The organism is Acidobacteriota bacterium (assembly GCA_016716715.1).
Taxonomy (GTDB): Bacteria; Acidobacteriota; Thermoanaerobaculia; order UBA5066; family UBA5066; genus Fen-183.
Window position 1 is genome coordinate 55,677 of record JADJVE010000005.1, and the last position, 230,686, is coordinate 286,362.

The 230,686-nt window shown below is 71.3% G+C and carries 201 protein-coding genes and 3 pseudogenes (1 of these 204 running past the window's edge); 130 read left to right on the forward strand and 74 right to left on the reverse strand.

Translation table 11 applies throughout. The features are described 5' to 3' along the window. Window positions 1-41: 41 nt before the first annotated feature. Together IPL89_09480 and IPL89_09485 are read left to right on the forward strand one after the other, a co-directional pair. Window positions 42-500, forward strand: a complete 459-nt coding sequence (locus IPL89_09480) for a PaaI family thioesterase (GenBank protein ID MBK9063409.1) — start codon at window positions 42-44, stop codon at window positions 498-500. Beyond that, a complete protein-coding gene (locus IPL89_09485) occupies window positions 497-1,861 on the forward strand; it encodes a hypothetical protein (GenBank protein ID MBK9063410.1) in 1,365 nt (454 codons plus the stop codon). Before IPL89_09480 ends, IPL89_09485 begins: the two co-directional genes overlap by 4 nt. Here the strand turns inward: IPL89_09485 and IPL89_09490 are convergent. Genes IPL89_09490 through IPL89_09500 form a run of 3 tightly spaced genes read right to left on the reverse strand, consistent with a single transcriptional unit; the run spans window position 1,797 to window position 6,751 of the window. Next, window positions 1,797-4,082, reverse strand: coding sequence for a hypothetical protein (locus IPL89_09490; GenBank protein ID MBK9063411.1), 2,286 nt, complete (start codon window positions 4,080-4,082; stop codon window positions 1,797-1,799). The two genes, IPL89_09485 and IPL89_09490, sit on opposite strands and share 65 nt — an antisense overlap. Then, entirely contained in the window at window positions 4,079-4,789 is a 711-nt protein-coding gene (locus IPL89_09495) for a glycosyltransferase family 2 protein (protein ID MBK9063412.1), read from the reverse strand. The genes IPL89_09490 and IPL89_09495 overlap by 4 nt, the downstream gene beginning before the upstream one ends. A 42-nt stretch (window positions 4,790-4,831) precedes the next feature. Next, window positions 4,832-6,751, reverse strand: a complete 1,920-nt coding sequence (locus IPL89_09500) for a hypothetical protein (protein MBK9063413.1) — start codon at window positions 6,749-6,751, stop codon at window positions 4,832-4,834. A gap of 58 nt (window positions 6,752-6,809) precedes the next feature. On the opposite strand from IPL89_09500, the gene IPL89_09505 reads away from it, so the two are divergent. The 11 genes from IPL89_09505 to IPL89_09555 all read left to right on the forward strand — a co-directional run bounded on the left by IPL89_09505 (window position 6,810) and on the right by IPL89_09555 (window position 20,234). Next, window positions 6,810-8,546, forward strand: a complete 1,737-nt coding sequence (locus IPL89_09505) for a glycosyltransferase family 39 protein (GenBank protein ID MBK9063414.1) — start codon at window positions 6,810-6,812, stop codon at window positions 8,544-8,546. Further along, complete coding sequence (locus IPL89_09510; GenBank protein ID MBK9063415.1) at window positions 8,543-9,946, forward strand: glycosyltransferase; 1,404 nt, start codon at window positions 8,543-8,545, stop codon at window positions 9,944-9,946. The genes IPL89_09505 and IPL89_09510 overlap by 4 nt, the downstream gene beginning before the upstream one ends. A gap of 5 nt (window positions 9,947-9,951) precedes the next feature. Further along, window positions 9,952-11,187: a hypothetical protein gene (locus IPL89_09515; protein MBK9063416.1), complete on the forward strand. Its 1,236-nt coding sequence runs from the start codon at window positions 9,952-9,954 to the stop codon at window positions 11,185-11,187. Beyond that, window positions 11,141-12,190 carry a hypothetical protein gene (locus IPL89_09520; GenBank protein MBK9063417.1) on the forward strand — a complete coding sequence of 350 codons (1,050 nt, stop codon included), beginning with the start codon at window positions 11,141-11,143 and terminating at the stop codon, window positions 12,188-12,190. The genes IPL89_09515 and IPL89_09520 overlap by 47 nt, the downstream gene beginning before the upstream one ends. After that, a complete protein-coding gene (locus IPL89_09525; GenBank protein ID MBK9063418.1) occupies window positions 12,187-14,304 on the forward strand; it encodes a hypothetical protein in 2,118 nt (705 codons plus the stop codon). The genes IPL89_09520 and IPL89_09525 overlap by 4 nt, the downstream gene beginning before the upstream one ends. Window positions 14,305-14,348: 44 nt before the next feature. After that, on the forward strand, window positions 14,349-15,734 hold the full coding sequence (locus IPL89_09530) for a M20/M25/M40 family metallo-hydrolase (GenBank protein ID MBK9063419.1): 1,386 nt from the start codon (window positions 14,349-14,351) through the stop codon (window positions 15,732-15,734). 98 nt (window positions 15,735-15,832) lie between these two features. After that, a complete protein-coding gene (locus tag IPL89_09535) occupies window positions 15,833-16,111 on the forward strand; it encodes a hypothetical protein (GenBank protein MBK9063420.1) in 279 nt (92 codons plus the stop codon). 49 nt (window positions 16,112-16,160) lie between these two features. After that, a complete protein-coding gene (locus IPL89_09540) occupies window positions 16,161-16,706 on the forward strand; it encodes a hypothetical protein (GenBank protein ID MBK9063421.1) in 546 nt (181 codons plus the stop codon). Window positions 16,707-16,715: 9 nt separating this feature from the next. Next, window positions 16,716-18,989 carry a penicillin acylase family protein gene (locus IPL89_09545; GenBank protein MBK9063422.1) on the forward strand — a complete coding sequence of 758 codons (2,274 nt, stop codon included), beginning with the start codon at window positions 16,716-16,718 and terminating at the stop codon, window positions 18,987-18,989. Beyond that, window positions 18,986-19,819, forward strand: coding sequence for a M23 family metallopeptidase (locus IPL89_09550; protein ID MBK9063423.1), 834 nt, complete (start codon window positions 18,986-18,988; stop codon window positions 19,817-19,819). The genes IPL89_09545 and IPL89_09550 overlap by 4 nt, the downstream gene beginning before the upstream one ends. Before the next feature lie 4 nt (window positions 19,820-19,823). Beyond that, the gene (locus IPL89_09555) at window positions 19,824-20,234 is read left to right on the forward strand and encodes an OsmC family protein (protein MBK9063424.1); all 411 of its coding nucleotides are present in this window, start codon (window positions 19,824-19,826) and stop codon (window positions 20,232-20,234) included. Window positions 20,235-20,243: 9 nt separating this feature from the next. Here the strand turns inward: IPL89_09555 and IPL89_09560 are convergent, their stop codons facing one another. Genes IPL89_09560 through speA form a run of 4 tightly spaced genes read right to left on the reverse strand, consistent with a single transcriptional unit; the run spans window position 20,244 to window position 24,629 of the window. Continuing rightward, the gene (locus tag IPL89_09560) at window positions 20,244-21,218 is read right to left on the reverse strand and encodes a DedA family protein/thiosulfate sulfurtransferase GlpE (GenBank protein MBK9063425.1); all 975 of its coding nucleotides are present in this window, start codon (window positions 21,216-21,218) and stop codon (window positions 20,244-20,246) included. Window positions 21,219-21,225: 7 nt separating this feature from the next. Further along, a complete protein-coding gene (locus IPL89_09565; GenBank protein MBK9063426.1) occupies window positions 21,226-21,789 on the reverse strand; it encodes a YqgE/AlgH family protein in 564 nt (187 codons plus the stop codon). A 14-nt stretch (window positions 21,790-21,803) separates the two neighbouring features. Beyond that, window positions 21,804-22,682, reverse strand: coding sequence for a class A beta-lactamase (bla, locus tag IPL89_09570; protein ID MBK9063427.1), 879 nt, complete (start codon window positions 22,680-22,682; stop codon window positions 21,804-21,806). Next, on the reverse strand, window positions 22,683-24,629 hold the full coding sequence (gene speA, locus IPL89_09575) for a biosynthetic arginine decarboxylase (protein ID MBK9063428.1): 1,947 nt from the start codon (window positions 24,627-24,629) through the stop codon (window positions 22,683-22,685). A gap of 59 nt (window positions 24,630-24,688) precedes the next feature. Between speA and IPL89_09580 the strand changes: the two genes are divergently transcribed. Genes IPL89_09580 through IPL89_09620 form a run of 9 tightly spaced genes read left to right on the forward strand, consistent with a single transcriptional unit; the run spans window position 24,689 to window position 34,367 of the window. Beyond that, window positions 24,689-26,071, forward strand: coding sequence for a GTP-binding protein (locus IPL89_09580; GenBank protein ID MBK9063429.1), 1,383 nt, complete (start codon window positions 24,689-24,691; stop codon window positions 26,069-26,071). Further along, window positions 26,068-27,123, forward strand: a complete 1,056-nt coding sequence (locus IPL89_09585; GenBank protein ID MBK9063430.1) for a saccharopine dehydrogenase NADP-binding domain-containing protein — start codon at window positions 26,068-26,070, stop codon at window positions 27,121-27,123. Before IPL89_09580 ends, IPL89_09585 begins: the two co-directional genes overlap by 4 nt. After that, window positions 27,120-28,271, forward strand: coding sequence for an ABC transporter permease (locus IPL89_09590; GenBank protein MBK9063431.1), 1,152 nt, complete (start codon window positions 27,120-27,122; stop codon window positions 28,269-28,271). Before IPL89_09585 ends, IPL89_09590 begins: the two co-directional genes overlap by 4 nt. A gap of 22 nt (window positions 28,272-28,293) precedes the next feature. Next, window positions 28,294-29,811: a mechanosensitive ion channel gene (locus IPL89_09595; protein ID MBK9063432.1), complete on the forward strand. Its 1,518-nt coding sequence runs from the start codon at window positions 28,294-28,296 to the stop codon at window positions 29,809-29,811. A 13-nt stretch (window positions 29,812-29,824) separates the two neighbouring features. Next, on the forward strand, window positions 29,825-30,772 hold the full coding sequence (pip, locus tag IPL89_09600) for a prolyl aminopeptidase (protein MBK9063433.1): 948 nt from the start codon (window positions 29,825-29,827) through the stop codon (window positions 30,770-30,772). Between the two features lies 1 nt (window position 30,773). After that, a complete protein-coding gene (locus IPL89_09605) occupies window positions 30,774-31,160 on the forward strand; it encodes a RidA family protein (protein MBK9063434.1) in 387 nt (128 codons plus the stop codon). A 32-nt stretch (window positions 31,161-31,192) separates the two neighbouring features. Then, a complete protein-coding gene (gene psd / locus IPL89_09610) occupies window positions 31,193-32,056 on the forward strand; it encodes a phosphatidylserine decarboxylase (GenBank protein MBK9063435.1) in 864 nt (287 codons plus the stop codon). Then, window positions 32,053-33,552 carry an ABC transporter permease subunit gene (locus IPL89_09615; protein MBK9063436.1) on the forward strand — a complete coding sequence of 500 codons (1,500 nt, stop codon included), beginning with the start codon at window positions 32,053-32,055 and terminating at the stop codon, window positions 33,550-33,552. The genes psd and IPL89_09615 overlap by 4 nt, the downstream gene beginning before the upstream one ends. An 8-nt stretch (window positions 33,553-33,560) precedes the next feature. Continuing rightward, window positions 33,561-34,367, forward strand: a complete 807-nt coding sequence (locus IPL89_09620; GenBank protein ID MBK9063437.1) for an ATP-binding cassette domain-containing protein — start codon at window positions 33,561-33,563, stop codon at window positions 34,365-34,367. Between the two features lie 3 nt (window positions 34,368-34,370). Here the strand turns inward: IPL89_09620 and IPL89_09625 are convergent, their stop codons facing one another. Continuing rightward, window positions 34,371-34,931, reverse strand: coding sequence for a porin family protein (locus tag IPL89_09625; GenBank protein MBK9063438.1), 561 nt, complete (start codon window positions 34,929-34,931; stop codon window positions 34,371-34,373). An 84-nt stretch (window positions 34,932-35,015) separates the two neighbouring features. Here IPL89_09625 and IPL89_09630 point away from each other — a divergent pair, with 84 nt between their 5' ends. Genes IPL89_09630 through IPL89_09640 form a run of 3 tightly spaced genes read left to right on the forward strand, consistent with a single transcriptional unit; the run spans window position 35,016 to window position 38,537 of the window. Continuing rightward, a complete protein-coding gene (locus IPL89_09630; GenBank protein ID MBK9063439.1) occupies window positions 35,016-36,011 on the forward strand; it encodes an N-acetylmuramoyl-L-alanine amidase in 996 nt (331 codons plus the stop codon). Window position 36,012: 1 nt separating this feature from the next. Next, window positions 36,013-37,032: a rod shape-determining protein gene (locus IPL89_09635; protein MBK9063440.1), complete on the forward strand. Its 1,020-nt coding sequence runs from the start codon at window positions 36,013-36,015 to the stop codon at window positions 37,030-37,032. After that, window positions 37,029-38,537 (forward strand): SPOR domain-containing protein, encoded by a 1,509-nt coding sequence (locus IPL89_09640; protein MBK9063441.1) that lies wholly within the window; start codon window positions 37,029-37,031, stop codon window positions 38,535-38,537. The genes IPL89_09635 and IPL89_09640 overlap by 4 nt, the downstream gene beginning before the upstream one ends. Window positions 38,538-38,541: 4 nt before the next feature. Here the strand turns inward: IPL89_09640 and IPL89_09645 are convergent, their stop codons facing one another. From IPL89_09645 to IPL89_09670, 6 genes are all read right to left on the reverse strand, one after another. Beyond that, window positions 38,542-39,423, reverse strand: a complete 882-nt coding sequence (locus IPL89_09645) for a 2-oxoacid:ferredoxin oxidoreductase subunit beta (GenBank protein ID MBK9063442.1) — start codon at window positions 39,421-39,423, stop codon at window positions 38,542-38,544. Further along, window positions 39,420-41,186, reverse strand: coding sequence for a 2-oxoacid:acceptor oxidoreductase subunit alpha (locus IPL89_09650; protein ID MBK9063443.1), 1,767 nt, complete (start codon window positions 41,184-41,186; stop codon window positions 39,420-39,422). The genes IPL89_09645 and IPL89_09650 overlap by 4 nt, the downstream gene beginning before the upstream one ends. A gap of 72 nt (window positions 41,187-41,258) precedes the next feature. Next, window positions 41,259-41,888 (reverse strand): VIT1/CCC1 transporter family protein, encoded by a 630-nt coding sequence (locus IPL89_09655; protein ID MBK9063444.1) that lies wholly within the window; start codon window positions 41,886-41,888, stop codon window positions 41,259-41,261. A gap of 140 nt (window positions 41,889-42,028) precedes the next feature. After that, complete coding sequence (locus tag IPL89_09660; GenBank protein MBK9063445.1) at window positions 42,029-42,439, reverse strand: SDR family NAD(P)-dependent oxidoreductase; 411 nt, start codon at window positions 42,437-42,439, stop codon at window positions 42,029-42,031. Next, window positions 42,403-42,738, reverse strand: a complete 336-nt coding sequence (locus IPL89_09665; protein ID MBK9063446.1) for an SDR family NAD(P)-dependent oxidoreductase — start codon at window positions 42,736-42,738, stop codon at window positions 42,403-42,405. Before IPL89_09665 ends, IPL89_09660 begins: the two co-directional genes overlap by 37 nt. Window positions 42,739-42,780: 42 nt before the next feature. After that, entirely contained in the window at window positions 42,781-44,040 is a 1,260-nt protein-coding gene (locus IPL89_09670) for a dipeptidase (GenBank protein MBK9063447.1), read from the reverse strand. 45 nt (window positions 44,041-44,085) lie between these two features. Here IPL89_09670 and IPL89_09675 point away from each other — a divergent pair, with 45 nt between their 5' ends. The 6 genes from IPL89_09675 (at window position 44,086) to IPL89_09700 (ending at window position 50,042) form a co-directional block, all read left to right on the forward strand. Beyond that, entirely contained in the window at window positions 44,086-45,399 is a 1,314-nt protein-coding gene (locus IPL89_09675) for an MFS transporter (protein MBK9063448.1), read from the forward strand. Between the two features lie 573 nt (window positions 45,400-45,972). After that, the gene (locus IPL89_09680) at window positions 45,973-47,172 is read left to right on the forward strand and encodes a diguanylate cyclase (protein ID MBK9063449.1); all 1,200 of its coding nucleotides are present in this window, start codon (window positions 45,973-45,975) and stop codon (window positions 47,170-47,172) included. Window positions 47,173-47,197: 25 nt separating this feature from the next. Next, window positions 47,198-47,977 (forward strand): hypothetical protein, encoded by a 780-nt coding sequence (locus IPL89_09685; GenBank protein MBK9063450.1) that lies wholly within the window; start codon window positions 47,198-47,200, stop codon window positions 47,975-47,977. Continuing rightward, a complete protein-coding gene (locus IPL89_09690; GenBank protein ID MBK9063451.1) occupies window positions 47,977-48,555 on the forward strand; it encodes a hypothetical protein in 579 nt (192 codons plus the stop codon). The genes IPL89_09685 and IPL89_09690 overlap by 1 nt, the downstream gene beginning before the upstream one ends. A gap of 65 nt (window positions 48,556-48,620) precedes the next feature. After that, complete coding sequence (locus IPL89_09695; protein MBK9063452.1) at window positions 48,621-49,343, forward strand: energy transducer TonB; 723 nt, start codon at window positions 48,621-48,623, stop codon at window positions 49,341-49,343. Between the two features lie 12 nt (window positions 49,344-49,355). Then, complete coding sequence (locus IPL89_09700; GenBank protein ID MBK9063453.1) at window positions 49,356-50,042, forward strand: RluA family pseudouridine synthase; 687 nt, start codon at window positions 49,356-49,358, stop codon at window positions 50,040-50,042. Window positions 50,043-50,095: 53 nt separating this feature from the next. On the opposite strand, the gene IPL89_09705 is transcribed toward IPL89_09700, so the two are convergent. The 3 genes from IPL89_09705 to IPL89_09715 all read right to left on the reverse strand — a co-directional run bounded on the left by IPL89_09705 (window position 50,096) and on the right by IPL89_09715 (window position 54,936). Beyond that, entirely contained in the window at window positions 50,096-53,050 is a 2,955-nt protein-coding gene (locus tag IPL89_09705; GenBank protein MBK9063454.1) for a TonB-dependent receptor, read from the reverse strand. A gap of 114 nt (window positions 53,051-53,164) precedes the next feature. Then, window positions 53,165-54,343 (reverse strand): serine/threonine protein kinase, encoded by a 1,179-nt coding sequence (locus IPL89_09710; protein MBK9063455.1) that lies wholly within the window; start codon window positions 54,341-54,343, stop codon window positions 53,165-53,167. Between the two features lie 26 nt (window positions 54,344-54,369). Then, window positions 54,370-54,936 carry a GNAT family N-acetyltransferase gene (locus IPL89_09715; GenBank protein MBK9063456.1) on the reverse strand — a complete coding sequence of 189 codons (567 nt, stop codon included), beginning with the start codon at window positions 54,934-54,936 and terminating at the stop codon, window positions 54,370-54,372. A 67-nt stretch (window positions 54,937-55,003) separates the two neighbouring features. Here IPL89_09715 and IPL89_09720 point away from each other — a divergent pair, with 67 nt between their 5' ends. Continuing rightward, a complete protein-coding gene (locus IPL89_09720; GenBank protein ID MBK9063457.1) occupies window positions 55,004-55,402 on the forward strand; it encodes a P-II family nitrogen regulator in 399 nt (132 codons plus the stop codon). Further along, a complete protein-coding gene (locus IPL89_09725; GenBank protein ID MBK9063458.1) occupies window positions 55,399-56,694 on the forward strand; it encodes an ammonium transporter in 1,296 nt (431 codons plus the stop codon). Before IPL89_09720 ends, IPL89_09725 begins: the two co-directional genes overlap by 4 nt. On the opposite strand, the gene malQ is transcribed toward IPL89_09725, so the two are convergent. Both malQ and IPL89_09735 read right to left on the reverse strand, forming a co-directional pair. Next, the gene (gene malQ, locus IPL89_09730; GenBank protein ID MBK9063459.1) at window positions 56,691-58,196 is read right to left on the reverse strand and encodes a 4-alpha-glucanotransferase; all 1,506 of its coding nucleotides are present in this window, start codon (window positions 58,194-58,196) and stop codon (window positions 56,691-56,693) included. The genes IPL89_09725 and malQ overlap by 4 nt on opposite strands. Continuing rightward, window positions 58,196-59,728, reverse strand: coding sequence for a carboxylate-amine ligase (locus IPL89_09735; GenBank protein MBK9063460.1), 1,533 nt, complete (start codon window positions 59,726-59,728; stop codon window positions 58,196-58,198). The genes malQ and IPL89_09735 overlap by 1 nt, the downstream gene beginning before the upstream one ends. Before the next feature lie 87 nt (window positions 59,729-59,815). On the opposite strand from IPL89_09735, the gene IPL89_09740 reads away from it, so the two are divergent. The 5 genes from IPL89_09740 (at window position 59,816) to IPL89_09760 (ending at window position 66,302) form a co-directional block, all read left to right on the forward strand. Continuing rightward, complete coding sequence (locus IPL89_09740; protein ID MBK9063461.1) at window positions 59,816-60,313, forward strand: type II secretion system protein GspG; 498 nt, start codon at window positions 59,816-59,818, stop codon at window positions 60,311-60,313. A gap of 170 nt (window positions 60,314-60,483) precedes the next feature. Beyond that, the gene (locus IPL89_09745) at window positions 60,484-60,981 is read left to right on the forward strand and encodes a prepilin-type N-terminal cleavage/methylation domain-containing protein (protein MBK9063462.1); all 498 of its coding nucleotides are present in this window, start codon (window positions 60,484-60,486) and stop codon (window positions 60,979-60,981) included. A gap of 82 nt (window positions 60,982-61,063) precedes the next feature. Beyond that, a complete protein-coding gene (locus IPL89_09750; protein ID MBK9063463.1) occupies window positions 61,064-63,358 on the forward strand; it encodes a YfhO family protein in 2,295 nt (764 codons plus the stop codon). After that, a complete protein-coding gene (locus tag IPL89_09755; GenBank protein MBK9063464.1) occupies window positions 63,355-64,533 on the forward strand; it encodes a prepilin peptidase in 1,179 nt (392 codons plus the stop codon). Before IPL89_09750 ends, IPL89_09755 begins: the two co-directional genes overlap by 4 nt. Then, window positions 64,530-66,302, forward strand: coding sequence for a PAS domain-containing protein (locus IPL89_09760; GenBank protein MBK9063465.1), 1,773 nt, complete (start codon window positions 64,530-64,532; stop codon window positions 66,300-66,302). The genes IPL89_09755 and IPL89_09760 overlap by 4 nt, the downstream gene beginning before the upstream one ends. Before the next feature lie 4 nt (window positions 66,303-66,306). Here IPL89_09760 and IPL89_09765 read toward each other — a convergent pair whose 3' ends face one another. Both IPL89_09765 and IPL89_09770 read right to left on the reverse strand, forming a co-directional pair. Beyond that, the gene (locus IPL89_09765; protein MBK9063466.1) at window positions 66,307-67,434 is read right to left on the reverse strand and encodes a type IV pilus twitching motility protein PilT; all 1,128 of its coding nucleotides are present in this window, start codon (window positions 67,432-67,434) and stop codon (window positions 66,307-66,309) included. Next, on the reverse strand, window positions 67,431-69,953 hold the full coding sequence (locus IPL89_09770) for a PilT/PilU family type 4a pilus ATPase (protein MBK9063467.1): 2,523 nt from the start codon (window positions 69,951-69,953) through the stop codon (window positions 67,431-67,433). The genes IPL89_09765 and IPL89_09770 overlap by 4 nt, the downstream gene beginning before the upstream one ends. A 233-nt stretch (window positions 69,954-70,186) precedes the next feature. Between IPL89_09770 and IPL89_09775 the strand changes: the two genes are divergently transcribed. The 4 genes from IPL89_09775 to IPL89_09790 are packed head-to-tail and all read left to right on the forward strand — an operon-like array spanning window position 70,187 to window position 73,463. Next, a complete protein-coding gene (locus IPL89_09775; protein MBK9063468.1) occupies window positions 70,187-70,951 on the forward strand; it encodes a prepilin-type N-terminal cleavage/methylation domain-containing protein in 765 nt (254 codons plus the stop codon). 1 nt (window position 70,952) lies between these two features. Further along, window positions 70,953-71,504 (forward strand): prepilin-type N-terminal cleavage/methylation domain-containing protein, encoded by a 552-nt coding sequence (locus tag IPL89_09780; protein MBK9063469.1) that lies wholly within the window; start codon window positions 70,953-70,955, stop codon window positions 71,502-71,504. Continuing rightward, the gene (locus IPL89_09785; protein MBK9063470.1) at window positions 71,485-72,816 is read left to right on the forward strand and encodes a prepilin-type N-terminal cleavage/methylation domain-containing protein; all 1,332 of its coding nucleotides are present in this window, start codon (window positions 71,485-71,487) and stop codon (window positions 72,814-72,816) included. The genes IPL89_09780 and IPL89_09785 overlap by 20 nt, the downstream gene beginning before the upstream one ends. Before the next feature lie 2 nt (window positions 72,817-72,818). Further along, window positions 72,819-73,463, forward strand: coding sequence for a hypothetical protein (locus IPL89_09790; GenBank protein ID MBK9063471.1), 645 nt, complete (start codon window positions 72,819-72,821; stop codon window positions 73,461-73,463). A gap of 130 nt (window positions 73,464-73,593) precedes the next feature. Here IPL89_09790 and IPL89_09795 read toward each other — a convergent pair whose 3' ends face one another. Genes IPL89_09795 through IPL89_09805 form a run of 3 tightly spaced genes read right to left on the reverse strand, consistent with a single transcriptional unit; the run spans window position 73,594 to window position 74,745 of the window. Further along, window positions 73,594-74,217: a hypothetical protein gene (locus tag IPL89_09795; protein MBK9063472.1), complete on the reverse strand. Its 624-nt coding sequence runs from the start codon at window positions 74,215-74,217 to the stop codon at window positions 73,594-73,596. After that, on the reverse strand, window positions 74,218-74,439 hold the full coding sequence (locus IPL89_09800) for a hypothetical protein (protein ID MBK9063473.1): 222 nt from the start codon (window positions 74,437-74,439) through the stop codon (window positions 74,218-74,220). Then, a complete protein-coding gene (locus IPL89_09805; protein ID MBK9063474.1) occupies window positions 74,440-74,745 on the reverse strand; it encodes a hypothetical protein in 306 nt (101 codons plus the stop codon). It abuts the gene before it with no gap. On the opposite strand from IPL89_09805, the gene IPL89_09810 reads away from it, so the two are divergent. The 4 genes from IPL89_09810 to IPL89_09825 are packed head-to-tail and all read left to right on the forward strand — an operon-like array spanning window position 74,723 to window position 82,316. Beyond that, window positions 74,723-78,721: a hypothetical protein gene (locus IPL89_09810; GenBank protein ID MBK9063475.1), complete on the forward strand. Its 3,999-nt coding sequence runs from the start codon at window positions 74,723-74,725 to the stop codon at window positions 78,719-78,721. The two genes, IPL89_09805 and IPL89_09810, sit on opposite strands and share 23 nt — an antisense overlap. A 33-nt stretch (window positions 78,722-78,754) precedes the next feature. Next, window positions 78,755-79,978 carry a prepilin-type N-terminal cleavage/methylation domain-containing protein gene (locus tag IPL89_09815; protein ID MBK9063476.1) on the forward strand — a complete coding sequence of 408 codons (1,224 nt, stop codon included), beginning with the start codon at window positions 78,755-78,757 and terminating at the stop codon, window positions 79,976-79,978. Window positions 79,979-80,029: 51 nt separating this feature from the next. Continuing rightward, window positions 80,030-80,932: a hypothetical protein gene (locus IPL89_09820; protein MBK9063477.1), complete on the forward strand. Its 903-nt coding sequence runs from the start codon at window positions 80,030-80,032 to the stop codon at window positions 80,930-80,932. Window positions 80,933-80,954: 22 nt separating this feature from the next. Beyond that, window positions 80,955-82,316: a sigma-54-dependent Fis family transcriptional regulator gene (locus IPL89_09825; GenBank protein MBK9063478.1), complete on the forward strand. Its 1,362-nt coding sequence runs from the start codon at window positions 80,955-80,957 to the stop codon at window positions 82,314-82,316. On the opposite strand, the gene selA is transcribed toward IPL89_09825, so the two are convergent. Next, complete coding sequence (gene selA, locus IPL89_09830) at window positions 82,313-83,674, reverse strand: L-seryl-tRNA(Sec) selenium transferase (GenBank protein ID MBK9063479.1); 1,362 nt, start codon at window positions 83,672-83,674, stop codon at window positions 82,313-82,315. The genes IPL89_09825 and selA overlap by 4 nt on opposite strands. A 28-nt stretch (window positions 83,675-83,702) precedes the next feature. Here selA and IPL89_09835 point away from each other — a divergent pair, with 28 nt between their 5' ends. Then, complete coding sequence (locus tag IPL89_09835; protein MBK9063480.1) at window positions 83,703-84,314, forward strand: hypothetical protein; 612 nt, start codon at window positions 83,703-83,705, stop codon at window positions 84,312-84,314. Continuing rightward, on the forward strand, window positions 84,311-85,291 hold the full coding sequence (locus IPL89_09840; protein MBK9063481.1) for a tetratricopeptide repeat protein: 981 nt from the start codon (window positions 84,311-84,313) through the stop codon (window positions 85,289-85,291). Before IPL89_09835 ends, IPL89_09840 begins: the two co-directional genes overlap by 4 nt. A 3-nt stretch (window positions 85,292-85,294) precedes the next feature. Here the strand turns inward: IPL89_09840 and IPL89_09845 are convergent, their stop codons facing one another. Next, a complete protein-coding gene (locus IPL89_09845; GenBank protein MBK9063482.1) occupies window positions 85,295-86,635 on the reverse strand; it encodes a TldD/PmbA family protein in 1,341 nt (446 codons plus the stop codon). After that, window positions 86,632-87,987 carry a TldD/PmbA family protein gene (locus IPL89_09850; GenBank protein MBK9063483.1) on the reverse strand — a complete coding sequence of 452 codons (1,356 nt, stop codon included), beginning with the start codon at window positions 87,985-87,987 and terminating at the stop codon, window positions 86,632-86,634. The genes IPL89_09845 and IPL89_09850 overlap by 4 nt, the downstream gene beginning before the upstream one ends. Before the next feature lie 71 nt (window positions 87,988-88,058). Between IPL89_09850 and IPL89_09855 the strand changes: the two genes are divergently transcribed. The 7 genes and pseudogenes from IPL89_09855 to IPL89_09885 all read left to right on the forward strand — a co-directional run bounded on the left by IPL89_09855 (window position 88,059) and on the right by IPL89_09885 (window position 95,759). Then, complete coding sequence (locus IPL89_09855) at window positions 88,059-89,432, forward strand: hypothetical protein (protein MBK9063484.1); 1,374 nt, start codon at window positions 88,059-88,061, stop codon at window positions 89,430-89,432. A gap of 40 nt (window positions 89,433-89,472) precedes the next feature. Then, the gene (locus tag IPL89_09860; protein ID MBK9063485.1) at window positions 89,473-89,751 is read left to right on the forward strand and encodes a DUF507 family protein; all 279 of its coding nucleotides are present in this window, start codon (window positions 89,473-89,475) and stop codon (window positions 89,749-89,751) included. Between the two features lie 10 nt (window positions 89,752-89,761). Next, complete coding sequence (locus IPL89_09865) at window positions 89,762-91,324, forward strand: acyl-CoA carboxylase subunit beta (GenBank protein ID MBK9063486.1); 1,563 nt, start codon at window positions 89,762-89,764, stop codon at window positions 91,322-91,324. Continuing rightward, a pseudogene (locus IPL89_09870) lies at window positions 91,321-92,771 on the forward strand (ATP-grasp domain-containing protein). Before IPL89_09865 ends, IPL89_09870 begins: the two are co-directional and overlap by 4 nt. 243 nt (window positions 92,772-93,014) lie before the next feature. After that, window positions 93,015-93,338 (forward strand): acetyl-CoA carboxylase biotin carboxyl carrier protein subunit, encoded by a 324-nt coding sequence (locus tag IPL89_09875; protein ID MBK9063487.1) that lies wholly within the window; start codon window positions 93,015-93,017, stop codon window positions 93,336-93,338. A 17-nt stretch (window positions 93,339-93,355) separates the two neighbouring features. Further along, on the forward strand, window positions 93,356-94,537 hold the full coding sequence (locus IPL89_09880) for a DsbA family protein (GenBank protein ID MBK9063488.1): 1,182 nt from the start codon (window positions 93,356-93,358) through the stop codon (window positions 94,535-94,537). Window positions 94,538-94,580: 43 nt separating this feature from the next. Continuing rightward, entirely contained in the window at window positions 94,581-95,759 is a 1,179-nt protein-coding gene (locus IPL89_09885) for a DsbA family protein (GenBank protein ID MBK9063489.1), read from the forward strand. On the opposite strand, the gene IPL89_09890 is transcribed toward IPL89_09885, so the two are convergent. The 3 genes from IPL89_09890 to ruvX are packed head-to-tail and all read right to left on the reverse strand — an operon-like array spanning window position 95,756 to window position 99,234. Further along, window positions 95,756-97,687, reverse strand: a complete 1,932-nt coding sequence (locus IPL89_09890) for a TonB family protein (GenBank protein ID MBK9063490.1) — start codon at window positions 97,685-97,687, stop codon at window positions 95,756-95,758. The genes IPL89_09885 and IPL89_09890 overlap by 4 nt on opposite strands. A 43-nt stretch (window positions 97,688-97,730) precedes the next feature. After that, entirely contained in the window at window positions 97,731-98,801 is a 1,071-nt protein-coding gene (gene mltG / locus IPL89_09895) for an endolytic transglycosylase MltG (protein ID MBK9063491.1), read from the reverse strand. A 10-nt stretch (window positions 98,802-98,811) separates the two neighbouring features. After that, window positions 98,812-99,234 carry a Holliday junction resolvase RuvX gene (gene ruvX / locus IPL89_09900; GenBank protein ID MBK9063492.1) on the reverse strand — a complete coding sequence of 141 codons (423 nt, stop codon included), beginning with the start codon at window positions 99,232-99,234 and terminating at the stop codon, window positions 98,812-98,814. 93 nt (window positions 99,235-99,327) lie between these two features. On the opposite strand from ruvX, the gene IPL89_09905 reads away from it, so the two are divergent. From IPL89_09905 to IPL89_09945, 9 genes are all read left to right on the forward strand, one after another. Next, the gene (locus tag IPL89_09905) at window positions 99,328-100,509 is read left to right on the forward strand and encodes a thiolase family protein (GenBank protein ID MBK9063493.1); all 1,182 of its coding nucleotides are present in this window, start codon (window positions 99,328-99,330) and stop codon (window positions 100,507-100,509) included. Between the two features lie 30 nt (window positions 100,510-100,539). Continuing rightward, window positions 100,540-101,238, forward strand: coding sequence for a CoA transferase subunit A (locus IPL89_09910; protein ID MBK9063494.1), 699 nt, complete (start codon window positions 100,540-100,542; stop codon window positions 101,236-101,238). Continuing rightward, window positions 101,238-101,900 (forward strand): CoA transferase subunit B, encoded by a 663-nt coding sequence (locus IPL89_09915; protein MBK9063495.1) that lies wholly within the window; start codon window positions 101,238-101,240, stop codon window positions 101,898-101,900. Before IPL89_09910 ends, IPL89_09915 begins: the two co-directional genes overlap by 1 nt. A gap of 26 nt (window positions 101,901-101,926) precedes the next feature. Continuing rightward, window positions 101,927-104,158: an LPS-assembly protein LptD gene (locus tag IPL89_09920; GenBank protein ID MBK9063496.1), complete on the forward strand. Its 2,232-nt coding sequence runs from the start codon at window positions 101,927-101,929 to the stop codon at window positions 104,156-104,158. Window positions 104,159-104,226: 68 nt separating this feature from the next. Beyond that, window positions 104,227-105,558, forward strand: coding sequence for a hypothetical protein (locus IPL89_09925; GenBank protein ID MBK9063497.1), 1,332 nt, complete (start codon window positions 104,227-104,229; stop codon window positions 105,556-105,558). 39 nt (window positions 105,559-105,597) lie between these two features. Further along, window positions 105,598-106,455: a dTDP-4-dehydrorhamnose reductase gene (gene rfbD / locus IPL89_09930; GenBank protein ID MBK9063498.1), complete on the forward strand. Its 858-nt coding sequence runs from the start codon at window positions 105,598-105,600 to the stop codon at window positions 106,453-106,455. Further along, on the forward strand, window positions 106,452-107,795 hold the full coding sequence (locus IPL89_09935; protein MBK9063499.1) for a DUF92 domain-containing protein: 1,344 nt from the start codon (window positions 106,452-106,454) through the stop codon (window positions 107,793-107,795). Before rfbD ends, IPL89_09935 begins: the two co-directional genes overlap by 4 nt. Then, complete coding sequence (locus IPL89_09940) at window positions 107,792-108,775, forward strand: UbiA family prenyltransferase (GenBank protein MBK9063500.1); 984 nt, start codon at window positions 107,792-107,794, stop codon at window positions 108,773-108,775. Before IPL89_09935 ends, IPL89_09940 begins: the two co-directional genes overlap by 4 nt. Window positions 108,776-108,795: 20 nt before the next feature. Next, window positions 108,796-109,335: a hypothetical protein gene (locus IPL89_09945; protein ID MBK9063501.1), complete on the forward strand. Its 540-nt coding sequence runs from the start codon at window positions 108,796-108,798 to the stop codon at window positions 109,333-109,335. Window positions 109,336-110,998: 1,663 nt separating this feature from the next. On the opposite strand, the gene IPL89_09950 is transcribed toward IPL89_09945, so the two are convergent. Then, window positions 110,999-111,571, reverse strand: coding sequence for a hypothetical protein (locus IPL89_09950; protein ID MBK9063502.1), 573 nt, complete (start codon window positions 111,569-111,571; stop codon window positions 110,999-111,001). A 146-nt stretch (window positions 111,572-111,717) separates the two neighbouring features. Between IPL89_09950 and IPL89_09955 the strand changes: the two genes are divergently transcribed. From IPL89_09955 to IPL89_09985, 7 genes are all read left to right on the forward strand, one after another. Then, window positions 111,718-112,167: a 4Fe-4S binding protein gene (locus tag IPL89_09955; GenBank protein MBK9063503.1), complete on the forward strand. Its 450-nt coding sequence runs from the start codon at window positions 111,718-111,720 to the stop codon at window positions 112,165-112,167. A 199-nt stretch (window positions 112,168-112,366) separates the two neighbouring features. Further along, window positions 112,367-113,083 (forward strand): HEAT repeat domain-containing protein, encoded by a 717-nt coding sequence (locus IPL89_09960; GenBank protein ID MBK9063504.1) that lies wholly within the window; start codon window positions 112,367-112,369, stop codon window positions 113,081-113,083. A 51-nt stretch (window positions 113,084-113,134) separates the two neighbouring features. Continuing rightward, a complete protein-coding gene (locus tag IPL89_09965) occupies window positions 113,135-113,686 on the forward strand; it encodes a ubiquinol-cytochrome c reductase iron-sulfur subunit (protein MBK9063505.1) in 552 nt (183 codons plus the stop codon). A 74-nt stretch (window positions 113,687-113,760) separates the two neighbouring features. Next, window positions 113,761-114,555 carry a cytochrome b N-terminal domain-containing protein gene (locus tag IPL89_09970; GenBank protein ID MBK9063506.1) on the forward strand — a complete coding sequence of 265 codons (795 nt, stop codon included), beginning with the start codon at window positions 113,761-113,763 and terminating at the stop codon, window positions 114,553-114,555. 262 nt (window positions 114,556-114,817) lie between these two features. Continuing rightward, a complete protein-coding gene (locus tag IPL89_09975; GenBank protein MBK9063507.1) occupies window positions 114,818-115,636 on the forward strand; it encodes a cytochrome C in 819 nt (272 codons plus the stop codon). A 1-nt stretch (window position 115,637) separates the two neighbouring features. After that, on the forward strand, window positions 115,638-118,718 hold the full coding sequence (locus IPL89_09980) for a c-type cytochrome (GenBank protein ID MBK9063508.1): 3,081 nt from the start codon (window positions 115,638-115,640) through the stop codon (window positions 118,716-118,718). A 13-nt stretch (window positions 118,719-118,731) separates the two neighbouring features. Then, a complete protein-coding gene (locus IPL89_09985) occupies window positions 118,732-119,496 on the forward strand; it encodes a carboxypeptidase regulatory-like domain-containing protein (GenBank protein ID MBK9063509.1) in 765 nt (254 codons plus the stop codon). Here IPL89_09985 and IPL89_09990 read toward each other — a convergent pair. Genes IPL89_09990 through IPL89_10000 form a run of 3 tightly spaced genes read right to left on the reverse strand, consistent with a single transcriptional unit; the run spans window position 119,493 to window position 120,972 of the window. After that, window positions 119,493-120,080: a TlpA family protein disulfide reductase gene (locus tag IPL89_09990; GenBank protein MBK9063510.1), complete on the reverse strand. Its 588-nt coding sequence runs from the start codon at window positions 120,078-120,080 to the stop codon at window positions 119,493-119,495. The two genes, IPL89_09985 and IPL89_09990, sit on opposite strands and share 4 nt — an antisense overlap. Then, complete coding sequence (locus IPL89_09995; GenBank protein MBK9063511.1) at window positions 120,077-120,484, reverse strand: DUF2400 family protein; 408 nt, start codon at window positions 120,482-120,484, stop codon at window positions 120,077-120,079. Before IPL89_09995 ends, IPL89_09990 begins: the two co-directional genes overlap by 4 nt. After that, entirely contained in the window at window positions 120,481-120,972 is a 492-nt protein-coding gene (locus IPL89_10000; protein ID MBK9063512.1) for a DUF2400 family protein, read from the reverse strand. The genes IPL89_09995 and IPL89_10000 overlap by 4 nt, the downstream gene beginning before the upstream one ends. A gap of 27 nt (window positions 120,973-120,999) precedes the next feature. Here IPL89_10000 and hflX point away from each other — a divergent pair, with 27 nt between their 5' ends. From hflX to IPL89_10050, 10 genes and pseudogenes are all read left to right on the forward strand, one after another. Then, window positions 121,000-122,157 carry a GTPase HflX gene (gene hflX / locus IPL89_10005; protein MBK9063513.1) on the forward strand — a complete coding sequence of 386 codons (1,158 nt, stop codon included), beginning with the start codon at window positions 121,000-121,002 and terminating at the stop codon, window positions 122,155-122,157. Between the two features lie 27 nt (window positions 122,158-122,184). Continuing rightward, window positions 122,185-123,327 (forward strand): transaldolase, encoded by a 1,143-nt coding sequence (gene tal, locus IPL89_10010; protein ID MBK9063514.1) that lies wholly within the window; start codon window positions 122,185-122,187, stop codon window positions 123,325-123,327. Between the two features lie 84 nt (window positions 123,328-123,411). After that, entirely contained in the window at window positions 123,412-125,268 is a 1,857-nt protein-coding gene (locus IPL89_10015; protein MBK9063515.1) for a transketolase, read from the forward strand. A gap of 7 nt (window positions 125,269-125,275) precedes the next feature. Further along, window positions 125,276-126,778, forward strand: a complete 1,503-nt coding sequence (zwf, locus tag IPL89_10020) for a glucose-6-phosphate dehydrogenase (GenBank protein ID MBK9063516.1) — start codon at window positions 125,276-125,278, stop codon at window positions 126,776-126,778. Next, window positions 126,667-127,143: pseudogene (locus IPL89_10025) on the forward strand (6-phosphogluconolactonase). Before zwf ends, IPL89_10025 begins: the two are co-directional and overlap by 112 nt. Window positions 127,144-127,213: 70 nt before the next feature. Next, complete coding sequence (locus tag IPL89_10030; protein ID MBK9063517.1) at window positions 127,214-127,537, forward strand: 6-phosphogluconolactonase; 324 nt, start codon at window positions 127,214-127,216, stop codon at window positions 127,535-127,537. Between the two features lie 47 nt (window positions 127,538-127,584). Next, complete coding sequence (gene fbp / locus IPL89_10035; GenBank protein MBK9063518.1) at window positions 127,585-128,613, forward strand: class 1 fructose-bisphosphatase; 1,029 nt, start codon at window positions 127,585-127,587, stop codon at window positions 128,611-128,613. Beyond that, complete coding sequence (locus IPL89_10040) at window positions 128,610-129,164, forward strand: FKBP-type peptidyl-prolyl cis-trans isomerase (protein MBK9063519.1); 555 nt, start codon at window positions 128,610-128,612, stop codon at window positions 129,162-129,164. The genes fbp and IPL89_10040 overlap by 4 nt, the downstream gene beginning before the upstream one ends. A 76-nt stretch (window positions 129,165-129,240) precedes the next feature. Next, window positions 129,241-130,575, forward strand: coding sequence for a GTPase (locus tag IPL89_10045; GenBank protein ID MBK9063520.1), 1,335 nt, complete (start codon window positions 129,241-129,243; stop codon window positions 130,573-130,575). A 10-nt stretch (window positions 130,576-130,585) separates the two neighbouring features. Continuing rightward, window positions 130,586-131,020: a 6-carboxytetrahydropterin synthase gene (locus IPL89_10050; protein MBK9063521.1), complete on the forward strand. Its 435-nt coding sequence runs from the start codon at window positions 130,586-130,588 to the stop codon at window positions 131,018-131,020. Between the two features lie 63 nt (window positions 131,021-131,083). Here the strand turns inward: IPL89_10050 and IPL89_10055 are convergent, their stop codons facing one another. Continuing rightward, window positions 131,084-131,917: a histidinol-phosphatase HisJ family protein gene (locus tag IPL89_10055; protein ID MBK9063522.1), complete on the reverse strand. Its 834-nt coding sequence runs from the start codon at window positions 131,915-131,917 to the stop codon at window positions 131,084-131,086. Between the two features lie 39 nt (window positions 131,918-131,956). On the opposite strand from IPL89_10055, the gene IPL89_10060 reads away from it, so the two are divergent. Both IPL89_10060 and IPL89_10065 read left to right on the forward strand, forming a co-directional pair. After that, window positions 131,957-132,550, forward strand: a complete 594-nt coding sequence (locus IPL89_10060) for a cob(I)yrinic acid a,c-diamide adenosyltransferase (GenBank protein ID MBK9063523.1) — start codon at window positions 131,957-131,959, stop codon at window positions 132,548-132,550. After that, on the forward strand, window positions 132,547-134,100 hold the full coding sequence (locus IPL89_10065) for a hypothetical protein (GenBank protein MBK9063524.1): 1,554 nt from the start codon (window positions 132,547-132,549) through the stop codon (window positions 134,098-134,100). Before IPL89_10060 ends, IPL89_10065 begins: the two co-directional genes overlap by 4 nt. Window positions 134,101-134,124: 24 nt before the next feature. Here IPL89_10065 and trxB read toward each other — a convergent pair whose 3' ends face one another. Both trxB and IPL89_10075 read right to left on the reverse strand, forming a co-directional pair. Next, entirely contained in the window at window positions 134,125-135,072 is a 948-nt protein-coding gene (gene trxB, locus IPL89_10070) for a thioredoxin-disulfide reductase (protein MBK9063525.1), read from the reverse strand. Window positions 135,073-135,094: 22 nt separating this feature from the next. Then, window positions 135,095-135,685 carry a peroxiredoxin gene (locus IPL89_10075; GenBank protein MBK9063526.1) on the reverse strand — a complete coding sequence of 197 codons (591 nt, stop codon included), beginning with the start codon at window positions 135,683-135,685 and terminating at the stop codon, window positions 135,095-135,097. A gap of 156 nt (window positions 135,686-135,841) precedes the next feature. Here IPL89_10075 and IPL89_10080 point away from each other — a divergent pair, with 156 nt between their 5' ends. From IPL89_10080 to IPL89_10175, 20 genes and pseudogenes are all read left to right on the forward strand, one after another. After that, window positions 135,842-136,261: a rubrerythrin gene (locus IPL89_10080; GenBank protein MBK9063527.1), complete on the forward strand. Its 420-nt coding sequence runs from the start codon at window positions 135,842-135,844 to the stop codon at window positions 136,259-136,261. Between the two features lie 208 nt (window positions 136,262-136,469). After that, window positions 136,470-137,750: a 4Fe-4S dicluster domain-containing protein gene (locus tag IPL89_10085; GenBank protein MBK9063528.1), complete on the forward strand. Its 1,281-nt coding sequence runs from the start codon at window positions 136,470-136,472 to the stop codon at window positions 137,748-137,750. Beyond that, window positions 137,747-138,349: a DUF3501 family protein gene (locus IPL89_10090; protein MBK9063529.1), complete on the forward strand. Its 603-nt coding sequence runs from the start codon at window positions 137,747-137,749 to the stop codon at window positions 138,347-138,349. Before IPL89_10085 ends, IPL89_10090 begins: the two co-directional genes overlap by 4 nt. A 10-nt stretch (window positions 138,350-138,359) precedes the next feature. Continuing rightward, window positions 138,360-138,851, forward strand: a complete 492-nt coding sequence (gene sixA / locus IPL89_10095; GenBank protein ID MBK9063530.1) for a phosphohistidine phosphatase SixA — start codon at window positions 138,360-138,362, stop codon at window positions 138,849-138,851. A 79-nt stretch (window positions 138,852-138,930) separates the two neighbouring features. Further along, window positions 138,931-139,531: pseudogene (locus IPL89_10100) on the forward strand (LemA family protein). A gap of 42 nt (window positions 139,532-139,573) precedes the next feature. Next, window positions 139,574-140,410: a TPM domain-containing protein gene (locus IPL89_10105; protein ID MBK9063531.1), complete on the forward strand. Its 837-nt coding sequence runs from the start codon at window positions 139,574-139,576 to the stop codon at window positions 140,408-140,410. Further along, entirely contained in the window at window positions 140,410-140,856 is a 447-nt protein-coding gene (locus IPL89_10110) for a TPM domain-containing protein (protein ID MBK9063532.1), read from the forward strand. The genes IPL89_10105 and IPL89_10110 overlap by 1 nt, the downstream gene beginning before the upstream one ends. A 5-nt stretch (window positions 140,857-140,861) precedes the next feature. Further along, a complete protein-coding gene (locus tag IPL89_10115; GenBank protein ID MBK9063533.1) occupies window positions 140,862-142,673 on the forward strand; it encodes a M2 family metallopeptidase in 1,812 nt (603 codons plus the stop codon). A 103-nt stretch (window positions 142,674-142,776) separates the two neighbouring features. Next, window positions 142,777-143,097, forward strand: a complete 321-nt coding sequence (gene rplU / locus IPL89_10120; protein ID MBK9063534.1) for a 50S ribosomal protein L21 — start codon at window positions 142,777-142,779, stop codon at window positions 143,095-143,097. Between the two features lie 13 nt (window positions 143,098-143,110). Beyond that, window positions 143,111-143,380 (forward strand): 50S ribosomal protein L27, encoded by a 270-nt coding sequence (gene rpmA / locus IPL89_10125; protein ID MBK9063535.1) that lies wholly within the window; start codon window positions 143,111-143,113, stop codon window positions 143,378-143,380. 4 nt (window positions 143,381-143,384) lie between these two features. After that, window positions 143,385-144,440 (forward strand): GTPase ObgE, encoded by a 1,056-nt coding sequence (obgE, locus tag IPL89_10130; protein ID MBK9063536.1) that lies wholly within the window; start codon window positions 143,385-143,387, stop codon window positions 144,438-144,440. Next, window positions 144,437-145,087 carry a nicotinate (nicotinamide) nucleotide adenylyltransferase gene (nadD, locus tag IPL89_10135; GenBank protein MBK9063537.1) on the forward strand — a complete coding sequence of 217 codons (651 nt, stop codon included), beginning with the start codon at window positions 144,437-144,439 and terminating at the stop codon, window positions 145,085-145,087. The genes obgE and nadD overlap by 4 nt, the downstream gene beginning before the upstream one ends. Before the next feature lie 38 nt (window positions 145,088-145,125). After that, on the forward strand, window positions 145,126-145,545 hold the full coding sequence (gene rsfS, locus IPL89_10140) for a ribosome silencing factor (GenBank protein ID MBK9063538.1): 420 nt from the start codon (window positions 145,126-145,128) through the stop codon (window positions 145,543-145,545). A 5-nt stretch (window positions 145,546-145,550) separates the two neighbouring features. Beyond that, the gene (locus tag IPL89_10145) at window positions 145,551-146,495 is read left to right on the forward strand and encodes a sigma-54-dependent Fis family transcriptional regulator (protein ID MBK9063539.1); all 945 of its coding nucleotides are present in this window, start codon (window positions 145,551-145,553) and stop codon (window positions 146,493-146,495) included. 6 nt (window positions 146,496-146,501) lie between these two features. Then, on the forward strand, window positions 146,502-146,972 hold the full coding sequence (locus IPL89_10150) for a 23S rRNA (pseudouridine(1915)-N(3))-methyltransferase RlmH (GenBank protein ID MBK9063540.1): 471 nt from the start codon (window positions 146,502-146,504) through the stop codon (window positions 146,970-146,972). Between the two features lie 17 nt (window positions 146,973-146,989). Beyond that, window positions 146,990-147,379 carry a TraR/DksA family transcriptional regulator gene (locus tag IPL89_10155; protein MBK9063541.1) on the forward strand — a complete coding sequence of 130 codons (390 nt, stop codon included), beginning with the start codon at window positions 146,990-146,992 and terminating at the stop codon, window positions 147,377-147,379. 18 nt (window positions 147,380-147,397) lie between these two features. Next, complete coding sequence (locus IPL89_10160) at window positions 147,398-148,834, forward strand: hypothetical protein (protein MBK9063542.1); 1,437 nt, start codon at window positions 147,398-147,400, stop codon at window positions 148,832-148,834. Then, entirely contained in the window at window positions 148,831-152,229 is a 3,399-nt protein-coding gene (locus tag IPL89_10165; protein ID MBK9063543.1) for a CPBP family intramembrane metalloprotease, read from the forward strand. Before IPL89_10160 ends, IPL89_10165 begins: the two co-directional genes overlap by 4 nt. An 86-nt stretch (window positions 152,230-152,315) precedes the next feature. Continuing rightward, entirely contained in the window at window positions 152,316-155,003 is a 2,688-nt protein-coding gene (locus IPL89_10170; GenBank protein MBK9063544.1) for a S9 family peptidase, read from the forward strand. Between the two features lie 70 nt (window positions 155,004-155,073). Then, window positions 155,074-155,319 (forward strand): hypothetical protein, encoded by a 246-nt coding sequence (locus IPL89_10175; protein ID MBK9063545.1) that lies wholly within the window; start codon window positions 155,074-155,076, stop codon window positions 155,317-155,319. Between the two features lie 260 nt (window positions 155,320-155,579). On the opposite strand, the gene IPL89_10180 is transcribed toward IPL89_10175, so the two are convergent. Continuing rightward, complete coding sequence (locus IPL89_10180) at window positions 155,580-156,446, reverse strand: hypothetical protein (protein MBK9063546.1); 867 nt, start codon at window positions 156,444-156,446, stop codon at window positions 155,580-155,582. Next, window positions 156,446-159,553, reverse strand: a complete 3,108-nt coding sequence (locus IPL89_10185; GenBank protein MBK9063547.1) for a DEAD/DEAH box helicase — start codon at window positions 159,551-159,553, stop codon at window positions 156,446-156,448. Before IPL89_10185 ends, IPL89_10180 begins: the two co-directional genes overlap by 1 nt. Between IPL89_10185 and IPL89_10190 the strand changes: the two genes are divergently transcribed. Beyond that, window positions 159,541-160,062, forward strand: a complete 522-nt coding sequence (locus IPL89_10190; GenBank protein MBK9063548.1) for a hypothetical protein — start codon at window positions 159,541-159,543, stop codon at window positions 160,060-160,062. The two genes, IPL89_10185 and IPL89_10190, sit on opposite strands and share 13 nt — an antisense overlap. On the opposite strand, the gene IPL89_10195 is transcribed toward IPL89_10190, so the two are convergent. From IPL89_10195 to rsmI, 3 genes are read right to left on the reverse strand one after another with little or no spacing between them, the layout of a single operon-like run. Beyond that, window positions 160,052-160,963 carry a hypothetical protein gene (locus IPL89_10195; protein MBK9063549.1) on the reverse strand — a complete coding sequence of 304 codons (912 nt, stop codon included), beginning with the start codon at window positions 160,961-160,963 and terminating at the stop codon, window positions 160,052-160,054. The genes IPL89_10190 and IPL89_10195 overlap by 11 nt on opposite strands. After that, complete coding sequence (locus IPL89_10200; GenBank protein ID MBK9063550.1) at window positions 160,947-161,561, reverse strand: glycosyltransferase family 39 protein; 615 nt, start codon at window positions 161,559-161,561, stop codon at window positions 160,947-160,949. Before IPL89_10200 ends, IPL89_10195 begins: the two co-directional genes overlap by 17 nt. Beyond that, complete coding sequence (gene rsmI, locus IPL89_10205; GenBank protein ID MBK9063551.1) at window positions 161,558-162,235, reverse strand: 16S rRNA (cytidine(1402)-2'-O)-methyltransferase; 678 nt, start codon at window positions 162,233-162,235, stop codon at window positions 161,558-161,560. Before rsmI ends, IPL89_10200 begins: the two co-directional genes overlap by 4 nt. A gap of 50 nt (window positions 162,236-162,285) precedes the next feature. Here rsmI and IPL89_10210 point away from each other — a divergent pair, with 50 nt between their 5' ends. Beyond that, window positions 162,286-162,954: a hypothetical protein gene (locus IPL89_10210; protein ID MBK9063552.1), complete on the forward strand. Its 669-nt coding sequence runs from the start codon at window positions 162,286-162,288 to the stop codon at window positions 162,952-162,954. On the opposite strand, the gene IPL89_10215 is transcribed toward IPL89_10210, so the two are convergent. Genes IPL89_10215 through prmC form a run of 5 tightly spaced genes read right to left on the reverse strand, consistent with a single transcriptional unit; the run spans window position 162,938 to window position 168,899 of the window. After that, window positions 162,938-165,301 carry a lytic transglycosylase domain-containing protein gene (locus tag IPL89_10215; protein ID MBK9063553.1) on the reverse strand — a complete coding sequence of 788 codons (2,364 nt, stop codon included), beginning with the start codon at window positions 165,299-165,301 and terminating at the stop codon, window positions 162,938-162,940. The two genes, IPL89_10210 and IPL89_10215, sit on opposite strands and share 17 nt — an antisense overlap. Next, a complete protein-coding gene (locus tag IPL89_10220; protein MBK9063554.1) occupies window positions 165,298-165,654 on the reverse strand; it encodes a histidine triad nucleotide-binding protein in 357 nt (118 codons plus the stop codon). The genes IPL89_10215 and IPL89_10220 overlap by 4 nt, the downstream gene beginning before the upstream one ends. 7 nt (window positions 165,655-165,661) lie before the next feature. Beyond that, window positions 165,662-166,948, reverse strand: a complete 1,287-nt coding sequence (murA, locus tag IPL89_10225; GenBank protein ID MBK9063555.1) for a UDP-N-acetylglucosamine 1-carboxyvinyltransferase — start codon at window positions 166,946-166,948, stop codon at window positions 165,662-165,664. Between the two features lie 11 nt (window positions 166,949-166,959). Continuing rightward, entirely contained in the window at window positions 166,960-168,039 is a 1,080-nt protein-coding gene (locus IPL89_10230) for a hypothetical protein (GenBank protein MBK9063556.1), read from the reverse strand. Beyond that, window positions 168,036-168,899: a peptide chain release factor N(5)-glutamine methyltransferase gene (gene prmC / locus IPL89_10235; GenBank protein ID MBK9063557.1), complete on the reverse strand. Its 864-nt coding sequence runs from the start codon at window positions 168,897-168,899 to the stop codon at window positions 168,036-168,038. Before prmC ends, IPL89_10230 begins: the two co-directional genes overlap by 4 nt. A 25-nt stretch (window positions 168,900-168,924) precedes the next feature. Here prmC and IPL89_10240 point away from each other — a divergent pair, with 25 nt between their 5' ends. Further along, a complete protein-coding gene (locus IPL89_10240) occupies window positions 168,925-170,460 on the forward strand; it encodes a response regulator (GenBank protein MBK9063558.1) in 1,536 nt (511 codons plus the stop codon). A 3-nt stretch (window positions 170,461-170,463) separates the two neighbouring features. Here the strand turns inward: IPL89_10240 and IPL89_10245 are convergent, their stop codons facing one another. Genes IPL89_10245 through IPL89_10275 form a run of 7 tightly spaced genes read right to left on the reverse strand, consistent with a single transcriptional unit; the run spans window position 170,464 to window position 176,469 of the window. Then, window positions 170,464-171,639 carry a hypothetical protein gene (locus IPL89_10245; GenBank protein ID MBK9063559.1) on the reverse strand — a complete coding sequence of 392 codons (1,176 nt, stop codon included), beginning with the start codon at window positions 171,637-171,639 and terminating at the stop codon, window positions 170,464-170,466. A gap of 29 nt (window positions 171,640-171,668) precedes the next feature. Further along, the gene (locus IPL89_10250; GenBank protein ID MBK9063560.1) at window positions 171,669-172,088 is read right to left on the reverse strand and encodes a DUF420 domain-containing protein; all 420 of its coding nucleotides are present in this window, start codon (window positions 172,086-172,088) and stop codon (window positions 171,669-171,671) included. Then, window positions 172,085-172,855 (reverse strand): ABC transporter permease, encoded by a 771-nt coding sequence (locus IPL89_10255; GenBank protein ID MBK9063561.1) that lies wholly within the window; start codon window positions 172,853-172,855, stop codon window positions 172,085-172,087. The genes IPL89_10250 and IPL89_10255 overlap by 4 nt, the downstream gene beginning before the upstream one ends. Further along, window positions 172,852-173,823, reverse strand: a complete 972-nt coding sequence (locus IPL89_10260) for an ATP-binding cassette domain-containing protein (protein ID MBK9063562.1) — start codon at window positions 173,821-173,823, stop codon at window positions 172,852-172,854. The genes IPL89_10255 and IPL89_10260 overlap by 4 nt, the downstream gene beginning before the upstream one ends. A 10-nt stretch (window positions 173,824-173,833) precedes the next feature. Further along, entirely contained in the window at window positions 173,834-174,712 is an 879-nt protein-coding gene (cyoE, locus tag IPL89_10265; GenBank protein ID MBK9063563.1) for a protoheme IX farnesyltransferase, read from the reverse strand. Between the two features lies 1 nt (window position 174,713). Further along, entirely contained in the window at window positions 174,714-175,634 is a 921-nt protein-coding gene (locus tag IPL89_10270; protein ID MBK9063564.1) for a COX15/CtaA family protein, read from the reverse strand. Further along, the gene (locus tag IPL89_10275; GenBank protein MBK9063565.1) at window positions 175,627-176,469 is read right to left on the reverse strand and encodes a carboxypeptidase regulatory-like domain-containing protein; all 843 of its coding nucleotides are present in this window, start codon (window positions 176,467-176,469) and stop codon (window positions 175,627-175,629) included. Before IPL89_10275 ends, IPL89_10270 begins: the two co-directional genes overlap by 8 nt. 54 nt (window positions 176,470-176,523) lie before the next feature. Between IPL89_10275 and menC the strand changes: the two genes are divergently transcribed. Genes menC through IPL89_10295 form a run of 4 tightly spaced genes read left to right on the forward strand, consistent with a single transcriptional unit; the run spans window position 176,524 to window position 179,889 of the window. Continuing rightward, window positions 176,524-177,630 (forward strand): o-succinylbenzoate synthase, encoded by a 1,107-nt coding sequence (gene menC / locus IPL89_10280; GenBank protein MBK9063566.1) that lies wholly within the window; start codon window positions 176,524-176,526, stop codon window positions 177,628-177,630. Continuing rightward, window positions 177,627-178,769 (forward strand): M20 family metallopeptidase, encoded by a 1,143-nt coding sequence (locus IPL89_10285; GenBank protein ID MBK9063567.1) that lies wholly within the window; start codon window positions 177,627-177,629, stop codon window positions 178,767-178,769. The genes menC and IPL89_10285 overlap by 4 nt, the downstream gene beginning before the upstream one ends. After that, window positions 178,766-179,554 (forward strand): GNAT family N-acetyltransferase, encoded by a 789-nt coding sequence (locus IPL89_10290; protein ID MBK9063568.1) that lies wholly within the window; start codon window positions 178,766-178,768, stop codon window positions 179,552-179,554. The genes IPL89_10285 and IPL89_10290 overlap by 4 nt, the downstream gene beginning before the upstream one ends. A gap of 26 nt (window positions 179,555-179,580) precedes the next feature. Further along, complete coding sequence (locus IPL89_10295; protein ID MBK9063569.1) at window positions 179,581-179,889, forward strand: hypothetical protein; 309 nt, start codon at window positions 179,581-179,583, stop codon at window positions 179,887-179,889. Window positions 179,890-179,979: 90 nt separating this feature from the next. Here the strand turns inward: IPL89_10295 and prfA are convergent, their stop codons facing one another. Beyond that, the gene (gene prfA / locus IPL89_10300) at window positions 179,980-181,062 is read right to left on the reverse strand and encodes a peptide chain release factor 1 (protein ID MBK9063570.1); all 1,083 of its coding nucleotides are present in this window, start codon (window positions 181,060-181,062) and stop codon (window positions 179,980-179,982) included. Window positions 181,063-181,106: 44 nt separating this feature from the next. Beyond that, window positions 181,107-181,349: a 50S ribosomal protein L31 gene (gene rpmE / locus IPL89_10305; protein ID MBK9063571.1), complete on the reverse strand. Its 243-nt coding sequence runs from the start codon at window positions 181,347-181,349 to the stop codon at window positions 181,107-181,109. A 113-nt stretch (window positions 181,350-181,462) separates the two neighbouring features. Between rpmE and IPL89_10310 the strand changes: the two genes are divergently transcribed. Then, entirely contained in the window at window positions 181,463-183,115 is a 1,653-nt protein-coding gene (locus tag IPL89_10310) for a SpoIIE family protein phosphatase (GenBank protein MBK9063572.1), read from the forward strand. Here the strand turns inward: IPL89_10310 and IPL89_10315 are convergent. The 6 genes from IPL89_10315 to IPL89_10340 all read right to left on the reverse strand — a co-directional run bounded on the left by IPL89_10315 (window position 183,102) and on the right by IPL89_10340 (window position 191,007). Further along, the gene (locus tag IPL89_10315; protein MBK9063573.1) at window positions 183,102-184,499 is read right to left on the reverse strand and encodes a sigma-54-dependent Fis family transcriptional regulator; all 1,398 of its coding nucleotides are present in this window, start codon (window positions 184,497-184,499) and stop codon (window positions 183,102-183,104) included. The two genes, IPL89_10310 and IPL89_10315, sit on opposite strands and share 14 nt — an antisense overlap. Window positions 184,500-184,502: 3 nt before the next feature. After that, window positions 184,503-184,880 (reverse strand): HAMP domain-containing histidine kinase, encoded by a 378-nt coding sequence (locus IPL89_10320; GenBank protein ID MBK9063574.1) that lies wholly within the window; start codon window positions 184,878-184,880, stop codon window positions 184,503-184,505. Next, entirely contained in the window at window positions 184,877-187,195 is a 2,319-nt protein-coding gene (locus tag IPL89_10325; protein MBK9063575.1) for a PAS domain-containing protein, read from the reverse strand. The genes IPL89_10320 and IPL89_10325 overlap by 4 nt, the downstream gene beginning before the upstream one ends. Window positions 187,196-187,390: 195 nt before the next feature. Continuing rightward, window positions 187,391-189,283: a carboxypeptidase regulatory-like domain-containing protein gene (locus tag IPL89_10330; protein MBK9063576.1), complete on the reverse strand. Its 1,893-nt coding sequence runs from the start codon at window positions 189,281-189,283 to the stop codon at window positions 187,391-187,393. Window positions 189,284-189,349: 66 nt separating this feature from the next. Beyond that, window positions 189,350-190,261: a proline dehydrogenase family protein gene (locus IPL89_10335; protein MBK9063577.1), complete on the reverse strand. Its 912-nt coding sequence runs from the start codon at window positions 190,259-190,261 to the stop codon at window positions 189,350-189,352. Continuing rightward, entirely contained in the window at window positions 190,258-191,007 is a 750-nt protein-coding gene (locus IPL89_10340) for a ComF family protein (protein ID MBK9063578.1), read from the reverse strand. The genes IPL89_10335 and IPL89_10340 overlap by 4 nt, the downstream gene beginning before the upstream one ends. Before the next feature lie 87 nt (window positions 191,008-191,094). Between IPL89_10340 and IPL89_10345 the strand changes: the two genes are divergently transcribed. Further along, window positions 191,095-191,694 (forward strand): outer membrane beta-barrel protein, encoded by a 600-nt coding sequence (locus IPL89_10345; GenBank protein MBK9063579.1) that lies wholly within the window; start codon window positions 191,095-191,097, stop codon window positions 191,692-191,694. Window positions 191,695-192,071: 377 nt separating this feature from the next. Here the strand turns inward: IPL89_10345 and IPL89_10350 are convergent, their stop codons facing one another. Further along, entirely contained in the window at window positions 192,072-192,530 is a 459-nt protein-coding gene (locus IPL89_10350) for an Lrp/AsnC family transcriptional regulator (GenBank protein ID MBK9063580.1), read from the reverse strand. A gap of 80 nt (window positions 192,531-192,610) precedes the next feature. Then, window positions 192,611-193,888 (reverse strand): glucose-1-phosphate adenylyltransferase, encoded by a 1,278-nt coding sequence (gene glgC, locus IPL89_10355; GenBank protein MBK9063581.1) that lies wholly within the window; start codon window positions 193,886-193,888, stop codon window positions 192,611-192,613. Window positions 193,889-193,932: 44 nt separating this feature from the next. Between glgC and IPL89_10360 the strand changes: the two genes are divergently transcribed. Then, window positions 193,933-194,961, forward strand: coding sequence for a J domain-containing protein (locus tag IPL89_10360; protein ID MBK9063582.1), 1,029 nt, complete (start codon window positions 193,933-193,935; stop codon window positions 194,959-194,961). Between the two features lie 3 nt (window positions 194,962-194,964). Here IPL89_10360 and IPL89_10365 read toward each other — a convergent pair whose 3' ends face one another. From IPL89_10365 to IPL89_10375, 3 genes are read right to left on the reverse strand one after another with little or no spacing between them, the layout of a single operon-like run. Beyond that, window positions 194,965-196,083 (reverse strand): hypothetical protein, encoded by a 1,119-nt coding sequence (locus tag IPL89_10365; GenBank protein ID MBK9063583.1) that lies wholly within the window; start codon window positions 196,081-196,083, stop codon window positions 194,965-194,967. Window positions 196,084-196,085: 2 nt separating this feature from the next. Then, entirely contained in the window at window positions 196,086-197,000 is a 915-nt protein-coding gene (locus tag IPL89_10370; protein ID MBK9063584.1) for a hypothetical protein, read from the reverse strand. Continuing rightward, window positions 196,993-197,430 carry a helix-turn-helix transcriptional regulator gene (locus tag IPL89_10375; GenBank protein MBK9063585.1) on the reverse strand — a complete coding sequence of 146 codons (438 nt, stop codon included), beginning with the start codon at window positions 197,428-197,430 and terminating at the stop codon, window positions 196,993-196,995. Before IPL89_10375 ends, IPL89_10370 begins: the two co-directional genes overlap by 8 nt. Window positions 197,431-197,469: 39 nt before the next feature. Between IPL89_10375 and IPL89_10380 the strand changes: the two genes are divergently transcribed. From IPL89_10380 to IPL89_10410, 7 genes are all read left to right on the forward strand, one after another. After that, window positions 197,470-198,237 (forward strand): ABC transporter permease, encoded by a 768-nt coding sequence (locus tag IPL89_10380; GenBank protein ID MBK9063586.1) that lies wholly within the window; start codon window positions 197,470-197,472, stop codon window positions 198,235-198,237. Between the two features lie 64 nt (window positions 198,238-198,301). Next, a complete protein-coding gene (locus IPL89_10385; GenBank protein MBK9063587.1) occupies window positions 198,302-199,999 on the forward strand; it encodes a VCBS repeat-containing protein in 1,698 nt (565 codons plus the stop codon). Window positions 200,000-200,277: 278 nt separating this feature from the next. After that, window positions 200,278-201,879 (forward strand): hypothetical protein, encoded by a 1,602-nt coding sequence (locus tag IPL89_10390; protein MBK9063588.1) that lies wholly within the window; start codon window positions 200,278-200,280, stop codon window positions 201,877-201,879. A 238-nt stretch (window positions 201,880-202,117) separates the two neighbouring features. After that, window positions 202,118-204,550, forward strand: a complete 2,433-nt coding sequence (locus tag IPL89_10395; GenBank protein MBK9063589.1) for a hypothetical protein — start codon at window positions 202,118-202,120, stop codon at window positions 204,548-204,550. Next, the gene (locus tag IPL89_10400; protein MBK9063590.1) at window positions 204,547-207,156 is read left to right on the forward strand and encodes a PKD domain-containing protein; all 2,610 of its coding nucleotides are present in this window, start codon (window positions 204,547-204,549) and stop codon (window positions 207,154-207,156) included. Before IPL89_10395 ends, IPL89_10400 begins: the two co-directional genes overlap by 4 nt. Before the next feature lie 103 nt (window positions 207,157-207,259). Next, a complete protein-coding gene (locus IPL89_10405; GenBank protein MBK9063591.1) occupies window positions 207,260-208,438 on the forward strand; it encodes an ABC transporter ATP-binding protein in 1,179 nt (392 codons plus the stop codon). After that, window positions 208,435-209,442, forward strand: a complete 1,008-nt coding sequence (locus tag IPL89_10410) for a glycosyltransferase family 4 protein (GenBank protein ID MBK9063592.1) — start codon at window positions 208,435-208,437, stop codon at window positions 209,440-209,442. The genes IPL89_10405 and IPL89_10410 overlap by 4 nt, the downstream gene beginning before the upstream one ends. On the opposite strand, the gene IPL89_10415 is transcribed toward IPL89_10410, so the two are convergent. Further along, window positions 209,427-210,386, reverse strand: coding sequence for a GNAT family N-acetyltransferase (locus IPL89_10415; protein MBK9063593.1), 960 nt, complete (start codon window positions 210,384-210,386; stop codon window positions 209,427-209,429). The two genes, IPL89_10410 and IPL89_10415, sit on opposite strands and share 16 nt — an antisense overlap. Before the next feature lie 17 nt (window positions 210,387-210,403). Here IPL89_10415 and IPL89_10420 point away from each other — a divergent pair, with 17 nt between their 5' ends. Further along, window positions 210,404-211,456, forward strand: a complete 1,053-nt coding sequence (locus IPL89_10420; GenBank protein MBK9063594.1) for a glycosyltransferase family 2 protein — start codon at window positions 210,404-210,406, stop codon at window positions 211,454-211,456. On the opposite strand, the gene IPL89_10425 is transcribed toward IPL89_10420, so the two are convergent. Both IPL89_10425 and IPL89_10430 read right to left on the reverse strand, forming a co-directional pair. Beyond that, window positions 211,453-212,610 carry a glycosyltransferase gene (locus tag IPL89_10425; protein ID MBK9063595.1) on the reverse strand — a complete coding sequence of 386 codons (1,158 nt, stop codon included), beginning with the start codon at window positions 212,608-212,610 and terminating at the stop codon, window positions 211,453-211,455. The two genes, IPL89_10420 and IPL89_10425, sit on opposite strands and share 4 nt — an antisense overlap. Then, a complete protein-coding gene (locus IPL89_10430) occupies window positions 212,607-213,698 on the reverse strand; it encodes a glycosyltransferase (protein ID MBK9063596.1) in 1,092 nt (363 codons plus the stop codon). The genes IPL89_10425 and IPL89_10430 overlap by 4 nt, the downstream gene beginning before the upstream one ends. 22 nt (window positions 213,699-213,720) lie before the next feature. Between IPL89_10430 and IPL89_10435 the strand changes: the two genes are divergently transcribed. The 8 genes from IPL89_10435 (at window position 213,721) to IPL89_10470 (ending at window position 225,577) form a co-directional block, all read left to right on the forward strand. Then, on the forward strand, window positions 213,721-214,545 hold the full coding sequence (locus IPL89_10435; protein MBK9063597.1) for a PIG-L family deacetylase: 825 nt from the start codon (window positions 213,721-213,723) through the stop codon (window positions 214,543-214,545). 135 nt (window positions 214,546-214,680) lie between these two features. Continuing rightward, window positions 214,681-216,015, forward strand: a complete 1,335-nt coding sequence (locus IPL89_10440; protein MBK9063598.1) for a PEGA domain-containing protein — start codon at window positions 214,681-214,683, stop codon at window positions 216,013-216,015. 70 nt (window positions 216,016-216,085) lie between these two features. Further along, on the forward strand, window positions 216,086-216,745 hold the full coding sequence (locus tag IPL89_10445; GenBank protein ID MBK9063599.1) for a hypothetical protein: 660 nt from the start codon (window positions 216,086-216,088) through the stop codon (window positions 216,743-216,745). Window positions 216,746-216,820: 75 nt separating this feature from the next. Further along, window positions 216,821-219,988 (forward strand): exo-alpha-sialidase, encoded by a 3,168-nt coding sequence (locus IPL89_10450; GenBank protein ID MBK9063600.1) that lies wholly within the window; start codon window positions 216,821-216,823, stop codon window positions 219,986-219,988. 11 nt (window positions 219,989-219,999) lie between these two features. Then, on the forward strand, window positions 220,000-220,989 hold the full coding sequence (locus IPL89_10455; protein MBK9063601.1) for a hypothetical protein: 990 nt from the start codon (window positions 220,000-220,002) through the stop codon (window positions 220,987-220,989). Window positions 220,990-221,001: 12 nt separating this feature from the next. Continuing rightward, window positions 221,002-222,534, forward strand: a complete 1,533-nt coding sequence (locus IPL89_10460) for a glycosyltransferase family 39 protein (protein ID MBK9063602.1) — start codon at window positions 221,002-221,004, stop codon at window positions 222,532-222,534. Window positions 222,535-222,552: 18 nt separating this feature from the next. After that, window positions 222,553-224,547, forward strand: coding sequence for a glycosyltransferase family 4 protein (locus tag IPL89_10465; protein MBK9063603.1), 1,995 nt, complete (start codon window positions 222,553-222,555; stop codon window positions 224,545-224,547). Continuing rightward, on the forward strand, window positions 224,534-225,577 hold the full coding sequence (locus IPL89_10470) for a glycosyltransferase family 4 protein (GenBank protein MBK9063604.1): 1,044 nt from the start codon (window positions 224,534-224,536) through the stop codon (window positions 225,575-225,577). Before IPL89_10465 ends, IPL89_10470 begins: the two co-directional genes overlap by 14 nt. A gap of 9 nt (window positions 225,578-225,586) precedes the next feature. Here IPL89_10470 and IPL89_10475 read toward each other — a convergent pair whose 3' ends face one another. From IPL89_10475 to IPL89_10490, 4 genes are read right to left on the reverse strand one after another with little or no spacing between them, the layout of a single operon-like run. Beyond that, window positions 225,587-226,249: a methyltransferase domain-containing protein gene (locus tag IPL89_10475; protein ID MBK9063605.1), complete on the reverse strand. Its 663-nt coding sequence runs from the start codon at window positions 226,247-226,249 to the stop codon at window positions 225,587-225,589. A 4-nt stretch (window positions 226,250-226,253) separates the two neighbouring features. Further along, a complete protein-coding gene (locus IPL89_10480; protein ID MBK9063606.1) occupies window positions 226,254-228,014 on the reverse strand; it encodes a hypothetical protein in 1,761 nt (586 codons plus the stop codon). Next, window positions 228,011-228,955, reverse strand: coding sequence for a hypothetical protein (locus IPL89_10485; protein MBK9063607.1), 945 nt, complete (start codon window positions 228,953-228,955; stop codon window positions 228,011-228,013). Before IPL89_10485 ends, IPL89_10480 begins: the two co-directional genes overlap by 4 nt. Then, entirely contained in the window at window positions 228,952-229,608 is a 657-nt protein-coding gene (locus tag IPL89_10490) for a dTMP kinase (protein MBK9063608.1), read from the reverse strand. Before IPL89_10490 ends, IPL89_10485 begins: the two co-directional genes overlap by 4 nt. Before the next feature lie 81 nt (window positions 229,609-229,689). Between IPL89_10490 and IPL89_10495 the strand changes: the two genes are divergently transcribed. Next, window positions 229,690-230,686: the start of a SpoIIE family protein phosphatase gene (locus tag IPL89_10495; protein MBK9063609.1), read on the forward strand. Its footprint extends 1,610 nt past the window's final position; the window shows 997 of its 2,607 coding nt (coding positions 1-997); its start codon is at window positions 229,690-229,692; its stop codon lies off the right edge, out of view.

Genomic DNA, 230,686 nt, shown 5'->3' on the forward strand with positions numbered 1-230,686 from the left:
GGGCGGGCGACGCCGGTCGCGACTGGGGCATCATCCGCCGCATGAAGAGCCTCCAGGAGACCTACGGCCAGAACACGGTCTGCTTCGGCTGTGGCCCCTCGAACCCGAAGGGCCTCCAGATCCGGAGCTTCGCCGAGGGCGACGAGGTCGTCGCGACGTGGCAGGCCGAGCCGCACCACCTCGCGTTCGAGGGCGTCGTGAACGGCGGGATCCTCGGCGCGCTCCTCGACTGCCACAGCAACTGGACGGCCGCGTGGCACCTCATGCAGAAGGCCGGGGACGGGGTGCTGCCCTCGACGGTCACCGCGGACTTCCACGTCGTGCTCAAGCGACCGACGCCGATCAAGGAGCCCCTCCACCTGAAGGCGCGCGTCGTCGAATCGACGGCGGACCGCGCCGTCGTCGAGGCGACGATCGAGGCGGGCGGCAAGGTCACGGCGACGTGCCGCGGCACGTTCGTCGCGGTGAAGGAAGGGCACCCGGCGTTCCACCGCTGGTGACCGGCGCCGACGCGTCCGCCGCGCCCCCGTCGCGCGCGTTCGTCGCGCTCTTCTTCCTTCTCGTCCTCGCCGCGCTCCTCTTCTCGGACAAGGGCCAGATCGCGGGCGACGGCGGCGTCCGCTGGCGGGCGCTCGTCGCCCTCGCCGACGACGGGCATCTCACGCCCGACCGCTACACGCTCGAGATGCCGATCCTCGCGACGCCGCTCTGGGCGGCGGGCGTGGCGGCGGCCCGTGCCGCGGGCGAGACGGGCCCGGCCCGGCTCGAGACGATCGGCCGCGTCGTCCAGCGGTTCAACAAGCTCGTCGCGTTCGCGATCGCCGTCTGGCTTTTCCGGCGCCTGAGACGCCTCGGCCTCGGCGAGAGAGGCGCTGCAGGAGGCGTTCTGTGCCTTCTCTTTGCGAGTCTCCTGATCCCTCATTCGAAGGATTTCTACTCCGAGGGTTTGTGGACGTTTCTCTCGTGCGTGGCGCTCGGCCTCCTCGCGGATGGGGCGGAGCGGACGCGTCGTGGCGACGCCGTCCTCCTCGTCTCGACGGCGCTCGCGATTCCGCTGAATCCGCTCCTTCTTCCTGTGATCTTCGTGACATCCGCCATGCTGTTTTTCTCAGAAGGTGATGAGGGGCGATCCGCTGCGCGCCGGGGTGCGGTTCTCGCTTCGGCCGGCGCCGCCCTGGGTCTTGGTCTCGCGATTTCTGAGAACCTCTTCCGCCGCGGTGCGCTCCTCGATTTCGGTTATGCGGGAGAAGGTTTCACGGCACCCTTTTTCGAAGGATTCTTCGGCCAGCTCTTTTCCCCGGCGCGCGGCGCCGTCTTCTACCTTCCGATGTTCTTCGTCGGCTTCGTCCTCGCCGTGCGCGGCGCGACGCCGGAGGTGCGGCGCTTCGCGCGCGCCGGGACCGCATTCGGCGTTCTCCTCGTCCTCGCGTACTCGAAGTGGTTCGCATGGCACGGGATGACGTACTGGGGGCCCCGCTTCCTCCTGCCGCTCTCGATTCTCGGAGCCGCGTTCTTCGCGCTCGCGTGGACGGAGTTCTCCCGGCCGACGGCGCGGGCGATCCTCGTCGTCCTCCTCGCGCTCTCGTACGTGGCGTACAAGGCCGGCGTCGGCGTCGGCGTCACCCCGCTGCGCGCGTGCCTTCTGCCGGACGCGGCGCAACTCTCGTGCTACTGGGACTGGGCGCGAATGCCGCTCTCCTCGTGGCTGTCACCGCGGGACCTCGCGTCGATGCTGTCCCATCGCTCGACGGCGGTGGAGGCCGGGACGCTCGTCCTCTTCGCCGTCCTCGTGGTCCTCACGGGGCGAGGTCGATCACGACGCGCGATTTCCCCGCCGGAACCGGCACCCCGATCAGGTTGAGGTCGGCGGCGTAGACGGTCGCGGGCTTTCCGTTTACGGTCGCCGTGACGCGCGGCGTGAAGCTCCGGTCGACGCGCAGGATCGCCGCACGCGCTCCCGAGGTCTCGACGACGAGCCGGTCCGCGCCGTTCTCGATGACCGTCACGTCGGCCGAGGCGTCGCGCACCGCCGACGCGACGGACGCGGCGTCCTTCGCGTGCACGACGACGTCCGTCGCCGGGTCGAACCCGGCGTCCTCGAACGCGGAGACGGTCGCGCTGATGGAGTCCGCGACGACGACCCGTCCCGCGCGCCGAAGACCGGGCAGCGGATCCGTCACGCGCCAGAGCGTGACGGGGACTCCCGCGGAGCCTTCCACGTAGACCGGCGCGAGGCCGGGCGTCTCCGCCGGGACGTCGGCCGCGATCACGGCGTGGACGCCGGCGGCGCGCAGCCACTTCAGGCGGCGGTCCCACGGCGCCTGCTTCACGACGTCGGACGCATAGCGGTTCAGGATCGTGTAGCTGCCGTCGGGGTCGGGGTCCCAGGCGTAGACGAGGCCGTGGGGCGCGCCCGACAGCGCCCAGCCCTGACGCGCCTGCGCGAGCGCGAGGTCGAGGATTCCTCCGGTCTCGACGCGGCCCTGTGCTCCGCGCCGGACGGCGTCGAAGTCTTTCCCGGCGCGCTCGAAGACGCGGCCCCCGAGCACGGCCGCGCGGGCGACGAGCGGCGACGGCTCCATGAAGATCGACGACGGGACGCGGGGGATCGCCGCGGGCGCGTACGCCAGCAGCGAGACCGCCGCCGAGGCGAGGAGCAGCCCCTGGCCGCGGGCATCGCGCGCCCCGCGCGCAAGGAGGAGCCCGAGGACGGCGAGACCGGCGCCGGCGAGCGCCGCCTCGGAGGGAATCCGCTGGAGGACGGGAGCGAGGACGACGCCGGGGGGCGACGCCCACGCGGGATCCCAGAGGCGCACGAGAACGGCGAAGACCGTCCGCGGCGAAAGGCGCGCGACGATCGCGAGGACGCCGAAGAGCACGGCGAGCCCGAGGAGCGTTCGAGAGGCGCGCCGCCGGAAGCGCGGCACCGCGTCCTCGACGAGGAGGCGGTCGACCCCGAACGCGGCCAGGGCGGCGAGCGCCATCGTGAAGGGCAGGAGCGCTTTCACCGGGTAGCGCAGGACGTGGAGGGCCGGCAGCGCCTCGTAGGCGGCGCGGGCTCCGGGCAGCCACGGTGTGAACGAGGCGAGGAGCGCCACCGCCGCGGTCCCGATCCAGAAGCGCGCCTCGGAGCGGCGCGCGGAGAGGACGAAGACGAGCGCGAGCGCGAGCGGGACGACGCCGAAGGAGAGCGACGCGTGGTAGGGCGGGTTTCCCTGCGTGACGGCGAAGCCCCAGAAGCCGCCCGAAACGACGCGCGAGGGGTCGCCGAAGAGCTGGGGGAACGGCGTCTCGAGGAGGCGCAGCGGGTGGAACCCGACGGCCGCGAACTCCGACCACGAGAAGCCGCGGACGCGCCGCGACGCGAAGACGGACGCCTTCCAGACCTCGAGGAGCCACGGCGACACGAGGAGGGCCGCCACGAGGCCGCCGCCGAGCAGAGCGCCCGTGCCGCGCAGGCGCGCCGGCCCCGGTCCGCGCACTGCGTACGCGAGGGCGAGGAGCAGCGCGAGCGCCGCGAGGGCGGGCTCGCCTCCGAGAACGAGGAGAGAGGCCGCGAAGGCGACGACGAGCCCGGCGCGCGCCGTGGCGCGGGAGGTCTCGGCGGCCCGGGCGCGCGCGACGGCGAAGAGGAGCCACGGCGCCCACGCGAGCGTCGTTGCGGCATTCAGGAACGCGGCGGAGGAGAGGACGAAGCCCGAAAGGCCCCACGCGAGGGCTCCGACGAGCGCCGCCTCCTGCGAGCGCACTTCCGTGCGCAGGAAGAGATACGCGCCGAGGAGCCCGAGGCCGAGGTGGAGGAGGAGCTGGACGCCGAGCCACCGCGGTGCGGCCGGGAACGGGTACGCGAGGACGAGGTTCGGGTTTCCGCGGTACGCCTGCCCGAAGGACGCCGCCGGGTTGAGCTTCGCGGGGCCGAGCGCGGAGGCAAGGGCGCGGGAGGGACGCTGCGTCGTGCCGATGTCGCGGTACGCGGGCGTGGACGCGCCCGTCAGGAGGTCGCGGTGCGTCAGGAGCGCGGCGGCCGCGAGGAGGAGCGCCGCCGCGTGCGCGGGCCCCGGCGCGAAGCGCCGACCGCTCACGTGAAGAGGGGGTCTTTCCGCCAGCCCCACTTGTTCATCTTGAATCGCGCCATGACCCAGAGGATCGACAGGCCGTAGATGCACGAGCGCCGGAAGCTGATCTGCGACGCGTCGTCGAAGTAGCGCGTCACGATCGGGACCTCGCGGATGCGCATCCCCTTCCAGATCCCCGCCGCGATGATCTCCGTGTCGAACACGAAGTCGTCGGAGAACGCGGAGAGGTTCACGGTCTCGAGGTACTTCCGGGAATAGGCGCGCAGCCCGGAGTGGTACTCGGTGAGGTAGAGGTAGAACGTCGCGTTCTCGATCGCCGTCAGGAAGATGTTCGCGAGGTACTTCCACTTCGGCATGCCGCCCTCGAGGGGCCGCCCGCCGAGCATCCGGCTCCCGAACATCGCGTCCTCGAGCCCCTCGGCGATCGGGCGCACGAGCTCGGGCAGGACGGACGCGTCGTACTGGTGGTCGGGGTGGACCATCACGCAGATGTCCGCCCCGCGCGCGAGCGCCGTGGCGTAGCAGGTCTTCTGGTTCCCGCCGTAGCCCGTGTTCCGGTCGTGGACGACGACGTGGACGCCGGGAATCGCGCGCGCGACCTCGACGGTGCGGTCCGTCGAACCGTCGTCCACGAGGATGACGTCGTCAACCCACTCCTTCGGGATCTCGTGAAAAGTCGAGTGCAGCGTCTTCTCCGCGTTGTAGGCGGGCATCACGACCGCGACGCGCTTGCCGAAGACGGGCACTCCGGGATTCTAGGGGGAGTCGACGCGGAAAACCCGGAAGCGGGGCTGGAAACTGCCGTCCGGCCGGAGCGAGCCCGTGCGCGAGTCGAGGACGCGGACGAGGAAGGGGACGGGCCGCTCGGAGGCGGACTCGTGCACGCGCCGCCCGAACATCGACGACGTCGGCCCGGGAGCGCGCCCCGCCGCGGCGGCGTAGGACGGCAGGAGGCGCGACACGTCGGCCGTGACGAGGTAGCGGCACTTCGCGCCCCGGAGAATCGCGAGCGCCTCGGCGTCGTCGGTCGCCGTGAAGAGCCGGCACTGGCGCCGCCAGCCGTAGACGAAGGGGTCGGCGGCGGACGGGCGTCCGGCGAGCGCCGTCACGAAGTGGCCCGCCGACCACGGCGGCATGACGCCGGGGATCGAGCCCGGCGCGGGCGGCGGCAGCGCGGCGGGGTCGGCCGGCGGCGGGTCGAGCGCGCGAAGCCGCGCGAAGAGCTCGAGGACGTCGTCGCCGGGGGCGCTCGCGTAGGCCTGCGCGCGGGCGAGATACGGAGCGCCCGGGAAGACGACGAGCGCTGAGGCGAGGGCGATCGGGGCGAAGAGGCGCGCGCGGCCGTGCAACCGTCGAGGCGCAAGACGCGCGACTGCCTCGGCGAGAGCCAGCGCCGCGAAGATCGACAGGTAATAGACGTTGCGCTGCTGGAAGAGCGCCATCACGAAGACGGCGGCGGCGAAGAGCGCGACGAGCGCGCGCGCGGCGGCCCGCGGGCGCGAAGGAAGGACGGGGCGCCGCGCCGCGGGCCGGAGCCACACGAGGACGGCGAGCGGGACGAGGAGGAAACCCGGGGAGAGCTCGCGCACGGCGCGCTCGAACGTGGACCAGGTGCTCACGAGCGGCTGGCATTCGGCGACGAGGCGCAGGAACTCGGGCGGGTAGGAGAGGAAGCCGCCGTCGGCGAAGTCGTCCGCGCGCGCGCCCGCTCCTTCCTTGAACACGTACGTCCCTCCGCGGAACACGGCCTCGAGGACGCGCTGGGCGTTCGGCAGCGCGACGGCGAGAGCCGCGGCCGCGCCGAGGCCCCAGATCAGCCGGCGCCGCGCCGAGGGGGCGCGCCATGCGGAGAGCGCGAGGAGCGGGACGGCGGCTCCGGCGAGGAGCGCGGGCTGGAACCAGCCGAAGGAGACGAAGGCGAACGGGACGGGCTCCCGCGGAAGGGTGAGCGCGGCCCCTCCGGCGACGAGGACGGCGGCCGCGAGAGCGGCGGCGCCGGCGCCCTCTCCGAGCGCGACGGCCGCCCACGCGAGGCCGAGGCCCGCGACGAAGACGGCGCCCTGCCACGTGAGGACCGCCAGCGCGATCGCGGCGCCGAAGACGGCCGCGCGCGCGACGCGCGCGCCGGGCGGCGCGGCGGCGGCCCACGCGCCCGCCGCGAGAACGAGCAGGAGGTTGAGCGCCTCGGCGACGTGGTGGTCGAAGTGGCCGAAGCCGCCCCACAGGACGGCGGCCGGGATCGCGACGTACGCGGCGGCGGCGATCCGGGCGCGGCGGCGGCCGAACACCCGCCGCGCGAGGAAGAAGAGGGGAACGACGTGCAGGGCGCCGAGAACGGCGGGAAGGGTGGCCGCGACCCGTGTCACCTGCTCCGTCGTCGCGGTGGCGCCGTAGAGGGCTCGCGAGATCCCTCCGGCGAGGAGATCGAACGCGGGCGGCCAGATGAAGACGCCGCCGTCGGGGTGGTTCAGGTACGGGTCGCGGAACGGGACGCGCGGGAAGTTGCGCGCGACCGAGACCGTGCGCCGGAGATGGCCGTAGCAGTCGGGAGAGAGGAGGCGCCACCCGTGCGCCGTGGCGTCGGGGAACGGCGCGAGCCGGAAGGAAAGGGCGGCGAGGAAGACGAGAGCCACGAAGAACCCGTCCCGGCCGCGGCCACGCGCGCGCGTCTGCACGGCGCGAGCGTAACAGCCAGTCCGAGTTCCTTCCGCGCCGGCCCCCTACAATCCCGGGATGCATTCCCCCGGGCCGCTCCGGTTCTGGCTCGGCGCCGCCGCGCTCGGCGTTCTCGGCGTGCTGCTCGTCGCCGACCACGCGCGAAACGACAGCCCGACGATGGACGAGCCGTTCCACACGCTTGCGGCCGCCGAGTACGCGATCGCCGGGACGTACAACGCGAACCTCGAGCATCCACCGCTCGTGAAGCTCCTGTCGGGTTTCGCGGTGCGCGCGGCGGGCGCGCGCCCGCCGCGCATGGACGAGCCCTTCTCGATGCGCACCGCCGAGCAGCCGCGCCCGTTCGCGTTCAGCTCGACGCTGACGCCGGAACGCCTCTTCGGCGCCGCGCGCGCGCCCGTGGCCGCGCTCTTCTTCGTGCTCGTCCTCGTCGTGGGCGGCGCCGTGCGCCGCTGGGGCGGGAGCGTCGCCGGGCTTCTCGCCGCGGCGCTCGTCGCGCTGGAGCCGAACCTCGTCGCGCACGCGGGAGTCGTCCACACCGATCTCGCGGCGGCGCTCGGGTTCTTCGCGACGCTCTCCCTGTGCCTCCTCGCGCTCGAGAAGCGCTCCCTCGCGCTCTGGGCCGGAGCGGGCGCGGCGCTCGGTGCCAGCCTCGCGGCGAAGTTCTCCTGTGTCCTTCTCGTGCCGATGGTCGCGGTCCTCGCGCTCGTCGGCCTCTTCCGGGAGCGGCGCGCGGCCGCGCGCGAGGGACGGCGTGCGTCCGCCCTCCCCGCGGTCGGCCTCCTCCTCGCGGGCGCCGTGTCGGCCGCCGTCCTCTTCGGGTGCTATGCCGTGGCGATGCGGAACATGTCCGCGCGCGACGCCGAGGGAGCCGTCCGCATCTTCCTCGCCTCGCGGGAGGCGCCGCCGGCCACGGTGGAGCGCGTCGTGGCGATCTCCTCGATCTCGAAGCAGGCGGGCCACTACGCGGCCGGCCTCGCGGGAATCGCGATCCAGAACAGGACCGGCGGCGGTGTGAACTTCCTCTGCGGAAGGCTCTCCGTCGACGGCTTCTGGAACTATTTCTTCGTTGCCTTTGCGGTGAAGTCGGCCCTCGGCTTCCTCGGGGTCCTCGGTGCGGCCGTCGTCCTCGCGGCGGTGAAGCGCGACCGCCTCACGCTCATCTTCTGGGCGCTCGTCCTGCCGGTCGCCTACCTCTTCCTGACGGGCATGGCGACGTCGTACAACATCGGGATCCGCCACATGCTCCCGGTGTATCCGCTCCTCGCAGCGGCGGCGGTCCTCGCCGTCTTCCGCGCGCTGCCCCCCCGCGCCGCGGCCGCGGTGCTCACGGCCGGCGTCGCGATCCAGGCCGCCGAGATTCTCGCGGTCCACCCGCACGAGCTCTCGTTCTTCAACGCGGCCGCGGGCGGCCCGGCGCACGGGGCCGCGTGGCTGAACGACTCGAACCTCGACTGGGGGCAGGACCTCGCGCGCGTCGCGGCGCGGCTTAAGGCGCGCGGGGAGGACGCGGGGACGACGATCGCCTACTTCGGCGGGGCGGATCCCGCGTACTACCTCCCGAAGGCGCGACCGTTCGAGGGCCCCCTCGACCCGCTCGCGCCCGGCCGGTACGCCGTGTCGGAGTTCATCCGGTGCTGCGGGCCGGAGGCCATGGCCTTCCACGGCGACGCCTCCGGCGCGGCCGGCTTCGAGCGTCTCCGCCGCGCGCTGAAGGAGCGCGGCACGCCGCTCGCGCGCGAAGGGATGGGATACTCCGTCATCCTCTGGGAGCTGAAGGAAAAGAGCCCGTGAAACTCTCGATCGTGATGCCGGCCTACAACGAAAAGAAGACGATCCGCGAGATCGTCGCGCGGGTCCAGGCCGTGGACCTCGGCGCCCTCGAGCGCGAGATCGTGATCGTCGACGACGGTTCGAAGGACGGGACGCGCGACATCCTGCGCGAAATGGACGGCACGGGCGGCGTGAAGGTCGTCCTGCAGCCGCACAACATGGGGAAGGGCGCGGCCGTGTGGGCGGGCATGAAGGCCTCCACCGGCGACATCGTGATCATCCAGGACGCGGACCTCGAGTACGACCCGCGCGAGTACCCCGTCGTCCTCGGCCCGATCCTCAAGGGCGAAGCCGACATCGTCTACGGCTCGCGCTTCCTCGGCCATCCGGGCGGGCACCGCGTCCTCTACTTCTGGCACACGGTCGGGAACCGCGTTCTGACCTTGATGTCCAACGCGTTCACGAACCTCAACCTCACGGACATGGAGACCTGCTACAAGGCCATGCGCCGCGAGATCGTGGACCGGCTGGACCTCCGGTCCCAGCGCTTCGGGATCGAGCCCGAGATCACCTGCAAGGTCTCCCGCATGCGCGCGCGCATCTTCGAAGTGCCGATCTCGTACCACGGCCGCACGTACGAGGAAGGCAAGAAGATCGGCATCAAGGACGGGTTTCAGGCCGTCTGGACCATCCTCAAGTACTTCCGGTGGGAGGCGCCCGAGGGCGACGTCGGCGCGATCACGCTCCGCCGCATGGAAGGGCTCTCCGTCTACAACAAGTGGCTGCACGACCGCTTCGACGCGTGGCTCGGAAGCCGCGTGCTCGAGGTCGGCTCCGGCGTCGGGAACCAGACCCGGTTCTTCGCGGACAAGGAACGCGTCGTCGCCTCCGACATCGAACCGCACTACGTCGGCGAGCTGAAGGCGAAGTTCGAGGGCCGCGCGAACGTCCGCGTCGCGTCGTTTCGCTTCCCGCTCACGGACGGGGACGTCCGCGACCTCGCCTCCGAGCGCATCGACACGATCGTCTGCCTGAACGTCCTCGAGCACATCGAGGACGACGCGGCGACGCTGCGCGACTTCGCACGCGTCCTGCCCTCCGGCGGGCACCTCGCGCTCCTCGTCCCCTCGCTCCCGGCGCTCTACGGCACGCTCGACGAGGCGCTGCGGCACTACCGCCGGTACGAGAAGGCCGGCCTCCAGAGGCTCGTGGCCGAGGCCGGGTTCGCCGTCGAGAAGATCCGCTACCTGAACCGGCCGGGCGTCTTCGGCTGGTGGCTGAACTCGCGCGTCCTCCGCCGGCGGGTCCTTCCGCGCCAGCAGCTCGGCGTGTTCCGCTGGCTCATGCCGCTCCTCAGGGCCGAGGAGGACGCGGAGCCGTCCTTCGGGATGTCGCTCCTCGTCCTCGCCCGGAAGCCCTGACGCCCATGGCGGCGGGACCGGCCAGAGCCTCCCGGCTGCCGAGCGCCGCGGCCCTCGCCGTCGTTCTCGCCGCGTTCGCCGTCCGCTTTCACGACTTTCTCCTCGGCGGAACGCTCTACCGCCGGGACGCAGGCTTCTTCTTCGTGCCGTGGCGCAGCGTCGTCGAGCGGCTCCTCCGCGCGGGCGAATGGCCGGTCTGGAACGACTGGATGTCCGGCGGGCGGCCTCTCGCGGCGGACCCGAACGCAGCCGCCTTCTGGCCGCTCTCGCCGCTGGTCGCGCTCCTCGGGCCGACGGGCCTCTCGCTGGCGAACTCGGCGCTCGTTCTCGTCCTGTTCTTCTGGGCGCTGCGCCGGCTCGGCCTGTCGGCGCCGGGCTCCGCGGCGGGAGCGCTCGTGCTTCTCTTCTCCGGGGTCTTCCAGTCGCTGCCCGGCTTCTTCGGGATGGCCGCGGCCGCCGCGCCGCTGCCCCTCGCGTTCGCCCAGCTGCCGCGCCTCGCCGGAGGCGATTCCGGAGCGCGCCGCCGCGCCCTCGCCTTCTGCGCTCTCGCGTTCGGTCTCTCGGCGCTCGGCGGCGAGCCCGCCGCGACCCTGATCGGCGCGGCCGCCTTCGGATCCCTCGCGCTGGCAGCGTCCGCCCGCAGGCGGGCGGTCCCCGCGGCCGCCGGCGCCCTCGCGCTCGGCCTCGCGCTGGCGGCGGTGCAGGTCCTCCCCGCGGCGGCCGAGGTCGCGCGCTCGGCGCGGGCGTCCGAAATGCGGCCGGAGCACGGCGCGCTCTTCTGGTCCGTGCGTCCTGCGCGAGTCCTGACGCTTCTCGAACCGCGCCTGACGGGCGACGCGGCAGAGGGCCCCCATTGGGGCGCGGCGACATTCGACGCTTCCGGGCCGTACTTCGACGACCTGGCGCTCGGCGTCCTGCCGCTTCTCTTCGCGGCGGCCGCGTGGCGTGACCGGCGCGGCCGCGCGGCGCTGCTCGTCGCGGGCGGCGCGGCGGTCCTGTCGTTCGGGCGATTTCTTCCGGGCTACGGCGCAATCGCGTCCGCGCTTCTCGTCCGTGCGCTACCCGGAGAAGTGGTGGCTCCTCGCGACGTTCGCGCTGGCGGCGGCGGCGGCGGTCGGGGTGGACGCGGTCTTCTCCGGGGATGCGGAGGTTCGGGAGAGGGCGAGAAAGGCTTTGCTTCGGACCGCTCTGGTGATGGCTCTCGTATGCGGCGCGCTCTGCGCTTTGGCGTTCGGCGCTGAAGAGCTTCTTAGAAAGGTGTTGTGGGGTCTCGGCCTCGGCGCCGGCGACGCGTCTGGCGCGGCGGTGGCTGGCGTGCTCCGGACTCCACTGCTCGCGGGAACCGCGACGCTGGTCGTGTGCGCCGGCGGCTTCTTTCTCCTCTCCTCCTCCCTCTCCGCCCCCCTCTTCACCTTCAAAGAAAATCTTCTTTTCCCGATTCTCCTCGCGAGCCTTCTCGGCATCCTCTTCCTCGGCGACGCGGCGCGCCGCGTCGCCGGGACGTGCCCCGCGGGGCCGGCGGATCTCTATCGCAAGGAGACGCCCGAGGTCGCGCTCGTGCGCGCGCAGGCGGGCGGCGGCCGTTTCTACGACGACGGCGCGGACGACCGCGCGACCGTCGTTCGGCGCACGCTGGAGGCAGGCGGGCTCGACCTCCTGCGGCCCGCGACCGGGACGGTGTTCGGGATCCGGTACCTCGGCGACAACGACGTGGACCGCCTGACCGCGGCTCCGGCCGTCCGCTGGACCGCCGCTCTCGCAAGGTTGCCGTGGGGCGAGGAGAAGTCCCGCATCCTCCGCTCCGCCGGAGTCTCCGTCGTCCGGACGGCGTCGCCCGGCCCGGATCCCGCCGCGACGGAGGAGATCGGCCGCGCGGGATCGGACCGTCTCGTCCGGATCGCCGGCGCGCGGCCGGAATTCGCGCTGCTGCCCGAGGGCGAGGCGGGCTCGGTGCTCGTCATCGAGCGGCGGCCCTCGCGCGTCGTCCTCCGCGCCGACGTGACGCTTCCGTCCGCGACGCTCTGGATCGGCCGGACGTTCGACCCCAACTGGCGCGCGCGCGCGGACGGCCGGGAGCTCGCGCTGAACGCGGCGGACGGATGGCGCATGGAAGCGAAGCTCGCGAAGGGCGTCCACGACGTGACGCTCAGCTATGCAAACCCGCTCTTCGGCATTGGAGCCGCCGTCTCGCTCGCCGGTCTCGCCGCCGCGGTCGCGCTCGTGAGGGCGGGGAGGCCCGCGTGAAATTGCGACGCGCTGCGCTTCTCCTCGGGGCAATCCTTCTCGCGTGGGTGCCGTACCGCGCGTTCTTCGGGAGCGACGTGCCCGTCGGCCGCGACCTGCTCTTCTTCTTCTATCCGCTCAAGGCGCACCTCGCCGAGGGGTTGTCGCGCGGAGAGCTCCCGTGGGTGGACCGCTTCCGGTGGGGCGGCGCGCCGCTGCTCGGGGGCCCGTCGGCGGCGCCCTTCGACCCCGCGAACCTTCTTTTTCTCGCGCTGCCCCTCGGCACGGCAATGAAGGCGTGGATGCTCCTCCACCTCGCGGCGCTCGTCGCGGGTTTCGCCGCATTCGCGCGACGGCTGGGTCTCGCGTCGGCGCCGGCGGCGCTCGCCGGCCTCGTATTCGCTCTCGCGGGGACGACCGTCTCCGTCGTGCCGTTCCCGCCGACGCTGTCGGCGCTCTCGGTCCTTCCGTGGTTCGCGGCGTTCGTTCTCGACACCGTGCGCGCTCCGTCGGCCCGGAACGCCGCGAAGACCGGCGCGGCAGCCGCACTGCTCGCCGTTGCGTCGGCTCCCGAGTTCCTCCTCTACGGGGCCGCCGTCGCGGCGATGCTCGTCGCGGCGGCCCCGCCCGAGCCGTCGCCCCCTGAGCCCTTACGTGGCGTCGCGACCCCGCGGCGCGGCCGCGCTCTCGCGGCGCTGGCGGCCGCGGCGGTCCTCGCGGCCGGCCTTTCGGCCGTCGCGCTCGTGCCGGCCGCCGCCACGGCCGCGCGCAGCATTCGCGGCCCCGGTGGCGGCATGTCCGAGGGCGCCGCGGCGATCGAGCCGCTCGAGCCGGCGCGCCTGAGGGAGTTCCTCGCCGACGGGCTCGTGGCGGACTGGACGCGCGTTTCCACCGCTCGCGGCGCCACCCACTACCCGTACCTCCCGTCGCTGACGCCCGGGCGCGTCGCGTGGCTCCTCGTCCTTCTCGGGCTCGCGCGGCGGGGTCCCCTGCGCGTCGCTTCGACCGTGCTCGTAGCCGCCGGCGTTCTCCTCGCCATGGCGGGGGCGACGCCGGTGTTCCACCTCGCGGTGAAGGCGCTGCCGTTCTTCGCGTCGCTCCGCTTTCCCGAGCGCCATGCGACGCTCGCGGGCTTCGGGCTCGCGACGCTTGCGGCGCTCGGGCTTGCGCGGCTCGACGCGACGCTTTCCCCGCGGGCGCGCCGCATCGTCCTGCCGCTTCTCGCGCTCGCGGTGCTCGTCGACCGCGAGCCGATGGCCCGCGGGCTCTCGCCCGTGGAGAACGAATCCGTCCTGTCGCGGCCCCCCGCGCTTCTCGAGCGCCTTACGCCTCCCGCCGGCGACGCGCCGCCGCCGCGCATCTTTCACCGGGATCTCTACGCCCCCGTTCCGGTCTACGACACGCAGGACCTCGCGGCCTCGGGCCGCACGGCGCGGGCGTCGCTGCTCCCCGGATACGCCTCGCTCTTCGGCGCCGGCTACGTTTTCGAGAAGGACTACGACCTGTCGCTGTCGGTCGAGGTCTTCGAGTGGATGCGCCTCCTCGGCCGCGCGGTCCCGACGCCGGATCCCCTCCCGCTCCGGATCGTTCGCTCTGCGGGCGCCTCCGCGGTCCTCGCGAGCGAGCGCGGGGCGGACGGGCGTTACCGGCCGCGTCTGCTGCGGATCGCGGACCCGCTGCCGCCGTTCCGGTTCGCGTCGCGCGTCGTGGCCTCGAACGACGCCCCTGCCGTGTTCAGGCGGTTTCTCGAAGACGGCGCCGACGCCGCAACGGCGTACGTCGACGCCGCGCTGCCGGGGTTTCCGGACGCGCCCGGCGCGGGCCGCATCCTCGGGCTCCGGGACAGGCCCTCGGGCCTCTCGGTGGACGTCGAGGTCGACGGTCCGGGCGAGGCGTTCCTGATGCTCTGGCGCCTGCGAGAGGCGGTCGAGGACGCGACGCTCGACGGGCGCCGGGCCGCCGTCGTTCCGATGGCGTTCGGCTTCGCGGGAGCCCGGATTCCCCCCGGCCGGCACGTGCTCGCGTTGCGGCCGGAGACGCGCTGGGTGAAGATAGGGGCGTTGGTCACCGCGGCGACGGCCGCCGCCCTGGCGCTCGCCTGGGCTCTTCGCCGCCTCGGCCCCGCCGCCGCATGAGTCCGCTTTCGCGCAATACCCGGCGCCGTCTGGCGCTTTACGGCGTGGGCGCCGCCGTGGCCGCGGCCGTCTGGCTGCTGCCGCGCGTCCTCCTGTGGAGCCAGCGGGGTGCTCCGGTCCGGCGCCTCGACCTCGAGGCGGCCGCCGCGATGGAGAGGCCCGAGGTGAAGCTGCTCGTCGAGATCCTGCGCCTCGACAGCTCGAACCCTCCCGGGATCACGCGGCCCGTGGTCGACGTCTTCGCGCGGGAGCTCGGCTGTGCGGGGATCCCGTACGTCCTGACGGGCGGTGACCCCCTGCGCCCGATTCTCGTGGCCCGTCTCTCGGGCCGGCGCCGCGGGGAGGCGCTGGCTCTCCTCGCGCACGCCGACGTCGTCCTGGCCGGCGACCCCGCCGTGTGGGTGAAGCCGCCGTTCGCCGGGGAGCGCGGGGACAAGGAGTACGCCTCGAACCTCATCGGGCGCGGCGTCCTCGACATGAAGGGGCAGGCGGTCGCGAACCTCCTCGCGCTCACGGCGCTTGCGCGGTCCGGCATCACACCCGCGCGCGACGTCGTGTTCGTACTGGAGTCCGGGGAGGAGTCCTACGACCAGATGCTCGGGTTCGGGTGGCTGCTCGCGAATCGCCCCGACCTCGTCGCGGGCGTCACGGACGTCTTCAACGAGGGCGGCGTCAACGAGGTGAACAAGACCGAGATCGAGAGGTTCGGCGTCGAGGTCATGCAGAAGGCGATCCTCTCCGTGGACGTCCTTGCGGCCGAAAAGGGTCCGCTCGAGGACCTCGCGGCCGTCGTGAAAGCGCGGGACGAAGCCGAGCCGCTGAAAGTGGTCGCGGCGGTCCGGGAATTCCTGCGGTTCGTCGCGCCCTCCCGCTCGGACGTCTGGGGCCGCCGGATGCTCGACGACCCCTCGAAGATCGGACCCGGGACCGAGTTCTGGAAGGTCGTGCCCGAGGTCTACCGCTCGCTCCTGAAGGACATGGCGTACACGGGCCGCATCGCAGAACGGCCCGAAGGGGGCTTCTCGATGCGCCTCGTGCGCACGCTGCTCCCGGGCTCGTCCGTCGCGGCCGCCGAGGCGGAGCTGGACGGCTGGCTCCTCGCGCGGCGCCTCACGAAGCGCATCGTCCTCAGGACCGACGACTGCTTCGCGACTCCGGCCGAAGGTCCGGCCTGGCGCGCCGTGACGGAGGTGTTCGCGTTGGATCCGGTCCGGGTGCCGGTCGGGCCCTACGTCCTGTCCGGCCAGTACACGTCGAGCTCGTTCCTCAGGGCCCGCGGGCTGCGCGCCTTCGGCGTCTCGCCCTTCGCCGTGGGCTACTTCGACGCCAGTTCGATCCACCACGACAACGAGCGGATCGTGGTCCCGTTCTATCTCGATGGGCTCGAGCGGATGAAGCGCATCCTGTTCGAGTTCGCGACCGCGCCCTGAGAGCCCGGCTGCTACACTTTGGGGCCGGAGGGGCCGTGGGACGCGTCGACTTCTACTACCACCGGGTCGGTTGAACGAGCTGCGGACGCACCCGTGCGGTGCTCGAGAAGTCGAAGGCGGACGTCGGCGAGGAGCGCCCGTCCCGTTCCCGCCCGCTCACGGACGCGGACGCGAAGGCCCTGCTCAAGGAAGTCGACGAGGTGACGCTCGCGAGGGGCAAAACGGCACGGACCCTCCCGGCACGCAAGGTCTCTCTCGACGACCTCAGGGGGCCCACGGGCAATTTTCGCGCGCCGATGCTGCGCGTCGGCCGCCGCCTCCTCGTCGGATGGCACGAGGAATCGCTCCGGGAGCTTCTGGCACGGTCCTCGCGTTGATGGTTCCCCCGCGCCGAACCGGCGGCGGGAGATGGGTTCAGGAGAACGGATGAAAAGGACTCTCGTCACGTGTGCGGCCCTGCTCGCGGCTCTGCCGGCGGCGGCCCAGGTTCAGGTCCAGACGCAGCAGACGGGCCCCGGCCCGGGCATCGCGGCCCCGCAGCAGCCGTCCCCCATCCCGTGCCCGGGCATGGGCGGACTCGAGGTCGGCCAGACGAGGACGTTCGCGTTCGAGCGGATGGCGAAGCTCGAGCCTGGAAAGGCGAAGGTCACGCGCGACGCGAAGGTCGTCCACAAGCCGGAGGGGCGGCCGTGGGTCATCACGGCCACGTTCGACTCCGACGCCGCGGACGCGAAGATCTTCGGCCTCTATTACTACGTCGACCCGCCCTCCGGCATCGGCGATGCCCTGCGCGAGCGCTACGGCAAGGGAACGGCGATTCCGTCGGCCGCGGACCAGACGTACTGGGATATCGGCTCGTGCGGCGTGCGCCTGAAATACCGCACGCGCATGAACGAGAAGCAGCGGCCGGTCGAGGAGCTCTGGGTCGACCCGATCCCGGCGAAGGGAGCTCCGGCGAAGAAGAAGGGCTGACGCGCGCGCATGAAGCGCGCCCTCCTCGCCGCGGCGGCCGCGATCGCCGCAGCGGCGTTGCTCGCGGTCGGCACCCTTCTCTTTCTCATTCGAAGAAATCTTCCGGAGCTTTCTTCCGGCAGGATTCCCGGCCTCTCGTCGCGCGTGTCGGTCGCCTTCGACGACCGCGGCGTCGCGACCGTCACGGCCGCGACCGTCCGGGACGCGCTACGCGCGCAGGGCTGGCTCACGGCCCGCGAGCGATTCTTCCAGCTCGAGCTGCAGCGGCGCCTCGCGCGCGGTGAGCTGGCGGAGATCTTCGGGGCGGCGCTCCTCCCGTCGGACCGCGCGCACCGTACGCTCGGCTTTGCCCGCGTCGCCGCGGCGGCCGTTTCGCTCCTGCCGGAAGGGGAGCGCGCCGACCTCGAAGCGCTGGCGGAGGGGATCAACGCATTCCTCGACGCGCGGCCCGGCCGGCTCGGGCTCGAGTTCGCACTCCTCCGGGTTTCGCCCCGCCGTTTCACGCCCGCCGACGCGCTCGTGGTGCACCTTCTCATGTGCGAGGACCTGTCGACGTCGTGGCGGCGCGACCTCGCACTCGAGAAGCTCGCGCGCGTCGACCCCGCCGTCCGCCGCTTCGTGTCCGACACGGCGTCGGCGGACGACGTCCTTCTCCTCCCCGACGCGGCACCCTTCCTTCCGCCGCCTCTCCCGGAGCTCGGCGGCGTGCCGCTCGCCGCGCTGGGCCTCGGGGCCCTCCGGGAAGACGAGCCGCGCGGATCGAACTCCTGGGCCGTTTCCGGGGCCCTTTCGAAGAGCGGCAAGCCCCTCTTCGCGAACGACCCTCACCTCGGGCTGACGCTTCCGGGAATCTGGCTCCCCATGCGTTTCGTCATCGCGGGCCGCCTCGTCGAGGGCGTCACGCTCCCCGGCCTGCCGGGCGTGATCCTCGGCCGGAACGCGCGCGTCTCGTGGGGCATGACGACGCTCCGGACGGACGTGCAGGACCTCTACCGCGAGACGATCGTGGGAAAGAAGGTGAAGCGGGGCGACGCGTGGGCGGACGTGATGGAGCGGACGGAGACGATCGCCGTTCGGAACGGAAAGCCCGAGACGTTCGTCGTCCGCGAGACGTCCCACGGCCCGCTCGTCCAGGGCCGCATGGCGCTGAAGTGGCCCGCGCTCGACCCGTCGCTCATGCGCGTCCCGGAGAGCGCCGTCATGACGGCGACGGACCACGAGTCTCTCTCTCGCTCGCTCGACGCGTTCCCGTATCCCGCCCACAACGTCGTATGGGCGGATGCGGCGGGCTCGATCGGCTGGCGCGCCACGGGCCTCGTCCCGATCCGGCGCGCCGGCACGGACGGCAGCGTCCCATACGACGGGGCCGACCCCGAGAACGACTGGAAGGGCTACGTCCCCCCCGCGGAGATGCCGCGCGTCGTCGATCCGCGCGAGGGCTTCGTCGTGACCGCGAACCAGCGCGACATCGGGACGCGCTTCTCTCGCCCGGTCACGACGGACTGGCCGTCGACGGAACGCGCGCGCCGCATCGCGGACCTCCTCGGCGAGGCCGCGCGCGGGAAGAGGCCGCTCGACCGCGCCGCGATGGAGGCCCTTCAGCTCGACGACGTCTCGCCCGTTCTGAAGACGACGATGGCCGCCCTCGCGCCGGACCTGCCCGAGCCGTGGAGCGCGCGCTTCGCGAGCTGGGACGGCCGCGCGGACGCGGGCTCGACGCTGTTCCTCGTCGCGCGGTCCGTACGCCGGAAATTCGCCGAGCGCGTTCTCGCCGCGTGGCGCGTTCCGCTCGAGGTCGGATTCCCCGACGTGCGGCTCCTCGAGCTCGCGCGTGCGGACGATGCGGCGTTCCGGCGGGCGCGCCTTGGTCCAAAGCGCACGCTCGTGAAAGCCGCCTTCGAGGCCGCGCGCGCCGACCTCTCCGCGCGCTTCGGCAGGGACGAGGCGCGCTGGACGTGGGGCGCGTCGAACCGGCTCGCCGTGAAGCACCCGCTCGGGCGGCTGCCCGGCCTCGGCTGGCTCTTCGACCCGCCGTCGTTCCCCCAGTCGGGCGCGGGCGGCACGCCGCGCGTCGCGACGCCGACGTACGGCCAGTCCATGCGGTTCGTCGTGGACTGGGGCGCCCCGGAGGAGGCGACGCTCGTGATCCCCTTCGGCGTTTCGGGCCACCTCGGGTCCGCGCACCGGACCGATCAGCTGACCGCGTGGCGTGGGGGCGACCCCACGGGCGCGCACACGCGCTTCGCCCGCCCGCCCGCGACGACGCTGGAGATCACGCCGTGACCGGCATCGGAGCCCTTCTCGCGGCCGTGCTGTCCGTCGCCGCGGCGCCGCAAGCGATCCCGCAGGGAGGCGTCGCGGAGGTCCGGGTCGCGAGCGACGCGCCCCTCGCGGGCCTCGCTCTCGTGGACGGCGACCGGCGCATCCCGCTCGAGCGCGACGCATCCGGCCGGGCCTTTCGCGGGCTCTTCGGCGTGGACCTCGACGCGAAGCCGGGCGGGCGCGAGCTCGTCTTCGAGTCGGGGGACGGCAGTGCGCGGACCGCGGTCAAGACGCGCGTCCTCAAGGGCTCGTTCCGCGTCCAGAAGCTCTCGGTCGACCCGAAGTTCGTCGAGGTCCCGCCGGAGGAGAAGGAGCGCGTCAAGGCGGACGCGGAGCGCGTGAACGCGGCCTACCGCAGCGCGGAGGCGGCGCGGCGGTGGACGACCTTCGGCCGCCCGGTCGCCTTCGAAGGGACGAACTTCGGTTCCCGCCGCGTCTACAACGGCCGGACGACGGGCGTCCACGCGGGCCTCGACATGGGCGCTCCGAAGGGCACGCCCGTGGCCGCGACCGCCGACGGTCGCGTCGCGCTCGCCGGCGATCTCTACTTCTCGGGCGGCACGGTCCTCCTCGACCACGGCGGAGGGCTCTTCACGATGGTCATCCACCTCTCGCGGGTCGACGTGAAAGAGGGCGACGTCGTTTCGAAGGGAGCGATCGTCGGCCTCGTGGGCGCGACGGGACGCGTGACGGGGCCGCACCTCCACTGGGCGGCACGGCTCAACGGCGCCCGCGTGAATCCCGAGTTCCTCCTCGGGCTGCGGGGTTGGCCGGCGCCGGGTCTACACTGACGGGATGAGCGTCCTCATCACGGGAAAGCTCGTGTCCCCGACCGCGACCGAGCTCGACCACGACCCCTCCCACGCGCGCGTCCCCACTCAGGCCCCGAAGGACAACGGCGGCGACGGCAGCAGCTTTTCGCCCACCGACCTTTGCGCGGCTTCGCTCGCGGCCTGCGCGGCGACGACGCTGAGCCTCTTCGCCACCCGCTCCGGGATCCCGCTCACGGGCGTGTCGTTCTCCGTCGAGAAGCACATGACGCCGGAGCCTCCGCGGCGGATCGCAAGACTCGTCCTCACGCTCACGATCGACTCGCCGTGCGGCGACGAGGACTACGGGAAGCTCGTCAACGCGGCAAAGACGTGCCCGGTGCGGCGCTCGCTTCACCCGGACGTCGTCGTCGACGAGACGTACGCCCGCGCCTGAGCGGCGCGGTCACGCGACGGGCCGGAACGTCCCCGTCGGGCTGAGCGGGATCAAATCGCCCTCGATCTCGAAACCGGCCTCGGCCCACGCGTCCAGACCACCCTCGAGAGGGCGGACGAGCCGGAGCCCGCGATCCATGAAGAGGCGTGCCACACGGGCCGCCGAGGCTTCGTTGGGTCACGTGCAGTAGAGGATGATCTCCCGATCCGCGGGCAGGAGCGCGACGTGCGCGTCGAGGTCCTCGAGGTCGATCGTGAGCGCCCCTGGGATCCGGCGCGGGTCGCGCAGGCGCGCGTTCTTCGAACGCACGTCCACGACGACGGGCGCTTCGCCCGCGTCCATGAGCGACCTGAGGTCCGCGACGCGGATGCGCGCCATCCTGAGAAAGCGGTAGAACCGGCGCCGCTGATGCCACTTGAAGAGGATGTAGAGGCCGAGCCCGCCCGCCATGACGACGAACGCCCAGCCCCCGAGACTCGCGAGGAACGAGAGCACGCGGTCGACCGCGCCGTGGAACACGGCGCCGAGGAGGAGCGCGGAGCCCGCCCAGAGGAGCGTCCCGCCCGACGTGAAGAGGAGGAAGCGCGGGTATCGGGTGCCCGACGCGCCCGCGAGGGGCGGCGCCACGGTCGAGTAGCCCGGCACGAACTTCGCGAAGAGGAGGGATGCGAGACCGTACTTCTCGAAGATTCCCTCGGTCTGGCGCACGCAGGTGTCCGGCGAGAGCGAGACGCGGCAGAGCGTCTTGAGGAGCTTCTGCCCGTAGCGGCGGCCGAGCAGAAACCAGAGCGAGTCCGCCGCGACCGTCGCGACGAACGCCGCGAGGAGAAGCCTCACGAAGGAAAGCTTGCCGTCGGCGGCGAGCGCGCCCGCGACGACGAGCGTCGGGACGGCCGGAATGGGCAGGCCGAGCTGCTCGAGGAGAACGTTCCCGAAAACGAGACTCGTTCCGTGCTTCAGGACGAGGGCGAAGAGCTCTTTCACGCCGCCCTCAGCTCACGCCTGTCGACGACGAGGAGACCGAGCCCGGGTCCACGCCGAGGCGCGCGAGCGCGCGCTCCCAGAGCGTCTCGACTCCTCGGGCAAAGGCGAGGTCGGGTTCCCACGGGAGGACGAGCCACGCGCCCTCCTCCATCTCGCCCTCGAGCTGTTCGGCGTCCCAGCCGGCGTAGCCGAGGACGAGGAGGCCCCGCGGAGGCCCGTCGCCCGGCGCCTTGTCGAAGAGCTTCGGGAGGATCTCCGCGGACGCCGAGACCCAGAGGCCGGGCGCCATCTCGTTGCAGTCCACGCCGTCGACCTGTTCGCGGAAGAGCGCGACGAGGCCGTTCGTGAGGACCGGGCCGCCGATGTGGAGCGGCGTGGCGGGGTGGAGGGTCGTGTCGAGCGGCGGGGGCAGCAGCGTCACCGCGGGCTGGCCGAGAAGACGATTGACGACCCAGCCGAGAGCCCCGTCCTTCGTGTGGTGTCCCATGAGGACGACCGTCTTCGAAAAGTTCGGGTCCTGAAGGCCGGGCCCGGCCAGCAGCAGGTACGGCGCCGTCAGGGTCTCGACCACGGGGGGAATTTACCCTAACGCGGAGGCGTGCCGGCCGCCCAGGCCGCCTTCGCGATCGAGGCGATCGCCTTCTCGCGTGCCTCGGCGCCGGTTCCGCCGCGCGTGAAGACGGCGAGGACGGCATGCGAGCCGTCGGGCAGCGTCAGGATTCCGACGTCGTTCGACGAGAGCCGCATCGTCCCGGTCTTGTCGAAGACCTCCGCGCCCTTCGGGAGGCCTGCCCGGAAGCGCCGGCCGCTCGTCGCGCACCGCCGCATCGAGTCGAGGATCCGGTCGGTGGAAGCCTTCGAGAGGAGCTCGCCCTTGAAGAGGCGGGCGAGGAGGCCGGCCATGGCGTCCGGCGTCGTTCCGTTCTGCGCGCCCCGCTCGATCGCGTCGAGGTCCTTCTGCATCGCCGCGCCGAGCCCCTTCTCGTCCAGGGAGACGCGGATGCCGGAGACCCCCTTGGAGACGAGCGTCTGTTCGACGGCGGCGGGGCCGCCCAGGAGGCGGATCAGGAGGTCCGCGGCCGTGTTGTCGCTGTCGACGAGCATCACGTCCACCATGCGCGCGACGGACACGCGCATTCCGGGCGTCCAGTGATCGTCGATCGGGCCGACCCTCTGGCGGTCCGACTCCTTCACCTCGACCTCCTGGTCGAGGCTCAGCTTGCCCCTCTCGACCGAGTCGAGGACGGCGATGGCGACGGGCAGCTTGAAGACGCTCGCCATCTGGAACGTCTCGGTCCCGCGCCAGGAGGCCGCGCGGCCGCTCTCGAGGTGCAGGACCGACACGCCCGCGACGAGGCCGCCCGTCTCGACCGCGCGCGCGGCGGCGACGATGGGATCGGGGGGCGCGGAATCGGGGGCGGGGGACGCGAGGGCAAGGAGGACGAGAGGGAGAACGAGAAGCAACTATTCCTCCAGGTAGGTGTAGTGCGTGAGGCTGTGCTCGAAGTCCTTCGCGATGGCCTTGGCCTCGGGCTCCTTGACCTTCTTGCGCTCCGTGGCCCGGCGCAGCTGGCGCCAGATGCCGTCGAGGAGCTCGTCCTTGTCGTAGTTCATGTACGAGAGCACGCGCTCGCACGACTCGCCCGGCAGCACGTCCTGGATGCGCGTGCGGCCGTCGTCGTCCACGCTCGCGAGCACCTCGTGAACCTCGCCGAAGAGGTTGTGGAGGTCGCCGAGCACGTCCTGGTAGGCCCCCACGAGGCAGAACCCGATGTAGTACGGCGTTCCCTTGTGGAAGGCGTGGAGCGGGAGCGCTTCCTTGATGTCCCTCAGGTCGATGAACTTCTCGATCTTGCCGTCCGAGTCGCACGTGATGTCCGCGAGCGTGCCGTGCTCGGACGGCTTCTCGCGCAGGCGGTGGATCGGCAGGATGGGGAACAGCTGGTCGATCGCCCACACGTCCGGCAGGGACTGGAAGACCGAGAAGTTCATGACGTACTTGTCGGCGAGCATGACCTCCAGCTGCTCGAACTCCTCCGGGACGTCCTTGAGCGTGTGGAGGAACCGGCGGATCCGCTCGCAGATGTTCCAGTAGAGGATCTCGCCCTTGCTGCGGTCCTCGAGGGACACGTAGCCGAGGTTGAAGAGCGTGAAGAGCTCTTCCTTGAACTGGAGCGCGTCGTGGTAGCTCTCGCGGACGTTCTTGGCCGTGATGCTCTGCCAGATGTCGTAGAGCTCGCGCACGACGTGGTTCTCGTCACCGTCGAGCTTGACCGAGCGGCCCTGCTCGATGCGGTCGGCCACGTCGAGAACGTTGGTGACGAGGACCGAGTGGTACGCCGTGAGCGCGCGGCCCGACTCCGTGACGAGCGTCGGGACGGGGACCTTCTCCTCGTCGCAGATCGACTTGATCGTGTAGACGATGTCGTTCGCGTACTCCTGGACCGTGTAGTTCATCGAGGAGTCGAACGCGGTCTTGCTGCCGTCGTAGTCGACGCCGAGGCCGCCGCCGAGGTTCAGGTACTGGATCTCGACGCCCGTGGCGTGGAGTTTCGCGTAGACGCGCCCCGCCTCCTTGATCGCCTGCTTGATCTTGCGGATGTCCGTGATCTGCGAGCCGATGTGAAAGTGGAGCATGACGAGCGAGTCGAGCATCTTTCGGTGCTTGAGGATCTCGACCGCCTCGAGCATCTCGGTCGTCGTGAGGCCGAACTTCGCGGCCTCGCCGCCCGACTTCGCCCACTTGCCCGAGCCGCGCGCGTAGAGCTTGCTGCGCATGCCGATGAGTGGCTTGACGCCGCGCTTCTTGGCGACGTCGAGGATCTTCTCGAGCTCGGAGACCTTCTCGAGGATGAGGACGACCGTCTTGCCCATCCGGATGCCGTTCAGGGCGAGGCGGATGAACGCGTCGTCCTTGTAGCCGTTCGTCGTGATGAGGCAGTCCGAGCCGAGGTCCTGGGAGAGCGCCGCGATGAGCTCGGGCTTGCTCCCGGCCTCGAGGCCGTAACCGTACTTGCGGCCGGACTGGATGATCTCGCGGACGACGACCTTCTTCTGGTTCACCTTGATCGGGAACACGCCGCGAAAGACGCCGTCGTAGTCGTATTCCTTGATCGCGTGGAGGAAGGCCTCGTTCAGCTCCTTGACCGCCTGGTCGAGGATCTGCGGGAAGCGGATCACGACGGGCGTCGAGATGCCGCGCAGGGCGACGTCGTCCACGACGCCCTTGAGGTCGACGAAGCGGTGGTTCTCCTTCGTCGGGTGGACGAGGAGGTTGCCGTCGTCGGAGACCGAGAAGAAGCCTTTCCCCCAGTTCTCGATGCCGTAGAGCTTCTCGGCGTCGGCGAACCGTTCGGGAGCGCGGGCGCGCGCGGGCTTCTTCGAGGCGCGCGCGAGTGCGGTGGGTGTCATCGGCGCGAATCTTAAGGGAGGCCGAGCGGGGCGGCGCGAAATTCTCTAGGATCAAGGCCGTGAAAATCCCCGTCCACGTCCTCTCGGGCTTCCTCGGCGTCGGCAAGACCACGGCCGTGAAGGACCTCCTCGCGCGCCGCGCCGACCGCGAGCGGATCGCCGTGGTCGTGAACGAGTTCGGGACGCTCGGGGTGGACGGCGCGCTCCTGTCGGACTGCGCGAGCTGCATCCTGAAGGAGGTGCCGGGCGGCTGCGTCTGCTGCACGGCGATGGCGGACCTCGAAGCCTCTCTCGAGGAGGTTTGCGACATCGTCGCCCCGACGAGGTTCGTCCTCGAGCCGACGGGCCTCGCGAGGCCGTCCGAGCTCGTGGACCTCCTGCGCGGCCCGCGCTGGGCGCAGCGCTTCGACGTGAGGCCGGTCATCACGCTCCTCGACCCGCAGCAGGATCTGCCGAAGGCGTACGCCGAAAGCGAGCTCTTCCGGGACCAGGTCGATACCGGCGACGTTCTCGTCGTCAATCGATGCGATCTGGCTTCGGAGGAAGAGATTCTTCGAGTGGAAGAGTGGGCCCAAGCGCTGGCGCCGCCGAAGCTCCGGATCGTCCGGGCGGCGCGCGGGGTGCTCCCGGACGAAATCTGGGATCTCGAGCGGCAGACCCCCGCAGCGGCTCCGGCGCTCCTCGAGGCTAGCTCCTCGCACGCCCACGCTCACGGAGATTTCCTGGAAGGGTATGTGGGCCAAGGCGTGGCGGAACCGCCGGAGCGGATTTTCGACGCGGAACGCCTGCTTGCGGCATTCGAAGAGCTCCGCTCCGGGCGGCTGACTCGCGGCGGCGTCGCCCGCGCCAAGGGGCTCTTCCACACGACCGTGGGCTGGCGCCTCCACGAAATCGCGGGCGGCCGCCTCTCGACCGCGCCGACGTCCTGGCGGCGCGACAGCCGGGTGGACGTCATTTTGAAAGATCCGAAGGAGAGAGATTTCTTAGAGTGGGAAGAGGCACTCGGCGGAGCGCTCGTGCCGGCGGATGCCCCGCTCCTGACGCTCGAAGACGGGAGGGGCGCGACGCGCGCCTTCGATCCAAGAGGCTTCGAGGCCCTCTCGCATTCACTTTCTAAGAAGATCCTCTCTTCGTCTTCTCCTGCTCCTAGCGTGGCTTTTCGCCTTGGCGACGTGCTGGCCCATGCGGGACTTGCCCGCGAGGCCGACTGGATGTGGCTCGTGATGGACTCGGGCCTCTTCGGCGTCGGCGGCCCGCGGCACATCCTCGAGAACGGGATCGTCTTTCCGGGCGACGACGGATTCCGTTTCGTGCTGCCGGACGAGGCCGCGCGCGGCGCCGAGGACGAGGTCGACGCCTGCCGCGACCTCGCGAACGTCTGCGGCGTGAAACTCGCCGATTCGCCGGGAGCCTCGCAAGCGCCGGCCGGGGAGGTCTCGTGACGGCGAAGAGCGGCCTGATCGTCTACGGCGCGAACGGTTACACGGGAAAGCTCATCGTGGACGTCGCGCTTCGCGAGGGCCTGAGGCCGGTCGTCGCGGGCCGGCGCCGGGAGGCTGTCGAACCGCTCGCCGCGGCCTGGGGACTGAACAGCCTCTGTTTTTCTCTCGACGACCCGGCGTCCGCCGCGCACCTCCTGAAGCCGTACGGCGCGATGATCCTCGCGGCCGGCCCGTTCTCGAAGACGAGCGCGCCCGCGCTCGAGGCCTGCCTCCAGGCGCGGACGGCGTACCTCGACATCACGGGCGAGGTCGACGTCTTCGAGGCGGTGTTCGCCCGCGACGCCGACGCGAAGAGGGCCGGCGTCGCGGTCCTCCCGGGGACGGGATTCGACGTCGTGCCGTCGGACTGCCTTGCGAAGGCGCTCTCGGAAGCGCTGCCGGGGGCCGAGACGCTCACGCTCGCGTTCCGGGGATTCAAGACGAGCGCCGGGACGATGAAGACGATGCTCGAAGGCATCCCGAAGGGCGGCCTCGTCCGCGAGGGCGGGAAACTCGTCACCGTCCCCGCCGCGTGGAAGACGCTGGAGATTCCGCTGGGCGACAAGACGCGCCTCGCGATGACGATCCCGTGGGGCGACCTCTCGACGGCCTTCCGTTCGACCGGAATCCCGAACATCGAGGTCTACATGGCGGTGCCGCCGTCGGCCGTCGCGGGCGCGAGGCGGATGCGCCGGTTCACGAAACTCCTCGGCCTCTCCTTCGTGCAGTCCTTCCTGAAGGCGCGCGTGGAGAAGACGGTGAAGGGTCCGACGGCCGAGGAGCGCGGCCGCGAGCGGTCGTATCTCTGGGGCCGCGTCACGAGGGGCGGGAGCGTCGTCACGGGGAAGCTCGAGACGCTCGAGGGCTACGCGCTGACCGCCGAGACCGCCGTCGCGATCGCGAAGAGAGTCCTCGCCGGAGACGTCGCACCCGGCGTCCACACGCCGTCGCAGGCGTTCGGCTCGCGCTTCATCGAGACGATCCGCGGGTCGAAGCTCGTCGTTCCCGCATGATCCCCGTCCGCCTCGCCGCCCGCCATGTCACGAGCCGCCCGCTCCGGAGCGCGCTGACGGTGGCCGCGATCGGCCTGTCCACGGGGCTCGTCGGATTCCTTTACCTCGTGAACGGCGCGCTCAAGAACGACTGGTCCGAGAACATGGGGTTTCGCGCGATGGTCATGGCGAAGACGTCCATGTTCGAGAAGCTGCCGTTGGCGTATCTCGCGAAGCTCGAGGACGTGCCCGGCGTCCAGCGCGTCTGTCCGTTCGACTTCCTGATGACGCAGTGGAAGGACGACAGGCCCGAGAACATGGTTCCGTTCCAGGCCGCGCCGGCCGACGCGTTCGTCGAGGTCTACCGCGAGGCGAAGATCCCGCCCGACCAGGTCGCCGCGTGGAAGGCCGATCCGACGGGGTGCGTGATCGGCCCCATCCTCGCGAAGCAGCACGGCTGGAGGGTCGGCGACAAGGTCGTTCTCAAGGCTCCCGTCTCGGGCGGCGTCGTCGAGACGACCGTGCGCGCGGTCATGACGTACAAGCTCGACAACGGGCTCTACGTCCACCGGAAGTACTTCGAGAACATCACGGGCGATACGGGGCAGGTCGGGATGTTCTGGATCCTCGCGAAGTCGCGCCCGGACGTCGCGAAGGTGACGGCCGAGATCGAGCGCCGGTTCGACAACGCGCCCGTTCCGATTCGCGCGATGAGCGAGAAGCAGTGGCAGCTCATGTTCATGGACATGCTCGGGAACGTGCAGGCGCTCCTCGGCGGGATCGGCCTCGCGACGGCGTTCACGCTCTTCCTCATCACGAGCAACACGCTCGCGATGTCCGCGCGCGAGAGGCGGGGCGAGGCGGCGTTGCTGCGGATCCTGGGGTTCCCCCGCAAGACCGTTCTTCAGCTCCTCGTCCTGGAGGGCGCGCTCTTCGGCGCCGTGGGCGGGATCCTCGGACTCGGCTTCATGCGGCTCTTCTCCTTCCTGATCGAGAAGGCCCTCGTCGACACGCAGTGGGCTCCGATCGGCGCGATGCTCGCGCCCGACGCGACGATGATCCTGGCCGTGACGGGACTGTCGCTGGCGGTCGCCATCGGGGCGTCGCTCGTCCCGGCGATCAACCTCTCGGGCCGGCCCGTCGTGAGCCTCGCGCGCGAGGGAGAGTAGGCCCGGGCATAATCGCGGTCTCTTGTCGTCCGAAGCCTTCCTGACCCACTCGGTTCTGCAGGACGCCCTCGTCTTTGCGGCGGCGGCTGCCGTGACGGCGCTCCTCGACCGGCGCGAGCGGAGGCGCGTCGTGCGCGTCGTCCTGCTCGGCGCGCTCGGTTTCGCGATCCATTTCGCGGCCCACCTCGCGGCCGATTCGGGCATGCGGGGAGCCGCCGCGCTCGACCTCGCGGGCCGCGCGATCGCCGCGATCGCGGCCGTCGCGCTCTTCGGGACGCTGCTTTTCGACGTCCTTCTCCCCCTCGTGAACATGCGCCCGCCGCGCATCCTGCGCGACCTCGCGATCGCCGCGGGCTCGATCGCGGCGACGCTCGCCGTCCTCTCGTCGGGAAAGGTCGAGGTCGTCGGAATCGTCGCGACGTCGGCGGTTCTCACGGCCGTCATCGGCTGGGCGCTCCAGGACACGCTTGCGAACGTCATGGGCGGCCTCGCGCTCCAGCTGGACGGCTCCGTGAAGGCGGGCGACTGGGTCACGTTCGGCGAGACGACGGGCCTCGTCCGCGACGTCGGCTGGCGCCAGACGACGCTCGAGACGCGCAACCGCGACTTCCTCGTGGTTCCGAACTCGCTGTTCATGAAGACCGCCGTGACCCTGCGCGGAAAAGGCGTCCCGGGCGACGCACCGCGCGAACGGCGCTGGATCCGCTTCGGCGTGGAGTCGGGCGTCGCGCCATCGGAGGTCGTCGCCTGCGCTCAGGAAGCCCTCTGGCGTGACCCCGTCGCCGGCGTCGACGCGGCGCCGGAGCCGGACTGCGTCTTCCTCGAGTTCGGGGACAGCGCCTCGCACTTCGCAGTCCGTTACTGGCTCACGGACATGTTCCTCGCGGACGCGACGGATTCGGCCGTGCGGACGCGGCTCTGGTTCGCGCTGCGCCGGGCCGGGCTTCCGATCGCGTTCCCGGTCCGCCAGGTGACTCTCACGTCCGGCGACGCGGAGGCCCGCACGCGCTCTTCGGAGTCCGCGCGCGCTGCGGGACGGGCCGCGCTCGAGCGCGTCTCGATCTTCGCGCCGCTCACGCCGGAGGAGCGGGACCGCCTCGCGCAGGGGATGTCCCTTCTGCCGTTCGGCGAGGGAGAAGCGATCGTACGGCAGGGCGCCGCGGGCCATCACCTCTACGTCCTCACGAAGGGCCGCGCGGAAGTGCGCGTCTCGGTCTCCGGATCCGTCGAGCGCGCCGTCGCGACGCTGGAGGCGCCGGAGTTCTTCGGCGAGATGGGACTCCTCACCGGCGAGCCGCGGAAGGCGACCGTCGTCGCTCTCGCGGATTCCGAGGCGTGGCGGGTCGAGAAGGCCGGGTTCAAGGAGATTCTCGAGAGGCGGCCCGCGGTCGCCGATGCGATCGCCGCGCTCGTGTCCGAGCGCGAGGCGGAGCTCGCGGCCGTGCGCGAGGGGCTCTCCGAGGAAGCGAGACGCTCGCGGGCGGAGCGTTCGCAGCCGCTCACGCTCGCGAGGATCCGCGAGTTTTTCGGGATCGGCTAGGTAAACTCCCTCCATGCCGCCGCTCTTCCCCGAGATCGAGCCGTACCGGACGTTCCGGCTGCCGGTTTCGGAGCTCCACACGCTGCACGTCGAGGAGTCGGGCAATCCGGACGGCGAGCCCGTCATCTTCTTTCACGGCGGGCCGGGGGCCGGCCTCTCGCCGATGCACCGGCGCTTCTTCGACCCGAAGTTCTGGCGCGTCGTCCTCTTCGACCAGCGCGGCTGCGGCAAGTCGACGCCGCTCGGCGAGCTCAGGGAAAACACGACGTGGGACCTCGTCGCGGACGCCGAGAGAATCCGGACGCATCTCGGGATCGCGAAGTGGCTCGTGTTTGGGGGCTCGTGGGGCTCGACGCTGGGTCTGGCGTACGCCGAGACGCACCCCGAGCGCGCGACCGGCCTCGTCCTGCGCGGGATCTTCCTCGGCCGGAAGCTCGAGATCGACTGGACGTACGTCGACGGCCTGAGGCGCATGGAGCCGGACGGCTGGGACGCCTTCGTGGCGCCGCTGACGCCGCGCGAGCGCGGCTCGGTCGTGCGCGCCTACCACCGCAGGCTGACGTCCGACGACGCCACAGTGAGGCGCGAGGCTGCGCTCGCGTGGAACAAATTCGAGAACCACGCCTCGAAGCTCGTCCCCGTGGAGGAGCCCGTCGCCGAGGAGGACGTCCCGAACGAAATCGCGCTCGCGCGCATCGAGGCCCACTACTTCCTGAACGGGTCGTTCCTGAAGTCGGACGACCAGCTCCTGCATGGCGCCGAGCGCCTCCGCCGGATTCCGGGCGTCATCGTCCAGGGGAAATACGACCTCGTGTGCCCGCTGCAGTCCGCGTGGGACCTGCACCTCGCGTGGCCGGAGGCGCAGTACGTCGTCGTCCCGGACGCGGGCCACTCCGCGGACGAGCCGGGGATCATCTCCGCGCTCGTCGCGGCCACGGAAGACTTCAAGACGAAGGTCTGACGTGGAGGCCGTCTTCACGAAGAACGCGCCGGCGCCCGCGGGGCACTACTCCCAGGGCGTCGTCCACGCCGGACTCGTGTACGTCGCGGGGCAGCTCGGGAAGGACCCGGCGCGGCCGGATGCGGGTCCGGGAACGCTCGAAGAACAGACCGAGCGCGCGCTCCGCAACGTCGAGGCTGTCCTCGCCGCGGCGGGGAGCGACCTCTCCCACCTCCTCCAGGTGACGGTCTACGTCTCGGACGCGTCGTTCTGGGGCCGCGTGAACGAGGTCTACGCGCGCGTGATGGGAGACGCGCGGCCAGCGCGGGCCATCGTGCCCGTGAACGAGTTCCGCGGCGGCTGGCAGGTCGAGATCGCGGCGATCGCGGCCGTCCGGTTGGCGGGTTGAGCCGCGCCTCCCGTCTGGTACGGTTGGGGGACATGGCTGGCCGTCCGCCGCTCTCCCTCTCGCTTCTCGGGCTCTATCCGAAGAAGGCTGGCTCCGCCGCGGTGGGCGCGCTCGCCCGTCTCACGCTGCCGAGGGCTCTGCGGCGGCCGCTCCTCGGGCGCTTCGCGGCGGCGTACGGAGCCAACCTCGACGAGGCCGACCGCCCGCTCGAGGAATACGCGAGCTTCCTCGACTTCTTCACCCGGAGGCTGAAGCCCGGCCTGCGCCCGCAGGCCGCGGCCGTTCCGGGCGGAATCAACTCGCCCGTGGACGGGGCGCTCATCGCGTCCGGCCGCGTGACGGAGGGGACGCTCCTGCAGGCCAAGGGCCTGCCGTACCGCCTGGACGAGCTTCTCGACGGCGACCCGCTCGCCGCGGAGCTGGCTGGCGCGCATTACCTCACGCTCTACCTCGCGCCGAAGGACTACCACCGCATCCACGTCCCGCTCGCGGGCGCGTGCGTCTCCGTCGGGCGCGTCGAGGGCGAGCTGTGGCCCGTCAACGACGCGTCGACGAACTTCACGCCGCGCCTCTACGTGCGGAACCGCCGCGCGTACTGGATCGCCGGCGGCTCGGGGCCGGACGAAGGTCTCGTCGTGGCCGCGGTCCTCGTCGCGGCGACGCACGTCGGCGGCGTCGTGATCGACCCGCGCTGGCTCTCGGAAAGTGCCCTCCCGCGGCGCGGGAGGCTGGACGTTCCAGCCCTGCCGTGCGCGCCCGGCGACGACCTCGGGACGTTCGAGCTGGGCTCGACCGTCGTTCTCCTCGTGGGCGGCCCGAAGGCGGACGCGTGGAAGGCGACGCGCGGCTTCGGCCCCGTGAAGGTGGGGGAGCGTCTCGGGGGCTTCGCGGCGTGACGCGCGGGGCGCTCGCTTACGCGACCGGCGCCGCGATTCTTCTCCTCGCCGGCGCCTCGCGCGCCGCGGAAACGGGCCCGCCCGCTCTGCGCTGGGGCGGCGACGCGGAAGGCGGCGCGCCCTTCGTCGAGGCCGATCCCGCCGATCCCTCGAAGCTGCGCGGCTTCGACGTCGAGATCGCGAACCTCGTCGCGCGGAAGCTCGGCCGGACGCCCGCGTTCGTCCAGGTCGCGTTCCAGTCGCTCGATCAGTCGGCCGCGCGAGGCGACTTCGACCTCGGCCTCTCGGGCATCGAGGACACCCCGTCGCGCCGCGCGGCGCTCGCGGTGACGGTCCCGTACTACGAGTTCCGGGAGGTCCTGACCGTGCGCGTGGCCGACTCCGGGCAGTTCCACCGCCTCGCGGACCTCCGCGGGCGGCGCGTCGGGACGCTCGCGGGCACGATCGCGTGGGACGCGCTCGCCGCCGCGGCGAAGACGGACGGGGTCGTCCCCGTCTCGTACGACGACGACGTCCACCCGTACGAGGACCTCGCGAAGGGCAGGCTCGACGCCGTCCTCCTCGACCACGTCCTCGCGGCACGCTCCGTGCGCCGCGTCGCGGGCCTCGCCACTCAGCCCGAGACGATCGCGACGGGAAGGTACGTCGCGATTCTCGGGAAGGAGAACGCGGCCCTCCGCGACCGCATCGACGCGATCCTGCTGGACGCGATGCGCGACGGAACGCTGAAGCGGATCTTCGAGGAGTGGAAGGTCTGGGACGAGGACCAGGCGGCGTTCGAAGAGAAGATAGAGACGGAGATTTCGCCCCCTCCCTCTTCACCTTCTAAGAAAATCTTCTCTTCCTCTTCTCTTTCTCTCGTCGTCTCCTATCTCCCTTCTCTCCTGAAAGCCTCGCTCGTCACGATCACGCTTTCGTGTCTCGCCATGGCGCTCGCGGTCGTGCTCGGCGTCTGCATCGCCAGCGGGCGCGTGTACGGGAACGCGGCGGTGCGCGCCGTGCTGACCGTTTACGTCGAGGTCACGCGCGGGACGCCCGTCCTGCTGCAGCTCTTCGTCCTCTACTACGGCCTCTCGTCCGTCGTGCGGCTGCCGGCGTTCGTCGCGGCGCTCCTCGGCCTCGGCCTGAACTACGCCGCCTACGAGAGCGAGATCTACCGCGGCGCGCTCGAGGCGGTGCCGAAAGGCCAGCTCGAGGCCGCGCGGACGCTCGGCCTGACGGAGGGGCAGGTGCTGAGGCTCGTCCGCGGGCCGCAGGCGTTCCGCCTCGCGCTCGCGCCCATGACGAACGACTTCGTGGCGCTCCTGAAGGACTCGTCGCTCGTCTCCGTCGTCACGGTCGTCGAGCTCACGAAGCAGACGGCGATCTTCGCGACGAACATCGCGAGCTGGGCGGTGCCCGGAGCGCTGTGCGCGGCGCTGTATCTGGCGATGTCGCTTCCGCTCGCGCGTCTCGCGCGGCGCCTCGAGGGGCGCTGGAGGGCGGCGTCCACGTGAGGGCGTTTCTGGAAATCGACGGACTGTGCCTCGCCCGGGGCGCGACGAGCGTGCTGAAGGGCGTGACGCTTTCGGTTGCGAGGGGCGAGCTCGTCGCCCTGATGGGGCTTTCCGGCGGCGGCAAGACGACCGTGCTGCGCGCGGTGGTCGGCCTCGAGGGGTTCGACGCCGGGACGATCGACGTGGACCGCGTCGCGCTCTCCCCGGGACCGCCGCCGTCCGGCGGGACGCTCCAGGCCCTGCGCGCGCGCGTCGGGATGGTGTTTCAGTACCACGGCCTCTTCGAGCACCTCTCCGTGCTCGAAAACGTGACGCTCGCGCCGCTCCACGTCGCGAGAGTCTCGCGCGAGGCCGCCGAGGCCCGGGCGCTCGCGCTCCTCGCAAGCCTCGGCGTGGACCGCCTTGCGAAGGCCCTGCCGCGCGAGCTCTCGGGCGGCGAAGCCCAGCGCGTCGCGATCGCCCGCACGCTCGCCATGGAGCCGCCGCTCCTCCTCATGGACGAGCCGACGGCGTCGCTCGACCCGGCTCGCCGCAACGAGCTCGGGCGCTCGCTGCAGCGCCTCGTGAAGGAGGACGGCCGGACGCTCGTCGTCGCGACGCACGACGACGACTTCGTACGCGACTTCGCGACCCGTGTCGTGATCCTCGCGGACGGGGTCGTCGTCGAGGAAGGCCCGCCCGCGAAGGTCCTCACGGACCCGCAGCATCCCGCGACGCGCTTCCTGCTGCAGGCGAAGGACCGCGGCCCGGCGCCCGGCGGTCCTCCGCGCGCGCGCGCGCCGCGAGTCCCGCGGGGAAGGGCGCCGGCGCCCTGAACGCTAGAAGAGGATTCCCGCGGTCGCCGCGACGAACTTGAACTTGCCGGCCGAGTTGTCGAGCGTGACCTCGTGGTAGCGGCCCTCGCCGAAGATCGAGAGCTTGCCCACGACGAACGCGACGCCGGCGCCGGCGTTCCACCCGAAGTCGGTCTGTGAGATCGACGACGAGACGCCCCCGCTCTCGGCCTTGAACTTCATGTTGTAGAAGCCGCCTCCGCCGAGGGCGTACACCTTGACGAGGACGATCCGGATGCCGACGACGAGGTTCGCGTTTCCGTCGAAGACCTCCGCGGAGCGCGTGAAGGCGCCGGAGGTCTTGGCGGAGAAGTTGCGGTAGTCGCCGTCGACGCGGATTCCGAGGGGCAGCGCCGGGAGCTCGTAGTTCAGCACGATGCCGCCGTTGTAGCCGGTGTCGTACGCGTCGGACCAGTCGCTCGTCGGGAACGAGGCGCCTCCCGTGAGGCCGAACTGGAACCCGCCGGTGCCCTGGGCGGCGGCGGGAGCGGCGGAAAACAGGATGACGGCGAGGATGCAGACGCCGAAAGGAATGAGTCTCTTCACATTTTCTCCTTGAGTGAATTCCCGTCCTGATCCTAACCCCGGGCCGGCCCTAAGTCCCCGAGTGTTAACCTTTTCACGGAAATCATGGCGTCATCCGGGCGGCTCAAGCAGACTCTCGTCAGGGACGCGATCCGCGAGAACGTGGACGTGATCGAGGGGCGTCTTCCAAAGGGTCTCAGGCGCTCGGACCGGATCCGCCGCGCGATCTTCCGCGCGTCGGTCTTCGTCATCGTCCCGCTCGCGCTCTTCCTCTCGATCAACGCGCTCACGACGGGGAAGGGCGAGCGCACGGACGTCGTCTTCGTCTCGACGCCGGCGGCCGTGCCCGCGCCCGCCGCCGCCGTCCTGCACGCCCCGAAGGGCCTCGAGCCGTCGCTGTTCCGACTCTCCGTGCGCTCCGTGGTTCTCGACCCGGGGCACGGCGGGACCGACCCTGGCGCGACGGGCGCCGGCGGCGTGCGCGAGAAGGACGTCACGCTCGACGTCGCGACCCGCGTCAGGGCGCTTCTCGAGGAAGGCCACCTCGCCGTTTCGATGACGCGTGACGGCGACACGACGCTGTCCCTCAAGGACCGCGTCCTTCTCGCGAACGCGAAGAGGCCCGACGTCTTCGTCTCGATCCACGTGAACTCCCTCCCGGCGGTTCGCGACAAGCGCGTGGTCGAGACGTACGTCCTCGGGACGACGACCGACGCGCGCGTGCAGGCGCTCGCGGGCGACGAGAACCGCGAGTCGGGCTACACGCTCGCGGACTACCGGCGTCTCCTCGAGGGCGTCCTCCAGGACGCGCGCTCCGGCGAGTCGAAGCGGCTCGCCGCGTCCGTGCAGGGCGGCCTCGTGACGGGCCTGAAGCGGGCCGTCCCGCGCCTCGAGGACCACGGCGTGAAGGAAGCGCCGTTCGTGGTCCTGATCGCGACGGAGATGCCCGGCATTCTCGCGGAGGTCTCCACGGTCTCCAACGACGACGAAGCGCGGCGCCTCAAAGACTCCGCGTACCGCCAGACGATCGCGCGCGCGCTTGCGGACGGAATCCTCGCGTACGCGGAATCCCGCAATCATCCTCCCTCGAAACGGAGTTGACATGACCTCGAAGAAAGACGTCCTCCACGTCGGCATCGACCTCGGGACCTCGCGCAGCGCGATCGCGGCGTCGAACGGCACGAAGCACGTGGTGGAGAGCTACGTGGGCTGGCCGCTCGACATGGTCGCGCGGAAGATCGTGAAGAAGACGATCCTGTTCGGCGCCGAGGCGCTGGAGGCGCGGTCGATGCTCGACCTGCACCGGCCGCTCGAGCGCGGCCTCATCAAGCAGGGCTCCGCGAAGGACGAGGAGGCGGTGCACGAGCTCTTGAAGCACCTGATCGCGCTCGCCGGCCGCCAGGAGGGACAGCGCGTGGAGGCCGTGGTCGGGGTGCCCGCCGAGGCGCTGCGCGTCTCCCGCCAGCACCTGCGCGGCGCCGTGAAGGGCATCGCGGACGCGCTCCTGATCGTGTCCGAGCCGTTCGCGGTCGCCTACGGGATGGACGCGCTCCTGCACACGATGGTGATCGACATCGGCGCGGGCACGACCGACTTCTGCGTCATGAACGGCCGTTATCCGACCGAGGAAGACCAGAGAACGCTCACGCACGCGGGCGACTCCATCGACGACCAGCTCATGAAGCTCGTGAAGACGAAGGCGCCGGAAGGCCGCTTCTCCATCCACATGATCCGGGAGTGGAAGGAGAAGTTCAGCTTCGTGGGCGACCCGAAGCAGCCCGTCGTCGCCCGGTTCCCCGTGAAGGGCAAGCCCGCCGACGTCGACATCACCGCCGAGATGAAGAAGGCCTGCGAGAGCATCGTCGGGCCCATCGCCGAGACGATGCTCGACCTCCTCTCGAAGGTGGAGCCCGAGTACCAGGAAAAGGTCCAGCGGAACATCGTCCTCGCGGGCGGCGGCTCGCAGATTCCGGGCCTCGCGGCCGCGCTCGAGAAGGTGCTCCTCGACGTGGGCGGCGGGCGCGTCAAGGCCGTGGAGGACCCGGTTTTCGCGGGCGCGAACGGCGGCCTCGCGATCGCGATCGACGCCCCCGAAGGAGAGTGGGAGCCTCTCGGCGCATGAGCGGCGACGGCGGGTTCGGCCGCGACTCCGGGACGACGAAACGGCGCATGCTGCCCGCCGTGACCGACGTCGTCCGCGAACTGGCCCGCAGCGTCTCCGCGGACCCGGCCGTCCTGTTCAAGGCGGCCCGCTCGGTCGTCGCGGACGAGCTCGCGAAGGTGAAGCAGGGCTTCGAATCGGCGCCGCTCGACGTCCTCGTGCGGCGTGCGCGCCGCCAGCTCGAGCAGGAAGGCGTCGTGGCTCCGGCCGCCGAGGAGCCGGAAGAGCCGAAGTCGGTCTCGATTCCGGCGCCGCCGCTGAGGCCGAAGAGGCCCGCCGGCGCCGCGGGCGACGGCCCGTTCCAGAGCGCTGGAGCGGCCGACCTCGAGTGGGAAAAGGACTTCAACATCCAGTCCGACGACGCGCCGTTCCGCTCCGCGATCCTCCCGCTGCCGCCGCGCTCGCGCGCGCCGGTGGGGATCGCGCCGCCGGAGAAGACCGCCGTCCCTGCGTCTCCGTCTGCGCCTGCTCCCCCTTCGTTTTCGCGCCTGCCCGCGCCCGACCGCGTGGTTGCGCCGGAGGGGCTTGCCGTCGAGCGCAGCAGCGCCGAAGCGCGTCCGAAGCCCGTCGTGGACGACCTTCCGCTCTTCTCGTCGCCGACGCTCGAGCTGTCCTCGCCTCTCGCACCGGCGCCGCCTCCGCCTCGCGTCGAGGAGCCCGACTTCACGCGGCCCGACCCCTGGGCCCCGGCGCAGGACGAACCTGCGTTCGAGCCGTCGAACGAGCGCTTCGAGGCCCCCGCGCCGCGTTTCGAGACTCCGGCGCCGCCGATCGAGATCCCGGCGCCGCGGATGGAGCCGCCCGTGAGATCGATGTCGGAGATGCCGCGGCTCACGGACCTCGTCGGGGACGCGACCGAACCCGTCGAGCCCATGATGGAGGAGTTCGCGTTCAAGGCAGCCGAATCCGCCGCGCCGCCGAAGAAGAGCGGCCGGACGGGCTGGATCGTCGCGATCGCCGTCGTCCTTGCCGTCGCGGCCGGCCTCATATGGGCCGTCCGGACGTTCCTGTCCGGGGACGTCGTGAAAAGAGTGGAGGCGCCCGCCCCCGCGCCGAAGAAGGTCGAGGCTCCCGCCCCGGCTCCCGCGCCGGTTGCGGCTCCCGCGCCCGTTGCCGTGTCCGTGCCTGCGCCTGCGCCGAAGGCGGCGCCCGCGGCCGCTCCCGCGGCGAAGGGAAAGGCGGCGCCGCTCGTCACGCCCGACTGGGCCGGCAAGAGCGTCGTCTACGTCGTCCACTTCTCGTCGCACAAGGACCGTCCGTCGGCCGAGAAGGAGGCGAAGCGCCTTGCGAGCGAGCTCGGGAAGCCGGGCCGCGCCGTCGAGGTCGACCTCGGGAACAAGGGCGTCTGGTTCCGCGTCGTGATCGGCGAGTTCGCGAACGTCGACGAGGCGCGCGCGTACCGCGCCGACCTCGAGGCGAAGAAGACGCCGAATCTCGGCTTCGTTTACGAGATGCGCGGGCGCTGACGGCTCAGAACGACGGCAGGAACGTCTTGACGATCTCGGGAACGGTGACCAGCGGAGCGCCCGCCCGCGCCGTCACCTTGATCGTGTCGAGCCGGTCGTTGAGCGAGGGGCTCTTCACGTCGTAGAGGACCCCGGTCGAGAGAACGTCCGTCTCGCGCGTGAACTTGAATGCCTCGAACCGCGACGTGACGTCGTGTCCGGCCGGAAGCGGCCGCGCCTTGGCCTTGAGCGATTTGAACTGGTCGTCGCCGCGCCACGTGACGCAGGGCGACATGACGTTGAGGAACGCGAAGCCGCGATGCCGCAGCGCCTTGACGATGAGCTCCACGGTGCCCTTGAGGTCGCCGGAGAACGCCCGGCCGACCCACGTGGCGCCGAACGAAATCGCGAGCTCGCACGGGTCCACGGCGGGCTCGGGGTTTCCGTAGTGGGTCGTCTTCGTCTTGTCGCCGGTGGGGGTCGTCGGCGCGACCTGGCCCTTCGTGAGGCCGTAGATCTCGTTGTCCATGAGGATGTAGGTCACGTCGAGGTTGCGGCGGGCCGAGTGCATGAAGTGGTTCCCGCCGATGGCGAGGCCGTCGCCGTCGCCGCCGACCGCGATGACCTTCACGTCGGGCCGCGACACCGCGACGCCGGTCGCGAGCGGGAGCGCGCGGCCGTGGACGGTGTTGAAGCCGTACGTCTCGACGTAGCCGGGGAGGCGCGAGGAGCAGCCGATGCCGGACACGACGGCCGTGAGCTCCGGCGTGAGCTGGAGCTCGGCCATCGCGCGGTAGAGCGCGGTGAGGACGCCGAAGTCGCCGCAGCCGGGGCACCAGACGGGCTTGAGGTCGGTCTTGTAGTCGCCGGGGACGAAGACGGGTAGGGCGGGCGGTGCGGCGCTCATGCGGCCCCCTTCTGCTGGCTTCCTGATGCGAAGAACCTGCGGATCTGGTCGTCGACCTCGGAGATCGTGAGGTTCTTGCCGCCCGACCGCTTGAAGATGATCGTGTTGTCCGGGAGCGTCGTGAACGTCCGCAGGTACTTGTAGAACTGCGCGGCGTAGGAGATCTCGATCACGAGAAGCTGCCGGACGCTCGCGCGGAACTCCTCGAACGCCTTCACCGGGAAGGGGAAGATCATCTGCGGAATGAATGCGGCGACCTTCTCGCCCCGCTCCTCGGCCATGAGAACCGCTTCCTTGACGGCGCCCTTGGACGAGCCCCAGCAGACGATTCCGAGGTCGGCCTTCGCAGGGCCGTAGCGGCGCGCGCGCTGGTACCTGTCGCGGATGGGCTTGAGCTTGCGATAGCGCTTCGCGTTCATCGTCTCGTGGACGTGGGCCATCGAGGCCGGGCGGCCGAACTCGTCGTGCTCGAGGCCGTTCGTCTGGTAGATGCCGCCCTTCAGACCCGGGACGCTCATCGGGGAATAGCCGTCGGGCGTGTCGCGGTAGCGCTTGTATTCGACGAGCTCCTCGGCGGTCGGAACGGCGCGGTCGACGACGTCGTGGACGAGGCGCGTCGGGTCGAGCGTCTCGCGGCGCTGGCCGATCGACTGGTCCGTCAGGACGATGACCGGGACCTGGAACTCCTCGGCGATGTTGAAGGCCTCGACCGTCGTGTGGAAGCAGTCCTCGACGTCGGAGGCCGCGATCACGACGCGCGGCGCGTCGCCGTGGCCGGCGAACACGGCCTGCCAGAGGTCGGACTGCTCGCTCTTGGTCGGGAGGCCGGTGGAGGGACCGCCGCGCTGGACGTCCACGACCACGCACGGGACCTCGGCCATGGAGGCGAGGCCGAGCATCTCGGTCATGAGCGACAGGCCGGGCCCCGAGGTCGCCGTCATGGACTTCACGCCGGCGAAGGAGGCGCCGACGACGGCGCCGATCGCGGCGAGCTCGTCCTCCGTCTGGACGACGGAGCCGCCCATCTTCGGGAGCCATTCCTCGGCGAACTGGAGGATCTCGGTCGAGGGCGTGATCGGGTAACCGGCGAAGAACCGGCAGCCGGCGTGCAGGGCGCCGAGCGCGGACGCTTCGTTGCCCGACATGAGGAGCTTGGCGGGGCCGGGCGTGAACGTCAGGCCGCGCTCCGGCATCGGGGGAAGCGTGCCGCCGTGGACGAGGCCGGCCTCGTAGGCCTTGAGGGCGAGCTCGCCGACGGCCGCCTTCTTGCGCCCGAAGCGCTTCACGACGGCGCGGCGGATCGTCTCCTCGGCGAGGCCGAAGAGCGCGGTCAGGACGCCGAGCCCGACGACGTTCTTCGATCCCTTGGCGCCCGCGTCGCCCGCGAGCTTCGAGAACGGCACGGCCAGCCAGTGACCGTCCGCTCCGATGCCGAGGTCCTCCCGGGTTCGCGCCACGGGGTCCGCCTCGTCGAAGAGGACGACCGCGTTCGGCGCGGGCTGGACCTCTCCCTTGAAGCGGCCGAAGTCGGCCCAGGAGAAGACGACGAGGACGTCCACGGCGTCCCCCTGTTCGTAGATCGCGCTCGGGCTCAGCCGCACCACGCACGAGGATTCGCCCCCCCGGATCTGGGGTCCGTAGGCCTCGGTCTTGATGACGTTCAGTCCGTTGCGCGCGCCGGCCTGGGACAGGATGTCGCCCATGGTGACGATCCCGTCGCCGCCGGCCCCGACCATCGCGATGGTGAGATCACGTCTCGACATGGCGCACAGGGTGTCTCCTGCGGCTTCCGCCGTCCATGGTGCAAACGGATCATGGGCGAACGAGAAAGCGTCTCAGCCCGAAATGAGACGCGCGAGCGAATAGGCGGCGCCGGACGCGAGCGCCCCGACGAGGACCGTCCGGAGGGCCTCGGCGGCGACCGGGCGGCCCGTGAGACGCCCCTTGAAAGCTCCGAAGATGCCGAGGGCAATCAGCGTGACGACGACGGATGCGAGGAGGGCCGTCGTGATGGGAATGTGAAAGAGGTAAGGACCCAGCGGGATCGCGCCGCCCGCGACGTACGAGCCGCCGATCGTGACGGCCGAGACGCGCGCCCGCTTCGGGTCGGGCTCGGAGAGGTGCAGCTCCTCGCGCATCATGAAGTCCACCCAGCGGTCCCGATCGGCGCAGACGGCCTCCGTCGCGGACTCGAGGACGTTCCCTTCGAGGCCCCAGCCTTTGAAGACCTTGCGGACCTCGTCCTTTTCCTCCGCGGGGACCTCGACGACCTCCTCGTGCTCCCGGCGAAGCTCGGAGCGCCACGTGTCGGCCTCGCTCTTGGCCGCGAGGTAGCCGCCGAGGCCCATCGCGATGGCCCCGGCCGCGAGCTCCGCGACGCCCGCGACGAGGACGACGCGCGAGTTCGCGACGGCGCCCGAGAGGCCCGCGGCGAGCGCGAACGGAACCGTGAGGCCGTCGGACATGCCGAGGACCACGTCGCGGACCGTCTCGGAGCCTTCGAAGTGCGACTCGACGTGATGGTGCCTCGGAAGGCCCCGCGAGGTTCCCTTGGCGTGCGGCGGCGCTTGCGGCGTGTGCGGCCGCGGCTTTTCCTTCTGCGCGCTCACGGGTTCGTCTGCCAGATCTCGAGTCCCTTCACGAGGGCCCGGTCATCCAGCTTCACGAGCGCCACGATCCCGGCCGCCACGTCCTCGGGCTGGATCGCTTTCTTTTCGTCGAATGCCATCCCGGCCTTCCGGACGAGGTCCGTCGCGACCGTGGACGGGTAGACGACGGACACGCGCACGTCCGACGTGCGCGCCTCGTACATCATGGCCTCCGAGAGTCCCGCGAGGCCGAACTTCGACGCGCAGTACGCGCCGCCGCCCGCGAAGCCGCGCCGCCCGGCCGTCGAAGCGACGTTCACGATGTGCCCGCGGCGGCGCGTCTTCATTCCGGGCAGCACGGCGCGCGACATCAGGAACGGCCCGCGCAGGTTCACGGCGAGCACGCGGTCGAAGACGGCCGCATCCATTTCTCGACGGGCGCTGCCGTGAAGATCCCGGCGTTGTTCACGAGGACGTCGACGGGGCCGAGCTGCTGCTCGGCGGCCGCGACGACGCGCGAGACGACGCCTTCGTCGGAAACGTCCCCCGGCAGGACGGCCGACGAGGCGCCGAGATCCTTGAGCTCCTTCTGGACTTCGGAGAGGGTTTTCTTCGTGCGGCCGACCAGCGCCACTTTCGCGCCCTCGAAGGCGAAGGCCAGTGCGACGGCCCGGCCGATCCCGCGCCCGGCGCCCGTGACGAGGACGACCTTGCCCTTCAGGTCCATGGCTGTCTCCCGGGACGGGATTCTAGGCCTCCGGGCCGCGGGTCACTTTCCGGGTGGTCCGTCGAGAGACTCGAGCGTCGCCGTGGACGGCGGACGCGAGGCCTGCAGCTTCCTCGCGACGGCCTCGGCCTGCCGGAGCGCGCGGAGCACGTTTCCGCCCGCGAGCTTGACGAGGTCCGCGTCGCTCCATCCGCGGCGGATCAGCTCGGCGAAGAGGTTCGGGTACGTGGAGACGTCCTCGAGGCCGACGGGCCAGCTGTCGTTGCCGTCGTAGTCGGCGCCGAGCCCGACGTGGTCGACGCCCGCGACTTTCCGGACGTGCTCGACGTGGTCGGCGACCTCTCCCACCGTCGCCTTCGGGACCTTCAGGGGCGCGAAGATCTCCTTCCAGAGGGCATCGCGATCCTTCTCGCTCGCGAGCGTCTTCGCGCGGGCGTTGAACTCCTGAAACGCCGGCATGAGGATCTTCGCGGCCTCGGGCGAGACGAAGCCCGTGACGAACGCGATCATCACGACGCCGCCGTTCTTCGGAAGGAGCCGGATGACGTCGTCGGGCACGTTGCGCGGGACGTCGCAGATCGCGCGCGCGGAGGAGTGCGAGAAGATCACCGGCGCTTCGGAGACGCGCAGCGCCGCGCGCATCGTCTCGGGCGCGACGTGCGAGAGGTCCACGAGCATCCCGAGGCGGTTCATCTCGCGGACGACCTCTTCGCCGAACTTCGTGAGGCCGCCGTGGCGGGCGGGCGCATCGGTCGCGCTGTCGGCCCAGAGCAGCGACGTGTTGTGCGTGAGCGTCATGTACCGCGCGCCGAGCGCGTAGTACGCCCGCAGGGCGCCGAGCGAGTTCTCGAGGGCGTGGCCGCCCTCCATCCCGATGAACGATGCGATCTTCCCGGCCTTGAAGGCTTTCTCGGCGTCGTCGGCCGTGAGCGCGAGCGCGAACGTGTCGGGGTAACGCTCGACGATGCGCCGGGCGAGCTCGATCTGCTCGAGCTGCATGCGCGCCCAGCCCTCCTTCGCCTCTCCCGGGACGTAGACGGACCAGAACTGCCCGCCGACGCGCCCGGCCCTGAGGCGCGGGATGTCGGTCTGGCCGGACGTCTTCGTCCTGAGGTCGTACGCGGCGACGTCTCCCGGCGCCGCCTTCGCCTCGCGGATCGCCCACGGCAGGTCGTTGTGGCCGTCGATCAGGATGTGGCGCGAGAGGAGGTCCTTCGCGTGCGCGAGGGCCGTATCATCCGCCGCCGCAGCGGGAAGGGCGACGGCAAGGGCGGCGGCGGCAAGGTTGAGACGAAATCGCATGGCGGCGACGATAGCGCGTTCGCGGCTGCTACGCTGGCCGGCGCGATGACCGACGCGACGCTACGCTCCGATCCGGCGCCCCGCTTCGACCCCGCGCGCCGCCGGGCCGTGACGTTTGCGCTCGTTCTCGTGACGTCGCTCTCGTCGTTCGAGTCGACCGTCGTCACGACCGCGATGCCCACGATCATCGGCGACCTCCACGGCCTGCCGCTCTACTCGTGGGTGTTCTCGGTGTACCTCTTCGGCTCGACGATCACGATGCCGATCTACGGGAGGCTCGCGGACGTCCATGGCCGGCGCCGGATGATGCTGCTCGCGATCGCGCTCTTCGCGGGGAGCTCCCTTCTCGCCGCGCTCGCGCGAACGATGCCGCAGCTCATCGCCGCGCGCGGGCTGCAGGGCCTTGGCGCCGGCGGCCTCATCCCGCTGGCGCTGACGGTCTCTGGCGACCTCTACTCGATGGAGGAGCGCGCGCGGATCCAGGGCCTCTTCAGCTCGATCTGGGGCGTGTCGAGCCTCGTCGGCCCGCTCGCGGGCGCGTTCCTGACCGTGACGGCCGGCTGGCGCTCGATCTTCCTGCTGAACCTGCCGCTGGGCCTCCTCGCCGCGTGGATCGTCGCGACGCGGATGATCGAGACTCCGGGTGCGCCGCGCGCGGTCGCCGGCGCGCCGGGGCTCGTTGCGCTCCTCAAGCGCCGCGCCACGGCGTGGCCCTACGTCTCGGCCGTGCTCATGGGGATCGCCCTGTACGGGGTCTCGACGTACGTGCCGCTCTTCGTGCAGGGCGCGCGAGGCGGCAGCGCGAGCTCCGCCGGCGCGGTCATCACGCCGCTCATCCTCTTCTGGGCCGTTTCGGCGACGGCGGGCGGCCGGCTCATTCTCAGGATCGGGTTCCGGCAGTCGGCCGTCGTCGGCGCGGGGCTCCTCGTCCTCGGCTTCGCGGGGCTCCTCGCGGCGGCGGCGCTCGACGCCTCGACACCGTGGATCAGCGCCGCGTGCGCCGTCATCGGCTGCGGCCTCGGGCCGACCGCGCTCTCGCAGCTTCTCGCCGTCCAGGAGGACGCGCCCGCGGAGCAGCGCGGCGTCGCGACGAGCCTCGTGCCGTTCTTCCGTACCGTCGGCGGCTCGCTCGGGGTGGCCGCGATGGGCGCCGTCCTCGCGGCCGGTCTCTCGGCGCGTCTCGGGCCCGCGCTGGAGTCCGCGAGCCGGGCGCTCTCCGGCGAGATCCCCGCGCCGCCGGGCTTTCGGATCGCCCTGGAGCGCTCGCTGCTTCCGGTCTTCGCAGCGCTGCTCGCGGCGGCCGTTCTCGCGGCCTTTGCCGCCGCGCGGTTCCCGGCGGGCCGGCACCGCAGCCGCTGAGACGCCGTCGCGAATTGATCGCGGGCGGGTTCCTGGGAGATGATCCGCCGCTCTCATGACACGTCATGACGCACGGGGCTGGTTCGCCGTCCTGGCGTGCCTCGCGGCCCTCCCGGCCGCCGGCGTGGAGCCCCTGCGCGTCGCGTCGCTCCGCGCGAACCTTTCCCCTGTCGCCGAGTTCGCCCCTGGCGACGCGGCAGGCGGCGCCGCCGCGGCCGAGGCCCTCGACTTCCACCCGATCGCCGTGCCCGCGACGTGGCAGAAGGCGGGCTTCGCCGAGCACGGGTTCGGCTGGTACCGGTTCCGGTTCACGCTCGCGGCGGACATCGCCGACAAACCGCTCGCGTTCCTCTGTTCGCAGATCCGGGACGCGGACGAGGTGTTCCTCGACGGTGTGCGCGTGGGCGGAACGGGCGGGTTCCCGCCCGCGTACGACAAGGGCACGCTGGTGAGGCGCGTGTACGAGCTCCCTGCGGGCCTCACGACCCGCGCGGGCGTCCACACGCTCCTCGTGAGGGTCTACAACGCCGGGCCGCGGGACGGGGGATCACGGGCGCGCCGTACCTCGACGGCGTGTCGGCGGCGGTCCAGACGCGCATCAACCACGAGACGCCGCTCGCGCTGGTCGCGGCCGCGATCTTCGCCCTCGGGCTCTTCGCGCTCTTCGTGTTTCTGCGCGACCGCCTGCAGGTGGAGTTCCTGATCTTCTTTCTCTTCACGATGGGCGTCGCGCTCTATCTCGGCACGTGGCTCTCCGTGTGGCCTCTCCTCGGGATTCCCCTCTCGCCGGTGTTCCGGCTGAACCTCGCGCTCTCCTTCTCGATCCCGCCGCTCCTCGGGCTCTTCTTCTACCGGTTCTATCTCGCGCGTCCTCCGCGCTGGCTGCGGGCGGTGTTCGTCGTGGAGGGCGCGTGCGCCGCGCTGTGCCTCGCGTGGCCTCGCGTCGACGATCTCTACCGGCTCCTCGCGGTGAGCTACGCCGCGGTGGCGATCATCGGCGGCCACGTCGCGGCGCTTCTCATTTCGAAGTGGCGCCGGGGCGTCTCCTACGCCCGCCCTGTCGTCGCCGGATTTCTCCTCGTCTTCCTCGCGACGCTCCACGACGTCGCGCAGGACCTGTCCATGGTCCCGGAAGCCGACCACCTCCAGCTCATCGGTCCCGCGTTTCTTCTCTTCTCGGCGATCTTCCTGTCCGTCGTCGCGGATCGCATGGTGCGCCTGAGAGTCGCGGCTGCGACGGACCCCCTGACGGGCCTGCCGAACCGGACGGGCCTCTTCGAGCGAATCGCGCTCGAGCTCGCGCGCTCCAAGCGCACGGGGCGGCCGGTCGCCGTCGCCGTTCTCGACCTCGACCGCTTCAAGGACTTCAACGACGCCCACGGGCACCTCGCGGGAGACCGGCTCCTCATCGCGTCGGGCGAGGCGCTCACGGCCTCCCTCCGGACGACGGACCTCGCCGCGCGCTTCGGCGGCGAGGAGTTCGTCGTCCTCCTCCCCGAGATCGGGCGCGACGAGGCGGCCGCCTGCGCCGAGCGCATCCGGCTCGCCGTCTCGAAGGCGCGCGTGCCGGGGGTCGCCGGGCACGTCACGGCGTCGATCGGGCTGGCCGTGCACGACCCGCAGGACGGCGCGCCGCCGGGCGCGGCCGTTCTCCTGCGCGAGGCCGACGCGGCCCTCTACCGCGCCAAGGCGCTCGGCCGCGACCGCGTGTGCATCGCCGAGGGGCCGGTCGCGGGCGAACGACTGAAGGGCATCAGCGGCGATTCGGGGTGACAATGGGCGGCTGAAGGAGCCGACCATGCGCAACGTCCTCCGTTACGTCCTCGTCGTCGCCGCCCTGGCCGCGCTCGCGGCACCCGTCCGCGCCCAGCAGACCGCGGGCCAGACCGTCGTCGTGCCCTCGCTGCCCGGGATGCCGAACCAGGAAATGAAGATCGCGTCGGAGCCGCTCGCGAACTCCGAGATGGTCGGCCCGGAGCTTCCATTCACGGGCCAGGTCATCCAGTGGGAGGAAGGCCGCTCGATCACGATGAAGTTCGAGGACGGGCTCACGCGCGTGGTCCCCGTGGTCTCGAACATCATCTTCCCGCCGGACCTCCGGCCGGGCGGCATGCTGACGGTGTTCGTCCGGCAGACGGCCGACGGGCGCTACCGCGTGACCGGACTCACCACCGCGATGCAGCCGCCGAAGCCGCCGCCTCTGCCGGCGCCGACCGCCGCACCCGAGCCCGCTCCCGCGGCGCCGACGGCGCCGCCCGTTGCGATGCCCGAGCCGCCGGCCCCGGGCCCGAAGGGCAAGACGGTGGTCGGCGCGACGTACATCACGCTGCGCGGGACGTTCAAGTCGATCGACAAGGGCACCGTCACGCTCGTCGAAGCGAACGGGACCGAGCGCACCGTGAAGCTCTCCGAGAAGGCCGCGGTCGCCGGGGGGCTCAAGGAGGGCGACAAGATCGTCGTGCGCGTCCCGCTCCAGAAGCCGTTCGACGGAAAGACGGCCGACCGCGTCGAGCGCCCGAAGCCGCCGAAGACGCCGCCGCCGTCGAAGTTCAGCAAGGTCCAGACCCCGGCGAACTGATGGGCCGGCGGGTCGCCCTTTTCGCGTTCGGCCTCGCCTGCGCCGCGTGCCTCTCGGCCGAGGCCCAGCCCACCGCGGTCCCGACGGCCGCAGGCGCGGGCGCCGTCGCGCCGTCGGACCAGACGGCCGTGAAGCCCGCGCTCCCGGACGAGCGCGCAAACCGCACCGTCGAGCTCGGGACCGCACCGCCGACTCCGGCGCCTCTGCCCGCGCCGGTTCCCGCGCCGGCTCCCGCGCCTCCGCCGGCCGTCGAGGAGCCCGGCCGCTCCGAGCCGGTCACGGGCGAAGCGCCCGCGGCGGCCGGCAGCGTGCACAGGAAGCCCGGCGTCGCGCCGCGCCCCGTGAGCGTCGCGAAGGCGCCGTCGTACACGGTCGTCGCCCTGGACGGGAAGAGCCTCACGCTCCGGCGGGCGGAAGGCACCACCGTCACGTTTCCGCTCGCGAGGAAGGCGGACGTGCCGAAGGGCCTCGCGCCCGGGCAGTCCGTGACGATCAAGACCCGCACCGAGAACGGGAAAAAGGTCGTCTCGCGCGTCCGCGAAGCGAGCGACGCGCCGGTCCTCACGAACGTGAACTGAGCGCGCCGCGCGCAGCGGGAACTTCCACGCCTCCGCCCGGGTCGTATCGGGGCGAGGAGGCCGCCATGTTCGAGCCCGCACCCGCGCCCCGCCGAAGGCCCATGTTCGCCGTCTCCGCCACGGCGCACGCCGCGCTCGCGGCAGTCCTCGTCGTGCCGCCGCTCTTCGCGACGCCGGAGCCGCCGGAACTGGACGGGATCGTGAAGATCGACTGGGTCCCCGTTCTCACGATCGACGCCCCGGCTCGCATTTCGGTGGATTCTCTTAGAAGGGTAAGAGAGGGCGGTCTAGGGGCGCGCACCGCGAGCGCGAGCGGCGCCGCCGCGCGCCCCCCGGTTTCCCAGCCAACGGGCATCGGGTCGGTGCTGCCGGATCCGACGAGCGAGCCCGAAGGCCAATTCACCTTCGAAGGAACCGACGAGCAAAGCGAGTCGGGCATCGGCGTTCCGGGTGAAACGGGCAAGCCCGGATCGGGGGGGCCGGGCGGCGGGATTCTCGATGCGACGGCTCCCGGGGTCTCGCCGCCTGTCGCGATCGAGACGATCGCGCCCCCGTACCCCGAGCTCGCGCGGCGCGCGCGCATCGAAGGGGTGGTCGTCCTCGACGCCGTCATCGGGGCGGACGGCGCGGTGCGCGAAGTGCGCGTGGCGCAGGGCGTGAGCCCGCTCCTCGATCCGGCGGCCGTCGAGGCGGTTCGGCGCTGGCGCTATCGTCCGGCTTCCGTCGGGGCGCGGCCCGTGGCCGTTCTCTTGAAGGTCGTCCTCACTTTCTCGCTCCGGAACCTGTGACATAACGCCCGCGTGATCCTGTTCGAGAACGCCGACGTCCTCGTGCTGGACAAGCCGGCGGGCGTCTCGATGGCGACGTCTTCGCGCCCGGGCTCGGCGGAGGAGGCCGTGCGGCGGCTCCTCGCGGCGTGCGGCGTGCCGGCGGACGAACCGCTGCCGCTCCTCGTCCACCGTCTCGACGTCGGGACGAGCGGCGTCGTCCTGCTCGCGAAGAACGACGCGGCTCACCGGGCGCTCTCCCGCGCTCTCCAGCAGAAGACCGCGCAGAAGTCGTACCGCGCGCTCGTATGGGGCCACCCCGTGCCGGCCCGAGGACGCATCGACCTTCCGCTCGCGCGGGACCCGAAGGACGGGCGGAAGATGCGCGTCGAAAAGGACGGCAAGCCGTCCGCGACGCGCTACGAGACCCTCAGGAGATACGCGGGTCTCTCGGATCTGCGCCTCTTCCCCGAGACGGGGCGGACCCACCAGATCCGCGTCCACCTTTCTGCGAAGGGCCATCCGATCGCGGGGGACGACTTCTACGGCGGCGCGACGCGCTGGCGGGGGATCAGGGACGCGGCGCGGCGCGGGGCGCTCCAGCGTGTGTCGCATCCGCTGCTCCACGCCGAACGGATCGTCGTGGAGGAAATGGGAATCGACGTTGTCTCGCCGCTTCCGGGAGATTTCGAAGAGATCAGGAATTGCTTAGAAGGGTGAGAAAGCGATGCGCCCCCGCACCCTTCTAAGCAGAAATCCACGGTTGCGTCAGATCAGAAGATCACCTTTGCGGCGAGCTGGATGATCCGCGGCCCGAAAGAGGCCGTCGGCGTGCCGTACGCCGCGACCGGCGCGAGCGTCTGTCCGGCGTTCACGCGCCAGTAGGTCTGCGTGACGCCCGTGACGTTCGAGCGGTTCAGGATGTTGAAGGCCTCGGCGATGAGCTGGAGGTTGACCGGCCCGATCGGGATGTCCTTCGTGATGCGCGGGTCCCACGTCATGAACATCGGGTAGCGCTCCGTGTTGCGCGAGTAGCCCGGCGCGATGTCGTTGCGGTTGTTGCCGTCGGCGTTGAGGTCCGTGTTCGGCGTGACCGTCCGGTTGTACGGCTGCCCGGTCGCGACCGTGAAGATGCCCGAGAGCGACCATCCGCCGAGGACGGCCTGCTTCCAGCCTCCGGCGTCCCGGAAGTACGGCATGCTCCAGTAGGCCGAGATCACGAGGCGGTGCGGCTGGTCGGTGTCTCCCACGGCGCGGTCCACGTTGAAGTTGCGCGGGTCCGAGACCTGCTTGGCGTCGTCGCCGCCGTTCGGGACGACCGACGTCGCGTCCGGCTTCGTGTCGATGACCTTGCTGAACGTGTACGCGATCCGCGCCTGCCAGTTCTTCGAGAAGCGCTTGTTGACCTCGACCGTGAGGCCGTTGTACTCGGACTCGGCCGAGCTCTGGAACTGGATGACGCGGTTGAAATTCGAGAACGGCCGGTCCGCGGTGTTGTATTTCACGAGCGTGTACGTGTTCCCGCTCGCGTCCGTGTACGTCGTCGTGCCGGCGGAGCCGACGTTGACGTCCGTCGAGCGCTGGAGGTGCTGGCCGTTCGCGTAGAGGTACGAGACGGCGACGGCGACGTCGTTCGACACGGCGTGCTCGACGCCGACCGAGGCCTGGTGGACGAGCGGGCTCTCGAAGTTCGGGTCGAAGGCGAAGATCGTGGGCTTCGGCGGGTTCACTCCCGACGGGACGGACGGGAAGATGTTCGGGTACGTCGGCATCTGGAGGCCCGTGAACGTGAGCGTCTGGACGTTGATGCCGTTGTTCGACATCGCCGTGCCGATCATGATGGAAGGCGTCCGGCCGTAGAACATGCCGTAGCCGCCGCGCACGACGGTCTTGTCCTGGCCCTTCGGCGTCCACGCGAAGCCCGCGCGGACCGCGAAGTTGTTGCCGTCTTCGGGGATGTTGCTCGTGTCGAGACCGGCGGCGAGGAGCTGCGCGTCCGGGTTCCGCACGCTCGCGCTCGCGATGCCCTGCTTGTCGTACCGGACGCCGAGGTTCAGCGTCAGGTTCGGCATGAGGCGCCACTCGTCCTGGGCGAAGAACGCGATCTCCGAGAGGTCGGGGTACGTGTACGGGCCGGACGTCCCCGCGCCCGCGAAGGCCTGGACGTACTGCGTGGGCAGGCCCCGGTTGTAGTTCGCGACGGAGTTGAACGAGTAGCTGCCCGAGAAGTTGCCCGGGAACCAGTTCGTGATGAGGTCCCGGCTCCAGTCGAAGCCCGCCTTGAACGTGTGGTTCCCGGAGATGAACGTCGCGGCGTCGGCGGCCTGGTAGCGCGTGATCGTCGTCTCGCGCGGGCTGAAGTTGTTGCGCCCGATCGTGAACGAGAACGCGCCGTCCGTGATGAGGGCCTCCGGGTCCGCGCTGTTGGCGAGGCCGGGCTCGGAGTCCTTCGCGTACTGGCCGCGCAGCTCGTTGAAGAGCGACGACCCGAACGTGTTCGTGACGGACGCCGTGACCGTGTCCGTGTTCACGAGCGAGTCGCCCGAGTGCTGGACGGACTGCGTCGTGCCGCCGTTCTCGTTGTTGACGCCCGTGAAGCGCTGGCGGTTGTAGCGCATCGAGACCTGCGCGGTCGGCGCCACGTTCCAGTCGGCCTTCAGGAGGAAGACGTCCTGGTTCTGCCCGCGGTCGTACGGGCTGGCGAGGGGCTGGAGTTTCGCGAGGCCGGCCGCCGTGTTCGGGTCGGAGAGGTTCAGGCCGGACGTGTTCAGGATGACGGGCTGGCCGTTCGTGTTGCGCTGGCCGTCGTAGTTTGCGAAGAAGAAGAGCTGGTCCTTGACGATCGGGCCGCCGAGGCTCGCGCCGAACTGGTTGTAGTGGTAGTTGCTGATCGGGCGGCCGTTGATCACGTTGATGTAGTCGTTCGCGTTCATCCCCTTGTCACGGTAGAACTCGAACGCCGTCCCGTGGAACTCGTTCGTGCCGGACTTCGTGACGACGTTGATGACGGCGCCGCCCGCGCGGCCGTATTCGGCCGTGTAGGCGTTGCGGTTCACCTGGAACTCCTTCACGGCGTCCTGGCTGAACTGGTAGGGCGCGCGGCCCGACCCCGTGCGGCCGAGGGCCTGGCCGAAGAACGTGTTGTCGTTGTTCGCGCCGTCGATCACGAGGCTGTTCAGCGTGCCGCGCTGGCCGGCGAAGCTGATGTCGCCGAGGCGCGTGTCCTTCGAGACGCCCGGCGTCGTGAGGACGAAGTCGATGAAGTTGCGGCCGTTCGTCGGGAGGTTCTGGATGTAGGCCTCGTTGACGGCGGAGGCCTGCTCGCTCTTCGTGATCTCGACGATCGGGGTCTCCGCGGTCACCGCGATCGTCGACTTCACACCCGCGATCGCCATTGCGAGCTTCAGGCTCGTGTCCGCGCCGACGCTGACTTCGGCGCGGCCGGTGTTCGAGGGCGTGAAGCCCTGCAGGGCCGCCGAGACGTCGTAGAGGCCCACGGGCATGAGCGGAAATACGAAGGCGCCGCTCGCGTTCGACGTCGCGTTGCGCACGGCGCCCGTCCTCGCGTTCCTCGCGGTCACGGCCGCTCCGGGCAGGGGCGCTCCGGCCGTGTCGAGGACGGTGCCGGAGATGCTGCCGGTGGAACTCTGCGCGAGCGCGGGGCCGGCGGCCACGCACAGGGCGATCGCGACCACGAAGGCAAGTGAGACTCGGTACGCACGAACCATCTGAATCTCCTCCATCAAAAGTGGATTCATAAAGCTCTCCGTCGGGACCGGACGGGTAGCCCGTGTAAAGACGGCGTGAAGACTATTACAGAACCCGCGAGCCGGGTCCGGGACTCAGCGCGGGCCTGCTGCTCCCGCGGGAGCCAGGCGCGCGCACCCGCGCGCCGCGACGAGAGCCGCGCCCCCGGCCGCGAGGAGGAGCACCGCGGCGGCGAGCAGGAGGAGCGGCCCGCGGCGGACCGAGCGCGCCGGCTTCAGGCTCGCCGTTCTCTTCGGGCGCGTCATCGGCGCGGTGGATTCGGTCAGGGCCGCGCCGGGGCTCGTCGGAACCACGGCGGGCGGAACCGGAGGCCGGATCGCCGGGGGCGGCAGGGCCGCGGGGACCTCGCGCGTCACGGCGCCGCGGGCGGGCCGCGCCGCGAGCTCGCGCCGCGCCATGAGGAGGTCGAGGATCATCTGCCCGGCGCTCCCGTACCGCTCGGACGCATCCTTCTTGAGCGCGCGCGCGACGATCTGTTTGACGACGTCGGGCACGTTGTCCGGCTCGGGCCACGGGTCGGCTTCCTTCGTCATCATTTTGGCGACCATCTGCGTCACGCTCGCGCCCGAGAACGGATGCACGCCGGCGAGCATCTGGTAGAAGACGATCCCGAACGAGAAGAGGTCCGAGCGCTCGTCGAGCTCTCCGCCGAGCGCCTGCTCGGGGGAGAGGTAGTCGAGCGTTCCGACGATCATCCCCTCGCCCGTGTGCCGCGTCGCCTTGGACGCGTCGCGCGCGCCCTCGAGGAGGATCTTGCTGAGGCCGAAGTCGAGGAGCTTGGCGCGGCCGTCGGGCGCGAGCATGACGTTCGCCGGCGTGATGTCCCGGTGGAGGATGCGATTCTGGTGCGCGGCCTTGAGACCCTCGAGGACCTGGATCGCGATGTCGACGCACTCGCCCACGCCGAGCCTGCGGACGTCCATGATCTCGTCGAGGCCCTTGCCTTCGAGGTACTCGAGGACGAGGTAGAGCGCTCCGGGCGGAAAGCCCGCGTCCCGCTCGTCCGCGAGCGCGAGGTCGTGCAGCGTGATGACGTTCGGGTGGTTGAGGGCCGCGACGGCCCGTGCTTCGTTCATGAAACGCCCGCGCATCTTCGCGTCCTGCTGGAGAGCCGCGGGCAGGACCTTGATCGCAACGCGGCGGCCGAGCGCGGGGTCGGTGGCGAGGAAAACTTCCCCCATCCCGCCCTTGCCGAGCAGGCGGACGATCTCGTACCGGCCGATGCTGCTGGGGAGAACGTCCGCTGCAGCCACTCGAAGGGCAAGTATAGGCGGGGGTGTCAGGCGGGTGGCGCGGATCCCAGGGTGAGCGACACCTTCAGGGCCTGAGACTCGCGCCGGGACGTCTGCTCGAGCCCCGACCGCTCGAAGACGCGCAGCATCTTCTCGTTGCTCGGCAGGACTTCCGCGTCGAAGATCTCGATCCCGTGGACGCGAGCGAGGGCCGCGAGCCGCCGGAAGAGAAGCGAACCGAGCCCCTTTCCCTGCTGGGCGTCCGCGACCGTGAAGGCGACCTCGGCGCGCGTCGGGGCGGAGAGGTCGCGCTCCCAGCGCGCGACGCCGACGAGGACGCCGTCGATCTCGGCGACGAGCGCGTAGCGGTTCACGTAGTCGACGCGCGCGAGGTACTCGGCCTTCGAGCGGTCCTTGTCGGGCACGGCGAAGAACCGGAAATAGAGGCTCTCGGGGGAGAGGCGGTCGTAGAGCTCGAGGAGGTGCGGGCCCTCGTCCTGCCGGATCGGCCGCAGGTGGACGCGCGTGCCGTCCTTCAGCACCTCATCCGAAGCGTCCGCCTCGGGGTACGGGGCGACTGCCCCGGGCGGGAACTCCCGGACCGAACGAACCAAGCGGACCTCCGAGGACCTTCCATGATGGTACAGAATCACGTTTCAAGTCCAAGGGTGGGGGGGCGCCATGAAGCTCATCACGACCATCATCCGGCCGGAGAAGCTCGCGGACGTCAAGGCCGCGCTCTTCCGGGCGGGTGTCACGGGCATCTCGCTCTCGCGCGTGCAGGGGCACGGCGGCGAGCACGACACGGTCGAGCAGTACCGCGGGACGACGCTCGTCTTCGAGTTCGTCGAGAAGGTGCGGATCGACATCGCGGTCTCCGAGCCGTTCGTCGAGCCCGCGATCGAGGCGATCGTCGCGGCGGCGCGCACGGGCGAGGTCGGCGACGGGAAGATCTTCGTCCAGCCGCTCGAGCGCGTGATCCGGATCCGCACGGGCGAGCAGGACGTCCAGGCCCTCACGCCGATCTCGGCCGAGGAAGTGAAGGCGAAGGCGCTGAAGGCCGGCAGGGAGGACGTGTGAACGCTCCGGCGATCAGCGCCGGCGACACCGCGTGGGTCCTCGCCGCCGCCGCGCTCGTCTTCGTCATGAACCCCGGGCTCGCGTTCTTCTACGCCGGGCTCGTCCGGCGCAAGAACACCCTCAATACGCTCATGATGACGTACGTCGCGATGGGCGTCGGCGCCGTCGTCTGGATGGTCGCAGGCTACTCGCTCGCCTTCGCGCCCGGCTCACCGTTCCTCGGCGGCCTCAAGTGGCTTGGCCTCTCGGGAGTCGGCGGCGCGCCCGAGCCCGCCTACGCGGCGACGATTCCGGCGCTCGCGTTCTTCGCGTTCCAGGGGATGTTCGCGACGATCACGCCCGCGCTCGTGTCGGGCGCGATCGTCGAGCGGATGAGCTTCCGCGCCTACGTCATCTTCCTGGCGCTCTGGAGCCTCGTCGTCTACGCCCCCGTCGCGCACTGGGTCTGGGGGACGGGCGGGTTCCTCCGGGCGTGGGGCGCCCTCGACTTCGCAGGCGGCACGGTCGTCCACGTGACGGCGGGGACGGCGGCGCTCGTCGCCGCGAAGATGCTCGGGCCCCGCCAGGACTTCAAGCGGATCGCCCTCATCCCGCACAACGTCCCCTACGTCCTCCTCGGCGCCGGCCTCCTGTGGTTCGGGTGGTTCGGCTTCAACGCGGGGTCGGCGCTCGCGGCCAACGGCACCGCGTCGCTCGCCTTCGTGACGACGAACGCGGGAGCCGCCGCCGCCGTGCTCACCTGGCTCGCTCTCGAGCGCGCGATCGGCGGGCACGCGACGGCCGTCGGCGCCGCGACCGGCGCCGTCGTCGGCCTCGTCGGGATCACGCCGGGCGCCGGCTTCGTCTCGCCGCTCTCGGCCCTCGCGATCGGCGCCCTGACGGCGTGTGCGAGCTTCGCGGCGCTGCGCCTGCGCGGGCGCACGTCACTCGACGACACGCTCGACGTCTTCGCCTGCCACGGCATCGGCGGGATCACGGGCTCGCTCCTGACGGGCGTCTTTGCGTCGAAGGCCGCGAACCCCGACGGCGGCAACGGCCTCCTCTTCGGGAACGCCGCCCTCTTCGGAATCCAGGCCGCAACGGTCGGCGTCGTCTTCGCCTATACGCTTCTCATGACGGCCCTCGTCCTCGTCGTCATCAGGGCCGTGACGCCGCTGCGTGTCGAGCTGCACGCCGAGCTGGACGGGCTGGACCGGCGCGTCCACGGCGAAGAGGCCTATCGCGGCGGCAGCGCGGCGGGCGGCCTCGGCGAGAGCGTGATCCTGCACCCGTCCGAGCGCGTGAAAACCTAGGGCGCGATCGCGACGCGGCCTGTCAGCTCCGCGAGGCGGAGGAGGCGGGCCGCGACCCCGGGCCGGAACGCGTCCTTCGGGGCGCGCCACGCCCAGTTGCCGTCCGCGCGCCCCGGCACGTTCATGCGCGCCTCCGAGCCGAGCGCAAGCACGTCCTGGAGCGGGACGACCGCGCGATCCGCGACGGACGCGTACGCGGCGCGGACGAGGACGCCCGCGGGGTCCTTTCCGTCCACGCCGAAGTAGTCGCGGAAGCGCTCCTGCGCATCAGGGGGCAGGGAGGCGTACCACGAGAGAGAGGCGTCGTTGTCGTGGGTGCCCGAGTACACGACCGCGTTCGGGAGGTGATGGTGGGGGAGGTGCTCGCTGTCCATCTCGCTGAACGCGAACTGGAGGACCTTCATCCCCGGAAAGCCGAGCGTCGCGAGGAGACTCCGCACGTCGTCCGTGATCTCGCCGAGATCCTCGGCGACGATCGGGACGTCTCCGAGCGCGTGCCGGATCGCGAGGAAGAGCATGAGGCCGGGCCCCGTGGCCCAGCGGCCCTCGCGGGCGGACTCTGCCCTCGCCGGGATCTCCCAGTAGCCCGCGAAACCTCGGAAGTGGTCGAGCCTGACGAGGTCCGCGAGGCGGAGGTTCGCGCGGACGCGCTCGATCCACCAGTCGAAGGACTCTTCGGCGAGGACGTCCCACCGGTAGAGCGGGTGGCCCCAGAGCTGCCCGTCCTCGGTGAAGTCGTCGGGCGGGACGCCGGCGACGGTCTCGGGCCGGCCATTCGCGTCCACCGCGAAGAGCCGCCGCTGGGACCAGACGTCGGCGCTGTCGAGCGCGGCGTAGATCGGGAGGTCGCCGAGGATCGAGATCCCGCGCGCGTTGGCGCCCCGCTTGACCCTTTCCCACTGCCGGAAGAAGAGGAACTGCGCGAAGACATGGAACGCGATCTCGTCCGCGTGCTCCTTCCGGGATTCCTCGAGCGCGCCTTCCTCGCGCGCCACGAGCGCCGCCGGCCACTCCGTCCACCCCGCGTCGCCGTGCGCGCCGCGGAGCGCCGCGAAGAGGGCCCAGTCGGCGAGCCACGAGGCGTGCGCGGGCGAAGCCGCGAAACGGGCGACCGCGTCCGTCACGCTCGCGCCCATCGACTTCGCGTGGGCGAAGCAGGCGCGCAGGACGCGCTCCTTGAACGCGTGCACCGCCGCGAAGTCCACGCGGTCCTCCGGGAACGAGGGTGCGCCCTCGAGCGCCGAGGCGGGGAGGAGCCCTTCCTCGAGGAGCCAGTCGGGCGAGACGAGCAGCGGGTTGCCGGCGAAGGCGGAGAGGCCCGCGTACGGGGAGTCGTGCGCACCGGGCGGGCCGAGCGGGAGGACCTGCCAGATCCGGAGGCCCGCGGAGGCGGCCCAGTCGAGGAACGCGTCGGCCCCGGGTCCGAGGTCGCCGATCCCGAAACGGGACGGCAGCGACGTCGGGTGCAGCAGGATCCCGGCTTCGCGCGTGGGCTTCGACATCAGCGGCCGATCGCGGTCTCGCGGTCGAGGATGCGGAGCGTCTTGTCGTAAAGCGCCTCGACCTCGTCGCGGCTGTTCCCGATCGCCGTCATCCCGAGCTTGCCGTACTGCGACAGGGCGCCGATGAGGTGGAAGAGCACGCCCGACTCGGAATTGTGGCTGTAGTGGAGCGCGTTGATCGTGACGATCTCGATGAGGTCCTCCGGCAGGAGTCCGCGGTACGCCTCGGACTGGAGGTTGTCCGTCGCGCGGTAGAACTTCGGCGAGCCGCGCGGCGAGAGGAAGAGGCCCGACTCCGGGTCGAGGCGCCCGCCCGTGAGGAACTGAAGCGCGAGGTACGGGTGCGTCGTGCCGCCCATCCGGAGGTTGATCTCGAGCGCCGAGAGGCGCCACGGCTCGTCCTCGCGGTCCTTCACGGCGAGAAAGTCGACCGCGAACCGGCTCACGACGCCGTGCGCCGCGAGCACGGCGCCGATCTTCAGGGCGGCCTGCGTGATCTCCCGCCGGTAGCCGTCCGCGGCGGGGAAGAGGCAGCCGAGGAAGACCTGGCCGCTCGGCCCGCCGAGGACCTGATCGTGAGTGGAGATCGGGAGGACGTCGCCGTGCGGCCCCGTGCGGACCTGGACGGAGGGAGACTCCTTGAAAGCACCTTCGAGGAATTCCTCCGCGATGCCGCCCATGCGCCGGAATTTCGCGTGGAAGTCGTCCCACGTCTCCCACCCCACCGAGAACTCGAGCCTCGGGAGCCCCGCGCGGACGGCAGCGGCGTCGGTCGTCCCCTCCGGGTAACGGAAGATCGCGTTGCCTTCGCCGGAGAAGCTGTCGTTGAGCTTCACGACCGCCTTCCGGAGAGCGGGATTGCGTCGCTTGAGGTCGACGAGAGCCGTCTCGAGGTCCGCGTCGCCCTGCAGGTCCTCGTGGCCCTCCGGGCACGCGATACCGGCCTCGCGGAAGACCTTCCGGCTGCCGGACTTCGTGCCGAAGTGGCTGAGCGCCGGGTCGACGCCGTTCAGCGGGATGCCGAGGAGCACGGCGAGCCGCCGCTCGAGCGGGGTCGAGTTGAAGACCGTGAGGTAGGCCCGCGAACGGTCGGGAATGCCCGCGCGGATGCGCTCGATGAGCCGCGGACGCTCGAGAATCTTCTCGGTGAGCGACCGGGGCGAGGCGTCGTGCGCGCAAAGCAGCGTGAGCCGGCTCCGGGCGTGGCTCGCGGGGATGCCGACGAGGAGCTGGAAGTAGTACTCGAGAACGAGCGGGTGAACGGGCTGGGACGTGACGAACACCACCCGGGCGCGGGGGTTGCGCAGGCGGATCAGGAGGAAGAGGAGGCGCTCCTCGTAGAAACTCGCCCCGTCCAGCTTCGTCAGCTCGGCCTGGTCGAGCGTCAGCGACGGCACCACGACCGACGTGTGGGGCTCCTCGTCGCGGCCCGCGATCGAGTCCCAGACCTCGAGGAGGCGCGGCTTCAGCGTTTCGAACTCGGCGAGCTCGCGTTCCAGGGACAGCTCGGACGAAAACGGCGGCCTCGGGATCACCTGCGGTGGATTCTAGGGCTCGGGCCGCAACCGAGGCACGGATCTTGTTTAAGGGTGGGGGAGACCGAGAGAAAAGAGGCGCGATTGAGGACACGGCGGACCGGCGCGCGGGGCTTCACGCTGATCGAGCTCCTGATCGTCGTCGCGATCATCGGGATCATCGTCGCGATCTCCATCGTCAACATGATCAACGCGATCCAGCGCGGAAAGCAGAAGCGCTCGATGGCGGACATCAAGAGCGTCTCGACGGCTCTCGAGGCCTACATGACGGACTTCAACTACTACCCGGCCGCCGCGGGCTATTCGCTGCCCACGGGCCTTTCCCTTCCCACGGCCACGCTCGGGACGGCGGCCGGAGTCCTCGCCCCCACGTACATCCGGGTGACGCCGCTCTCCGACGGCTGGAACTCCTGGTACCTCTACGGCGCGAGCGCCTCGCGCGGCGATTACCTGGTCCGCTCGGGCGGCGCCGACGGCGTCCCGCAGACGTCTCCCGCCTATGGCCCGACCTCGGATTTCAACGCCGACATCATCCTGGTGGACGGCGCCTTCGTGCAGTTCCCGGAGGGCGCCCAGCGCTGACTTGCGAGGCGGCGCGGGTGACAATCGCTGTACGGTTCGTCTCGCGCCCCCGACAAAAATTCGTCGCGGGGAGGTCCTCCCGGGCCGCGGCCTGCTTCAACTATTGAAAATGCGAGAGATTGGGGCACGGCACGGCTCTTGAAAGAGGGGCGGGCGGAGGTTGATCCAAAATGAAAAGGAACCAGAAGGGTTTCACGCTTATCGAGCTTCTGATCGTCGTCGCGATCATCGGCATCATCGTCGCGATCGCCATTCCGAACCTGCTCAACGCCATTCAGCGCGCCAAGCAGAAGAGGACGATGGGTGACATGCGCTCGGCCGGCACGGCCGCCGAGGCGTACGCCGTCGACTTCAACCACTACCCGGCGGCCGCGGGCTACTCGCTCCCGACCGGCATCACGTTCGGGTCGATGACGTTCAACACGGGCGGCGTCGGGACGAGCTTCAGCGGGCAGGTCACGCCCACGTACATCCGCGTTCTCCCGATGACGGACGGCTGGCAGTCGTACTTCTTCTACGCCACCACCGGCCAGCTCTACGGGATCGCGTCGGGCGGCAAGAACGGCGCAACCGAGTCCGCCATCGGCGGCGAGACGACGGACTTCAACAACGACATCATCTTCGTGAACGGTCAGTTCGTTCAGTACCCCGCGGGCGCGCAGCGGTAAGTCCTCCCGCTTCGGCCTGAAGAGCCCCCTCACGGGGGCTCTTTCCTTTTGGAGCGGTTTGCACGCGCCTAGAATCCCTGCAGTGAAGCGGGGCGAGGCGATGGGACGGACGGCGCTGCTCGGCGGCGCGCTCGGGCTCGCCTTCGCCGCCGCCCTCCTCGGCCCCGGCGCCCTCGCCGGACTCGTCCCGGCGCGCGGCGACCTCGCGGATTTCTTCTGGCCCATGAAGGCCTACACCGCCGCGCGGTGGGCGGCCGGGAGCCTTCCGCTCTGGAATCCGCTCTCGGGTTGCGGCGAGCCGTGGCTCGCGCAGCTGCAGACGGGCGTTCTCTACCCGGGCGACCTCCCGTTTCTCCTCGGCGGCGCCGCGGGACCCCTCCTCGCCATCACCCTGCACCTCGCCGTCGCGGCGTCCGGGATGGCGGCCTGGCTCTCGGACCTCCGCACGTCCCGCGCGGGCGCCCTTGCGGGCGCGGCGGTCTTCGCCGGGGGCGGCGCGTTCCTGTCGCTCGCGCCGGTCTACAACAACTTCTGCACGGCGGCCTTTCTGCCGTGGCTCTTTCTCGGGGCGCGACGGGCCGTGCGCGGCGCGTCGCCCGCGCCCTTTGCGCTCGCGGTGGCGCTCGCCTTCCTCGGCGGCGAGCCCGCCCTCGCGGCCGCGGGAGCCTGCGCCGCCGCTCTGGTCGCAGTCGTGACGCGCGGCGAAGACGGGGCGCGGCCGGCGCCGCCTGCGCGGGCGGCTCTTCGCGCGGGAGGCGGCCTCGTCCTCGGGCTCGCTCTCGCGGCGGCCGCGCTCGGGCCGTTTCTCGTCCTCGTGACGTCGACGGGGCGGATCGCGGGCGCGACGCGGGCCGAGGCGCTCGCGCGCCCGGTCGGCCGCGCGGATCTCGCCGACCTCGCCGTGCCCCCGGCGCCCGAAGCGACGCGCCGCGCCTCACCGGGCCGCGGCGGCTATCTCGCGACGCTCGCGCTCGGCCCCCTGCCGTTCGTCCTCGCGGCGGCGGCGGGCGCGGGCTTCGCGGCGCGCCCGCGTCTTCTCCTCGCGCTCCTCGCGCTCGCGGCGTTCGGCGTCGTCCTCGCGCTCGGCGCGCGCGGAGGCCTCGTGCCGCTCCTGTGGGACGGCGGGTGGGCCCGGGGCGTGCGCTTTCCGGCGCGCTGGTTCGTGTTCGCGCACGTCGCGCTCGCGGCGGCGGCGGGCGCCGGCCTCGACGGCTGGCGCGACGGGCACCTCGCGGGGTGGCCGAGGCGCGACGGGGTCGAGGCCGAGCCGCCCGCGAAAACGCCGCTCCTCCTCTCGGCGGCGCTCGCGCTCGGCGCGCTCGGCGTTCTCGCCGCGTTCGCCGCCGCCGAACGGCGCGTCCCGTCGCCCGCCGCCTGGGCGTCTTTCGCGGCGGCGGCGGCGGGTCTCGCCCTCCTGTGGCGGGCCCGCGAGCCGGGGGCTCCCTCCCGCGCCCACGGCGGCGCGCTGCTCGTCCTCTGCGTCGCCCTTCCGCTCCCGCTCGGCACGCGGGACGTCTTCGCGGGCGTGCCGGCGGCCGACCTTGCGGGCGTGCCGGGCATCGTCGCGGACCTCGCGCCCGGAACGGCGGGCCGCGTCTTCCCGGTCGTGTCGGACGGCGCGCTCCTCCGGACGTGGCTCGGACCGGCGTGGTCGGCCGACACCGCCCGCCGCTCCCACGCGGCTCTCGCGGGCTACGGGTCGCTCCCGCTCGGCCTCGCCTCGGCGGCGTCGCCGTCGCCGATCTCCAATCCGTGGCGAACGCGGCTTCTCGGCGCCGCGCTGTCCGGCGGCGACGCGAGTGCGCTCCTCGGTCTCGCCGACGTGCGGCGCGTCGTGACGCCGTTTCCGGCGGCGATGCCGGGAGCGCGCCTCGACCGGCGCGCCGGGGACGTCCTCCGATACGCGCTCGAGCGCCCGCTCGGCCGCGTGTTCTTCGCGCGCGAGGCGGTCGTGCTCGACGACGATTCCGCCTTCCGCGCGCTCTCGGAGCGCTCGTTCGACCCGGAGGCGCGCGCGCTTCTCGCGCCGGGCGCCGGGGCCGTCCCTCCGCCGCGCGTCGCCCGCAGCTACGCGGTGGCGAAGGTGAAGACGGACGAGCCCGAGGCGCTCGTCGTCGAGACCGCGACGTCGGAAGCCGCGACGCTCGTCGTCACGCGCTCCTGGGACGCGGGTTGGGAGGCGCGGCTCGACGGCGCGAGGGTCCCGCTCCGCCGCTGCGATCTCGCGCTCATGGCGGCCCTGGTCCCGGCCGGCGAGCACACCCTCACGCTCGCGTACCGGCCGGCGGCCTTCCGCGCGGGCGCCGCCGTCTCCGGTGCTTCGCTCCTCGTCCTCCTCGGCCTCGCTCTCGCGGGCCGGAAGGAGGACGGCGCGTGACGGGGGTCCCGGACGCGGCCCTCGTCGTCCTCTTCGGCGCCGTCGGCGCCGTCGCGGGCTCCTTCGCGAACGTCTGCATCCACCGCCTCCCGCGCGGCGAGTCCGTCGTCCACCCGCCGTCGCGGTGCCCGAAGTGCGGGACGCGCGTCGCGTGGCACGACAACGTCCCCGTCCTTTCGTGGCTCGTTCTCGGGGGCCGGTGCCGCGCCTGCCGCGCGCCGATTTCGCGGCGCTACCCGCTCGTGGAGGCGGCCGGCGCGGCGATCTTCGCCGGCGCGGCTCTCCTCTGGGGACCGACGCCGGTGGCGGCCGGCGGCGCGCTCCTCGGACTGGCGTGCCTGATCCTCGCCCTGACGGACCTCGAGACGCGGACGCTCCCGGACGAGATCACGCTCGGGGCCCTCGGGCTCGGTCTCCTCGTCGCGGTCGTGCGCGACCGCGCCGCCGCGGCGCCCGGCGAGCCGTTCCTCTCCGCGCACGGCCACCTCGTGGAGGCCGCGCTCGGCGCCGCGGCGGGCGCCGCGTTCCTCGAGCTCGTCCGGCGCGCGTATGCCGCCGTGCGCGGCGGGGACGGGATGGGCGGCGGGGACGTCAAGATGCTCGCGATGGCGGGGGCATTCACCGGCCCGGCGGGGGTCTTCCTGACGCTGTTCTTCGCGTCGCTGTCCGGGACGGCGATCGCGGGAGGCGCGGCGCTCGTGCGCCGCGCGCGCTGGGCGCTGGCCTTCGGCGCCGCGAAGGGCGACCCGTCCGCCGCGTCCGCGTTCGCGCGCTCCGGCGGCCTCCTCGTGGGCGACGACGGGCGGCTCGTCGCCGCGGGCAAGCGCTGGCGCGAGATCCCGGGCGCGGCGTCCGTCGGAGAGCCCGTCTCGGCCGACCGGCGCACGGCAAGCCGTCTCCTCGCGTTCGTCCGCCGCGCGCGGGTCCGCGCCCGGGGCGGCGAAGGCTCGGCCTCGGGCCGGCTGCCCGTGGACGACGGCGCCGATTTCTTCCGCGTCCTCGCGGGGCGCGCCGCGCCGACGCCGGCGGGCCTCCTCGTCCTCCTCGCGCGCGTGGACGTTCCGTTCGGCGTCTTCCTCGCGGCGGGCGCGGTCCTCGCGTTCGCGTTCGGCCGGCCCGCTCTGGAGGCGCTCTTCGGCCCGCTCTCGCCACTTCCCTCGAGGCTCCTGCCGTGACGAGCCGTTCGTTCGAGCGCGAGGTGCGCAACGTGATCGTCGGCGGTCTCGTGACGCTGCTGTTTCTCGCGGGCACGGCGGCCGTCGTTCTCCGGAACACGACCGCGTGGGGGGTCGCGGAGAACGAGCGGCGCCTCGTGCGCGAGACCCGCTCGGCCGCCGGAACGCTCGCGGCGGGAGGGAGCCCCGTGCGGTCGCTCGGCGACGACGCCGGAGCGGGGCGCGCGCTGCGCGAGGGCGGCGCGCGGAGCGCCGCTCTCTACGACGCGCGCGGCGCGCGGCTCATCGACGCCCCGTACCTGCCGGGCGCGGGCGAGTCGCCCGTGCGCCTCTCCGCCGAGGATCTCGCGGCCACCGAGCCGCTCGTGCGCGACGCGGGAGAGGGCCCGGTCGTCCTCGCGCCGCTCCCGGGCGACGGGCGCGTCCTGCGCGTCGCCTGGAACGACCCCGACGTGGCGGCCGTGCGCCGCAACGCGCGGATCGTCCTCGTCGCCGTTCCGGCCGCCGCGGCCGTCCTCGTCGTCCTCGTCGTCCCGTTTCTCAGACGGCTCATGGCGCCGATCGACGCGATTGCGGAGACGGCGCGAGGCGCCGGCGACCTCGTCCCGGAAGCCGTCCCCCGCGCCGCGCGCGACGAGGCCGAGGGCGCCGCGCAGACCTTCGCGCGCACGCTCGACGCCCTCCGCAACCGCACGGTCGAGCTGGAGCAGCTGCGGCGCTCCGAGCAGCTCCGCGCCGACGCGCTGGCCGTGACGGCCGAGACTCTCGTGCGCTCGCACCCGGGAGGCCTCCTCGTCGTGGACGCCGCGGGACGGCTCGCGGAGGCGAACGGCCCCGCCCGCGCGGTGCTCGGCCTCGGGGACGCCGACGTCGGGCGCCCGGCCGCCGAGGTTCTGGCGGACGTCCCGGTTCTCGCGTCCGCCGCCGAGCGGGCCCGGGCGGGCGCGCCGACGCTCTCCACGGAGTTCGCGCTCGGGGACGACACCGGCGGGCGCTTCCTCGAGGTCATCGCGGTCCCGATCCTCGATGCGGGACAAGACGTCCTCGGCGCGCTTCTCTTCGTCGAAGACCGCACCGAGACTCGCAGGCTCGAGCGCGAGGTGTCGTCGCGGCGCGAGCTCGCGGCGCTCGGCGAGATGTCCGCGGGCATCGCGCACGAGTTCCGCAACGCCACGGGAACGATCCTCGGCTGGGCGCGCCTCGCGGCGCGGACGGACGACGCTGCGGCCCGTGCGCGGCACCTCGAGGCGATCCAGGCCGAGGCCGAGCACGTCGCGCGCGTGACGGGAGACTTCCTCTTCTTCGCGAAGCCCGAGCGGCTCGAGACGGCGCCCTGCGACCTCGGCGCGCTCGCGCGGGAGATCGCCGCCGAGCAGAAGGTGATCACGCCGGCCGTGGACGTCTCCGTCGCGGGGACGTTCGCGCCCGCCCAGGCCGACGCGGCGCTCGTCAAGCGCGCCCTCGTGAACCTCGTCAAGAACGCGTGCGAGGCGGCCCTCGACCGGCCCGGCGGCGGCCGCGTCGTCCTGTCGGGGGACGCGGCGGCGGGAACGGTCCGCGTCGCCGTCGAGGACGACGGGCCCGGCGTTCCGGACGAGTCGGCCGCGAAGCTCTTCGTCCCGTTCTACTCGACGAAGGAGGCGGGCACCGGACTCGGACTCGCGCTCGTCGCGAAGATTGCGGCGCTCCACCGCGGCGGCATCTCGGTCGAGAGGTCCGCCGCCCTCGGCGGCGCGCGCTTCGTGCTCTCGCTTCCCGCGGCGCGCTGAGGCGTCAGCCGGCGGCCGGCGCCACGGGCGCAGGCTTGGCGGCGGCCTTCGTGCGCTTGTCGAGGAGGCCCCGGAACTGGTCCTTGTCGAGAGCCTTCTCGAAGGCCTCTTCCGACTCCACGGTCCCCGCGACGACGAGGTCGGCGAGGCTCTGGTCCATCCCGATCATCCCCGCGTTGCGGCCCGTCTGGATGAGCGTGTTGATCATCGCGGTCTTGCCCTCGCGGATGTTGTTCGAGAGCGCGGACGACCCGCGGAGCACCTCGAACGCCGCGGCGCGGCCGCCGCCCTTCTTCTTGAGGAGCACCTGCGCGACGACGCCCTTCAGGACCTCGGCGAGGACCGTGCGCACCTGCTCCTGCTCCTCGGCCGGGAAGCTGTCGATGAGGCGGTCGACCGCTTTCGCGGCGGAGTTCGTGTGGAGCGTCCCGAAGACGAGGAGGCCGGTCTCGGCCGCCTGCAGCGCCATCGACATCGTCTCGAGGTCGCGCAGCTCGCCGACGAGGACGACGTCGGGGTCCTCGCGCAGCGCCGCCTTGAGGGCGCCCGAGAACGTCGGCGTGTCGAAGCCGAGCTCGCGGTGCGAGATGACGGACTTCGCGGGCCGGTGGATGAACTCCACGGGGTCCTCGATCGTGATGATGTGGGCGGCGCGCGTCCGGTTGATCCAGTCGAGGAGCGCCGCGAGCGTCGTGGACTTGCCCGAGCCCGTCGGGCCCGTCACGAGGACGAGGCCGCGCGTGATGCGCGCCACGTTCGCGACGAGCGCCGGGAGGCCGAGCTCCTCGATCGCGAGGACGCGCGGCGGAATCATGCGCAGGACGGCCCCCGAGCCGTGCTCCTGCCGGAAGAGGTTCACGCGGAATCGCGCGATCTCGCCCATCGCGTACGCGAAGTCCGTGTCGCCGGTCGCGCGCCACTCGCGCAGCGGCTTCTCGGGGGCGATCGGCACGAGCAGGCTCTCGAACTCCTCCTCGGTGAGCGTGCGCCACTTGAGGCGCTCGAGGTCGCCGTCCACGCGGACCATGGGCGGCGAGCCGACGGCGAGGTGGAGGTCCGACGCCTTCTTGTCGACCATGATCCGGAGGAGCTTGTCGACGCGGTTGACGCCGGCGTGGGTCGAGGAGTTCATTCGAGCGCCTGCCTTTCCTCGGCGAGAAGCTTCTCGAACGGCTCCTTCTTGACGGCCTTCTCCATCGCGAGCTCCGGGTCCACCTTGCCCTCCTCGCAGAGCTTCATGAGGGACTGGTCCATCGTGCACATGCCGACGAGCTGGCCCGTCTGGAGCGCCGACGGGATCTGGTGGGTCTTGCCCTCGCGGATGAGCGCGGCGACGGCGGGCGTCGTGCGCAGGATCTCGAACGCGGCCACGCGCCCGGCGAAGCCGCGCCGCGGCAGGAGCGCCTGCGAGATCACGGCCTTCAGCGAGTCCGCGAGCATGACGCGGATCTGGCCCTGCTGCCCCGGGGGGAACGAGCTGATCACGCGGTCGACGGTCGAGGGCGCGTTCGTCGTGTGGAGGGTCCCGAGCACGAGGTGGCCCGTCTCGGAGGCCGTGATTGCGAGCGAGATCGTCTCGAGGTCGCGCATCTCTCCCACCAGGATGACGTCGGGGTCCTCGCGCAGGGCGGCCTTGAGGGCGCGTGCGAAGGAGGCCGTCTGGTGCGGCACCTGCCGCTGGTTCACGAGCGCTTCCTTGTTCAGGTGCACGAACTCGACGGGGTCCTCCACGGTGATGATGTGGCACGGCCGCGTCTCGTTGATCCGGTCGATGAGGGCCGCGAGCGTCGTGGACTTGCCGCACCCCGACGGGCCCGTCACGAGCACGAGCCCCTGCGTGAGCTTCAGGATGTCCGCCACGGTCGGGCCCGGAAGGCCGATCTCCTCGATCGTCGGAATCGTCTTCGGGACGACGCGGAAGCACGCGTCGAACCCCCCGCGCTGCGAGAAGAAATTCGCGCGGAAGCGGCCGAGGCCGGGGAGCTTCAGGCAGACGTCGATCTGCCGCTCCTTCTCGAGGCGCTTCCAGTCGTCCTCCGGCAGGACCTCGCGGATCAGCTGCGAGGCGCGGGCGCGCGTCATGACCGGGGCGTCGACCGGCTCGAGGACGCCCTGCTGGCGGCGATGCGGGACGAAGCCGGTCGCGAGATGGAGGTCCGAGGCGCCGCGCTTGACGGTGTCCGCGAGGTACTCGACGAGGCGCGCCGAGTCGTTCCCGGCGAGCTCGACCGTCTGGACCTCGGCCTCGACCTCGGGCAGGGCGTCCCGCGCTTCGGTTCCCTTGAGGATGCCGACCGTCCGGCGGGCCTTCTCGCGCACCTTGCCGTCGAGGGCGGGCATCTGGGCCACGCGCGCGCAGATCCCCGCGATCTGGGTCTGCATCTTTTCGTCCGACGCGAGCTTCGCCATCGCGTCGAGGATCTCCATCTGGACGTCGGGCTGCGTGACGGCGGCCTTGAACGCGTCGAGGAGCGGCTGCGCGGCGCGCGGGTCGCTGAGGTCGCCGAGCGCGGAGACGGCCGGAATCACGAGCTCCGGATCGCGCAGGGCCGCGAGGACGCGCGTGAGGACGGCGTCGTCGCCCCTGCCGAGGCGGCCGAGCGTTTCGAGGGCGCGGGTCTTGACCCAGATGTCCTTGTCGTCGAGAAGGGAGATCCAGACCGGCAGCGCCTTGGCGTCGGCGAGGGCGAGCGTCATCTCCGAGGCCGCCTTCGCGAAGGCGGGGTCGGGGTCGCGCGTGAGCACGAGGAGCGCGTTCACGAAGCCCGGCAGCCCGTCGCGCGCCGTCTCGACGGCCCGGTCGCGCACCCAGACGTACGAGCCGCGGAAGTGCTCGAGGATCCGCCGCGCGAGGAGGTCCGGCGCGTAGGGGAGGAGGAGGCCGACCGTGCCGTTCCTCACGAGCGCGTTGCCGTCGGCGAGCAGCGGGACGATCTCGGGCGTGTGGTCCTGCTTCGCCGCCGCGAGGAGCTTCTTGAGCGCCCCGAACGACGCCTCCATGACCCGCCCGCCGCCCGTGCGCGCCATCTGCAGGACGTCCGGGAAGTAGCTCTCGTTCGGGTTCTTCTCGAGGACCGCGAGCGCGGAGTAGCGGATCTCCTCGTTCTCGTCCTGCAGGAGCGGCACCGCGAGGCTGGCCGCGACGTCCGCGCTTCCCTCGAAGCTCATCTCGCTGACGGCCTTCAGGGCGCGCGCGCGGACCGCGGGGTTCGAAGCGGTCAGGACGCGCCGCGCGATGTCGAACGCGACCTGCGCCGGCAGCTCCTTCGCGAGCTCGAGCGCCGCGAGGCGCGCGAAATCGTCGCCTCGGGACGCGACCTCCTGGAGGAAGGGCCCGAGCTGGGGGCCCGCGAGCTCCTTCAGGAAACGCATCACGGCCCGGCGCACGGCCTCCGAGCGCGTCTTCAGGTGCGGGACCAGCGCCTCGAGGCCCGCGCGGTCGTGGCGGCGTTTCAGGATCGCGAGGCCGGCCGCGCGGATCTCGGGCACGGAGTCGACGGCCGTCCACGCGACCCAGTCGACGTCGGGCTTCGGGAGGGCCTGGAACTTCTCGAGCAGCTCCTTCTTCTGGTCCTCGCTCGTCCACTTGTGCTCGCGCAGCTGCACGACGAACGCCGGTTCCGACCGAAGCCCGCGCAGCTTCTCTAGCACGTCGTCCCGGGCTCCATCGTGCCGCTATCGTAGCCGACCGCCGCCGGCCGCCGCCGATCGCCGGCGCCGCCCCGCCCCTCCGGCCCCACCGGTGTTACGAAAAGTGTCACCTGACTGGACGCCGCCGATGCCCCCGGCGCGGACGGCCCGTCGAAAAGGGCCTTGTGCGACAATGAGTTGCGATATTTTGTCAGGTCCCGGCACGAACCTCGCGTAGAAGGGAGCGGGAAACCATGATGATGAGCCTTCCGGACCCCGGCAGCCGCCCCGCGAACGGCCCCTCCGCGTCCCGCGGAAGGCGTGGCTTCTCGCTCGTCGAGCTCCTCGTCGTGATCGCCATCCTCGCGATCGTCTTCATCATCGGGGGGGGCGGGATCGCCCGCGCGTGGAAGGCGCAGAGATTCCAGAGCGCCTCGACGGACATCAAGGTTCTGATGCAGCGCGGCCTGCCCGAGATGCAGCGCCGCAACATGGTCACGTTCGTCCGGGTCGGACCGCTCGTGAACACCGCGGCCGTGCGCTACCTCCCGATCCTGCTGATCGGCGACGCGAACGGCAACGGGGCGATGGACGCCGCCGCGAACCCGCCGACGGTCGCGTCCCCGGACCTCCTGCTCGACGAGTACGACATCGTCGTGACCGGTAAATCCGGCATCAAAGGCTCCACGGGCGTCTCGCAGGATTTCTGCCTGTCCACCGAGGACATCACGAAGATCCAGTCGGTCCGGTGGTCGAGCAATTCCACCGACTGGACGGTCGGCCGCGCGGTCATGTGCGACTTCCAGGGACGCGCGATCGACGTCACGACGGGCCGCCAGCTCGCGGGCGAGGCGACGCTCGTCCTCACGCACGTGGACGTCGTGAACCGGTCCTACAAGCCGGCGACGCGCTACCTTCTGAGCATCAACCCCGTCTGGAGCGTGCGCGTCCGCAAACAGACGACGGTCGACGACCCGACGGACCCCACGGCCGTCTGGGTGGACCGGCAGGGAGGATGAGATGAGGCGACGCACCCGCGGGTCGAGTTTCATCGAGGTCCTGCTCGCGATGACGATCATGGCGCTCGTCCTCGTCGGGATCCTCCAGATGTTCTCCGTCTCGCTCATCATCAACAAGGGTTCGGCCGCGCGCACCCAGATGCTCTTCAAGTGCCAGCAGGTCGTCGAGAACGTCCGGCTCTTCTACTACCTCACGCGGCAGGGCTCCACGACGCCGCCGGCCATCACGGAGAGCGGGCACGCGAGCGGCACGGCGATGTCGACGCCCGGAGCGCTTCCGGACGTGCTCGGCGACGTCTCGAAGTCGTTCCTGCCCTACAACCAGGCCGAATCGGCGGCGTCCTGGGGCTACTGGGGGCCGGCCGGCGCGAACATCATGGAGCAGGAAAACGGCCCCTACAAGATCGCGTACACGGTCGCGCGCGACAACGTGCAGAACCTCTGGGTCATCACCGTCTCCGCGACGCCGACGGACGTCGCGACGGCGACGCGGTACTTCGGCATCGACCTCAAGAGCGGCAAGAGAGTGGACTATGTGGCGCAGTTCCCGTAATCGCCGCGGCTTTACGCTCAAGCGCCGCGGCTTCACCCTCATCGAGGCGATGGTGTCGCTGCTGCTGCTCGTCATCGTCCTGACGGTCGCGATGACGATGCTCTTCCAGATGCGCGCGTTCGCGGAACGCCAGCAGTTCTTCATGCTGCCGCGGCAGGCCGCGCGGCGCGCCACGGACTACCTTTCGTACTACGTCGCGAGCGCGTCGGACGCCGACCTCGCCCAGCGGAGCCCGAACGCCCTGATCATGTATTACAACCTGAACGGCAACACCCTCCAGGCGTCGTACGACAACCTCACCGGGGCCGAGACGGGCAACTCGGTCACGACGGCGAACGTCACGACGCAGTTCGGGGACATCGGAACGGACGTCATCACGCTCGTCTCGCCCATCAACCCGGCGAAGTACCGCGTCTCCGCGCCCTTCCCCGGGTTCGCCGCCGGCGCCAAGAACATCCGCGTCAACTTCCGCGGGGGCTGCGGAGGGCCCGCCGGGACCGACGACGTGACGAACATGGCCCAGTTCAAGGCGGCCACGGGCTTCGACGGCGCGAACAGCGCCCTCCTCATGTTCGAGGACGCGAACGGGGAATGGTCCTATTTCCAGATTCCCGCCGCCGGCTACATCTCTTCGAACTGCGCCGACGTGACGACCTACAGGAACATCCACGTCCAGGCGGTCATCCAGTCCGCCACGCTGCCCGCCCCGCCGAACGGCGGCACGGCGTTTACGGACCCCGTCGCCCTCGTCACGGGCCTCCAGTTCATCTCGTTCCGCGTGCGGACCGACCCGGTCGACAACCTTCCGAAGCTCCAGCAGAAGATCGGCCTCTTCGACCGGAACACGGACAACCCGGGGACGGCGTTCGTGAACGTGATGGAGAACGTCGAGGACCTGCAGATCGCGTACGTCTACGCGAACGGCGAAATCTGGAACAACACGGCCGCGCGAACGATCAGCCAGGCGAACGCGGGCGCCGAGTGCAACGGCGCGGCCTGCGACAACCACGTCCCCACGCAGGCCGGGCCGGGCGCCGTCTCGATGGAGCCGCTCGACGTCACGGGCGTCATCGGCCTCAGGTTCTCGATCACGGCCCGCTCGCCGCGGATCTCGATCGGGGCCCGGCAGCTGACGAACGTGAACGTCACCGACGTGCTCACGACGACGACGAGCCAGCACTTCCGGCCCGCGTCCGAGAACCACCCGGTCACGATGGACCCGTTTGCCCCCCTGCGGCCGCTCTACGACCTCTTCGACCACTATCGCGCGACGTCCACGATGCTTCTCCGCAACCGGACGCTTGGGAGCTGACGATGAAAGAACGTGGCAGCGCGCTCGTCTCCGTGATTCTGGTTCTCCTCGTCCTCACGATCGTGGGGGTCGGGATCGCGTACTTCACGTCGATGGAGGACCGGCTCTCCGGCAACACGCGCATCACGAAAGCCGGCTTCTACGCCGCCGACGCCGGGCTGCGCCGGGCCGAGGTGGTCCTCTCCGGCCTCTCCGCCCTCTCCGGAACGTGCGCGCCCGTGTCGCTGAACAACGTCCTTCAGACCGGCTCGACGCCCACCCTGACGGTGCCGGGCGGCGGCTACACCGCCATCCCGCTCGACCTCACGGGAATTTCGACGGCCGCGTGCCTCACACCCCTCGGCATCGCGCAGCAGAAGTTCTACGACGTCCCCGTCCCCGTCGTCGGCGCTACGCCCGTCGTCGACCGCGCGACGTACTCCCTCTACGTCCGCAACAACGTGGACGACGCGTCCGGTGACGCCACGGTGGACAACGACGGGCTCATCAACGTCGTGTCCGTCGGGACCGTCACGCTCACGGCCGGCACGACGCTGACGCGGATCCTCGAGGAGCAGCTCCTCCTCACGACGGGCGGCGCCTTCGGAAGCAGCCAGAAGAACCTGAACGCGGGCGGGACCGGCACCGCCCAGAAGAAGAGCATCTGATGCGACGAGCGCCGTTCCGCATACCCGACCGTCTCCGGCGCGCCTGCGCGTTCCTGCTCCTCGCCGTCATGGCGTTCGGCGGGGCCGGCTCGGCGCCCGCGGCCGCGACCGAGGGCTTCGACCCCCTCCGTCAGATCACGGCGCAGCTCCTCCGCGCGAACCTCCTCATCCTCCAGGACATCAGCGGCTCCATGAAGCTCGACGTGTACGGAAACCTCCTCACGGAAGGCGAGGATTCCGTCGGCCGCCTCGTCTGGAACGTCACCTGTCTCGACAACAGCCCGGGCGCGACGCCGACGCCGACGGCCACCCCGACGTCCACGAGCACGCCCACGTCGACGACGACGTTCACGTTCACGTCGACCGCGACCCCCACGTACACGTACACCCCGACCGACACGTCGACGTCCACGCCCACGAACACGCCGACCGCCACGTCGACCTCGACGTCCACGCCGACCTCGACGTCCACGCCGACGTCCACGCCGACGAACACCTCGACGCCGACGCCGACGTCGACGCCCACGCCCACGAACACCCCGACGTCCACCCAGACGCCGACGTGGACCCCGACGAACACGTTTACCTCCACGAACACGGCGACGTCCACGCCGACGAACACGCCGACGTCCACGAAGACTCCGACGTGGACGGGGACGATGACGCCGTCCATCACGCCGACGAACACGAGCACGCCGTCGACCACGCCGACGTCCACGAAGACGCCGACGGGCACGAAGACGCCGACGAACACCTACACGTACACGGGCACGAAGACGCCCACGAAGACGCCGACGCGCACGTACACGTACACGGGCACGAAGACGCCGACGCCGACCAAGACGCCCACGAAAACGCCGACGGGGACGCCGACGCCGACATTCACGCGCACGTACACGTACACGTACACGCTGACGTACACGCCCACGATCACGCCGACCAAGACGCCCACGCCCACGAACACGCCGACGTACACCTACACGCCCACGGTGACGCCGACGAACACGAACACGCCCACGTCGACGAAGACGTTCACGGGGACGCCGACGAACACGCCGACGATCACACCCACGTCGACGAACACGCCGACGAACACGCCAACCTCGACGATCACGCCCACGTCGACGCCCACGAACACGTTCACGTCGACGGCGACGCCGACGTTTACGCCGACCAAGACGCCCACGCCGACGAACACGCCGACGTTCACCATCACGTTCACTCTCACGGTGACGCCGACGTCCACGTCCACGCCCACGGTGACGCCGACGTCCACGTCCACGCCCACGAAGACGCCGACGGGCACGAACACGCCCACGAACACGCCCACGGCGACGCCGACGTCCACGAACACGCCGACGTCGACGCCCAGCTCGACCCCGACCATCACGCCGACGGTCACGCAGACGTACACCTACACGTCGACGGCGACGGGGACGCCGACGGAAACGCCGACCACGACGCCGACTCCGACGGTCACGCCGACGTTCACGAAGACGAAGTCGTTCCTCGACCTGCCGCGCGACCCGCTCGTGAGGCCGGGGGAGCGATTCGAAGAGCGCATCGCCTCGGCGCGTCCGGCGCCCGCGCCGGCCCCGAAGTGGGGGCTCCCGCAGCCGGTCGCGGTCGTCGCCATGGCCGGCGGCGGCGCTGCCCGGTTCGGACTCGCCGCGCTCCTCGCGCCGGCGACGCCCACGCCGACGCCGTTCCCCTCCGGGCAGGCCGGCTGCCACCGCTGGAAGTACGCGCTGCACTGGGACCGCCCGTCGCGCCTCGCGACGCTGAAGAACGCGCTCGGCAACTCCGTCACGATCCAGAAGAACTTCAAGGCGCCGGGAACGGGCACCCAGGACGACTGGCCGGACCCGATCGCCCACAGCGTCGACTGGACCGGGGCGCCGAACGCGGGCGCGTGGGACTACACGAACCCGCCCGCGGCCGCGGCCACGAGCTTCCCGTACGATCACGACTGCGACGACTTCGTCAATGGCGGTCCCGCGTGCGCAGCGCCGAAGGCGGGCGATCCGGACGGCGAGCACCCCGGGATCTGGTACACGGCCGGGCCGCCCGACGGCGCCGGCGAGATCGTCGACTGGTCGTGGACGCTCAACTACGGCTACGGCAAGGCGCCCGGCCTCGACATCATCTACGGCCTCGACCCGGGGCCGCCGCTCCCGGTCTACGACCTCACGGCCGAGGCGGTGACCGGCAACTCGATCCCCGGGATCACGGGCACGCCGCTGGCGTTCCCGGACATCTGGACGACACGGGGCGGCCTGCCGATCACCGTTCAGGCCTCGGCCGGAGTCGGGGGCGCGAACCAGCCGACCTGGCAGACGCTCCTGCCGTCGGACGTGGTCGGCAAGACGCGGAACCAGGTCAACTGGGGTCTCATGACGTTCTCCGACGTGTCGGTGGACCCGCTCCAGTCGAAGTGGTGCGCCGACTCGGCCAACTACGACGTGAAGGTCCCGATCGTCTCCAACGACCTGGGCGACGTCACGGCGATCGAGGAATTCCTGCGCCTCAAGTACTACTCGAGCGGTTCACACCCGGGCCTGTCGGCCGCAGGCGGCACGCCGACGAAGGGCGCGATCGAGCGCGCGGGAACGTCGCTCCGGACGTCCTGGGACGCCGACCCGAAGCAGCGTTGCGCGCGCCCATGGGGCGTCATCCTCTGCACGGACGGGCTCTCGAACACCTGCAACACCGGCGGCACGCCCGACGCGGAGTGGGTTGCGGCTGCCGGGAACACGCCGTGCGAGAACGACGTGCCCAGCACGGACTTCCTGAACTACCCGCCCGGCGCGGCCGAAGCCGTTTACAAAACGGTCATGTCGGCGGGCGGCGGCGCCGCGGTCATCCGGCCGCGCACGTACGCGATCGGCATCGCGCCCGAGGTCGGCCGCTGCGAGCTGAACCGCGTCGCGTATCGCGGGCGCTCGGACGCCAGCGCGCCGAAGAAGGACGCCGGCTTCCTGCTCTACGACCCGGCGGAGCTCCCGTCGCCGAAGGGCGACGCCGACCTGCCGTACACCAACCCGGAGGAGTTCGGGCCCGGGGGCCCGAATCACTTCCGCGCGGACCAGTCTCCGGCGAAGGCGGGCGACTACGCGTTCTTCGCGCTCGACACGAAGTCGATCGTGAACGCCTTCCTCACGATCGTCGCGTCGACCGCGACGGGCGACTACTCCACGAGCGCCCCGGTTTCCGGCGCGGCCGTGGCGGCGGGCTCGATCGTCCTGCTGCCTTCGACGGAGTACCCGTCCTGGCGCGGCCACCTCCGCGCGCTCGACACGACCAAGGTGCCCGCGTCGGTGGGCTACGAGAAATGGGACGCGGGCGACGTGCTCCTGAACCCGGCGAAGCCGTGGCATCCGACGGTCGCGACGCGCGCCATCTACACGTGGGACCCCGCGACGGGGACCCTGATCCCCGTCGACACGACGCCCGCGAACGTGGCGGCGATGGCGGCGCTCGCCGGGGACCCGGCCTTCACGGCGAACGTCGTGGACTTCATCCGCGGCAACGACGGCACCCTCACGAACAAGAAGCGGGCCTGGATGCTCGGGCCGGCGATCAACTCGACGCCCGCGGTCGTGGGCCCGCCCTACCTCTACAAGCAGGCCGGCAACGTCGCCGACCACAAGCCGTTCGAGGCGACGTACGTGTCGCGGCGCGCGATGTCCTGGGTCGGCGCGGACGACGGGATGCTCCACGCGTTCGACTTCGACGACGGCACCGAGATCCTCGCGCTCCTGCCGCCGAACCTTCTCGCGAACCAGATCACGCTCTACAACAACGTCCCGTCGGGCGAGTCCGACACGGGCCAGCAGATCGAGCTCGCCCAGCACATCTGGGGCGTGGCGAACTCGTTCCGGTTCGCGGACGTCTGGTTCGCTTCGGGCTACAAGACCGTCGGCATCCTCACCGAGGGCCCCGCGGGAGACGTGGTCGCGGCGATCGACGTCACGCATCCGTACCCCGGGCGCGCCGCCGCCGGGCCGGACCCCGCCATCCCGGCCGACCCGAACTACGACGCCACGAAGCCCGTCGAGATCCTCTGGACGAAGAACGCCTCGGACTTCGTGGGGCTGCACGGCAGCTGGAGCCTGGCCGCGATCGCGCCGGACTCTTTCTCGACGAACCGGATGTTCTTCGGCGCGGGCATCAACCCCGCGAGCCTCTACAACGCGCAGGCGAACGCGACGCTCTTCATCGTCGACCCGACGGACGGCACGCTGAACCAGACGAAGACGATTCCGCTGACCGGCGTGCCGAGCCCGCTCGTGGGCCAGCAGACTTTCGCGGACTCGGTTTTCTTCCAGACGAAGGTGTCGGGCTACCTGCCCGACAACGTCGCGAACCTCTCGGTCCAGGCCGACACGGACGGCCGCGCGTGGTTCACGTACGGCGACTTCGCCGCCGGCACGGCGACGTCCAAGATCGGCATCGACCTCAACTCCGCCTCCGGAACGACGACGGTCAGGAACGCGGCCGGTCAAATCGTCTCGGCCGTCTCCGGTCCGGCTACGCCCCAGCCGATCTACTACTCGCCTTCCGCGACGGGCCAGGGCACGACGGGCTGCCAGATCTACGCGCTCGCGAGCGGCAGCCTCTACGAGACGAGCCCGGCGGTCTCCGGCTGGAACGTCAACCGCAGCGGCGCTCCGCTCGCCCCGTTCCCGGCCGGGCTGCCGTCGTTCACCCCGTACCTCTACATCGGCGTGAACCCGGTGAAGATCACCAACGCCGCCTTCGCGGCGGTGCCGATCGGGAAGGATCCCCTGCACCAGTACGTCGTCAAGCAGCTCATCGGCGGCGAGGTGCCCGAGGCGATCGACCTGCCGCCGGGCGACCCGGCGCTCACGGGGACGCCGCCGTTCACGAAGCTCGGGATCCACACGCAGGTCACGTCCTCGCCGATCATGATCGTGGACCAGACGGGCAAGGGCGAGGAACAGGCCCTGTTCCTGCTTTACGACCCCGACAACGGCTGCAACGGCATCTCGTACGTCGTGATCCTCACGTTCAAGATCCCGGCGAACTGCGACAAGCCGGCGGTCGCCCAGATTCAGGTCTTCGGCGCCGGTCCGGGCGCGGCGAGCGGCTTCACGCTCACGTCGGACAAGCTCTTCGCGTCCAAGTCCGGCGTCGGCCGCGGCCAGACGGCCGGCCTGCAGCAGGTCAACGTGCCCGTGAACACGCTGGCCGGCGCGCCCGCCTTCATGCCGATCTGGTGGAGAGACGTGAAGTAAGGGTTCGGCGCCGGTCCCGCTAAGATCCCGCGCATGGACGCGGGACCGGCTCGCCGGCGCTCTGCCGGCTTCTCACTCGCGGAGCTGCTCGTGACGCTCGCCGTCCTCGGGCTCGCGGTCTGGCTGGTCCTCCGCCTCGTGGACCGGCGCACGCGCGTCGCGGCGCCCGAGGGACCCGGCTCCCGGACGGCCGGCGTCGGCGAGGTGTCGCTCCGGGCGATCGTCAACGACGTTCGCGCCGCCGGCACCGGCGGCCTCTCGGCCGGCGATGCGTTCCGCCCGGTCGAGGACAACACGACGTCCGCCGGCCGGTACCTCTACCGGACCGGGTCCGGAGACACGGTCATCGTGCGAAACGGAACGGACCAGCTCGGATTGCGCGGCGTGATCCGGTCGCCCCTCGTGGCGCTCGGCGCCCGGGACGAGGTTTCGGGGGAGCTTCTCTCGGACGGCGTGCGCGCGCGGCCGGACGCCGCGGCCGTGCGTCTTCCGGCCGGAAAGGCCGCCGGCGCGGTCCGCGCGCGTCTCTCCGAAGCGGCCCCTCCGCGCAAGGCGTTCTTCCTGCTCCGCGACGCCGCGGGCCGCTGGGCCGTCGCCCGCGTCGTCTCCGCGGCCGAGGGCTCGCCGGGTTCGGCGCTCGACGTCGTCCTCGACTTCACCGACGGCGACGCCCGCGCGCTCAACCACGGGGGAGATCCGGGCGCCGCCGCGCGTCTCGGCGACGTGTCCGGCGGCGGCGTCTTCGACGACCTCGTCTGGTTCGTGGCTCAGGGCGAGGAAGGCCGGCCGCCGGACTTCGTGATGACGAACGACCCGCCGTCCCTCGCGTTTCCGCACCCGTATCTCGCCGCGGCGACGGGCGTCGGGGGCGACCGCTGGGACGTGCGGCGCGCGGGGGAGGACGTCGAGGATCTGCAGGTCGCGTGGGGCTTCGCCGGCCCCGCGGGCACGGCCTGGCGCGGCGACGTCGCGGGCTCTCCGGCGCCGCTCTCCGGCGAGCTCTCGGACGCCGCGGGACGGGCCCGGATCAAGGCGCTCAAGGTCGCGCTCTCCGTGAAGTCGGCTCACCGCATCGTCCGGAGCGCGGGCGCTCCGGCCCCGGAATTCTCCCGCCTCTTCAACGCGGCCCCCTTCGGGAAGATCCCGGGCGCCGCCCCGGTCGGCTGGGACGCGGTCCCGGAGCGGCGCGTGAGCTTCGACCGCGAGACACGGGAGGCCGTCGTCGCGCCGCCCGCGCTTCTCGAAGAGGGCCCGTGACGGGCGCACGGGTGTAAAATCGCGGATGCGGTTCGTACAAAGGGAGGGTCCATGCGACGGCTTCTGATCGCCATGGCGGTCTTCGCGGTCTGGGCGGGTGTGGCCGCGGCCGACGAGATCTGGCTCAAGGACGGCCGCTCGATCACGACGAAGAAACCAGTCGTGACGAAGGGCGCGAATGCTCTCATCACGACGGCCGACGGCGTCCTCGTCTCGGTCCCCCTTTCGGAGATCGACCAGGCGAAGACCGCGGAGGCGAAGGCGCGCGCCGCGGCGCCCGCCCCGGCGCCCACGCCGAACCTCATGAAGCCCATGACGCCGGCCGAGGCCGCCCGCCAGAAAAGCACGCGCAAGGCCGTCGTCACGCTGACGGACGACTCGGTGGCGCACGGGCTCGGAGACGAGGGGGGCGAGCAGAAGGCGACCGACGGCGAGGGAAGGGTCGAGATGGCGAACACGACCGCGACGCGCGGCAAGGACGGCTACGCGTTCACGGGCACGGTGATCAACAGCGGCTCCGGTCCGGTGACGGGCGTTTCCGTGACGATCGAGTCGGTCGGCAAGGACGGCAAGACGTTCTCGTCGACGTTCGCGACAGTCGCCAAGGACGCGCTCGGCCCGGGCGAGAAGTCGACGTTCACGGCGAGCGCGCCGCTCGAGGGCGAGGCCGCCTCGTTCCGCTACATGCCGCGCTGGCAGGTTCCGATCCCCGAGAAGACGGAGGACGAGAAGGCGAAGGCCCGGGCCGCCGGAGCGGGCGCGAAGAGCGACGCCGCGGCCGAGGGCGAGCCGACGCCGGCTCCGACGCCGCCGCCCGCGCCCACGCTCGTGCCGATCCCGCGCCCGGACGTCGCGCCGCCTTCGGCGAGCGGACCCGTGGGGAACCCGGCCAGCGGAACGTTCCTGCCGCCGCCCGACGGTCCGCGGACGACGGCCAAGCCGCCGTCCACCTGAGCGCGCGGCCGGGCCGGCCGTGATGAGCGCGGAGATCCTGCTCGTCGAGGACCGCGAGTCGCTGCGCGCGATGCTCGCCGAGACCCTCACGAACGAGGGCTACTCGGTGGAGGCCGTCGCGACCGGCGAGGAGGCCGTCCGCCGGCTCGGCGAGGGCCGCCGCTACGGCCTCGTCCTGACGGACCTGAAGATGCCCGGAGCCGACGGCATCGCCGTCCTCAAGGCCGCCGTCGCGGGGGACCCGTCCGTCCCGGTCGTCGTCCTCACGGGCTTCGGGACGGTCGAGACCGCGGTCACGGCGATGAAGAGCGGCGCGGCCGACTTCCTGAGTAAGCCCGTCGACCCGGACCTCCTGCTTCTCCTCGTCGAGCGCCACGTGCGGGCGCGCCGGTCGGCGGTCGCGCGCGTCCTGCTCGCCGAGGAGGCCGGGCTCGCGGGCATGCCGCAGATCGTCGGGTCCTCGCGCGCGCTCGCCGAGGCGCTCGAGCGCGTGCGGCACGCCGCGCCGTCCGACGTCACCGTCCTCCTCACGGGGGAGTCGGGCACGGGCAAGGAGCTCTTTGCCCGCGCGCTCCACGCGCTCTCGCCGCGCGCGCCCGGGCCGTTCGTCGCCGTGAACGTCGCCGCGCTGCCGGAGAGCCTCGTCGAAAACGAGCTCTTCGGGCACGAGCGCGGCGCCTACACGGGAGCGACGGAGCGCCGGGCCGGGCGCTTCGAGCTCGCGGACGGCGGGACGCTCTTTCTCGACGAGATCGGGGAGCTCCCGCCCGCCGCCCAGACGAAGCTCCTGCGGGTCGTGGAGGAGCGCACGTTCCTGCGCGTCGGCGGGACGGTCCCCATCACCGTGGACGTGCGGCTCGTCGCCGCGACGAACCGCGACCTCGCCCAGCGCGTGAAGAGCGGCGCCTTCCGCGAAGACCTGTTCTACCGCCTCGACGTCTTCCCCGTGCATCTCCCGCCGCTGCGCACGCGGCCCGAGGACATCCCGGCGCTCGTGAAGACCTTCGGGGCGGCGGCCGCGCGGCAGGTGAAGAAGCGCGACCTCGCGTTCTCCCCGGGCGCCCTCGAGAGGCTCGCGGCGCACGACTGGCCCGGCAACGTGCGGGAGCTGCGCAACGTGATCGAGCGCGCCGTGCTGCTCGCGCCGGGCGAGGTCGTGCGGCCCGCCGACATCGTCGTGGGCCTGCCGGGCGAGAGCGCGGTTCCGCATCCATCCCTCGACGGGACGCTCGAGGAGGCCGCCGAGCGCTGGAAGCGCGCGGGCGAGGCCGCCCGGATCCGGCGCGCGCTGGACGAGACGGGCGGCGACAAGGCGCGCGCGGCCGAAGAGCTGGGCGTCAACGTGCGCCGCCTCGTGCAGCGGATGAAGGAGCTGGGGCTCTAGCCGGACACGGACGCGAGGGCCTCACCGAGCTCCGCGTCCTCCTCCTCGGCGACGCTCCTCAGGTCGAGGAGGACGCGGCCGTCCTCGATTCGCGCGACGACGGGCAGGGCGAGGGCGCGCAGGGCCGCGGCGAGGGCGTCGGCCGCGAGCCCCGGCCGGCGCAGCGCGACGGCCGCGGAGGGCAGGGTCGACTCCGCCCCCGCGCCGCCTCCGGCGATCGCGGTCGACGCGACGGCCTCGGCGTCGAAGCCGCAGGCTCGCGCCCGTTCCGCCAGCCGGCCGGCGCGGAGGCGCAGGGAATCCAGGGAAGCTCCGAGCATCCGGAAGAACGGGACGTCGCCGCTCCGGCCTGAGAGGTGGAGATCGAGCGTGGCGGCGAGCGCGCCGAGGACGAGCTTGTCCGGGCGGAGGGCGCGCGCGAGCGGGTTCTTCGCACAGCGCGCGACGAGCTCCGCGCGGCCGAGGAGGATCCCGGCCTGCGGGCCGCCGAGGACCTTGTCGCCCGAGAAGCACACGAGGTCGGCGCCGGCGTCGAGCGCGTCGAGAGGCACCGGCTCGTCCGCGAGGCCCGGCTCCTCGAAGCGGCGCGGCGCGCCCGCGCCCGCGTCGTACACGAGGAACACGCCCCGCGGGCGGGCGAGCGCGGAGAGCGCCTCGAGAGTGACGTCCTCCGTGAAGCCGACGATCCGGTAGTTCGAGGGGCGCACCTTGAGGATGGCCGCGGCGCCCGCGTCGAGCGCGTCGGCGTAGTCCGAGAGAGTGGTCTTGTTCGTCGTCCCGACCTCGAGGAGCGAGGCCCCGCTCTTTCCGAGGATCGACGGCACGCGGAAGTCGCCGCCGATCGCGACGAGCTCGCCGCGCGAAACGGCCACGGGTTTTCCGTTCGCGAGCGTGTCGAGGGCGAGAAGGAGCGCGGCGGCCGCGTTCGTGACGGCGAGGGCGTCGACGTCCGTCCGCCCCGGCGCGAAGAGCTCGAGGAGCAGCGGACGGACGTGCTCGCCGCGCCGCCCGCGTTCGCCGGTCGCGAGGTCGAATTCCAGCGTCGAGAAACCCGCGGCGCGCGCGGCGGCCTCGACGGCAGCCGCGGCCAGCGGGGCGCGCCCGAGGTTCGTGTGGAGGAGGACGCCGGTGGCGTTCAGGACGCGCGCCGGCCCCGGCGGGCGCCGGGCCGCGAGACGCGCGGCGGCGCCCTGCAGGATCTCCTCGAGCGGGTCTCCGCCCGGCGCCTCGCGCCAGCGGGCGGCCGCCTCGCGCAGGGCGGCCTTGGCGCGCTCGCGGCCGTGCCGCCCGGAGAGGGCGCGGCCGGACGGGCTCTCGAGAAGCCGGTCCATCGAGGGCGGCCGCGGGCCGGAGTCCATGGCTACGGAATGTAGACTACTTTCACCTATGCCGGTCTCGATCGAGCGCGACCTCGACCTCCTCGAAAGGAGCCTCACGACTCTCAAGGTCGATTACGAGCGATTCTTCACCGGCGAGCTCCGGACGCCTCCGACGGCCGCCAGGCGAAAGGCCGAGGAGATCCTGCGGCGCGTCGGGAACGTCGAGATCGAGCGCGCCGCCGAACAGTTCCGGCTCCAGGCGGTGCAAGGCCGCTACACGGCCATGTCGGAGCTCTGGGACAAGCGCGTGGCGGCCAAAGAAGAGGGGCGGGGCCTCTTCCGGGCGCCCCGGCCGGCCGCGGCGGCGGTCCCCCCTCCTCCGCCCGCCCACCGGCCGAAGTCGGTCTCCTCCGACGGGGAGGGCTCCACGTCCGTAAAAGCGGTCGGACGGGGCGACATGAAGTCGCTTTTCGACCGCTTCTGCGCGGCGCGCGCGGCGGCCGGGGAGGACGTCTCGAAGCTCCGTTACGAACGATTCGAGGACCTCGTGAAAAAGCAGGCCGCCGAGATCCGCCGGACGACGGGCGCCACGCGCCTCGCGTTCGAGGTCCAGACCCGCGAGGGGAAGGTCCGGCTCGTCGGCCGGCCGCAGCCCGCGCCCGCGAAAGGGAAACCATGATGCTCGCCCGCTTCCTGCGTCCCGCCGCCGTTCTCCTCTTCGCGCTCGCGATCCCCGCGGCGGCCAAGGACGTCTACAGGGCTTTCCTCGACCCTGGAATTCCGCAGCACAAGGCCACGCTCGACATCCTCGCGCGCCTCGAGGCGACGCCGAACGACGCGTCGCTGCACAACGACCTCGGCTGTCTGATCGCGCGGGACGGCTTCTGGCGCGACGCGCTGCGCGAATTCGAGACGGCGCAGAAGCTCGACAAGAAGGACGGCCGTGCGCCGTACAACGCGGGGCTCGTCCAGACGACGCGCGGGGAGTGGGGCTCGGCGCGGTCGTCCTTCAAGACGGCGGTCGATCGCGATCCGGGCAACTGGCCCGCGTGGTGGATGCTGGGGTTTTCCGAGGAAAAGCTGGGGAACGCCGGCGCGGCCACGCAGGCCTACGCGCGCTCGCTGCGCGTCGACACGTCGCTCTTCGACGTGAAGCGGAATCCCTACGCGTTGCAGTCGCGCCTGAAGTCGCGCGTTCTGCTCGAGACGTTCGACGCGCGGTTCGCGCGCGCCGCGCTCCCGTCGACAGAGCAGCTCGCGCATCCGGATGTCCTGACGTCGTTCCAGTCCGGCCGCGTCGCGGTCACGGCGGCGCCGGGTCCGGTCGTGGCCGAGGAGGCGCACGGGCGGACCGCGGTCCCGGCGGGCCCGGGCGGCGGACCCGCGACCGTCGCCGCACCGGCCGGAGGCGGAGCGGTCGTCACGTCGGTTCCGCCCGTGAGCTCCAGCCGTCCGGCCGCTCCGGCCGCGCCGCTGGTCAGCGCTCCTGCGGCCCCGGCCCGGTCCAGCGGCCTCGAGGAGGCCCCGCCCTGGTTCCCGCAGACGTCGCCGGCCGGTCCCGCTCCGGCCAAGACGCCGCGTCCCGCCTCGAATCCCGATCCCGGCGGCACGACGACGCCCGCGCCGCCGCCCCCTCCGGGCCCCGGCGTCGGCTGACGCTCAGCCCTTCCACTTCGGGACGAAGAGTGTCGGGGATCCCGCGCCGCCGCCGGCGGCCGGGATGAATTTCAGGTCGTCTCCGACGGCCTCGATCCCGCGCAGCAGCTCCGAGAGGCGGCCCGAGAGAAGCGTCTCGGAGACGGCGTCCGTCGCCCGGCCTTTCTCGACCCAGTAGCCCGCGGCGTGCAGGCGGAAGCGGTCCGCGGCGAGGTCCAACTGGGGGCGCGAGAGGAGCACCGCGGCATAGAAGCCGCGCGCGAGCGAGCGCAGGAGGTCGAGCGGCGGGACTCCCGAGGACGGGTCGGCGAAGAAGTTCGTGACGCCGATCGCCGGGGGCTCGGAGAACGCGCGCCGGAAGGCGTTGCCCGTGGCTTCGGCGCCGAGGCGCTGGGCGGCCGCGACGTCGGTGAGGCGGGCCGCGAGACGGCCGCGCTCGAGGACGACGGTGCGTCCCTGGGGCGTTCCCTCCCCGTCGTGCGTCGTCCGCGTCGGGCCGCCCGGCGCGGACGCGTCGTCCACGAGCGTCAGGGCCGGAGCCGCGAACGCGTCGCGCCCGTCGCGCGTGCGCGCGGCGAGGAAGCCGTCCTCCTCCTCGCCGAAGAACGCGGGCGCGAGGCGCGCGACGATCGGCGCGGCCACGAGCGGGTCGAGGAGGAGGTCCCAGCGGCCCGGGTCGAGAGGGCGGCCCCTCAGGGGAAGCAGGACGCGGTCGACCGCGTGGTGGGCGAGGCGCGCGAGGCCGAGTTCCTCGGGACGCGCGGCGGCCGCCACGACCCGCGCGGACGCGCGGCCCGCCCCCGTGCGCGCCGACACGGTTGCCACGAGCGTCGCGGACGCGCTTCCGAAAGAGACGTCGCGTCCGGCCGTCGTCGCGACGCGCTCGGTCCGCGCGCCGAGCGTGAGCGCCGCCTCGCCGAGGAGAACCGCCCCGTCGCTCGCGGCGCCGAGAGCGCGGCGGAACGCGACGAGCAGTCCGCGCGCGGCGACCTCGTCGGGGCGCGCCGGCGGCGCGAGGAATTCCGGAGGCGCGGCTCCCGGGACGGCGGGAGCGGGGCGCGCGCCGCGGCGCGTGCGCGAGCGCGAGAGGAGAAGGCGCGCCTCGGCAGGCAGGGACTTCGCGGTCCCGGCGCCGGACGCCGCGAACGACGTGCGGCCGGAGCGGAACAGGCGCACGGCGAAGCCGCGCTCGGACGAGACGCTCGCGTGGAGGCTGTGCTCGTCCTCGACGAGCTCGAGCGCGGTCCCGCGGCGCTCGTAGACCTCCCCGCCCTCGCCGTCGTGCGCGGACGCGGATGCCGCGGCGAGCACCTCCTCGAACAGGGTGTCGGGCGGCGCCGTCACGGCCGGCCCGGAACGGCCGTGAGGCCGCGCAGGAGGATCGCGGGGGAGGCGCCCCCGACGGGCAGCGGCTCGCCCCGCTTGACGCAGAGGCCGAGGCCGCTCGCGGGCGCAGAGACCTCGCCGGGCTCGCCCCAGAGATTGCGCAGCGCCGTCAGCACGTCGGAGGTGAGGACGAATGGCGCGACGGCGGCGCCGAGGCGGCCGCGGCGCACGAGGTCGGCGCTCTCGACGAACAGCGAGAACCGCCCGGACTCCGGATCGGTGTGCCCCGCGGAGATCTCGCGCACGTAGAGGCCGCCGCCGCAGGCGTCGAGAAGCTCGTCGCGGCTCGCGCGCCCTCCGGACACGGTGAGCGCCGAGAGGCGCGGGCGCGGCGGTCGGCGGAAGTCTCCGCAGCGGCCGTGGCCGTTCGTCTCGGCGCCTGCGGTGCGCCGATCCGTCAGCACGCCCGCCACGCGGCCGTCCTCGAGGAGCGGCACGGGGCGCGCGGGCGTGCCCTCGTCGTCGGCGAGATACGAGCCGGGCAGCTCGCGGCGCGTCGGGTCGGACGTCACGAAATATCCGGGTGGCGCGACGGAGGCGCGCGCGACGCGCGTGAGGACCGACGTGCGCTCGCCGCCCTCGGCCTCGAGGGGATGACCGACCGCCTCGTGCCAGAACACGGAGGCCGCCTCCGGCGAGAGCACGACGTCGACTTTTCCCTCCGGCGCGCGGTGCGCGGGCACGGGGCGCGTCGCCTCCGCGAGGGCGCGGGAAAGCGCATCGCAGGCCGAGCCGAACGGCGCCGAGGACTGGAACGCGAACGAGCGGGTCGCGCCCGTCCGCCTGAGGACGCCCGTCGCCTCGAGGCGCGTCGCTTCGCCGCAGGCCACGAAGCCTCGCGCCGTCACGACGGCGCGCGAGACCGTGACGCGGGCGATCGCGAGCGTCATCGAAAGGCCGCGAGGGTCCGGCAGGGCGCGAGCGAGCGCGGACGCGATCAAGGTCGCGCGCCCTTCCTCGTCGGGGCCGGAAGGGCCGCGGCCTTCCGCGCGCGGCGGCGCGGCCTTCGTCTTGAAGAACGGCGCGCCGCCCGCGCGGCGGGCCGCCTCGCGCACGACCACCCTCAGCGCCTCGGGTCCGTCGCCGCCTGCCGCGACGAGAAGGGAATCCTTCCCGTGCGTCACGCGCACGGCGGTGCCGCTCTCCTCGACGATCGCGGGCGACTGGAGCCCGGCCTCCGTCGCGCTCCACGCGATCGCGCGGCGGCGCTCGCGGAACGCCTCGCCCCCTTCGCCGCGGCGGAGCATCCCCGAGACGATGCGGACGGCGTCCTCCGCGTCCTCGCGGAAGACCGTGACGGCGTCGCTCAACACGGAGGATTGTAGGAGCGGGCGGGGATCCCACGACGCGGAGGGCCGAGCGGGCGTATACAGGGCAGGACATGCCGGGATTGGTCTCGCTTCTTCTCGCACTGGTCACCGCCGCGGCGGAGACCCCGATGCCGCTCAACGTTCGCGTGGTCCCGGCGACGGACCCGAGGGGCGGCGTCTGGCACGTCCAGCTTTTCGAAGAATCTCCTGAAGGTCGGAAGCCCGTCGACGCGCGCCCCGTCGACGCGAGCGGGGCGTGGACATCGACCGCGGGGCGCGCGGGGTCGTTCTACCGGCTGCGCGTGAAGACGGAAGGCGGCGTCGGCTGGTGGGCCGACGAGAAGCCCTTCGAATGGGACGGAACGGACGCTGCGCGCGAGGTGCGGTGCTCTTCGAGCGCGTTTCGCGCGACGCTCGTCCTCGGGAAGAAGCCCCTCTCGGGGCGTGTGACGTTCACCGACAGGGACGGTCTCGTCGCGGTGACATTCGCCGCGAAGACGGACGGGACGTTCGAAGGCGTGCTCCCGCGCGACGGCTGGTGGAGCGTGACGGTCGCCGCGGACCGCCCGCACTTCAAGACGACGTTCGACGTGAAGGTGGATCCCGTGTTCCGCGACGGAACGCCGCCCGACGTCGAGATCCGGGTCGTGAGCAAAGTCATCCAGGGCGAGATCGTGGATCTGAAGAACGTGCGCGTTCCCGTCGCCTCGCTCAACGTTCGAGGAGGCGACAGAAATTCGGATTCTTTGAAGGTGGAGGGAGGTTCGTTCAAATGGGAGCGCGTCGTCGACGGGTGGATGTCCGTTGATGCCTCGGTCGCGGGCCCGGGGCAATTCGACCAGTCCCCGCGGCGCTCCGTCCGCGTCTCCGGCGGCTGGGTCGATCCGGGATTCCTCGCCCTCGAAATCAGGCCCACGTACGTGCTCAAGGCCCGGGCTGTGCTGCCTTCGGGCGAGCCGGCCGCCGGCGCGCGCATCCGGCTGCTCTCGTCCACCTTCTATGAAAATCTCCGAACTCCCACCGACGGCCGCTTCCAGACCACGGTCCGGGGCGGCGGCGAAAGCGCGTGCCTCCTCGTCGTCGATCCTTCGAAGGCCGCCCGGCTCGTGCCGGTGCCCGCGTCAGAGAGCGAGCAGGACGTGCCGGTCGCCGCCTGGCCCGGCACGCTCTCCCTGGAATTCACGCCGCGCGGTTCGCGCAGAATCGGAGCCCTCGTCGCGAACGGATGCAAGCTCTCGTGGTTCTGGTTCAACGCGATTCCGGGGGCGAAGAGCGCGGTCTCCGGGACGACGTCCACGTTCTCGTTCCGGGCTTCCGCAGGAGCCTACTCGCTCTGCGGGCTCGAATACGGCGAGTTCGACGACGACGCCGAGATCCCGCCCGAGGCCTGCGTCTCCGGCGTCCTTCCGCCCGGCGGAACCCTCCAGCTGCGACTCAATCCGTAGACGGCACTCGTCTCGAGGGTGGGATATCCTCGAATGTCCTATGGCCTTGTCAGACGCCCGGCTGGCCGCGCAGGCAGCCTACGTGGCGCGCCGCATCCTTTCCGAGGGGCTCGTGAAGACGGCCGCGGCCGCGGAGCTGCGCCGGGCGCTCGAGGCCTCCCTCGTGGAGGACCGCGACCGCGAGCGGGCGCTGGACGACGAAGTGAAGAAGATCCTCGCGCAGAACGCGGCGACGATCCGCGGCGCGGGTGTGGACTACGCGGAGATGTTCCGGAAGGCGAAGAAGATGCTCGCCGCCCAGAAGAAGATCCCGCTGTAAAGGAAGACCCATGACGCGGTCGATCGACGAACGGCTCGCGACGCTCGATTCCCTGAGAGAGAAGTCGCGGCTCGGAGGCGGCGCGGAGCGCCGCGAGAAGCAGCATAAGGCCGGCAAGCTCACGGCGCGCGAGCGGGTCGAGCTCCTCGGGGACCCCGGCTCCTTCGATGAAATCGACCCCTTCGTCGTCCACCGCGCCCGCGACTTCGGGATGGACGACCCCTCGAACGAGATTCCGGGCGACGGCGTCGTCGCGGGCTCCGTGCGCGTCGAAGGCCGGCCCGTCTTCGTGTTCGCCCAGGACTTCACGGTTTTCGGCGGATCTCTGTCCGAGACGAACGCCGCGAAGATCTGCAAGCTCATGGACCTCGCGATGAAGGTCGGAGCGCCCCTCGTCGGCCTCAACGACTCGGGCGGCGCGCGCATTCAGGAAGGCGTCGTCTCCCTCGGTGGCTACGCGGACATCTTCCTGCGCAACACGCTGGCGTCGGGCGTCGTTCCCCAGATCAGCGCGATCCTCGGCCCCTGCGCGGGCGGCGCCGTCTACTCGCCCGCGATCACGGACTTCGTCCTCATGACGCGCGGGACGAGCTCGATGTTCGTGACCGGGCCCGACGTCATCAAGACCGTCACGCACGAGGACGTCACGAAGGAGGCGCTCGGCGGCGCCGACACGCACGCGTCCGTCTCCGGCGTCGCGCACGTCGTCGCGGACTCCGACGCGGACTGCCTGAACCGCATCCGTACGCTCCTCGGCTTCTTTCCGTCGAACAACCAGGAAGACCCGCCGAAGCGCGAGAACGGCGACCCCGTCGACCGCGAGGACCCCGAGCTCGACCGCGTCGTGCCGCCTTCGCCGAACCAGCCGTACGACATGATCGGGCTCATCAAGCGCATCGTGGACGACGGGGAGCTCTTCGAGATCCACGCCGACTACGCGAAGAACATCGTCGTCGGCTTCGCGCGCCTCGGCGGCAAGCCCGTCGGAATCGTCGCGAACCAGCCGGACCACCTCGCGGGCGTCCTCGACATCGACGCCTCCGTGAAGGGCGCGCGCTTCGTGCGCTTCTGCGACGCCTTCAACATCCCGCTCGTCACCTTCGAGGACGTCCCGGGCTTCCTCCCGGGCACGAAGCAGGAGTTCGGCGGGATCATCCGCCACGGCGCCAAGCTCCTCTACGCGTTCGCCGAGGCGACGGTCCCGAAGCTCACGGTCATCACGCGCAAGGCGTACGGCGGCGCCTACTGCGTCATGTCGTCCAAGCACCTCCGGACGGACTTCAACTACGCGTGGCCGACGGCCGAGATCGCCGTCATGGGCGCCGAGGGCGCCGTGAACATCCTCTATCACCGCGAGCTCGCGGCCTCGAAGCACCCGGCCGAGGCGCGGGCCGAGAAGATCGCCGAGTACGAGGAGGCCTTCGCGAACCCTTACGTCGCGGCGCGGCGCGGCTACGTCGACGACGTCATCGCGCCGCGAACGACGCGGCCGCGCCTCATCCGCGCCCTGGACCTCCTCGGAAACAAGCGCGAGGTCATGCCGCAGAAAAAGCACGGAAATATTCCGCTATGAGCGCGCCGCGTCTCCTGATCGCCAACCGCGGAGAGATCGCCGTCCGGATCATCCGCGCCTGCCGCGACCTCGGCGTCTCGCCGGTGGCCGTCTATTCCGAGGCCGACCGCGGGTCGCTGCACGTCCGCCTCGCGGACCACGCCGTCGCGATCGGCCCGCCGCCCGCGCGCGAGAGCTACCTCGTCCCGGAGAAACTGATCGCCGCCGCCAGAAAGACCGGCGCGACGCTCGTCCACCCCGGCTTCGGGTTCCTCTCCGAGAACGCCGCGTTCGCGCAGGCCGTGATCGACGCGGGCCTCACGTGGGTGGGGCCGCGGCCCTTCTCGATCGGCGCGATGGGCAGCAAGACGGAGTCGCGCCAGCGGATGCTGGCGGCGGGCGTCCCCGTCGTCCCCGGCATGACGACGCCCGCGGCGTCGGCCGCCGAGATCGCGGCGTTTGGCCGGGAGAACGGCTTCCCGCTTCTCCTCAAGGCGGCGGCGGGCGGCGGCGGCAAGGGCATGCGCGTCGTGCGCGCCGAGTCCGAGGTCGCGGAGGCCTTCACGCGGACGCAGAGCGAGGCAAAGTCCTACTTCGCCGACGACCGCGTGTACGCCGAGCTCTTCGTCGAGCACCCGCGGCACATCGAGGTCCAGATCCTCGGCGACGCGACGGGCAAGGTCCTCGCGATCGGCGAGCGCGAGTGCTCGCTGCAGCGGCGCCACCAGAAGGTCATGGAGGAGTGCCCGTCGGCGGCCGTCTCGCCCGAGCTCCGCGCGAAGATGGAAGCCGTCGCGGTCGCGGCCGGGAAGGCCGTCGATTACGTCTCGGCGGGGACCGTGGAGTTCCTCCTCGCGAAGGACGGGCGATTCTTCTTCCTCGAGATGAACACCCGCATCCAGGTCGAGCACCCCGTCACGGAGATGGTGTACGGCGTCGACCTCGTCGCCGAGATGATCCGGATCGCGCTCGGCCAGCCCATGTCGCTCGCCGAAAAGCCCGCGTTGCGCGGCCACGCGATCGAGTGCCGCGTGTACGCCGAGGACCCGGGGCGCGCGTTCGCGCCGTCGCCGGGACGCATCACGGCGCTGCGCTGGCCGGGCGGGCCCGGCATCCGCGTGGACGCCGGCCTCACGGCGGGCGACGTCGTCCCGCTCGACTACGACCCGATGGTCGCGAAGATCACCGCCTGGGGCGTGGACCGCGACGAGGCGCGCCGCCGGATGCTCCGCGCGCTCGCGGAGACGCGCATCCAGGGAATCCAGACGTCCGTGCCGTTCTTCGTCTCCCTCCTCCACGACCCGCGCGTCGTGAAGAACGACATCTCGACGCAGTTTCTCGACACCTACAAGTACGAGCCGCCCGTGGCGGAGGAAGGCGTCCGCGACCTCGCGCTCTCCGCGGCCGTCCTCGAGGCCCTCGAGCAGACGAAGAGCGTCCGGCCGCAGACGAAGGGCGCGGTGCCGGCACCGTGGCGCACGGTCCGGCCGACCCACGGGGTGCGTTGATGCAATACCACGCGAGATTCCCGGGCGGCGCCCCCGGCGGCGTCGCTCTCCGCGTCGAGGCCCCGCCTCCCTCCTACGCGATCGAGACCGAGGGCCGCGTCCTCGCGGGCAACGCGCGGCGGCTCGGAGACGGCGTGTGGTCCCTCGTGACCGCCGAGGGCCGGCAGGCCGAGGTCCGGATCGAGCGGACGCCCGACGGCGGGATGCGCGTGCGCATCGGCGCCGTCACGTTCGAGTTCGACCTCCTCGACGAGCTCACGGCGCGGGCCCTCCTTGCGACCGGAGGCCGCACCGTGCGCAGGGCCAAGCACGTCGCGGCCGCGATGCCGGGCCGTGTTCTGCGCGTCCTCGTCGCCGTGGGAGACGCGGTCACGGCGGGCCAGCCGCTCGTCGTCCTCGAGGCCATGAAGATGGAAAACGAGGTCAAGTCGCCGCAGGACGGCGTCATCTCCGGGATCGCCGTCGCGGCGGGGCAGCCCGTCAACGCGGGCGAGGTCCTCGTCCGGTTCGCGTCGGACCCGGCCTGACGCTTAATCTCCGCCTCATGAAGACGACCGCCCGAATTGCCGCCGCGCTCCTCTTCGCTTTCGGTCTCTCGTGTCACGCCGCCCAGACCGCGCCGCCGGCAGCAGCCGCCAAGCCGGCCGCCGCGAAGGCCGATCCGCTGACGGAGTGGGCCGGCGGGCTCTTCGCCTGGGGCGCCGGCCAGACCACGCTCGAGGAGATCACGACGGTCAAGATCCCGGGCACGCGGATCTTCCTCGCGAAGCGGGCCTACACGGTCGACCCGGGGATGAACGACCAGGCGCATCTTTTCGTCGAGGACGGCAAGGTCCTGATCGGCGACATCTTCTACGACGAGGACCGCGCGAAGAACCCGGGGCCGGTCCGCACGGACTCCGACCTCACGAGCATGCGCGGCAAGCTGAAGCAGCTCCTCGTCGGCGGCTTCTCGGTCGCGCTCGATCCGGCCCGCGACCGGAAGAACTGGAAGGGCGTGACGGTGCGGACGGACACGGGCTACGGGTCCACTCCGATGAGCGCCTACATCAAGGCGGACGACGGCACGCTGCTCGTCCTCGGCCGGTGGTGGGATCGCAACCGCCCGATCGCGGAGCAGCGGCGCGAGGTGATCAAGCTGACAGGCGTCCCGATGACCGGGCCGGCCGACGCCAAGGTCACGATCGTGGAGTATTCCGACATGCAGTGCGGCTTCTGCAAGAAGCGGACGGCGGACTTCGACGCCCTCGTCTCGAAGCTCGGGAAGGAGCTGAAGATCAAGCGGTACCTCAAGTCGTTCCCGCTGACGGGCATCCACCCCTGGGCCTTCCGCGCGGCCTCGGCGGGGCGCTGCTTCTTCGATCTGCAGGGCGCCGACTCGTTCTTCCGCTGGAAGGCGCAGGTCTACGCGAAGCAGGACGAGCTCTCGGTGGCGGGAGTCGACGCGTTCGCCATCGACTTCGCGTATGCGAACGACATCAAGGACCAGGATTTCCGCGCGTGCTACCTGCAGGCGAAGTCGAACGACAAGATCCACGCGGATCTGAACGAGGGCTGGGCCCTGCGCGTGCGGTCGACGCCGAGCTACTACATCGACGGCGTGCTCGTGTCGTGGTTCTCCGACAACCTCATGGAGGAGTTTCTCCGCACGACGTACCTCGGCGGCAAGGGCCTCCCGCTTCCGGCGGCGCCGGCGGCGGCTCCCGCCGCCGCCCCGAAGCACTAGTTCGGGTTTCCGGAGGCGGGGAGGATCGCTTAATCTCCGCCTCATGAAGACGCTCGTCCGCACCGCTGCCGCGCTCCTCTTCGTTCTCGGTCTCTCGTGCCACGCCGCCCAGACCGCGCCGCCAGCGGCCGCAGCCAAGCCGGCCGCCGCGAAGGCCGATCCGCTCACGGAGTGGGCCGACGGGCTCTTCGCCTGGGGCGCCGGGCAGACCACGCTCGAGGAGATCACGACGGTCAAGATTCCGGCGACGCGGATCTACCTCGCGAAGAGGGTGTACGCGGCAGATCCCCGGATGAACGACCAGGCCCACCTCTTCGTCGAGGACGGCGGCAAGATCCTCGTCGGCGACATCTTCTACGACGAGGACCGGGCGAAGGCTCCTGCGCCTGTCCGCACCGACGCGGATCTCGCGAGCATGCGCGGGAAGGTGAGGCAGTTCCTGACCGGCGGATTCGCCCTCGTCCTCGACCCCACGACCGACCGCAAGAACTGGAAGGGCGTGACGGTGCGGACCGACACGGGCTACGGGTCCACGCCGATGGCCGCCTACGTCAAGGCGGACGACGGGACGCTGCTCGTTCTCGGCCGGTTCTGGGACCGCAACCGGTCGATCGCCGAGCAGCGGCGCGAGGGGGTCAAGCTCGCGGGCACCCCGATGACGGGACCCGCCGACGCGAAGGTCACGGTCGTCGAGTACTCGGACATGCAGTGCGGCTTCTGCAAGAAGCGGACGGCGGACTTCGACGCCCTCGTCTCGAAGCTCGGGAAGGAGCTGAAGATCAAGCGGTACGTCAAGTCGTTTCCGCTCACGTCCGCCCACCCCTGGGCGTTCCGCTCGGCCTCGGCGGGGCGCTGCTTCTTCGACCTCCAGGGCGCCGACTCGTTCTTCCGCTGGAAGGCCCAGGTCTACGCGAAGCAGGACGAGCTCAGTGTGCCGGGCGTCGACGCGTTCGCGATGGACTTCGCGTACGCGAACGAGATTCCGGACGCCCAGTTCCGGTCGTGCTACCTGCAGGCGAAGTCGAACGACAAGATCCACGCCGATCTGACCGAGGGCTGGGCGCTGCGCGTCCGCTCGACGCCGACGTACTACATCGACGGCGTCTACGTGTCGTGGTTCTCCGACAACCTCATGGAGGAGTTCCTCCGTACGACGTACCTCGGCGGCAAGGGCCTCCCGCTGCCGGCGGCGCCGGCTCCCGCCGCCGCCCCGAAGCACTAGCTCTTGAACGGGACCTGGACGGCCATCCAGGTCTTGACCTTCACGCCGTTCTTCGTCGCGGGTTTCCAGCGCCACTGCTCGAGCGCCTGAACGCTCGAGGCGCCGAGACCGACGTTCGGGGTCACGTCCCTCAGGATCTCGATCCTCGCGGGTTTGCCGGCCTCGTCCACGAGGACGCGCAGCAGGACCGTCCCCGAGGCCCGCCGCTGTTTCGCCATGAGCGGCACGGCCGGGCTCACCTGGCGCGTCGCGATCGGAGGCGTGTCGCACGCCTCGATCTCCACGAGGTCGCCTTCCTTCACGACCGGCGCGGCCGGCGCCGCGGCGGCCTGAGCCTCCTCGCGCCGCTTCGCGGCCCCCTCGCGGGCGAGGCGCGCCGCTTCCTCACGGTCGGAACGGTCGCGCGCGGCCCGCGCCGCGTCCTCGGATTCGCGTGACTTGCGGGCCTCCTCGGACACCTGCTCGATGTCGGCCTGCTTCTTCTTCGCGGCGGAATCCTGCTGCCTGGCCGCGCGCGCCTCCTGCTTCTTGAGCTCCTCGTCGAGCTTCTTCTGCACGGCGGCCTGGAAGAGCGGGTCGTCCTTGCCGACGACGACGGGTGCCGGCGTCGGAACCGGCGTCGGCGGCGCCGCCGTCGGTTTCGGGGCCGGCGTGGGCGCCGGCGCCGGCGGCGGGGCCGACGGCCGCAGCGCGAACCAGCCGCCCGCCGCGAGGACGAGGACGGCGCCGAGGGCCACCGCCCACACCGGAACGCCGCCCATCGGCTTCTTCGGGGGGGCCGTCATCATCCGGACCGGAGCGCCGCCTCTCGCGGGAGCGGGCCGCACGGGCGGCGGAGGCACGACGGTCGCACGCCGCGAGCCCGTGGACGAATCCACCTTGCGCGCGGGCGCGGGCGGTTCCGCCTTCGGGCCTCCACCGCTCGACTCGAGTCGGCGGCGGCCGCTCGTCTCGGAAGCGGACCGGGCCGCCGCGATCGCGGCGGGGTCGAGCGTCTCCTCGGCGCCGATCTCCGACTGCTCGCGCTGGATCGCGCGCTCGAAGTTCTTCTGGAGAAAGAACGCGAGGTTGAAGGACGACGGCGCGTAAGGACCGCCGTAGAGGAGCGCCGAGAGGTCGCGCCGATAGTTCGCGACGCTGCGGTCGCGCGTCGCCGGATCCGGGTGGAGCGCGCGGCGCAGGAGGCGCCGGATGTCCTCGGGGACCGGCGAGCCGTCGACGGCGAGCGTGGACGTGTCGACCGCCTCGAGCGCGACGCCGGGGAGAGGGGCCTTGCCCGTGAGCGCTTCGAAGAGGATGGCGCCGACGCTGTAGAGGTCGCCCGGCGCACTGGGCTTGCCGGCTGCGAGGACTTCGGGCGCGATGTAGGGCGCGAACGCCTGGCGCGCGCGCGCGACGCCGAGCGAGGGGAGGAGGCCCGTCCCGAGACCGTATCCGAAGACGCGGGCCTCGCCCTCGTTCGACACGGAGACGAACGACGGCACGAGGAAACCGTGCGGGGCGCCCGTGAATCGTTCGACGGCGGCGCCGGCCTCGAGCGCGGTCAGGAGGCGCTCGGCGATGAGGAGCCCGTGCTCGGCGGGCATCACGGCCCCGAGGACGCGCGCGGCGAAGAGCGAGTCGAGCGTGCGGCCCTCGACGTAATCGATCGCGAGAAACGGCGTGTCGTCGATGACGCCCATGACCGTGCCCTTCGCGACCGCCGGTCCCTTGACCTCGTCGACGAGGTGCACCGCCGTCTCCATCGCGGCGAGGAGCGCCGCCCGGTCCACGGCCGCGGACGTGAAGGTCCGGAAGAGGTAGAACGGGTGCAGCCGGGGCGCCCCCGCCGTCCCTCCGCGCCACACTTCTCCGAGCGGATCGCTTCCGATCGCGCGCGTCAGGACATACGGCCCGAAGGACCGCGGACTGGATGCGGAAGCGCTCATCAGACTCCGGTCGGGTGCGCCTCAGTCTACCAGTCCGATCCGGTCAGGGCGTCGTGCGCTCCTCGCGGGCCGCCCGCTTCGCCTCGTGGTAACGGGCCGCGTTTCGCTGCTGGTCCTCGTAGTCGCGCGAGAAGAGGTGCGAGCCGTCGCCCGCGGCGACGAAGTAGCGGTAGTCGACGTCCGCGGGTGCGACCGCGGCCCGGAGGGAAGCGAGCCCGGGGTTGCAGATCGGCCCGGGCGGGAGGCCGGCGCGCACGTACGTGTTGTACGGCTCGTCCACGGTGAGCTCCGAGCGGGCGAGCGCGCCGCGCCAGCGCCCGAGGCGCTTCAGGGCGTAGATCGTCGTCGGGTCGCACTGCAGGAGCATTCCGGCCTTCAGGCGGTTGCGGTAGACGCCCGCGACGACTGGGCGTTCGACGGTGAGGGCGGTCTCCTTCTCGACGAGCGACGCGAGCGTCGTCGCCTCGAGGACGCCCATGTTTCCGGCCTTCGCTTTTTCGGCGAAGTCGGGCGGGAGCCGGCGCGCGAACTGGCGCGTCATGGCGGAGAGAATCTCGCGCGCGGTCATCGAGCGCGTGACCGTGTACGTGTCGGGGAAGAGGAACCCCTCGAGCGTGGGGGCGCCCGCGGGGACTCCCTCGAATTCCGCGGGACGCGTGAAGAGGAACTCGTAATCCCTCTGGGACGCGAAGCCCTGCGAGTAGAAGAGCGAGAAGATCTCCTCCGCGGTGAAGCCTTCGGGCACCGTGATCCGGTACGTCACGACGTCGCCCGCGACGAGCGCGAGGACGACCTGGTCGGGAGCGCGCGGCCCCGCGAAGCGGTACTCGCCGGCCTTGAGCGTCTTGCCGCGGTGGAGGACCTTGAGGGCGACCAGGCCGAGCCGCCAGTCGCGGAGGACGCCGAGCGACTCCAGCTGCGCGAACACGGTGGCCGACGGCGTCCGCGGGGCGATCGACACGATGACCTCGTCGCCGTCGTAGCCCTTGTAGGGCGCCTTGACGCCGTAGAGCAGGAGGCCGAAGCCGACCGCCCCCGCGAGGAGCGCGAAGAGCACGACCCAGACGAGCAGCGGCACGAGGTGGCGCTTGTGGATCGCGGCCGTGCGCTTCACGCGAGGCCCCTCACGCGGCTCCTCCCGGGTGCGCCGCGAACCAGTCCCGGAGGAGGACCGCGGCGGCCTCCGCGTCCCGCGCGCCCGCCCGCCCGCGCATGGGGACTCCCGCCTCGTCGAGCGCCGCGTCGGCGGCGACGGACGTCAGCGCCTCGCCGTGGAGGTCGACGGGCAGCCCGGAGGCCTCGCCGAGCCGGCGCGCGAAGTTGCGGGCGCGGCGCGCGATCGAGCCCTCGCTCCCGTCGAGGTTGCGCGGAAGGCCGACGACGACGCGCGAGACCTCGCGTTCCTTCGCGGCGCGGGCGACGTCCGCGGCCGCCTGTGCGTCGCTCGTCCGCCCGACGGCGCCGACCGGGACGACGACGCGTCCGGTCTCGTCCGAAACCGCGAGGCCGATCCGCTTCTCGCCGAAGTCGACCGCGAGGACGCGCACGAGTCTCATCGTAGGAGCGCGCGTCGGCGAAGTCCACTCCGGATACAATCTGCGTCCTTCGGCGGCGCCCGCCGCCTCGGAGAAACCAGGATCATGAGTCAAGACGTCTTCATTCTTTCCGCCGCTCGCACGCCGATCGGCTCCTTCCTCGGCTCGCTGTCCACGCTCCCCGCGCACGCCCTCGGAGCCGTCGCGATCAAATCCGCCGTCGAGCGCGCCGAGGTCCCCGCCGCGCGCGTCGAGCACGTCTGGATGGGCAACGTCCTGCAGGCGGGCCAGGGCCAGGCGCCGGCGCGCCAGGCGCTCCTCGCGGCCGGCCTCCCGAAGAGCACCGGCGCGGTGACGCTCCACAAGGTCTGCGGGTCGGGCATGCGCGCCGTCATGGACGCCGCGAACGCGCTCCGCTCGGGCGAGTTCGAGCTCGTGGTCGCGGGCGGCATGGAGTCCATGTCGAACGCGCCGTACCTCGTCCCCAAGGGCCGTCTCGGGCTCCGGATGGGCCACGGGCAGCTTCTCGACTCGATGATCTCGGACGGCCTGTGGGACCCGTACAAGAACATCCACATGGGCGTCTGCGCCGAGATGTGCGCCGAGAAGTACGCGTTCACGCGCGAGGCGCAGGACGCGTTCGCGCTCGAGAGCTACCAGCGCGCGCGCCGCGCGAACGAGTCGGGCGACTTCAACGCCGAGTTCGCGGCGGTGACGATCGAGGGCAAGAAGGGTCCGACGGTCGTCGACCGCGACGAGGAGCCGTTCGCGACGCCGCTCGAGAAGCTCGAGAAGATGGGATCTCTCAAGCCCGCATTTCAGAAGGAAGGCACCGTGACCGCCGCGAACGCGTCGAAGATCAACGACGGCGCGTGCGCCCTCGTCCTCGCGGGCGAGAAGGCGGCGGCCGGCGCCAAGCCGATCGCGCGGATCCTGTCCCAGGCGTCCTTCGCGCAGGAGCCCGAGTGGTTCACGACGGCGCCCATCGCGGCCGCGAAGAAGGCCGCGGAGCGCGCGGGCATCCCGCTCGCGTCGATCGACCTCTTCGAGGTCAACGAGGCCTTCGCGGTCGTCGCGATGGCGTTCGTGAAGGACCTCGACCTCGACCCGAACAAGGTGAACGTGAACGGCGGCGCGGTGGCGCTCGGCCACCCGATCGGCGCCTCCGGCGCCCGGATCGTCACCACGCTCGTCCACGCCCTGAAGGCGCGGAAGAGGAAGTACGGGCTCGCGTCCATCTGCATCGGGGGCGGAGAAGCCACCGCGATGGTCGTGGAAGCCCTCTGACCGGATAATCAGCCCGTGATCGACAAGGTCGTGCGTGCGGGGAGCCCGGCGGAGGCGGCGGCGAAGGCCGTCCTCGACGTGCCGTCCGGCGCGACGCTCGTCGTCGGCGGCTTCGGGCTCTGCGGGATTCCCGAGAACCTCATCCTCGCGCTCGCGGCCTCTCCCGTGACGGGCCTGACCTGCGTCTCGAACAACTGCGGCGTGGACGACTGGGGCCTCGGCCTCCTTCTCGGGAAGAAGAAGATCCGGAAGATGCTTTCGTCCTACGTCGGCGAGAACGCCGAGTTCGAGCGGCAGTACCTCGCGGGCGAGCTCGAGCTCGAGTTCTGCCCGCAGGGGACGCTCGCCGAACGCATGCGCGCGGGCGGCGCCGGGATCGCGGGCTTCTACACACCCACCGGCGTCGGGACGATCGTGGCCGAAGGCAAGGAGACGAAGGTTTTCGACGGGAAGGAATACCTCCTCGAGCGCGGGATCGTCGGCGACTTCGCGCTCGTCGCCGCATGGAAGGGTGACCGGCTCGGCAACCTCGTCTACCGGAAGACGGCGCGCAACTTCAACCCGATGGCCGCGACGGCGGGGAAGATCACGATCGCCGAGGTCGAGCACCTCGTCGAGCCGGGCGCGCTCGACCCGGACGAGATCGACACGCCGGGCGTCTTCGTGCAGCGCGTCGTCGTGGCGCCGCGCGTCAAGCGGATCGAGCGCCGCACCGTGAGGAAGGGCTGATGGCGAAGCTCGACCGCGACGGCATCATCCGCCGCGCCGCGCAGGAGCTGCGCGACGGGATGGTCGTGAACCTCGGCATCGGGATGCCGACGCTCGTCTCGAACTTCATCCCGGCCGGGATGGAGGTCATCCTCCAGTCGGAGAACGGCATCCTCGGCATGGGCCCGTACCCCACGGAGGGCGAGGTCGACCCCGATCTCATCAACGCGGGCAAGGAGACGGTCACCGTGATCCCGGGCGCCTCGTTCTTCTCGTCGGCCGATTCCTTCGCCATGATCCGCGGCGGCCACGTCGACCTCTGCATCCTCGGCGCGATGCAGGTCGACGCCGAGGGCTCGATCGCGAACTGGATGATCCCGGGCAAGCTCGTGAAGGGCATGGGCGGCGCGATGGACCTCGTCGCGGCGACGCGCCGCATCGTCGTGACGATGGAACACGTCGCGAAGAACGGCGAAAAGAAGATCCTGAACCGCTGCACGCTGCCGCTCACCGGGCGAGGCTGCGTGCACCGCATCGTCACGGACCTCGCCGTCCTCGACGTGAAGCCGGGCGGGGGCCTCGTGCTCGTCGAACGCGCCCCGGGGATCTCCGTCGAGGAGATCCGCGCCGCGACCGAGCCGCCGCTGGACGTTTCGGGCGACGTGCCCGAGATGAAGGTCTGACTGGCCTCCGTCTTGCGGCGCGTCACGTGATGCGTCGAATCGGCCTCGTCCTGCTCGGGCTCCTGGCCGCCGGGCGCGCCTTCTCCCAGTCCTCCTTCGACACGGACCCCTTCGCCGCGCGCTTCCGCGAGAAGGGCGGGTTCGAGGTGAAGTTCAAGCTGCCCGAGAAGGGCGGCTCGATCCGCATCGCGATCGACGCGGGAGAGGAGGGCGGCGCCCAGGGCAAGCAGACGGTCGTGGACGAGGACCTCTTCACGGCCGAGGCGCCGCCCGGGAAGTTCGTCACGGTCGAATACCAGGACATCCGCCTCACGGCGCGCCGCGTCACCGGGAGCCTGAAACGGCGCACGGTCGTGGCCGAGGGCGACGTGACGCTCGCGCAGGGCCTCTCGCGCATGTTCGGCGTGCGCCTCGACCTCGACCTGAACGACAAGGTCGGCGTCCTTCTCGATGGCCGGGTCGACCTCGAGGGGGGCTTCCACCTCAAGGGGGCGACGATCGCGAAGGTGGGCCCGAAGAGCTTCACGCTCACGGAGGGGACCGTGACGGCGTGCGACGGCGACGATCCCGCGTGGAAGTTCACCGTGAAGAGCGGCCGCGTCACGCTCGAGGACTACGCCCGCCTCAAGAACGCGACGTTCACGCTCGGGGGAATTCCGCTCCTCTGGACGCCCTACATCCTCTGGCCGGCGCTGCGCGAGCGCGCGTCGGGCTTCCTCGTCCCCGGCCTCGGCTACAACTCGACGCGCGGCGGGTACTTCGGCCTCTCGTACTACTGGGCGATCGGCCGCTCGTGGGACGCGACGTTCTCCGGCGATTTCTACACGGAGAAGTACTACGGCTTCGGCGCCGAGCTGCGCGGCCAGCCGTCCGCCGGCACGCGGTTCGAAGGGACGTATTACACGATCCAGGACCCGACCGTGGACCAGTGGCGCTGGCAGACGGCGGGCCGGCTCGTCTCGGACGACATCGCCCCGAAGGTGCGCGGGGTCGTCACGTGGCTGAACTTCTCGGATCCGGCCTTCTTCCAGGACTTCAACCGCAACTTCGCGCTCGGCTCGACGCGCTCCCTCAAGAGCGAGGGCTTCCTGACGTGGGGCCCGGACCCGTGGTCCCTCAATCTCCGCATCTCGAGCGAGGAGGCCATCGGGTTCGGCGACGGCAATTCCGTCGTCAGCGAGCGCCTGCCCACCCTCGAGGCGCGCCTGAGGCCGACGGCGTTCTTCGGCCAGTCCGTGTTTCTCGAGGTCCTCGCCCAGGGCGGGCTGCTCCACGTCGACCGCGGCACGAACCAGCCGGCAGGCACGTACGACCGCTTCGACCTCTTCCCGCGGATCAACGTGCCGCTCTCCGTCGCGCCCTGGCTCTCTCTCGAGGCCTCCGTCGCGCCGCGCCTCACGACGTACGGCCGGTCGCTTTCGCAGGACGGGACGACGCTCCTCGCGGAGCGCTACACGCGCGAGGCGCTCGCCACGGACCTCCAGCTCACGGGGCCGTCCTTCTCGCGCCTCTTCGACTGGAAGGCCGGCGGTTTCACGAAGTGGAAGCACGTGATCGAGCCGCGCGCCGAGTGGGTCACGCTTTCGGGCCGCGACGACTTCAGCTCGACGCCGCTCTTCGACGAGATCGACTCGCTCACGCCGACGAACGCGCTTCGCTACTCCCTCTTCCAGCACCTCCTCGCCAAGGGCGAGACGGGCGGGTCGCGCGAGATCGCGTCCTTCGAGATCGCGCGGTACTACTACTTCAAGCTGCCCGGCGAGGGCACGACGTACGGCCCGAGCCCCACGGCGCAGCGCTCGTCGCCGACGGACTTCGTCCTGCGCGTGAACGCGGCGCAGGGGCTCAACTTCGACAGCCGCCTGACGTGGGACACGCACTTCGGGCAGGTGACGTCCGCGAGCGTGACGGCGATCCTGACGGGCGGCGAGCGGTCGCTCGCGCTCTCGCTCTTCGACAGCCACCCGGTCATCATTCCGGCCGAGGCCGACCCCGGCGCCTCCGCGCAGCTCCGGATCGCCGCCGGCCTGCCCATCCTGCCGAAGAAGCTGCGGTTCGACGTCGAGGCGAACTACGACCTCACGAAGGGCAAGATGCTCGAGTCCCGGTCGCTCTTGACCTTCTCGGCGTCGTGTTTCAGGGTCCTCGTCGAATACCGCGATCTGCGCACCGGCGAGACGCCCTCGCGGGATTACCGGGTGGCCCTCACCCTCAGGAACGTGGGCAGCTTCCTGGACTTCACGGGCAGCCTGCCGTGACGAAGGATCGGCGGCGGAAGGGACACTCCCCACTGGGCGTGCCCATCGAGGCATCCAAAAAACCGTACATGAGCCTTTCCATCCGTCACCTGCGCGTCGCCCGGACCCTCGCTGGAGCGGCCCTCGCCGCCGTGGGAGTCCTTCCGCTGGCCGTTCGGGCCGTCGAGCCAGCGCCGGCCGCCGCGGCGTCCTGTGTGGCCCCGATCGTGATCGACCCTGCCTCCCTGCCGTATGCCGCCGCGGGGATCGACACGCGCTCCGCTCCGCTCGACTCCGCGGTCCCCGCGTTTCCCTGTTACGGGAAGCTCGTCCTTCCCACGGGCGGGCAGGTGCAGCCCGCGAAGGTGGTCTGGTTCTCCTTCACGCCGCAAGCCTCGGACACTTATCGCATCGACACCCTGGGTTCGGCCCCCGCCGATTACGACACGATCCTCGGCGTCTACACGGGCGGCTGCGGGACGCTCGCGCCCGTCTCGGGCGTGTGCGGCCGGAACGCGTTCTTCCCGGACGACGCCCCCGGGACGCTCCAGTCCTCGGTCACGCTCAACCTGTCGGCGGGAACGACGTACACGATCGCCGTGGGAGCGATCGGAGCGCCGGACTCCTACACGGGGCAGGTCGGCGCCTCCACGGGCGGGACGCTGAAGCTCAACGTCGCCCGCGTCGCGGTCGCGTACGCGTACACGTACCTCGTGCCCTCCTTCGTGCGCTCCAGCGGTTTCACGACCGACCTGTTCGTGACGAACCTCGAGAACGCCGACGCGCAGTTCCTCGTGCAGTACCTCACGCACGGCAGCGACGGCGAACAGACGCTGCCCGCGCGGCAGCCGGTCGCGCCGCCCCAGCTCGTCGCCGCGGGAGGAAGCCGGCTCTACCTGGACGTCGTCGGGCTCTACGGCTACGCGGAGGACTGGGGAGCGCTGCTCATCCAGTCGACGCGCCGGCTCCTCGTCGGCTCGCGCACCTGGGCCCCCGCGCCGGGCGGCGGCACGATCGGCCCGTACACGGCGGGCGTGGACGTCTCGCCGGGCCTCGCGTCGCCCGAGGCGCTCGCGGCCGGAGAGACCGGCCGGTTCACGGGCGTCCGCGAGGACGCGGCGACCCGCACGAACCTCGTCTTCGCGAACACGGCCACCGTGCCGTGCGTTCTCCAGGCCGAGGTGCGTGACGGCTCCGGGGCCGCGCTCGGGGCGTCCCGTGCGTTCACGGTGCCGCCGTTCACGGCGATGCAGAAGAGCCGGCTCAAGGACACGTTCGCGATCGGCGGGGACGTGCGGAACGCGTCCGTCGTCGTCCGCAACGCGACCGCGGGCTGCTCGGTCGTCGGCGTCGCCTACGTCGTCGACGGGAACGTGGCCGCCGGGACGAACGATTCCTACGCCGTCCCCCTCCGCAAGTAGCCCCGTCCGGCGGGCCTCATCCGGTACACTGCGCCTTCCGTGCAGACGGTGATCCTAGGTGCCGGCGGCATGCTGGGCCGCGCCCTCGGGCGCGAGTTCCCGGCGGCCGAACGGTTCACGCGCGCCGCCCTCGACATCACCGATGTCCCGGCGGTGCATGCCGCCGTGCAGCCGGGCGTGAGACTCGTCCTGAACGCCGCGGCCGACACGCGCGTGGACGCGGCCGAGACGGACCCGCATCACAACCGCGTGAACCACGTCGCCGTCGGCCTCCTCGCGGCCCGCTGCAGCGAGATCGGCGCGACGCTCGTCCACGTCTCGACGGACTACGTTTTCAACGGCCGTTCCATCCGGCCGTACCGCGAGGACGACCCCGTGGACCCGGTGAACGCCTACGGGCGCGGCAAGCTCGCCGGCGAACGCCGGGCCTTCGAGGAGGGCGACGAGGTCCTCGTCGTGCGCACGTCGTGGATCTTCGGGGCCGGCGGCTCGAACTTCGTGGACACGATCCTGAAGAGGGTCGAGGCGGGGTCACGCGAACTTTCGGTCGTCGATGATCAGGTCGGACGACCCACGTATGCCGGGGACCTCGCCGCCGCGATCCGCTCGCTGGTCGACCGGCGCGTGACGGGCATCGTCCACTTCGCGAACGGCGGCGACGCGACGTGGTACGACCTCGCCCGCGAGTCGCTCCGCCTCTCCGGACGCGACGACGTGGCGCTGAAGCCCGTCGCGACCGAGGAGTTTCCGCGCCCGGCGCGACGTCCGCGACACTCGGTCCTCGACACGTCGCTCTACGAGCGCCTCACGAAGGTCACGCCGCGGCACTGGCACCAGGCGCTCGCCGCGTACCTCGACGAGCGCCGGGCCGTCGTGTCGCCGGCTCCGTTCGCATGACGCCGCTGCCGCGCGAGGAAGCGCTCCGCAAGGCGGTCCACGTCGGGATGGCGGGATTCGCACTGCTCCTCCGGGTGATCACGTGGCAGCAAGCCGCCCTCGCGGCGGGCGTCGCTCTCGCAGCAAATGTTTTCGTGCTGCCGAGGCTCGCGCCGAATGTTCTTAGAATGGATGAGCGGGCGAGGCGCTTTTCCGTGGGCATTGCTTTGTATCCGCTCATCGTGCTCCTCCTGATCTTCACCTTTCGAAGCAATCTTCAAATCGCCGCTGCAGGATGGGGTTACCTCGCATTCGGCGACGGCTTCGCCACCCTAGCGGGGATGACTCTCGGGGGCCCCCGTCTCCCCTGGAACCCGAAGAAATCCCTCTCCGGCTTCCTCGGCTATCTCGTCTTCGGCTTCCTCGGCGCCGCGGCGTTGTTTGGCTTCGTCGCGACGCGCGTGCCGTCCGGGTGGGAATTCGCGTGCCTCTTTGCCGCCGCGCTCGTGGGGGCCGCCGTCGAGAGCCTGCCGTCGGAGCTGGACGACAACGTTCTGCCGCCGCTCGTCGCGGCTGCGGCTCTCGCGCTCCTCCTGCCGTGCCGCGCGGGCGTTCTCGACGCGCTCGGGCCCGCGGGCCTCCGCGCCCTCGCCGTCGCCCTCGGCATCAACGCCGCCGTCGCGGGCCTCGCGGCGGCGCTGCGCGTCGTGCGGCCCTCCGGCGCCCTCGCGGGCGCGCTCCTCGGAACGGTCGTCCTCGGCTTCGGCGGCGCGGGGCTCTACGTCCTTCTCTGGGTGTTCTTCCTCGGCGGCACGCTCGCCACGCGCTTCCGCAAGTCCCGCAAGGAGGCGATGGGGAAGGCGGAAGAGAAGGGCGGGCGGCGCGGAGCCGCAAACGTTCTCGCGAACGTCTCGGTGGCCGCGTTCTGCGCCCTTGCCGCGGGCCTGGGCCCGCACGCGGGCGCGCTCCACCTCGCGGCGGCTGCGGCGCTCGCGACGGCGCTGATGGACACGGTCGGCACGGAGGTGGGCCAGGCGATCGCATCGCCGACCGTGCTCCTCCCGGACTTCCGCCGCGTGCCGCCGGGCACGGACGGCGCCGTGTCGATCGCGGGCACGCTGGCCGGCCTCGTGGCCGCGGGGCTCCTGGCGTGGGTCGGCGTGGCGGCATTCGTTTTTACGCCCTCCGGCGCGGCCGCGGTCGTCCTCGCCGCCCTCCTCGGGACCGTTCTCGAGAGCCTCCTCGGCCGCGCGGGCGCCCCGTGGCGCGTCTCGAACGGCCACGTCCTGAACTTCGTCAACACGCTCGCGGGCGCGGCCGCCGCGCCGCCTCTCGCCATGCTCCTCGGAGGCCTCTCGTGACGCCGAAGACCGCGGTCCGTCTGACGCGGCCGTTCACGCTGCTCCCGCCGCTCCTCGGCATCCTCTCGGGCGCCGTCTGCGCGTTCGGGAGCGTCCACAACCCCGACCCGGCGCACCGCGTGACGCCGGCGCTCCTCGGGATCGTCGCGCTGGGGGCGCTGTGCGCGTCGCTCCTGAACGCGGCGTCCAACGTCCTGAACCAGATCACGGACCTCGAGGTCGACCGGATCAACAAGCCCGACCGCCCGCTCGTGACGGGCGAGGCGTCGATCCGCTCCGCCTGGAGCCTCACGTGGATTCTCTACGTCCTCGCGATGGTCCCCACGTGGTGGATTGTCGTGCCCGCGCTTCCCGGTTTCGCAGCCCGCGCGCTCGCGCCCGTGCCGATGCACCAGTGCTTCTTCCTGTTCCTGGGCGGCCTCCTCGCGACGCTCGTCTACTCCGTGCCCGCGTTCGGGCGCACGAAGCGGCTCGGCGTCTGGGCGAACGTGACGATCGCGGTCCCGCGCGGGACGCTCCTGAAGGTCGCCGGCTGGACGCTCGTCGCCTCGGCGTTCTCGGCCGAGCCGTGGGTCATCGGCGGCCTCTTCGGCCTGTTTCTCCTCGGAGCCTCCTCGACGAAGGACTTCTCCGACGCCGAGGGCGACCGCGCGGGCGGCTGCGAGACGCTGCCGGTCAAGTACGGGAACCGGAAGGCCGTCGCGATGATCTCGCCGTTCTTCGTCCTGCCGTGGCTGCTCCTCGCGGGCCTCGCGTGGGTGAACGACCCCTTCGCGCCCGGCCACCGGCTGCTCTCCGGAAACCCGTGGCTCCTGACGGCGCTCGGCCTGCTCCTCGCGACGTGGGGGGCGTACACGGTGAGCCTCCTCAGGCGCAATCCGGACGAGCTCGCCACGACCGAGAACCACCCGTCCTGGACACACATGTACCTCATGCTCATGTGCGCGCAGGTGGGGTTCGCGCTCGCGTACGTGCTCTAGAAATTGGCGTACGATGGGGCGTGTTCGAGCCCGCCGCGCTGCCCCCGACGCCCGACCTGCCGGCCCTGACGATCCGCTGGGAAGGGCTCGTCGTGGCCATCGACGCGACGACGCTGAACACGTTCGCGCGCCAGCTGATCCGCAACGTGCCCGAGGTCCGCGAGGTCCTGATCGACCCCGAGGACGGCCGTCTCGGGATCGCGGTGCGCGTCAAGAAGGGGATCCCCGTCGCGTTCCGCGGCGAGGTTCGCGACATGCGCGTCAAGGACGGCTTCCTCGGGTTCGCGATCGCGGACCTGCGCGTCTTCAAGCGCGTTCCGATCCCGAACTGGGTCGTCAAGAAGATCGTCGACATGCAGCCGCCCGGCCGCGCGTTTTTCTACCCCGAGGACCGCATCGTCGTGGTGGACCTGAGCGGCATCCTGCCCCCCGAGCTGTCCGTGCAGGTCAAGGACGTCGTCTGCGAGAACGGCGAGATGCGGCTCGTGTTCGGGCCGAGCCAGTACCGGCTCGACAAACTGCTCGCCGACATGGGCCGCGACCCGTTCGCGGACGAGTAGGGGCGTTCAGGGGGGGGGGGGGGGGGGGGGGGGGGGGGGGGGGGGGGGGGGGGGGGGGGGGGGGGGGGGGGGGGGGGGGGGGTGGGGGGGGGCGGGGGGGGGGGGGGGGGGGGGGGGGGGGCCAGCCGCGGGGTGGGGGGGGTGGCCGGGGCGGGCGGGGGGGGCGCCGCGAGGGGGGCGGGGGGGGGGGGGGGGCGCGGGGGGGGGGGGGGGGGGGGGGGGGGGCGGGGGGGGGGGGGGGGGGGGGGGGGGGGGGGGGGGGGGGGCCGGGGCCGGGGGGGGGGGGGGGGGGACCGCGGGGGGGGGGGGGGGGGGGGGGGGGGGGGGGGGGGGCGGCGGGGGGGGGGGGGGGGGGGGGGGGGGGGGGGGGGGGGGGGGGGGGGGGGGGGGGGGGGGGGGGGGGGGGGTGGCGGGGGGGGGGGGGGGGGGGGGGGGGGGGGGGGGGGGGGGGGGGGGGGGAGGAGGAGCCGGCGGGGGGGGGGTGGCCCGGCGGGGGGGGGGGGGGGGGGGGGGGGGGGGGGGCCGGGGGGGGGGGGGGGGGGGGGGGGGGGGGGGGGGGGGGGGGGGGCCGGGGGGGGGGGGGGGGGCGGGGGGGGGGGGGGGGGGGGGGGGGGGGGGGGGGGGGCGGGGGGGGGGGGGGGGGGGGGGGGGGGGGGGGGGGGGGGGGGGGGGGGGGGGGGGGGGGGGGGGGGGGGGGGGGGGGGGGGCGGGGGGGGGGGGGGGGGGGGGGGGCCGGCGGGGGGGGGGGGAAAAAGGGGGGGGGGGCCCGGGGGGGGGGGGGGGGGCGGGGGGGGCGCGCCGGGGCGCGGGACCGCGCGCGGGGCCTGGGGCCCGCCGCGCGGCACCCCCCACAACGGGCGGGCGGGAGGCGGGGGCCCGGGGGGGGGTGACGCAGGCCCGGCGGGGCGGGCGGGCGCGGCCGGCCCGGCGGGCGGGGGGCCCGGGGGCCGCGGGGGGGCGGCGGGGGCGGGGGGCCCGGCGGCGGCGCGGGCGGGGGCGGCCCGCGCGGGGGGGGGCCCCGCGGGGGGCCCGGGGGCGGGGGCGCCCCCGGGGGGGGGGGCGCCCCCGGGGGGGGGGGGCGGCGCCGGGGCGGGCGGGGGGCGGGGGGCGTCCCGACGGGGGGGGGGGGGGGGCGGGGGGGCCGCGCCCCCCCCGGGGCGGGGGGCGGGCGCCGGGGGGGGGGCGGGGGGGGGGGGGGCGGGGGGGCCCGGGGGGGGGGCGGGTTCCCCCGGGGGGGGGGCTCCCGGGGGGCGGGGGGGGGGGGGGGGGGCGGGGGGGCCCCCGGCCCCGGCGGGGGGGGGGCGGGGCCGGGGGGGGGGGGGGCGCCGGGGGCGGCCCGGCCCCCGGGGGGGGGGGCCCCGGGGGGGGCCGGGGGGGGGGGGGCCCCCCCGGGGGGGGGGGCCCGGGGCCCCGAGGGGCCCGGGGGCGCTTCCCGCGCCGGGGGGGCCCCGGGGGGGGGGGGGGGGGGGGCCGCGGGGGGGGGGGGGGGGCCCGGGCGGGGGGGGGGGGGGGCGGGGGGGGGGGGGGGGGGGGCCCGGGCGGCGGCCGCCGGCGGGGGGGGGGGGGCGGCCGGCGGGGGGGGGGCGGGGGGGGCGGGGGGGGGGGGGGGGGCCGCCCCGGGGGGGGGGGGGGGGGCCCGGGGGGCGCCCCGGGGGGGGGGCGTCTACTCGACCCAGATCTTCACGTGGGCGTCCGGCGCCGTGACCTCGAGGAGGTCGCCGCGCTGCGCATCGCGCAGCTGGGAGACGAGGCCGTTCACGTCGAGGTCCTTGTCGCCTTCCGCGAGCGCGTCCACGAGCCGCCACGGGAGCTTCAGCGTCACGGTCTCGCCTTCCTTCTTTCGGACCTCCAGCGTGACGACGCCGCCCTCCTTGCGGAGCGTGAGCGTCTCGCCGTCGTGCGTGCGGACGACCTCGGTGCCCTCGGGCTTGTCCTTCAGCTCCTGGACGATCGTCCGGACCTCGGAAGCGTCCACGGACTCGTCGAAGTGCAGGTCCAGCTCCCGGCGGACTTTGCCGAGGGACGCGAACCGCAACGCGCCCGACACGAAGCCGTAGGGGACCGAGAGGGACACCTTCACGGGGTGCCCGGCCTGGCGGGTGTCCTCGACCTGCATCCTGAGGAAGCGGGGTCCGCGGACGCTCCCGCGGGCGTGCCCCGGGACGACGGCCGAGTAGACGAGGAGAAAGATCGCGAAGAGGAACAGGGCGTTGACGGCGGAACGAATCTCTTTCATGGGTGCTTCCTGAAGGGTGTAACGAGCCCTCGGGCCGGAAAGTTCGGAGCCCGGGGCCATTTTCCGCCTCCCCGGCCCCGGGCGCCGTTGAGACGGCGTCTTGCGAGCGCCCCGGCCCGGATGCTACGGTGTCCCCGGGACGGGACATGCCTCATTTCATCCACGACACGTGTATCGGCTGCGGGGTCTGCGAGATCAAGTGCCCGACGCACACGATCACGGGCGGCAAGAACGAGAAGTTCGTGATCCACCAGAACCGCTGCATCGACTGCTCGGTCTGCGCGGTCTACTGCCCCGTGTCGTGCATCCAGGACCAGCACGGCGAGATCGTCCAGAAGGTCAAGCCGAAGGACATCCCGAAGGCGATCGTGGACCGCGACCTGTGCACGGCCTGCGAGTTCTGCATCGACATCTGCCCGTTCGACTGCATCCACCTCGTGGCCGATCCGCTCGCGCCGAACCTCCACTACAAGGTGGCCGAGGTGGACGCGGCGCCGTGCGTCTCCTGCCGCCTGTGCGAGACCGTGTGCGACAAGGACGCCATCTACGTTCCGAACCCGATCACGCAGGCCAAGCAATACCTGCCCGTGCTCTGAAGAAAGAAGAGAAGAGAAGATTTCTTTAGAAGGTGAAGAGGGGGAGGGGAACACTTCCCCATCCGCGACCCCCGCGGGGCGGCTGCTCGTCCAGTTCTTCCTGATTCCCGCGTTCGTCGTCGGCGTCGCCGTCTTCGTCTTCTGGCTCTTCGGCTCGCTCGCCGTCGACCACAAGACGCCCGTCGAGCTCCTCTCGGACGTGCGCACGGGCGGCCGCAACCAGCGCTGGCAGGCCGCGTTCGAGCTCACGAAGAAGCTCCCCGCCCTGACGGACCCGGCCGAGAAGGCCGCGTTCTCGGCCGCCGCGATGAAGGCGTTCGAGGGCGCCGGGGCCGACGACCCGCGGGTGCGCCGCTATCTCACGCTCGTCCTCGGCCGACTCGGCGACCCGAAGTCGGTGCCGCTCCTCGAGAGAGCGCTCGACGACAAGGACGCCGAAACCCGCCTCTACGCGCTCTGGGCGCTCGCGCTCGTCGGCGACCCGAAGTCGGCCCCGAAGGTGCGGCCGCTCCTCGACTCCGAGGACCCCGGTGTGAGGAAGACGGCCGCGTTCGCGGCCGGGCGCATGGAGGACGGCGACGCCGTGCCCGCGCTGAAGCGCCTCCTCGGCGACCCCGTCACGGACGTGCGCTGGAACGCGGCCCTCGCGCTCGCGACGCTCGACGACGCCTCCGGAAAGGACGTCCTCGTCGGGATGTGCGACCGCGCCGCGCTGCGCGCCACGCCCGGCCTGTCGGCCGAGCAGCAGGAGGATGCGCTCCTCAACGGACTGCGCGGCCTCGCGCTCCTGAAGGACCCCGACGCGCAGTCGCTCGGAAAGCGCATGGTGGACGCGGACCCGTCGCTGAGGGTCCGGCGGGAGGCCCGCAAGATCCTGGAGTCCCCCGGCGGTAACGCGGTTCGCGGCAAATCTTGACGCCGCCCGTTATTTTTGAGACTTTCACGGTCGTTTCCGAAAGAGGAGGGCATGGCGGACACGGTCACCACGGGAACCGCTCCATCCGTCGCCGCAGCGACTGAGGCTCCGTTGCCGTCGCGGCGGGGCTTTCTCTCGTGGCTGGCGGTCGCGTGGCTCGCGTTCGCGGCCGGCGTCGGGGCTCTCCTGACGTTGACGGCGCGCTTCCTCTTCCCGAACGTCCTCTTCGAGCCGCCGTCGTCCTTCAAGGCGGGGTACCCCTCCGACTACCAGGCGGGCGAGGTGGACGAGCGCTGGAAGGAAAAGTACCAGGTCTGGATCGTGCGGAACGCGGACATGGTTTACGCGCTCATCACGGTCTGCACGCACCTCGGGTGCATTCCGAACTGGCTCCAGGCCCAGAACAAGTTCAAGTGCCCGTGCCACGGCTCCGGGTACTACCGCTCGGGCATCAACTTCGAAGGCCCGACGCCGCGGCCGCTCGAGCGCGCCGCGATCTCGATCTCGCCGGACGACGGCCAGATCTTCATCGACAAGGCCCGGAAGTTCCTCTACGAGAAGGGCCAGTGGACCGACCCCGCGGCCTTCATCAAGACGACGTAGAAAGAGAAGATGAAGAGAAGAATTTCTTCTGAATGGAATAGAGGGAAGTCGCGGGCGGCAGCGGGGTTGCTTCGATGAGCCTCGAGAAGCACTGGCGGAAGCTCCAGCGGTCGGTCGTCGAGACCCAGGTCTGGAAGTCCATCTTCCGGGTGGGCATTCCGAACACGAACCGCAAGCGCGTCCTCGCGGTGCTCGGGAACGTCGTCCTTCACCTGCATCCCGTCAAGACCCGGAAGTCGGGCGTCAAGATGCGCTACACGTGGTGCGCGGGCGGGATGACGTTCTTCCTCTTCCTCGTCCTCACGTTCACGGGCCTCCTCCTCATGTTCTATTACCGGCCCACGATCGAGTACGCCTACGGCGACATGCTCGACCTGCGCGAGCAGGTGCCGTTCGGCGTCATGCGCGAGATGCACCGCTGGGGCGCGCACGCGATGGTCATCGCGGTGTGGATCCACATGTTCCGCGTCTTCATGACGGGCTCCTACAAGCCGCCGCGGGAGTTCAACTGGAACGTGGGCGTCGTCCTCCTCGTCCTCACGCTCCTCCTCTCCTTCACGGGCTACCTCCTCCCGTGGGACCAGCTCGCGATCTGGGCGATCACGGTCGGCTCGAACATGGCGCGCGCCACGCCCCTCGCGGGCTACGAAGGGCCGTTCGCGGCTCAGATCCAGGTCAACGGTGTCAACCTCGTGACGGCCGGCAGCGACGCGCGCTTCGGCCTCCTCGGCGGCCGCATCGTCGGCGCGAACGCGCTGCTGCGCTTCTACGTCCTCCACTGCGTCTTCATTCCGCTCATCGCGGCGTTCCTCATGGCGGTCCACTTCTGGCGCGTGAGGAAAGACGGCGGGATCTCGGGGCCGCTGTAGAGCGATGAACGCGATCAAGAACGCCATCAACTGGCTCGCGTCGCCCGCCATCGCGGTGACGCTGTCGATGGTGGGCCTCGTTGCGGCCATGTTCTACAAGCCGCTCTGGACGAAGCGCGGCGGCCTCCTCCTCTTCGCGACGCTGGTCGGCGGCTTCGCGTTCAGCTTCACCGACCCGAACTTCCGCATCGTCGCGAGCATGCCCGACAACGTCCCGATCCTCGGGATGCTCTTTCTCGTCGGGTTCTTCTTCTGGTACGCGATGTACCAGGCGCACCTCAACGACGCCCGCCTCGAGAAGGGCCTTCCGCCGCTCGAGAAGGAAGACAGCGACAAGAAGGTCTTCACCTGGCCGGACCTCGTCTACGTCGAGCTCATCGCCCTCATCGTCTGCTCGATCGTCATGACGGTCTGGTCGATCGTCCTCAAGGCGCCGCTCGAGGAGCCCGCGAATCCCGGCGCGGCGCCGAACCCCGCGAAGGCGCCGTGGTATTTCCTCGGCCTGCAGGAGCTGCTCGTCTACTTCGACCCGTGGATGGCGGGCGTCGTCCTCCCGACGCTCATCATCGTGGGCCTCATGGCGATCCCGTACATCGACACGAACCCGCGCGGCAACGGCTACTTCTCCTTCCGCGAGCGGAAGTGGGAGATCCTGATGTTCTGCTTCGGGTTCATCATCCTGTGGGTGGTCCTGATCATCCTCGGGACGTTCCTGCGCGGCCCGAACTGGAACTTCTTCGGCCCCTACGAGACCTGGGACCCGAACAAGCTCGAGCCGCTGAACAACGTGAGCGTCTCGGAGATCTTCTGGGTCAAGTGGCTGGGCACGGCGCTCCCGACGTTCTGGCTCAAGCGCGAGCTGCCCGGCATCGTCCTCGTCCTCTTCTACATGGGCGCCCTGCCCGGGCTGCTCTCGAAGACGCTCTTCCGCCGCTTCTACGAGAAAATGGGAACCGTCCGGTACCTCGTGGGCGTGAACCTGTTCCTCATCATGCTCGCGGTGCCGATCAAGATGTACCTGCGGTGGATCTTCAACCTCAAGTACATCGTCAACATCCAGGAATTTTCTTTCAACATCTGAGATGGCCAAAGCTCCGCCGCCCGAACCGATCGACCACCATTACGACATCGCGAAGCTGACGAAGGTCTTCGCGATCGTGTCGATCCTCGCCCTGCCGGCGTTCGCGTGGATGACGTGGCAGGACTACGGGCGCGACTGGAAGAGCTGGCAGAAGAAGTTCGTCGAGAACGACCGGAAGAAGACGCGCGAGGCGCTGCGCGCCGCCGCCGGGAAGATCGACCCGGACCTCGAGCAGAAGACCCTCGACCAGAAGCGCGAAGGCGCGCGCGAGCTGCGCCGCAACCGCGCGGCGGTCGCCGAGGCCGAGGAGAAGGACCGGAAGGCCGAGGGCGCCTGGTACGACGCCGACCAGGACTTCCGCTTCAAGAAGGCCGAGATGGACACGGCGCGCTACGTGTACGAGACGCGCCAGAAGGAAGACCCGAAGTCCGCGGCGACGACGAAGGCGAAGGCGGCCTACGAGCGCCTCAGGGCCGCCTACGACGAGAGCCGCGGCCGCGAACAGGCCGCGCAGAAAGCCTGGGACGGGACGAGGGCCGCGCTCGCGGAGCTCCAGAAGACGAAGAGAGACGCCGAGGAGGCTCTCGCGAAGATCGACGAGGAATACGACCGCTACCGGGCGAAGCTCAAGACGCTCCGGCAGGACGACGCGTTCTATTTCGTCCGCAACGCGCCGATCGCCGACATGCTCGCGCCGTCGCTCAAGATCCAGCAGGTCCAGCTCGACGGCCTCTCGAACGACGTGAACTTCCTGAGGAGCCAGCGCGTCGACCGCTGCGTGACGTGCCACATCGCGGCCGAGAAGCGGGGCTTCGAGGACAAGCAGAAGTACCCCGAGTCCGTCCTCAGGACGCACCCGCGCCTCGACCTCTTCGTGGACTCGAACTCTCCCCACCCGTACGCGACGTTCGGGTGCACCTCCTGCCACGGCGGGCGCGACCGCGCGACGGACTTCACGCGCGCGGGCCACATGCCGAACGACTACGCGGCCTACGAGAAGCTCGAGGAGGAGCGGCACGCGGGCCGGGACGAGAAGGGGATGCCCGTCGACGACGACGCGCTCCGCGAGCTGATGGAGGAGACGCAGACCGGCCGCTGGATGAAGGCGTACGACTGGGAGGTCGACAAGTACAACGACCTCCCGATGTACCCGATGAAGGCCGTCGAGGCGGGGTGCTTCCGCTGCCACAAACAGGACGCGGGCCATCCGAAGGCCGCGAAGCTCGACCAGGGCCGCAAGCTGATCGAGGCGCTCGGCTGCTGGAGCTGCCACAAGATGAAGGGCATCGAGGACCTGCCGAAGCCCGGACCGAATCTCGCGCGCGTCGCGGCCAAGACGACGCCGGAGTGGACGGGCCGCTGGCTCGTGAACCCGCGCGCCTTCCGCAGCAACACGAAAATGCCGCGGTTCTTCTACCTCGAGAACTTCGACACGCCGTCCGGCCACAAGCTCACGGACACGATGGTCGCGGGCGTGACGGCCTACCTGTTCGAGAAATCCGGGAAGGCCGCGTATCCCGCGCCCGCGAAGGGCGACGCGGCGCGGGGCAAGGTCCTCTTCGAGAACGTCGGCTGCCAGGGCTGCCACGTCTCCGAGCCCGGCGCCGAGCGGCGGGTGATGGACGGCTGGCGACAGCACGGCCCGAACCTGATCGGCCTCTCAGAGAAGACGACGCCGGGCTGGATCGCCGCGTGGCTGAAGGACCCGAAGGCCTACAACCCCGAGACGCGGATGCCGAACCTGCGGCTCGCCGACGACGAGATCGCGGACCTCGTCGCGTATCTCTGGTCCCGGCCGTCGCAGCCGGAGTTCAAGGCCTCTCACGCGCCGAAGGCCGACCCGGCCGAGCGCGACGCCCTCGTCTCCGAATACCTCATGCAGACGCGCTCGGTCGTGGACGCGAAGGCCGACCTCGCGAAGATGTCGGCGCGTGACAAGGATCTCTTCGTGGGCGAGAAAATCATCGCCCACTACGGCTGCTACGCCTGCCACAACATCCCCGGCTTCGAGAAGGCCAAGCCGATCGGCGTCGAGCTCTCCGAGTGGGGAAACAAGCCGGTCCACCTCCTCGACTTCGGGTTCGTGCGCGTCCCGCACACGCGGGCCGACTGGCTCGCCCAGAAGGTGGGCCAGCCCCGGAGCTACGACCGCGAGAAGGTCAAGAACTTCCAGGAAAAGCTCAAGATGCCGCAGTTCTCGCTCTCGCCCGCCGAGATCGAGGCCGTCCAGTCGACCGTCCTCGGGATGCAGAAGGACGACATGTCCGACGCGCTCACCGCCCGCGCGACCGGGCCGCGCGGCGCGGTCGAGGCCGGGCGGCGCATCGTGAAGGACTACAACTGCCAGGGCTGCCACGTCCTCGAGGACAAGGGCGGCGCGATCCGGGAGGCGATGACCGCGAGCAAGATCGACCTCGCGATGGCGCCGCCCATCATCCGCGGCGAGGGCGCGAAGGTGCAGAGCGAGTGGCTGTTCGCGTTCCTGCACGGGCCGCGGACGGGCCAGATCCGGCCGTGGCTCAAGGTCCGGATGCCGACGTTCGGCTTCTCGACCGACCAGATCAACGCGCTCACGGCCTACTTCGCCGCGCAGGACAAGGCGCGTTACCCGTTCGACGGGCGCGTCGAGACGGTCGACCCGCGGTCGCGGGCCGCCGGCGCGGCGACGTTCGCGTCGCTCAAGTGCGCGCAGTGCCACCCGACGTCGCAGGACGCGTTCGCCCAGGCCCTCAAGGAGGGCAAGACGCCCGCCGACCTCGCGCCGATCCTCGCGGCGGCGCACACGCGGCTGCGCTACGACTGGATCGCGGACTGGATCAAGCGGCCCGACGAGTGGATGCCGGGCACGCGGATGCCGACGAACTTCCCGAAGGTGGACGACAAGTCGGACAAGCGCATCTCGCCGCTCGCGCCCGCGCTCGACACGCCCGCATTCGCGGGCCTGAAGAAGGACCTCGTCGCGATCTGGGGGTCGGAGGCGGAGGCGAAGGCCTACCTCGGCGACCCGGAACGCGTCACGAAGGCGCTGCGCGACCACATCTGGTCGCTCGGGAACGCGCCGACGCAGGTCGCGTCGCACTGAAGAGGGAAGACCCGTGCGATTCGTGCACGCGTTCGTGCTCGCCGGCGCGGTGGTTTTCTTCTTAGAAGGTAATGCGGGCCGCGGCGCATCCCCCTCTTCACCTTCAAAGAAATCTTCCAGCGCCGGAACGACGAGCACGAAGCTGGAGGCGCGCGACGGGGTCTTCGGCACCGTGAGGCTGTCCGGCCCCGTCCCGAAGCTCGCCGCGCGGCCGGTGATTTCCGACGTCGCGATCTGCGGCAGGGCCGACCGGCCGTCGCCCGCGCTCGTCCTCGGCAAGGGCAAGGAGCTCGGGAACGCCTTCGTGTGGCTCGAGGGCGCGAAGGGCGGCGAGCTTCCGAAAGGCCCGTTCCGGATCGACCAGAAGGGCTGCGCGTTCGAGCCCTACGCGCAGGTCGTGAGCAGGAACGTCCCCGTCACGGTCCTGAACTCCGACCCGGTCCTCCACAACGTCCACGCCACGACCGTGAAGGGCGACGCGCTCTTCAACAAGGCGATCCCGATCAAAGGCCAGAGCTTCGCCGAGCGATTCACAACGGCCGGCGTCGTCCGGGTGAAGTGCGACGTCCACGCGTGGATGAACGCGTGGGTCTTCGTCGCGGACTCGCCGTTCGCGGCCGTCACCGACAAGGAAGGCCGCTTCGCGTTCCCGGGCGTCGCGCCCGGCACGTACCGCCTCCACGCGTGGCACGAGCTGCTCGGGGAGAAGGTCCAGTCCGTCGTCGTGCCCGCGAACGGCGTCGCGAGGGCCGACGTCACCCTTTCCCTGGCGGATTAGGACTTCGGGGCGCCGGCCGCGCGGCTGAACTCGGCCGCGAGCTCGCGGAGCCTCGGGTCGTTCCAGTCCGCCGCGCCCGCGATGTGGTGGACGATCTCGCCCGACGGCGCGACGAACCAGGTCTCGGGAAACTTGTCCGTCCCGGCCCGATGCGCCGTGTCGCCCTTCGGGTCGAGCGCGAGCGGGAGGTCCGCGATGCCGCGCTCCTTGAGCCATGTGTCGACGACCTTCCAGTCCTCGTCGACGGACACCGCGAGGAATTCGACGTTCGGGTCGCCCTTCGTCTCCTTGACGAACTTCACGAGCGCGGGCATCTCCTCGCGGCAGGGCGCGCACCACGTGGCCCAGAAGTGGAGGATGAGGCCGCGGCCGGACTTCACGGCGAGGTCGCGGGCCGCGCCCTGGCGGTTTCTCACGACGAGCGGCCCGGCGGGCAGCCCGGCCTTCTTCGCGGGCGCCGCCGCCGCCGGGACGCGGACCTCGGGCGGGCGGAGCGCGTCCTTGGCGTAGAACGCGAGGGCGCCGGAGACGAGGGCGGCGATGCCGAGGCCGATGGCCTTCTTGCGGTCGAGGAAATCGTTCATGCGGCGACGGCTCCTTGGGAAGGGATGAGGGACGCGCGGCAGACGGGCCTCACGGCGCAGCGCTCGCAGTGGCGGCGCGTGCGCTCGGTGACGCACTCGGCGAGGATGCCGAGGCGCGAGAGCGCCCAGTCGTAGGCGACGGGGTCTTCCGGGTTGAGGAACTTGAGCCAGCCCGTCGCCTCGCGCGAGGCCGCGAGGTCGGCAGCCGGGCGGCGCGTGAGGCCGAGGTAAGTCGCGATGCGGTGGACGTGCGTGTCCATCGGCAGCAGAAGGCGGGCGGGCGTGAAGCGCCCGCCCGCCCAGAGGCCGAGGTCGAACCCCTCCGTCCGGACCATCCAGCGGAGGAAAAGATGCGAACGCTTGCAGGCGGAGCCGCCTTCCGGCACGGGCAGCAGGAACTTCAGACCGCGGGAAGGTGCGGGAGAGGAAGAGAGAAAGAGAGAAGATTTCTATGAAAGGAAGAAAGGGAGGCGACGAAATCTTCCCCGCCGGCGTCGCCCTGTGCGAACAGCGCGCCGAGGGAGCCGTGCGCGCGCCGCGCCCTCTTCACCATTCTAAGAAAATCTTCAACGTCCTCTCCCGAGACCCAGCGGTGCCGGAAGGCGCGCAGGGCGCCGAGCGGGCGCTCGTCCCATCTCTCGAGGAACTCTGCCGGTGTTGGCCCCATGGCCGTCAGGATCTTCTCGACCGACGTGCGAATCGACGCCACGCGCCCGAACGCCAGCGACGCCGCCAGGAACGCGACGACCTCGCGGTCGCCCGCGTCCGCGAAGCGGTGCGCGAACGCGAGGGGGTCGGAGTCCAGCCGCCGGGAGGACCAGTCGCGCCGGAGCGCCTCGAGGCGCTCGCCGAGGAGGGGGAGGTCACGGGGGCCGGCACGCCGGGAGGCCATCGGCGCTTACGCTAGCATCCCTCCCACGTGAGCCCGCCCCGCGCCCCCAAGGACGCTCCCCCTCCGCCCGAAAAGCCCGACTCGAACCGGACGATCCTCGTGGGGGTCTACGGGCGCGAGGTGCCGCGCTCTCTCGCCGAGGACCACCTCGACGAGCTCGAGCGCCTCGTGGACACCGCGGGCGGCGTCGTCATCGCGCGCGCCCTCCAGGAACGGCGCTCGCCGGATCCGGCGACGTACGTGGGCTCCGGCAAGGTCGAGGAGCTCGCGGAGGTCGCGCGGGCGCAGAGCGCCGGCTGGACGATCTTCGACGACGAGCTCACTCCGACACAGTCGCGCAACCTCGAGAAGGCGCTCCCGACGAACGTTCTCGACCGCGCGGGCGTGATCCTCCGGATCTTCGCGGCGCGCGCCCGCTCGCGCGAGGCCATGACGCAGGTCGAGCTCGCGAGCCTGCAGTACCAGCTCCCGCGCCTCGCGGGCAAGTCGCAGGGGCTCGCGCAGCAGCGCGGCGGCGGCGCGTTCCGCGGCGGCGCGGGCGAGCGGAAGATCGAGCTCGACCGCCGGCGCCTGCGCATGCGCATCGCGAAGCTCAAGGAAGAGCTCGGGAAGATCGAGACGCAGCGCGACGTTCGGCGCAAGGGCATGAAGCGCGTCGCGACGGTCTCCCTCGTCGGGTACACGAACGCGGGGAAGACGACGCTCTTCAACCGCCTGACCTCCTCGAAGGAATTCGCCGAGGACCGGCTCTTCGCGACGCTCGACCCGCGGCACGCGCGCCTGCACGGCGTCGGCGGCCGCGCGATCGTTCTCGCGGACACGGTCGGCTTCCTCCGCAAGCTCCCGCACGATCTCGTGGCGTCGTTCAAGTCCACGCTCGCCGAGGTGCGCGACGCGGACCTCCTCGTTCACGTCGTGGACGCGTCCTCGCCCGCCGCGTCCGAGCAGAAGGCCGTCGCCGAGCAGGTCCTCGAGGAGCTGGGCGTCGAGAAGCGCCGCGTCCTCCTGGCCTACAACAAGACGGACCGTCCGTCGCCCGAGGCGCTCGACGCCGACGGGCTCCGGATCTCGGCCGCGAGCGGCGCGGGACTGCCCGAGCTGCGCGAGGCGATCGTCGCGCGCCTGTCCGCGCTCGGGGCGCGTCTCCACGTCTACGGGGTCCACGAGAGCGAGTCCGCGTCGTAATACGATCCGAGAGGTGAGGGAGAGCCCATGAGCGCACCGAACGCGTACCGCCGCCGCGGCCAGGCCGTGTGGCTGGACAGCATCTCGAACAAGATGATCCGGACCGGCCGGCTGAAATCCCTCATCGACACCGGGACGATCTACGGCGTCACCTCCAACCCGACGATCTTCGGGCAGGCCATCGAGAAGAACGAGGGCGACTACAACGCGGGGATCGAGCGCCTCGCGCGCGAGGGCAAGGACGCCTTCGCGATCTACGACGCGCTCACGCAGCAGGACATCGCCGAGGGCGCCGACGCTTTCCGCGCGATCCACGACCGCAACCCGGTGGACGGCTGGATCTCGCTCGAGGTGCTGCCCTCGCTCGCGCGCGACACGGAGAAGACGGTCGCCGAGGCCAGGCGCCTCGCGTCGGCCCTCGGCCGCCCGAACGTCTTCATCAAGGTCCCCGCGACGCCCGAGGGCGTCCCGGCGATCCGCCGGCTCATCGGCGAGGGCGTCTCGGTGAACGTGACGCTCATGTTCAACCGCAAGCACTACCGGGACGTGGCGCTCGCGTACCTCGGCGGCCTCGAGGACCTCGCCGCGAAGGGCGGAGACCTCTCGCGCGTCCACTCCGTGGCATCGTTCTTCGTGTCGCGCGTGGACACCTTGATCGACAAGCGCCTCGACGAGAAGGCCGCGGCGGCCTCCGGAGCCGAGAAGGACCGCCTCCTCGGTCTGCGTGGCAAGGCCGGCCTCGCGAACTGCAAGGTCGTCTACGAGGACTTCCGCGCGATCTTCGGCGCCGAGCCGTTCCCGGCGCTCCGCGGAAAGGGCGCGCGCCTGCAGCGGCCGCTCTGGGCCTCCACCGGCACGAAAAACCCGGCGTACTCCGACCTTCTCTACGTCGAGAACCTCGTCGGCAACGACACGGTGAACACGATGCCCGAGAAGACGCTCGAGGCCCTCCTCGACCACGGCAGCAAAACCCCGTCCGACACGGTGCTCGAGCACGTGGCCGAGAGCCGGAAGGTCCTCGACGACCTCAAGGCGATCGGCATCGACGTCGAGGCCGTCGGCGAGGAGCTGCAGAAGGACGGCGTCGTCCTCTTCGAGAAGTCGTACGACCAGCTCCTCGGGACGATCGAGCAGCGGCGCCAGGCCGCGGCCGCGGGGGTGAAGGTTTGATTCTCGGCACCTTCGAAGCGCCCGAGCTCACGGACGCGCAGGTCGGCGAAACTTGCGGCGCTCGGCGCCGCGGCGCGCGGCGACATCCTGCGGATGACGACGCTCGCGGCCTCCGGCCACCCGGGCGGCTCGATGTCGTCGATCGACTTCGAGCTGATCCTCTGGGGGTTCGCGAACTGCGACCCGAAAAACCCGTTCGACCCGAAGCGCGACCGTGTCGTCGTCAGCCACGGCCACACCTCGCCGGCCGCGTACGCGGCGCTCGCCCACCTCGGCTGGTTCGATCGCGCCCTCCCGCTCGTCGGGTTCCGGCGCCCCGGGTCGCCGTTCGAGGGGCACGTCGAGCGCGACGTGCCGGGGATCGAGTGGGGCACGGGCAACCTCGGGCAGGGCCTGTCGGCGGCCGCCGGGTTTGCGCTGGCGGCGAAGATGAAGGGCGACGGCTCGAAGGTCTTCTGCACGATGGGCGACGGCGAGCAGCAGAAGGGCCAGCTCGCCGAGGCGCGCCGCTTCGCGGTCAAGTACGCGTTGACGAACCTCGTGGGAGTTCTCGACTGGAACCGCGAGCAGCTCTCCGGGTCGAACGACGCGATCCTCAAGCAGGACATCGTCGCGGACTGGGAGGCCGACGGCTGGGCCGTGATCGAGGTGGACGGGCACGACGTGCGCGCCCTCTACCGCGCGATCCGCGCGGCCCTTCGCGCGGAGAAGCCCACGCTCGTCGCGGCGCACACGGTCATGTCGAAGGGCGTCCCCTTCATGGAGAGGGACGGCTTCAAGTGGCACGGCGCGACGCTGCCGGCCGACAAGTGCCGCGAGGCGCTCGCGATCCTCGGCGTCGAGAACGACCTCGACCGATGGGTCGAGGAGCGGAAGAAGCCCGCGCCCGACTGGAGGAAGTCCCTCCCGCACCGTCCGGAGGAATCCGTCGTCCTCGCGTCCGGCGGGTCGCCGCGCACGTACCCGCTCGACAAGCAGACCGACAACCGGAGCGCGTTCGGAAACGCGCTCGCCGACCTCGCGGCGGCCGCGGCCGCTGCGGGGACGCCGTTCGCCGCGATCGACTGCGACCTCTCCGTGTCGACGAAGACGGAGACCGTCGAGGCGAAGGTCCCCTCCGCGTTCTTCCAGTGCGGGATCGCCGAGCACCACGCGGCGGTTCTGAACGGTGCGCTCTCCCTCGCCGGGGTGCAGTCCTGGTGGGGCGAGTTCGCGATGTTCGGCGTCGCGGAGGCCTACAACCAGCAGCGCCTGAACGACATCAACGGCGCGAACGCGAAGCTCGCCGTCACGCACGCGGGCATCGACGTCGGCGAGGACGGGAAGACGCACCACTCGATCGACTACTTCGGCCTCCTGAACTCGACGTTCGGCTGGAAGGTCTTCACGCCGGCCGACCCGAACCAGACGGACCGCGTCGTCCGCTGGATGGCGACGCACCGCGGCAACCACGCCCTCGTCATGGGCCGCTCGAAGATCCCCTTCGCGCTGAAGGAGGACGGGGCGCCGTTCTTTGCCGGCGACTACGCGTTCGACCCGGCGCGCGCGGACCGCCTCCGGTCGGGCGACGGCCCGCTCGCGCTCGTCTCGGCGGGCAACATGCTCCCGCACGCGCTCGACGCGTGGAACGCCCTCGCGAAGGAGGGCGTGCGCGCCGACCTCGTCTCGGTGTGCGCATGGAGCGACCTCGCGGACGAGGACCTCGCCTTCATGGCGCGGCACGGCCTCGTCGTCTCGGTCGAGGACCACAACCCGAAGACGGGTCTCGGGACGCTTCTGCAGGCGCGCTTCAACGACCTCGGCCTCCCGGCGCGCGTCGTGAAGCTCGGCGTCACGGGCTACGCCTCCTCCGGCCCCGCGAAGGACCTCTACCGGCTCATGGGCCTCGACGGGGCCGGCATCGCGGCGGCCGTGAAGGCGGCCCTCGCCGGGAAAAGGTGAAGAAGCCGTGAGCGCCGCGCCTCCCGAGCCCGCGACGATCGTCATCTTCGGAGGCTCGGGCGACCTCGCGAAGCGGAAACTCGTCCCCGCGCTCTTCGAGCTGGACGCCCAGGGGCAGCTCCCGGCCGGGACCTGCATCGTGGGCTACGCCCGCACGGGGGAGTCCGACGAAACCTGGCGCGCGGAGATGAAGCAGGCCGTGGCCGAGTTCGCGCGCGTCAAGCCGGTGGACGACGCGAAGTGGAAGACCTTCGAGTCCCGCCTCTTCTTTTTTCGCGGCGACCTGAACAGCGGCAAGAGCTTCGCGGACCTCAAGACGCGCCTCGAGACGCTCGAGAAGGAGCGCGGGACGCCGGGCAACCGCATCTTCTATCTCGCGATCCCGCCGTCGATGATTGGCACGGTCGTGAAGAACCTCGGGGAGGCGCAGTTCGTCTACCCGGTCGACCATGGCCCCTGGTCGCGCGTCATCGTCGAGAAGCCTTTCGGCCGCGACCTCGCGACGGCGCGCGCCCTCAACGAGGAGCTGTCGCACGTCTTCCGCGAGCGCCAGATCTTCCGCATCGACCACTACCTCGGCAAGGAGACGACGCAGAACATCCTCGTCTTCCGCCTCGGCAACGGAATCTTCGAGCCGCTCTGGAATCGCCGGTACGTCGATCACGTCCAGATCACGGTCGCCGAGTCCATCGGCGTCGAGAATCGCGGCCGGTTCTACGAGGAGTCGGGCGTCCTGCGCGACATCGTGCAGAACCACATGCTCCAGCTCCTTTGCCTCGTCGCGATGGAGCCGCCCGTGGCCTTCGACCCGAACGCCGTGCGCGACGAGAAGGTCAAGGTCCTGAAGTGCATCCAGCCGCAGACGCCGGAGGAGATCATCCGCGACACCGTGCGCGGTCAGTACGGCGCCGGCGCGATCGACGGGCAGCCCGTCGTCGGCTACCGCTCGGAGAAGGACGTCAACCCGATGTCGCTCCGCGACACGTACGCGGCGTGGAAGGTGCAGGTCGAGAACTGGCGGTGGGCGGGCGTCCCGTTCTACCTCCGCGCGGGCAAGCGGCTCACCAAGCGCGTCACGGAGATCGCGATCCAGTTCAAGACGCCCCCGATCTCGCTCTTCCGGCAGGTGGGTGTCGTGAGGCAGGAGCCGAACGCGCTCATCCTCAGGATCCAGCCCGACGAGGGCATCGCGCTGAAGTTCGGCGCGAAGGAGCCGGGCCCGACGATGAAGGTGGACCCGGTCACGATGGACTTCCGGTACTCGGAGTTCTTCGGCGCGTCGCAGCCCGAGGCGTACGAACGTCTCCTCATGGACGCGATGCACGGCGACTCGACGCTCTTCGCGCGGCGCGACGAGGTCGAGGCCGCGTGGGAGCGCGTGACGCCGCTCCTCGACGCGTGGCGCGAGAACCCGCCGCTGGACCACCCGAACTACGAGGCGGGCACCTGGGGCCCCGACGCCGCCGTCGCCCTACTCGCGCGGGACGGGAGACGCTGGCGCCGCCCGTGAGCGACGTCCGCCCGTTCGCGACCGCCGACGACGTCGCCGACGCCGCCGTGTTCCTCTTCGTGACGCTCGCGGCGAAGGCGGTCGCGGAAAGAGGAATTTTTTTCTGCTCCCTCGCAGGAGGGACGACTCCCTTGTCGAGCTACCGGATTCTGGCCGCACCGCTGATTTCTTCGAAGGTGGATTGGGGAAAGACTCACGTCTTCTGGAGCGACGAGAGGTGCGTTCCGGAGGGCAGCACCGACCGGAATGACGAGGGGGCGATGAATGCGCTCCTGCGAAGAGTTCCAATACCTTCTAAGAACATCCACCGCGTCGCAGCGACCGAGCCGGATGCCGCGGAGCGCTACGAAAAGGATCTGCTCGGGGTCCCTCCTCTCTCCCTCTTCCACTCAAAGAATTTTCCTCTTCTCTTTCTCCGAGATCCCGCGGTTCGATTTGATCCTGCTCGGAATGGGTCCGGACGGGCACACGGCGTCGCTCTTCCCGGGCCACCCGGCCGTCGAGGAGACGGCGCGCCTCGTCGTCCGCGTGGACGGCGCGCCGAAGCCGCCGCCCGCGCGCGTCACGTTCACGCTGCCGCTCATCAACGCCGCGCGGCACGTCGCATTCCTCGTGACCGGCGCGGACAAGAACGCGGCGCTCCGGCGCGTCCTGAACGGCGATCCGGCGCTGCCGGCCTCCCGCGTCGCGCCGCGGGACGGGACGCTCGTGTTCCTCTCGGACGCTGCCGCGCTGACGGGCGAGGCGGGGCCCTCCTGACGGGTTTTCCGCTCGATCTCGGCAGTGCGGGCGCGTAATCTTCGCGCATGGCGACGGTCGGGACGAGACTGAACCGCTTCCTGTGGGAGACGGAGCGCCACTACCCGGCCGCGACCGGCGAGCTTTCCGACCTCCTCTCCCAGCTCGCGTTCGCCGGCAAGCGCATCAGCCGGATCCTCTCGTCGGCGGGACTCACGGAGGTCCTCGGCTCCTCCGGAGACGTCAACGTCCAGGGGGAGAAGCAGCAGAAGCTCGACGCCCTCGCGAACGAGGTCTTCCTCGAGGCGTTCGCGTACGGACAGCTCGTCCCGACGATCGTGACCGAGGAGATGGACCTGCCGGCCCACCTCCCGGAGAACCTCGAATCCGGCAAGTACATCGTCTTCCTCGATCCGCTCGACGGTTCGTCGAACCTCGACGTGAACGGCAGTGTCGGCTCGATCTTCTCGGTGCGCAGGCTTGCCGGGCGCGGCGAGGTGAAGTCCGAGGCCGAGCTCATGGCCCGCATCTCGCAGGAGCAGGTCGTCGCGGGCTATTTCCTCTACGGCCCCTCGACGGTGCTCGTCTACACGGAAGGGCGCACGGTCCATGGCTTCACGCTGGACCCCGGCGTCGGCGAGTTCCTCCTGTCCCACCCCGAGATCCGCATCCCGGACCACGGGCCGTACTACGGCGCGAACGAGGGCGGCATCCGCGACTGGGAGGAGGGCCCGCGCCGCTTCGTCGAGGAGTGGGCGCGTGAGAAGGACGAGGCCTCGGGCCGGCCGTACTCGACGCGCTACTCGGGCGCCCTCGTCGCCGACTTCCACCGGATCATCCTCAAGGGAGGGATTTACCTCTACCCGGCCACGGCGAAGAGCCCGCAGGGAAAGATCCGGCTCATGTACGAGGCCGCGCCCCTCGCGCTCGTGGCGGAGGCCGCGGGCGGCGCGGCCAGCGACGGGCGCCGCCGCATTCTCGAGATCACGCCGACCCGGAACCACGAGCGCACGCCGATCTACCTCGGCTCCAGGGACGACGTCGCGCGCGTGGACGCCTTCGTGAGGGAGCCGAAGGCGGTCGCGGCGCGCGGATGAAGAAGAAAGAGCAAAGGCCAGGGGATTCGGATTCGGATTTTCTTTTGAAAGGGGATCGCGTGAGACTCTCGTTCAGAAACGCAGCGGCGGTGTGCGCCGTGACCTTCCTCACCGCGTCGTCGTCGTTCTCTCTTCCACCCGAAGAAAAAGCAGCCTCGCCCGCCGCTACGGCGCCGAAGAACGAGGAGAAAGCGTCCAAGATGATCAAGACACCGTCCGGCCTCCAGTACGAAGACACCGTCGTCGGCACCGGCGCCTCGCCCAAGCCGGGCCAGAAGTGCGTCATGCACTACACGGGCTGGCTCTGGGAGAACGAGGCCAAGGGCAAGAAGTTCGACAGCTCGGTCGACCGCGGCCAGCCGTTCGAGTTCCAGATCGGCGTCGGCATGGTCATCAAGGGCTGGGACGAGGGCGTCATGACGATGAAGGTGGGCGGCAAGCGCACGCTTCTCATCCCGGCGAACCTCGGCTACGGCTCGCGCGGCGCCGGCGGGGTCATCCCCGCGAACGCGACGCTCGTTTTCGACGTGGAACTCCTGGGATTGAAATAGAGCACCGGAATCAGGCCTTCCGCGGGTCCAGCCCCTAAATTCAGGGTGCGGGGGTGTCCTCCCGCGGAGGGTCTTCATGCAGAGCCCCGTGAGGCGTGTCGTCATCCTGGGCGCCGCCGGCCGCGACTTTCACGACTTCAACACCGTCTTCCGCGACAAGCCGGGCCATCAGGTCGTCGCCTTCACGGCGACGCAGATCCCGGGGATCGACTCCCGCCGGTATCCGGCCGCCCTCGCGGGCGCGCTCTATCCCGACGGCATCCCGATCGTGCCCGAGGATTCCCTCGAGGACGTGATCCGGAGGGAGAAGGTCGACCTCTGCGTCTTCTCCTACTCGGACGTCGCGCACACGCAGGTCATGCACATCGCGTCGCGCGTCATCGCCGCCGGAGCGGACTTCCTGCTCCTCGGCGCGGACCGGACGATGCTCAAGTCGAAAGTGCCCGTCATCGCCGTCACGGCCGTCAGGACCGGCGCCGGTAAGAGCCAGACGACGCGCTATCTCTCGCGCATTCTCAAGGAGCTCGGCCTGAGGACCGTCGCGGTGCGCCACCCGATGCCCTACGGTGACCTCGCGGCCCAGGCCTGCCAGCGCTTCGCGACGTACGCCGACCTCGACAAGGAGAAGTGCACGATCGAGGAGCGCGAGGAATACGAGCCCCACCTGGACAACGACTTCGTGGTCTACGCGGGCGTCGATTACGAGAGGATCCTGCGGCGGGCCGAGACCGAGGCCGACGTGATCCTCTGGGACGGCGGCAACAACGACCTGCCGTTCTACGTCCCGGACCTCCACATCTGCATCGCGGACCCGCATCGGCCGGGGCACGAGACGGCTTACCACCCGGGCGAGGCGAACTTCAGGCGGGCGGACGTCATTCTCGTGAACAAGTGCGACACGGCCGACGAGGGCAACATCCACGCCGTCGAGATGGCGGCCGCGAAGCTGAACCCGAAGGCGCGCGTTCTCCGCGCGAACTCGCCGGTGGTCTGCGACCACCCCGAGCTCGTCCGCGGCAAGCGCGTCCTGGTCGTCGAGGACGGGCCCACGCTCACGCACGGCGGCATGAGCTTCGGCGCCGGCCTCGTGGCGGCGAAGAAGGCGGGCGCGGCCCGCATCGTCGACCCGATGCCCTACGCCGTGGGGTCGCTCGAGGCGACGTACCGCAAGTACCCGAATGCGGCGGGAATCCTGCCTGCGATGGGTTACGGCGAGAGCCAGATTGCGGACCTCGCCCAGACGATCGCCGCCACCCCGTGCGACGTCGTCGTCGTCGGGACGCCGATCGACCTCACGCGCGTCGTCAGGCTCGCGAAACCCACGGTCCGCGTGCGGTACGAGCTCGAGGAGGTCGTCCGCGGCCGGCTGGCCGAGGAGATCGCGAAGGTGATCCCCGTCCACGCCGTATAGTTCCGGGGCGATGGTCCTTCTCTCGCGGACGATTCACTTCAACGCGGCCCACCGGCTCTTCAACCCCGGGAAGAGCGAAGAGTGGAACCGCGCGACGTACGGCGACTCGGCGAACGCGGCGGGCTACGGACACAACTACGCGCTGGACGTGTCCGTCGCGGGCGAGGCCGACGCCGCGACCGGGATGCTCGTGAATCTCACGGACCTCGACCGGATCCTCAAGGAGGAGGTCGACCGGCCGCTCGACCACCGGAACCTGAACGCGGAGATTCCCGAGTTCGCCAGTACGGTCCCGACCGCCGAGAACCTCGCCCGGTGGATCTGGGACCGCGTCGAGGCTCGCATCGCGAAGGAAGGCTGGCCCTGCCGCTTGCACACCCTGCGCCTCACGGTGACGCCGAACTTCTCGGTCGAGCTGGTGGAAGGAGACCGGGGGATTTCTTAGAAAGGGGTATTCACCCTTCGAAGAAATTTGCAGACCGCTGCCCGATGCCCGGGCGCCTGCATTTCAGAGAGGGTACTTCCGGCTCTCCCTCTTCCTAAAACTCAAATGTTCTCTTGCGCCGGCGGCGAGAGCCGCGGCCTCGATCGCCTCGCGCCCCCACGCCACTTCCGCCGGCGCGTGCGCGTCCGACGAGAAGACGATCGGGACGCCGGCCTTCACGAGGCTCGCGAGGAGCGGGGGAGCGGGGTACTCCTCGGCGACGGCCTTGCGCAGGCCCGCGCTCGAGACCTCGACGGCGACGCCGGCCGCGCGCGCGGCCTCGACGGCTGCGGCCTCATGCATCGCGAGTGAGGCCGGCCTACGGTGGCCGAACTTCTTCGGAAGGTCGAAGTGAGTCAGGACGTCGAAGAGGCCCGTCGCCGCGGCCTTCGCGAGGAGCCGGTAGTACTCCTTCCACAGAACCTCGGTGCCTTCGCGCTCGTGGCGCGCGCCGGAGTGCGGCGCGTCGATCCAGTCGCCCTTCACCCAATGCACGCTCCCGAGAACGACGTCCCAGTCGTGCGCCGCGAGGATCTCCGCGAGCGCGGCCTCGTGGCCCTCGGCGTAGTCCGCCTCGAGGCCGAGGAGGACGTCGATCCGGCCCGCGAATTCCTCGCGCAGGTCGTGGACCTCCTCGACGTAGCCCGGCAGCTCGGCGCGCGTCATCGCGATCCCGGGGTCCGGGTCGTCGCCGGGCAGGAAGTAGAGGGGAACGTGGTCCGTGAAGGCGATTTCGGACAGGCCGCGCGCGAGCGCCGCCTCCACGTAAGTTCGCATCGCCCCGCCGGCGTGGCCGCAGCGGGCCGTGTGGACGTGGTAATCGGTCCCGGTTCGGAGGTTGCTCCTGGGGGTCGGCATGGGACTTCGCGGAGTGTAGTCTCGGGGTTCGGAGGAGTCATGGCGATCCGGATCAACCGTGTCTATACGCGCGGGGGCGACGCGGGCGAGACGAGCCTCGTGGGCGGCCCGCGCATCGCGAAGGACGCGATCCGCATCCAGAGCTACGGAACCGTGGACGAGCTGAACGCGATTCTCGGTCTCGCGCGCACGGCGAACCGCGAGACGCCCGGAGCGTCGGACGAGGACCGTGCGCGCCTGGACGCGCTCCTCATGCGCCTGCAGAACGAGCTCTTCAACCTTGGTTCCGACCTCGCGACGCTGCCGCAGGACCGCCACCCGAAACAGCCCGTGATCGAGGAGCGTCACGTGACGTTCCTCGAGAAGACGATCGACGAGATGAACGACGGGCTGCCCGAGTTGCGCTCGTTCGTCCTGCCGGGCGGGGGCTGGGTTTCGGCGTTCCTGCACCAGGCCCGCACGGTCTGCCGGCGCGCCGAGCGCCTCGTGACGACGCTCGCGCGGCAGGAGGCGGTCGGCCCGCACGCGCTCGTCTACCTGAACCGGCTGTCGGACCTCCTTTTCGTGCTCGGCCGCTGGGCTGCGCGCGCGCGCCGCGAGAGCGAACCTCTCTGGGAGCCGGAGAAGGGTTGACGCGCGTTCCGGTTGCGGGCTGGTGCGGGCTCCTCGCTGCGCTCGCGGCCGGTTCGGCGTCCGCGCAGGAGCGGCCCGTGATCTCGGCGGTCGAGATTCGCCCCACGGACGTGTTCTCGGATCAGGAGGCGGCCAAGTTCTTTCTCTACCGCTGGGCGAACGCCCTTCACGTCCGGACAAGGCCGTCCTTCATCGAGACCCAACTGCTGTTCAAGCCCGGCGATCCGCTCCGATCGGAGATCCTCGCCGAGACCGAGCGCAATCTCCGCGCCTTCGGCCTCTTCCGGGAGGCGCACGTGAGGGCCGAGGGGACGCGCGTCGTCGTGGAGACCGCGGACGCCTGGACGCTCCTCCTCAGGGGGTCGTTCTCGAACAAGGGCGGCGTCACGGAGTACTCGATCGGCGCCGAGGAGTACAACCTGCTCGGCCTCGGGATGCAGTTCGGCTTCGGGTTCGAGCAGGAAGTCGACCGGACGTCGCGCTCCGTCTTCTTCGCGGATCCGAACCTCATCTGGCCGCACGCGGCGTTTCGCGTGGACGTGTCGGACCTCTCCGACGGGCAGCGCTTCTCGATCGCCTACGGCCGGCCGTTCTACGCGCTCGAAGTGCCGTGGGCGCTCGAGGGGCTCGTGAACCGGGCCGACTTCGACACGAAGCTCTACGCCGGCGGCGAGGAAACCGCGACGTGGAGGGAAAGGCAGAGAATCGCGTTCGTCCAGGCCGGGACCCTTCTGTCGGGCGGCGTGTGGGGCGCGAACCGCCTGCTCGGCTCCATCCAGTGGACGGAAGTCCGTCTGCAGGACAAGGACGGACCACCCCCGCCGGACACGCCCGCGTCGAACCGGCGGTATCTCTTCTTCTCGGGCGGCTACCAGCACGTCGGATCCGAGTGGATCACGCGCCGGCAGGTCGACCGGCTCGAACGCGACGAGGACTTCAACCTCTCGACCGGCCTGCGCGTGGAGGCGGGCATTTCGCCGGGCCTCGACAAGCAGAGCATGGCCGGCCGCCTTCTCGCGAGCGTCCAGTCGGGCACGGCGCTCCCGGCGGGCTTCGCGACGTTCACGTCCACGGCGTCCACCCGCCTCCAGAACGGATTCCAGAACGCGCTGGTCGGCGCCGATGCGCGCGGGTACGTGCTCAAGCCGCCGTGGACGTTCGTCGGGCACGTCGGAACGCTCGTCGGCTGGCGCCTGGATCCGGAGAACCAGATCGCCCTCGACGGCGCGACCGGCGTGCGCGGGTACCGCCTGCACGCCGTGGAGGGAGACCGCCGGGTCGTCGGGAACGCGGAGGCGCGCGTCCTCCTGGTGCCGGAGATCTGGTCGCTCGTGTCGTTCGGCCTCGCCGCGTTCGGGGACGTGGGTTACTCCTGGGGCGCGCCGGATGGCTTCTGGCACCTCGCGGACGCCGGGGTCGGCCTGCGGATCGGCCTCACGCGCGCGAGCAAGAGCAGCCTCATCCGGATCGACGTCGCGCGCTCCCTCCACCCGGACCCCCTCGGGCGGACCGGCTGGCTCGTGTCCTTCGCCTCCGGCCAGGCGTTCTGACGCGCCGGAGCGCGCCCGCCGAGGTCAGTGGATGCCCTGAGCTCCCAGCCAGCGCTCGGCGTCGATCGCGGCTTTGCATCCCTCTCCGGCTGCCGAGATCGCTTGCCGGTACATGAAGTCCGCGACGTCGCCCGCCGCGAAGATGCCGTCCACGGACGTGTTCGTCGTGGGGTGCGCGATCTTGAGGTAGCCGACCTCGTTCATGTCGAGCTTGCCCGCGAAGATCGCCGTGTTCGGCTGGTGGCCGATCGCGGCGAAATAGCCCGAAACGGCGAGGGTCTTCGCCTCGCCCGTCTTCGCGTTCTTCACGCGCACGCCGGAGACTCCCGTGCCAGGCTCGCCGAGCACCTCCTCGACGACCGTGTCGAGGTGGACCTCGATCTTCGGGTTCGCGAGGGCGCGCTGCGCCATGATTGCGGAAGCCCGAAATTCGCTCCGCCTGTGGACGAGGTGGACCTTCGTGCAGAACTTCGTGAGGTACGTCGCCTCTTCCATTGCGGTGTCGCCGCCGCCCACGACGACGACCTCCTTGCCGCGGAAGAAGAAGCCGTCGCACGTGGCGCAGGCCGAGACGCCGTAGCCGAGGAGCTTCTTCTCGCTCTCGAGCCCGAGGTATTTCGCCGAGGCGCCGGAGGCCACGATGAGCGCGTCGGCCGTGACCCTCCCGCCGGACTCGAGAGTGAGGACGAACGGCTTCGCCTTAACGTCGACGTCGACGACGGTGTCGGCCGCGATCTCGGTGCCGAAGCGCTCGGCCTGCTTGCGCGTGACGTCCATGAGCTCCGGGCCCTGGATGCCGTGCTCGAAGCCGGGGAAGTTCTCGACTTCGGTCGTCGTCGTGAGCTGTCCGCCCGGCTGGATGCCCTCGAGGACGAGGGGCGCGAGGTTCGAGCGGGAGGCGTAGATCGCGGCCGTGAGGCCCGCCGGGCCGGACCCGACGATCACGACCCTGTAATGAGTTTTCTGAGGCATGGGCCCGATTCTTTCACCGGAACTACTTCGAAGCCGTGGAGAAATACTCCTTCGACTTCTCCCAGTCGGCCGTCATCGCCTTCGTGCCGGGCTTCCAGTCGGCGGGGCAGACCTCGCCGTTCTCGCGCACGAACTGGAAGGCCTGGAGCACGCGGAGCGTCTCGTCCACGGAGCGGCCGACGCCGAGGTTGTTGATCGTCGCGTGCTGGACGACGCCGTCCGGGTCGATGACGAAGAGGCCGCGCAGCGCGACCTTGCCGTCCTCGGCGAGGACGCCGTACTCCTCGGCCAGCTCCTTGCCGAGATCCTCGAGGAGCGGGTACGCGAGGCCCTTGATGCCTCCCTCTTCGCGCCGCTTCTCGGTCCACGCGAGGTGGCTGTACTTCGAGTCCACGGAGGCGCCGAGGACCTCTGCGCCGAGCTTCTTGAACTCGCCGAGGCGGTCCGAGAACGCGAGGATCTCGGTCGGGCAGACGAACGTGAAGTCGAGCGGGTAGAAGAACAGGACGACCCACTTGCCCTTGTAGTCCGAGAGGCGGTAGTGGGCGAAGCGTCCGTTCAGGACGCCTTCGAGCGCGAAATCAGGGGCCTGGCGGCCGACGATCTGGGGCATGGGGTTTCTCCTTGCGTTCCGGCGGGGGGTTCTCGGGGCGGGACCGCCCCGGCGCTTGTAGTTTAGACCAAGTCCAGATAAAGTCCAGCTCTCATCGTTGCACGAACGGTTCCCGGGACCGAGATTCCCAAGGGAACACCGAATGAAGGAGGCCACATGGCAGAACTCAAGGGAACGAAGACGCACGAGAACCTCAAGCACGCGTTCGCGGGCGAGAGCCAGGCGAACCGCCGCTATCTCTACTTCGCGGACAAGGCCGACATCGAGGGCTACCCGGAGATCGCCGGCAACTTCCGCGACACGGCCGAGGGCGAGACGGGCCATGCCCACGGGCACATGGACTACCTCAAGGCGGCGGGCGACCCGGCCACCGGCCTCCCGTTCGGCTCGACGCAGCTGAACCTCAAGAGCGCGATCGAGGGCGAAACGTACGAGTACACCCAGATGTACCCGGGCTTCGCGAAGACCGCGCGCGAGGAGGGCTTCGCCGAGGTCGCCGACTGGTTCGAGACGCTCGCGCGCGCCGAGAAGTCGCACGCGAACCGCTTCTCGAAGCTCCTGACGACGATCGGCTGAAGATCTGGTGCGCCCCACCGCCTGAAGCGCACGAACTATGGCGCGGCGGGCGGAGAGGGCGCATTTTCTTCTTAGAAGGTGAAGAACGGCCGGGGCGCTCAATTACCGCAGCGGCGGTGGGCGAGGCTCCGGCCGCACTCACCCTTCTAAGAAATCTCCATCCGCATCCGAATCTCCCCCCGAATCTTCATCCGAAAGCAGAGTGAACATGGGCGCCGTTGGAACACCGATCGCCGTGAAAGACGCGGCGAGCCTCACCGCCGAGCTCACCCGCATCGCCGACATCTGCCACGGTTGCCGCCGATGCTTCACGCTGTGCCCCTCGTTCGAGATCCTCTTCAAGGGTCTCGACGTCCCCGAGGTGGACGGCGAGGCCGACAAGCTGCCGAGGAGGGTCCTCGACGACTTCGTGGACCTCTGCTACGAGTGCAAGCTCTGCCTGCCGCACTGCCCGTACATCCCGCCGCACCGCTGGGCCGTCGACGTCCCGCACCTCGTCCTCGACGCGCGGCGCGTGCGCATGGAAGCGCACGGCCTCCCGCTCCGCGAGCGTCTCCTGTCGGACCCCGACACCCTCGGCCGGATGGCGTCGACGGTCGCGCCCGTCGCGAACTTCATGAACACTCTCCCCCTCGCGCGGTGGGGGATGGAAAAGACGCTCGGCGTCGCCGCGAAGAAGGACCTGCCTCGCTTCGTGTGGCAGACGTTCACGCGCTGGTTCGAGACGCGCGAGGCGCCGAAGCCCACGGGGACCCCGGCCGCGAAGGTCGTCCTCTTCCCGACCTGCTCGGTCGAGTGGAACCGGCCGGAAATCGGGCAGGCCGCCGTGGCCGTCCTCGAGAAGAACGGCGTCGAGGTCGCGGTCGCCTACCCGCAGTGCTGCGGCATGCCGCTCTTCGACGTCGGCGACGTCGCGGGCGCCGACGAGGCGCGCCGGACGTTCGTCGGGGCGATGAAGGGCTGGGTCGAGAAGGGCTACACGATCGTGACGCCGGGCCCGTCCTGCTCCCTCATGGTCAAGAAGGAATACCCGTGGCTCGCCGCCCGCGGCGGAGCCCCGGACCCGGACACCTCGCTCGTCGCGAAGAACACGCGCGACCTCTTCGAGTTCCTCGCGGAGCTCAAGGCGGCGGGCGCGCTCTCCCTCGACTTCCCGAAGGCGCCGAAGTCCATCGCGTACCACCTCCCGTGCCACCTCAAGGTCCAGAACATGGGCTTCAAGTCGCGCGACGTCCTCGCGGCCACCGGCGCGGCGGTGACGATGGTCGAGAAGTGCTCGGGCCACGACGGGACGTGGGCGATGAAGGCCGAGTACTTCGACGAGTCCATGAAGGTCGGCCAGAAGCTGTTCGACTCTCTCGCCGCCGCCGGCGCGGAGATCGTCGCGTCCGACTGCGCCCTCGCGGGCGTGCAGATCCACCAGGGGATGGGCGTCGACGTCCTCCATCCCATCGAAGTCCTCAGGGACGCGTACGGGCTTCCGCGATGAACAAGATCACGCTCTCCGACGTCAAGAACCTCCAGGACTACGAGCTCATCCGCGACGACTGGAAGCGGGACGTCATCGCCGCCAAGGCGCGGCGCCGCGTGGCGCTCGGCGAGTGGATCTCGCTCGTCTTCGAGAACCGCCTGACGGTCCTGCACCAGGTCCAGGAGATGTGCCGCGCCGAGCGCATCGTGAACCCCGCGGCCGTCCAGCAGGAGCTGGACGTCTACAACGAGCTGCTGCCCGGTCCGGGCGAGGTGGCGGCCACGCTGCTCGTCGAGATCACGGACGTGGATCGCGTGAAGGACGAGCTGGACAAGCTCCTCGGCCTCACGTCGGGCGAGCACCTCTGGCTCGAGATCGCCGGCCGCCGCGTCTTCGCGCGGTTCCTCGACGGGCAGAGCCGCGAGGACCGCATCGCGGCGGTCCAGTACCTGCGCTTCCCGGTCGGGACCGACCCGGCCGCGCGGGCCGCGCTCGAGTCGGGGCCGCTCCCGGTCGTCCTCCACCTCGCGCACCCTCACATCCGCGCGAGCTCGCTCCTGTCGCCGGAGGCGCGGCGCGAGCTAGCGCGCGACCTCGCGCCCGACGTCTCGAACTAGGATCGCCGCCGTGATCCTCCACCTTCTGCGCCACGCCGAGGCCGAGGACCTCTCGCCCTCGGGCCGGGACGCGGATCGGCGCCTGACCGAGGACGGCCGCCGGCGGATGAAGTCCGTGGCGAAGGTGATCGCCCGGATGGACCCGGGCTACGACGCGATCCTCGTCTCGCCGCTCGTGCGGGCGCGCCAGACCGCGGAGCCCGTGGCCGAGGCCTGCGGATTCCGAAAGCCGCTCGTCGAAACGAAGGCCCTCGAGCCGAACGCCGACCCCGTGGACATCCTCCACGAGCTCGCGCGCCTGAAGCCCGGGACGGTCCTTCTCGTGGGGCACCAGCCGCACTTCGGGCGCCTTTTCGGGCTCCTCCTCTCGGGTCGGGCCAGCCTCGAGGTCCCCATGAAAAAAGCGGCCCTCGCCGCCTTCGATGCGGAGGCGGACCCCTCGATGGGACGAGCGGAGCTGAAGTTCTACCTCCCGGCCCGCCTCCTGGAAGAGCTCTCCTGACAGACACTTACGGCGTGTTGACCGGATCTTCGCCGGTTTCCTGATAGCATCTCCGGCTCTTGGAGGAACGGTTTCGAATATGGGTAAAAGCGTAGCTCTCGGCTGCATCGTCCTCATCCTCGTCGGCGTCCTCGTCGTGGGGGGCATGGCCGCGGGGGCGTACAACAAGCTCAACGCAGCGGATCAGGCCGTCAGCGGCGCCTGGGCCCAGGTCGAGAACGTCTATCAGCGCCGGGCCGATCTGATCCCGAACCTCGTCGAGACGGTCAAGGGCGCGGCCAATTTCGAGAAGGAAACCCTCACGCAGGTCATCCAGGCCCGCGCGTCCGCGTCCCAGGTCAAGCTGGACGCCAACTCGATCAAGGACCCCGCGGCCTTCGCACAGTTCCAGAAGGCGCAGGACGGGCTCGGCAGCGCGATCGGCCGCCTCCTCGTCAGCGTCGAGAAATACCCGGAGCTGAAGGCGACCCAGAACTTCCGCGACGCTGCAGACGTCGCTCGAGGGCACCGAGAACCGCATCTCCGTCGAGCGCGGCCGCTTCAACGACGTGACGCAGGCCTACAACACGCTGCGCCGCTCGTTCCCGACCGTGATCGTCGCGAACTTCGCCGGCTTCAAGGAGCGCCCGTTCTTCAAGGCCGCCGAGGGCTCCGACAAGCCGCCGGCCGTGAAGTTCTGATTCGAGGCTTAAGAGAGAATTCGGATTTCGGATTTTCTTAGAATGAACAGAGGCGGTGGGCAGCAGCGGCGCGACGCCGGCGAGCTACTCGCCGCCTTTCTTCCTTTCAAAGAAATCCCCCTCTTCCTCTGCGTCTCTTTCTTTCTCTTCCTCTTCGTCTCCGTTCCCGGCGCCGCGCTCGGCGCGGGGCCCGCGGTGCCGCCCGCTCCGACGCGATTCGTGACGGACAAGGCCGGCGCGCTCTCGGCCGGCACGGCGGCGAGCCTCGAGCAGCGACTCGAGAGCTTCGAGAAGGAGACCTCGAGCCAGTTCCTCGTCTACACCGAGCGCGCCGTGCCCGAGGGGACGACGCTCGAGGAGTACACCGTCGCCTGCGCGCAGGCGTGGAAGGCGGGCCAGACCCAGCGCAAGAACGGGATGATCCTGTTCGTCTTCCCGCAGTCGCGGAAGGTGCGCCTCGAGGTCGGCTACGGGCTCGAGGGCGCGATGCCCGATGCGCTCGCGCGCCGGGTCCTCGACGAGCAGGTGCTCCCGCGGTTCCGCACGGGCGACTACGACGGCGGGATTTCGGCCGGCGTCGAGGCGGCGATCGCCGCGACGAAGGGCGAGTACAAGGGCTCCGGAAGCACGCAGGCGAAGAAGAAGGGGCGGAACGAGATCCCGATTCCCTTCCCGGTCGTCCTGCTCCTCCTCTTTCTGTTCTTCTTCGTCATCCTTCCCGCAGCGCGCGGCGGCCGGCGCGGCAAGTACTGGTACCTGGGCAGCGGCGGCTTCGGCGGAGGCGGCTTCGGCGGAGGCTTCGGTGGCGGTGGGGGAGGCGGCGGTTTCTCGGGCGGCGGCGGCTCCTTCGGGGGCGGCGGCGCGAGCGGAGACTGGTGATGGGCGAAAACTCTACGAAGGCGTTCTTCGAGAATCTCGACCGTCCGGCGATCGTCGAGGCCATCCGGCGGGCCGAGGCGAGGAGCTTCGGCGAGATCCGCGTCCATCTCCACCACGGAACCGTGGCCGACGCGCGGCTCGAGGCGGAGAGTACGTTCCTCAAGCTCGGGATGGACAAGACGGCCCGCGGTTCCGGCTGCCTGATCTTCATCGCCCCGGCCTCTCGCAAGTTCGCGGTCGTCGGCGGGACGGGGATCCACGAGAGAGTGGGCGACGGGTTCTGGCTCGAGGCGCGCGACGCGACTCTCGGGCCGTTCCGCGAGGGACGGTTCACGGAAGGGATCGTCGGCGCGGTGGGGAAGCTCGGGGACGCCCTCGCGCTTTTCTTTCCGAAGGACGGCGTATCCGACCGGAACGAACTTCCCGACGACGTCAGCGAGGACTGAAGACCATGAAGCGAGTCACCCTCCCTCTCTGCGCCCTCCTCCTTCTCACCGGGCCGGCGCGCGCGCAGGCCCCGGCGCCGCGTCCCACCGCGGACGACGCCGTCACGTTCGTCGACGCGGCCGAAAAGCGCCTGCTCGCACTCACCGTGGAGGCGAGCCGCGCCGGCTGGGTGCAGGCGAACTTCATCACGCAGGACACCGAGGCCCTCTCGGCACTCGCCGGCGAGCGCCTCATCAAGGCCACGGCCGAGCTGGCCAATGAGGCCGAGCGCTTCCGCGGCGTCGCGGTCCCGCCCGAGACCGCGCGCAAGCTCGAGAAGATCCGCCTCTCGCTCGACCTCGCGGCGCCCGCCGACCCGGCGAAGAGCGCGGAGCTCACGCGCCTCGCGACCGGCATGGACGCCGCTTACGGGCGCGGCCGTGCTTTCCTCCCGGGGGCGAAGGACGGCCTCACGTTCGAGGACGTCAATCGCCGGATGGCGGCGAGCCGCGACCCGAAGGAGCTGCTGGCGCTCTGGAAGGCTTGGCACGCGGTCGGAACGCCGTTGCGTGCCGACTACACGCGCTTCGTCGCGCTTGCGAACGAGGGGGCAAAGGAGCTCGGATTCGCGGATACGGGCGCGATGTGGCGGAGCAAGTACGACATGCCCCCGGACGCGTTCGCGAAAGAGCTGGACCGCCTCTGGGAAGAGGTGAAGCCGCTCTACGTCGCCCTCCACACGTACGCGCGCACGAAGCTCCGCGAGCAGTACGGCGACGCCGTTCCGGCGAAGGGCCCGATCCCGGCGCACCTTCTCGGGAACATGTGGGCTCAGGACTGGACGAACGTGGTCCCGCTTCTCGCGCCGAAGCGCGCGGACACCGGCTACGACCTCACGAAGATCCTCGAGACGCGGAAGACCGACGCGAAGGGGATGGTGAAGTACGGCGAGGGCTTCTTCACGTCGCTCGGCTTCGCGCCGCTGCCGGCGACGTTCTGGGAGCGCTCGCTCTTCACGCGCCCCAGGGACCGCGACGTCGTCTGCCACGCGAGCGCGTGGGATCTCGAGGACGTCGGCGGCGCGAGCGACATCCGGATCAAGATGTGCATCGAGCCGACCGCCGAGGACTTCGTGACGGTGCACCACGAGCTCGGCCACAACTTCTACCAGCGCGCGTACGCGAAGCAGCCTCCGATCTTCCGCGAGAGCGCGAACGACGGCTTCCACGAAGCGATCGGCGACACGATCGCGCTCTCGATCACGCCGAAGTACCTCAAGCAGCTCGGCCTCATCGCCGCCGAGCCGCCGCCCGCCGGCGACATCGGGTTTCTGCTCGACCGCGCCCTCGAGAAGGTCGCGTTCCTGCCGTTCGGCCTCCTGATCGACCAGTGGCGCTGGAAGGTCTTCTCGGGCGAGGTCACGCCCACCACCTACAACACCGCGTGGTGGGAGCTGAAGCGGAAGTACCAGGGCGTGGTCCCGCCCGAGGCCCGCTCCGAGGCCGACTTCGACCCGGGCGCGAAGTACCACGTCCCCGGCAACGTCCCGTACATGCGCTACTTCCTCGCGCACGTCCTCCAGTTCCAGTTCCACCGGGCGCTTGCGCAGGCCGCGGGCTGCACGGAGCCGCTCTACCGCTGCTCGATCTACGGGAACAAGGAGGCCGGCCGGCGCCTGAACGAGATGCTCCAGATGGGGTCCAGCCGCCCCTGGCCGGAGGCGCTCGAGAAGCTCACGGGCCAGCGGAAGATCGACGCCACGGCCATCCTCGACTACTTCGCGCCGCTGAAGAAGTGGCTGGACGAGCAGAACGCGGGCAAACCCTTGGGCTGGTGAGGCCTACGGGCGGCCTTTCCCCGGCGTTTTGACAGGGGGGGCCCCCTCTGGTATTTTTACCGGCCCTTTTGACCTTTACGAGGTCGGGGTTTCAGGAGAAGCCATGTACGCAGTGATCCGCACCGGGGGCAAGCAGGTCCGCGTCGCCGAAGGCGACGTGGTCCGCGTCGAGCGCCTCACGAAGGAGACCCTGAAAAAGGGCGCCGAGGTGTCCCTCGGAGAAATTCTCGCGATCGGCAAGGAGGACGGCCTCCACCTCGGGTCGCCCCTCGTCGAGGGCGCGAGCGTGACGGCCGTGGTCGTCCGCGAGACGCGCGGGCCCAAGCTCCTCGTCTACAAGAAGAAGCGCCGCAAGGGCTTCCAGCGCACCCACGGGCATCGGCAGGACCTCGTCGAGGTCCGCATCGCTTCCATCAAGGCCTAGCGGAGACGGACAGATGGCACACAAAAAAGGTCAGGGCTCGTCCCGTAACGGCCGCGACAGCAACGCGCAGCGCCTCGGCGTCAAGCGCTTCTCCGGCCAGCTCGTCACCGGGGGCTCGATTCTCGTCCGGCAGCGCGGCACGCCGCTCAAGCCGGGCCTGAACGTCGGCCGCGCCAAGGACGACTCGCTCTTCGCGAAGGTGGACGGCGTCGTGAACTTCCACGACAAGGGCCGCCTCGGGCGTTTCGTCTCGATCACGCCGGTCGAACAAAAGCCCAACTAACCCCATGTTCATCGACGAAGCCGCCATCCACGTCGCCGGGGGCGACGGGGGGAACGGCTGCGTCGCGTTCCGCCGGGAGAAGTTCATTCCGCACGGCGGCCCCTCGGGCGGCGACGGCGGCGACGGCGGGTCCGTCACGCTCGTCGCGGACCCGTCGCTGAACACGCTCTACCCGTTCCGCTTCACGAAGCGCTTCGTCGCGGGCCGCGGCGGGCACGGCAGGGGAAACAACTGCCACGGGAAGAACGGACGCCAGCTCGAGGTCTCCGTGCCGGTGGGCACCGTCGTGAAGGACCGCGAGTCGGGCGAGATCCTGGGCGACCTCGTCGCGCAGGGACAGACGCTTCTGATCGCCAAGGGGGGACGCGGGGGCCGCGGCAACGCCCGCTTCGCGACGTCCACGAACCGGACGCCGCGCCGCGCCGATCCCGGCACCGAAGGGGTTCAGCTCGATCTGGCGCTGGAGCTCAAGCTCCTCGCGGACGTCGCCCTCGTCGGCCTTCCGAACGCCGGGAAGTCGACGCTCATCGCGGCGATCTCGGCGGCGCGGCCGAAGATCGCGGACTACCCGTTCACGACGCTCGTCCCGAACCTCGGCGTCGTCTCGTGGGACCGGTTCCGGACGTTCGTCGCGGCCGACGTGCCGGGCCTCATCGCGGGCGCGCACGAGGGCCACGGCCTCGGGATCCGGTTCCTCAAGCACGTCGAGCGCTCGCGCCTCCTCGCGCACCTCGTCGACGCGGCCTCCCTTGCCGGGGACGATGCCGCGGGCGAAGCCGAAGCGGCGGTCGCGACGATCGAGAACGAGCTCGCGGCCTTCCAGCCCGAGCTTGCGCGGCGCGAGCGCGTGCTCGTCGCCACGAAGGCGGACGCCGCGACGCCCGAACAGATCAAGGCCGTCGCGCGCGCCGCGAAGAAACGCGGCCTGACGTTCTTCGCGATCTCGGCCGCGGCGCGGCAGGGTCTCGAGCCGCTCGTCGCCCACCTCGGGACGCGCCTCGACGCCCTGGCGGCCCTTTCGGCGCCCGCTCCCGCCGCCGGGAGCCCGGAGGCCCCGTGACGCTCCGGATCGGGGTGTACGGCGGCACGTTCGACCCCGTCCATCTCGGGCACGTCCTGCCCGTGGAGGAGACGCGCGTCCACCTCGGCCTCGACCGCGTCCTGTACGTCCCGGCGTACCACCCGCCGCACAAGCCGGCCTCGCCGTCGGCGCCGGCGCACCACCGCTTCGCGATGCTCGCGCTCGCGCTCGAGCCCTGGCCGAACCTGCTCCTCTCGGACTTCGAGGTCGCGCGCGGCGGGACGACGTACACGATCGAGACGCTCCGCCACCTGCGCGCGCAGACGGAGGGGGCCGAGATCCTGCTCGTCCTCGGGTCGGACTCGCTCGCCCAGATCGAGACGTGGCGCTCCTTCCGCGAGCTTCTCGAGGAGTTCCGGCTGGCGGTCGTCGGGCGCGAGGGATTCACGCGTGAGGCTCTGAGTCGGGCGCTCCCGCCGGACGTCGCCGCCCGTTTCGCGCCGGAGGACTCCCGCCCCGGGGGGGAGGTCCCGGAGCACTCCATCTACTGGGGAGGCAACGCTCCGGTTACAATTTCGTCCACGTGGTTAAGGCGCGCGATCCCCGCGGGAGAAAACCTGAGCGGAAGTCTCCCGGAGAACGTGGCCGCGTACCTGCGAAAGCACGGCCTCTACCGGCTCCCGTAAAGCACCCCGTCCCCCCGATCGGCGACGTCGACGACCTCATCGCGGCGACGCTCGCGCGCGCGGGCGGGCCCGCTGCCGAGCGGCCCCAGCGGCCCGCGGACGCGGAGCTCGACGCGCGGCTCACCGCGCACCTCAAGCGGGGCGTGGCGGCCCTCCTCGACAAGAAGGCCGAGAAGCTCGTCGTCCTGAACCTCCAGGGCCTCACGGCGATGGCCGATTACTTCGTTCTCGCGACGGCCTCGAGCGACCGGCAGGCGCAGGCGCTCGCGGACGCCGTCGAGGCGGCCCTCAAGGCCGAGGGGCGCCGGCCCCTCTCGATCGAGGGCTACTCCTCGCCCTGGATCCTCGTGGACTACGGAGACGTCGTCTTCCACATCTTCCACGACGAGGCGCGGCGCTTCTACGGGCTCGAGCGCCTCTGGGGCGACGCGCCGGACGCGACCGCGTCGTTCCGCTGACGCGCGTGGCGACCCGCGCGCGCGCGGCCGCCCCGGCCCCGCCGCTCTTCGCGACGCGCCACCGCGGCCTCCGGGAACAGCTCCGCCGCCTCGCGCGCGCCGCCGACTCCGCGAATACGGTTCTCCTCCTCGGGGCGCCGGGCACGGGCAAGGACCGCCTCGCGCGCCTCCTCCACGAGCGCTCGCGGCGCGCCGCCGAACCGTTCGTGCGCGTGGACCTCGCGGCCGTCGCGGACGACCTCTTCGAGAGCGAGCTCTTCGGGCACGAGCGCGGCGCCTTCACGGGGGCCGTCTCCCCGAAGCCGGGCCTCCTCGAGGGCGCGGGCGGCGGGACCCTCTACCTCGACCGCATCGACGCGCTCTCCCTGCGCGCGCAGGGAAAACTCCTGCGCGTCGTGGAGGAACGCCTCGTCCGCCGCGTGGGCGGCACGCGGCAGACGGCCCTCAAGGCGCGCCTCGTCGCGTCGGCGGGGCCCGACCTCCCGCGCCGCGCGCGGAGCGGTGAGTTCCGGGAGGACCTCTTCTACCGGCTCGCGGTCGTGACGGTGACGCTCCCGCCGCTCGCCGAACGTCGCGAGGATCTCCTCGCCGCCGCGCGCTCCGTCGCCCGCGCCGCGGGCGGCCCGGGCGCGTTCACGCCGGCGGCCCGCGCCCTGCTCCTTTCGCACGCGTGGCGCGGCAACTTCCGCGAGCTCGAGAACGTCGTGCGCCGCGCGGCGGCCGCGGCGGCGGCCGCGAAGGCCGCGGCCATCGATGCGGTGCATCTCGAGCTGTCGGGCCCGTCCGACCCGGCGGCGCTTCTGTCGGCCGCCGCGCACGCGGGCTGGACGCTCCGGCAGCTGACGGACGCGTACATCCGGCTCGTCCTCGAGGACTCCGGCGGGAACGTCGCGGAGGCGGCGCGCCGCCTGGGGATCGCGCGTAAGACGCTCTACGAGCGGCGGGGCTGAGACGGAATGCGCATCCGCTTCCTCTTCGTCGGAAAGAGCGACGAGGCCGAGTACGCGCGCGGCGTCGAGCGTTACGTCGCGCGGATCGCGCGCTTTTCCCCGTGCGACGTCGTCGTCGTGAAGGAGGAGAAGCCCGGCGCGAAGGCGGACGCGGAGCGTGTGAAGGCGAAGGAAGGCGAGCGCCTCCTCGCGGCCCTCCAGCCCCGCGACCTCCTCGTCCTCTGCGACGAGCGGGGGAAGGAGCGGACGAGCGCCGAGTTCGCCCGGGACCTCCGCGGATGGCTCGATTCCGGGCCGTCGGCGGTCGCGTTCGCGGTGGGGGGAGCGTTCGGTCTCGACCCCTCTCTGACCCCGCGGGCGCGTGCTATCCTCTCGCTTTCCCGGATGACCCTGCCCCACCAGATGGCACGGTTGCTCCTGGCGGAGCAGGTCTACCGGGCGACCGCGACGCTCTCCGGCGTCGCGTATTCCAAGTGACCCCGAGGAACACCAACATGTCTCCCAAGTCGGCTGTTGCCCCCGCGAAGTTCTCGAAGAAGGAATCCGGCGAGAAGGTCAAGAAGCGCCTCCACGCCAAGCGCGACGAGCTGCTGGCCGACCTGGCCAAGAACCGCGCGGTCTCCGACGAGACGGTCGACGAGTCCGCCCAGGACATGGCCGACCGCGCCACGTCGGCGTACACGAAGGAGTTCGCGTACTCCCTCTCCGAGAGCGACCGCAAGATCCTGCTCCTGATCGACGAGTCCCTTGGCCGGCTCGACGCGGGCACGTACGGCACGTGCGTGAACTGCGGCCAGCCCGTCCAGGAAAAGCGGCTCGAGGCCGTGCCCTGGGCGCGCCACTGCCTGGACTGCCAGGAACTCCAGGACAAGGGCCTTCTCTAAGCGGTTAGGATGGGCGCCGTGAAGCGCCCGGAGCCCTTCGCCGAGATCGCGCCGCTGCTTTCGGCGGCGCGCACGGCGCCCCTCCCGCCCCTCTTCTTCGTCACCGGCGACGACGACTGGATCGTCGCGGAAGCCGTGCGCCGGATCGCGGCCGCGTTCCGCGAGGCCTTCCGCGAGGGCGAGGTCACGTCCTACGAGGCCCCCGGCGGAGGCGTCGCCGAGGCCGTCGCGGACACCGCGACGGTCGCGCTCTTCTCGACGAACCGCCTCGTCACCCTGGACGCGACGGATCTCCTCCGCGGCAAGGGCCTCACGGCCGACGAGCTCGACGCGCTCCTCGACGAGGCCGCCGAGGCGGGGGAGGACGCGCGCGCGTTCGCGCGCCTCGCGCGCAAGGCGCGCGCGATCGCGGGCGCGGCGGGCATCCCGGCGTCCGACCTCGCCGACGACCCCGCCGACGCGGCGCGCCGCATCGCGGGGCGCGTGAAGCGCGCCGACCGCGCGCCGGCCCTCGCGGCGCTCCTCGGCCTCCCGGGCGTCGAGGACGAGGGCGCCGAGTCGGCGCTCGACCGACTCCTGGATTTCGCGCGGCGCGCGGGGCCGTCCGACAACGTCCTCCTCGTCCACGCCGTCGCGCCGGACCCGCAGCACGCCGGTTCGCAGCTGCTGCGCAAGACCGCCCGCGCCGCGGACCTCTCGTGCGCGACCGAGGACGTCCGCCGCGACCGCCTCCACGCGCTCGGTCTCGAGCGCGCGATCGACCGCAAGGTCCTCGTCGAGGCGGAAGTGTTCGAGCTCCTGACCAGCCACGGGCGGCTCACGGCACGGCCGTTCCTGTCGGACCTCGACCGCCTCATCGACTCGTCCGAGGGCCCGCGCGTCACGGCCGAGCACGCCGCGCGGCAGGTCGCGGACGAGAGCCGCGAGTACGGCTCGGACTTCGTGGACGCCGTCGCGGCCCGCGACATGCTCGAGGCCCTGCGCCTCCTCGGCAAGCTCCTCTCGGGCGCGACGTTCGCGGCTTTCCGTCCCTACGGCGGGAAGGAAGAAGCCCCCCAGGCCGCGAAGAAGGGCCCGCGCGGCGAAGCGGCGTTCTTCCCGCTGCTCGGGCTCCTGGCGGGCGAGGTCCGGCGCATGCTCGCGCTCCGCGCCGCTCTCGAGGAACGCGGCGCGTCCATGCGCCGCGCGGACTACCGCACGTTCGCGGACCGCATCCTGCCCGCGCTGAAGACGCCGCGGCCCGGCCTGCCTCCGCTGCCGCTCGACAGCCACCCCTTCGTTCTCCACAAGGCGTATCTCGCCTCGCTGAACTGGACCGCCGACGAGCTCGCGGATGCGCTCGTCGGGATCGAGGCGATCGACCGCGGCGTCAAGACGGGCGCGGGATCGGGGAGCGAGCTCCTCGAGGCGTGGCTTCTGTCGCGCGCGCGCCCCGCCATGCAGAGAGCCGGATGAGCGCGCCGGACGCGGCCCCCGCCGTCCGCTTCGACCGGCGCGATCGCGTCTTCGTGCTGGCGTGCCTCGCCGTGATCGTCCTCGGCGCGGCCGCAGGGCGCGCGGGGTTCACGCGCGCCTTCCCCGAAGCCTCGATCGACTTCAAGGTCACGCGGGACGAGGCGGTGACCCGGGGGGCGGCCGCGCTGAAGGCGCGCGGCTTCTCCGTGGAGGGCATGCGCGCCCTCGCGACGTTCGACGTCGACGACGAGGCCAAGGTCTTCCTCGAGAGGACGCTCGGTCTCCAGAAGGCGAGCCCGCTCTTCGCGACGGACGTGCCCGTGTGGCGCTGGTCCGTCCGGTGGGTGAAGCCGCTCGAAAAGCTCGAGTACCGCTCCGCCGTGGCGCCGGACGGGCGCGTCCTCTCCGTCCGCCGGCTCCTGCCCGAAAAGGCCGGCGCGCCCGATCCCGGCGACGCCGCCGCGCGCGTGCTCGCCGAGGAGGCGCTCCGGAAGGATCGCGGCCTCGAGCCCGGCTCGCTGCGGTTCATCCGGGCCGAAGTCGAGAAGCGGCCCGCGCGGACGGACCGCATCTTCGAGTGGGAGTCGAACACGATCCGATTCGGCGACGCCGCGATGCGCTACCTCGTCGAGGTGCAGGGCGACCGGGTCGGGCGGACGTCGCTGCACCTCGACGTTCCCGAGAGGTGGCGGCGCGACTACCAGACGCTGCGCTCGAAGAACCTCGCCGCAGGCAGCGTCGCGACGTTCGGCCTCATCCTGACGTTTGGCGCGGTCCTCGTCGTCTTCCTCCAGCGCGTCCGGCGCAAAGACGTGAAGTGGAGGCTGGCGCTGACGTTCGCGGCGGTCGGCGCCGCCCTCCAGCTCCTCGCCTCGCTGAACGAGCTCCCGATCCGGCTGTTCGACTACGACACGGCCGAAGCGTGGTCGGGATTCCTCGCGCAGTCTCTCCTCGCAGACGTCGCGGGGGCGATCGCGCTCGGGGCCGTCCTCTTCCTGCTCGTCGCGGCGGGCGAGCCGCTCTTCCGCGAGGCGTACCCGGGCCAGCCGGCGCTCGGGCGGATCCTTTCCGTCCGGGCTTTTCGCTCGAAGAGGTTCTTCCGCGGCCTCCTTCTCGGGTACGCGATGACGGCGTTCTTCTTCGCGTACCAGGTCGTCTTCTACATCGTGGCCGAGCGGTTTGGCGCGTGGGCGCCAGCGGAGGTCCCGTACTCGAGCCTCCTCGGGACGACGTTCCCGTGGCTCGGCGTCCTCATCATGGGCTTCATGCCGGCGACGACGGAGGAGTTCTCGTCGCGGATGTTCTCGATCCCGTTCGTGCGCTCCTTCGCCCCGGGTTGGGTCGCGGTTCTCCTGCCGGCGTTCATCTGGGGCTTCGCGCACAGCACGTACCCGAACCAGCCGTTCTACATCCGAGGGCTGGAAGTGGGATTCGCGGGCGTCCTGATCGGGCTCGTCTTCCTGAAGGAGGGGATGCTCCCCCTCCTCGTGTGGCACTTCACGGTGGACGCGGTCTACACGGCGCTCCTCCTCGTTCGCTCGACGAATCCGTACTTCGTGGTCTCCGGCGCGCTCTCCGCGCTCGTCCTGCTCCTCCCCATGGCCGTCGCCCTCGTCCTCTACTTCCGGAACGGCGGCTTCGCTCCGGACGAAGGCCTCGCGAACGCGGCGGTCGGGTCGGCGCCCGAAGCGCCGCACGCCGTCGAGCCGCCGCCGCTCGCCTGCGCACCCCCGCGCGCGCTCGAACCCCGGCGCCTCGCCCTCGCGGCGGGGCTCTCCCTCGCCGTCCTCTTCCTCGCGCGCGTCGTCCTCCCGCACGCGACGCCCTGGGACGGCCTCGAGATCCGCGTCGACCGGGCCGGCGCCCGGGCCGCCGCGGACGCGTTCCTGAAGGCGCGGGGCGAGGATCCCGAGGCCTTTCTCAGGGCCGTCACGCACGCGACGGCGCTTCCCGCGCTCGAGGATCCCTCCGACACGGGCGCGGGCCTGATCCCGTACGACCCGTCCGACGCCGCGGCCCGCTGGCTCCTTGAACGCGGCGGGATGCCGCTTCTCACGAAGTGGGCGACCTCGATCCTGCCCGGACCCGTCTGGCACGTGCGCTACGTCCGGGCTCTCGACGAGCACGGCGGCACGGTGGCCGTGGACGCGCGCTCGGGGAAGGTCGTCGCGTTCCGCCGGACGTTTCCCGAGGCCGAGTCCGGCGGTTCTCCCGACGAGGCGGCCGCGGGCGCGAAGGCGGCGGAGGTCCTGAAGTCGTTTGGCGAGGAGGCCGGACGCTGGACACTCGTCTCGTCGAGCGGGGAGAACCGCAAGGCCCGCCGCGACACGCGCGTCGTCTTCGAGTCGAAGGCGGACCGGGCGGGCGAGGCGGCGCGGCGACTGTTCGTCTCGCTCGCGGGGGACGTCCCGTCCCTCTATGCGACGGCGCTGAAGCTTCCCGAGGAGTGGGTGCGCCTGCGCGAGAAGTCCACGCCGCCAAAGTACGCAGCCCTCGTCTGGAAGATCCTCGGCCTCGGCACGCTCGTCGGCCTCCTCCTCGTCGAGGTCGTGAAGGTGGCGCGCGCGGGTGTCGTGCCCTGGCGCCGGGCGCTCGCGCTCGGGGCGCTCCTGACGCTGCCCGCCCTCCTCGCTCGCGCCTTGGGGCTCCCGGTCATCCTCGCGCGCTACGACTCGCAGTTCACTCTCCCCGTCTTCTTCGTCATCGCGGGCGTCGGCCTCGTCGTCGGCGTCCTCGTGTCGTTCTTTCTCGCCTTCCTCGCGGCGGGGCTCGTCCTGACCGTGAAACCGGACGCGACCGCCGCCTTTCGCCGCGGCGCGATCGACGGCCGCCGGTCCCTCCTCGCGGCGGCCGCGGCCGTCCTCCTCGTCGTCGCCGCGCGCGCCCTCGCGCGGTCGATCGGGGCGGCGTTCCCGCTGGAGGCCGGCGTCGGGGCCTTCCCGTTCCCGCCCGGCGTACAGGGTCTCCTCCCGGCCGCGTCCGTCCTCGACGCCGTGACGTCGCGGCTCCTGCTGCTCGCGGGCGGCGCGGCGTTCGGCGCCCTCCTCCTGTCCGATGTCCTGAAGAAGCCCGCGCTCAGGGCCGGCTTCCTCCTTTTCGCCGCGGGCGCCTTCGCGCCGCTTTCCGCCCGGACGTGGGGCGAACTCTTCGTGCCGGTTCTCGTGGGGTCGATCGTCGGCGCCGCGTTCCTCGCCGCGCTCGCGGCGCTCCTGGAGGACGACCCTCGGGCGTACGTCTTCACGGCCGCCGGCCTGGGCCTCGCGGGCGGGGCGGCCGACCTTCTGACGAGCGGGGTCCCGTGGTGGACCCTGAACGGAGCCCTCGCGGCCGGCGTTCTGCTCGCGCTTCTCGCCTGGCGGGGCTTCGACCGCCCGGCGCCCGCCGAATCTCGCTGAAACACGCCCCGGAGAACCCGTCTCAGAACCGGGGGCCTTCGCCCTGCGTATCACCCTCTGGACCCCACACATTTGAGGAGGAATCCATGAATCCGTCGATCGTCCGAGCCCGCGTGGGCGGAATCCTGCTTGCGCTGGCCCTTTCCGTGCCTGCCGCGCTAGCCCATGCAGCGGCCCCGCCGCTGCTCGACCGCGAGCTGTTCTTCGGCAATCCCGAGATCGCCGGGGCGCAGCTGTCTCCGGACGGGAAGTACATCGCGTTCCTGAAGCCGTGGAAAGAAACCCGGAACGTGTGGGTCAAGAAGACGGGCGAAGGCTACGACAAGGCCCGCCTCGTCACGGCGGACCCGAAGCGCCCGATTCCCGGGTTCTTCTGGACCCGCGACAGCAAGAAGATCCTCTTCGTCCAGGACAAGGACGGCGACGAGAACTACAACGTCTACGCCGTCGACCCGGCCGCGACCCCGGAGGCCGGCAAGGAAGCGCCTCCCGCGCGCAACCTGACGGACGCCAAGGGCGCCCGCGTGGCGATCTACGCCGTGCCGAAGGCCGACCCGGACACGATCTTCGTCGGCCTGAACGACCGCGACGCCGCCTGGCACGACCTCTACAAGGTGAAGATCTCGACGGGCGAGCGGACGCTCGTGAAGAAGAACACCGAGAAGATCGCGGGCTGGGTGTTCGACAACGCCGGGGCGCTGCAGCTCGCCGCGCGGACGTCCGACAAGGGCGATACCGAGATCCTCCGCGTGGACGAAGGCGGGTTCAAGCTCGTCTACACCTGCACGGTCTTCGAGAGCTGCGGCCCCGCCCGGTTCCACAAGGACAACACGCGCGTTTACATGGAGTCGAACAAGGGCGAGCCGGACCTCGTCCGCCTCATGCTGTTCGACCCGGCGACCGGCAAGGAAGAGGTCGTCGAGACCGACCCGATGAAGCGGGTCGACTTCGGCAGCGCGATCTTCTCGGACGCCACGGACGAGCTCGTCGCGACCTCCTACGAGGACGACCGCACGCGCATCTACTTCCGCGACAAGAACTGGGAGGCCGACTACAACCTCCTCAAGAAGAAGCTCGGCGACAAGGAAGTCCTCCCGAACTCCTCGACGGCCGACGAGAGCGTCTGGCTCGTGACGGCCTCGAGCGACACGGACCCGGGCTCGCGCTACCTCTTCGACCGCAAGACGAAGAAGCTCAGCCTCGAGTACGTTTCCCGCGAGCGGATCCCGCGCGAGCACATGGCCCCGATGAAGGCCATCCGCTACAAGTCGTCGGACGGGCTCGAGATCCCGGCGTACCTGACGCTCCCGAAGGGCGTCGACGCGAAGAACCTGCCGCTCGTCGTCTTCCCGCACGGCGGCCCGTGGGCGCGCACGACCTGGGGCTTCAGCAACTACGCCGAGTTCCTCGCGAACCGCGGCTACGCCGTCCTGCAGCCGAACTTCCGCTCCTCGACCGGCTACGGCAAGAAGTTCCTGAACGCCGGCAACAAGCAGTGGGGCGACCTCATGCAGGACGACCTCACGTGGGGCGTCAAGCACCTCGTCGCCCAGGGCGTCGTCGACCCGAAGCGCGTCGCGATCATGGGCGGCTCGTACGGCGGCTACGCGACGCTCGCGGGCGTCGCCTTCACGCCGGACCTCTACGCGGCCGGCGTCGCCATCGTCGCGCCGTCCAACCTCCTCACGCTTCTCGAGACGATTCCGCCTTACTGGGAGTCCGGCCGCGTCATCTTCCACGCGCGCATGGGCGACCCGACGACGCCCGAGGGCAAGAAGCAGCTCGAGCGCCAGTCGCCGCTCAACTCCGCGGCGAAGATCAAGACGCCGCTTCTCGTCGTGCAGGGCGCGAACGACCCGCGCGTCAAGAAGGCCGAGTCCGAGCAGATCGTGATCGCGCTGCGCGACCGCGGCTTCCCGGTCGAGTACATCCTCGCGCCCGACGAGGGCCACGGTTTCGCGCGGCCCGTGAACAACATGGCGATGATGGCGGCGGCCGAGGCGTTCCTCGCAAAACGCATCGGCGGGCGCTTCCAGGAGGGCGGAACGCCCGAGGTCGTCGCGAGGCTCAAGGAGATCACGGTCGACCCGAAGACCGTCGTCCTCGCGAAGAAAATCGACGGCGCGATCATCACCGCGCCGAAGCCGGTCACGGATCTCAAGCCCGCGACGCTCGCCTACCAGGGCTCGATCGCCGCGCAGGGCCAGAACATCCCGATCGGCGTGACGCGCACGATCAAGGAGGACGGCGCGACGTGGGTCGTGACCGACACGACGAAGATGCCGATGGGCGAAGTCTCGGACACGACGACGCTCGATAAGGGCACGCTCCTCGTCTCGAAGAGGCAGGTCAAGCAGGGCCCCATGACGATCGAGGTCGCGTTCGCGGGCGGCAAGGCGACCGGAACGGCTGCCATGGGAGGCGAGCCCAAGCCGATCTCGGCGGACCTCGGCGGCCCGGTGTTCGCGGACGGAGCGGGCTCCTGGGACGTCCTCGCGCAGCTCCCGCTCGCGGAGGGCTACACGGCGACGTACCGCAACTTTGACGTCCAGAAGGCCAAGGGCACGCTCAAGCAGATCAAGGTCCTCGGCGCCGAGGAGCTCGCCGTGCCAGCCGGGAAGTTCAAGACGTGGAAGGCCGAGGTCACGTCCGCCGAGGGCGACCCCGGCTCGACGACGATCTGGGTCGCGCAGGACACGCGCCGCGTCGTCAAGACGAGCTCCGTAGTGCCGCAGATGGGCGGCGCGACGGTGACGTCGGAGCTCCAGCCGTAATTTCGCGCGCCGAGGGGTGCGGTGGAGCACCCCTCGGCCGAGCCTCCGAAGCGTAGAATCCGGACGAGAAATGGACCCGCTCGGCGCGCTCGAGTACATGAACCGGGACTGGGCGCTCGTGGCCGAGTCCAAGGAACGGTACTGGCGCGAGCGGCTCGCCCGCCTCGGCCCGGCCGAGGCCCTCCGCGTGGCCGGCGAGCTCAGGCGGCAGGCCCGCGCCGTGCGTTCCGATTGGCCATCGGCGGCGGATCGGGCCGATGATCTCGCCGCCCACGTGCGCCTCGCGGAGCTCTTTCGTCGTGCCGGCGCTGTCTGATACCGGTAGGCTGCTTCGCGATCTCGCACGCGTCCTGCGGGAAGGCCGCCGTCGCTGGTACGTCTTCGGCGCGCAGGCGGTCATTGCGCACGGCCTTCCGCGGGCGACCGCGGACGTCGACGTGACGTTGAAGTTGGATCCGGAGGATCCGGCGCGTTTCGTGGACGAAATAGAATCAGGCCCGTCCCGATTGCCCTGAGCAACGCCCCGCAAAAGCTTGCGTCTTCACCTTCTAGGGAATTCCCCGGGTCTTCCGGCAATCATCCACGTCCGCCGGCCCGGCGCCATTCCCAGTCCGCGAGGCGCTCGCGGGCGCCGAGCCCGATCGCGCGGTGCAGCTCGAGGAGTAGACGCGACGCCTCGGGATCGTGCAGGGGCGGCGGGCCGAGGCGCGTGAGGACGGCCTCCGGATGTTCGGGAGGCGCGAAGACGGTTCGCAGCGCGGCCGCCGGCTCGGCCGGCCGGTAGAACAGCTCCGGCTTCTCCAGGACGGCCGCGGGCAGAGGCTCGGGCGGCTCCTCGGGCCGGCGCGGGCCGTCCGGCTCGTCGTCGGGCCGTACGGCTCCCGACGGCGCCGGGCGCCGGCGCGCCCGCTGAAGGCCCGCGAGGAGCTCCTCGCGCGGCAGGCCGCGCAGCAGGAAAACGAGGAAAGGATCGTCGGCGAGCGCGTCTCCGAGGAGCACCGCGGCGGCGCCCGCGTGGACGCACGGGAGCGGCGCGTCGCACGTGCAAAGGGCGACGAGCTCGTCGGCCGTCGCGGGCAGGAGCGTCCGCCCCGTTCCGGCGAACGCGGCCTCGACGTCGTCCGGGATGCGCCCGGCCAGGAGGTCCGCGGCGAAACGCGCGCGTGCCGCCATCGACGAGAGCGCCTTGCGGAGCGCGGCAGGCGGAAGCGGCTTGAGCGAGAGGCGCGCCTCCTCGCAGTGGCCGTCCGCGCGGCGGAACTCGGAGCGGGCGCCGCTCTTTGCGACCTCGAACGAGACGACGGCGCCGCCGAGCGCGGCTTCGCGGCCGTCCACGAGCGCCTCGTCCCATCCGAACGAGGCGAGGCGCGCGAGGAAGCGGAACGCCCAGCCCGAATCCGGCGCGGCGGCGCGCGGGACCCGGACCCTGTGGCGGCGAGGCATCAGTGGCCCTCCGAGACCGCGGTGTCCGCATCGAGCGCGACGAGCGCGGCGAGCTGGTCGTCCGACATCCCGGCAATCCAGTGCTCGCCCGCGCCGACGATCGAGCGCGCGAGGTGCTTCTTGTCCTCGATCATCCGGTCGATCCGCTCCTCGAGCGTGCCGCGGCAGACGAACTTGTGGACCTGCACGTGCTGCGTCTGTCCGATCCGGAAGGCGCGGTCCGTCGCCTGTTCCTCGACGGCCGGGTTCCACCAGCGGTCGACGTGGAAGACGTGCGAGGCGCGCGTGAGGTTGAGGCCCGTCCCGCCCGCCCGGAGCGAGAGCACGAAGAACGGCGGCGGGTCGTCGTCCTCCTGGAAGCGGCGGACCATCTCGGCGCGCGCGCGCCGCGGGACGCCGCCGTGCAGGAACAGGACCTCGCAGCCGAAGCGCTCCTTGAGCGCCGCGACGAGGAGGTGGCCCATCTCGGCGAACTGCGTGAAGAGGAGCGACGGGCTCTTCTCCGCGAGCGTCTCTTCGCACATCTCGAGCAGCCGCGCGATTTTCGCGCTCCTCCCGTCCAGCCGGCCGTCGCCGAGGAAGAGCGCCGGGTGGTCGCAGATCTGCTTGAGGCGGAGGAGCAGGAGCAGGATCTTCGCCTTGCGCGTTCGCTTGTTCGCGCGCCCGATGCCCGCGAGGAGCGAGCGCGTCGTCGCGCGGTAGAGCGCGGCCTGTTCGCGCGTGAGGCCCGTGTACTCCTTCGTCTCGATCTTCTCGGGGAGGTCCGGCACGACGCCCGGGTCCGTCTTCGCGCGCCGCAGGAGGAACGGTGCCGTGACGTTGCGCAGGCGGGCCGCGGCCTCGGGCTCGCGCCGCCGTTCGATCGGGACGACGAAGTGGCGGCGGAAGGAGTCGTCGCTCCCGAGGAGGCCGGGGTTCAGGAAGTCGAAGATGGACTTGAGCTCCGCGAGCCGGTTCTCGACGGGCGTGCCCGTGAGCGCCGAGCGACGTGCGGCCTTGAGGCCGCGCACGGCGCGCGACTGGGCGGCCGCGGGGTTCTTGACGTTCTGCGCTTCGTCCAGCGTCAGGTACTCCCAGTTCACCTCGGAGAGCAGCGCGCGGTCGCGGTGCGCGAGCGCGTACGTCGTGACGAGGAGGTCGACGTTCGAAAGGAGATGCCGGAACGCCTCGCCGCTCGCGCGCCCGGGGCCGTGGTGGACGGCGACCCTCAGCGACGGCGCGAAGCGCGCGGCTTCGGACACCCAGTTCTCCGCGACCGAGGTCGGGCAGACGAGGAGCGACGGGCCGATCCTCTCGCCGGCCTCCTGGGCGCTGAGAAGCGTCGCCAGGAACTGGATCGTCTTGCCGAGGCCCATGTCGTCCGCGAGGCAGGCCCCGAGCCCGCGCGTCAGGAGGAAGCGCAGCCACGCGACGCCGCGCATCTGGTACGGCCTGAGGACGCCCGTGAGCCCGCGCGGCGGGGTGAAGGCGCCGATCTCCTTGCGCGCGACGTCGGGGTCGAGAAGGCCCGAGAGCCAGCCCTCGCCCGCGACGCCGTCCACCGAGGCTCCCGCGCCGTCCGGGTCGAGGCCTCCGGCGAGGCGCAGCAGCTCGCCGAGCGTCGTGCGGCCGCCGGGGCGCCGGTCGAGGATGCGGCGGGCCTGCTCGAGGTGCTCGCGGTCGAGGAGCACCCACTCGCCGCGCACTTCGACGAGCGGCATCTGCCGCGCCGCGAGGTCCTCGAATTCGGCCGCCGAGAGGAGCGCGTCGCCGACGGCGACCTTCCAGTCGAAGTCGACGAGCGTGTCGAGGCCGAAGCGCGTGACGCCGGGGTCGGACGTCGCGCCTCCGCCCTCCTTCGCGACGAGGCGGAGCGAGACGCGCTGGAGCGCGCCGCCGCCGGGCAGGCGCACGGCGACCCCGGCCTCGCCGAGGAGCGGCGCCTCCTCCGACAGGAACTTCCACGTCTCCTCGGGCGAGAGCTCGACGCCCGTCGGGTGGCGCTCCTCGAGGCTGCGGCGGACGGCGGGCGAGAGCGACGCGGCGGCGCCGAGGCGGGCGAGGAGCGTGTCCTGCAGGTTGGAGAAGAGGCGCCCGCGGCGCCGCACCGCGGTCTCGGGCGACTCCCAGATCTCCTCGGCCGTCAGCGCGATCTCGTCCTTCTCCGTGGACTCGAGGGCGAAGGAGAGGGCGAAAGAGCCGCCGACCGACTCGGGCGGAACGACGCGGATGCCGAGGCGGAGCGAGCCCTCGGGCAGCGGGTCGAGGACCGGGAGGCTCCATTCCGCGAGGCGCGAGAGGACCGCGGCGTCCGCCGCCGGCGCGGGCGTCTCGGCGAGGCCGGCGACTGCGAGCGCCTCCGGGCCGTCGCCGGCGCGGCGGCGCTCGGCGGGAAGGACGTCGCGGAGGACGTCGCGCGCGGCCGCGTCCACGCCCGCGTCGAGGAATCCCTGCAGGACGGCCGCGGCGGGCGGGAGGCCGCCCTCGGTCGAGGGCGCGGCGCCCTCCTCCGAGAGCGCGCGCGACACGGGCGGCAGCGCGGCGGCGAAGCGCCGGAAGCGCTCCTTCTCGTGGGGATCCGTCAGGACCGGCCGCCAGCGCGGGCGCCCGCCGTCGGCGGTGGGCGCGACGCGGCGGCGCAGGAGGAGGTCGTACGTCCAGCGCGCGACCTCCGACCAGTATTCGAGGTCGTCGCCGGCCGTCAGGGAAAGCGGCCTGACGCGCAGGACCGCCGGCAACGCGAGGAGCGCCTCGAGCGCCTCGACGGGCGCGAGGACGATGCCCTGCAGCAGGAACGTCTTCAGGACGGGCGCGCCCGGAGCGGCGTAGTCCGCGGGCTCGCGCAGGGCCGGGACGGACGGCACGGGCCGCCCGTGGACCGCGGGCGCCACGAGGGCGAGGGCCGCGATGCGGGCGCGGGACGCCGGGAGGAAGCCGGCGAGGCCCTCGTCGCGCAGGGCCGCCTCCACGTCCTCCGCCGGGACGGCGCGCGGGTGCGCGTCGCGCGCGTCGCGGGTGACGTAGGAGCCCTCGGCCCAGAACGCGAAGCCGGAGGGAAGCGGGGAGCCGTGCAGGACGATCAGAGCCGTCCATTGTCGGGTATCCTCCGCCCCCGATGAAAGCCCCAAGATCGCACGAGCTTTTCCGGCTGCTTTCGGCGGCCGAGGTGTCCACCTTCGTCGAGACGGCCTGCGGGGACGACGAGCTGCCCGAGAAGATCGCCGGCGCCGTCCTGACCTACCAGCAGATTCCCCTGAAGCGCTTCTCGAAGCTGCCGGAGGAGACGCGGCGGGCGTACGTGCGCCGGACGCTCCGCGACAAGCGCGCCGAGGACCTCGCGCTCTACGTCCTGTCGGCGGCTCTCACGCGCAAGCACGCCGCGCTCATCTCGGCGTTCCTCGACGCCGTGAAGCTCCCGCACGAGGGGGCGAGCCTGACGACCGAGGGCGAGATCCCGCAGCCTTCCGCGCCGGTTCTCGCCAAGGGCGTGGACGCCGTGCTCGAGAAATGGCCCGCCCGCGACGTGTCGCTCTACCTGCACGCCTTCGCGGCGCAGCCGGACGTCGACTGGCCGCTCCTCGACGAGAAGCTCGTCGCGGACCCGCGCCTCGCGCTCGCCGACCGTTCTACGGAGTAGCGCGCTCGAGGAGGCGCGCGCCCTGCGGAGGCGGGGCCGCCGCTTCCTGGAATCCGCCGGGCGTCCAGGCGTCGAACGCCGGGTTCCTCTCGACGAGGAGCGTCGCGACTTCCGGAGGCGGAGCCGCCCGCCGGGCGTCGAAGGGGACGCCGAAGAACTCGACGACCGCCGTGCGAGTCCCGTGGGTGAGGTAGCGGACGACGCTGGCGTCGCGAGAGACGACGCACCACACGGGGCCCGTCCCGGCGGCGAGCCGCGCTCGCTCGCCGATCGCGGTCGCGGCCTGCGCGACGAACGGGGGCGGGTCGGGGCGCGCGAGAGCCTTGAAATACGAGGAGATCGAGAAGGCGCCACCGAGGAGGAGAGCGAGCGGCACAGCGGCGCGCCACGGCACGAGCCGCGTGAGCGGGCCCGTCCCGCGTCCGGCGAGCGCGAGGAGGATGGGGGCGAGGATCAGGAGCCGCGAAAGGCTGGGTCCCGCCGGAGCAAGAACGGCGAGAGCGAGCGCGAGCGTGCCGAGGAGGAAAACCTCGGGGCCCTCCCATTTCCCTCGCAGGGTCCGGACGAGGCCGATTCCCGCGAGGAACGTGACCCAGAGAGGGAGAGGGTTCAATCCGGCCGCGGAGAACGTCGCGCTCACGCCGTCTGCGTCGAACGCCGCTCCGGTCCCCGCCTGGCCCCGGTACGCGTCTGGGAATCCGAACGGAAGGGCGAGCGTCGCGCGGACGTTCGCGGCCCGGTCCCCGGCGCCGCCGACGTAGACGTACCGCCCGCGCTCGAGGAACTCCTTCGGGTGAGTCGCAAGAAACGCGAGGTTCGGGAGGGAGAAGAGGAAGATTCCTAGAATGGCAGTACCGGCGGCCCGGCGACTCTCGCTGCGGTTCTCAGGAGCGGCCCGCAAAGCGTGCACAGGCCGCGGCGGCGACGACGGCGATCGGCAGCGCGCGGCACGTCGTGTAGACGTATGCGCCGAGTGCAGCGACGCCCCCCGCGAGGAAGAACGCGCGGGGCCGCGCACCGGCCTTCGTCGCACGCGCGACGAGGAGACCGGTGAGGGCGCAGAAGAGCGCCGCGGCGGCGACGCGCAGGCCCGAGCGGCCGTAGTGAAAGAGCCACGGAGACCCGGCCGCGAGCAGGAAGCCGGTCGCGGCGGAGCTCCCGGGTTCGAGCTCTCGCACGAGGAGCGCCAGTGCCAGGGCCGTGAGCACCGCGGCGGCGGCGCTCGGGATCACCGCGGCCGCGACGGTGGGGCCGAGGAGCGTCGCGGAGAGGCCCATGACGTAGAGCCAGAGCGTCTCGGCCGAGTACCCGAGCGTCGAGGTCATGACCTCGAGCCTTCGCCCCTCGACGAGCGCGAGTCCCTTGAGCATCTCCTCGGCCGTGTCGTTGACGATTCCGTCGGGCACCGAGCGGAATCGGAAGAGGAGCAGCGCGGCGTAGCCGAAAGCCGCGGCTCCGAGTGCGAGGCGGCCGCGGCGCGAGAGCAGGGAGTCGGTCACACGGGCGCGGGCGCGACCGCGATGACGATCTCGCCCTTCACGGCGGGCCGGCCCGCGAGCGTGCGCGCGACTTCGGAGGCTCTCCCGCGCAGGACCTCCTCATGGAGCTTCGTGAGCTCGCGGCCGAGGGCGACGGGCGGGTCGCCCCACGCGGTCGCAAGAGCCCCGAGGGACTCGACGACGCGGAACGGAGACTCGAAGAGGACGGCCGTTCCCGCACGGGCCGCGTGGGCGGCGTACCAGCGGTCGCGCTCGCCGCGCCGCGACGGCGGAAACCCGAGGAACGTGAACGGAACGGCCGGGAAGCCCGATACGGACAGGATTGCGAGGACGGCCGAGGGGCCCGGAATCGCCTCCACGCGGTGCCCGGCCGCGGCGGCGGCCGCCACGAGCCGCTCGCCCGGGTCCGAGACGAGCGGCGTCCCCGCGTCCGAGACGAGCGCGAGCGTCTCGCCCGCCTCGAGGCGCCGGAGGGCCTCGTCGACGCGCGCGTGCTCGTTGTGGCCGTGACAGGAGACGCGCGGGGTCGTCAGGCCGTGGCGCGCGAAGAGGTTCCCCGTGCGGCGGGTGTCCTCGCAGTAGACGACGGAGGCGTTCGCGAGCGCGTCCTTCGCGCGCGGCGAAAGATCATCGAGGTTTCCGATCGGCGTCGCGACGACGAGGAGGCGGCCCATGCGCCCATTGTCGCAGCGCCGGCCCCGCGGCGCCTGCTAGCATCGCCCCCGTGTTCGGCGTCCTCGCGGCGTGGCTCCTCGCGGCTCAGGCCCCCGCGCCGCCCGCGCCCTCGCCGACGCCGCTCCCGGGCACGGTCGTCCTCGACCGCATCGCCGCCGTGGTCGGCGACGACCTGATTTTCGAAAGCGAGCTGCGGAAGCTGACGGGCGTCGGCTACCTGCCCCGCGAGGCGGGCGAGTCGGACGCCGCGTACCGCGACCGCGTCCTCTCGACGCGCGTCGTGGAGGTGCTGCGGGATCGCCAGCTCCGCAAGACGGGCGGAATCGAGCCGAAGCGCGAGGAGGTCGAGGCCCGCGTCGCCGCCCTCGAGGCCCGTGTCGTGAAAGAGCGCGGCGAGACGGTCGACGCGATCCTCGCGCGTGCCGGCGCCACGCGCGACGACCTTTCCCTCTTCGTGAAGCGCGGGATGGCGCTCGAGAGCTTCGTGAGGGAGCGCCTCTCGCCCGGGATCAAGACGACGGAGGCCGAGCTGCGCGCGTACTACGACGGTCCGTTCCGCGAGGAGGCGCGCGCGAAGGGCCTCGCGTCGCTGCCGCCTTACGAGGACGTGTCGGAGCAGATCCGCGAGCTCGTGCGCGAACGAAAGCTCAACGCCGAGATCGAGCGGTGGACCGAGCAGCTGCGCGCCGAGACGCGCGTCCTCATTTACCGCCGCTGACGGGCGGGCGAGGCTCGGACATCCGGTAGAGGATCCGGTTGGAGAGGACGCGGCGCACGTACGTGCGCGTCTCCGGGTAGCTGATCGACGCGAGGAGCGCCTCGACCGGGCGCTGCGCGCCGCCCGCCCAGAGCGCCGTCTGGCCCGCGCCCGCGTTGTAGCCCGAGGCGGCGAGCGCGTCGTCGCCGTCGAAGCGCACGAGGAGGTTCTTCAGCGTGCGCGCGCCGAGGCGCAGGGAGCGAGCGGGGTCGTAGAGGTCCGCGTAGGCGGGAGGGCTCTCGTTCAGCTCACGCGCCGCGTCGCCGGCCGCCGGCAGCGTGAGCTGCATGAGGCCGCGGGCCGCCGCCGGGGACGCGGCCTCGCGGTCGAAGCGGCTTTCCTGGCGCATGACGGCGTAGAGCAGCTCGCGCGGCACGCCGCTCTGGTCGGCCGTCTCCGAGACGAGCCGGTCGAAGGGACGGGGCGCGAGGCCGCGGAGGATCGAGCGGGGAGCGAGGTCCAGGAGGAAATCGACCGGCACGATCCGGTCGAGGGCCGCCGCGGCGTCGAGGGCCGCGGGGCCCGCATCCGCGGCCTCGGCGAGCCGCGCCGCGACGAGGCTGCCGAGGATCGTGTCGAGGCGCGAGGCGTCGCGCACGATCGGCTCGGCCTCCTCGGGCAGGCCGAGCTGGAGGAGGCGGCAGGCGGCCGCATCGCCGCAGAGCGTGGGGAGCGCGTCGTCCGCAAGGTCGGGCGCGAGGAGCACGCTGGCGTAGAGAGGCAGGGCGTGATACGCGACCTTCAGGAGGTCGCGCGCCGCCGCGTCGCCGAGGACGGCCGGCGGGAGGAGGCCGAACTTCGCCTCCGCGGCGCGCCCCGCCCGGAGCAGGGCCTCGCCGCGCACGCGGGCCGCGCGGAGGAACGCCGCGCGCGGCGCCTCCGGCAGCGAGGTCATCCGTTCCCGCGCGAGCTCGCCCACGGCGGTCCACGGGCGCGAGGCGAGGATGTCGGAGTAGCCCTGGAGCGCGCCAGGGACGCTTCCCGAAGCCTCCGCGACGCGACCCCGCCAGAACGGGAGCTCGCTCTTCCAGGGCTCGGACAGCCGGCGGGCCTGCGCAAGAGCCGCGACGGGCGCGAGGGCGCGCCGCGCCCCGGCCCCGTCGCCCGTTTCCGCGTAGCGCTCGGTCAGATGGAGGAGGCCTTCGACGCGTCCGGGCTCACGGGCCAGCGTGGGGCGGAGGAGGATTTTCTCGGCGTCGGCGAGGTGGCTGCGCCGCATCTCGAGGCGCGCGCGCTGGAGGGCCGCGAGGCCGGACGGCCCGACGCGGCCGGCCTCGACGCGCTGGAACTCCCGCGCGGCCCCGTCGAGATCATTCAGCTTTTCGAGCGCCGCGCCGAGGTTGAAGCGCACGCGCGCGAAGAACGCCGCCGTGCCGGGAGAATCGTCCTTCTTCTTCGCGGGCGGCCTCTTGCGAGCGGGCTCCGCCTCGAGGATCGAGCGGAACGCGGCCGCGGCATCCGCGAAGCGCCCGCGCGACGCCCGCATGCGACCGAGGTCGAAGCGCGCGCCCCACCGCGCGGCCGCGTCGCCGCCCGCCTCGGCGCGGCGGTCGCCCTCGGCGAGCAGACGCTCGGCGAGGTCGAGGTCGCGCTGCGCCTTCGCGGTCTCGACGAGGAGCGGGAGCAGGCGGTCGGGCACGTCCTTCGGCTCGCGGCCGCGCATCTCGCGGGCGAGGACGACGGCCGCCGCGTCGTCGCGCCGCGCCTCGCGCAGAAGGCCCTCACGGAGCGCCGCCGCACCGGCGGAATCCCCGGCCTGGTCGAGCGCCTCGGCGCGCAGCGCCGCGAGGCGGCGTTTTTCGCGCGGGGCGGCCGGCGGGTGCGCGGACACGAGCCGCTGGAGGGCGGCCGCGTCGAGGCGCGTTTCGAGGGCGTCCAGCGCGATGCGCAGCGCGCGGCGCGAGACGGCGCCGCCCTTTCTCTGGAGCAGCGGAAGGAGAAGCTCCATCGCGCCGAGGCCGTCGCCCGCCTCGAAGCGCAGGGACCCCGACGCGAGGCGCGCGGGGACGTCGAAGAGGTCGTCGGGTGAAACGTAGCGCTCGAAGAGCGGAATCGCCGCGTCCCGGCGGCCCGTGGACGCCAACGCACGCGCGGCGAGATAGTCGAACCGGCCGTCCGCGTAGCGCTCGGGTGCGTCGGCCTTCAGGGCGGCGAGGCGCTCGAGGACCTCGTTCCACCTGCCGGCCCGCGCCGCGGCGGCGAGCGCCTGCTCGCGCCCGGCGTCCGCCGAAGGAGGTGCGGCGGAAACCGTCGCGGCGGACGTGAGGGCGAGGCCGAGCGCGGCCGCGCGGAGGAAGCCGAGCCTCAACCGGGAGGCCAGGCGAACGAGCGCCCGCCCATGAGGTGGAAGTGCAGGTGGAAGACGCTCTGGCCCGCGTCCGGCCCGTCGTTCGCGACGACGCGATAGCTCGAGAGGCCGAGCGTGCGCGCGATCTCCGCCACCGCCGCCAGACAAGCTCCGAGAGCCTCCGCGTCCGCCGCCGTCGTGCCCGAGAGGGCCGCGACGTGCACCTTCGGAATCACGAGGACGTGGGTGGGCGACTTCGGCGCGACGTCGTGGAACGCGAGGACGCGGTCGTTCTCGAACGCGATCTTCGCGGGGATCTCGCGGCGGCCGATCCGGCAGAAGAGGCACGTGGGGTCGTCGAACGTCTGGCTCACGGCGGGATTATCCGTCGATCCGCTCGACGCGCGCGCCGAGGCTCCGGAGGCGCCCGTCCATGTCCGCGTACCCGCGGTCGAGGTGGTAAATGCGCCGGACGCGCGTCTCGCCCTTTGCGACGAGGCCCGCGAGGACGAGAGCCGCCGAGGCGCGCAGGTCCGAGGCCGTGACGGGCGCGCCCTCGAGGGGCGCTGGCCCGCGCACGATCGCGGTTCGCCCGTCCAGCCGGATGTCGGCCCCGAGGCGCAGGAGCTCGCCCGCGTGGAGGAAGCGGTTCTCGAAGATCGTCTCGGTGATCCGGCTCGTGCCCGTGGCCTGCGTCATGACCGCGAGGAACTGCGCCTGCAGGTCCGTCGGGAAGCCTGGGTGCGGCTCGGTCGTCACGTCCGTGGCCACGAGCGGTCGCGGCGCGCGGACGCGGACGCCGCCCGTCGTCGTCTCGACCTCGGCGCCCGCGCGGACGAGCGCGTCGAGGAACGCGCCGAGGTCCGCCGCGCGCGCGCCCGTCACGGTGACGTCGCCGCCCGTGATCGCGCCGGCGGCGAGGTACGTGCCGGCCTCGATGCGGTCCGGCACGACGGCGTGCGGCGCCTCGCCGGTGCCGCCGAGGCGGTCGACGCCCTCGACCGTGATCGTCGGCGTCCCCGCGCCCGAGACGCGCGCGCCCATCCGGACGAGGAGGCGGGCCGTGTCCTCGACCTCGGGCTCCCGCGCGGCGTTCTCGATGACGGTCGTCCCCCTCGCGAGCGCCGCGGCGAAGAGAACGTTCTCGGTGCCGGTGACGGTCTGCGTCGGGAAGCGGACGGTCGCGCCCGTGAGGCGGCCGCGGGCGGGCGAGACGCGCGAGACGTGCGCGTGGATGTAGCCCTTCTCGACCGCGACGCGCGCCCCCATCGCCTCGAGCGCCATGAGGTGGAGGTCGACGGGCCGGAGGCCGATCGCGCAGCCGCCGGGGAGCGAGACGCGCGCCTCGCCGAAGCGGGCGACGAGCGGGCCGAGGACGAGGATTGACGCGCGCATCGTGCGCACGAGGTCGTACGGCGCCTCGGTCGACGTGACGCGCGAGGCGTCGAGGACGACGCGGCCTGGCGCGGGATGCGCGAGGGAGACGCCCATGCCCGCGAGGAGGCGCTCCATCGTCCGGACGTCCGCGAGGTCCGGCACGCCGTCGAGGGCGACGGGCGCGTCCGCGAGGAGCGCGGCCGCCATCTCCGGGAGCGCCGCGTTCTTCGCGCCGCTCGCGGCGACGGAGCCTTCGAGGCGCACCGGGCCTTTCAGGAGGAACGCGTCCACGGCGGAGGAGTCTAGCGGCTCGGCGGGGCGGAAGCGGGGTTCGAGCCGAGGAATGTGCGCGTGCGGTCCGCCCAGGCGCCGCCGGGAAGGAACCTGCGCTCCCTGAGGGAGTGGACGCCGACCCACGTCGGATGGACCGTGTCGTACGCGTCCTCGGCGTCCGGCCGAGGCCACGAACCGTCGGGCCGCTGCGTTTCGAGAAGAAGGCGCGCGAGCCGGCAGACGTCCGGGTCCGCGTCGGTCGCTCCCGTCTGCCGGAGCACGTCGGCGATCTCGGCTCCGGCCTCCGTGTCGCGCGACGCGAGGAGCCGGGGGACCTGCGCGCGCAGGTACGGGAGGATCGCGCCGAGGCTCGCGGGGTCGATCCGGATGCGCGAGTAGTCCGACAGGACGTAGGCGACGTGCGTCGCGAGGTAGAAGTCGTCACCGGCGCGCTCGTCGTCTCCGGTGCCGAACGACGCATACGGCCGAACGAGCGCGAACCGCAGGACGTCGCCGAGCCCGAGCGCGGGGGCGGGCAGACCGGGAAACGCGGCGCGCGCCCGCTCGACGGTGTACGCGGCGATGAGGAGGTCGTAAAGCGCGTCGCCGTCGAGGGCGTCGAGGCGCGACGGTTCGATGCGGGTGCCGAAGTACGTCACGTCGGGATCCCGGCCCTCGAGGCGGGAGGAGACCGAAGAGAGAAGACGAAGAGAAGATTTCTTTGAAAGGTGAAGACGGCGGGAGTCGGGCAGGAGCGAGAGGGCGCCCATGAGGCTTTCGCGGGCGTCGAGACCGCCGGGTTTCGCGTAGTCCCGCGCGAGCGGGGCTGCGAGGCGCCGCGCCTCGCGCATTGCGCGTCGCGCGACGTCCGGATCCGCGGCCGTCTCCCCGAGCTCGAGAAAGATCGAGACGGCATCCGTCCCGAGAGCCGCCCTTCTCTCTTCACCTTCAAAGAAAATCTTCAAATACGCCGTTCCCCTCCGCACCGCTTCGTGCCGCGCGGGGGCGAGCGTGCCGCAGGGAATCTCGGCCGCGGACGCGATTTCCGCCCGCAGCGACAAGGCAATCGCGATCGCGACGGCGATGCGCGCGGGGCGGCGCTCCGTCACGCCCGGATCGCCGTGGCCGTGCGCGGGATGCCCGCCGCGTCGAGGCGGATGCGCTCGAGCCGGAAGAGAGGCGCGGCCTCGACGAGGGCCGAGACTTCGTTCGCCTGGCTGTAGCCGAACTCGAAGACGAACGGCCGGCCCTTCTCGAGGAACGGCGGGAGCGCCGCGAGGATCACGCGCAGCGGGTCGAGCCCGTCCGCGCCGCCATAGAGCGCGAGGCCGGGCTCGTATTCGGAGACGGTCTTCGAGAGGTGCGGCTGGTCCGTGAGCGGGACGTACGGAGGATTCGCGACGACGAGGTCGAAGCGCGCGCCGCTTCCAAGAGCCGACAGCCAGTCGGACGCCACGACACGAACGCGCTCCGCCACGCCGTGGCGCCGCGCGTTCGCGGCCGCGAGAGCGAGGGCGCCAGGGGACCGGTCGAGCGCGAGGACGCGCGCGCGCGGGCGCTCGAGCGCGAGAGACACCGCGAGGACGCCGCTTCCCGTCCCGAGGTCGGCGAGGCGCACCGCGTCCGGCGCGGCCCGCCGGGCTTCCTCGACGATCCCCTCGGTCTCGCCGCGCGGGATGAGCGCGCGCGGGTCGACGGCGAAGGTGCGGCCGAGGAACTCCCACTCACCGAGGAGGTACTGCAGCGGCTCGCCGGCGGCGCGCCGGGTCACGAGGTCGTCGTACGCGGCGGTGGCGGCCCGTTCGGCCGGCTCGCGCCGGCGGGCGTGAAACCACGAACGGGGACGTCCGGCGGCGCGGGCGAGCAGCTCCTCGGCCTCGAACGGCGCGTGGTCGCGGCCCGACAGCCGGGCGCGCGCGCTCGCGAGGAGGTCGGACCACGTGGCGGCGGAGGATTCGGGTTCGGTCATCGCGTCCGGGTTCTAAACTGGGGCCATGCCCGGCCCGAGGATTCTCGTCTTTTTCGGCCTGCTGCTGGTTGCCGGGGGCCTTTTCGTCGCCCCGGCGGCCGCCGTCGCGCCGGGTGCGCTGCTCGCCGGGCTGGGCGGGATCCTGATCCTCATCGCCTCGTACCGGGACGGCGGGGGGGCCGCCCGCGAGGCCGCGACGGGCGTGAGGGCGGCTTTCGGGCCGGCGCTCGACGCGCTCGAGACGCTCGCCGTCTTCACCGTCGACCGCGACGGCAGGGTCGGGTACGTGAACCGCGGGGCCATCCGCGTCTTCGGGAAGCCCGCGCGCGAGCTCGAAGGCCGCCCGGCGGGAGTCGTCGCGTACTCGGAGGCCGAGGACCCGGAGATCGTCGAGGCGCTGCGCGAGGTCTTCGAAACGGGCCGGCCGACCGCCGCACGCCGGCTGCTCCTCCACGCCGGGGGCGGTCCCCGCGTCGAAAGCGTCGTCACGATGACGCCGGTCGTGCGCTACGGAAAGGTCGTCGAGGTTGCCGTCTTCAGGGCCGACACGAAGGGCGGCGCGCCTCTCGAGCGGCACGGCCGGCTCCTCGACTCGGTCCCGGCCGGCCTCCTCGGGGTGGACGCCTCGGGCCGGATCGACGCCGTGAACCGCCGCCTCGCGGACCTCCTCGGGCGCCGCGCGGATGCTCTCGAGGGCCTGGACGTCGCCCGGACCGAGGTCCTCCCGGAGTCGGTGCGCGCCCTGCTCCGCGCGCACGCCGTGCGCGCCGCCGGCACGACGCCGCTCTCGGCCGGCGAGGAGGAGTTCGTCCTCGTCACGCCGGAGGGCGCCTCGCGGCCGACCCACGTCCTCGTCTCGCCGCGGGCCGGAGGCGGGGCCGACGCCGTGTTCATCGACGGCGCCTCGCGGCGCCGCCTCCGGACCGAGCTCGAGGCCTCGCGTCAGGCGCTCTTCGCGGCGCGGGAGGCCGCGGCGGAAGCCATCGTGACGACGACGCACGACCTGAGGGCGAAGATCGCGCGCATCGTCGAAGCCGCGCGGCGCTCGACGGACGAGAGCTCGGGGCCGATCCAGCGGAGCGCGGCCACGGCCGAGCTGAAGGCGTCGACGGAGCAGCTCCTCGCCCGCGTGGAGGCCGACGCGGCGGAGGCGCTCACGCCCGAGGCCTTCGGAAGCGGTGGCGGGCGCCCGACCGTGCTTCTCGTCGAGGACAACGAGGAGAACCGCGAGCTCCTCGCGCACATGCTCAGATCGCGCGGCGCCGACGTCCTCGCCGTGGGCACGGGCCGCGAGGCCGTCGAAGCCGCGGCGCGCTTCAGGTTCCGATTCGTCCTCCTCGACCTCCAGATGCCGGAGATGGACGGCTTCCAGGTGCTCCGTCGCCTCCGCGCCCTGCCGGCAGGCGCCAGCCTGCCCGTCGTCGCCCTCACGGCGCTCACCTCCGACCTCGTGAAGGAGCGCTGCGAGGCCGAGGGGATGGACGACTTCGTGTCCAAGCCCGTCACGCTCGCGCGCGTCGGCGAGCTCGTCGCGAAGTGGGGCAGCCGCCTGGACGTCTGAACGTCACTTCGCGGGCTGCATGAGCTGCCAGTTCCCGGTGCCGCCGGCGTTCGGGTTGAAGCCCGCGTCGTTGGAGTGCTGGTAGCCGCCCTGCCCGTCCGTCCAGTGGTACTTCTCCGTGTAGGAGTGCTCGGACGTGCCCCAGTACGGGTCCTGCATGCGCTCGGTGCCGCGGATGTACTGGGAGAAGTTGTCGTTCACGCGGTCCATTGCCGCGTTGCGCGAGGCGCGCTGCGCGTCCATCGACGCGATCATCCGATCGTTGTTCGCGCTGATCTGCCGGCTGAGCGCGCCGGCCGCCGCGATCTGCGAGTAGCCCGCGGCGAGGTTCCGGTTGAACTGCGCCGTGAGCTGGGCCTGCACCTCGTCGCGGCGCCTCTCCCAGGCCGGATCCGGCCGGAACGAGGAAACGATGAATCCGAGGAGCGGGTGGAGCGCGTCGAGGCGCCCGTCCCGCGCGCCCATGCTGTGCGCGTACGCGAGGATGCGGTGGTTCTCGTACGAGGTGCCCTGCGGGCCGTGGTACGGGATGCGGTTCCCGCCGAGGACGAGGAAGAACTCTTCGTCGACGGGATGCCCGTCCTGCTCGTAGCGCACGCGGGCCGCGACGGAGTCGCCCGGGAAAGCCGGCTTGCCGAGCGCGACCGCGAGGTTCGGGATCGGGCGGAAGCCGACGACGTGGAAGTTCCGCGCGCCGGGGCGCGCGCGTGCGATGAGCCACGTCATCGCGTCCTTCGCGCCGATGCCGGGGCGATGGATCATCCCCAGTGACTTCGCCCCGACGCGCGTCGAGCGGTCGGGCGGCTCGAGCCAGTAGAAGCACTCGGCCGGGTACGTCTCGAGCCAGGCCGAGCCGTCGGGCGCGGCGATCTTCGCGGACCACTGGAACGGCCAGCTGGAGTTCGCGTACGCCCATTCCGTCCGGGCTGCCGCGTTCCAGCCGTCCGGGACGGCAAAATACCCGACGGCGAGTCCGCCCTGCTGGCGGTCCGCGACCGGCCAGCCGTGGAAGGTGGGCTTCCCGAAGCGCGCCAGGAGGCCGCCCGGGGCGGCTGGGGGAGCAACGGCGGGGGTCGTTGGGCCGGGGCCGGTTTTGGAATTGCGAGCCGGGCGAGAGCAGCCCGAGAGCAGGGAATACAGCGCGAGAGCGGCGGCCGGGAGCGTCCGGAGTCGGGGCATGAAGGGCCTCCTCCTTCAGAAACGCGGAATTACCAGCTCATCCGGTACAGCATCACGTAGACGACGACTCCGGTCACGGAGACGTAGAGCCAGATCGGGAGCGTCCAGCGGGCGAGGCGGCGGTGCCTCTCGAAGCGCCCCTTCCAGGCGAGGACGAACGTCGTCACGGCCATCGGCGCGACCGCGGCCGCGAGAACCGTGTGCGTCAGGAGGATCCCGAGGTAGAGCGTCCGCGCGCCGCCCGTGCCCGGGAACCGCACGCTCCCGACCTGCGCGTGGTAGACGAGGTACGACGTCAGGAAGACGGCCGAGCAGACGAAGGCGGCGATCATCGTGCGGCGGTGCGCCTCGCGGTTGCCGCGCCGGATGAACGTCCATCCGACGACGAGGAGCACGGCGCTCGTCGCGTTCAGGAAGGCGTTGAGGGTCGGAACGTCGCGCAGGGTCATCGGGGCGCCTTTCCGCCGCGCCGCTCCGGTCCGGACGGCAGCTTCGCGACCACGGCCGTCGCGGCGGCGAACATGACGACGGCGAACGCCGCCGTCACCGCGACGGAGAGGCCGAGGGACGGCAGCGACTCCGAAGCCCCGCCGAGCGCGCGGCGGAGAGCCGCGACGCCGTACGTGAGCGGGTTGACGGCCATGGCGGCCCTCAGCCATGCGGGCGCGCCGTCGACGGGGAAGAACGACCCGGAGAGAAGCCACATCGGGATCAGGAAGAGATTCATGATCGCGTGGAAGCCCTGCGTCGACTCGAGGGACCACGCGATCGCAAAGCCGAGGGACGTCAGCGCGAACGCGAGGAGGACGAGGACCGCCGCGGCGCCGAGGAGGCCGCGCGGGTCTGCCGAGAGCCCGGCCACGGGGACGAGGACGAGAAGCGGGAGGCCCTGCAGGAGGCCGAGCACGCTGCCGCCGAGGATCTTGCCGAACGCGATCGACGCCGGAGCGACGGGCGCGACGAGGACGCCCTGCAGGAAGCCCTCGCGGCGGTCCTCGATGACGGAGATCGTCGCGAAGATGGCCGCGAAGAGGACGACGAGGACGACGGTCCCGGGGAAGAAGTAGCCGAACGAGTCTCCGCGGAACGAGCCCTTGAACCCCGAGCCGACGAGGAGCCACATGACGAGCGGCGGCGCGACGGCGCCGACGACGCGGCTCTTCTGCCGGAGGAACCGGACGATCTCGCGCTTCGCGAGGGCGAGGCCGGCGCTCACGCGGGGACTCCCGCGGGTTCCTCGGCGTCGGCCTCGCGGAACGCGCGGCCGGTCCTGTCGATGAAGACGTCCTCGAGGGACGGCGCGCCGAGCGTGAGCGACCGGAAGCGGCCCGGGAACGCCTCGACGAGGGCGGGAACGAACGTGTGCGCCTGTGGGCGCTCGACGCGGACCGTCTTTCCCACGGCCGCGACCTTGCCGGCCTCGGCGCCGAATCGCGCCGAGATCTCGCGCGCCAGCGCGGGCGCGCCGCCGTCCTCGCGCGCCTCGACCGTCACGACGTCGCCGCCGACCTCGGCCTTCAGCGCCGCGGGCGCGCCGAGCGCGACGAGGCGCCCGCGATCGAGGATGCCGATGCGGTGTGCGGCGTCGGCCTCGTCGAAGAGGTGCGTCGTGAGGAGGACGGCCGTGCCGCCCTTCGCGAGCTGGGTGAGGAGCGCCGTGAGATCGCGGCGGGCGCCGGGGTCGAGCCCGGTGGAGGGCTCGTCGAGGAGCAGGACCGGCGGCGCGGCCAGGAGCGCCTTGGCGATCTCGACGCGGCGCGCGAGGCCGCCCGAGAGCGTCTCGACGAGGTCCCCGGCGCGGTCACGGATCGAGAACGCCCCGAGGAGCTCGTCGATCCGGGCGGTGAGCCCGGTGCCGGACATGTTCAGGAGCGCGCCCTGCAGCGCAAGGTTCTCCTTCACGGTGAGCTTCCTGTCGAGGCCGGGCGCCTGGAAGACGACGCCCAGCTTGCGGCGCACCGCCCTCGCGTCCGAGGCGGGATCGAGCCCGTCGATCCGGAACGACCCGGACGTCGGTTTCAGGAGCGTGGCGAGGATGCGGAAGAGCGTCGTCTTGCCGCCGCCGTTCGGCCCGAGGAGGGCGAAGATCTCGCCGCGCGCCACCGAGAGCGTGGCGCCGTCCAGGGCGAGGCGCGCGCCGTACGCGCACGAGAGCGCGGCGGTTTCGACGGCGGGAGCGGTCACGCGCGGCGCGTCAGACCCGGTCGGCGACGAGGAGCGCAAGCACGGCCGGGAGCCAAGCGATGGAAGCGAGGAACAGCGATTTCGCCCGGCCGTCCGTGACCTCGCGGGCGAACTTCAGAGACGCGTTGAGGAACAGAAGAGTCATCGCGAAGGCCCCGAAGGCGTAGACGAAGCCCGCGGAGCCGACGAGCGACGGGAGGAGGCTGATCGGGAGGAGGACGGCGGTCCACACGAGCGTCTGGCGCGCCGTGGAGCGGCCCGACGGGTCCACGACCGGCAGGATCACGACGCCGGCCTTTGCGTAGTCCTCGCGGTGGCGCCAGCCGATCGCGAAGAAGTGCGGGAGCTGCCACACGAAGAGGATCGCGAAGAGCGCGAGCCCCGGAAGGCCGATGGCGCCGCCCGCGGCGGCCGTGAAGCCGCCGAGCGGAGGGAGCGCGCCGGGGATGGCGCCGACGATCGTCGAGGCCGGCGAGCGCGTCTTCATGGGCGTGTAGACGAGGACGTACGAGACGAGCGTGAACGCGGCGAGGGCCGTCGTCACGGGGTCCGTGAAGATCCAGAGCTCGAGGAGCCCGGCGAGGGACAGCGCCCCCGCGAAGAGGGCGGCGCCGGTGATCCCGAGGAGACCCGAAGGAAGCGGACGAGAGGCGGTGCGCGCCATCCGGCCGTCCAGCTCTTTCTCCCAGACCTGGTTGAACGCGCTCGTGCCCGAGGCGACGAAGGCCGTGCCGAGAAGCGTGTGCAGGAGCAAGAGGACGTCCATCCCCGAGAGGGGACCCTTCGTGCCGGCCACGAAGCCGACAAAGGCCGTCATCACGACGAAGACCGTGATGCGCGGCTTCGTCAGGGACACGTAGGCGGCGAGGGAGCGGCTCAGAGAATGCACCTCAATCGCGCGCGAGCTTATCCGAAAATCCGGCTGCGAGTGCGACGGACGCGAGGACGCCGATCACCCAGCAGAGGGCCCCCACGGCGAGGTGGGCGACCGTCAGGGGCACGGCTTTCGCGGACCAGATCGACGAGGCGCCCAGAAAGGCCTGCAGGCAGACGAGGCCGGCCCACGAGGCCCCGAGAGTTGGGAAGATGGGGCCGGGAAGCGCCGAGAGCGCCCGGGCCGCAAACGCGACGAGGACGACCACGACGAGCGCGCCGAGGCGGTGGGCGAGGTGGATCGGGACGCCGGGACGGGAGATTTCTTCGAAAGTGGGGAGAAGGCCGCCGAACGAGGTGGGGAAGTCCGGGATCGCGAGGCCGGCGCCCGTGTGGCGCATGACGGCCCCCACGACGATCTGCAGATACACGGCTGCGGTCGCCAGGACGACCCAGCGGAACGCGCCTCTCGCCTTTTCACCCTTCGAAGAAATCCGAAGAACTTCCCAGGTCTTCGAGCACATGAGCGCGACCACGGCCGTGAGGGCGAAGACGATCTCGGCGAGCGCCGCGTGCGCGGAGGAGACCGCGGGAGGCAGGAGAAACAGAACCGTCAATCCGCCGAGGAGAGCCTGCAGCAGGATCGCCGCAAAGGCGACCGCCGCCAGGACCTTCACGGTCTTTCTTCCTTTCAGAAGAAAAAGAAGCGCGCCGAGCTCCAGCCCGACGAGCGTGGAGACGGCCGCCGCCACGAGCCGATGCCCGTGCTCGTAGAGGATGCCTCCCACCATCGGCGGCATCACTTTCCCGTACGAGAGCGGCCAGTCCGGGACCGCGAGCCCGGACTGGGTGGACGTGACGAGGGCGCCGGCGATCAGGAGCAGGAAGACGCAGGCCGCGACGGTCCGGGTCGCGATCCTGAGGAACGCCTCAGGCACCGGCCTTGAACGTGAACGGCACCGCCTTGGAGTCCGTCGCGCCCACCGTGACCTGCTGCGTCTGCGTGCCGAACTTCTCGTGCCACGCCTCGATCGTGTACGTGCCCGCCGGCAGGTCCTTGATCGTATACGTGCCGTCGGCGGCCGTCACCGCGAAGAACGGGTGCGCGACGACGCCGCAGAACGCCGACATCCAGCCGTGGACGTCGCACTTGATCCGGACCATGACCTCGGGCTTGTCGAACTTCTTCGTGTACTTCATCCCCTGCACGGGCATCCCGAGGTTGAACGCCTCGTTCTTCTCGGGCAGCGAGTGGATGTTGTGGAGCGTGGGGTCGCTGTTCAGGATCTCGATGTTCTGGCCCGTGACGACGCCGAAGACGTGCGGGTGGTACGTGCAGCCCTTCTGATCGATCACGGCGGCGGTCGTCGGCGGCGGGTACGTGCCGGAGATGCCGGTCTTCACGTACACGAAGACGTTCGCGAGACCCTTGTCGGCCGCGATGACGACGTCCTCCCGGGCGACGTCGCCCGGATGCGACTTGGCGCAGAACGCGTCGGCGGACATCTTGAACTTCTCGGCTGCCGGGACGGCGCCGTCGAAGACGATCTTGCCCGTAACCGACGCGGCGCCCGTGGCGCCGGCGGCCGGTCCGGCCGCGGCCGCGGAAGCGGCGGCGGGAGCGGCGGCGTCTTTCGGGGCGCCGGCGGCGCGCGAGGACTTCGGGCGGTCCTCGTCGTCGTCGTTGCCGCCGCAGCCCGCGAGGGCGGCGGCGCCGACGAGAACGGCGGCGCAGAGGGGGGCGAAACGGAAACGAAGCGTGGAACCGGTCATGCGGGCTCCTTCGGGGACGGAATATTCTCGCGACGAATGATAGACAATGACCCCATGCGCGTCGAATCCGCGGTCCTTCGGCACGTCGAAATGCCGCTCAAGTTCCGGTTTCGCACGTCTTTCGGCGAGACGTCCGTCAAGAAGTTCCTTCTCCTCGAGCTGCGCGGGGAGGGCCTCTCGGGGTGGGGGGAGTGCGTCGCCGAGGAGGCCCCGTTCTACTCGCCGGAGACGCTTGCGACCGCGCTGCCGATCCTCACGACCTATCTCCTTCCCCTCGTGCTCGGCAAGGACGTCGCGTCGCCACCGGCGTTCGACGAGTCCGCCCGCCGCGTGCGCGGGAACAGGATGGCGAAGGCCGTCGTCGAGTGCGCGCTGCGCGACCTTCACGCGCGGGCCGCGGGCGTCCCGCTCGGGAAGGCGCTCGGAGGGACGCGCGAGGCGATCGAGGTCGGCGTCTCCCTCGGCATCTCGCCGACCGCGGCGGACACCGTCGAGAACGTGCGGAAGCACGTCGGAGAGGGCTACCGGAGGATCAAGCTCAAGATCGAGCCGGGCTGGGACGCCGAGCCCCTCGCGGCGGTGCGCGGGGCCTTTCCGGACATCACGCTGACCGTGGACGCGAACGCGGCCTACACGCTCGCCGACGCGGACACCCTGCGCTCGCTCGACGCGTTCGGCCTCGACTACGTCGAGCAGCCGCTCCACCACGAGGATCTCGTCGCCCACGCGGAGCTCTCGAAGACGCTCAAGACGCCGATCTGCCTCGACGAGTCGATCCGCTCCGAGGCCGACGCGAAAGCCGCCATCCAGCTCGGCGCCTGCAAGGTCATCAACGTCAAGATCGGCCGGGTCGGCGGCCACGGCGAGGCCGTGCGCATCCACGCGGCGGCGCGCGAGGCGGGCGTTCCCGTGTGGTGCGGCGGCATGCTCGAGGCCGGCGTCGGCCGCGCGCACAACGTCGCGATCGCGAGCCTGCCCGGCTTCTCGAAGCCCGGCGACACGGCTTCTTCCTCGCGCTACTTCGAGGAGGACATCGTGGAGCCCGCGCTCGAGGCGGTGAGCGGCCGCATGCCGGTCCCGTCGGGCCCCGGCACGGGCGTCACGGTTCGCCAGGACGTCCTCGCGCGCTACACGACGATCGTCACGGAGCTGCGCGCGTGAGCCGCGCGGGCGTCCTCGCCGCGCTCTTCGCCGCGCGGAAGGAGAGACTCCTCGCCGACCTCGAGGCCCTCGTCGTCCGCGAGAGCCCGTCGGACGAGCCGGCGCGCGTCTCGCAGCTCGCGCTCTGGGTCGCCGAGCGCCTCGGGCGCGCGGGGCTCGCGGCCGCGTGCGTCCCGTGCGAGGGCCGCGGCGACGCGGTGCGCGTGCGCTTCGGCGAGGAGACCGGCGGCACGCTGCTCCTCGGGCACCTCGACACGGTCTGGCCCGCGGGCACGCTCGCCGACATTCCTTTCTCCGTCGAAGACGGCGTCGCGAAAGGGCCCGGCGTCTTCGACATGAAGGCCGGAATCGCGGTCGCGCTCGCGATCCTCGAGGCCGCCGCGAAGGGCGACGTGACGCCGGCGGGCGGCGTCTCCCTCGTCCTGACGCCGGACGAGGAAGTCGGAAGCGGCGCCTCGAGCGGTCTGCTCGTGGAAGAGGCGCTCCGGCGCGACCGCGTCCTCGTTCTCGAGCCTTCGGGGGACGGCGGCGCCGCGAAGGTCGCGCGCAAGGGCACGGGCCTCGTGAGAGTCCGTTTCGGGGGGATCGCCTCGCACGCGGGGCTCGAGCCCGAGAAGGGCGCCTCGGCGCTCCTCGAGATGGCGCGCTTCGCCCTCTACGCCGACGCTCTCGCCGACAAGCCGGCCGGGACGTCCGTCGTCCCGACCGTCGCCGGGTCGGGCAAGGTCACGAACGTCGTGCCCGAGCGGGCCGAGCTCACGGTGGACTTCCGGGTCTGGACGAAGTCGGAGGCCGACCGTCTGATGGCCGGGCTTCGCGCCTACCGACCGGCCGACCCGCGCGTGGCCGTCGAGATCGACGGCGGCTCCAACCGGCCGCCCATGGAGTCCACCGAGGCGTCGCTCGACCTCTACCGGCGCGCCGCGTCCCTCGCGCACGCGCTCGGCTTCGAGCTTCCGGCGGCCCGCGTCGGCGGCGGCTCGGACGGCAACCTCACGGCGGCCGCGGGCGTCCCGACGCTGGATGGCCTCGGCCCGGCCGGCGGCGGCGCGCATGCGCGCGCCGAGCACGTCCTCGTCGACGACCTTCCGCGCCGTGCCGCGCTCGTCGCGGGCCTGCTCGAGGGCGCGGCGGGGTGAGCGGCCGCGTCGTGATCCGCGAGCTGAAGACGCCCGAAGAGTTCCTCGCGACGATGGACGTCTCGAAGGCGGCGTGGGGCTTCGCCGAGCGCAGCGTCTCGCCGGCGAGCGACCTCATTGCCGCGACGCACGCGGGCGGCCTCACGGCGGCTGCGTTCGCCGGGAAGAAGATGCTCGGATTCGTGCACGGCTTCCCGCGCACGAACCTCGCCGAGCCCTGCCAGTACTCGCACCTCCTCGCCGTGCTGCCGGAAGCCCAGGGGCAGGGCCTCGCCGTGAAGCTCAAGCACTTTCAGCGCGACTGGTGCCTCGCGCGCGGCATCCGGCTCGTCACCTGGATGTACGACCCCTTCCTCGTGAAGAACGCGACGCTGAACCTCGTCCGCCTCGGCGCGACCGCCGACCGGTTCCACCCGAACCTCTACGGGTTCATCGGGGGAATCTATGCCGACCTCCCGTCGGACCGCTTCGAGGCTTACTGGCGCCTCGAAGCGCCACGCGCCGTCCGCGCGGCGGCGGGGGAGATCCGGACGCCGCCCGACGTGACGGGTGCGCCCGTCGCGCGGAATCCGCGTTCGCTTCCGGACGCGCCGCGCGTCCTCCTGCCGTTCCCGGCGGGCGCCCCGCGTTTCTACCGGACGGATCCCGGGACCGCCCTGAAGGCGCGCCGCCGTTTCGCCGCGCTCGTCGAGCCGCTCTTCTCGCGCGGGTACGCCGTCACGGACATCGTCTCCACGGCGGACGGGTCGCCCGCGTACGTCCTCGACCGCCGGACCGGCGCATAATTCCGCCTCACAAAGGAGACTCGATCATGAAGAAGAACCTCTTCCGCGTTCTCGCCCCCGCCGCGTTCCTCCTCTTCTCCGGCGCCGCGCTCGCGCTCGACGACTTCCAGGTGACGGGCAACGTCACGGAGAAGACCGCCGATTCGATCACGGTCATGAAGGGCAAGGAGCGCTTCCAGATCGGGCTCGACAAGGACACGAAGGGCGCCGCGGACGCCAAGGTCGGCGATAAGGTCACGATCAAGTACAAGATGCACGGCTCGTCGATCGAGGTGAAGGGCGCCAAGGAAGCGAAGCCCGCTGCGAAGCCGGCGACGACGAAGAAGGCTGCTTAAGAAGGACCGCTCCGAAGGGGCGGCCGCACGGCCGCCCCCGTTCCCGTATTCACCTTCTAGGAAATCTTCTTCTTCCTCTTCGTCTTCCTCTTAAGCCTTAGCCAATTCCTGCTTGAGCTTCTCGGCCTGGAAGTGCGCGACGAGCGGGTCGACGAGCTCGTCGAGGCGGCCGTCCATGATGTCGGCCAGCCGGTGGGACGTGAACCCGATGCGGTGGTCCGTGACGCGGCTCTGCGGGAAGTTGTAGGTCCGGATCTTCTCGGACCGGTCGCCCGAGCCGACCATCTTCTTGCGGTCGGCCGCGTAGGCGGCTTCCTTCTTCTCGCGCTCGGCCTCGACGATGCGCGCCTTGAGGACCCGCATGGCCTTCGCCTTGTTCTTGATCTGCGAGCGCTCGTCCTGGCACTGGACGACGACGCCCGTCGGGAGGTGCGTGAGGCGCACCGCCGAGTACGTCGTGTTGACGCCCTGCCCGCCGGGGCCCGACGCGCAGAAGAGGTCGATGCGCACGTCCTGGGCGGCGATGACGACGTCCACGTCCTCGGCCTCGGGCAGGACGGCGACGGTCGCGGCCGACGTGTGGATGCGACCGGCGGATTCCGTCGCGGGCACGCGCTGGACGCGGTGGACGCCGCCCTCGTATTTCAGGCGCGAATACGCCCCCTCGCCCTCGACGATCGCCTGGACGTCCTTCAGGCCGCCGACGCCGCCGGAGTCGCTGCGGTCGATGACCTCGACCTTCCAGCCGCGGCCCTCGGCGTAGCGCACGTACATCCGGAACAGCTCCTCGGCGAAGAGCGCCGCCTCGTCGCCGCCGGTGCCCGCGCGAATCTCGAGGACCACGTTCTTCCCGTCGTTCGGATCCTTCGGGAGGAGGAGGAGCCGGAGATCCTCGTCGACGGCGGCGCGGCGCGCGCTCAGGGCCTCGAACTCGGCCTGGGCGATCGCGCGCAGCTCGTCGGCCGGCGGGAGCGTGTCGAGGAGCTCACGCGCGCCCGCGAGCTCGGACTCGATCCGCTTTCGCTCCTTGTTCTTCTCGACGACGGGCGCGATCTCGCGCATCGACCGGGCGGTCTTCGTCGCGAGGGCGTGGTCCGCCAGCACCTCGGGCGAGGCGGCGCGGGCTTCGAGGTCCGCGTAACGCCGTTCGATGTCGTCGAGCTTCTGGAACATGGCGGGTGGGGGCGGCCCCTGGGGGGGCCGCGCCGGTCACCGGCTCAGGCCGGGGTTTCGGGAGCCTTGGCCTTGGGGGCGGGCTTCGCCACGTTCGCGTAGCGCTTCTGGAAGCGCTCGACACGGCCCGCGGTGTCGACGAGCTTGCTCTTGCCCGTGAAGAACGGGTGGCAGTTCGAGCAGATCTCGAGCCGGAGCTCGTTCTTGGTGCTCTTCGTCTTCCACGTGGTCCCGCACGCGCAGTGAACGTCGACCTCGTGGTACTCGGGGTGGATCTTTTCCTTCATGGGGGAACCCTTTCGTCGGCCGGCCGCGTGGTGAGCCGGTCCGGAACCCGTGAGGATAGCACGCCCGCGCGCCCCCCGTCCCGCGGCGGGTCCCGTCCGGTTACACTCGCGCCGTGCTCATCCTGAATGTGAGGGTGCCCGGGGAGCCCGCCCGGCGGATCCGGCTGGACCGTCCCGTGCTCACGCTCGGCCGCTCGTCCACGAACGACGTTCCGCTCGCGGACCGGACGCTCTCTCGCGTCCACGCCCGCCTCGAGGTGTCCGACGCCGACGTCCGGCTCGTCGACCTCGGGTCGCGAAACGGGACGTCGCTGAACGGAGGGCGAATCGGCGACCCCGCGGTCCTCGCCTCGGGCGACCGGATCCAGCTCGGCGAGACGCTCATCGACGTCCTCGAGGAGTCCACGACGCGCGTCGTGATCGAGGGCCTCGACGAGACCTCGAAGAAAACGACGTTCCTCCAGTCCTCCAAGGACCTGCTGCGTCCCCACCGGCAGACCTGGGACGCGAAGCTCGGGGCCGAGGAGCTCGCGCGCCTGAACGCGTCGCTCCGGATGCTCAACGAAATCTCCGTCGAGCTCCTCGGGGACATCCCGCTCCAGAAGCTCCTCGAGCTCATCCTCGAGAAGACGTTCACGTTCCTGCAGCCCGACCGCGGGCTCCTCATGCTCGCGGACGAGTCGGGCGAGCTGAAGGCCGAGAAGGTCAAGTACGCGCCGGGCGTCGACCCGTCCGACATCCGTCTGTCCAAGACGCTGATCGCGTCGGTCGTGGACAAGAAGAACGGCATCCTCCTCATCGACGCCGCGACGGACGCCGGTCTCGGCGCGGCCGAGTCCATCCGCATCCAGGGGATCACGTCCTGCATGGCGGCGCCGCTCTTCGTCGAGGACAAGGTCATCGGCCTCATCTACCTCGAAGTGCGGCTCGGCCGGAAGAGCTTCAGCGAGGAGGACCTCCGCCTCCTGACGTCGCTCGCGAACACGTCCGCGATCAAGATCCAGAACCTGCGCCTGCAGGAAGGCGCGGCCGCGCAGCAGCGCATCGAGCGCGAGATGGCGCTCGCGTGGGACATCCAGCGGCGCATGCTTCCCGAGGCCGAGCCCGTGCTCCCGAACACGGAGATCCTCGGGCGCACGATCCCGTCGCGCACCGTCTCGGGCGACTATTACGACTTCTACGAGCGCGGCGACAAGACGCTCGACGTCGTCGTCGCGGACGTGTGCGGCAAGGGGATGGGGGCGTCGCTCCTTGCGGCGTCCGTCCAGTCTGCGTTCCAGGTGTGGGCGGGTGAGGGCTTCCCACCCGACAAACTCTGCTCGCGCCTGAACGACCTCGTCTACCGCCGGACGAGCCCCGAGAAGTTCGTCACGTTCATCCTCGCGCTCTACGACCCGGAGTCCGGGGCGGTCGTCTACACGAACGCGGGCCACAATCCCGGCATCCTCGTGCGGGCGGACGGAACGGTCGAGATGCTCGGCGCCCACGGTCCGCCGCTCGGCCTCTTCCCGGGCAAGACGTACGCGTCCGGCACGTTCACGATGGGCCCGGGCGACCTCCTCGCGCTCTACACGGACGGCGTGACGGAAGCCGCGAACGCCGAGGACGAGGAGTTCGGGACGGACCGGCTCGTCGCGACGCTCAAGGACCTGCGGCCGAAGCCGCTGCCGGACCTCGAGCGCGAGCTCGCCGCGACGCTCCTCGCGTTCACGGGCGGGACGCCGTTCGGGGACGACCGGACGCTCGTGCTTCTCAGGCGCGGTTAGCGGGCTCGGTCTCGGGTTCCTTCGCGTCGCGCGGGAGCATCCCGTGTCGCTTGAGCATCTCGTTCAGCGTCGTCGGCTTGAGGCCGAGAAGCTCGGCGGCGCGCTTCTGGACTCCGTTGGCCCGGCCGAGGGCGGCCGCGAGGAGCGCGCGCTCGTAGGCGCCGACCGCGTCCTTGAAGTTCAGGCCGTCGGCGGGGAACGCGGCCGCGCGCGGGACCGAGCGGCGCACCGGGTCCGGGAGCTGGTCGAGGCCGATCACGCCGTGCCCGAGCACGAGCGCGCGCTCGAGGACGTTCTCGAGCTCGCGGACGTTGCCCGGCCAGTCGTGGTCGAGGAGCGCCTTCATCGCGGCGGGCGTCACGGACGGCACGGCGCGCCCGTTCTCCGCGGCGGCCCTCGCGAGGAGGGTCTCGACGAGGAGCGGAATGTCGTCCTTCCGCTCGCGGAGGGGCGGCAGGTTCACGGTGATGACGCAGAGCCGGTAGAAGAGGTCCTCGCGGAAGCGTCCCTCGGCGACCGCCTTCGTGAGGTCCGCGTTCGTCGCGGCGATCACGCGCACGTCGGAGTGGATCGGCTCGACGGCGCCCACGGGTGTGAACTCGCGCTCCTGCAGGACGCGCAGGAGCTTGGCCTGCGTATCGATCGGAACCGTGCCGATCTCGTCGAAGAAGATGGTGCCGCCGTCGGCGGCCTTGAAGAGCCCCTTCTTGTCCGCCACGGCGCCCGTGAAGGAGCCCCGGACGTGCCCGAAGAGGTTCGACTCGAGGAGGTCGGGCGGCAGCGCGCCCGAGTGGACGGTCACGAAAGGGCCCGCGGAGCGGGGGGACAGGCGGTGGAGCGCCTTCGCGACGAGCTCCTTGCCCGTGCCGCTCTCTCCCGTGACGAGGATCGTCGAGCGCGAGGCCGCCGCCTGGCGCACGGTCTCGAAGACGCGCTCCATCGAAGCGGACCGGCCCACGAGCTCGCGGAAGCTGCCGGGCGGGTCGAGCTTCGCGCGGAGCGCGCGGTTTTCGGCGACGAGGCGCCGCTTCTCGAGCGCGTGCTTGACGACGTGGACGACTTCCTCGTTGCGGAAGGGCTTCGGGATGTAGTGGAACGCGCCCTCGCGCATCGCCGTGATCGCGCTTTCGACGGACGAGTAGGCCGTCACGACGACGACGGGAATCTCGGGATGGCGGGCGCGGACCTCCACGAGGACCTCGAGGCCCGGCTTGTCCGGGAGCATGAGGTCGAGAAGCAGGAGGTCGATCGGCTCGTTCTCGAGACGCTGCAGGCCTTCGGCCGCCGTGGCGGCTTCGCGCGTCACGTGGCCCGCCTTCGCGAGCACCGAGCCGAGCACCTCGCGGATGACGGGCTCGTCGTCGAGGATGAGGACCGTGGCCATGTTTCAGGTCGCGGCGGGAAGCGTGACCGTGAAGCGCGCGCCGGGCGACCCGGACGCCGCGGTCAGCGTGCCGCCGTGCGCGCGAATGATATCCCGCGCCATCGAGAGACCCAGGCCCGTCCCGCCCTGCGCCGTCTTCGTCGAGTAGAACGGCTCGAAGACGCGCGAGGCGTCCGCGGACGCGAGGCCGGGGCCGTTGTCCGTCACGTCGAAGCGCACGCTCCCGTCGCCGGCCGAGACGGCGAGAACGACCTCGGGGGCGGCGGGCCGCGCGTCGCCCGGGGCCGTGGCGGCCTCGATTCCGTTCTTGACGAGGTTCACGAGAACCTGCACGAGGGCGTCGCGGTGCCCCGCGACGGCCGGCGTGCGGCCGGCGATCACGAGGCGCAGGGCCGCCCCGCGCGCGGCACCCTCGTCCTCGAGCGCGCGCGGGCCTCGCGGGCGACGTCGGCAGGATCGAGGGGCTCGACGTCGCGCGGGCGCCCCCGGGCGAGATCGAGAAGGCTTCCGACGAGACGCGAGGCGCGGAAGGCCTGGCGCTCGATTTTCTCGACGAGGGGCCGGCGCGGGTCGTCGCCGGGCGTCTCGTCGAGGAGGAGGCGCGCAAAGCCCGCGACGCCGGCCAGCGGCGTGTTCACCTCGTGGGCCATTCCCGCCGAGAGCGTCCCGAGCGCGTTGAGCCTCTCGCGGTCGGCGAGGGCCCGCTCGAGCCGCGCGGTCTCCGTGGCGTCGACGAGGACGAGGACGCGGGCGCTCGACCCCGCGGGCGCGCCGGGGAAGGGCGAGACGGCCACGTTCAGGACGCGCGCGCCGGCTCCGAGGTCGGCTTCGAGGCGCGCGGGCGGGTGCGCGGCAGAGAAGGCGGCGCAGACCGCGGGCGGAAGAACCTCGGCGGCGCGGCAGCCGAGGAGCGACGCGGCGGTCCTGCCGACGAGCGCGGCAAAGGCCGGGTTGACCGACGTGAAGCGTCCCTCGCCGTTCGTCGCCGCGATCGCGGCGGCCGAGCCGGCCACGACGTTCTCGTGGAACTCCTGCAGGTTGCGATAGCGGTCGGCCTGGGAGCGGAGCTCCTCGAAGAGCCGCGCGTGGTCGAGCGCGAGCGCGGCGGGCGCGAGCACGGTCTCGAGAAGCTCGGCGTCTTCCGCCGAGAGCGGGACGCGGCCGCCGCGGTCGGCGACGGCGAAGAGCGCGAGCAGGCGTCCGCTGACGGTGAGCGGCGCGAGCGTCCGGAATCCCGCGCGCCTCAGTCGTGCGACGGCGGCCGTCGGGCGCTGGGTGAACTCCTGGCGCGAGAGGCGCGTCGTCCGAAGGCGCGCGGCGGCCGGCAGCTCGGAGAGCGCGAGAGACCCGCCGCCGTCCACGGGCGCGCCGTCCGCGGCGTCGCCCGTGACGCCGAGGAGCGCCGCGCGCGGCACGCCGAGCCCGCGGGCGACGCGGGCGACGAGAAGGTCCGTGAGTTCGGCGAGCGGCCGCGGGGACGGCAGCTCGCGCAGGAGTGCGAGGAGGCCGTCCCGGTCGCGCGGGTCGTCGCGGTACTGGAACCGGCGGAATGCCGCGGAGAGTCCGCGCCGCACGGGCACGAAGCTGAGCGCCATCAGGAGTCCGGCGGAGGTCTGAAGGGCGGCGCGCGCGTGCGGGATCGCAACCGCGAGGGGATGGGCGAGGACCACCTCCGCGAACGTGAAGAAGCCTGCTCCGACGAGGAGCGCGCCCATCACGGACGCCGCTTCGCGCCCGAGGACCTCCACGTCCCAGAGACGGTAGCGCGTCAGCGCGGCGAGGAACGCCACGGGCACGAGGGCGAGCGGCAGGAGCGCGAGCGTCGACAGGATCGGAATGGACCCGCCGAGGAGACGCGGGACGAGGTTGAGGACGACGAGGGGCAGGATCCCGACGGCGGTTCCGAGGAGGAGGAAGCGCACCTGCTTTTCGGTGAGGAGATCGGTCGTCCGCCGCGAGACGACCACGAGGCGCACGGCCGCGAGCGCGGCGCCCGCCGCCATCCAGACGATCTGGGCCCGGTCGAGCGCGGCGACGTCGGCGGGTGCGTTCGTGCCGGGGCCGAAGTAGACCCGGGCCGTCGCGACCAGGAGCGCCGCCGCGGGCACGAACGCGAGCCAGGCCGGGACGCGGCGCGCGCGGCGCGGGAACGTCAGGACGAGCGCGAGCAGGAACGCCGGGAACAGCGCGCGCGCGGCATCTTCGGCGAGGACCGCGACGCGGAAGATCCCGTCCAGGGGGGGCGCCGGCGTCAGCGTGAGGACGAGCCCGACCGAGAGTGCGAACGCCGCGTAGAGGAGAGCGTCGCGCGAGGGCCTCGCCGGGCGCAGCGCCGCGAGCGCCGATGCGAGGAACGTTCCGCCGACCGCGAAGAGGAACAGGTACCGGAGGTCCCACGGCGCGGGCACGGGCGCCGTCGTGAGGCGGCGCGTGACGCCGTCGCGCAGGAGGACGACGTCGGCCGCGCGTTCGGCGAAGAGCCTCGCCGGCTCGAGCGACGCGCGAGCGCCGGAGCCGTCGACGAGGAGCAGGAGATCGCCGGACGCGAGGCCGGACGGGGCGGCGGACGGGCCCACGCGGTGCACCCTCAGCCCGTCGCCTTCGGGCGCGAGGAGGATGTCGGCCCGGCCGAACGTGTTCGCTTTGCGGACGAGGCAGAGCGCCGACGGGATCAGTCCCGCCAGGAGAAGGGACACCAGCCCCGCACGCGCCAAGGCGCGCCCTGTCGAGCCGACCGTCTCCATGCGTGGGAGCGGAGCAAGTCGAATGCCAGAGATCCGGGACTTTGAATTCTGAAAAAGAACTGATTCGAGGTCAGTTAGAGCGCGCGAGTCACGCCGAGACGGCGTCTCGAAACGGAAACTTGAAGTGATCTATGGGGGATTGGAGAGTCAGAACGACAGGGCGAGGCCGCCCGCGAGCCGGCGATTCGTCTTCTCTTCGTCCTCGCCCTCGCGGCGCTTCCCGAATTCGACCGAGAAGAGCGCCCGCCAGTCGTTTCCGACCGCCCGGAGGATGGGCAGCGGCAGTCCCTGGGCCAGTGTGACGTCCACGGCCTGCAGGTCGTTGCGCAGCGTCGTTGCGCCGCGCTGAAGAGACTGCGCGACCTGTCGGTAACCGACGCCGACGGACGTGTCCGTCGCCCGCACGCGGAGGGCCGCCTGCGCGACACCCCAGTGCGCCTCGTCGGAGCGGATGGCGCCGTCGCGCGCGCCCGACAGCGCGCCGGCCCGGAACGACACGCGCCCGTCGAAGGCGGAACCGAGGCGCGTCGAGACGGTGAACGCCGCGTCGGTCGCGACGTCGTTCGGGAAGAAATAGAGCGAGTCGAGGCGATCGAGGAAGTCCGCGTCGAACAGGAGCCGATACGTGCCGTTGATCTCGCGGCGCGAGACGTCGACGGCCACGCTCTCGCCCTCGCGGTTCTGCCAGCGCACGCCGCCGCGGTACAGCGAGCGCGACCGGCGCGTCAGGTCGGCCTCGTCGGTGCCGGCCTCGCCCGGCCGCACGACGAGCGTCTGGGCGGTGCTTTCGAACCGGCGGGCCGCGAAGCCGTAGACGCGCCAGCCGTCCCGCGTCTGCAGGGCGACCATGAGCTCGGGCGTGATGCCGCGGCCGTAGAACGACGTGTCGCCCGTCGCGCCGGCCTCGACGACGAGGACCTCGCCGAGGCGCAGGCCCGCGACGCCGCCCGCGCGCGTTTCGTGCTCGAACGGCGTCACGGTGCCGGCGTAGTCGCCGGAGGTCGAGCGGTAGCCGACGGTCACGCGCGCGAACGTCGCGGCCCCGAGGTCCGTCTGGTACCGCGCGGCCACGTCGACGGCGTCGGACGAGCGGGCGAAGAGGTCCGGCGTGGGGCCGGTCGCGAGGACGTGAGCCTGCGAGATGACGCGCGCCGAGACGGCGGCCTGCCCACGCTCGGAAACGGCGCCGCTCCAGTCGAGCGCATGGGCCGCGAAGCGCGTGGGGTCGACTTCGGCCGAGAGGTTCTGGCGGCGCGTCGAGACGTGGACCGACTGCGAGGCTCCGGCGTCGACCTCGAGGGCGAGGCGCGCGGAGTCTCCCGTCTTCTCGCCCGCGAGGTCGGCGAGGCGCGCGTACTGGCCCGAGGCTCCCCACTTGACGCCGGCGCCGAGCGTGCCCGAGACGTCGAGTGAGGTCTGCGAGAGCGACGAGGAGCCGGCCGCGCCGAAGCCCGCCGTCGTCGTCACGGCGGCGTGCAGCGGCACCGCGGCGCGCGCGTCGCGGGCCGAGGCGAGGAGCGGAACGTACGCCGCGGGCGCGGGCGCCGCGTCGAGCGCCGCGAGGATCGCGGGCACCTCGCGCAGGACGTCGCCGGAAACCACCGCGCGCGCGCTCCAGGCGTCCAGTGCGCCGGTCTCGGTCTCGGGAAGGACGCCGGAAGGTCTCTCGAGGTCGATGCGCACGAACGAGAGCGCGCCCTCCGGACCCGCCGGCCGGTGGAAGAGGCGCGCGACCGCGGGCCGGAAGCCGGGCACGACGGACAGGACGGTGTAGAGCCCCTCGGCCGCGTCGGACAGGACGAACGTCCCGTCGGAATCGCTCTTCACGGTGCGCATGAGCATCGCGCCGCCCGACATCACGCCGCGCACGACGAGCGTGGCGCCCGGGACGGGGCGGCCGTCCGCGCGGACGATGCCCGAGAGGGGCGCGACCACGGCGGGCCTTAGCGCGGGCGGCGCCGCGGGGGCCGGACGCCCCGGCAGCAACGCGGCCACGAGGCCGGCGAGCAGTGCGGCGGACGGGCGGGTCGATCGCGGCACGGGAACCCCCGGTTGCGTATCTTCCGCCCGTTTTCCGCGCGGCGTCAACGCTCTTGAGACGCCCCCTCAGGGGGTGGCCGGAGGCAAGCCCAGGACGGACCGGAGGATCGTGCTCGCCATGGACGGGTTCTCCTTGAGCCGCCGGGTGGAATAGGCGTACCAGTCCTTGCCGTAGGGGACGTAGACGCGCAGCCGGTGGCCGGCGTCGAGGAGCGACTTGCGGAGGACCGGGTCCACGCCGAGGAGCATCTGAAACTCGTACCGGTCTTTCGGGATTCCCAGCCGGTCGATCGTCGCGAGCGCGAGCTGGACGCAGGCCTCGTCGTGCGTCGCGATCGCGGCGTACGCGCCGCCGGCGAGCTGCTTGTCCACGAGGGCCCCGAAGTTCCGGATGATCGTCTGGCGGTCCTTCCAGGCGATCGTGCGGGGCTCGACGTAGATTCCCTTGCAGATCCTGACGTTGACCTTCTTCTCGAGGAGCCGTCCGATGTCGGCGAGGCTGCGCTTGAGGTAGGCCTGCAGAACGGCGCCGACCTCGAAGCGGTCCTTGAGCGCGAGGACGAGCTGCACGGTGGCCTCCGTGTACGGGCTGTCCTCCATGTCGAGGCGCACGAACATTCCGTGCGCCTGCGCGCGCTCGCAGATTGCCGTGCAGTTCTCGAGCGCGAGCCCGGGGTCGATCGCGAGCCCGACCGCCGTCGGCTTGACGGAGACGTTCGCGGGGAGACCCGACGCGGCGATCGCATCGATCGTCCGGATGTACTGGTCGCGCGTCGCGACGGTCTGGTCCTTGTGCGTGACGCTCTCTCCGAGGACGTCCATCGTCCCCATGGCGCCCTCGGCGGCGAGCGCGCGCATCTTGTCGAGCGCGGCCTCGAGGGTGTCGCCCGCGACGTAGCGCGAGGCGACGGCCTTCACGACCGGCTTCGGGACGAGGGGAAGGGTGGCGACGACGAGGCGGTCGATCAAAGCGCTCATGAAGGCTCCGGCTCCGGCGTGCGGGCGAGGACGAGCCCGCGGATTTCGGCGGCGCCCGCGAGGGCGAGGGCGCGCGCGGCGGAAAACAGGGTGGCGCCCGTGGTCGAGACGTCATCCACGAGGACGAGGACGCGGCCCCGCGCGGACTCCGTCGCGGCGAACGCCCCTTCGACGTTCGCCCGGCGCGCGCCGGCGGGAAGCTCCGACTGGGGATGCGTGTCGCGCGTGCGCGAGAGGAGCGCCCGGGCGGGAAGGCGGAGTCCGCGCGCGGCGGACTCGGCGAGAAGCGCCGCGGGGTCGTAGCCGCGCGCGCGGTTGCGGCGGCGCGTCGACGGCACGGGCACGAGCGCGTCGGCGCCGGCCGCGATGTCCCAGACGCGGGCCGCCTCGGCGAGCCGGGCGCCGCAGGGCGCGGCGAGGAGGTCCCAGCCGTGGAACTTGAACGCGACGAGCAGCGTCTTCAGGCCGCCCGCGTAGAGGCCGAACGCGGCCGTCCGCGCGAGCGGCGGCGGCTCGCGGCGGCAGGAGGCGCACGGCCCGCCGTCGCCGGGGAGCGCGCAACGCGGGCACGCCGCCGAGGGCGCGAGGCGCGGCAGCGCGGCCCAGCAGTCGGGACAGACGCCTCCGCCTCCGGCGTCGCGACGGGGTTCGTCGCACACCGCGCACCGGGAGGGCACGAGCAACGCGAGGAGTGAGGCGATTGCGGGCGCGCCGGGGAGAGGTCGAAGCGGCTCCGGGCCGGGCACGGCGCGGATTCTAGACGAGGGCGGTGCGGCGCTCGTATGAACGATATGACTCATGGCGCCGCCGCACCTGAAGTATTCTCGAAACCGATGCGTTCGCTCCTCCGCCCCGCCGCGTGCCTCGCCCTCCTCTTCGCCGCCCTGTCCGCCCGGGCCCAGATCGGGCCGCCCCGGACGCAGCAGTTCCCGTTCGCCGTGGGCGCCGGAGGCGAGTGGGTCACGGACACCGGCCGCGCGTCCGACGTCGAGGCGTTCTCGAACGGCGGGTGGCACGCGTTCGGCGAGGTCGTCCTCGAGTCCGGCGTCTTCCTCCAGGCGCGCTACATGAACTTCGCGCTCCCGGGCACTCCCGTCGAGCCCGCGTTCGGAGTCGGGACGCCGACGACGGCGCCGGACGTCAAGGTGAAGGCGGGCCTGATGTCGGTGGGCTACCTGTTCCGCGAGCCGTGGTGGGACGGAGGGCTCTTTGCCGGCGTCGGCGTCTACAGCCTGGATCCGAAGGCGATCGAGGCCGGCCAGTCCTCGACGGACGTGAAGGAGACGGTCATCGGCTGGCACGGCGGCGTCGTGGCCGCCTTTCACATCTCGGCGCGCTGGGACCTCCGCCTCGAGGCCACGGCCTACCTCCTGCGCACGGACCAGAACCACAAGCCCATCACGCTGGGCGGTTCGGTCGCCTACCACTTCTAGGCCCGCCAAAAGGGTGGGCTCCCACCCGACCTTGCGGTCGGGCGGGGATTGCGGCGGTGGGATGGACTAACTGAGGGTTACTGTTGGAGGGAAGAGAAGTGGAGGGCCCGTCGGCCGAGGCCGGCGGGAAGTTGGGGGGAAGTGAAGACCGGCGTTTTCATTTGACTTTGCATCGAATGCCCGTTTCGATCTCCTGCCCATGTATACGCAAGTGCGATGCCTTCGGTTTTCCGTTTCGCCCTTCTGATTCCAACCGATTCACTTGCAGTCATTTGCCGTTACGCTGTGCGCAACGTCACGCCGGACCGGCACTCCCAAACGCGCCTTTCAGGGGACGATTTGGTGCGAAATCGACACTCCGGGAGTGAGACGGTGTCTCAGGTCCCTTCGGCCAGGGGGAGCAGCGTCGAGTCTTTCTTGATCGAGAGCGAGAGCTCGACGCGCGTGCGCACGACCCCGCGGAGCGTCTGGAGCTTTTCCCTCAGGATCCTCTCGAAATGCTCCACGTCCCGGGCCCGGATCTTCAGCCGGTAGCCGAAATCGCCCGAGATGGCGTAGCACTCCTGAACGTCGAGAAGGTTCTCGATTTCCTCGAGAAACGGCCTTTCGAAGCGCGGATGCTCCAGCATCACGTCGACGTGGGCCACGAGGGGCATGCCGACGAGCCTCGGGTCGAGGAGCGCCGTGAACCGCAGGATGAAGCCCTTGGTCTCGAGCTTCTTGATCCGCTCGTTCACCGAGGGCGTGGTCAGGCCCACGGTCTCGGCGATCCTGGCCTGCGAGATCTTGGCGTCCCGCTGGAGGATGTCGAGGATGCGGCGATCAGTGTCGTCCATATAAAATTCGGCTCTGGGGTCGAGAACCCGAACTTTATACGGTCACCGTCGCCGAGGCAACCGGAATTGGGGCCGGAGGGTCAATCGGGGTCGGAGAGGACCGCACCCTTGGGCAGGACGACGACGCCGCCCTCGGAGACGTGGAAGCGCTTCTTGTCCTCCTCGGGATCGAAACCGATCTCCATGCGCGGCGGGATCTTCACGCCCTTGTCGGCGATGACGCGCTTGAGCCGCGCGTACCGCCCGACGTCCACGCCGTCCATCAGGACGCATTCCTCGACGTGCGAGAACGAGTTGATCCTCACGCGCGGGAACAGGATCGACCGGTGGATCGTGCCGCCCGAGATGATGCCGCCCGACGCGACCAGCGAGTCCGTGGCGAGACCGATGCGCTGCGACACCGCGTCGGCGAAGACGAATTTCGCCGGGGGCAGCTGCGGGGAGTGGCTCTTGATGGACCACTTCTGGTTGTAGAGGTTGAGCGGCGGCGTGACGGAGATGAGGTCCATCGACGCGTCCCAGTAGGAATCCACCGTCCCGACGTCCCGCCAGTAGGGCGCGAGGTCCTCGTTTCCAGGGACGCGGTTCGTGGAGAAGTCGTATGCGTAGAGGCGCGCGCCGCCCTTCAGCAGGGACGGGATCAGGTTCTTGCCGAAGTCGTGCGTCGTGTCCTGGAGCGCGTCGTGCTCGAGCGCCTCGATCAGGACGGACGCGCGGAAGATGTAGTTCCCCATCGATGCGAGCGCGAGCTCCGGCTGTCCGGGGATCGCGCGCGGCTCCGCGGGCTTTTCCTCGAACCCGACGATCCGCCCGTCCGCGGCGACCTCGAGGATTCCGTAGCGCGAGGCCTCCTTGAGAGGCACCGGGAAGGCCGCGATCGTGAGGTCGTGCCCGCCGTCCTCGTGGAACGCGAGCATCGGGTTGATGTCCATCACGTAGATGTGGTCGCCGCCGAACACGCAGACGTGCGAGGGCTCCTCGTCGAACACGAGGTCGAGGTTCTGGTAGACGGCGTCCGCCGTGCCGCGGAACCAGTGCGGGCCGCGGCGCATCTGCGCGGGCACGGGGTCGACGAACTGCCCGATGTCGAACGTGAGGCGCCAGGTGCGGATGATGTGCTCGATGAGCGAGTTCGACTTGAACTGCGTGAGGACCTTGATCTTCGTGAGACCGGAGTTCACGAAGTTGTTCAGGACGAAATCGATGATCCGGTAGCGCCCGCCGAACGGCACGGCGGGCTTGGCGCGGTCCCGCGTGAGCGGGAAGAGCCGCTCGCCCATGCCGCCCGCGAGGACGACGGAGAGCACGTCTCGATGCTGGAGGATCTTCACGGCGGCGCCTCGAACGGACGCGCCCATGGTACCGCGACGAGGCCCCGCGTCTCGGGTATCGTGGCGCGGCCATGGCGACCCGCGATCTCTACGCCGCGCTCGGGATCCCGAAGTCGGCGTCCGACGCCGACGTCAAGAAGGCCTACCGCCGGCTCGCGCGCAAGTACCACCCCGACGTCAACCCCGGCGACACGACCGCGAAGAAGAAGTTCCAGGAGATCGCCTCGGCGTACGAGATCCTCAAGGACGCCAAGCGGCGCAAGCATTACGACATGACGGGCGACACGGGCGAGCCCCCCGAGCCTGGCGCGTGGCCCCCCGGCGGCGGCGTCCCGCGCGGCGCCTCCCATCCCGCCGGGTCGCCTTTCGGCAGCGGGTCCGGCGGCGGGCCCGGAGGCGGGTTTCGCTGGACGGGCGATTTCGGCGATCTCTTCTCCGAGCTCTTCTCGGGCGGCGCGCCGGGCGTCGGCCCGCGCGGCGTCGCCGAGGACGACGACGACGCGGCGGCGCAGCTGACCATCCCCTTCCGCGATGCCGTGCTGGGCGGCGCCGTGTCGTTCCGCGCGCGCCTTCCCCGGCGCTGCGCGCGGTGCGGCGGATCGGGCCGAACGGGCGGGAGCCCCTGCCCGGTCTGCCGCGGTCTCGGCGAAGTCGTCTCGAACGAGAAGATCACGATCCGCATCCCCGCCGGCGTGGCGACGGGGTCGAAGGTGCGCGTGGCGGGGAAGGGCCGGACGGAGGAGGGAGACCTCTACGTGGCTCTCACGGTCGAGCCCCACCCGTATTTCGGGCGCGAGGGCGACGACATCCTCACCGAGGTTCCCGTGACGGTGCCGGAGGCGTACGCGGGCGCCGAGATCGAGATCCCGACGATCCACGGCCCTGTGCGCGCGAAAATCCCGCCGGGGACCGCCGCCGGACAGCGCTTCCGCCTCAAGGGGTTCGGCGTGAGGAGCGGGCGCGGCGCCGACGGCGACCACTACTACCGCGTCACGATCGCGACGCCCGAGCGCGTCACGGACGAGGGGCGGAAGATCGCCGAGAAGTTTGCCGCGCTCTACGAGCGCAACCCGCGCGCGAACCTGCCGTCGGGGCTCTGACGACTACTGCTTCTCCGCCATCGTCCGGACGGCGGAGAGCGCGCTGTCGAGCTGGAAGTCGGGGCGCAGCGGAATCGTGAGCGGAGCGCGCTTCAGGGACGCCGCGTCGCCCCCCACGTAGCTCAAGCCGCCGTCGCGCACCCACCAGTACGTGGGAACACCGGCGGGCGAGATGATCGTCCCGATGGAGAGAGTGAACGGCATGTCGATGCCTGTCGGGATCGGGAACTCGAAGCCGCCCCGCCCGATCGGCGTCGTCCGCGAGTTCGACGTCCGGCCCGCCGTCGGCGTGCCCGTCGCCGCCGGAGGCTTGGTGTAATCGTCGGGGAAGCCGATGCGCAGCACGTTCTGCTTGCGCGTCGCGAGGTTCGCGAACGACACGAGGACGCCGCCGTCGCCCACCGGGTCGCGCTGCACGGCGGGGTACATGTACGAGGACGTCGGCAGGTCCCGGCTGTCCGTCGGGCCGGCGGCGCCCGCGATCTCGTTGAGATCGCGCGCGACGACGTCGTCGAGCTTCAGCGCGCCGTCCTCGATGAAGAGGGCCGCGTAGCGCGCCTGCGAGAGCGCGCTCTCCTCCCACCACACGAGCGAGAGGATCGAGCGTGTCTTCGTCACCACCTCGCCGTCGGCGTCGAAGTCCTTGTAGGCCTGCCGCGTCACGAGGAGGCGGGGGTTGACGGAGAAGTACTGGCCGGGGTTCGGAAGGAAGCGGCCGACGGACCAGCTGCCGTCGCGCAGCATCGAGACGTGAATGTCCGCGAAGAACCCCTGGACCTGCAGGCTCGTGTAGACCACGAAGACGGTCTTCGTGGAGTCGTCGTACTCGAGCGACTCCCCGAACTTGCGCAGGTCGTTGAACGTGCCGCCCACGATTCCGACCGTCGGCTCCTGTCCGGGGAGCGTCGTGCGGAGCGCGACGACCGACGTCGCGGCGTCGAACGGGTTCGCGCCGCTGATGACCTGGCCGTAGGTCGTCGTGAACACCTCGTAGAGCGAGCCGTCCTTCGCGAGCACCGCGGTCGCGGCGTCCGCACGGGCGCCCGCGAAGAGGGCGCACACCGCCGCGAGGCCGAGGACGGCCGCGATGCGGGAGGCGAAGGGTCGGCGCGAGAGGGACACGGTCAGCTCCTGAGGTTGATGACGTTTCGGAAGTCGAAGACGTCGAGGTATGCGCGGAGGTTCTTGAAGTCCGGATACAGGTGCGCGAGACGGTCGAAGTAGCCCTGCGCCGCGGGCGCGTCGCCCGAGAGATGGCAGGCCTCGCCGAGGAGGTACAGGAGGTTCTTCTCGGCCTCGAGGTCGCCGGCGACGGCGACGCGCGAGAGGCCTTCCTCGCCGAACCACCGGGCTTCCTCGAACCGGTCCTGCTTGAGGTAGCCGAAGCAGAGATCGAGGAGCGGGTACACCGTGAAGCCGCGGGCGGCTTCCTTCTCGAGCGTGTCGAGCGCCCCGTGCACGAGCGCGAGCCCCTCGGGCACGCGGTCGAGCGCGATGTGGCAATACCCGAGGTTGTCGGACCACTGCGCGCGCGACACGGAGAGCAGGGAGGCTTCGGCGCGCGTGCGCTCGAGCGCCGTGCGGTAGGCCTCGGCCGCCTCCTCGAACTTGCTGTCGGCCGCGAGCGCGTTGCCGACTTCGTTGAGGCACGCGCCGATCAGGCGCGGGTCCCCGATTTCCTCGGCGTGGCGGCGGGCCAGATTCGCGTAGAAGAAGACCTTGTTGCGCTCCTTGCGGAGCCTGTAGATCGCCGCGCTCGAATACGCCGCGCGGAACGCCGTCTGCGGCTCGCGGGTGCGCAGCAGGATCCGCTTCAGCTCGACGAGCTCGTCGGAGGCGGGGCCCGTCTCGGCGGCGGCCGCGGCGCGGCAGACGTAGATCCAGTCGACGAACGCGGGCTCGTCCGTCGCCCGCGCGGACGCGAGGGCCGCGTCGTAGCAGCCGAGCGCGGCCGCGAACTCGCCCTTCTCGAGGTGCGAGAGCGCGTCGCGGCGCGAGGCCTCGGCGGCGGAGCGGGCGTCGACTGCCGGCTCAGCCATTGGTGTCGTCTCCGGGGTCTTCCTCGCCCTTCGCCTTCTCGATCTGCATCTTCTTGAAGGCGATGAACTCGGCGACTTCGCGGCGGGAATCCTCGGGGAGCGCGGCCCAGTCCTCGAACGGCGCGGCCGCTCCGGGGGTTTCCCGGGCGACGGCCGGTTCGGCGGAGGGCTCCTCGAAGAAGTGGCTCATGGACAGCTCGAACACCTGCAGGATCCTGAAGAGAGTGTCGAGACCGACCTTGTACTCACCGTTTTCCATGCGGGAGAGGTCGGACTGCGTGACCCCGATGCGCGCGGCGAGATCCGCCTGGGTCAGATGCCGGCTTTTCCGGATCTGCCGGATCTTCTGCCCCACGAGGAGAATCTGGGATGCACGCGGTACGGCACTCATGGTCGCTGACCGGTTAAGATAGCCCTTCCGCGGTGCCATTTCAAGCCCGTTCCGCGCCGCCCGAGGGACGCTAGTTCGTTGAAGAACAAGGTTTTCCTGCTCTCCCAGCTGCTCCGGAGGGACCTCGCCGCCCGGTACGCCGGGAGCTTCGCGGGGCCGTTCTGGGCCATCCTGAATCCGGCGATCATGTGCGCGCTCAACGCGTTCGTTTTCGCGTACGTCCTCAAGGTCCCCACGCCGAAGGGGTTCCAGGGGACGTTCGTCGAGTTCCTGCTCGCCGGAATGCTCCCCTGGCTGGGGATCCAGGAGGCGATCGTCCGGGGTACGACCTCCGTCACGGACCAGGCCCACCTCGTCAAGAAGCTGAAGTTTCCGGTCGCCCTCCTGACGCTCTCCTCCGTCGGGGCCGCGCTCGTGATCCAGACGATCTCGATCGCGCTCCTGACGGGGTTCCTCCTCGTGGCGGGCCGCGGCTCGGTGGATCCGCTCCTCCTTGCCGCCGCGTTCGCCTTCGAGCTCCTTCTCCTCGTGGGGCCGGCCCTGATCCTCGCGTCGCTCAACCCGTTCTTCCGGGACCTCGCGCAGATCCTCCCGCCCGTCCTCATGATCGCGTTCTACGTGACGCCGATCCTGTATCCGGAATCCCTGATGCCCGCGTGGGCCACGCCGCTTCTCACGTTCAATCCGCTGCGCGACGTCATCGCTCTTTTCCGCGCGGCGCTCTTCGGGATGCCGGTGCCGCCGTGGCGCCGTCTCGGCATCGAAACCGCGGCATTCATCGTGCTAGGCTTTCTGGGACGTCAGCTCTATCGCCGGTTGCGTCCGGCCTTCGCAGACGTTCTCTGAGCCCCGAATTCCGCTCGCCCGCCGGCCGAAGGCCGCCGGGTTTCGTGCGTCGACAGGAGATTTCGTGAAACGTTTCCTCCCCGTTCTCGTGGCCGCCGCGGCCCTCGGCTGCACGTCGTCGACTCCGCCCGCGGCGCCCGCGCCGGCTCCGGCCACGACGGCTCCGAATCCGACCCTCGAGGAACGCGCGAAGACGAACGTGAAGGTCCAGGAGGCGCTCGGCATCAAGCCCCCCGCGGACGTCGACGACGACACGCCGGTCGATCCGGTGCCGTACGTGGACCCCGCCACCGGCAAGCGGCTCCTCCGGCTGCCCAAGGGCGGCCAGTATTTCGAGAAGGACGGACGAGTCTTCCTCGCGATCGTCAACAGCCCGGGATTCCCGATCCTCAGCCAGGACGAGACGGCCTTCATCGTCGAGGCGCCGCCCGAGAGGAAGAAGCCCGATCCGAACGCGAAGAAAGCGCCCGCTCCCGAGGATCTCAAGCCGATCATCGAGCTGCCGCAGAGCGAGGCCGGGGTCGTAACCCCGAAGGTGTCGAAGGATCCGCTGCGCTTCGAGGAGATCTCGGCCGGCCTGCCGCGCTCGGGCATGTGGCGCGAGAACTTCGACATGGGCGACGTGCTCGGGCTCGGCCATCCCCAGATCGTCGCCCCTCCGGCGCGGCTGACGGGAGCGACGCTCAAGGTCTTCCGGCTCGACAAGGACGACGCGGGGAAGTGGCGCTGGCGCGAAGTTCCGCTCGAGCTCGAGAACCCCGACAAGATCGACGCCGCCTACGGCGCCGCCGCCGTCGCGGACATGGACGGGGACGGAAAGCTCGACATCGTCTTCGGCGGCCACGGCTCCGGCCCGGCCATCGCCTTCAACAAGGGCGCAGGCAAGTTCTCGATCGAGTCGCGCGGCCTCCCGCGGCAGCTCTCGACGCGGGCGATCGCGATCGGCGACCTGAACGGCGACGGAAAGAAGGACCTTCTCGTCGTGTCCGACGACCCCGAGTGGATCCGGACCGGTGGCGTTCCCGTGCGGGAGGCGGACGGATACCTGCGCGGATTCGACGTGCGCGCCTTCCTGAGCGAAGGGTCCACGTTCCGCGACGTTCACACGGGTCTCGAGGGCGCCTGCTTCGGCTACGCGGTTGCCGTGGCCCTTCCCCGGGACGCGAGCGCCGGGCTGCCGTTCTACACGTCGGGCTGCCGCTACACGGGAGCCACGTCGAACCTCTACGAATTCGACCCGAAGGCCGAGGAGTTCCGTTACGTCGGAGTCGGGGTCATCGAAGGCTACGGCCAGGCCTCCGGCGCGGCGGCCGGCACGTACATGGGGCGCCCCGCCCTCTTCGCTTCGTGGTTCAAGCGCACGCCGTCGGGCGGCGCGCCGAAGATCGACGGCCAGGGCATCACCGTCTACTACCGCGGCGCGGACGGCAAGGTCACGGGCAAGCGCATCGTGAAGACGCTCCAGTACGACTCGCCGTCCCCCGCGATCGTCGCCGGAGACCTGAACGGCGACGGCCTGGACGACGTCGTGTGGGCGGACGAGAGCGCGCACAAGGTGCGAGTCCTCTTTCAGAATCCCGGCGGCGAGTTCGAGGAGCTGGCCGCAGACCGGGAGCCCTCCTTCGTGAACCACCCGACGTCCCTGCGCATCGCCGACGTGGACGGCGACGGCCAGCCGGACGTCGTCCTCATGTACCAGTACCTCACCGGCGACGAAACCCGCGCGGGGGGGTTCCGGGTGTTTCGCGGCCTCGGGAAGTGAGATTCCGGGGGGGCCGGACACTAGTCCTGTAGATATGCGGCCCCAACATAATTTTCGGGATTGGCCTTGACATCGGGGAATTTCACCCCTATCGTCTGCCCAATGTTCGGGAAATCTCTATCCGATTCGATGCTTTTCTCGCTTCCGGTAAAGGGAAGCTTCGCTTCTGAAAAAATTGCGGGAGGTGATTCAATATCGCAGGCGGCGAGAGCCCGGATTTCATTCCTGAAGAACGACGAAATCACCCGTATCAATTGAATTCACTGGTAGGAGAAAAAATGAAGAAATTTTCCGTTCTGATCGCGCTCGTGCTGCTCGCGGTTGCGGGCACCGGCTACGCGGTCACCTGCTCGTACGACAACGTGCCGGCGGCGACGCTGCTCGTTCCGTACTTCAAGGTTTCCCTCAACGGCGCCACGGACTACCCGATCCCGTCCGGCGGCACCGACACGCTCGTGTCGGTCGTGAACGTGTCGTCGCCCGGCGTCATCGCTCACGTCACGGTCTGGAACAAGTACTCCAAGGCCGTCATCGACTTCAACCTTCCGCTCACCGGCAAGGACACCGTGTCCTTCTCGATGCGCGACATCCTCAACGGCAAGCTGAGCCCGAACCTGCCGCAGTACGACACGACGAAGTACCCCATCGATCCGTGCGGCCTGGTCAACCCCGGCAAGCCGAGCGCGACGTATCAGCCGAGCGTGGGCTGGGGCCAGACCCAGTTCATCCGCTTCTCGCACCCGGAAGCGATCAACCTCACGACGGACGTCATCCGCTCGATCTCCCAGTACAACCTGACCTCGGTTGACGCCATCGGCGCGCTCTTCCGCCCGACGGTGTGGGATTCGCTCGACGAGTCCGGCGACGTCACGTCCTGGACCACGTCCAAGGGCGCCAACATCCTCGACGTCGACAACCCGCAGTGCGGCTGGGCCAACGGCACCGACAGCGTCTACAAGGATGCCCTCAGCGGCTACCTGACGATCGACGTCGTCAACTACTGCACGAACTACTTCCCTGACCAGGCCCAGTTCTACAACGAAGATGCGATCGCGACGATCGGCTGGGGCACGACGTACACCCCGAACGTCCTCATCGGCGACATCTTCTTCGTGGACACGGCTGCCAACGGCGGCAACATCTCCGGCGACCCGGCCGTTGCCCTCGAGTTCGACTCGCGTCTCCCCTACACGTCCACCACGAAGACCTTCTTCGGCAAGTTCGTCGCCACGACGGCGATCGCGGCTTGCGCGACTGAGGGAACGGTCGGCTGCGCCGCGGCCCCGTACTTCGCCCCCGCGAGCTTCGTGTTCCCCGGCGACGGCCGCGAGCCGCTCGGCGACCACTACGCCTTCCGCTACCTGGCCGACTCGGCCGCTGGCCTCCAGTCCTGGATCCAGGTCTGGCGCAGCGACCTCTACGGCGGCACCGCTGTGAACCTCTGTGGCTGGGCGAACCCCGCCGGCAACAAGGGCGCCGCGGGCACCGGCTTCTATGACGCCATCCACCAGGTCGGCGTTCTCGCGTACGACGCCGACGAGAACCTCTTCGGCGGCGTGGGCATCCCGCCCGGCCCGTCCGGTCAGCCGGCCGGCACGACCTCGAACACGTACATCTTCCTCGAGTCGCAGCGCATCAACCTCGCCGCGACGGCCGACTGGAACCCCGCTGGGTTCAAGTTCGGTTGGGTCGACCTGACGCTCCGTGGCGCGACGATGACGGGCGCTGCGGCCAACTCGGGCCTCTACAACATGGGTTGGGTTGGTGTTCAGCACACCGCGCCTGGCGCCTTCATCAGCGTCGGCCACGCGGCTGCGAACCTCGACAACCAGTTCCAGTGCCGGCCCTCCATCGGCCAGGGCACCGGTACCCAGAACTGATTTCCTGACGTCTCAGGAGAGCGGGCGGCTTCGGCCGCCCGCTTTTTTTTTCGTGAGGACGGGGTGAAAGATCGGTCCGGGCCGCCGCACTTCCTCTCGTAGGCGGAGCCAATCGCCTGTGATTGCTGTGTCTGGACAAGCCGGGACTCAGCGAGATACGATCCGTATGTCGTTCCCTGTCAGCTCCTTGCCCGGGAAGGAGCCCCATCCGAACAACGCGCGGCGGAACCAAAACCACATGAACTTTCCAACGGCCAGTCAGCGCCTCGCGCCTCTCCGGCGCGCGGCATTCGCCATTGCCCTTCTCGGGCTCGCCGGGATCACCCTCCGGGTCGACGCCCAGGGCTGCTCCGTCCTTGCGCCCACCGACTTCGAGCCGAATCCGCCGGGGCCGGCGGGCGCGCGCCCGGGGTCGCTTTCGGCCGCATACAACAACAACCTCTCGCTCTACCGGGCGGGCGCGGGCGGGCCGTGGCGGCTGCTGCTGCAGGAGTCCTTCGGGTACTCGGTCCTCGACCTCTCGAACCCCGCGAACCCGACGGTCATCCGCTGGGACGACCTGCGCTACACCCCCACGCCCGACTCGAATCCGATCCCGCAGCACGGCGACGGGCAGAGCTACATCCAGACAGTCGCGGTGTCGCCCGACGGGGTCCGCGCGGCATTCTCGGTGAGCGGCCCGGCGGAGCCCGACTGGCACACGATGGTCGGGCGCGCCGACCCCAACAACGGCTTCGGCATCTGGGGCGACTTCGGCAACTCGCGCGCCTCCGGCACGGTCGTCCAGCAGGTCGGGTCGCGCTACATCGCCTACTCGACTCTCGGGACCGCGGCGGCCTCCGCGGCCGACGTCACGACGCTTCCGACCGCGCTCGGGTCGCTGAACGTCCCCTACGAGACGACGAACTGGCCGGCCGGCACCGGACTCGGCCTCGCGGGCGGGTTCCTGTACTACATCGCGGGGAGCGCGATCCAGGTCATCGACGCTTCGATCCCCGGCCCCGTGGGAAACATCACCTCCGGCTACCCGAAGCTGACGATCACGAGCGCGATGGTTCCCGACTTCGGGGGGCGGACGCCGCAGTACGTCTCGGGCGCCGTCGACCCGGCGAACGCGAACAAGCTGTGGCTCCTCGTGGCGCTCGGGCCGATCCTCGGCCAGGAGAACTCGCCGAGCTACGGCCTCGTCTCGGTCACGCGGGACGGCGGCCCACTCCCGAACCCCGTGTCCGCGGGCGCCGCCTACCGCATTCCCGCGGTCGCGGGCGAGACCTGGGTGAACGTCGGCCCGGCCTCCTCCCTCGTCGTGAAGAACGGCACGCTCTACGCGCTCATGTGGTCCAACCGCCGGGCGCCGAGCTACCGGTTCGGCATGTTCTCGACGACGGTGGCGGCGTGGGCGACGGCCTCGACCACGGCGAGCACGTCTGTCGTGAACAACCCGAATTTCAGCGTCGGGTCGACCATGGGCTTCGTCGACGGGCCCGGAAACACGCTCTACGGCTACGCCGCGTCCGGCGACGCCTGGGTCGTCCCGTTCTCGTGCGCCTCGCCCGACACGCCCGCGTCGTCCAGCCTGACGGTTGTGAACGACAGCGCGGGCGGCGCCGCGGTCGCGGATGGAGGCACCGTCTTCGTCGGCGACCAGCTCACGATCGTCCCGTCCGTCGTCCCGCAGCCGGCGTCGAGGCCCCTCACCTCGTGGAGCTTCGATTTCGACTTCCATGGCAGCGCGGTCGAGGACGCCGGGACTTCTCCCCGCATCAAGAACCCCGACCAAAGCATGGCCGTAAACGGCCCGACGCCTCCCGCGCAGAACATCCTCGTCGGGCCCTGCGACCCGATGGGCGTTCCGGCAGGCGTTCCGTCGACCGGCGTGGGCTGCTGGACGTCGGTCCAGGGAAACTCCGCCTCGGCGGGCGGGACTCCGGACTTCGGGCCCGATCCTCAGGGCGTCGGCAACACCAAGGCTCTGAAGATTGCCTTCGAAGCCACGAACTCGCTGGGCATCTCGAACACGGCCGTCTTCACCGTGAACTGGAAGATCCCCGCGACGCGCGTCGCGTCCACGCAGGTCCTCTCGGGCCAGCCGCTCTTGAGCGCCTCGGACGGCCATCCGATCAGCTACAAGTGGTATTTCGGAACGGCGCCGAACAACCTGCTCGTGGCCGGGGCGCCCACGCCATGCACCGGGCCGACTTGCGTGCCGACCTCGGGCACGTCGTACTACTGGCTCACGGCCACGTACGCGAACGGCTTCTCGACGCCCGACTACGTCGCCGGCACCACGCCGGGCCTGCCGTTCACGGTGACTAACTTCGTTCCCGTCTTCACGGTGAACGGCGCGTCGACGGGACCGATCACCGCGTACACGTTCCAGACGCTCCTGATCCAGAACAACTCGCAGCGCGGCTCCGGGATCACGGCGACGTACCAGTCCTCGCTCTGCGTCGCGCCGTGTGCGGACAACTTCGTGGCTCTATCCGGCATGCCGGACAGCGCGGGCGCCTCGACCGCGATCGCCGTCCCGACAACCCCCGGAAGCTACGTCCTCAAGATCCGGGCGAACTACACGGGGGCGCCAGCGGGTCGGCGACGTGGCCCGACCCGGCCACGACCCCGAGCGGTTTCCCGATCACCGTCAGCAACGCGCCCCCGCCGGTCAACGTGACGGCCAGCGCCAATCCGACAATCGTGGATCGGGGCCAGACAGTCACCCTCGCATGCTCGGCGACTGGCGGAACGGGCACCGGATATTCCTACGAGTGGGCGGGCACGGTGGGCGGGCCGTTCAGCACCCAGCAGAACTTCTCGTTCACGGCTTCGAATAATTCGCCCCAGGACGTCACGAGCACCTACTACTGTACGGTGAGGGACAGCGCCGGCACCCAGGGGTTCAATTCAGCCAGCGTGACGGTACGAAAGGCCCCGGCCTCCTCTCCCATCTCCGTGAACGCGTACGCGAACCCGAACCCCGCGAACGTCGGCAACCAGGTGACCCTCACGTGCCTGGCGACCGGAGGGAACGGGTCGTACAACTACGCGTGGTACGGCCCGACGGGCGGCAGCTTCAGCTCGCAGCAGGTCTTCACGTTCACGGCGTCGAACGGCTCGTCGTCCGACGTTCAGACCACGTACACGTGCAGCGTCTCGGATAGCGCCGGGGCGAGCGGCTCGAACATCGTCACCCACGTCGTGCGCGCCAGCGGTCCGCCGGCGCCGGCTTGCACGGCGGTGGACTACACGCTCAGGGACTACCTCTCGCAGCAGACGATCGTTCCGGTGGGCTCGGGCCAGTTCAGCGCCTACCAGGTCAGCGTGGGGCAGGTGCTCCAGTTCGTGCCGACGGTGTCGACGTTCACGACGTACAGCTGGACCTTCGGCGACGGCAGCACGTCGACACAGCAGGCGCCGCAGTACGCCTACCAGACCGGGGGCACGCGCAACGCCGTGCTGACCGCCTCGGGCGGCCTCGCGTGCACCGTTCCCGCGTCCTATACCCTCATCGTGTCCGGTCCGACCGGGAACTTCTCGGCCGCGTACGAGGACGCCTCGGCGATCACCTACTCCAACGTGACGGCGTTCAAGAACATCGTCTTCACGGCGTACGACGCGCCCGGAGCCGTGGACGCCTATTCGTGGGACTTCGGCGACAACACGGCGCACGCGACGGGCCAGACGCCGCCGCCGCACGCGTTCGCTCCGGGCACGTGGACGGTCACGCTCACGGTCACGAAAGGCGCGGCGAGCGTCAACCAGACGCTCGTCCTCACGGTCATCCCGCCGCCCGAGCCCCCGAGGTGGATCGTGCCGGGCATGGCCAACTCGACGTCCGCGTTGACGGGAGCGCACTGGCAGTCCGACGTCACGATCTTCAATCCACATCCGACCATCCCCGCGACCTACTCCGTCGCGTTCCTCGACGCGACGAACCCCTACGCGCCGCTGAGCTTCAAGCAGCTCGTCGTCCCGCCGCTCAACTCGCTCGGGTCCCCGAACCTTCTGGGTGACTTCTTCGGCCAGCCCAACGGCGCCTACGGCTCGTTCATGGTGCGCGGCGACGTCGCGCCGCTCGCGCCGGTCATCACGGCCCGCACGTTCAACAACGGCGATCCCGCGAAGGGCACGTTCGGCCTCTCGGTGCCCCCGGCCTCGGCCGCGGGCGGCGTGTCGGCGCAGGCGTCCGCAGCCGCTTCGGTCCTGATCGGTCTCAAGCAGAACGCCGCGGCGTACACGAACATCGGCATCGTGAACCTCAAGAACGACTCGGCGAAGGTCCGGCTCAACTTCTTCGACGGCACGTCGGCGGCGTTCCTCGGCACGAAGGACGTCGACCTCGCGGCCTATCAGTCGACCCAGATCTCCCGCGCCCTCGAAGCCGCCGGCTACGCCGGAACGAGCGACCTCTACACCGTGAAGGTCACGATCCTGGAGGGGACCGCCGTCTACCCGTACGCGACGGTCATCGACCTCAATTCGACCGATCCGGTCGTCGTGACGCCTACCGATGCGCCTTCGAACTCCTACCGCGTGCCGGGCATCATTCGGCTGACCGGCGCGAACGGCGAGAAGTGGCGCAGCCGGGTGACGCTCTCGAACCCGTCGACCACGTCGCGCAAGGTCCACATGGTGTTCTCGTACATCGCGTGCAACACGAACGGCTGCTCGAGCCTGAACAGCACCCAGGGCGACGTCCTGATGACGCCGGGACAGACGCAGCAGTGGGACGACTTCGTCAAGGTCTGGCTCACCGTCAAGGGCTTCATCCCCGTGGACGACGGGACGAGCTACGCGAGCTCGTTCCTCGACGTCTCGCCGGCGGCCGGCGACGCGAACCAGGATCCAGTCGTCGTCCTCGGCGAGACGTACAACGACACGCTGGCCGGCCACGTCGGTCTTCAGATTCCGGGCTACACGCCGCTCGACGGCGCGAGCCGGGTGGGCGCGTACAAGCGCCTCGCCCTGACGGGCCTCGCCTCGACCGCCGGGTACCGGACGAACCTCGCGCTCTTCGCCGTGGCGGGGTCCTCCGCCCGGTGGGTCAACGTTCACGTGTACGCGCCGGGCGGCGCGAGCCTCCGCGACATCCCCGTCTACGTCGACGGCTTCGTCCAGCTCTCCAGCGGAACGCTCTTCGGCGGCCTCGCCGGCGACCTCTCGCGGTTGTCGGTCGTCGTCGACAACATCGACGACGGGCTCACGGTGGCGGGCTACGCGACGATCATCGACAACACGTCGGGTGACGCCACGTTCGTGAAGGCGACGCCCGTCCCCTGACCTGACCTCGCGACACGCTCTCGAAACCGGCCCGGACCCCGCGTCCGGGCCGTTCTTTTTCGGGGCCGCGCGAGCCGCAGGGCGGATAACATCCCCGAGACCCATGCCCGAGACGCCGGCGACGTATTCCTTCTCGAACCTCTCGAAGGTCTACCGGATCTACGAGGCTCCGCGCGACCGGCTCGTCGAGGCCCTCACGGGCCGGCCGCGGCACGCCGAGGTGCACGCACTGCGGGGCGTCTCGGCTTCGATCGCGAAGGGCGCGGTCCTCGGCGTCGTCGGCGAGAACGGATCCGGGAAGAGCACGCTCTTCAAGATCCTCGCGGGCACCACGGCCGCCACGTCCGGCTCCGTGAGCATCCCGGGGCGGATCGCGTCGATCCTCGAGCTGGGCTCGTCCTTCCACCCGGAGGACACGGGCCGGCGGAACGTGATCCTCCAGGCCGCGCTCGCGGGCCTCTCGCGCGAAGAGGTCGCCGCGGCGCTGCCCGAGATCGAGGAGTTCGCCGAGCTCGGCGACTTCTTCGACCGCCCCGTGAAGACGTACTCGTCGGGCATGCAGATGCGCCTCGCGTTCTCCGTGGCGACCGCGGTGCTGCCGGACGTGATCCTCCTCGACGAGGCGCTCGCCGTGGGCGACGGACGCTTCCAGAAGAAGTGCGTGGACCGGATCTTCGAGCTCAAGGCGTCCGGGAAGACGATCTTCTTCTGCAGCCACGCCATGTACTTCATCTCGACGCTGTGCGACCGCGCGATCTGGCTGAACGCGGGAAGCGTGGCCGCGGAGGGAGACGCGCAAAGCGTCGTCCTCGCGTACGAACGGTTTCTTGCCCGCAAGGACGCCCCCTCCGCCCATCACCCGCACCCGCCCGCCGATTCGAAGGGGCGCATCACCGGCTTCACGCTGGTCGGCGCGGACGGGCGCGAGATGGAGGAGTTCCGGCCGAACGAGCCGTGGATCGCCGAGATCGCGTTCGAGGGCGACACGCCCGAGCGGCTCATGCAGGTGCACCTCGGCGTCGCGACGCTCGACAACGTGGAGCTGTTCACGGCCGAGTCCAAGACGGACGGCGCCGGCCCCTTCGGAGGCCGGGCGCGGCACAAGGTCCGGGTCCGGATCGACGAGCTCCCGCTCTGGAAGGGGGAGTTCGTCGCGACCGTGTTCCTCGGCGACGAGAAGGCGCTCGCGCTCTACGACTCGCGGAGCCGCACGTTCCGTGTCGAGTCGGACACGTGGCGCAACGGGCTCATGCGGCCCCCGCTCGCGTGGGAATCGCTGTGAAGATCGTCTACGTCCTCGAGTCCCTCGAGCTCTCGGGAGGCGTCAAGGTCGTCGTCGAGCACGCCGAGGGGCTGCGCGGCCGCGGCCACGACGTGACGATCGTGACGCGCGACGCGCGCCACGCGTGGCTGAGCGTCGGCGTGCCCGTCGTCGAGGTCGCCGCGTTCGACGCAACCACCCTGCCCGAGGCGGACGTCCACGTCGCGACGTGGTTCCCGACGGTCCCCCCCGTCGTCCGCGCCCGCCGTGCCGCGAAGGTCTTTCACTTCTGCCAGGGGTACGAGGCGCCGCACCCGCACACGTTCCACCGGCTGGACGAGATCGACGAGGCCTACCGGCAGAACGTGCCGAAGCTGCTCGTGTCGGCCCACCTCGAGGCGGTCCTCGCCCCGCGTTACCCCGGCCCCTACTTCGTGCTCCCGCAGGCGATTCCCGCGGCCTTCTTCGCGCCGCCCGATCCGCAACGCGACGCGCCCCGCCGCCCGCCCACCGTGGGCGTCGTCGGCCCCTTCGAGGCGCCCCTGAAGGGAATCGCCGTCGCGCTCGAGGCCGTCGCGCACCTGCGCGGCACGGGGCGCGACGTCCGGCTCTACCGCGCGAGCGCGCTTCCCCCGTCGATCGAGGAAAAACAGCTGCTCGACGCGGATGTCTATGGCCACGCGCTCCCCGCCGACGTGATGCCGATCTGGTACCACGCGTGCGACGTCCTGCTGTTCCCGTCCTTCGATGCCGAGGGGTTCGGGCTCCCGCCGCTCGAGGCGATGGCCGCCGGGGTTCCCGTCGTCATCTCCGACATCCCGTCGCTCGTCGTCCTGCCCGAGGACGCCGTGTCCCGGGTGCCGGCCGGCGACGCGTCGGGAATGGCCCGCGAGACGGCGCGCCTGCTCGACGAGCCGTGGCTCTGGGCGACGCGCCGGGCCAAGGGTCTGGAGGCCGCGCGGACGTTTTCGCTGGACCGCGTCCTCGACCGCCTCGAGGAAATCTTCGCTCAGAAGACTTCGTGATCGAGGAAGCGATAGTCGAAGGCGGCGCCTTCGGCGGCGGCGTCCACGTCGGCGCGGAAAGAGCGCACGACGAGGTGCGTGTCCGTCGCGGCCTCGGTGAACCCCAGCTCGCCCGTGAGGCGCGCGTGAAGCGCGCCGCGGCGGGGGAGACGGACCTCGAGGACGCGGGCGCGCCCCGTGACTTCGGCCGCGACACCCGCGAGGAGATCGGGCAGAGCGCCGCCGTCCGTGCTCTCGGCCTGCAGGTCCACGAGGAGCGCGCGGTCGCCCACGATGCGCACGGCCGCGAACGCACGGGCGCGTCCCGTGAAGTCCACGGCGTGGAAGAGCTCGTAGGGGACGCCGGGGCGGGACAGGAGCCTCCACGCCAGTGCGGCGGCGGACCGGTTCGTCCGCCAGCCCGATGCCGCGTGCAGCGCGTCGGCGAGGCGGTCGTGCGCGGCGCCGAGCGCGGCGGCGCGCGCGACGCGCCGGAAGGAGAAGCGCGAGCGCCGGAGAGGCGGGTCGAGAGGGCGCGCGAGCTGGCCCGCGGCCTCGATCGTCTTCACGCCCAGGAGGCGCTCCTCGGCGCGCCGGGCGCGCTCGTTCGGAAAGCCGAAGTCGAGCGGGATGCCGGCGGCGGCGTTGATCGTCACGTACGCCTTGCCGACGTCCGAGAAGACGTTGCGGTGTCCCAGCTTCCGCGCGTCCGGATGCGTCATGACGTCGCCGGTCGCGGCGCCGGGGAGGTCGCGGCCCGCGCCGCGGTAGCGCGTGCCGATCGCTCCGAAGAACCCCACGGCGCGCCCGTCCTCGATCGCGACGACCGACGTCGCGCGGTGCGGGTTCGCGTCGTACTTCCACGCCCATTCGGCGGCGCTCGGGGGCGCGCCGAACGCGGCCTCGGCCAGGGCGAGGAGAAGCGGCCGGTCGGACGCTTCGGCGGCGCGGATCTCGACGGCCATCGGGCTGAAAATACCCCATGCCCGTGATCTCTGCCGTCCTCGTGAGCTACCGGTCGGGCGCGCTCGCCGCGCGCGCCCTCGAAAGCCTGCGGGAGGACGCCGCGCGCTCGGGCCTCTCGCTCGAGACGATCGCCGTCGTGAACTCCGACGACGCGGCCGAGGCGCGCTCCCTCGAGGGCGCCGCCGACCGCGTTCTCGTCCCGGGTCGCAATCTCGGCTACGCGGGCGGCCTGAACGCGGGCGCGCGGGCCGCCTCGGGCGAGATCCTCGTCCTCTCGAACCCCGACGTCCTCGTCCGCCCGGGCGCGCTCGCCGCGCTCGCGGGGGCCGCGCGCGAGCGCCTCGCCGCCGCGGGCCCGGCGCTCTTCCTCGACGAGGGCGAGACGATTCACATGCCGCCCGCCGAAGAGCCGCATCCCTTCGCCCTCGCGCGCCGGCGGCTCGCGGGGACGCCGGCGGCCTTCCGCCGGGGGCTGCGCCGGGCCGCCGCAGCGGCGGAGGCGGCCGCCCGCGGCGAGACTCGCGCCGTGGAGGCGCTTTCCGGAGCGCTCGTCGCCGTGTCGCGCGCGACGCTCGAGCGCGTGGGCCCGTTCGACGAGGCCTATGCGCTGTACTACGAGGAGAACGACTGGCAGCGCCGGCTGCGGAAGATGGGGGGCGCGCTCCGGGGCGTCGGCGCCGCGCGCGTCGTCCACGCGTACAACAGCAGCGCGCGCCTCGAGCCCCGCGCGGCCGCGTGGTTCGCGGAATCCGAGCGCCGTTACTTCGCGACGCACTTCGGCGCGCGCGGCTCGGCCGCGCTCGATGCGCTCGCGGCGCACGCGCCGCCAGCGCCACCAGCGTTGGCGCCCGCCCCGGCGGGGGAGGGCGCGCTGCGCCTCCCGCGCCCCGCGGCCGTCGCCCTGTCGCCGCTCGCGGATTTCTCTTCTTTCGCGTTCGTGCCGCGCGCGCCGGCGGGCGCATGGCGCCCGCCGGCGGACGTCGTCGCGGGCTTCGGCGGTGCGCCCTGGTACGCGCGCGCCGTCGATCAGGTCTCGTTCGAGATCCTCGGAGAAGAGAAGATTTCTTAGAAGGTGAAGAGGGACTTCAAGCGGCGGCGGAGCGCGGCGAGTGATGCCTGCGCAGGCGATCCGGCCGCTCTCTTCTCATTCGAAGAAAATCCCTCTTCAATCCCCGTTCCCGCCGCCACCCACGCCCGCGCGGCGGGCGGGGCGGCGCGGAGCGCCTCGGCCGTCCGGCGGTAGGGCCGGAACCAGAGCTCCATTTCCTTCTCCGGCTCGGCGCCGTCGAGCGCCACCGCCCCTGCGCGGAAGCCGGCGAGGACGAGCTCGTTCGCGAGCGCGAGGCGGTCGGTCGTCGCGGGCGTGAGCGGGCCGGGCGGGACGACGACGAGGAGGTCGTGCGGAACGGGGGGACGGTCGTCCGGGAGGATCCACTCGTACGTCTGGGCGTCGCGCACGGCGCCGAGGTCGTTCCGGCGCCCGAACTCCTGGAACTCCTTCTCGTGCACGGCCCGCCACCGCCCCATGAGGATCTCCATGTTGCGGGCCGTGCGCGCGGCGCCGTCCGTGAAGCTCCCGCCGTGCCGGTGGTAGATCCAGACGTCGTCCGCGACGACGCAGCGGCGGCCCGCGGCGCGCGCGCGGTAGTGAAGGTCCGTCTCCTCGCAGTAGCCGCGGCCGAAGATCGTGTCGAAGACGCCGAGCGACGTGATCACGTCGCGCTTCACGAGGAGGCAGAAGCCCACGACCGTGACGGCGTCGGGGTAGCGCGCCGGGCTCGTCCGCCCGACGCGGCGGGCGAACGAGAAGACGTCCTCGCCCTCGGGCAGCTTCACGGAGAGGTTCACGGCGCCGTTCGAGAGCGGCGTCGCGAGGCCGATCGCGGGGTCCTTCTCGCAGCCCGCGACCATCCGCTCGAGGGCGCCCTCCGTCAGGAGCGTGTCGCTGTTCAGGAGGCAGACCCACGGCGCATCCGAGAAGAGGAGCCCCCGGTTCGCGGTCTCGACGAAGCCGAGGTTCCGCTCGTTCTCGAGGAGGACGATTCCGTCCTGCGCCCGCAGGAAGGCCGTCGTCGCCTCGTCGCTCGCGTCGTTCACCACGACGACCCGGGCCCAGGCGGGCGCGAACTTCCTCACGCTCGCGAGGCACGCGCGCGTCGAGCCGAGCGCGTTGTAGACGGGGATCACGAGGTCGCAGCGGACCGCGGAAGGGGAGGGCGTCATTTGCGGAGCCGTTCCTTCAGGCGCCACCACGGCGTGAAGAAGCGCCACACGCGCGACCGGTAGATCTGTTCGAGCGTCGCGTCGCGCTTGGCCAGCTCGGCGCGGAGGTGGCTGTTCTGGACGGCGAGAGACTGCTCGCGCGTCGCGGATTCCTCGCGGAAGCGGCTTGCGTCTTCACGCGTCGCCGCGAGCTCGGACTCGAGCCGCGCGGCACGCGCGGCCTGCGCGTCGAGGGCGGCGCGCGCTCCGTTCGCCTCCGCCTCGGCGCGCGCGTACTCCCCTACGAGAAAGCTCTCACGGCCGAGCGCTGCTTCGAGGTCGCCGACGACGCCGTCCACGAACGCCACCATCGCCTCCGGTGTCGTGGACGCGGCGTGCTTGGCGTAGAGGCGCCGGCGCGCCGCCTGCGAGGCCGGAGAGCCCCACGGAGTCGTCTCCGTGACGTTCGAGCCCGCGCGGACGCGGTAGACGGCTGTCACCTCGGGCACGTGGGCGACCGGAACGAGACGCGAGAGGCGGATCAGGAAGTCCCAGTCCTCGAAGAGGTCGAACGCCGGGTCGAAGCCCCCGGCTGCGTCCGCGAGCGCGCGCTCGTGGCCGAGCGCCAGGAGCGGGACGTCGTTCTTCAGGAGGATGCGGCCCGCGTCCAGCGGGCGGTCGTACGTCGTGATCGTCGCGCCGTCGTGAAAGGAGCCGTCCGCGCCGCGTTCCTGGCGCGTCTGCCGGACGGACGTGTGCGCCGCACGGGCTCCCGCGGCGCGCGCGGCCTCGAGCGCGGCGAGGTGGTGGGGCAGGTAGACGTCGTCGTCGTCGAGGTACGCGATCCAGCCCCCGCGGGCCGCCGCGAGTCCCGCGTTGAGCGCGCGCGTGCGGCCCCCCGGCGCCGGCGGGACGACGACACGCAGCCCTCGGCCGGGCGCCGGCGCGAGGAGCGCCTCGGGCAGGGGCCCGCCGTCGTTCACGAGGACCGTCTCGAAGTCCCGGAAAGTCTGCGCGCGGAGGCTCGCGAGCGCCTCGGCGAGGAGGTCGGGGCGGTCCTTCGTGCGCAGGATGACGGACACCCGCGGACTCGGCTGTGCGGCGTCCACGGAGGGAGTTTAAGCTTCCGGGGTGATCTCCGACGAGCTTCCGGACGAGCGCGCGCTCGTCCCGTACGAGGCGTCGCGCTTCGACGCGCGGCGCGTCCTCGTCCTCGCGCCGCACCCGGACGACGAGGTCTTCGGCTGCGGGGGAGCGCTCGCGGACCTCGCGTCGCGCGGCGCCACGATCGACGTCCTCCTCGTGACGGACGGAGCAGCGGGAGCTTCGGACGACGCGGGTCGCCGCGCGATCGCGGCACGGCGGGCGGACGAATCGCGCGCGGCGCTCGCGCTCCTCGGCGGCGGCGCCGTGCACGAGGGCGGCCTGCCGGACCGCGGCCTCAGCGGCCGGGCGAATGATCTCGAGGGCCTCGTCGCGCTCTGGCTCGCGCAGGCGGCGCCGGACGTCGTCTTCTGCCCCTCTCCGGTCGAGACACACCCCGACCACCGCGCGGTCGCGTACGCGCTCCTCGCCGTCGCCCGGCGCCCCGCGCAGGATCCCGCCGCGGCGGCGCTCGCGCGCGCCACGGTCGCGTTCTTCGAGGTCTCGCAGCCGTTCCGGCCGAACTTCCTCGTGGACGTCACGCCGTTCCTCGAGCGCAAGCGGAAGGCCGTCCTCGCCTTCGCTTCCCAGGCTGTCGAGCGCGACTACGCGTCCTTCGTCGACGGGCTGAACGCGTTCCGGCGCATGACGCTCCCGGCCCGGGTCGCGGCGGCCGAGGCCTACGCCGTGTTCCCGGGGGCGCTCCTGGCCGATCCTGCGGCCGTTCTGGGCGCCCTCCTGCCCGTGGGCCCGCGGGCGCCTCTGGGGCTCAGGGAGCGCCTCGGAGTCCTCTTCTCGGGACGCCTGCCCTGACTCGGGTAGCGGACCTATGATGGGAGGACGCCAAACCCCTTGCCGGCCCGTCCGGCGGGGGGGACGCGGGCTCGGCAAGGGAGTTGCTTTGGAGGGACTGGAGGCTGCGCCAGGGGCCTCCCGGGAGTCATGAAAATGCGTCAGAACATCCTTCCCCGCGCTCTTCGTAGGGCCGGCCTCTTCGGCGCCCTGGCGTTCGCCGGGGCTTCTCTCGTCCTCGCCCCGGCAGCGCTCGCGCAGAGAGGCGGCGGCGGCGGCCACGGCGGTGGTGGTGGCGGTGGCAGCCACGGCGGAGGTGGCGGCGGCAGCAGCCACGGTGGCGGCGGCGGTGGCGGTGGCCATGTGAGCGGCGGCGGCAGTCGCGGCGGTGGTGGCGGTTCGTACGCCGCGCCTCGCGGCGGTGGAGGCTCGTATTCGGGCGGCGCTCGCGGCGGCGGCTCGTACTCGGGTGGTCGCAGCGGTGGCTCGTACTCGGGCGGCCGCAGCGGTGGCTCGTACTCGGGCAGCCGCGGATGGACGACGCACGGGTCCGGAACACACCAGTCGGCGTCGGGCGGCCGTTATGCGGCACACCCGCCGGCCCGCGGCAACGGCTACGGACACGGCAGCTATCCCCATCGCGGCTACGGCGGCTATCGCCCGTACTACCCGTACTGGGGCTGGGCCGGCTGGGGCTGGGGTTGGGGCTGGGGCTATGCGCCCTACTGGTCCACGTGGTGGTGGGGCGGCCCGTGGGGCGGCTCGAGCTACTACGTCGCGCCGGAATCCATGGCCGGCGGCAGCGTCGGCGTCGGCGTTCGCCAGGGCCGGTACGCGATCGTCAAGACGGACGTGTCGCCTCAGGAAGCGCAGATTCTTCTGGACGGCAAGTACATCGGCTCGGCCGACGACTTCGACGGCATGCCGGACTTCCTCTATCTCGGGCCGGGCAAGTACCAGCTCGAGTTCCGCATGCCGAACTACATGACGTACGCGACCGAGCTCGACGTCACGGCCGGCCAGCAGGTGAAGATCGAGGAGAAGCTCAAGCTCGAGCCCGGCAAGAGCGCGCTCGACGCGTTCCCGCCGGAGAGCAAGGGCACGCCGCTCGGGCGCGTGTTCACGAAGGGCGCCTCGGCGTCCGCCGAAGCCGCGCCGCGCGGCGACGACGGCTGGAGCGACGGCGCCGCGTCGCCGTCGTGGCGCGAGGCCACGGACGAGGAGCGCATGGACGCGCGCGTCGCGCCGCCGCCGCGCCCGACGAACCGCGGGCGGATCAAGTTCCGCGTGATGCCGGACGACGCAGCCGTCTACATGGACGACAAGTACCTCGGCGCGGCCGACGACCTCGCGGCGAACGCGCGCGGCATCGTCGCCGAGCCCGGCACGCACACGATCACCGTGACGCGCCCCGGCTACAAGAGCAGGACCGTGGAGGTCACGGCGCGCGCCGGTTCACCGGTGGACGTCATCGTCGAGCTCGAGAAGTAATCCCCGCCGCGACGCGGCGAAGGACAGAGGGCCCGGGCATCCGGGCCCTTTGCTTTGGAAGGACGAACAGATGAGACGCGCACTCGGAACTCTCGCCGTGACGTTCTCACTCCTCGTTCCGGTGGCTCGCTCTGCGCCAGCGGCCGACGCGCCGCCAGCCGCGTCCGTCCGCTTCGGCACGCTCGACAACCCTTTCCGCCGGGGCCAGTTCGAGACCATGCGGGCGCTCGCGCACTATCTCGACGGAACCGCGCGGGACGCGGCAGCCGCCGCTAAGACGAAATCGAGCAACCGGTCCTCCAGCACCCGGAAGTTTCTCGCGTCGCTCGACGACTTCTCTCGAAGCGCCACGGCGTTCCACGAGCGGATGGACGCATACGAGATCCACCCCTGGGACGTGTCGGTCGACGTTCTCAAGCTCGACCGAAGCGCAGGACGCATGAACGACACGATCCGGCGGAAAGCGGCGTGGGCCGGTGTCGCGGACGAGTGGAACGGCGTCGTCGATGCGCTGGGCCGGATGAAGAACGTGCTGGAAGGTCTGGGCGTTCAGGTGCCCCCGGCCCGCCGGCGCCTCCCCGATTACGAGCGCGACTACGGGCCGTTTCCGGAAGGCCGGGACCAGGGCTACGAGCAGTACCAGCGCAAGCGCGCCCACGGCGGAACCGACGATCCGGACTACCGCTCCAAAGTGCCGACCCCCGGGACGAACACGCTTCCTCCGCCTTGACCTGTCGGGCCGAGAGGTGATCTCATCCTCGAAACCCGAGAGTTCAGTCGAGTCTTCTCCCAACAGGAGTGTGTGATGGTGCCAAGGAAGGCCTCAGCCGGGGCGTTGCTCGTCCTTTTCGGCGTTGCGGTCGGGACGTCTTCCTGCACGTCCTCGTCGGCCGCCCGTGCACAGAGACCCGTCGAGGCTCCTTCTGCGGAGGCCGCGTCGAGGATCGGAAAACCGGCGGACGGCAGCGCCATGGGGGATGCGCTGGAAGTCCGGGCCACCCCGGCAGGTCCGTCGCATGCCGCCGAACCGGCGCTCGGCGACAAGGACGACCCCAACGAGCACGCGCGCATCTGGTGGGAACAGCGTGCCTATCCCGCGAACCGGATCCCGAGCGACGTGCACCGGGCCGCCCTCCGCGAGGAGCTGAAGTCGGCGCGCACCGCGCTCGACGGGGCGGCAAACAACTGGACGAACCTGGCTCCGGGCGCGAACAGGAACATCACGTACGCGGGCTCGAGCAACCAGGACGCTTCCGGCCGAACGCTCGCGATCGCCATCAGCCCCGCAGACCAGAACCTCGTCCTCCTCGGAGCTGCGCAGGGGGGAATCTGGAAGTCCACGGATCGGGCGGCCACGTTCCGTCCGGTGGGAGACGGCCTTCCTTCGCTGGCCATCAAGGTTCTTCGCTTTGCGCCGAGCAATCCCAACGTCGTCTACGCGGGTTCCGGAGAGCCCCACGGCTCGACGAGCATCTACGGCGCCGGGGTCTTCAAGTCCACCGATGCCGGCGAGACCTGGCAGGCCCTCCCGGCGAGCGGAGCGGGCTGGAACTTCGACTACCTGTCGGTCAGCGGCCTGCAGGTGGACCCGCGGAACGCCAACACGCTCTTCGTGACGACGGCCGACGTCGCCTCGTACGTGGTCAGTTACAACCCACCGCCCGCCAACCGCCAGACGGGCGTCTTCAAGTCCACGGACGGCGGGCAGAGCTGGACTCTCCTCAAGGCCGCCACGACGTACACCTACCCGGGCAAGCAGCCCGGCAACAACGGGTTCATGGACCTGGAGATCGGGGGTCCGAGTCAGCCCGACCTCCTTTACATCACCGAGTACTACGGCGGCATCTACCGCTCCGCCAACGCAGGCCAGAGCTGGACCCGCGTGACGCCCCTGAATACCGGCGGCTTCGGAGCGTTTCCCGCGAGCGTTTCCAGCTATGGCCACCCGGCCTATGGCGGCCCGTACCCGCGCTTCACGAGCAGCGGATATCCCGACTTCAGCCGCATCGACATCGCGGTCCCCACGTCGAACCCGAGCGTCATCTACGCTGCGTACGCCACGGACGGCATCCTCGTGGACGTGGATGGGGACGGAACGTTCGACTCGAAGAAGGATCTCAATCTGCCCGGCGGGCTGCTGTTCAAGTCGACGAACGGAGGCGGCAGCTGGTCCTGGCTCGGAAGCTGGCTTCGCGACGGCGTCCCCGAGTACTGCGCGACGCAGTGCGACTACGACAACATGATCGTGGTGAACCCCGCCAACGAGAACGACGTCGTGATCGGGGGGAGCGCGAACTACAACGACCTCTGGCCGGACCCCATCGACAACCCCACCCGGACGCTCTCGCTCCCGTGGCGCGGGATGGTCTACCGGACTCTCGACGGCGGACGTACGTGGGTGGACACGACGCCGCACTGCACCCACATCAGCAGCACGTCCGTCCAGATCGACAACGGCGGGACCATGGTCACCGCGTTCCCGTGCGACCAGTTCGACCCCACCCGCGCGATCCACCCGGACATCCACACGGCCGTCTACGCGCCCAATGGCCAGATCTACGTCGGCAACGACGGAGGCATCTACAGAGGGACGGTGACCGGTTCCGGCACGCAGCCCTTCGACTACCGGTGGGAGAACCTGAACGCGACGCTGTCCACGCTTCAGTTCTATCTCTTCGACTCGCACCCCACGAACCCCAACATCATCGTCGGCGGCCTGCAGGACAACTCCGTGGCGTACTTCAACGGGACCTTCTGGGACGGCTGGGGCTACGGAGACGGGACGCTCGGACTTTTCGAGCCGGGCCCTCCGATCGGCGACCCGAACCACGTCTACATCGGAACCCAGCACAACATCCACCGCCATGACGGTGGGGGGGCGAAGAATCTCGATGCCTCGACCGGCTGGCACGAGCGGATGTTCAGCGACAGCAAGGTGGCCGACGGCGAGAGCGTTTCGTTCAACCCCGCCTTCACCATCGACGCGAAGCAGCCGCAGTACGTGTACGGCGCGAGCGACAAGGCGCTCTACATCTCGGGGAACCGTGGAGACACGTGGGCCGCGGTCAAGCCGTTCGCCGCGACGAACGGGAGGCCCACGGTCATCGAGTCCTCCTTCGCCAACAACGACCTCGTCTGGCTGGGAACGAACGCGGGCTACGTTTACCTCTACCAGTACACGGGCAGCGGCTTCACGGGCGCGGAGGCGGACACCGGTCTTCCGGACCGCTACGTGACGAAGATCGTCGCGTCCACGACCGACGCGAACACGGCCTGGGTCGCGTTCAGCGGCTACAACGCGAACACGCCGTCGACGCCCGGCAAGGTCTTCAAGACGACCAACAAGGGACAGACCTGGGCCAACATCAGCGGCAACCTGCCCGACATCCCGGTCTCCGCTCTCGCGGTCGACCCGGCGAACGCGAATCGTCTCTGGGTGGGCACCGACATCGGCGTCTTCAGCTCCACGAACGGCGGGACCAGCTGGTCCTCCAACCGTTACAACATGCCCATCGTGGCGATCACGGACCTCAAGTACAACGCGACTACGGGCTACCTGATGGCCGCGACGCATGGCCGCGGACTCTGGCGTCTGGCACCTGGCGGCGGCGGGGGCGGCCCCACGGTCTGCACCGAGGACGCCACCACGATGTGCCTGGTGGCCGGCCGCTACAAGGTCACGAGCCACTGGAGGAACCAGTACGCCGGCGGGGCGACGGCGACGCTCTCGAAGGCGAAGCTGACGGACGTGACCGGCGCCTTCTGGATCGCGAACGCGAGCACGTACGAGTACCTGATCCGCTTCAACACGGCGACGAACAACGGCCGCGTCTGGATCGCGATCCCGACGTTCACGGACGTCGAGTTCTGGATCGCCGTGACGGACACCCACACGGCGCAGTCGTTCGAGTACCACAGCCCGGCCGGCAACCGGACGCTGATCTACGACCCGAACACCTTCGTGTACCCGTGAGGAGGCGAACGATGAAGCCCTTCCGATTCGCCCTTCTCGCCGCCGTTCTTCTTGCTCTTCCGGCTTCGGCGGAGGAGGCCCGTGGGGCCGGAGAGCCGGTTCGTGTCGACAGGGCGAAAAAGCCGGTCGTCAAGGAGGGCCGCCTTCTGAAAGAGGCGGCCGCGGCGCGCAGTCTCGCGGTCTTCAAGGCGGATTCCGACGTGGCGTTTTCGGAACCGCTCGGATCCGCGCCGGGCCCCGGCACGGCGGCGCCGATACGGGTTCCCGCGCTGGTCGGTGCGGTCAACATCGAGGGCAACGTTTTCTACAGCCTCGGCCCGACGACCGGCTACTTCACGGCCGACCGTGTGGCGAATCATCGCGCGAGCGGCACGTCCGGAACCCTGCGCCTCGAGCTGTGGGCGACGACGACTTCCCCAGCGAGCGGGTCCGTGAACGGTTATCGACTTGGGACCTACACACTGGGAACTCTCCAGGCCGGCGTCCATGTACTCCAACATCAACTCGGGGACCTCTTCGTCTTCGGCAGCCCGCCGGCGGGCTGCTATTACATGAGTCTTCTCCTCACGGAATTCGATGGTTCGGGATACCCGTACATCGACTACGTCCTCTTCCCGAACCGTGCGGCGTTCGGAGGAGGATCGTGCTCTGTCACCTGCACCGAGGACGCCAACACGATGTGCCTGCTCGGCGGCCGCTACCGCGTGACGGGACGCTGGAAGAACCAGTACGCCGGAGGCGCGCAGGCGAATCTCTCGAAGGTGAAGCTGACGGACGTCACGGGCGCGTTCTGGATCGCGGACGCGAGCACGTACGAGTTCATGATCCGGGTCAACACCGCGACCGACAACGGCAGGGCCTGGATGTCGATCCTGACGTTCACGGACGTGGAGTTCTGGGTGGCCGTCACGGACGTGACGAACGGCCAGTCGAAGGAGTACCACAGCGACCCGGGGAACCGGACGCTGATCTTCGACCCGAACACTTTCGTTTACCCGTAGTCTCTCCCCGGCGTGCTGACGAAGACGTACCGGCTCCCGGCCGCGTTTCTGGCCGTGTTCGCGCTGATCGGCGCGTTTCCCGTCGTACGCGCGCTCCTCGTCGCCGATCTCAACCTCTGCTACCGGTACATGACGGCGGACTCGTACGACTGGATCAGCAACGGCCTGTTCTGGGCGGGGAGGCCGGTCCTCCCGAGCCTCCGTCCGCCGGGCCTGCCGCTCGTGATCGCCGCGCTCTCGAAGGTCGGGCTGCTTTCCCTTCTGCCGGTCGTGGGGTTTCTCTTCCTCGGCCTGTCGACGGCGCTCCTCTACCTCCTTCTCAGGGAACGCCACGACCCGTGGATCGCGGCCGTGGCCGCGTGGTTCTTCTTCGCGAACGACTACGTCCTCGACCTCGCGAAGTACGTGCTGGCCGAGACGTACGCGACGCCGTTCCTCGTCCTCGCCGTGCTCGCCTTCGTGCGTGCGGGACGGGACCTCCGCTGGTATCCCGTTATGGGCGGAGCGCTCGGCGTGGGCTTCCTGTTCTCGTACGCCGCCGTTCCGGTCGGCATCGGCCTCGCGCTCGCGGTCCTCGTCGCCCGGGCCGGAGACGTGCGGAGGCGGGAGCTCTGGATCGGGACGCTCGCGACAGCGGGCGTCGCCGTAGCTTGGCTCGTGGTCCGCGCATGGTTCCACCGCGCACACCCGAGCGCGCCCCGGCACGACTTCGAGGCGCTCGTGACGCCGACGCTGTCGAATCTAGGCTTCTATGCCGTCGCGGGGCCCGCGCTCCTGGGCCTCCTGCCGCCGCCGCTCTACGTGCTGGGCGGCTTGCGGTCACTGGTCCGGGACCCTGCTGCGCGGCGCTTTCGGCTGGCGCTGTTCTTCGTGACGGGCACGCTCCTCGTCTTTCTCCTGTTCTTCTACGACTGGGCCGACAAACGCTTTCTCGTCTACGCCCTGCCGTTCCTCACATGCGCGCTCGCGGAGGGGCTCGAGAGCCTCCGGTCGTTCGCGGCGCGGGGACGACTCGCGGCGTTCGCGGCGGCCGCGCTTCTCGGCGCCTGTCTCCTCTGGAACCAGATCCGCTACCCGAGCTACGGCTTCTTCTACCTCGCGCTCACGCCGAAGCACTTCCTCGAGGCGGCGCTCACGACGCGGAGCAACTTCAAGATCGAGCAGCACCTGACCGGCGCGCGCGTCGTACGCCTCCACGAGACGCTGGCGTCGAGCTTCTCGGGCGGGCTCTTCGACCCCCGGCCGCGCCCCGTGCCCTGCTCGCCCGAGGACCCCGCGATCGCGTGTCTCACGACGCTCAAGCGCACCGCGGACGCGCTGCTCAAGCCGGGCCAGCCGGTGGGGTTCCTGCCCCCGAAGGACTGGCCTGCCGACCCGCACTCCAGCGCTATCCGGCTGCGCAACGTCTTCGAGCGGCCCGTCCTGGACATCCACTCCGCCGACGTCAGCCTGGGGGGCGTCGAGGTCGTGCAGCCGGACGCGGACCTCTCGAAGCCGCCGTTCGTGGCCCATTGCGGGCCGTACGTCATGGCCCGGACGCGCTGACCCTACAATGCGGCCGTTTTGAGCGGTTCATCGGCCGAGGAGCTCCGCGAGGAGCTCGAGAGGACGCGGGCGGAGCTCTGGCAGGCGCGCGACCGCATCGCCATGATGGAGATGAGCCGCTTCTGGAAGCTTCGGAACCTCTGGTGGACGGTGAAGCGGCGCTTCGGGATCTCGGTCCCGCCGGCGGCTCCGGCGCTCACCGGTGCGGCGCCGGCCGACCTCGTGAGAATCCGCGGCCTCGCGCCCGTTCCCTTCCGCGCCGGACCGCCGCCCGGCCACCCGCATCGTGTCGACGTCGTCTTCGTCGCCGGGCCTGACGAGGCCGCCTCGCGCGACGCGCTCGACTCGCTCGTCCGCTACTGCCGGCCCCCGGTCGCACTGCACGTCGCGGGGGTTGCCGCTTCGGAGCGTCCCGACAGCCTCGCGGCCCTCTGCCGCGACCTCGATGCGACGGTGTCGGCGCCCGGCGCCGACTCGCTCGCGCGCGCCCTGCGCGCCGGGCGGAGCCCGCTCGTCTTCGTGGTGGACGCGCGCGGACGGCTCCTCGCGGAGAGCCTCGACCGGCTGGTCGCCTGCCTCGAGTCGGACCCGGCCTGTGTCGCGGCCGTGCCGCTGTCGAAAGGCCTTCTCGGCGCCGAGGCCGGCGCGGCGCAGCCCGACGCTGGCGCCGTCGCCGGAGAATCGGCGCGCCTGTACCCCGTGCTCGACGCGGGAGGAGGCTCGGCGTTCCTCACGCGCCGCGCAGCGCTTGCGGGCCGGGAGGCCGCGGCACCGGCGGAACTCCTGCAGGCGCTCCGTGCGGCCGGCGCCGTGCGCGTCGCGGACGACGTCTGGATGGAGACGGGCGACGCCCGTCCGGAGACCGCGAGTTCCGCGAGCCCTGCTCTCGACGGCATCGCGGCGCGCCTCGCGGAGAGCCCCGCACGCTCCGGCCGACGGGCGCGCGGCCTCGCACGCTGGGAAGGCAAGCGCGTGCTCTTCGCGCTGCCGGTCCTCGACCGCGGCGGCGGCGCAAACGTCGTCTTTTCCGAGGCGCGCGCTCTCGCGCAGTTCGGCGTCGAGGCGCGCGTGTTCAACCTTGCCGCTCACCGCGCCGCGTTCGAGGCGAGCTACCCGTCGCCACCGGTGCCCGTGATTTACGGCCACACGTGGGACATCGTCGGGCTCGGGTGGCCGTACGACGCCGTCGTCGCGACGGCGAACGTGTCCGTCGAGTGGATCGCGCCACTCGTCTCCGCGCCGAGGCCGCCCGTCCTGGGTTATTACGTGCAGGACTACGAGCCACTCTTCTACCCGGAGGGCTCGAGGGACCGGGCGAAGGCCGAGGCGTCCTACGGCCTCGTCCCGGGCCTGCGCCGGTTTGCGAAGACCGAGTGGAACGCGACGACGGTTCGCGAGAAGACCGGTCTCTCCTGCGACGTCATTGGCCCGAGCTTCGACGTCGACACGTTCCGCCCCCGCCTCGGCCCCCTGCCGGACGCCCCGGTCCGGATCGCGGCGATGATCCGGCCGAGCACGCCGCGGCGGCAGCCGCAGTTCACGCTGGAGGTCCTGCGCGAGGTGGCGCGGGCGCACGGCGAAGGTGTCGAGATCCTGCTCTTTGGCGTGGACGACTCCGATCCCGCGCTCGCGTCGCTGCCGCTCGACTTCCCGCACCGCTTCCTCGGCGTCCTGCACGAACGCGCGCTCGCGGCCCTGTTCACGCAGGTCCACGTCTTCGCGGACTTCTCCTCGTACCAGGCGATGGGCCTCACGGCCCTCGAGGCGATGGGCGCCGGGGCCACCGCGGTCGTGCCGCGCGCGGGCGGCTCGGACAGCTTCGCGCGCGATGGAGAGAACGCCGTCCTCGTCGACACGGCGTCGGCGCCCGCGTGCGTGGAGGCGCTCTCACGGCTCGTGGCGGATCCCGCGCGGCGCGCCGGCCTCGCGGCGCGGGCGCTCGCGGACGTCGCGCGGCACACGCCCGAGAGCGCCGCCTTCCGGATGCTGGAGGTCCTGTTTGGCGCCGCTTAGGGTGCACGTCCTCCACGGGACCTACGGGGACGGGTTCCCCTACGGCTGCACGTACGTGCGCCTCCTGCTTCCGCTCGCGCACCCCTCGGTCGCGGACCGTGTCGCCCTCACGCACGGCTCGGACGCGCGGATTCCGCCGTGCGACGTCCTCGTCGTCGAGCGGCACGTGCTGTGGCCCGAGAGCGAGCAGCGCGAGCGCCTCGCGGCCGTCTTCGACGCCTGCCGCGGACGCGGCACGAAGATCGTCTACACGCTGGACGACAATCTTCTCGACCTGAACCGCGAGCGTCCGTGGCGGTTCCCGACCGAGACGATGCGGGGCGTGATCCGCTTCCTCGCGCGAACGGCCGATGCAGTCGTCGTCTCCACGCCGGCCCTCGCGGAGCGGTTCGCGCACCTGAACTCCCGCGTGCACGTGATCCCGAACGCGCTGGACGAGCGCCTCTTCGGCGCCCCGCCCGAGCCCGCGCCGGCGCGGCGGCCGCTCACCGTGGGCTTCATGGGCACGCTCACGCACGAGGCCGATCTCATGATGGTCCTGCGCCCCCTCCGCGGCCTGCTGAAGCGTGCGCACGGCGGGATCCGGCTGGAGGTCGTGGGCGGCGTCGACGGCGGCCGGTTCAAGGAGGCGCTCGGCGGACTGCCCGTCAAGATGATCGAGACGGGGGACACGCACGAGTACCCGAAGTTCGTCGGGTGGATGCGGGAGCACGTGCGCTGGGACTTCGCGATCGCGCCGCTCGAAGACGACCCCTTCACGCGCTGCAAGTCCGACCTGAAATACCTCGACTACGGCGCGCTCGCGATTCCGGCCGTGTTCAGCGACGTCAGGCCCTACCGCGAGACCGTCCGGAACCGCGAGACCGGCCTCGTCGTGCCGAACGATCCCGACGCCTGGGCCGCCGCCCTCGAAGAGATGGCGCGCGACGAGGCGCTGAGGTCGCGCCTCGCGCGGGCGGCCCGCGACGAGGTGCATGCGACGCGCATGCTCGCGACGAACGCCGTGCGCTGGCTCGAAGCTCTGAGCTGACCTCCGCGCCTAGCGCGAGGTCCGGAGCCACGCCAGGGCGGCCTTCACGTCGCCGCCGGGGTCGCGCCCCATCGTCACGTCAACGCGCTCGAGGTGCCACCGCTCTCCGTTCCGCTCGAGGGCGAGCGTGCGCAGCGGCCGAGTCTCCGGGGCCGGCTTGTCGCGCCGGACCTCCATGCGCACGCCCCACTCCTTCACGACACCCTTGAAGTAGCGCAGCGCGTGGTCGATCGGGATGCGGCGGCGGTGCAGGTCGACCGCGACGTCGGGGTGGATCACGTATGTGATCTCCTTGAGCAGCCACCGCGCCTTCAGGATCTCTTCCCAGAAGTCCACGAACCACACGCAGATGTGGAGGTAGTGGTCCTCGTTGAAGAACATCTTGTGGTCGATGATGAAGGCCGAGTTCTCCCAGGCGTACGGCGTCCAGAACTCCAGCGTCGCTCCGTCGGCCGCGACGCGCGTGATCTCCGCGAAGATCCGCGTCGGGTCCTTCACGTGCTCGAGGAAGTGCGACGAGTGGACGTACGCGACGCTGCGGTCGGGAAACGGCAGCGGGGCGTTCACGAGATCGACGACCTGGTCGACACCGGGCGCGGCCTGGATGTCGAGGCCGATCGTGCCGTCCTTCTTGGCGCTCCCGCAGCCGAGGTCGATCCGGAGATCCTTCATCGGGTCATGATGCCCTTCTGCGCTGCGCGTCGCGCGGGATTTCGATCTCGACCCGGGGCCGCGCGAGGACGAGCGGCGCGGTGCCGGGGACGTCGTCGGCCTCGATTCTCAGGGTGACCGTCCGGCCCGCGTACGCCTTCAGGTCGAGCGCGAGCGGCTCGGCGTCGCCGCGCGGGACGAGGACTCGCGCTTCGCCTGCCCCGCCCGCGATCGCCACGCGCGCGCCTCGCGCGATCGACGGGTCCGCGGCATCGGCCCGCACGAGCGTCTCGAAACGCGCCAACTCGAGATCCGGTGGCAGATCGACGCGCCACGTCACGGCGGCGCCCGAGGCGAGGACGAGATCGAGGCGGCGATAGTCGTTCGGGTCGCCGGCCTTCCGGCCGTCGCGGGAAAGAAAGGCCCGGCCGGCACCCCCGAGCCCGTCGACGCGCCCGAGGATCGTGTCGCCCTGCAGGAGTTGCGTCCGTCGTGGACCGAATGCCGAGAGCCCGAGGCGCTCGAGCGGCTCGCACAGGAGCCGCACCTCGCCGACGTCCGGGCTGCCCCACTGGAAAAGCCTGCCGCGGCAGGATGCGGGCGCCGTCCGCCACTCGCGCATGCAGGCCGCGGAGACCGGCGCGCGGGAAACGAGATAGAACGACTTGTCCTCCCACGTCCGGTTGGAGAAGACGAGCCCGGCGCCGATCGCGGTGAGGCCCGCGACTCGCAGCGCCCCGCGGGACGCGACCACGAGGACGGCCAGCCCCATCCAGAATGCCGTCATCGGGACGACGTACCACGGCGCGGCCTCCGGGCGCAGGTAGCCGATCTGGAGGGCCGCGAGGAGGCCCCAGCCGGCGACGAGGAGGCCGGCAAGGCGTTCACGCATCCGGCCGCGCGAATGGAGAACAGCGACGGCGAGCAGGACGAGCGCGGCTGCGCCGAATGCAAGACAGGAGGGCAGCGGGCTCAAGCGGGTCGCGAGGTCGTTTCCGAACGGGCGCCCGAGGATGTCCACGAACCGGCGCGGGTCGTGAAAACCCGGCGGCGTGGCGCGGGCGGGGTGGTGGAGGGTCTCGAGGATCAGGAAGTACTGCGAGAGGCCCGTCGCCGCCGCGGCCCCAAGCGCCGTCCAGCGGACGATCGAGCGTTCGCCGGCAGCCCAGAGGCCCGCCGCGAGGACGGGCCACACCATCACGCCGCCGCCCCACGACCACGACGCGATCAGGCCCCCGGCCGCGACGAGCGCGGCGCGCCGGTCCGGCCGATCGCCGAGCCGGGCGATCGCGAACACGCCGAGGGCGAGGCCGACCTGCGCGAGCTGCATCTGGAGGGACGATTCGCCGAACGTGAACGACGAGACCTGCGTCACGGAGAACGCGAGAGTCGAGAGGACGGGGAGAAGGACCCACCGCGCCCGCCGAGAGAGCCCGGGCGCGGCGGCGAGCCACAGGAGCAGGACCTTGACGGCCGCGAAAAGGAGCCCGATCCCGAGCTCCACGCGCATGTCCCACGCGAAGACGCGGGCGTCGAAGAGAAAGACGGAAAGCAGCCCCAGCCAGGAATGGCCCGCGGCGTTGAAGGTGTCGCGGAACAGGTGCGTGAAGCCGTAGCGGCCCTCGAGGATCGCGGCGACGGTGTCGACGCGCCCCACGTAGTCGTTCGACAGGTTGTTCTCGCCGACCGTGAAGACGATCCAGGCCATGCGCGCGGGCGCGAGGAGCGCGAGGAGGATCGAAATCAGCTTCGCGGTGCGGGAGACGGGCCGCTCGTCGGAGGTCACAGGCCGAGAGCGTACGCCTCGGTGGCGAGGCGGACGTTGCGGCGGGAGTCGGCGAGGCTGCCGGCGAGAGCGAGCGCGCCCTCGGCGGCCTCGAGCAGGCGCGCGCCGGGCGCGGTGCCGAGGCGCGCGAGGTCCTGGAAGCGCTCGCGGAAGACGACGTGCGCTCCCGCGGGGTCGACCGTCGCGGCGGACGCGTCGCGGAGGAGCTGCCCGAGGAGCTGCAGGCGCCGCCCGGCCTCGGCGGCGTCGTCGCCGGAGACGAGTGCCGCGAGCGCGAGGGCCCACGAGCGCGAGCGCGTGAGGAAGATGCCGGAGGCCGCCTCGAGGAGCGCGTCGCGCGTCGCACGCGCCTCGGCGAGGTCCAGCGCAGCCGCCTCGTCCGCGTCGTGCGGCACGAAGGCCGCGCGCGCTTCGGCGTCCTCGCGGGCCATCCCGCGCGCCACGAGGGCGTCGGCCGTCCCGGCGCGCGTCGACCCGGGCATCGGCTGCAGCGTGACGCGCGAGAGGATCGTCGGGGGCAGAAGGCGCGGCCGCGTGGCCGTCAGGAGAAAGCGCGTCTTCTTCGGCGGCTCCTCGAGAATCTTGAGGAGCGCGCTGAACGCCGCGGGCTCGGTCCGGTCCACGTCGAGGAAGACGACCGCGCGCATCGCCGCTTCGTAGGGGAGGCGCGTCGAGTCCGCGGCGACGGCCCGCACGAGAGCCGTCGGAATGCTCGTCTCCTTCGTCTCGCCCTCCTCGAACATGGGCGCGTTCACGCGCCGCCTGCGCTCGGGCGCGGCCACCATGAGGTCGGGGTGCTCCCGGCGGAAGACGCGGCGCGCCGCGTTCGACTCCGGATCGAAGCCGCTCCCGCAGATGGCGGCGGCCGCCTCCTCGATCGCCGCGGCCTCGAGGCGCTTCGAACCCGGTCCCGCGAGGAGGACGACGGGCGCGCCGCTCACCTGCTTCTCCGGGGTTTGAAGAGAAGAAGAAGATTTTCTTCGAGTGAAAGAAAGACTTCGGAGGCCGGCGGCGCTGCGTCGATGACGACGAACCTTTTTGGCTCCTTCTTGGCTCGACGCAGGTATGCGCCCCTTACCCTTTCATGGAAATCTCTATCTTCTTCTTCGAATCTGTCGAACGACGCGCCGCGGCGCTTCGCGACGCGCGCGAGCGCGGCGTCGACGGGCAGGTCGAAGAGGTAGGTCCGGTCGGGGTCGCGGCGGCACCATCTTTCATGGAGCTCGTCGACGCTCCTCTCCCCGAGGCCCCGACCGGCGCCCTGGTACGCCCGCGAGGCGTCGGTGTACCGGTCGCAGAGGACGTGCGTCCCGGCGGCGAGAGCGGGCTCGATCATCGTTTGCAGGTGGTGGCGGCGGTCGGCCATCATCAGGAGAAGCTCGGCCCCCGCGTCGATGTGGCCCTTCGAATGGAGGAGCGCGTCCCGGAGGAGCTTCCCGAGCTCCGTGCCGCCGGGGTTCCGGGTCGCGAGGACGGGCAGGCCCCTCGCCTCCATCCACGCGGCCGCCCGGGCGATCTGCGTGGTCTTTCCGGAGCCTTCGATGCCCTCGAAGGTGACGAAAAGGCCCCGCGGGGCGGTCCGGAGTCGGCGGATCACGGCGCGGATTCTCACACGCGGCGGGGGATGTCCACCCCGGAACGTCTCTGGCACGCCGTTCGTATACTGGGCTCAGTAATGTCGTCCTTGTCGTCACCGGGTCTGAGCTCCGCATCGGGCGCCGTCGACGCCCCGCGCCTGAAGCGCCGGCACCTTCCGCTCGTCGCCGTGGGCCTCATGGGGGCCCTTCTCGCGCTCCTTTCGGTCGTGGACATGTTCCTTCCGAAGGCCTACGACGGCGTCGTGCCCGACCCCTACTCGGTCGGCGGCATCCTCGTGCGCGACCTCGTCCCCGGCGGCGCGGCCGAGCGGGCGGGCCTGAAGTCCGGCGACGTGATCCTCGGGATCGGCCACCGGATGCTCAACAAAGCGACCGACGCGCCCCCGGAGCTCCTCCGGCACAAGGTCGGCGAGAAGGTCGACTACCTCGTCCGCCGCGGCGGCAACGTGTTCGAGACGAAGGTCTCCCTCACGCCATTCCGGCTCGGGTCGGCCACGTACTACTACTTCGTCTTTCTCGGCCTCCTCTTCTTTGCGCTGGGCGTCTTCGTCGTCTCGCGCCGGCCGGACGACTCCGCGGTGCAGGTCTTCTACGTCCTGTGCATCCTCTTCATGGAGTTCTTCGTCTGCCGGCTCCGCCCGTCGAGCTACTACTGGATCGACTACGTCGTCCAGATCGCGGGCACGCTCGCGCTGTTCCTGCTGCCGGCCGTCTTCCTCCACTTCTTCCTGCTCTTCCCCGAGAAGAAGACGTTCCGGTTCGCGGAGCGGCGCCCCGGCCAGCCGGCGGCGCCCCCCGCGCTCGAGGCGCTGCAGCGGTTCCTGAACGGTTCTCCTCTTCTCCTCGCGATCCTCTACTCGCTCCCGCCGGTCCTCTACGTCCTCCAGATGGCGGGCTACCGCTACGGAGGGCCCCGCCGCCTCATCTTCGGCGCGCCGACGCTGAACTGGATCCTCCTCGCGGACTACCTGATCCTCGGGCTCCTCGCGCTCGCGCACACGTGGTGGACGAACTCCGACCGTGCGGCGCGCCGGCCGATCCTCGTCCTCCTCCTCGGGACGGTCGCGGGGATCG

Coding starts and splice junctions, on each gene's coding strand:
- IPL89_09480 (MBK9063409.1), top strand. CDS start 42: ATGAAGAGCCTCCAGGAGACCTACGGCCAGAACACGGTCTGCTTCGGC.
- IPL89_09495 (MBK9063412.1), bottom strand. CDS start 4,789: ATGCCCGCCTACAACGCGGAGAAGACGCTGCACTCGACTTTTCACGAG.
- IPL89_09505 (MBK9063414.1), top strand. CDS start 6,810: ATGCATTCCCCCGGGCCGCTCCGGTTCTGGCTCGGCGCCGCCGCGCTC.
- IPL89_09515 (MBK9063416.1), top strand. CDS start 9,952: ATGGCGGCGGGACCGGCCAGAGCCTCCCGGCTGCCGAGCGCCGCGGCC.
- IPL89_09520 (MBK9063417.1), top strand. CDS start 11,141: ATGGCTCTCGTATGCGGCGCGCTCTGCGCTTTGGCGTTCGGCGCTGAA.
- IPL89_09540 (MBK9063421.1), top strand. CDS start 16,161: ATGAAAAGGACTCTCGTCACGTGTGCGGCCCTGCTCGCGGCTCTGCCG.
- IPL89_09545 (MBK9063422.1), top strand. CDS start 16,716: ATGAAGCGCGCCCTCCTCGCCGCGGCGGCCGCGATCGCCGCAGCGGCG.
- IPL89_09555 (MBK9063424.1), top strand. CDS start 19,824: ATGAGCGTCCTCATCACGGGAAAGCTCGTGTCCCCGACCGCGACCGAG.
- speA (MBK9063428.1), bottom strand. CDS start 24,629: ATGACACCCACCGCACTCGCGCGCGCCTCGAAGAAGCCCGCGCGCGCC.
- IPL89_09590 (MBK9063431.1), top strand. CDS start 27,120: ATGATCCCCGTCCGCCTCGCCGCCCGCCATGTCACGAGCCGCCCGCTC.
- pip (MBK9063433.1), top strand. CDS start 29,825: ATGCCGCCGCTCTTCCCCGAGATCGAGCCGTACCGGACGTTCCGGCTG.
- psd (MBK9063435.1), top strand. CDS start 31,193: ATGGCTGGCCGTCCGCCGCTCTCCCTCTCGCTTCTCGGGCTCTATCCG.
- IPL89_09630 (MBK9063439.1), top strand. CDS start 35,016: ATGGCGTCATCCGGGCGGCTCAAGCAGACTCTCGTCAGGGACGCGATC.
- IPL89_09635 (MBK9063440.1), top strand. CDS start 36,013: ATGACCTCGAAGAAAGACGTCCTCCACGTCGGCATCGACCTCGGGACC.
- IPL89_09640 (MBK9063441.1), top strand. CDS start 37,029: ATGAGCGGCGACGGCGGGTTCGGCCGCGACTCCGGGACGACGAAACGG.
- IPL89_09645 (MBK9063442.1), bottom strand. CDS start 39,423: ATGAGCGCCGCACCGCCCGCCCTACCCGTCTTCGTCCCCGGCGACTAC.
- IPL89_09650 (MBK9063443.1), bottom strand. CDS start 41,186: ATGTCGAGACGTGATCTCACCATCGCGATGGTCGGGGCCGGCGGCGAC.
- IPL89_09655 (MBK9063444.1), bottom strand. CDS start 41,888: ATGTCCGACGGCCTCACGGTTCCGTTCGCGCTCGCCGCGGGCCTCTCG.
- IPL89_09660 (MBK9063445.1), bottom strand. CDS start 42,439: ATGGATGCGGCCGTCTTCGACCGCGTGCTCGCCGTGAACCTGCGCGGG.
- IPL89_09665 (MBK9063446.1), bottom strand. CDS start 42,738: ATGGACCTGAAGGGCAAGGTCGTCCTCGTCACGGGCGCCGGGCGCGGG.
- IPL89_09670 (MBK9063447.1), bottom strand. CDS start 44,040: ATGCGATTTCGTCTCAACCTTGCCGCCGCCGCCCTTGCCGTCGCCCTT.
- IPL89_09675 (MBK9063448.1), top strand. CDS start 44,086: ATGACCGACGCGACGCTACGCTCCGATCCGGCGCCCCGCTTCGACCCC.
- IPL89_09685 (MBK9063450.1), top strand. CDS start 47,198: ATGCGCAACGTCCTCCGTTACGTCCTCGTCGTCGCCGCCCTGGCCGCG.
- IPL89_09690 (MBK9063451.1), top strand. CDS start 47,977: ATGGGCCGGCGGGTCGCCCTTTTCGCGTTCGGCCTCGCCTGCGCCGCG.
- IPL89_09695 (MBK9063452.1), top strand. CDS start 48,621: ATGTTCGAGCCCGCACCCGCGCCCCGCCGAAGGCCCATGTTCGCCGTC.
- IPL89_09705 (MBK9063454.1), bottom strand. CDS start 53,050: ATGGTTCGTGCGTACCGAGTCTCACTTGCCTTCGTGGTCGCGATCGCC.
- IPL89_09720 (MBK9063457.1), top strand. CDS start 55,004: ATGAAGCTCATCACGACCATCATCCGGCCGGAGAAGCTCGCGGACGTC.
- malQ (MBK9063459.1), bottom strand. CDS start 58,196: ATGTCGAAGCCCACGCGCGAAGCCGGGATCCTGCTGCACCCGACGTCG.
- IPL89_09745 (MBK9063462.1), top strand. CDS start 60,484: ATGAAAAGGAACCAGAAGGGTTTCACGCTTATCGAGCTTCTGATCGTC.
- IPL89_09765 (MBK9063466.1), bottom strand. CDS start 67,434: ATGAACTCCTCGACCCACGCCGGCGTCAACCGCGTCGACAAGCTCCTC.
- IPL89_09775 (MBK9063468.1), top strand. CDS start 70,187: ATGATGATGAGCCTTCCGGACCCCGGCAGCCGCCCCGCGAACGGCCCC.
- IPL89_09780 (MBK9063469.1), top strand. CDS start 70,953: ATGAGGCGACGCACCCGCGGGTCGAGTTTCATCGAGGTCCTGCTCGCG.
- IPL89_09785 (MBK9063470.1), top strand. CDS start 71,485: ATGTGGCGCAGTTCCCGTAATCGCCGCGGCTTTACGCTCAAGCGCCGC.
- IPL89_09790 (MBK9063471.1), top strand. CDS start 72,819: ATGAAAGAACGTGGCAGCGCGCTCGTCTCCGTGATTCTGGTTCTCCTC.
- IPL89_09815 (MBK9063476.1), top strand. CDS start 78,755: ATGGACGCGGGACCGGCTCGCCGGCGCTCTGCCGGCTTCTCACTCGCG.
- IPL89_09820 (MBK9063477.1), top strand. CDS start 80,030: ATGCGACGGCTTCTGATCGCCATGGCGGTCTTCGCGGTCTGGGCGGGT.
- IPL89_09825 (MBK9063478.1), top strand. CDS start 80,955: ATGAGCGCGGAGATCCTGCTCGTCGAGGACCGCGAGTCGCTGCGCGCG.
- selA (MBK9063479.1), bottom strand. CDS start 83,674: ATGGACTCCGGCCCGCGGCCGCCCTCGATGGACCGGCTTCTCGAGAGC.
- IPL89_09835 (MBK9063480.1), top strand. CDS start 83,703: ATGCCGGTCTCGATCGAGCGCGACCTCGACCTCCTCGAAAGGAGCCTC.
- IPL89_09840 (MBK9063481.1), top strand. CDS start 84,311: ATGATGCTCGCCCGCTTCCTGCGTCCCGCCGCCGTTCTCCTCTTCGCG.
- IPL89_09855 (MBK9063484.1), top strand. CDS start 88,059: ATGCCGGGATTGGTCTCGCTTCTTCTCGCACTGGTCACCGCCGCGGCG.
- IPL89_09860 (MBK9063485.1), top strand. CDS start 89,473: ATGGCCTTGTCAGACGCCCGGCTGGCCGCGCAGGCAGCCTACGTGGCG.
- IPL89_09865 (MBK9063486.1), top strand. CDS start 89,762: ATGACGCGGTCGATCGACGAACGGCTCGCGACGCTCGATTCCCTGAGA.
- IPL89_09875 (MBK9063487.1), top strand. CDS start 93,015: ATGCGCGTGCGCATCGGCGCCGTCACGTTCGAGTTCGACCTCCTCGAC.
- IPL89_09880 (MBK9063488.1), top strand. CDS start 93,356: ATGAAGACGACCGCCCGAATTGCCGCCGCGCTCCTCTTCGCTTTCGGT.
- IPL89_09885 (MBK9063489.1), top strand. CDS start 94,581: ATGAAGACGCTCGTCCGCACCGCTGCCGCGCTCCTCTTCGTTCTCGGT.
- IPL89_09890 (MBK9063490.1), bottom strand. CDS start 97,687: ATGAGCGCTTCCGCATCCAGTCCGCGGTCCTTCGGGCCGTATGTCCTG.
- IPL89_09905 (MBK9063493.1), top strand. CDS start 99,328: ATGAGTCAAGACGTCTTCATTCTTTCCGCCGCTCGCACGCCGATCGGC.
- IPL89_09915 (MBK9063495.1), top strand. CDS start 101,238: ATGGCGAAGCTCGACCGCGACGGCATCATCCGCCGCGCCGCGCAGGAG.
- IPL89_09925 (MBK9063497.1), top strand. CDS start 104,227: ATGAGCCTTTCCATCCGTCACCTGCGCGTCGCCCGGACCCTCGCTGGA.
- IPL89_09935 (MBK9063499.1), top strand. CDS start 106,452: ATGACGCCGCTGCCGCGCGAGGAAGCGCTCCGCAAGGCGGTCCACGTC.
- IPL89_09950 (MBK9063502.1), bottom strand. CDS start 111,571: ATGAAAGAGATTCGTTCCGCCGTCAACGCCCTGTTCCTCTTCGCGATC.
- IPL89_09955 (MBK9063503.1), top strand. CDS start 111,718: ATGCCTCATTTCATCCACGACACGTGTATCGGCTGCGGGGTCTGCGAG.
- IPL89_09965 (MBK9063505.1), top strand. CDS start 113,135: ATGGCGGACACGGTCACCACGGGAACCGCTCCATCCGTCGCCGCAGCG.
- IPL89_09970 (MBK9063506.1), top strand. CDS start 113,761: ATGAGCCTCGAGAAGCACTGGCGGAAGCTCCAGCGGTCGGTCGTCGAG.
- IPL89_09975 (MBK9063507.1), top strand. CDS start 114,818: ATGTACCAGGCGCACCTCAACGACGCCCGCCTCGAGAAGGGCCTTCCG.
- IPL89_09980 (MBK9063508.1), top strand. CDS start 115,638: ATGGCCAAAGCTCCGCCGCCCGAACCGATCGACCACCATTACGACATC.
- IPL89_09990 (MBK9063510.1), bottom strand. CDS start 120,080: ATGAACGATTTCCTCGACCGCAAGAAGGCCATCGGCCTCGGCATCGCC.
- IPL89_10000 (MBK9063512.1), bottom strand. CDS start 120,972: ATGGCCTCCCGGCGTGCCGGCCCCCGTGACCTCCCCCTCCTCGGCGAG.
- tal (MBK9063514.1), top strand. CDS start 122,185: ATGAGCGCACCGAACGCGTACCGCCGCCGCGGCCAGGCCGTGTGGCTG.
- fbp (MBK9063518.1), top strand. CDS start 127,585: ATGGCGACGGTCGGGACGAGACTGAACCGCTTCCTGTGGGAGACGGAG.
- IPL89_10040 (MBK9063519.1), top strand. CDS start 128,610: ATGAAGAAGAAAGAGCAAAGGCCAGGGGATTCGGATTCGGATTTTCTT.
- IPL89_10045 (MBK9063520.1), top strand. CDS start 129,241: ATGCAGAGCCCCGTGAGGCGTGTCGTCATCCTGGGCGCCGCCGGCCGC.
- IPL89_10050 (MBK9063521.1), top strand. CDS start 130,586: ATGGTCCTTCTCTCGCGGACGATTCACTTCAACGCGGCCCACCGGCTC.
- IPL89_10055 (MBK9063522.1), bottom strand. CDS start 131,917: ATGCCGACCCCCAGGAGCAACCTCCGAACCGGGACCGATTACCACGTC.
- IPL89_10060 (MBK9063523.1), top strand. CDS start 131,957: ATGGCGATCCGGATCAACCGTGTCTATACGCGCGGGGGCGACGCGGGC.
- trxB (MBK9063525.1), bottom strand. CDS start 135,072: ATGCCTCAGAAAACTCATTACAGGGTCGTGATCGTCGGGTCCGGCCCG.
- IPL89_10075 (MBK9063526.1), bottom strand. CDS start 135,685: ATGCCCCAGATCGTCGGCCGCCAGGCCCCTGATTTCGCGCTCGAAGGC.
- IPL89_10080 (MBK9063527.1), top strand. CDS start 135,842: ATGGCAGAACTCAAGGGAACGAAGACGCACGAGAACCTCAAGCACGCG.
- IPL89_10085 (MBK9063528.1), top strand. CDS start 136,470: ATGGGCGCCGTTGGAACACCGATCGCCGTGAAAGACGCGGCGAGCCTC.
- IPL89_10090 (MBK9063529.1), top strand. CDS start 137,747: ATGAACAAGATCACGCTCTCCGACGTCAAGAACCTCCAGGACTACGAG.
- IPL89_10105 (MBK9063531.1), top strand. CDS start 139,574: ATGAACAGAGGCGGTGGGCAGCAGCGGCGCGACGCCGGCGAGCTACTC.
- IPL89_10110 (MBK9063532.1), top strand. CDS start 140,410: ATGGGCGAAAACTCTACGAAGGCGTTCTTCGAGAATCTCGACCGTCCG.
- IPL89_10115 (MBK9063533.1), top strand. CDS start 140,862: ATGAAGCGAGTCACCCTCCCTCTCTGCGCCCTCCTCCTTCTCACCGGG.
- rplU (MBK9063534.1), top strand. CDS start 142,777: ATGTACGCAGTGATCCGCACCGGGGGCAAGCAGGTCCGCGTCGCCGAA.
- rpmA (MBK9063535.1), top strand. CDS start 143,111: ATGGCACACAAAAAAGGTCAGGGCTCGTCCCGTAACGGCCGCGACAGC.
- obgE (MBK9063536.1), top strand. CDS start 143,385: ATGTTCATCGACGAAGCCGCCATCCACGTCGCCGGGGGCGACGGGGGG.
- IPL89_10150 (MBK9063540.1), top strand. CDS start 146,502: ATGCGCATCCGCTTCCTCTTCGTCGGAAAGAGCGACGAGGCCGAGTAC.
- IPL89_10155 (MBK9063541.1), top strand. CDS start 146,990: ATGTCTCCCAAGTCGGCTGTTGCCCCCGCGAAGTTCTCGAAGAAGGAA.
- IPL89_10165 (MBK9063543.1), top strand. CDS start 148,831: ATGAGCGCGCCGGACGCGGCCCCCGCCGTCCGCTTCGACCGGCGCGAT.
- IPL89_10170 (MBK9063544.1), top strand. CDS start 152,316: ATGAATCCGTCGATCGTCCGAGCCCGCGTGGGCGGAATCCTGCTTGCG.
- IPL89_10175 (MBK9063545.1), top strand. CDS start 155,074: ATGGACCCGCTCGGCGCGCTCGAGTACATGAACCGGGACTGGGCGCTC.
- IPL89_10180 (MBK9063546.1), bottom strand. CDS start 156,446: ATGCCTCGCCGCCACAGGGTCCGGGTCCCGCGCGCCGCCGCGCCGGAT.
- IPL89_10190 (MBK9063548.1), top strand. CDS start 159,541: ATGAAAGCCCCAAGATCGCACGAGCTTTTCCGGCTGCTTTCGGCGGCC.
- rsmI (MBK9063551.1), bottom strand. CDS start 162,235: ATGGGCCGCCTCCTCGTCGTCGCGACGCCGATCGGAAACCTCGATGAT.
- prmC (MBK9063557.1), bottom strand. CDS start 168,899: ATGACCGAACCCGAATCCTCCGCCGCCACGTGGTCCGACCTCCTCGCG.
- IPL89_10240 (MBK9063558.1), top strand. CDS start 168,925: ATGCCCGGCCCGAGGATTCTCGTCTTTTTCGGCCTGCTGCTGGTTGCC.
- IPL89_10245 (MBK9063559.1), bottom strand. CDS start 171,639: ATGCCCCGACTCCGGACGCTCCCGGCCGCCGCTCTCGCGCTGTATTCC.
- IPL89_10250 (MBK9063560.1), bottom strand. CDS start 172,088: ATGACCCTGCGCGACGTTCCGACCCTCAACGCCTTCCTGAACGCGACG.
- IPL89_10275 (MBK9063565.1), bottom strand. CDS start 176,469: ATGACCGGTTCCACGCTTCGTTTCCGTTTCGCCCCCCTCTGCGCCGCC.
- menC (MBK9063566.1), top strand. CDS start 176,524: ATGCGCGTCGAATCCGCGGTCCTTCGGCACGTCGAAATGCCGCTCAAG.
- IPL89_10295 (MBK9063569.1), top strand. CDS start 179,581: ATGAAGAAGAACCTCTTCCGCGTTCTCGCCCCCGCCGCGTTCCTCCTC.
- prfA (MBK9063570.1), bottom strand. CDS start 181,062: ATGTTCCAGAAGCTCGACGACATCGAACGGCGTTACGCGGACCTCGAA.
- rpmE (MBK9063571.1), bottom strand. CDS start 181,349: ATGAAGGAAAAGATCCACCCCGAGTACCACGAGGTCGACGTTCACTGC.
- IPL89_10315 (MBK9063573.1), bottom strand. CDS start 184,499: ATGGCCACGGTCCTCATCCTCGACGACGAGCCCGTCATCCGCGAGGTG.
- IPL89_10335 (MBK9063577.1), bottom strand. CDS start 190,261: ATGAGCGCTTTGATCGACCGCCTCGTCGTCGCCACCCTTCCCCTCGTC.
- IPL89_10345 (MBK9063579.1), top strand. CDS start 191,095: ATGCGTTCGCTCCTCCGCCCCGCCGCGTGCCTCGCCCTCCTCTTCGCC.
- IPL89_10350 (MBK9063580.1), bottom strand. CDS start 192,530: ATGGACGACACTGATCGCCGCATCCTCGACATCCTCCAGCGGGACGCC.
- glgC (MBK9063581.1), bottom strand. CDS start 193,888: ATGGGCGCGTCCGTTCGAGGCGCCGCCGTGAAGATCCTCCAGCATCGA.
- IPL89_10360 (MBK9063582.1), top strand. CDS start 193,933: ATGGCGACCCGCGATCTCTACGCCGCGCTCGGGATCCCGAAGTCGGCG.
- IPL89_10370 (MBK9063584.1), bottom strand. CDS start 197,000: ATGGCTGAGCCGGCAGTCGACGCCCGCTCCGCCGCCGAGGCCTCGCGC.
- IPL89_10375 (MBK9063585.1), bottom strand. CDS start 197,430: ATGGCACCGCGGAAGGGCTATCTTAACCGGTCAGCGACCATGAGTGCC.
- IPL89_10390 (MBK9063588.1), top strand. CDS start 200,278: ATGAAGAAATTTTCCGTTCTGATCGCGCTCGTGCTGCTCGCGGTTGCG.
- IPL89_10395 (MBK9063589.1), top strand. CDS start 202,118: ATGAACTTTCCAACGGCCAGTCAGCGCCTCGCGCCTCTCCGGCGCGCG.
- IPL89_10405 (MBK9063591.1), top strand. CDS start 207,260: ATGCCCGAGACGCCGGCGACGTATTCCTTCTCGAACCTCTCGAAGGTC.
- IPL89_10415 (MBK9063593.1), bottom strand. CDS start 210,386: ATGGCCGTCGAGATCCGCGCCGCCGAAGCGTCCGACCGGCCGCTTCTC.
- IPL89_10420 (MBK9063594.1), top strand. CDS start 210,404: ATGCCCGTGATCTCTGCCGTCCTCGTGAGCTACCGGTCGGGCGCGCTC.
- IPL89_10425 (MBK9063595.1), bottom strand. CDS start 212,610: ATGACGCCCTCCCCTTCCGCGGTCCGCTGCGACCTCGTGATCCCCGTC.
- IPL89_10440 (MBK9063598.1), top strand. CDS start 214,681: ATGCGTCAGAACATCCTTCCCCGCGCTCTTCGTAGGGCCGGCCTCTTC.
- IPL89_10445 (MBK9063599.1), top strand. CDS start 216,086: ATGAGACGCGCACTCGGAACTCTCGCCGTGACGTTCTCACTCCTCGTT.
- IPL89_10450 (MBK9063600.1), top strand. CDS start 216,821: ATGGTGCCAAGGAAGGCCTCAGCCGGGGCGTTGCTCGTCCTTTTCGGC.
- IPL89_10455 (MBK9063601.1), top strand. CDS start 220,000: ATGAAGCCCTTCCGATTCGCCCTTCTCGCCGCCGTTCTTCTTGCTCTT.
- IPL89_10475 (MBK9063605.1), bottom strand. CDS start 226,249: ATGAAGGATCTCCGGATCGACCTCGGCTGCGGGAGCGCCAAGAAGGAC.